This window comes from Novosphingobium chloroacetimidivorans, assembly GCF_014204535.1.
Lineage (GTDB): Bacteria > Pseudomonadota > Alphaproteobacteria > Sphingomonadales > Sphingomonadaceae > Novosphingobium > Novosphingobium chloroacetimidivorans.
This window is the reverse complement of record NZ_JACHLR010000001.1, coordinates 282,708-458,869: the sequence shown is the minus strand read 5'-3', so window position 1 is coordinate 458,869 and position 176,162 is coordinate 282,708. Positions and strand designations below refer to the sequence as shown.

Annotated in this window: 198 protein-coding genes, 1 tRNA gene and 1 pseudogene (1 of these 200 only partly in view); 102 read left to right on the top strand and 98 right to left on the bottom strand. The window is 64.6% G+C overall.

Annotated elements, in window-relative coordinates; genetic code table 11:
* The 7 genes from HNO88_RS21990 to HNO88_RS02295 all read left to right on the top strand — a co-directional run.
* On the top strand, window positions 1-192 hold a 192-nt coding region (locus HNO88_RS21990), incomplete at its 5' end, for a hypothetical protein (protein ID WP_221419772.1).
* Window positions 170-1,201: a VapE domain-containing protein gene (locus tag HNO88_RS02320; protein ID WP_184242329.1), complete on the top strand. Its 1,032-nt coding sequence runs from the start codon at window positions 170-172 to the stop codon at window positions 1,199-1,201. The genes HNO88_RS21990 and HNO88_RS02320, both read left to right, overlap by 23 nt.
* Window positions 1,202-1,497: 296 nt before the next feature.
* On the top strand, window positions 1,498-2,634 hold the full coding sequence (locus HNO88_RS02315) for a tyrosine-type recombinase/integrase (RefSeq protein ID WP_221419771.1): 1,137 nt from the start codon (window positions 1,498-1,500) through the stop codon (window positions 2,632-2,634).
* Between the two features lie 57 nt (window positions 2,635-2,691).
* Complete coding sequence (locus HNO88_RS02310) at window positions 2,692-3,021, top strand: hypothetical protein (RefSeq protein ID WP_184242325.1); 330 nt, start codon at window positions 2,692-2,694, stop codon at window positions 3,019-3,021.
* A gap of 137 nt (window positions 3,022-3,158) precedes the next feature.
* The gene (gene hsdR / locus HNO88_RS02305) at window positions 3,159-5,603 is read left to right on the top strand and encodes an EcoAI/FtnUII family type I restriction enzme subunit R (RefSeq protein ID WP_184242323.1); all 2,445 of its coding nucleotides are present in this window, start codon (window positions 3,159-3,161) and stop codon (window positions 5,601-5,603) included.
* Window positions 5,604-5,606: 3 nt separating this feature from the next.
* The gene (locus HNO88_RS02300; protein ID WP_184242321.1) at window positions 5,607-7,064 is read left to right on the top strand and encodes a type I restriction-modification system subunit M; all 1,458 of its coding nucleotides are present in this window, start codon (window positions 5,607-5,609) and stop codon (window positions 7,062-7,064) included.
* On the top strand, window positions 7,061-8,731 hold the full coding sequence (locus HNO88_RS02295) for a restriction endonuclease subunit S (RefSeq protein ID WP_184242319.1): 1,671 nt from the start codon (window positions 7,061-7,063) through the stop codon (window positions 8,729-8,731). Before HNO88_RS02300 ends, HNO88_RS02295 begins: the two co-directional genes overlap by 4 nt.
* Window positions 8,732-9,082: 351 nt before the next feature.
* Here HNO88_RS02295 and HNO88_RS02290 read toward each other — a convergent pair whose 3' ends face one another.
* On the bottom strand, window positions 9,083-9,487 hold the full coding sequence (locus HNO88_RS02290) for a hypothetical protein (protein ID WP_184242317.1): 405 nt from the start codon (window positions 9,485-9,487) through the stop codon (window positions 9,083-9,085).
* Entirely contained in the window at window positions 9,477-10,223 is a 747-nt protein-coding gene (locus HNO88_RS02285) for a dTMP kinase (protein ID WP_184242315.1), read from the bottom strand. Before HNO88_RS02285 ends, HNO88_RS02290 begins: the two co-directional genes overlap by 11 nt.
* Between HNO88_RS02285 and HNO88_RS02280 the strand changes: the two genes are divergently transcribed.
* Window positions 10,217-10,966, top strand: coding sequence for a hypothetical protein (locus HNO88_RS02280; protein ID WP_184242313.1), 750 nt, complete (start codon window positions 10,217-10,219; stop codon window positions 10,964-10,966). The genes HNO88_RS02285 and HNO88_RS02280 overlap by 7 nt on opposite strands.
* Here the strand turns inward: HNO88_RS02280 and HNO88_RS02275 are convergent.
* Window positions 10,963-12,453 carry a hypothetical protein gene (locus HNO88_RS02275; protein ID WP_184242311.1) on the bottom strand — a complete coding sequence of 497 codons (1,491 nt, stop codon included), beginning with the start codon at window positions 12,451-12,453 and terminating at the stop codon, window positions 10,963-10,965. The genes HNO88_RS02280 and HNO88_RS02275 overlap by 4 nt on opposite strands.
* Entirely contained in the window at window positions 12,450-13,169 is a 720-nt protein-coding gene (locus HNO88_RS02270; protein ID WP_221419770.1) for a hypothetical protein, read from the bottom strand. The genes HNO88_RS02275 and HNO88_RS02270 overlap by 4 nt, the downstream gene beginning before the upstream one ends.
* A gap of 455 nt (window positions 13,170-13,624) precedes the next feature.
* Here HNO88_RS02270 and HNO88_RS02265 point away from each other — a divergent pair.
* From HNO88_RS02265 to tgt, 5 genes and pseudogenes are all read left to right on the top strand, one after another.
* Window positions 13,625-13,744: pseudogene (locus HNO88_RS02265) on the top strand (S-adenosylmethionine:tRNA ribosyltransferase-isomerase); the annotation flags it as partial.
* A gap of 55 nt (window positions 13,745-13,799) precedes the next feature.
* Window positions 13,800-14,753 carry an ABC transporter ATP-binding protein gene (locus tag HNO88_RS02260; RefSeq protein ID WP_184242307.1) on the top strand — a complete coding sequence of 318 codons (954 nt, stop codon included), beginning with the start codon at window positions 13,800-13,802 and terminating at the stop codon, window positions 14,751-14,753.
* Complete coding sequence (locus HNO88_RS02255; protein WP_184242305.1) at window positions 14,750-15,523, top strand: ABC transporter permease; 774 nt, start codon at window positions 14,750-14,752, stop codon at window positions 15,521-15,523. Before HNO88_RS02260 ends, HNO88_RS02255 begins: the two co-directional genes overlap by 4 nt.
* A gap of 19 nt (window positions 15,524-15,542) precedes the next feature.
* Window positions 15,543-16,460: a DUF481 domain-containing protein gene (locus HNO88_RS02250; protein ID WP_184242303.1), complete on the top strand. Its 918-nt coding sequence runs from the start codon at window positions 15,543-15,545 to the stop codon at window positions 16,458-16,460.
* Window positions 16,461-16,466: 6 nt separating this feature from the next.
* The gene (gene tgt / locus HNO88_RS02245) at window positions 16,467-17,594 is read left to right on the top strand and encodes a tRNA guanosine(34) transglycosylase Tgt (protein ID WP_184242301.1); all 1,128 of its coding nucleotides are present in this window, start codon (window positions 16,467-16,469) and stop codon (window positions 17,592-17,594) included.
* Between the two features lie 87 nt (window positions 17,595-17,681).
* Here tgt and HNO88_RS02240 read toward each other — a convergent pair whose 3' ends face one another.
* On the bottom strand, window positions 17,682-17,858 hold the full coding sequence (locus HNO88_RS02240) for a hypothetical protein (RefSeq protein ID WP_184242299.1): 177 nt from the start codon (window positions 17,856-17,858) through the stop codon (window positions 17,682-17,684).
* A gap of 172 nt (window positions 17,859-18,030) precedes the next feature.
* Window positions 18,031-18,645 carry a 30S ribosomal protein S4 gene (rpsD, locus tag HNO88_RS02235; protein WP_184242296.1) on the bottom strand — a complete coding sequence of 205 codons (615 nt, stop codon included), beginning with the start codon at window positions 18,643-18,645 and terminating at the stop codon, window positions 18,031-18,033.
* Window positions 18,646-18,895: 250 nt separating this feature from the next.
* On the opposite strand from rpsD, the gene HNO88_RS02230 reads away from it, so the two are divergent.
* Both HNO88_RS02230 and HNO88_RS02225 read left to right on the top strand, forming a co-directional pair.
* Window positions 18,896-19,234 (top strand): chorismate mutase, encoded by a 339-nt coding sequence (locus tag HNO88_RS02230; protein ID WP_246381100.1) that lies wholly within the window; start codon window positions 18,896-18,898, stop codon window positions 19,232-19,234.
* A gap of 21 nt (window positions 19,235-19,255) precedes the next feature.
* Window positions 19,256-20,179 (top strand): alpha/beta hydrolase, encoded by a 924-nt coding sequence (locus HNO88_RS02225; RefSeq protein ID WP_184242294.1) that lies wholly within the window; start codon window positions 19,256-19,258, stop codon window positions 20,177-20,179.
* 43 nt (window positions 20,180-20,222) lie between these two features.
* Here HNO88_RS02225 and HNO88_RS02220 read toward each other — a convergent pair whose 3' ends face one another.
* From HNO88_RS02220 to rpiB, 5 genes are read right to left on the bottom strand one after another with little or no spacing between them, the layout of a single operon-like run.
* Entirely contained in the window at window positions 20,223-20,945 is a 723-nt protein-coding gene (locus tag HNO88_RS02220; protein ID WP_184242292.1) for an RNA methyltransferase, read from the bottom strand.
* The gene (nrdR, locus tag HNO88_RS02215; RefSeq protein ID WP_184242290.1) at window positions 20,942-21,403 is read right to left on the bottom strand and encodes a transcriptional regulator NrdR; all 462 of its coding nucleotides are present in this window, start codon (window positions 21,401-21,403) and stop codon (window positions 20,942-20,944) included. The genes HNO88_RS02220 and nrdR overlap by 4 nt, the downstream gene beginning before the upstream one ends.
* Window positions 21,404-21,417: 14 nt before the next feature.
* A complete protein-coding gene (locus tag HNO88_RS02210) occupies window positions 21,418-21,639 on the bottom strand; it encodes a hypothetical protein (RefSeq protein ID WP_184242288.1) in 222 nt (73 codons plus the stop codon).
* A 2-nt stretch (window positions 21,640-21,641) separates the two neighbouring features.
* Window positions 21,642-22,949: a serine hydroxymethyltransferase gene (glyA, locus tag HNO88_RS02205; RefSeq protein ID WP_184242286.1), complete on the bottom strand. Its 1,308-nt coding sequence runs from the start codon at window positions 22,947-22,949 to the stop codon at window positions 21,642-21,644.
* The gene (gene rpiB, locus HNO88_RS02200; protein ID WP_184242284.1) at window positions 22,946-23,413 is read right to left on the bottom strand and encodes a ribose 5-phosphate isomerase B; all 468 of its coding nucleotides are present in this window, start codon (window positions 23,411-23,413) and stop codon (window positions 22,946-22,948) included. Before rpiB ends, glyA begins: the two co-directional genes overlap by 4 nt.
* Here rpiB and HNO88_RS02195 point away from each other — a divergent pair.
* Window positions 23,400-23,786 (top strand): hypothetical protein, encoded by a 387-nt coding sequence (locus tag HNO88_RS02195; protein ID WP_184242431.1) that lies wholly within the window; start codon window positions 23,400-23,402, stop codon window positions 23,784-23,786. The genes rpiB and HNO88_RS02195 overlap by 14 nt on opposite strands.
* The gene (locus HNO88_RS02190) at window positions 23,729-24,988 is read left to right on the top strand and encodes a chloride channel protein (RefSeq protein WP_184242282.1); all 1,260 of its coding nucleotides are present in this window, start codon (window positions 23,729-23,731) and stop codon (window positions 24,986-24,988) included. The genes HNO88_RS02195 and HNO88_RS02190 overlap by 58 nt, the downstream gene beginning before the upstream one ends.
* A gap of 46 nt (window positions 24,989-25,034) precedes the next feature.
* Here HNO88_RS02190 and rpoD read toward each other — a convergent pair whose 3' ends face one another.
* The 4 genes from rpoD to HNO88_RS02170 form a co-directional block, all read right to left on the bottom strand.
* On the bottom strand, window positions 25,035-27,074 hold the full coding sequence (rpoD, locus tag HNO88_RS02185; protein WP_184242280.1) for an RNA polymerase sigma factor RpoD: 2,040 nt from the start codon (window positions 27,072-27,074) through the stop codon (window positions 25,035-25,037).
* 33 nt (window positions 27,075-27,107) lie between these two features.
* Window positions 27,108-28,961, bottom strand: a complete 1,854-nt coding sequence (dnaG, locus tag HNO88_RS02180) for a DNA primase (RefSeq protein WP_184242278.1) — start codon at window positions 28,959-28,961, stop codon at window positions 27,108-27,110.
* Entirely contained in the window at window positions 28,955-29,314 is a 360-nt protein-coding gene (locus tag HNO88_RS02175) for a GIY-YIG nuclease family protein (RefSeq protein WP_184242276.1), read from the bottom strand. Before HNO88_RS02175 ends, dnaG begins: the two co-directional genes overlap by 7 nt.
* 126 nt (window positions 29,315-29,440) lie before the next feature.
* Complete coding sequence (locus tag HNO88_RS02170) at window positions 29,441-29,893, bottom strand: GatB/YqeY domain-containing protein (protein WP_184242274.1); 453 nt, start codon at window positions 29,891-29,893, stop codon at window positions 29,441-29,443.
* Between the two features lie 154 nt (window positions 29,894-30,047).
* On the opposite strand from HNO88_RS02170, the gene carA reads away from it, so the two are divergent.
* Together carA and HNO88_RS02160 are read left to right on the top strand one after the other, a co-directional pair.
* The gene (carA, locus tag HNO88_RS02165; RefSeq protein WP_184242272.1) at window positions 30,048-31,229 is read left to right on the top strand and encodes a glutamine-hydrolyzing carbamoyl-phosphate synthase small subunit; all 1,182 of its coding nucleotides are present in this window, start codon (window positions 30,048-30,050) and stop codon (window positions 31,227-31,229) included.
* Entirely contained in the window at window positions 31,226-31,609 is a 384-nt protein-coding gene (locus HNO88_RS02160) for a hypothetical protein (protein ID WP_184242270.1), read from the top strand. Before carA ends, HNO88_RS02160 begins: the two co-directional genes overlap by 4 nt.
* Window positions 31,610-31,750: 141 nt before the next feature.
* On the opposite strand, the gene HNO88_RS02155 is transcribed toward HNO88_RS02160, so the two are convergent.
* Window positions 31,751-32,098: an endonuclease domain-containing protein gene (locus HNO88_RS02155; protein ID WP_246381098.1), complete on the bottom strand. Its 348-nt coding sequence runs from the start codon at window positions 32,096-32,098 to the stop codon at window positions 31,751-31,753.
* 47 nt (window positions 32,099-32,145) lie between these two features.
* Here HNO88_RS02155 and carB point away from each other — a divergent pair, with 47 nt between their 5' ends.
* Window positions 32,146-35,469, top strand: coding sequence for a carbamoyl-phosphate synthase large subunit (gene carB / locus HNO88_RS02150; protein WP_184242268.1), 3,324 nt, complete (start codon window positions 32,146-32,148; stop codon window positions 35,467-35,469).
* Between the two features lie 125 nt (window positions 35,470-35,594).
* Entirely contained in the window at window positions 35,595-36,071 is a 477-nt protein-coding gene (gene greA / locus HNO88_RS02145; protein ID WP_184242266.1) for a transcription elongation factor GreA, read from the top strand.
* A gap of 195 nt (window positions 36,072-36,266) precedes the next feature.
* On the opposite strand, the gene HNO88_RS02140 is transcribed toward greA, so the two are convergent.
* The 7 genes from HNO88_RS02140 to HNO88_RS02110 all read right to left on the bottom strand — a co-directional run bounded on the left by HNO88_RS02140 (window position 36,267) and on the right by HNO88_RS02110 (window position 39,600).
* A complete protein-coding gene (locus HNO88_RS02140; protein ID WP_184242264.1) occupies window positions 36,267-36,884 on the bottom strand; it encodes a hypothetical protein in 618 nt (205 codons plus the stop codon).
* A gap of 54 nt (window positions 36,885-36,938) precedes the next feature.
* A complete protein-coding gene (locus tag HNO88_RS02135; protein WP_184242262.1) occupies window positions 36,939-37,427 on the bottom strand; it encodes a GNAT family N-acetyltransferase in 489 nt (162 codons plus the stop codon).
* Complete coding sequence (locus HNO88_RS02130; protein WP_184242260.1) at window positions 37,424-37,657, bottom strand: DUF4170 domain-containing protein; 234 nt, start codon at window positions 37,655-37,657, stop codon at window positions 37,424-37,426. Before HNO88_RS02130 ends, HNO88_RS02135 begins: the two co-directional genes overlap by 4 nt.
* A gap of 68 nt (window positions 37,658-37,725) precedes the next feature.
* Window positions 37,726-38,358: a hypothetical protein gene (locus HNO88_RS02125; protein ID WP_184242258.1), complete on the bottom strand. Its 633-nt coding sequence runs from the start codon at window positions 38,356-38,358 to the stop codon at window positions 37,726-37,728.
* A gap of 16 nt (window positions 38,359-38,374) precedes the next feature.
* Window positions 38,375-38,668, bottom strand: coding sequence for a hypothetical protein (locus HNO88_RS02120; protein WP_184242256.1), 294 nt, complete (start codon window positions 38,666-38,668; stop codon window positions 38,375-38,377).
* On the bottom strand, window positions 38,665-39,060 hold the full coding sequence (locus HNO88_RS02115; RefSeq protein ID WP_184242254.1) for a phage holin family protein: 396 nt from the start codon (window positions 39,058-39,060) through the stop codon (window positions 38,665-38,667). Before HNO88_RS02115 ends, HNO88_RS02120 begins: the two co-directional genes overlap by 4 nt.
* A 27-nt stretch (window positions 39,061-39,087) precedes the next feature.
* Window positions 39,088-39,600, bottom strand: coding sequence for a hypothetical protein (locus HNO88_RS02110; RefSeq protein ID WP_184242252.1), 513 nt, complete (start codon window positions 39,598-39,600; stop codon window positions 39,088-39,090).
* Window positions 39,601-39,773: 173 nt separating this feature from the next.
* Here HNO88_RS02110 and eno point away from each other — a divergent pair, with 173 nt between their 5' ends.
* Window positions 39,774-41,060, top strand: coding sequence for a phosphopyruvate hydratase (gene eno, locus HNO88_RS02105; RefSeq protein ID WP_184242250.1), 1,287 nt, complete (start codon window positions 39,774-39,776; stop codon window positions 41,058-41,060).
* Window positions 41,061-41,126: 66 nt separating this feature from the next.
* On the opposite strand, the gene HNO88_RS02100 is transcribed toward eno, so the two are convergent.
* Together HNO88_RS02100 and HNO88_RS02095 are read right to left on the bottom strand one after the other, a co-directional pair.
* Window positions 41,127-41,999, bottom strand: coding sequence for an HpcH/HpaI aldolase/citrate lyase family protein (locus HNO88_RS02100; RefSeq protein ID WP_184242248.1), 873 nt, complete (start codon window positions 41,997-41,999; stop codon window positions 41,127-41,129).
* A gap of 129 nt (window positions 42,000-42,128) precedes the next feature.
* Window positions 42,129-42,998: an SDR family NAD(P)-dependent oxidoreductase gene (locus HNO88_RS02095; protein ID WP_184242246.1), complete on the bottom strand. Its 870-nt coding sequence runs from the start codon at window positions 42,996-42,998 to the stop codon at window positions 42,129-42,131.
* Window positions 42,999-43,331: 333 nt separating this feature from the next.
* Between HNO88_RS02095 and HNO88_RS02090 the strand changes: the two genes are divergently transcribed.
* The 5 genes from HNO88_RS02090 (at window position 43,332) to HNO88_RS02070 (ending at window position 47,808) form a co-directional block, all read left to right on the top strand.
* Window positions 43,332-43,562: a biotin/lipoyl-containing protein gene (locus HNO88_RS02090; protein ID WP_184242244.1), complete on the top strand. Its 231-nt coding sequence runs from the start codon at window positions 43,332-43,334 to the stop codon at window positions 43,560-43,562.
* Between the two features lie 44 nt (window positions 43,563-43,606).
* Complete coding sequence (locus HNO88_RS02085; protein ID WP_184242242.1) at window positions 43,607-44,149, top strand: peroxiredoxin; 543 nt, start codon at window positions 43,607-43,609, stop codon at window positions 44,147-44,149.
* Window positions 44,150-44,355: 206 nt separating this feature from the next.
* Window positions 44,356-45,483: a peptide chain release factor 2 gene (gene prfB / locus HNO88_RS02080; RefSeq protein ID WP_184242240.1), complete on the top strand. Its 1,128-nt coding sequence runs from the start codon at window positions 44,356-44,358 to the stop codon at window positions 45,481-45,483.
* A gap of 135 nt (window positions 45,484-45,618) precedes the next feature.
* A complete protein-coding gene (locus tag HNO88_RS02075; protein ID WP_184242238.1) occupies window positions 45,619-46,368 on the top strand; it encodes a class I SAM-dependent methyltransferase in 750 nt (249 codons plus the stop codon).
* A gap of 33 nt (window positions 46,369-46,401) precedes the next feature.
* Entirely contained in the window at window positions 46,402-47,808 is a 1,407-nt protein-coding gene (locus tag HNO88_RS02070; RefSeq protein ID WP_184242236.1) for an NAD(P)H-dependent flavin oxidoreductase, read from the top strand.
* A gap of 71 nt (window positions 47,809-47,879) precedes the next feature.
* Here HNO88_RS02070 and HNO88_RS02065 read toward each other — a convergent pair whose 3' ends face one another.
* Window positions 47,880-49,181 carry an ammonium transporter gene (locus HNO88_RS02065; RefSeq protein WP_246381097.1) on the bottom strand — a complete coding sequence of 434 codons (1,302 nt, stop codon included), beginning with the start codon at window positions 49,179-49,181 and terminating at the stop codon, window positions 47,880-47,882.
* Window positions 49,182-49,284: 103 nt separating this feature from the next.
* A complete protein-coding gene (locus tag HNO88_RS02060) occupies window positions 49,285-50,304 on the bottom strand; it encodes a 2-hydroxyacid dehydrogenase (RefSeq protein ID WP_184242234.1) in 1,020 nt (339 codons plus the stop codon).
* 83 nt (window positions 50,305-50,387) lie between these two features.
* On the opposite strand from HNO88_RS02060, the gene HNO88_RS02055 reads away from it, so the two are divergent.
* Window positions 50,388-50,861: an SH3 domain-containing protein gene (locus HNO88_RS02055; RefSeq protein ID WP_184242232.1), complete on the top strand. Its 474-nt coding sequence runs from the start codon at window positions 50,388-50,390 to the stop codon at window positions 50,859-50,861.
* Between the two features lie 148 nt (window positions 50,862-51,009).
* Here the strand turns inward: HNO88_RS02055 and HNO88_RS02050 are convergent, their stop codons facing one another.
* Window positions 51,010-52,206, bottom strand: a complete 1,197-nt coding sequence (locus HNO88_RS02050; RefSeq protein ID WP_184242230.1) for an acetyl-CoA C-acyltransferase — start codon at window positions 52,204-52,206, stop codon at window positions 51,010-51,012.
* 264 nt (window positions 52,207-52,470) lie between these two features.
* On the opposite strand from HNO88_RS02050, the gene ndhC reads away from it, so the two are divergent.
* The 22 genes from ndhC (at window position 52,471) to HNO88_RS01940 (ending at window position 71,742) form a co-directional block, all read left to right on the top strand.
* Window positions 52,471-52,845: an NADH-quinone oxidoreductase subunit A gene (gene ndhC, locus HNO88_RS02045; RefSeq protein ID WP_159867464.1), complete on the top strand. Its 375-nt coding sequence runs from the start codon at window positions 52,471-52,473 to the stop codon at window positions 52,843-52,845.
* Window positions 52,842-53,402 (top strand): NuoB/complex I 20 kDa subunit family protein, encoded by a 561-nt coding sequence (locus tag HNO88_RS02040; protein ID WP_246381095.1) that lies wholly within the window; start codon window positions 52,842-52,844, stop codon window positions 53,400-53,402. The genes ndhC and HNO88_RS02040 overlap by 4 nt, the downstream gene beginning before the upstream one ends.
* 3 nt (window positions 53,403-53,405) lie before the next feature.
* Window positions 53,406-54,305 (top strand): NADH-quinone oxidoreductase subunit C, encoded by a 900-nt coding sequence (locus tag HNO88_RS02035; protein WP_184242228.1) that lies wholly within the window; start codon window positions 53,406-53,408, stop codon window positions 54,303-54,305.
* 11 nt (window positions 54,306-54,316) lie between these two features.
* Window positions 54,317-55,522: an NADH-quinone oxidoreductase subunit D gene (locus HNO88_RS02030; protein ID WP_184242421.1), complete on the top strand. Its 1,206-nt coding sequence runs from the start codon at window positions 54,317-54,319 to the stop codon at window positions 55,520-55,522.
* 102 nt (window positions 55,523-55,624) lie between these two features.
* A complete protein-coding gene (locus tag HNO88_RS02025) occupies window positions 55,625-55,804 on the top strand; it encodes a hypothetical protein (RefSeq protein ID WP_246381093.1) in 180 nt (59 codons plus the stop codon).
* The gene (locus HNO88_RS02020; RefSeq protein WP_184242224.1) at window positions 55,797-55,970 is read left to right on the top strand and encodes a hypothetical protein; all 174 of its coding nucleotides are present in this window, start codon (window positions 55,797-55,799) and stop codon (window positions 55,968-55,970) included. The genes HNO88_RS02025 and HNO88_RS02020 overlap by 8 nt, the downstream gene beginning before the upstream one ends.
* 22 nt (window positions 55,971-55,992) lie before the next feature.
* Window positions 55,993-56,298 (top strand): nuclear transport factor 2 family protein, encoded by a 306-nt coding sequence (locus HNO88_RS02015; protein WP_184242419.1) that lies wholly within the window; start codon window positions 55,993-55,995, stop codon window positions 56,296-56,298.
* On the top strand, window positions 56,298-56,969 hold the full coding sequence (locus HNO88_RS02010; protein WP_184242222.1) for a complex I 24 kDa subunit family protein: 672 nt from the start codon (window positions 56,298-56,300) through the stop codon (window positions 56,967-56,969). The genes HNO88_RS02015 and HNO88_RS02010 overlap by 1 nt, the downstream gene beginning before the upstream one ends.
* A complete protein-coding gene (gene nuoF / locus HNO88_RS02005) occupies window positions 56,966-58,276 on the top strand; it encodes an NADH-quinone oxidoreductase subunit NuoF (protein WP_184242220.1) in 1,311 nt (436 codons plus the stop codon). Before HNO88_RS02010 ends, nuoF begins: the two co-directional genes overlap by 4 nt.
* A complete protein-coding gene (locus HNO88_RS02000) occupies window positions 58,273-58,524 on the top strand; it encodes a hypothetical protein (RefSeq protein WP_184242218.1) in 252 nt (83 codons plus the stop codon). Before nuoF ends, HNO88_RS02000 begins: the two co-directional genes overlap by 4 nt.
* 1 nt (window position 58,525) lies before the next feature.
* A complete protein-coding gene (gene nuoG / locus HNO88_RS01995) occupies window positions 58,526-60,544 on the top strand; it encodes an NADH-quinone oxidoreductase subunit NuoG (RefSeq protein WP_184242216.1) in 2,019 nt (672 codons plus the stop codon).
* Window positions 60,541-61,587 carry an NADH-quinone oxidoreductase subunit NuoH gene (gene nuoH, locus HNO88_RS01990; protein ID WP_184242214.1) on the top strand — a complete coding sequence of 349 codons (1,047 nt, stop codon included), beginning with the start codon at window positions 60,541-60,543 and terminating at the stop codon, window positions 61,585-61,587. Before nuoG ends, nuoH begins: the two co-directional genes overlap by 4 nt.
* Entirely contained in the window at window positions 61,584-62,069 is a 486-nt protein-coding gene (gene nuoI, locus HNO88_RS01985; protein ID WP_159867439.1) for an NADH-quinone oxidoreductase subunit NuoI, read from the top strand. Before nuoH ends, nuoI begins: the two co-directional genes overlap by 4 nt.
* An 87-nt stretch (window positions 62,070-62,156) precedes the next feature.
* Complete coding sequence (locus HNO88_RS01980) at window positions 62,157-62,774, top strand: NADH-quinone oxidoreductase subunit J (RefSeq protein WP_184242212.1); 618 nt, start codon at window positions 62,157-62,159, stop codon at window positions 62,772-62,774.
* Window positions 62,771-63,076: an NADH-quinone oxidoreductase subunit NuoK gene (gene nuoK, locus HNO88_RS01975; RefSeq protein WP_159867433.1), complete on the top strand. Its 306-nt coding sequence runs from the start codon at window positions 62,771-62,773 to the stop codon at window positions 63,074-63,076. The genes HNO88_RS01980 and nuoK overlap by 4 nt, the downstream gene beginning before the upstream one ends.
* Window positions 63,077-63,080: 4 nt before the next feature.
* Complete coding sequence (nuoL, locus tag HNO88_RS01970) at window positions 63,081-65,192, top strand: NADH-quinone oxidoreductase subunit L (protein WP_184242210.1); 2,112 nt, start codon at window positions 63,081-63,083, stop codon at window positions 65,190-65,192.
* Between the two features lie 64 nt (window positions 65,193-65,256).
* Entirely contained in the window at window positions 65,257-66,789 is a 1,533-nt protein-coding gene (locus tag HNO88_RS01965) for an NADH-quinone oxidoreductase subunit M (RefSeq protein ID WP_184242208.1), read from the top strand.
* Window positions 66,789-68,252 carry an NADH-quinone oxidoreductase subunit NuoN gene (nuoN, locus tag HNO88_RS01960; RefSeq protein ID WP_184242206.1) on the top strand — a complete coding sequence of 488 codons (1,464 nt, stop codon included), beginning with the start codon at window positions 66,789-66,791 and terminating at the stop codon, window positions 68,250-68,252. Before HNO88_RS01965 ends, nuoN begins: the two co-directional genes overlap by 1 nt.
* Before the next feature lie 15 nt (window positions 68,253-68,267).
* Window positions 68,268-68,984 carry a biotin--[acetyl-CoA-carboxylase] ligase gene (locus HNO88_RS01955; RefSeq protein WP_184242203.1) on the top strand — a complete coding sequence of 239 codons (717 nt, stop codon included), beginning with the start codon at window positions 68,268-68,270 and terminating at the stop codon, window positions 68,982-68,984.
* Between the two features lie 16 nt (window positions 68,985-69,000).
* On the top strand, window positions 69,001-69,777 hold the full coding sequence (locus HNO88_RS01950) for a type III pantothenate kinase (RefSeq protein WP_184242201.1): 777 nt from the start codon (window positions 69,001-69,003) through the stop codon (window positions 69,775-69,777).
* Window positions 69,778-69,860: 83 nt separating this feature from the next.
* Window positions 69,861-71,438, top strand: coding sequence for a ribonuclease J (locus tag HNO88_RS01945; protein WP_184242417.1), 1,578 nt, complete (start codon window positions 69,861-69,863; stop codon window positions 71,436-71,438).
* A 13-nt stretch (window positions 71,439-71,451) separates the two neighbouring features.
* The gene (locus tag HNO88_RS01940; protein ID WP_184242199.1) at window positions 71,452-71,742 is read left to right on the top strand and encodes a DUF1467 family protein; all 291 of its coding nucleotides are present in this window, start codon (window positions 71,452-71,454) and stop codon (window positions 71,740-71,742) included.
* Between the two features lie 263 nt (window positions 71,743-72,005).
* On the opposite strand, the gene HNO88_RS01935 is transcribed toward HNO88_RS01940, so the two are convergent.
* Window positions 72,006-74,678 carry a coiled-coil domain-containing protein gene (locus HNO88_RS01935; RefSeq protein WP_184242197.1) on the bottom strand — a complete coding sequence of 891 codons (2,673 nt, stop codon included), beginning with the start codon at window positions 74,676-74,678 and terminating at the stop codon, window positions 72,006-72,008.
* A gap of 71 nt (window positions 74,679-74,749) precedes the next feature.
* Here HNO88_RS01935 and HNO88_RS01930 point away from each other — a divergent pair, with 71 nt between their 5' ends.
* The 4 genes from HNO88_RS01930 (at window position 74,750) to HNO88_RS01915 (ending at window position 78,704) form a co-directional block, all read left to right on the top strand.
* Window positions 74,750-75,052 (top strand): Hpt domain-containing protein, encoded by a 303-nt coding sequence (locus tag HNO88_RS01930; protein ID WP_184242195.1) that lies wholly within the window; start codon window positions 74,750-74,752, stop codon window positions 75,050-75,052.
* Between the two features lie 84 nt (window positions 75,053-75,136).
* Window positions 75,137-76,387, top strand: a complete 1,251-nt coding sequence (locus HNO88_RS01925) for a hypothetical protein (protein WP_312856973.1) — start codon at window positions 75,137-75,139, stop codon at window positions 76,385-76,387.
* A gap of 35 nt (window positions 76,388-76,422) precedes the next feature.
* Window positions 76,423-77,322 (top strand): hypothetical protein, encoded by a 900-nt coding sequence (locus HNO88_RS01920; protein ID WP_184242193.1) that lies wholly within the window; start codon window positions 76,423-76,425, stop codon window positions 77,320-77,322.
* A 2-nt stretch (window positions 77,323-77,324) separates the two neighbouring features.
* Window positions 77,325-78,704 (top strand): sensor histidine kinase, encoded by a 1,380-nt coding sequence (locus tag HNO88_RS01915; RefSeq protein ID WP_184242191.1) that lies wholly within the window; start codon window positions 77,325-77,327, stop codon window positions 78,702-78,704.
* 7 nt (window positions 78,705-78,711) lie between these two features.
* Here the strand turns inward: HNO88_RS01915 and HNO88_RS01910 are convergent, their stop codons facing one another.
* Complete coding sequence (locus tag HNO88_RS01910) at window positions 78,712-78,915, bottom strand: hypothetical protein (protein ID WP_184242189.1); 204 nt, start codon at window positions 78,913-78,915, stop codon at window positions 78,712-78,714.
* Between the two features lie 74 nt (window positions 78,916-78,989).
* Here HNO88_RS01910 and HNO88_RS01905 point away from each other — a divergent pair, with 74 nt between their 5' ends.
* On the top strand, window positions 78,990-80,501 hold the full coding sequence (locus HNO88_RS01905) for a hypothetical protein (RefSeq protein ID WP_312856972.1): 1,512 nt from the start codon (window positions 78,990-78,992) through the stop codon (window positions 80,499-80,501).
* A 5-nt stretch (window positions 80,502-80,506) separates the two neighbouring features.
* On the opposite strand, the gene hemA is transcribed toward HNO88_RS01905, so the two are convergent.
* The 3 genes from hemA to murI form a co-directional block, all read right to left on the bottom strand.
* Complete coding sequence (hemA, locus tag HNO88_RS01900; protein WP_184242187.1) at window positions 80,507-81,721, bottom strand: 5-aminolevulinate synthase; 1,215 nt, start codon at window positions 81,719-81,721, stop codon at window positions 80,507-80,509.
* Window positions 81,722-81,831: 110 nt separating this feature from the next.
* Window positions 81,832-82,680 (bottom strand): MBL fold metallo-hydrolase, encoded by an 849-nt coding sequence (locus tag HNO88_RS01895; RefSeq protein ID WP_184242185.1) that lies wholly within the window; start codon window positions 82,678-82,680, stop codon window positions 81,832-81,834.
* Window positions 82,677-83,483: a glutamate racemase gene (gene murI / locus HNO88_RS01890; RefSeq protein WP_246381091.1), complete on the bottom strand. Its 807-nt coding sequence runs from the start codon at window positions 83,481-83,483 to the stop codon at window positions 82,677-82,679. Before murI ends, HNO88_RS01895 begins: the two co-directional genes overlap by 4 nt.
* Before the next feature lie 105 nt (window positions 83,484-83,588).
* On the opposite strand from murI, the gene plsY reads away from it, so the two are divergent.
* From plsY to HNO88_RS01870, 4 genes are all read left to right on the top strand, one after another.
* Complete coding sequence (plsY, locus tag HNO88_RS01885) at window positions 83,589-84,185, top strand: glycerol-3-phosphate 1-O-acyltransferase PlsY (protein ID WP_184242181.1); 597 nt, start codon at window positions 83,589-83,591, stop codon at window positions 84,183-84,185.
* The gene (gene dprA, locus HNO88_RS01880) at window positions 84,182-85,288 is read left to right on the top strand and encodes a DNA-processing protein DprA (protein ID WP_184242179.1); all 1,107 of its coding nucleotides are present in this window, start codon (window positions 84,182-84,184) and stop codon (window positions 85,286-85,288) included. The genes plsY and dprA overlap by 4 nt, the downstream gene beginning before the upstream one ends.
* 75 nt (window positions 85,289-85,363) lie before the next feature.
* Window positions 85,364-87,955, top strand: a complete 2,592-nt coding sequence (topA, locus tag HNO88_RS01875; RefSeq protein WP_184242177.1) for a type I DNA topoisomerase — start codon at window positions 85,364-85,366, stop codon at window positions 87,953-87,955.
* Complete coding sequence (locus tag HNO88_RS01870; protein WP_184242175.1) at window positions 87,952-88,131, top strand: hypothetical protein; 180 nt, start codon at window positions 87,952-87,954, stop codon at window positions 88,129-88,131. Before topA ends, HNO88_RS01870 begins: the two co-directional genes overlap by 4 nt.
* 181 nt (window positions 88,132-88,312) lie before the next feature.
* Here HNO88_RS01870 and HNO88_RS01865 read toward each other — a convergent pair whose 3' ends face one another.
* Both HNO88_RS01865 and HNO88_RS01860 read right to left on the bottom strand, forming a co-directional pair.
* On the bottom strand, window positions 88,313-88,597 hold the full coding sequence (locus HNO88_RS01865) for a hypothetical protein (RefSeq protein WP_184242173.1): 285 nt from the start codon (window positions 88,595-88,597) through the stop codon (window positions 88,313-88,315).
* Between the two features lie 64 nt (window positions 88,598-88,661).
* Window positions 88,662-89,741 (bottom strand): PA0069 family radical SAM protein, encoded by a 1,080-nt coding sequence (locus tag HNO88_RS01860; protein ID WP_184242171.1) that lies wholly within the window; start codon window positions 89,739-89,741, stop codon window positions 88,662-88,664.
* A gap of 74 nt (window positions 89,742-89,815) precedes the next feature.
* On the opposite strand from HNO88_RS01860, the gene HNO88_RS01855 reads away from it, so the two are divergent.
* Entirely contained in the window at window positions 89,816-90,643 is an 828-nt protein-coding gene (locus HNO88_RS01855) for an arylamine N-acetyltransferase family protein (protein WP_184242169.1), read from the top strand.
* On the opposite strand, the gene moaB is transcribed toward HNO88_RS01855, so the two are convergent.
* Genes moaB through HNO88_RS01840 form a run of 3 tightly spaced genes read right to left on the bottom strand, consistent with a single transcriptional unit; the run spans window position 90,640 to window position 93,721 of the window.
* Entirely contained in the window at window positions 90,640-91,167 is a 528-nt protein-coding gene (gene moaB / locus HNO88_RS01850) for a molybdenum cofactor biosynthesis protein B (protein WP_184242167.1), read from the bottom strand. The two genes, HNO88_RS01855 and moaB, sit on opposite strands and share 4 nt — an antisense overlap.
* Window positions 91,157-92,935 carry a lytic transglycosylase domain-containing protein gene (locus tag HNO88_RS01845; protein ID WP_184242165.1) on the bottom strand — a complete coding sequence of 593 codons (1,779 nt, stop codon included), beginning with the start codon at window positions 92,933-92,935 and terminating at the stop codon, window positions 91,157-91,159. The genes moaB and HNO88_RS01845 overlap by 11 nt, the downstream gene beginning before the upstream one ends.
* A 54-nt stretch (window positions 92,936-92,989) precedes the next feature.
* A complete protein-coding gene (locus HNO88_RS01840) occupies window positions 92,990-93,721 on the bottom strand; it encodes a uracil-DNA glycosylase family protein (RefSeq protein WP_184242163.1) in 732 nt (243 codons plus the stop codon).
* A 92-nt stretch (window positions 93,722-93,813) separates the two neighbouring features.
* On the opposite strand from HNO88_RS01840, the gene HNO88_RS01835 reads away from it, so the two are divergent.
* The 7 genes from HNO88_RS01835 (at window position 93,814) to HNO88_RS01805 (ending at window position 102,577) form a co-directional block, all read left to right on the top strand.
* Window positions 93,814-95,466, top strand: coding sequence for an electron transfer flavoprotein-ubiquinone oxidoreductase (locus tag HNO88_RS01835; RefSeq protein WP_184242161.1), 1,653 nt, complete (start codon window positions 93,814-93,816; stop codon window positions 95,464-95,466).
* 22 nt (window positions 95,467-95,488) lie between these two features.
* Complete coding sequence (locus tag HNO88_RS01830; RefSeq protein WP_184242411.1) at window positions 95,489-96,295, top strand: 4-(cytidine 5'-diphospho)-2-C-methyl-D-erythritol kinase; 807 nt, start codon at window positions 95,489-95,491, stop codon at window positions 96,293-96,295.
* 2 nt (window positions 96,296-96,297) lie between these two features.
* Window positions 96,298-97,038 carry an N-formylglutamate amidohydrolase gene (locus HNO88_RS01825; RefSeq protein ID WP_184242159.1) on the top strand — a complete coding sequence of 247 codons (741 nt, stop codon included), beginning with the start codon at window positions 96,298-96,300 and terminating at the stop codon, window positions 97,036-97,038.
* 755 nt (window positions 97,039-97,793) lie between these two features.
* Window positions 97,794-99,650 (top strand): dihydroxy-acid dehydratase, encoded by a 1,857-nt coding sequence (ilvD, locus tag HNO88_RS01820; RefSeq protein WP_184242158.1) that lies wholly within the window; start codon window positions 97,794-97,796, stop codon window positions 99,648-99,650.
* Complete coding sequence (locus HNO88_RS01815) at window positions 99,650-100,021, top strand: hypothetical protein (protein WP_184242156.1); 372 nt, start codon at window positions 99,650-99,652, stop codon at window positions 100,019-100,021. Before ilvD ends, HNO88_RS01815 begins: the two co-directional genes overlap by 1 nt.
* Window positions 100,008-101,378 carry an NAD(P)H-hydrate dehydratase gene (locus HNO88_RS01810; RefSeq protein ID WP_184242154.1) on the top strand — a complete coding sequence of 457 codons (1,371 nt, stop codon included), beginning with the start codon at window positions 100,008-100,010 and terminating at the stop codon, window positions 101,376-101,378. The genes HNO88_RS01815 and HNO88_RS01810 overlap by 14 nt, the downstream gene beginning before the upstream one ends.
* Complete coding sequence (locus HNO88_RS01805; protein WP_184242152.1) at window positions 101,375-102,577, top strand: class I SAM-dependent RNA methyltransferase; 1,203 nt, start codon at window positions 101,375-101,377, stop codon at window positions 102,575-102,577. The genes HNO88_RS01810 and HNO88_RS01805 overlap by 4 nt, the downstream gene beginning before the upstream one ends.
* A gap of 11 nt (window positions 102,578-102,588) precedes the next feature.
* On the opposite strand, the gene HNO88_RS01800 is transcribed toward HNO88_RS01805, so the two are convergent.
* Together HNO88_RS01800 and HNO88_RS01795 are read right to left on the bottom strand one after the other, a co-directional pair.
* Window positions 102,589-102,849 (bottom strand): hypothetical protein, encoded by a 261-nt coding sequence (locus HNO88_RS01800; RefSeq protein ID WP_184242150.1) that lies wholly within the window; start codon window positions 102,847-102,849, stop codon window positions 102,589-102,591.
* A complete protein-coding gene (locus tag HNO88_RS01795; RefSeq protein WP_246381090.1) occupies window positions 102,849-103,826 on the bottom strand; it encodes a threonine ammonia-lyase in 978 nt (325 codons plus the stop codon). Before HNO88_RS01795 ends, HNO88_RS01800 begins: the two co-directional genes overlap by 1 nt.
* 130 nt (window positions 103,827-103,956) lie before the next feature.
* On the opposite strand from HNO88_RS01795, the gene HNO88_RS01790 reads away from it, so the two are divergent.
* The 4 genes from HNO88_RS01790 to HNO88_RS01775 all read left to right on the top strand — a co-directional run bounded on the left by HNO88_RS01790 (window position 103,957) and on the right by HNO88_RS01775 (window position 108,398).
* Window positions 103,957-105,168 carry a saccharopine dehydrogenase family protein gene (locus HNO88_RS01790; RefSeq protein ID WP_184242149.1) on the top strand — a complete coding sequence of 404 codons (1,212 nt, stop codon included), beginning with the start codon at window positions 103,957-103,959 and terminating at the stop codon, window positions 105,166-105,168.
* Window positions 105,168-105,536 (top strand): hypothetical protein, encoded by a 369-nt coding sequence (locus tag HNO88_RS01785; protein WP_184242147.1) that lies wholly within the window; start codon window positions 105,168-105,170, stop codon window positions 105,534-105,536. Before HNO88_RS01790 ends, HNO88_RS01785 begins: the two co-directional genes overlap by 1 nt.
* A 51-nt stretch (window positions 105,537-105,587) precedes the next feature.
* Window positions 105,588-106,790 carry a carboxynorspermidine decarboxylase gene (locus HNO88_RS01780; RefSeq protein ID WP_184242145.1) on the top strand — a complete coding sequence of 401 codons (1,203 nt, stop codon included), beginning with the start codon at window positions 105,588-105,590 and terminating at the stop codon, window positions 106,788-106,790.
* 402 nt (window positions 106,791-107,192) lie between these two features.
* Complete coding sequence (locus tag HNO88_RS01775) at window positions 107,193-108,398, top strand: type III PLP-dependent enzyme domain-containing protein (protein ID WP_184242143.1); 1,206 nt, start codon at window positions 107,193-107,195, stop codon at window positions 108,396-108,398.
* A 58-nt stretch (window positions 108,399-108,456) separates the two neighbouring features.
* Here HNO88_RS01775 and HNO88_RS01770 read toward each other — a convergent pair whose 3' ends face one another.
* Entirely contained in the window at window positions 108,457-109,818 is a 1,362-nt protein-coding gene (locus tag HNO88_RS01770; RefSeq protein ID WP_184242141.1) for an EAL domain-containing protein, read from the bottom strand.
* Window positions 109,819-110,055: 237 nt separating this feature from the next.
* Between HNO88_RS01770 and HNO88_RS01765 the strand changes: the two genes are divergently transcribed.
* Window positions 110,056-110,739 (top strand): hypothetical protein, encoded by a 684-nt coding sequence (locus tag HNO88_RS01765; protein WP_246381089.1) that lies wholly within the window; start codon window positions 110,056-110,058, stop codon window positions 110,737-110,739.
* A gap of 53 nt (window positions 110,740-110,792) precedes the next feature.
* Here HNO88_RS01765 and gltA read toward each other — a convergent pair whose 3' ends face one another.
* Both gltA and gltX read right to left on the bottom strand, forming a co-directional pair.
* Entirely contained in the window at window positions 110,793-112,076 is a 1,284-nt protein-coding gene (gene gltA / locus HNO88_RS01760) for a citrate synthase (RefSeq protein ID WP_184242139.1), read from the bottom strand.
* Window positions 112,077-112,090: 14 nt separating this feature from the next.
* Entirely contained in the window at window positions 112,091-113,554 is a 1,464-nt protein-coding gene (gltX, locus tag HNO88_RS01755) for a glutamate--tRNA ligase (RefSeq protein WP_184242137.1), read from the bottom strand.
* Window positions 113,555-113,676: 122 nt separating this feature from the next.
* Between gltX and HNO88_RS01750 the strand changes: the two genes are divergently transcribed.
* Window positions 113,677-115,839 (top strand): ComEC/Rec2 family competence protein, encoded by a 2,163-nt coding sequence (locus HNO88_RS01750; protein WP_246381088.1) that lies wholly within the window; start codon window positions 113,677-113,679, stop codon window positions 115,837-115,839.
* Between the two features lie 12 nt (window positions 115,840-115,851).
* Here HNO88_RS01750 and lexA read toward each other — a convergent pair whose 3' ends face one another.
* The 9 genes from lexA to HNO88_RS01705 all read right to left on the bottom strand — a co-directional run bounded on the left by lexA (window position 115,852) and on the right by HNO88_RS01705 (window position 125,294).
* Entirely contained in the window at window positions 115,852-116,538 is a 687-nt protein-coding gene (gene lexA / locus HNO88_RS01745; protein ID WP_184242133.1) for a transcriptional repressor LexA, read from the bottom strand.
* 69 nt (window positions 116,539-116,607) lie between these two features.
* Complete coding sequence (locus HNO88_RS01740) at window positions 116,608-117,828, bottom strand: molybdopterin molybdotransferase MoeA (protein WP_184242131.1); 1,221 nt, start codon at window positions 117,826-117,828, stop codon at window positions 116,608-116,610.
* Window positions 117,825-118,304, bottom strand: a complete 480-nt coding sequence (gene moaC, locus HNO88_RS01735) for a cyclic pyranopterin monophosphate synthase MoaC (RefSeq protein ID WP_184242405.1) — start codon at window positions 118,302-118,304, stop codon at window positions 117,825-117,827. The genes HNO88_RS01740 and moaC overlap by 4 nt, the downstream gene beginning before the upstream one ends.
* Window positions 118,305-118,448: 144 nt before the next feature.
* On the bottom strand, window positions 118,449-119,237 hold the full coding sequence (gene trpC / locus HNO88_RS01730) for an indole-3-glycerol phosphate synthase TrpC (RefSeq protein ID WP_184242129.1): 789 nt from the start codon (window positions 119,235-119,237) through the stop codon (window positions 118,449-118,451).
* Between the two features lie 32 nt (window positions 119,238-119,269).
* Window positions 119,270-120,250, bottom strand: a complete 981-nt coding sequence (trpD, locus tag HNO88_RS01725; RefSeq protein WP_281383969.1) for an anthranilate phosphoribosyltransferase — start codon at window positions 120,248-120,250, stop codon at window positions 119,270-119,272.
* On the bottom strand, window positions 120,247-120,843 hold the full coding sequence (locus tag HNO88_RS01720; RefSeq protein ID WP_184242128.1) for an anthranilate synthase component II: 597 nt from the start codon (window positions 120,841-120,843) through the stop codon (window positions 120,247-120,249). The genes trpD and HNO88_RS01720 overlap by 4 nt, the downstream gene beginning before the upstream one ends.
* Complete coding sequence (locus HNO88_RS01715; protein ID WP_246381087.1) at window positions 120,840-121,637, bottom strand: phosphodiester glycosidase family protein; 798 nt, start codon at window positions 121,635-121,637, stop codon at window positions 120,840-120,842. Before HNO88_RS01715 ends, HNO88_RS01720 begins: the two co-directional genes overlap by 4 nt.
* Window positions 121,638-121,815: 178 nt before the next feature.
* Window positions 121,816-123,348, bottom strand: a complete 1,533-nt coding sequence (gene trpE, locus HNO88_RS01710) for an anthranilate synthase component I (RefSeq protein ID WP_184242401.1) — start codon at window positions 123,346-123,348, stop codon at window positions 121,816-121,818.
* An 11-nt stretch (window positions 123,349-123,359) separates the two neighbouring features.
* Window positions 123,360-125,294, bottom strand: a complete 1,935-nt coding sequence (locus tag HNO88_RS01705; RefSeq protein ID WP_246381086.1) for a peptidylprolyl isomerase — start codon at window positions 125,292-125,294, stop codon at window positions 123,360-123,362.
* Window positions 125,295-125,523: 229 nt separating this feature from the next.
* On the opposite strand from HNO88_RS01705, the gene tpiA reads away from it, so the two are divergent.
* From tpiA to pyrG, 3 genes are all read left to right on the top strand, one after another.
* Window positions 125,524-126,282 (top strand): triose-phosphate isomerase, encoded by a 759-nt coding sequence (gene tpiA, locus HNO88_RS01700; RefSeq protein WP_184242123.1) that lies wholly within the window; start codon window positions 125,524-125,526, stop codon window positions 126,280-126,282.
* 232 nt (window positions 126,283-126,514) lie between these two features.
* Window positions 126,515-126,910: a preprotein translocase subunit SecG gene (gene secG, locus HNO88_RS01695; protein WP_184242397.1), complete on the top strand. Its 396-nt coding sequence runs from the start codon at window positions 126,515-126,517 to the stop codon at window positions 126,908-126,910.
* 119 nt (window positions 126,911-127,029) lie between these two features.
* On the top strand, window positions 127,030-128,661 hold the full coding sequence (gene pyrG, locus HNO88_RS01690; protein ID WP_184242122.1) for a CTP synthase: 1,632 nt from the start codon (window positions 127,030-127,032) through the stop codon (window positions 128,659-128,661).
* Between the two features lie 54 nt (window positions 128,662-128,715).
* On the opposite strand, the gene HNO88_RS01685 is transcribed toward pyrG, so the two are convergent.
* A complete protein-coding gene (locus HNO88_RS01685; protein ID WP_184242120.1) occupies window positions 128,716-130,254 on the bottom strand; it encodes a hypothetical protein in 1,539 nt (512 codons plus the stop codon).
* A gap of 138 nt (window positions 130,255-130,392) precedes the next feature.
* Window positions 130,393-130,866: an Hsp20 family protein gene (locus HNO88_RS01680; protein WP_184242118.1), complete on the bottom strand. Its 474-nt coding sequence runs from the start codon at window positions 130,864-130,866 to the stop codon at window positions 130,393-130,395.
* A 166-nt stretch (window positions 130,867-131,032) separates the two neighbouring features.
* Between HNO88_RS01680 and grxC the strand changes: the two genes are divergently transcribed.
* The 7 genes from grxC (at window position 131,033) to HNO88_RS22625 (ending at window position 134,207) form a co-directional block, all read left to right on the top strand.
* Window positions 131,033-131,293: a glutaredoxin 3 gene (gene grxC / locus HNO88_RS01675; RefSeq protein ID WP_184242116.1), complete on the top strand. Its 261-nt coding sequence runs from the start codon at window positions 131,033-131,035 to the stop codon at window positions 131,291-131,293.
* Between the two features lie 8 nt (window positions 131,294-131,301).
* Window positions 131,302-132,117 (top strand): carbon-nitrogen hydrolase family protein, encoded by an 816-nt coding sequence (locus HNO88_RS01670; RefSeq protein ID WP_184242114.1) that lies wholly within the window; start codon window positions 131,302-131,304, stop codon window positions 132,115-132,117.
* A gap of 9 nt (window positions 132,118-132,126) precedes the next feature.
* Window positions 132,127-132,633: a DUF1178 family protein gene (locus HNO88_RS01665; RefSeq protein WP_184242112.1), complete on the top strand. Its 507-nt coding sequence runs from the start codon at window positions 132,127-132,129 to the stop codon at window positions 132,631-132,633.
* 198 nt (window positions 132,634-132,831) lie between these two features.
* The gene (locus HNO88_RS01660; RefSeq protein WP_184242110.1) at window positions 132,832-133,257 is read left to right on the top strand and encodes a hypothetical protein; all 426 of its coding nucleotides are present in this window, start codon (window positions 132,832-132,834) and stop codon (window positions 133,255-133,257) included.
* A complete protein-coding gene (locus HNO88_RS22170; protein WP_246381085.1) occupies window positions 133,254-133,802 on the top strand; it encodes an XF1762 family protein in 549 nt (182 codons plus the stop codon). Before HNO88_RS01660 ends, HNO88_RS22170 begins: the two co-directional genes overlap by 4 nt.
* Complete coding sequence (locus tag HNO88_RS01650) at window positions 133,799-134,026, top strand: hypothetical protein (RefSeq protein ID WP_184242108.1); 228 nt, start codon at window positions 133,799-133,801, stop codon at window positions 134,024-134,026. Before HNO88_RS22170 ends, HNO88_RS01650 begins: the two co-directional genes overlap by 4 nt.
* Before the next feature lie 46 nt (window positions 134,027-134,072).
* Window positions 134,073-134,207: a hypothetical protein gene (locus tag HNO88_RS22625; RefSeq protein ID WP_281383968.1), complete on the top strand. Its 135-nt coding sequence runs from the start codon at window positions 134,073-134,075 to the stop codon at window positions 134,205-134,207.
* Window positions 134,208-134,646: 439 nt separating this feature from the next.
* On the opposite strand, the gene HNO88_RS01645 is transcribed toward HNO88_RS22625, so the two are convergent.
* The 13 genes from HNO88_RS01645 to HNO88_RS01585 all read right to left on the bottom strand — a co-directional run bounded on the left by HNO88_RS01645 (window position 134,647) and on the right by HNO88_RS01585 (window position 142,489).
* Entirely contained in the window at window positions 134,647-134,799 is a 153-nt protein-coding gene (locus tag HNO88_RS01645) for a hypothetical protein (protein WP_184242106.1), read from the bottom strand.
* The gene (locus HNO88_RS01640) at window positions 134,796-135,164 is read right to left on the bottom strand and encodes a hypothetical protein (RefSeq protein ID WP_184242104.1); all 369 of its coding nucleotides are present in this window, start codon (window positions 135,162-135,164) and stop codon (window positions 134,796-134,798) included. The genes HNO88_RS01645 and HNO88_RS01640 overlap by 4 nt, the downstream gene beginning before the upstream one ends.
* Window positions 135,161-135,808, bottom strand: coding sequence for a glycoside hydrolase family 108 protein (locus HNO88_RS01635; protein WP_184242101.1), 648 nt, complete (start codon window positions 135,806-135,808; stop codon window positions 135,161-135,163). Before HNO88_RS01635 ends, HNO88_RS01640 begins: the two co-directional genes overlap by 4 nt.
* Window positions 135,805-136,236, bottom strand: coding sequence for a hypothetical protein (locus HNO88_RS01630; protein WP_184242099.1), 432 nt, complete (start codon window positions 136,234-136,236; stop codon window positions 135,805-135,807). Before HNO88_RS01630 ends, HNO88_RS01635 begins: the two co-directional genes overlap by 4 nt.
* The gene (locus HNO88_RS01625) at window positions 136,226-136,501 is read right to left on the bottom strand and encodes a hypothetical protein (protein ID WP_184242097.1); all 276 of its coding nucleotides are present in this window, start codon (window positions 136,499-136,501) and stop codon (window positions 136,226-136,228) included. Before HNO88_RS01625 ends, HNO88_RS01630 begins: the two co-directional genes overlap by 11 nt.
* Before the next feature lie 70 nt (window positions 136,502-136,571).
* A complete protein-coding gene (locus HNO88_RS01620) occupies window positions 136,572-136,724 on the bottom strand; it encodes a hypothetical protein (protein WP_184242095.1) in 153 nt (50 codons plus the stop codon).
* Complete coding sequence (locus tag HNO88_RS01615) at window positions 136,721-137,032, bottom strand: hypothetical protein (RefSeq protein ID WP_184242093.1); 312 nt, start codon at window positions 137,030-137,032, stop codon at window positions 136,721-136,723. Before HNO88_RS01615 ends, HNO88_RS01620 begins: the two co-directional genes overlap by 4 nt.
* A gap of 233 nt (window positions 137,033-137,265) precedes the next feature.
* The gene (locus tag HNO88_RS01610; RefSeq protein ID WP_184242091.1) at window positions 137,266-137,481 is read right to left on the bottom strand and encodes a hypothetical protein; all 216 of its coding nucleotides are present in this window, start codon (window positions 137,479-137,481) and stop codon (window positions 137,266-137,268) included.
* 22 nt (window positions 137,482-137,503) lie between these two features.
* The gene (locus HNO88_RS01605) at window positions 137,504-139,810 is read right to left on the bottom strand and encodes a hypothetical protein (protein ID WP_184242089.1); all 2,307 of its coding nucleotides are present in this window, start codon (window positions 139,808-139,810) and stop codon (window positions 137,504-137,506) included.
* Window positions 139,807-140,262 carry a hypothetical protein gene (locus HNO88_RS01600; RefSeq protein WP_184242087.1) on the bottom strand — a complete coding sequence of 152 codons (456 nt, stop codon included), beginning with the start codon at window positions 140,260-140,262 and terminating at the stop codon, window positions 139,807-139,809. Before HNO88_RS01600 ends, HNO88_RS01605 begins: the two co-directional genes overlap by 4 nt.
* 71 nt (window positions 140,263-140,333) lie before the next feature.
* Entirely contained in the window at window positions 140,334-140,729 is a 396-nt protein-coding gene (locus HNO88_RS01595) for a hypothetical protein (RefSeq protein ID WP_184242085.1), read from the bottom strand.
* Between the two features lie 50 nt (window positions 140,730-140,779).
* Window positions 140,780-141,196, bottom strand: coding sequence for a hypothetical protein (locus HNO88_RS01590; protein ID WP_184242083.1), 417 nt, complete (start codon window positions 141,194-141,196; stop codon window positions 140,780-140,782).
* A 24-nt stretch (window positions 141,197-141,220) separates the two neighbouring features.
* A complete protein-coding gene (locus HNO88_RS01585; protein WP_184242081.1) occupies window positions 141,221-142,489 on the bottom strand; it encodes a P22 phage major capsid protein family protein in 1,269 nt (422 codons plus the stop codon).
* A 382-nt stretch (window positions 142,490-142,871) separates the two neighbouring features.
* Between HNO88_RS01585 and HNO88_RS01580 the strand changes: the two genes are divergently transcribed.
* Window positions 142,872-143,603 carry a class I SAM-dependent methyltransferase gene (locus HNO88_RS01580; RefSeq protein ID WP_184242079.1) on the top strand — a complete coding sequence of 244 codons (732 nt, stop codon included), beginning with the start codon at window positions 142,872-142,874 and terminating at the stop codon, window positions 143,601-143,603.
* A 2-nt stretch (window positions 143,604-143,605) separates the two neighbouring features.
* Here HNO88_RS01580 and HNO88_RS01575 read toward each other — a convergent pair whose 3' ends face one another.
* The 28 genes from HNO88_RS01575 to HNO88_RS01440 all read right to left on the bottom strand — a co-directional run bounded on the left by HNO88_RS01575 (window position 143,606) and on the right by HNO88_RS01440 (window position 166,624).
* Window positions 143,606-145,138, bottom strand: a complete 1,533-nt coding sequence (locus HNO88_RS01575; protein WP_184242077.1) for a glycosyl hydrolase family 28-related protein — start codon at window positions 145,136-145,138, stop codon at window positions 143,606-143,608.
* The gene (locus HNO88_RS01570; RefSeq protein ID WP_184242075.1) at window positions 145,135-148,224 is read right to left on the bottom strand and encodes a phage tail tip lysozyme; all 3,090 of its coding nucleotides are present in this window, start codon (window positions 148,222-148,224) and stop codon (window positions 145,135-145,137) included. Before HNO88_RS01570 ends, HNO88_RS01575 begins: the two co-directional genes overlap by 4 nt.
* On the bottom strand, window positions 148,221-149,612 hold the full coding sequence (locus HNO88_RS01565; RefSeq protein ID WP_184242073.1) for a hypothetical protein: 1,392 nt from the start codon (window positions 149,610-149,612) through the stop codon (window positions 148,221-148,223). The genes HNO88_RS01570 and HNO88_RS01565 overlap by 4 nt, the downstream gene beginning before the upstream one ends.
* Window positions 149,612-150,220, bottom strand: a complete 609-nt coding sequence (locus HNO88_RS01560) for a hypothetical protein (RefSeq protein WP_184242071.1) — start codon at window positions 150,218-150,220, stop codon at window positions 149,612-149,614. The genes HNO88_RS01565 and HNO88_RS01560 overlap by 1 nt, the downstream gene beginning before the upstream one ends.
* A gap of 44 nt (window positions 150,221-150,264) precedes the next feature.
* Window positions 150,265-150,660, bottom strand: a complete 396-nt coding sequence (locus HNO88_RS01555; RefSeq protein WP_184242068.1) for a GNAT family N-acetyltransferase — start codon at window positions 150,658-150,660, stop codon at window positions 150,265-150,267.
* A gap of 131 nt (window positions 150,661-150,791) precedes the next feature.
* Complete coding sequence (locus HNO88_RS01550) at window positions 150,792-151,454, bottom strand: hypothetical protein (RefSeq protein ID WP_221419766.1); 663 nt, start codon at window positions 151,452-151,454, stop codon at window positions 150,792-150,794.
* Window positions 151,454-152,845, bottom strand: a complete 1,392-nt coding sequence (locus HNO88_RS01545; RefSeq protein ID WP_184242064.1) for a packaged DNA stabilization protein — start codon at window positions 152,843-152,845, stop codon at window positions 151,454-151,456. Before HNO88_RS01545 ends, HNO88_RS01550 begins: the two co-directional genes overlap by 1 nt.
* Window position 152,846: 1 nt before the next feature.
* The gene (locus HNO88_RS01540; protein WP_184242062.1) at window positions 152,847-153,257 is read right to left on the bottom strand and encodes a packaged DNA stabilization gp4 family protein; all 411 of its coding nucleotides are present in this window, start codon (window positions 153,255-153,257) and stop codon (window positions 152,847-152,849) included.
* Complete coding sequence (locus tag HNO88_RS01535; protein ID WP_184242060.1) at window positions 153,254-153,565, bottom strand: hypothetical protein; 312 nt, start codon at window positions 153,563-153,565, stop codon at window positions 153,254-153,256. The genes HNO88_RS01540 and HNO88_RS01535 overlap by 4 nt, the downstream gene beginning before the upstream one ends.
* A gap of 12 nt (window positions 153,566-153,577) precedes the next feature.
* Window positions 153,578-154,411 carry a hypothetical protein gene (locus HNO88_RS01530; RefSeq protein ID WP_184242058.1) on the bottom strand — a complete coding sequence of 278 codons (834 nt, stop codon included), beginning with the start codon at window positions 154,409-154,411 and terminating at the stop codon, window positions 153,578-153,580.
* A gap of 55 nt (window positions 154,412-154,466) precedes the next feature.
* A complete protein-coding gene (locus HNO88_RS01525; protein WP_184242056.1) occupies window positions 154,467-156,497 on the bottom strand; it encodes a portal protein in 2,031 nt (676 codons plus the stop codon).
* A 58-nt stretch (window positions 156,498-156,555) separates the two neighbouring features.
* Window positions 156,556-156,768 carry a hypothetical protein gene (locus HNO88_RS01520; protein WP_184242054.1) on the bottom strand — a complete coding sequence of 71 codons (213 nt, stop codon included), beginning with the start codon at window positions 156,766-156,768 and terminating at the stop codon, window positions 156,556-156,558.
* A 2-nt stretch (window positions 156,769-156,770) separates the two neighbouring features.
* Window positions 156,771-158,117: a phage terminase large subunit gene (locus HNO88_RS01515; RefSeq protein ID WP_221419765.1), complete on the bottom strand. Its 1,347-nt coding sequence runs from the start codon at window positions 158,115-158,117 to the stop codon at window positions 156,771-156,773.
* Window positions 158,101-158,463, bottom strand: coding sequence for a helix-turn-helix domain-containing protein (locus HNO88_RS01510; protein WP_184242052.1), 363 nt, complete (start codon window positions 158,461-158,463; stop codon window positions 158,101-158,103). The genes HNO88_RS01515 and HNO88_RS01510 overlap by 17 nt, the downstream gene beginning before the upstream one ends.
* Window positions 158,464-158,609: 146 nt before the next feature.
* Window positions 158,610-159,092, bottom strand: a complete 483-nt coding sequence (locus tag HNO88_RS01505; protein ID WP_184242050.1) for a hypothetical protein — start codon at window positions 159,090-159,092, stop codon at window positions 158,610-158,612.
* Window positions 159,085-159,393, bottom strand: a complete 309-nt coding sequence (locus HNO88_RS01500) for a hypothetical protein (RefSeq protein WP_184242047.1) — start codon at window positions 159,391-159,393, stop codon at window positions 159,085-159,087. Before HNO88_RS01500 ends, HNO88_RS01505 begins: the two co-directional genes overlap by 8 nt.
* A gap of 49 nt (window positions 159,394-159,442) precedes the next feature.
* Window positions 159,443-159,946 (bottom strand): hypothetical protein, encoded by a 504-nt coding sequence (locus HNO88_RS01495; protein WP_184242046.1) that lies wholly within the window; start codon window positions 159,944-159,946, stop codon window positions 159,443-159,445.
* Window positions 159,947-160,023: 77 nt separating this feature from the next.
* Window positions 160,024-160,548 carry a hypothetical protein gene (locus HNO88_RS01490; RefSeq protein ID WP_184242043.1) on the bottom strand — a complete coding sequence of 175 codons (525 nt, stop codon included), beginning with the start codon at window positions 160,546-160,548 and terminating at the stop codon, window positions 160,024-160,026.
* Complete coding sequence (locus HNO88_RS22810) at window positions 160,545-162,737, bottom strand: AAA family ATPase (protein WP_184242041.1); 2,193 nt, start codon at window positions 162,735-162,737, stop codon at window positions 160,545-160,547. The genes HNO88_RS01490 and HNO88_RS22810 overlap by 4 nt, the downstream gene beginning before the upstream one ends.
* 67 nt (window positions 162,738-162,804) lie before the next feature.
* Window positions 162,805-163,443 carry a hypothetical protein gene (locus HNO88_RS01480; RefSeq protein WP_184242039.1) on the bottom strand — a complete coding sequence of 213 codons (639 nt, stop codon included), beginning with the start codon at window positions 163,441-163,443 and terminating at the stop codon, window positions 162,805-162,807.
* Window positions 163,444-163,465: 22 nt separating this feature from the next.
* Window positions 163,466-164,266, bottom strand: a complete 801-nt coding sequence (locus HNO88_RS01475) for a PD-(D/E)XK nuclease family protein (RefSeq protein ID WP_184242037.1) — start codon at window positions 164,264-164,266, stop codon at window positions 163,466-163,468.
* Window positions 164,263-164,673: a RusA family crossover junction endodeoxyribonuclease gene (locus tag HNO88_RS01470; protein WP_184242035.1), complete on the bottom strand. Its 411-nt coding sequence runs from the start codon at window positions 164,671-164,673 to the stop codon at window positions 164,263-164,265. Before HNO88_RS01470 ends, HNO88_RS01475 begins: the two co-directional genes overlap by 4 nt.
* On the bottom strand, window positions 164,670-164,945 hold the full coding sequence (locus tag HNO88_RS01465) for a hypothetical protein (protein WP_184242033.1): 276 nt from the start codon (window positions 164,943-164,945) through the stop codon (window positions 164,670-164,672). The genes HNO88_RS01470 and HNO88_RS01465 overlap by 4 nt, the downstream gene beginning before the upstream one ends.
* Window positions 164,942-165,118 (bottom strand): hypothetical protein, encoded by a 177-nt coding sequence (locus HNO88_RS01460; protein ID WP_184242031.1) that lies wholly within the window; start codon window positions 165,116-165,118, stop codon window positions 164,942-164,944. Before HNO88_RS01460 ends, HNO88_RS01465 begins: the two co-directional genes overlap by 4 nt.
* Window positions 165,119-165,120: 2 nt before the next feature.
* The gene (locus HNO88_RS01455; protein ID WP_184242029.1) at window positions 165,121-165,537 is read right to left on the bottom strand and encodes a hypothetical protein; all 417 of its coding nucleotides are present in this window, start codon (window positions 165,535-165,537) and stop codon (window positions 165,121-165,123) included.
* Window positions 165,530-165,739 (bottom strand): hypothetical protein, encoded by a 210-nt coding sequence (locus HNO88_RS01450; RefSeq protein WP_184242027.1) that lies wholly within the window; start codon window positions 165,737-165,739, stop codon window positions 165,530-165,532. Before HNO88_RS01450 ends, HNO88_RS01455 begins: the two co-directional genes overlap by 8 nt.
* Before the next feature lie 359 nt (window positions 165,740-166,098).
* Window positions 166,099-166,383 (bottom strand): hypothetical protein, encoded by a 285-nt coding sequence (locus HNO88_RS01445; protein WP_184242025.1) that lies wholly within the window; start codon window positions 166,381-166,383, stop codon window positions 166,099-166,101.
* A gap of 34 nt (window positions 166,384-166,417) precedes the next feature.
* Window positions 166,418-166,624 (bottom strand): carph-isopro domain-containing protein, encoded by a 207-nt coding sequence (locus HNO88_RS01440; RefSeq protein WP_184242023.1) that lies wholly within the window; start codon window positions 166,622-166,624, stop codon window positions 166,418-166,420.
* On the opposite strand from HNO88_RS01440, the gene HNO88_RS22805 reads away from it, so the two are divergent.
* From HNO88_RS22805 to HNO88_RS01360, 18 genes are all read left to right on the top strand, one after another.
* Window positions 166,617-167,315, top strand: a complete 699-nt coding sequence (locus tag HNO88_RS22805) for a LexA family protein (RefSeq protein WP_184242021.1) — start codon at window positions 166,617-166,619, stop codon at window positions 167,313-167,315. The two genes, HNO88_RS01440 and HNO88_RS22805, sit on opposite strands and share 8 nt — an antisense overlap.
* A 387-nt stretch (window positions 167,316-167,702) precedes the next feature.
* Window positions 167,703-168,047: a hypothetical protein gene (locus HNO88_RS01430; protein WP_184242019.1), complete on the top strand. Its 345-nt coding sequence runs from the start codon at window positions 167,703-167,705 to the stop codon at window positions 168,045-168,047.
* Entirely contained in the window at window positions 168,044-168,220 is a 177-nt protein-coding gene (locus HNO88_RS01425) for a hypothetical protein (protein ID WP_184242017.1), read from the top strand. The genes HNO88_RS01430 and HNO88_RS01425 overlap by 4 nt, the downstream gene beginning before the upstream one ends.
* Entirely contained in the window at window positions 168,217-168,597 is a 381-nt protein-coding gene (locus HNO88_RS01420; RefSeq protein ID WP_184242015.1) for a hypothetical protein, read from the top strand. Before HNO88_RS01425 ends, HNO88_RS01420 begins: the two co-directional genes overlap by 4 nt.
* Window positions 168,590-168,907, top strand: coding sequence for a hypothetical protein (locus HNO88_RS01415; RefSeq protein WP_184242013.1), 318 nt, complete (start codon window positions 168,590-168,592; stop codon window positions 168,905-168,907). Before HNO88_RS01420 ends, HNO88_RS01415 begins: the two co-directional genes overlap by 8 nt.
* Before the next feature lie 116 nt (window positions 168,908-169,023).
* Window positions 169,024-169,386 carry an HNH endonuclease gene (locus tag HNO88_RS01410; protein WP_312856971.1) on the top strand — a complete coding sequence of 121 codons (363 nt, stop codon included), beginning with the start codon at window positions 169,024-169,026 and terminating at the stop codon, window positions 169,384-169,386.
* A gap of 186 nt (window positions 169,387-169,572) precedes the next feature.
* Window positions 169,573-169,848 (top strand): hypothetical protein, encoded by a 276-nt coding sequence (locus HNO88_RS01405; protein WP_184242009.1) that lies wholly within the window; start codon window positions 169,573-169,575, stop codon window positions 169,846-169,848.
* Complete coding sequence (locus HNO88_RS01400) at window positions 169,845-170,633, top strand: hypothetical protein (RefSeq protein ID WP_184242007.1); 789 nt, start codon at window positions 169,845-169,847, stop codon at window positions 170,631-170,633. Before HNO88_RS01405 ends, HNO88_RS01400 begins: the two co-directional genes overlap by 4 nt.
* Window positions 170,630-170,770, top strand: coding sequence for a hypothetical protein (locus HNO88_RS01395; protein ID WP_184242005.1), 141 nt, complete (start codon window positions 170,630-170,632; stop codon window positions 170,768-170,770). Before HNO88_RS01400 ends, HNO88_RS01395 begins: the two co-directional genes overlap by 4 nt.
* Window positions 170,767-170,964, top strand: a complete 198-nt coding sequence (locus tag HNO88_RS01390) for a hypothetical protein (protein ID WP_184242003.1) — start codon at window positions 170,767-170,769, stop codon at window positions 170,962-170,964. Before HNO88_RS01395 ends, HNO88_RS01390 begins: the two co-directional genes overlap by 4 nt.
* Entirely contained in the window at window positions 170,961-171,368 is a 408-nt protein-coding gene (locus HNO88_RS01385; protein WP_184242001.1) for a DUF7352 domain-containing protein, read from the top strand. Before HNO88_RS01390 ends, HNO88_RS01385 begins: the two co-directional genes overlap by 4 nt.
* Window positions 171,365-172,066: a hypothetical protein gene (locus HNO88_RS01380; RefSeq protein ID WP_184241998.1), complete on the top strand. Its 702-nt coding sequence runs from the start codon at window positions 171,365-171,367 to the stop codon at window positions 172,064-172,066. The genes HNO88_RS01385 and HNO88_RS01380 overlap by 4 nt, the downstream gene beginning before the upstream one ends.
* Window positions 172,059-172,199, top strand: a complete 141-nt coding sequence (locus HNO88_RS21985) for a hypothetical protein (RefSeq protein WP_221419764.1) — start codon at window positions 172,059-172,061, stop codon at window positions 172,197-172,199. The genes HNO88_RS01380 and HNO88_RS21985 overlap by 8 nt, the downstream gene beginning before the upstream one ends.
* Window positions 172,199-172,759 (top strand): metal-dependent phosphohydrolase, encoded by a 561-nt coding sequence (locus HNO88_RS01375; protein WP_184241996.1) that lies wholly within the window; start codon window positions 172,199-172,201, stop codon window positions 172,757-172,759. The genes HNO88_RS21985 and HNO88_RS01375 overlap by 1 nt, the downstream gene beginning before the upstream one ends.
* A 98-nt stretch (window positions 172,760-172,857) precedes the next feature.
* On the top strand, window positions 172,858-172,983 hold the full coding sequence (locus tag HNO88_RS22620; protein WP_281383966.1) for a hypothetical protein: 126 nt from the start codon (window positions 172,858-172,860) through the stop codon (window positions 172,981-172,983).
* The gene (locus HNO88_RS01370; RefSeq protein ID WP_184241994.1) at window positions 172,980-173,450 is read left to right on the top strand and encodes a hypothetical protein; all 471 of its coding nucleotides are present in this window, start codon (window positions 172,980-172,982) and stop codon (window positions 173,448-173,450) included. Before HNO88_RS22620 ends, HNO88_RS01370 begins: the two co-directional genes overlap by 4 nt.
* Complete coding sequence (locus HNO88_RS01365) at window positions 173,447-173,620, top strand: hypothetical protein (RefSeq protein ID WP_184241992.1); 174 nt, start codon at window positions 173,447-173,449, stop codon at window positions 173,618-173,620. Before HNO88_RS01370 ends, HNO88_RS01365 begins: the two co-directional genes overlap by 4 nt.
* Window positions 173,621-173,625: 5 nt before the next feature.
* On the top strand, window positions 173,626-174,684 hold the full coding sequence (locus HNO88_RS01360; RefSeq protein ID WP_184241991.1) for a tyrosine-type recombinase/integrase: 1,059 nt from the start codon (window positions 173,626-173,628) through the stop codon (window positions 174,682-174,684).
* A gap of 11 nt (window positions 174,685-174,695) precedes the next feature.
* Here the strand turns inward: HNO88_RS01360 and HNO88_RS01355 are convergent.
* From HNO88_RS01355 to HNO88_RS01345, 3 genes are all read right to left on the bottom strand, one after another.
* Window positions 174,696-174,772: transfer RNA gene (locus HNO88_RS01355), tRNA-Arg, on the bottom strand.
* A 186-nt stretch (window positions 174,773-174,958) separates the two neighbouring features.
* Window positions 174,959-175,759: a LytR/AlgR family response regulator transcription factor gene (locus HNO88_RS01350; RefSeq protein WP_184241989.1), complete on the bottom strand. Its 801-nt coding sequence runs from the start codon at window positions 175,757-175,759 to the stop codon at window positions 174,959-174,961.
* Window positions 175,756-176,162: the 3' portion of a LytS family sensor histidine kinase gene (locus HNO88_RS01345; RefSeq protein ID WP_184241987.1), read on the bottom strand. 151 nt of this gene lie beyond the right edge of the window; 407 of the gene's 558 nt are visible here — the last part of the coding sequence; its start codon lies beyond the right edge, outside the window; the stop codon is at window positions 175,756-175,758. Before HNO88_RS01345 ends, HNO88_RS01350 begins: the two co-directional genes overlap by 4 nt.

Here is a 176,162-nt window from a genome sequence, read left to right as displayed (position 1 = left end):
TCCGCTGTCGCCATCCCGGCCTCCTGCTCCTTCAAAATCGCGATGATCTGCTCTTCGCTGAACCTGCTGCGCTTCATTCCGTCCGACTCCTTCGCATCGGACTCTACTCAAAATCGGTCACATTTCAGGGGAGCACGTCACCATCGTCAGCCTCGCCGCACAGCATGGCATGCCGACAGGGCACATCGGTGAATACGTTCATGCCATCGCCGACAGCAATGCCTACAATCCCGTCGCGGAATGGATCAGGAGCCAACCTTGGGATGGTCTCGATCGCTTTCCCAACATAGCGGCGACGATCGTCGAGCAAGATGATTACCCAAAGCATCTCAAGGCAATCCTGCTGCGCAAGTGGCTTCGGAGCGCTGCCGCTGCGGCCATCAAACCCAAATACAAGGGCAGGGGCGTTCTGACCTTCCAGGGCGCGCAGGGCATCGGCAAGACAAGTTGGGTCAAGGCGCTCGTCTCTGACCCCAAGCTGCGGGACACGGTCGTCAAGCTGGACCACCATCTAGACGGCAACAACAAGGACTCACAGCTCGGGGCTATCGCAAACTGGATCGTCGAGATCGGCGAACTGGATAGCTCGTTCAAACGGGATATTGCCCGGCTGAAGGGCTTCATCACCGCCGACAGCGACCGCGTGCGGCGACCATATGCGAGGTCAGAGTCAGTGTATGATCGGCGCACCCTGTTCGTGGCGACCGTGAACGATCCCAACTTTCTCGTCGATCCCACCGGCAACTCGCGCTGGTGGACCATCGCCGCAGAAAAGTTGGATTACTCGCACACGATCGACATGCAGCAGGTCTACGCTCAGATGGCGGCGGAGGTGCTGTCCGGCGAGCCTTGGTGGCTGAATGATCACGAGGAGGCGGCGCTCGCTGATTGGAACAGCCGGCATGTCGCTACCAGCGTCGTAGCGGACCTGGTGGAGCCGCACCTTGAACTCGATCCCGCGCGGCAGAAGAATATCGCCGTGATCACACCAACGGAACTGCTGAAGGTGGCCGGGATCAGCCATCCGTCGAACTCTCAGGCGAGGGAATGCGGTGCAATGCTCCGCGATCTCTTCGGCTCGCCCAAACGGATCAGAGGACGGGATAAATGGAGGGTGCCGCTCGTCGAGCCTACTGCTGCGGACCTTAAGGAAGGCCGCAAGGGCGAGACCTTGAAAACAGCGATACCTGAAATCTTCTGAACAAATGAAGGTGGGGGAGGGGGTAGCAAAAATCTGAGATTTGGATGTGAGGGTAGTAGAAGCCCAGCGCCGATCTGAGCGAAACTGCCGCCTCTCCCCCCACCACCCTACCTGCGTAACCGAATAGTCGGCTGGCTTCAGGACTGCCCCGCTGCAGCCCAGAGAGCCGCGAAGGGCACCGCCGCGTGCCCGACCATCACCCCACCATCGCCGTCACCCGAGCGCGCCTCGTGCCGCCCTGACGGCTGCCATCGTGAAAGGCCACCATGCCAGTAACCAAGATCACTAACACCGCCGTGCACTCGGCGATCTGCCCGCCGGGCAAGAAGAAGATCACACTGTTCGACGAAGCTTTCAAAGGCTTCATCTGCGAAATCGGCTTCACGGGACGCCGCACGTACGCCCTCCGGCACATCAATGACCGGGGCACGCAATGCCAATACAAGATCGGCGATGCCTCGGTGCTGACCGCCGACCAAGCACGCAAGATCGCCCAACAGGTCAAGGCGCAGTACCTTACGGGCGAGAACCCCCAGCAGAAGCGCAAGGTCAAGCGTCAGGTGCCCACCTTGGCGGAGATCACGCCTCGCTACATGGAGCACGTTAAGAGCTACAAACGGGCGGCAGACATCGACGAGCGTTATCTTCGCCTTCACCTGCTGCCGCGCTTCGGCAAGCTCCACCTCGACGAGTTCAAGCAGGCCGAGATCGTCGAGTGGCTCAACGGCAAGGTGAAGGACGGGTACGCACAGGCGACCGTCAACCGGTGGCAGGTCATCCTGTCGCACATCTTCCGACTGGCGGGCGAATGGGGCATCCCCGGCGCCGAGCGCAATCCGCTCAAGGGTGCCAAGCTCAAGGACCCGAACAACATGGTCGAGCGGTTTCTCTCGACCGAGGAGATCGCCAGACTGAAGGTGGCGGTTGAGCAGAGCGAGAACCCGATGCTCGCTCCGATCGTAGCTCTCTTGCTGCTGACCGGCTGTCGCAAGCGGGAAATCCTCGATTTGCAGTGGGATCAGGTCGACCTTGAACGACGAACCCTGCGGATCGATCGCACAAAGGCAGGTAAGGTCAGAAGAGTACCTTTGTCCGACGATGCGGTGGCGGTGCTGACCTCGCTGCCACAGGTCTGCCCGTACGTGTTGCCGAACCTCAAGACGATGAAGCCGCACGGTTCCATCTTTAACGCCTGGAACACCGCCAGGAAGCGGGCAGGGCTGAAGGACGTGCGCGTACATGACCTGCGCCATACGCTCGCTAGCCAACTTGCGGGTGCCGGTCACTCGCTTTGGGTGATCGCGAACGTGCTCGGACATAGCCAGACCCGCACAACCGAGCGCTATGCTCACCTATCTGGTGAAACGCTACGCTCCGCTGTGAACTCCGCAGCAAAGGTGAGCGGAACTACTTGGGCATCGCCCGCAGAGTGAACCACAGGCCGGTCCGTCTTGATACGCGGTTCGGCCACCTCGTTACGGAGACTACGAATGACGATCATCCACGACTCCCCAGTCCGCACCAAGGAAGAGCGCGCCGAACTGTTCCGCGCCCTTCGCGAACTCAAGCGCGCTTGCGGGAAGAACAAGCACGACCAGATCACCACGCTGATCGACGCCCTGCTTGATGAAGGGATCGACACGAGGCCGCGCATCATCGGCGCGCTGCAGAGGCTGGATTTCAGTGCCAATCAAGTGGCCGCCGTGCTCGATGATGAGGTCAACCGCAGGCGATGGCGCCGACATGGCCACGGACAGTACGCGAGGACGTCGAACGATCTGCCGGTGGTTAGCGGCACCGCCATAGCGCAGCCCTTATGATCAATGCCCGCCCTTTCAGGTGACCGATGCGTCGCTTGGAAGGGCGGGCACTTTCCTTATTATTTTTTCGATAGATCGCATAGAACCTCGCGACCGTAAGGTCGGACCCCGTCTGGCATCCGCAACAAGTGAAAAATATGCTCAACAAACGATCTTTAAGTGAGCGCGACATTTGCACGAAGTTCATCACGCCGGCTGTCAAAAAGGCTGGCTGGGATGAAATGACGCAGATCAGGGAAGAGGTCAGCTTCACAAAAGGCCGCATCATTGTGCGCGGCAGGATGGTCAGTCGTGGTCAAGGCAAGCGCGCCGACTATGTGCTTTACTACAAGCCTAACATCCCACTGGCGCTCATCGAGGCCAAGGACAATGCCCAGCCCATGGGTGCGGGTATGCAGCAGGCGCTTGAATATGCGGAAACCCTCGACATCCCCTTCGTGTTCGCGTCGAACGGCGATGGCTTCGTCTTTCATGATCGCACCGGCACAAGCGATGCGCGAGAAATCACCCTGGCTCTTGATGCCTTCCCAACACCGGACGAGCTATGGCAGCGATATGCCGCGTGGAAGGGGCTAACGCCCGAGGGCGAGACGATTGTCCTCGAAGACTACTACGATGACGGGGGCGGCAAGCAGCCGCGCTATTATCAGGTGAATGCCGTGAACTCGGCTATGGAAGCCATCGCCACCGGCCAGAACCGGGTTCTGCTGGTCATGGCGACTGGCACCGGCAAGACCTACACCGCATTCCAGATCATCTGGCGTTTGTGGAAGGGCGGACACAAGAAGCGCATCCTGTTCCTTGCCGACCGCAACGTGCTCGTCGATCAGACCATGGTCAACGACTTTAGGCCCTTCGGCCCGGCCATGGCGAAGCTGTCCGCCAACTCGAAAACCATCGAACGCGATGACGGCACCAGCATCGATCTGGCCATCGCAATGGACAAGAAGCGGCGCGTCGATACCGCCTACGAAATTTACCTCGGGCTGTATCAGGCTATCACTGGCCCAGAGGAGCGGCAAAAGCTGTTCAAGGAGTTCTCGCCCGGCTTCTTCGACCTCATCGTGATCGATGAATGCCACCGGGGCAGCGCAGCCGAAGATAGCGCATGGCGTGAAATCCTTGAGCATTTCTCGGGGGCGACGCAGATCGGCCTGACCGCGACACCCAAAGAAACTCAATACGCGTCGAACATCCACTACTTCGGCGAGCCGGTTTACAGCTACACCCTAAGACAGGGCATTCGCGACGGCTTCCTTGCGCCTTACAAGGTCGTCAAGGTCCACGTAGACCGGGATATTCAGGGCTACCGGCCGGAGAGAGGCCAGCTTGATCGTGAAGGCAATGAAGTCGAGGACCGCATCTACAACACGCGGGATTTTGATCGCACGCTGGTGCTGGACGACCGGACCAAGCTCGTCGCCCGTACAGTCACACAGTTCCTAAAAGAGAGCGGTGACTGCTATCAGAAAACCATCGTGTTCTGCGTCGATCAGGAACACGCGGCCCGTATGCGGCAGGCGTTGATCAACGAGAACGCCGACCTTGTGGCCGAAAGCTCCCGCTACGTCATGCGGATCACCGGTAACGATCCCGAGGGTCAGGCGCAGCTTGGCAATTTTATCGATCCCGAGAGCCGTTACCCGGTGCTGGTCACGACATCGCGTTTGCTCTCCACGGGCGTCGATGCGCAGACGTGCCGCTTGATCGTCCTCGACCGCGACGTTGGATCGATGACCGAGTTCAAGCAGATTGTCGGGCGCGGCACCCGTGTGCACGAGGACACCCGCAAGTTCTTCTTCACGTTGATGGATTTCCGGGGAGCGACGAACCACTTCGCCGATCCTGATTTCGATGGCGAACCTGTGCAAATATACGAGCCGGGCGAGGGTGATCCCGTCGCGCCGCCCGATGAAGACACCATTGTAGGCGACTCCGGGGACGATCAGGGCGAGGAAACGATCGTCGACAACGGCAACGGCCCTGACATCACAATCACCGATGGCGGCGACCGGCGCGGCAAGGTCTATGTCGATGGCGTGGCCGTGCAGGTCGTGGCCGAGCGGGTGGAATACCTCGACGAAAGCGGCAAGCTCGTCACCGAAAGCCTCCGGGATTACACGAAGAAGGCGCTCCGCAAACACTTTGCCAGCCTGGACGAATTCCTTGCGCGCTGGAACCACGCCGAACGCAAGCAGGCGCTGGTCGATGAACTGTCCGCCGAAGGCCTCAATCTCGATGTCGTCGCCGACGAACTTGGCAAAGACCTAGATCCGTTCGACCTGATATGCCACGTCGCCTTTGACCGTAAGCCGTTGACCCGCCGCGAGCGCGCGCAAAACGTGCAGAAGCGCGATGTTTTCGCCAAATACGGTGAGCAGGCTCGTGCCGTGCTGCGCGCCTTGCTGGACAAGTATGCCGACGAGGGGATGCTCAATCTTGACGACACCAACGTGCTGCGTATCCCGCCGCTGAACACGCTAGGCACCCCCGTTCAGCTTATCAAGGCGTTCGGCGGCAAGGCTGGCTTCGAAGATGCTGTTCACGCCCTGCAAAACGAACTTTATCAGGAAGTTGCTTAATCAATGTCAGTTCGCGCTCTCGTCAAATCCGTTCAGGACATCATGCGCAAGGACAGCGGCGTAGATGGTGACGCTCAGCGCATCAGTCAGCTTTGCTGGCTCTTCTTCCTGAAGATCATCGACGATCAGGATCAGGAATTGGAATTGATGCGCGACCGCTATCAGTCGCCGGTTCCCGCGCAGTTCCAGTGGCGCAATTGGGCCGCCGATCCTGAAGGGCTGACCGGTGAGGCGCTGCTTGCCTTCGTGAACGAAGAACTGTTTCCGGCGATGAAGGGTCTTAAGCCCACCGGCTTGCCCGGGGATCGCCGCCGCGTCGTGCGCGAGGTGTTCGAGGACGCCTACAACTACATGAAGTCGGGCCAGTTGCTGCGGCAGGTGGTCAACAAGATCAACGACATCGACTTCAACAACCTCTCAGAGCGCCAGCATTTCGGCGACGTTTACGAGCAGCTTCTCAACGACCTACAATCCGCAGGCAACGCGGGAGAATACTACACCCCCCGCGCCGTCACCACCTTCATGGTGGACCGCATCGACCCTAAGCCGGGAGAGATCATCTTCGATCCCTCCTGCGGCACGGGCGGCTTTCTCACCTGCGCAATGAAGCATATGCGCGAACGCTACGTGAAGCGTCCCGAGGACGAGGCGCTGATGCAGGCATCATTCCGTGCGGTGGAAAAGAAGCCGCTGCCGCACATGCTTTGCGTTACCAACATGCTGCTCCATGGCGTGGAAGACCCCAGCTTCGTGCGCCACGACAACACGCTGGCCCGGCCCTACATCTCGTGGGAGCAGAAGGACCGCGTCGATGTGATCCTCACCAACCCGCCCTTTGGTGGCAAGGAAGAGGACGGCATCGAAAGCAATTTTCCTCAGCATTTCCGCACGCGCGAGACGGCGGACCTGTTCCTGGCTCTGTTCATCCGCCTGCTGCGCAAGGGCGGCGTGGCGGCGATCGTGTTGCCAGATGGCAGCCTGTTCGGCGAAGGCGTAAAAACCAGGCTGAGGGAGGCGCTGCTCGAAGAGTGCAACCTCCACACCATCGTTCGCCTGCCCAACTCCGTGTTCAAGCCGTATGCCTCGATCGGCACTAACCTGCTGTTTTTCGAGAAGGGCGAGCCGACTAAGGACATCTGGTTCTACGAGCATCAGGTGCCCGAGGGGCAAAAGGCCTACTCGATGACCAGGCCCATCCGCTTTGAGCATTTCACGGGCTGCATCGACTGGTGGGGCGGCGCGGAGCGCAAGGGGCGCAAGGAAGGGCCGCAGGCTTGGAAGGTCAGCCTCGATGAGGTGAAGGCGCGCGGCTACAACCTCGACTTCAAGAACCCGCACAGAGACGATGCCGACCACGGCCACCCAGCCGAACTCTTAGAGGCGCTGGACATGGCCGAGGCGAAAACGGCGGACCTGCGCGACCAACTCAAAGCCCTTCTAAGCGAGGCGTTGGCCGCATGAATGCAAATCTGGTGCGTGCTGCCGTTGCCCGCTTTGGTGACGATCCAGATGGAATTGGCCGCTTTCGTAAGGTCGTCATCGGCTTGGCAATTGCCGGCAAGCTGACCGGCGGAGCGCGAGCCCTGTCGCCTGCGGCGATCAACGATCTAATTGAGCAGGAAAAGATCAGGCTGGCCAGCGACGGCCAAATTCCACACCCTAAGCGTTATGCCGCCGTGACTGATGAACAGCTCCCCGAGGTGTTCTCCGACCCATCGCTGTTCGTTCCTCTTGGAACTATCGCACGCATTGAGAAGGGCGTAACCGGCATACAGAGTGCGATAAGCGGTAGTTTCCCGTTGGTTGTCACAGCAGCCGAGCGCAGTTCGTGCGATCATTTCGATTTTGAGGGCGCTGCCACTATTGTGCCGCTGGTTTCGTCAACGGGCCACGGCAATGCAAGCATCAATCGCCTTCACTATCAGGAGGGTAAGTTTGCGCTGGGCACGATCCTAGCGGCAATTTTCCCTTATGCACCCGATCTGATCTCGGCCCGCTTTATCTTCGAATATCTATCGACCTTCAAAGACGAACTGCTTGTTCCGCGAATGACAGGCACTGCAAACGTCACGCTCAGCGTAGGTCGCATCGCCGAAGTGCCTATCCCGCTCATCTGCCCGGGCGTTCAACGGAAGGCAGACGAGCTGATGGCCCTGTGCGATCAGCTTGAGGCGGCGCGGGCAGAGCGAGAGGCTGTGCGCGACACGTTCACGCTGTCCACCTTGGCCAAACTTGACACCCCCGATTCTGAAGCGTTCGGCGCCGATGCCCGCTTCGCGCTGGCCAACCTAGCCCCACTCACCACCCGCCCCGACCAGATCAAGCAACTGCGCCAAACCATCCTACGACTGGGATTGGCAGGGAGGCTGACCGAGCAGAACCCTGCCGACGATCCAGCCTCAGATCTGCTCGCAACAATTGATGCACGTCGATCCGCCCTTTTGAAATCGGGCTATCCAAATGCGTCGGAGGCTCGCACTCAATCACGGAAAGTCGCCGAGCAGTCTCTGCCGAGCAAACTTTCTGACCTCCCGCATGGGTGGGAGTATGCAACGTTGCAGCAATGCGCGCTTATGGTCATCGACTGCAAAAACAAGACCGCCCCCTACACGCAGAGCGGTGTGCGGCTTGTTCGCACCACGAATGTCCGCGACGGCAAACTCAACGCCATTGACCAGCGGTATGTGAGCCCGGAGACCTATGAAGTCTGGAGCGCGAGGGGCAAGCCAGAACCCGGCGACATTCTTATCACTCGCGAAGCGCCCATGGGCGAAGTCTGCTTGGTTCCCACCGACACCACGATTTGCCTTGGTCAGAGGATGATGCTCGCGCGGCTGGTGCCCGATACGATCAGCCCCGGCTTCATGCTTTATTCGCTCATGGACCCCGATCTTATGGATCGGGTTCAGGACAAGCCGATTGGCATGACGGTTCAGCACCTTCGCGTCGGAGGCGTGGAAACCCTTGTGGTTCCGCTGCCACCACTGGCGGAGCAGCACCGCATCGTGGCTAAGGTCGACGATTTAATGGCCTTGTGTGATCAACTCGAAGCCAGCATCACCACGGGCGAACAAGCCCGCTCTCGCTTACTGGAAGCGGTCCTGCATCAATCTCTGGAGCCTGCTTAACCAGGCCCGTCCGCCGCCGTGGCAACAAGCTTGAGCGCTGGCAAATAGCCCTGATGAAGGCCATGGTGATGGATGAGCGTTGCTCGAACGATCAGGATACTCTCGAATATCTCACCGGCCGACGCGCTCGATCAATCACCGCGCCATCGCGGAGATTCGCAGCAACGCAGAAGCACTGCCATCAAAGCCGCTGCCGCCGACGAGCTCGAAGCATTCGTGGCGTCGTGGCCCGATCTGATGTGGCGGGGCTACCTCAATCAAGGAACGCTGCGGGCTAGTGCAACATCGCGTGCATGGCGTAATCTGCTCCTTGAGCAGGAGGCGAGGCGTCGGCTTCGTCGGGGTTCCAGATCAGGCCGCTTCGAGCATAGAACTTAGACCCGCGGGCCCGAGAACCGCGGCCTCTTGCACGAAATCCACCGCAAACCCAGTCCTCTCCGACCACCGACGGACGCGATCGTGCCGTTCCTCAGCTGGAAGGAACAGAAGGCCATCGGAATGGTAGGAAGCTAAGACAAGTAGGATTAATAGCCCTTTTACGTTTGTGTCGCTCATTGGTGCGACGACCTGTTTGTCGATCCCACCTAATTGCTTTAGGACGCGTTTCGCTGAGATGCGTGCATTTAGCTCGGCGACAATTCCTTGCAACGCGTCGCTCTGCTGCTTGGTCAAAGACTTACTGACACGCTCGGCTTCCTGATCGAGATCGATTGCCCGCCAAAGATGGTCAATGAGCATCGCCGTTTCAGTCGACATGACTGTTCTCCGTTGCCGCTGACTGCTCCGCAACATCCATACCGCTAGCTACTAGCATAGCCCAGATAAGATCTGAAACCTTGTCGATATCGAGCCTCACCTCATCGGGGTCGATCTCGAGCAGACGGACCGAGCGTGCATTGGCTAGACCATGATAATAAGCGTTGACGGCGAGCTGTAGGCCCGTTTCCCGTTCGTGTATGTCGGCGTGACCTTCGGCATAGGCGCGGCTTGGATCTATCGAGCGCAAAAGGTGTCGACCCGTTTCGAAATAGGAGTCGCGAGCGACCATGGCAATTTCGAGGTCAGGGTGCGGGAGTCCGAAAGTTTCATACTCCAGCCAGCGAAGCAGTCGGTCCAGTTCCGTCTTGCGCGTCGGATCGTCGAGCTTTGCGCTCTGAAACGCAATGTTCGAAGATACATAGCGGTCACAGAGCACGAACCGTCCCGCCGCGAGGTCCGAAAGAATGGCGTCCCGCATCGTAAGCCGGTCAATCGAGAATGCGAGGCTCAGGAACTCGGGTGTGACCGGGCCGAAGCTCCCGCGAAGGAAAGATCCTATCAGTTCGCCAATAGGAGAACCTCCTTTGCTAGGGAAATCGTAGCTCGCAACGTCGTGGCCGACAGCTCGGAGCCGCGCCGCGAGCGTAGACAGCTGCGTGGTCTTGCCAGTCCCGTCTGCGCCTTCGATAACGATTAGACGGCCACGTGATATATGAAAGGGCGACGATGACATCAACGCTTACTCCGGAACGTTATCTCAAAGCGGACGTCCTGCAATCGATTGCCCGGTCCCGCAAATTTCTGGCTATTTTATTTGCTGTCTTGTTTGCGCTTGGCATTTGGCTGGCCAACAGCGACGACGCTGTATGGGTGTCTGTCGGAACCTCACTCCTCGCCAGTGCGCTTCTCTCGCTTGCCACGCTCCTAATCGATCAGGTGAGGAATGGCGAGCAAGTCCGTGCAGCCGATCTGGCAAAGGCCGGGATGATGGAGGTTTTCGAGCGACGCGACCTTCCTGAATACGATGCTCTTGTCCGGGACGCAGAGATAATTGATGTCGCAGGTTACACTCTGCGCTCGTTCAGCGAAAGCAATCAGGATATCTTCCTCAGGCGAGCGAGCGAAGGGCGCGCGGTGAAGGTCAGAATACTCCTGGTCGATCCGTCCTGTGAAGCCGCCCGGGTGATGGAAGCGTCTGAGAAGACATCTCTTGGGTACTATCGCACCAACGTCGATGCTCTCCTCGCGCGGCTAGGCTCGATCGAAGGTATCGAGATTCGGTACCTCTCCCGACACCTGTCGATGATGATCTATCGCATCGACGGAGTCCTCTACACGGGACCATTTCCGCAGCATGGACGGAGCAGGGTCGCGCTAACCATGAAGCTTGGAAAAGGCGGATGGCTGTTTGAGCGGCAGGCGGAGGAGTTTGACTCTCTCTGGGCCGAGGCTTCGATCCAACTTTCTGCCGCCTAACCCGCCGTCGTGCCAAGCACCGACGCTACGGCGGCAGCTGCGTTGCGGGCGCCAGAGCCATGGAGGACGGCGATCGGCTCTCCGGCGGTGCATCGGTCTCCTGCATCGACAAGCAACTCGAGACCGCCTCGTGCAATCGACGTTGGTCCTCGAGGCGTAGCGCGATTGAGTTTGGTGTTCACCACGTCGGCCAAGGCGACGGCATCAAACGCGAGTGGCCCGTTGCAGGTCGCGCGCAATTCGATCCGGTCTGTCCCGCCGAGCAACGCCTCGGATGGATCGTGCGCAACCTGGCGTAGGAAAGCCTCATCGACACCGTGGTCGCGCCAGAGTTTCAGCAAATGGTCGAATGCCTCCCCGGATGCAATTGCCGCTTCGGCGAGGCGTTCCGCGCGATCTGGTGAGCGTCCCTCCACTGCCGCCAATCTTGCGACGAAGTTGATCGCGCGGTGGAGTTCGGCCAGCGCTAGCGGGTGTACGGCTTCGCCACGCACGAGCCTGACGACTTCCAATATCTCGCAACTGGCACCTAACGAACGACCAAGCAGGCCATCGGCACGACGTAAGCTAGGTTCGAGCAGTACACCGTGGCCGCTCCCGATCATCTTGCATGTGGCACCAAACGCTGCTGCGGACGCTCGGTCATTCAGAAATGCAGTGCGACCGTAAAGGACGTCCAGGATCACTAGATCCGCTGGCGCTGCGATCTGCTTGCACATGATGCTGGCGGCCATTAAGCCAGGGTCAGCCACTGTACCGGTTTGCCCGCGAAGGCGGTACATCATGGCGTCCCGCGGGCAGAGGTCAGGTCCGGCAGATAGGTAATATACTGGGGCACAATTGAGATCCCAGGTCATCAGCCGCTCGCGGTCGACGGTCGCGAAACCTGGTAGGACCGACAGCTTGTCGGCAGTCCCGCCGGTATGAGCTAATTTGCGCGCAACGAGGAAGGGGGAGCACCAGTCCATCTCTTGCGACAAAGCCCGCAGTAACGCGGGCAGCAGAATGGCCTGCTTCTCCGAGATGCCGCCGGTCGGATAGCGCCTGACCGACACGCGACGAGTCACTTTCGGCGCCGAGTGCACCCCGCCGAGAAGAAAATCCGTAATCCGAGCACAACGCCTGTCATTGACACCGCGCAGGAACATGTCGGCGAGCCAGTACCCGGCACATGCCAGATCGAGCGGCGTTGCGGTGGCATCCAGCCAAGGCGCGGCGACGGACTCGAGAATAGCGGGGGCGATGTCCTCACCGTCCAGAAGTCCCGCTGCGGGTGCGGTGTGGAAGACTGTATGAACGTGGGGCTTGATCGATCGCGCTGCTTCCAAGGCCGCTCCCTGCAGCTTGATGCCGTCGCTCTCTGCCAGCCGCAGGACTGCACCAACCTGCGCGGGATCGATCTGCGCAGCAATTAGATGATCACCCGCTCGCTTCTCCCGTCCGTCAATCATCGCTCGGGCGAGAGTCAGTGCAGTGCTCGCCGTCATTGATCAATAGCGCCGATTGCCTCTGCGACGCGCTTGGCGGTAGTGTCCGGAGACGAGTCTGACTGCTCAATCAGGAGCAGTCTTGTGCCATGTTCCTTTGCGGCCGCCTCGCATGCGTTCAGCATCATGTCCTGCATTGCGAAATGGCGATTTAGCTCGGCGCTGCGATCAAACTCTCGCCCACGCCGGTCCATAAACGTGGTCCAGACGGCCTCGTCGAGTTGAAGCATGACGAGGATGTCAGCTTTAGGCAGTCGGTGCCAATCGAGGTCAACCATCGCACGCGCTACTGCGAAGTACGGGTCCTCCCGTGGTAACAGCCAAGTGAAGGGCGGCTCACCGAGGTAGCGCGCGACAAGCACGTCGTAATAGCTGTCGAGGACTGCTATGGAGCCGCTCAGGCTTTGAGCATGTGCTTGATATAGAAGTGGGACGCGCGCGCTCCTGAACCAAGACAATGCGGTGAATGCCCCGACGGTTTCGCGCTGACGCACTAGCGCTGGCCAGCTGTCTTCTTCCGGTTCAACAAACGAGTCGCCGCCGAGAAGTTGGGCGAGTTTCTTCGCCGCTGAGGACTTGCCTGCACTCGGCAGTCCGGCAAAAGCGATTAACAAGGCAACTCTCCAACCACCATGTCCATGACGAGCATTAGCAAACGTCGCCCACCAATCAGCAGGTCTAGCAAGGTTTCTCAGCGAAACCGTGTCCGCAGCCATGTGCTTATGTCCGGCCTCGCAGGCTCGCCGAGCAGTATGCCCACTCTACCTCGCGCACTGCGTAAAGGTTCTGCGCCGGAAGATCCATCTTCATCCATCCGGGAAGCTTAAGAAAGGTAACGGCGAGGACGGGCGCGTGGGCAAGGTAAGCCGAAACCGAGTCAGGTGGCTTCGACGCACCACGTTTGCACATATTCGAAAAGACGCCGGATGGTCATAGGGCGCTGGTCGCAATGGCGCCACCGTCCAGGGATAGCGGCCATCAAGCCCGGATACAGTGGCCCGCTGTAGGTCGTTAGGCGGTCAACGATCCTACCAAAATGCTTCTAGATAGGAGAGTGCCGAAAGGCGAACTCCGGCGCTCGTGGGTTCTTCATGGACCGATCCAGCGGCGCCTGATTCGTGGCATTTTATCTGCTTGTTTTATATCCACAAGACGGCACTATCACCCGGATCTGTTCATGCTGGTCTCGGCGCTGATGGGGCTGGACCGGATGCAGGCGGTCTATGCGCATGCGATTGCCAGCGAGTACCGGTTCTACTCGTATGGGGATTCATCGCTGCTGCTGCCCTGACATATTGCTGGTGAGAGCTTGGAACATGGCGCCGCTCGGGCCATCTATGTCCGCGATGGAACCCATTCTCGAAATCCGCAATCTCACGAAGACCTACAAGGGCGGCTTCACGGCGCTCCGTAATGTGGATCTGGACATCCGCAAGGGCGAGATCTTCGCGCTGCTTGGGCCGAACGGGGCGGGCAAGACGACGCTGATCGGCGCGGTCTGCGGTCTCGTGCGGCCCACCGGCGGCACCATCCGGGCCTTTGGCGAGGACATGCACGCGAACTGGCGCACTTTGCGCGCGCGGATCGGGCTGGTGCCGCAAGAACTGGCCACCGACATGTTCGAGCCGGTGCTGCGCTCGGTCACTCACTCGCGCGGGCTGTTCGGTTTGCCACCCGACCCTGCGCGGATCGAAGGCATCCTCAAGTCGTTGAGCCTATGGGACAAGCGCGAGGTGCAGATCCGCGCGCTGTCGGGCGGGATGAAGCGCCGGGTGCTGATCGCCAAGGCCATGGCGCACGAGCCCGAACTGCTGTTCCTGGATGAGCCCACCGCCGGTGTCGACGTCGAGCTGCGTCGCGACATGTGGAAGCAGATTGCGGAGATGCGCGAGCGCGGCACGACGGTGATCCTGACCACACACTACATCGAAGAGGCCGAGGAAATGGCCGATCGCGTGGGCATCATCCGCGCTGGCGAGATCCTGATGGTGGACGACAAGGACGCGATGATGAAGCGCATGGGGCGCACAGAAGCGCACATAACCCTCGCGCAACCGATCGGCACAATTCCGGAAGCGCTCTCGACCTTGCCGCTCACACTTTCGGACGACGGCACGACGCTGACCTATCGCGGCGGAGACGGCGCGGGCCAGGGCAAGGCCGATGTCGCTCAGATCACCAAGCTGCTGACCCGCGATGGCATCGACTACGTGGCGATCGACCAGCATGAGTCCAGCCTGGAGGATATCTTCGTCACCCTTGTCGAGGGTGGCCTTGAAAGCGGGAGCCCAGCGGCATGAGCCTGTTCAACGCCCGCAGCGCCTGGACCATCTACAAGCAGGAACTGCTGCGCGCCTTTCGCACGGCGATGCAGTCGATCCTGGCGCCCGTGCTGACCACCTCGCTCTACTTCGTCGTGTTCGGCGCCGCGATCGGCGGGCAGATGCAAGGCGGCATGAACGGGGTGAACTACGGCGCATTTATCGTGCCCGGCCTGCTGCTGCTGACGATCCTGGGGGAGAGCACCAGCAACGCGAGTTTCGGCATCTACATGCCGCGCTTCACCGGCGCGATCTACGAGTTGCTCTCGGCGCCTGTGGGCGTGGGCGAGACGCTGGTCGGTTTCGTCGGGGCGGCCGCCACCAAGTCGCTGATCCTGGCAGCGATCATCCTGCTCACCGCGACGCTGTTCGTCGACTATACGATCGTTCACCCGGTCTATGCACTCGGCTTTATCCTGCTGGTGTCTGCCAGTTTCTCGCTGTTCGGCTTCATCCTGGGCATCTGGGCGGACAGCTTCGAGAAGCTTTCGGTAGTACCCATGCTGATCCTGACGCCGCTGACGTTCCTGGGCGGTACCTTCTATTCCGTGAACATGCTGCCCGAGCCCTGGCGCACGGTGGCGATGGCCAACCCGGTCGTATACCTCGTCAATGGGCTGCGCTGGACTTTCTATGGGACGTCCGACGTGTCGATCTGGGTTTCCCTGGGGCTGACGCTGGCGTTCCTCGCAGCCTGCGTGGCGCTGATCGCGTTCATTTTCCGCACCGGGTGGCGTCTGCGCAACTAAGCGGATAGACGGTGAGGACATGTTCGCCCGTACCGTTGTCTTCGCTTGCTGCCTCGCTGCCGCCGCCACGCCGGCGCGCGCCGAACTTCCCGGACCTGTGCGCGCGATGCTGGAAGCCGCGATGCGCACGGACGACGCAAAGGCCGTCGATGCCGTCGTCAAGGCGGCCAAGGAGACGCAGCCGCAGGACAGCGCCGAAATAGACGCGATGAAGCAGAAGTTCGACGACGCGCACACGCTCGTCGCGGCCGAGAAGGCGGAGAACGAGCGCGAGCGCGTGCTCGCCGCGCGGCCGCTGCAGCTGTGGAAAGGTGAGGGCGAGATCGGCGCCTTCAACACCACCGGCAACACGGAAAGCGCAGGCGTCTCCGTCGGCCTCAAGCTCGAGCGGGTGGGCGTCTACTGGCAGCACAAGCTGCAATTCACCGCCGACTACCAGAAGACCAGCGGTGTCGTCTCGCGCGAGCAGTACCTCGCCTCGTACAACCCCCGCTACACGCTCAGCGACCGGTTTTATGCCTATGGGCTGGTGCAGTACGAGAACGATCGTTTTCAAGGCTATACGAGCCGCTACTCGCTCTCGCCCGGGTTCGGGTACCGCGTCTACAACACCGACGACCTGAAGCTTTCCTTCGAAGGCGGCCCGGCGCTCCGCTTCACCAACTACGTCGACGAGCCGCAGCGCACCACCACGTCGGCGCTGGGATCGCTCGATTTTGCCTGGCGGGCGACGCGTGCGATCCGCCTGACCCAGCAAGCGAGCGCCTACGTGGAGGACCGGAACAGCACCTTCACCTCGACCACTGCGATCGAGGCGGGCATGCTGAAGGGTCTCAAGGCGCGGTTGTCCTATCGTTACGAGCACGACAGCGATCCGCCGGATGGCTCGCGCCGCACCGACACGCTCTCGCGCTTCACTCTCGTCTACGGTTTCTGATCTGGCATGACTCGCTTCGCGTTCGACATTCACGCCACCGACGGGCGCGCCCGCACCGGACGGATCACCATGAAGCGCGGCGAGATCCGCACGCCCGCGTTCATGCCGGTCGGCACGGCGGCGACGGTCAAGGCGATGAAGCCCCAGGACGTGTGTGCGACGGGCGCCGACATCATCCTGGGCAACACCTATCATCTGATGCTTCGTCCGGGCGCGGAGCGTGTGGCGCGGCTGGGCGGGCTGCACCAGTTCATGAACTGGGATCGCCCGATCCTGACCGACAGCGGCGGCTACCAAGTCATGAGCCTGTCTGACCTGCGCAAGATCACCGAAGACGGCGTGACCTTCGCCAGCCACCTCGACGGCTCTCGCCATCTGCTGACGCCAGAACGCTCGATGGAGATCCAGCGGCTGCTTGGTTCCGACATCGTCATGGCCTTCGACGAGTGCCCCAAGGTCGACCAGGGTCGCGATGCGATCGCCCGCTCGATGGAGATGTCGATGCGGTGGGCGAAGCGGAGCCGCGAAGGCTTCAACGCCGGCGGCGAGCATGCGGACCGGGCGGCCCTTTTCGGCATCCAGCAAGGTGCGTTGGATGAGGGGCTGCGTCGCGAATCCGCGGAGGCGCTCACGGCCATTGGCTTCGATGGCTACGCGATCGGTGGCCTGGCTGTGGGCGAGGGGCAGGCGGCGATGTTCGCCACGCTGGACTTCGCGCCCGGCCAGCTTCCCGTCGACCGGCCGCGCTACCTGATGGGCGTCGGTAAGCCCGATGACCTCATCGGTGCCGTGGAGCGTGGGGTGGATATGTTCGACTGCGTCCTGCCCACGCGGTCAGGCCGAAATGGGCAGGCTTTCACCTGGAACGGTCCGCTCAACATGCGCAATGCCAAGCATGCAGAGGACACCGGACCGGTGGACGAGCGGTGCCACTGCCCTACCTGCGGCACGTATACTCGCGCCTATCTGCATCACCTCATCAAGTCGGGAGAGATGCTCGGGGCCATGCTGCTGACCGAGCACAACCTCAGCTTTTATCAGCAACTGATGCAGGCGATGCGCGATGCCATCGCCGAGCAGCGTTTCGCTGCCTTCGCGGCCGGTTTTCGGAGCGAATACCTCCGGACTTCCTGAGTCTCCCGCATAGAGCCCAGATAGTCGGAGGCGCAGCGGGCGATGTCTGGATACTGGGCCGCGGCACCAGCCGAGTGTCCATCCACGTCAGTCGCGCAGCATCGCTCCCGCCACTTCCAGCTTGGTTCCGGGATAGGCGACAAACTCACCACTGCGATTGTCGAGAAAGCCAGCGCCGATCACATGAGCGAAGCGCTTGGCGAGGCTGAGATCGGAATACCATTTGCCGGCGCGGTGAGGGGTGATGAAGCGATACTTGGACATGGTATTATCAGAACAGTTTCGGGCGGCTGGAGTTCCCGCCATCCACCTGATCAGGCAGGCTTTATCGTGCCCATGAGGGCAAGCCGGTCTGCCTGTTCGCATCGTCTGCACACACGAAAAAGGCGGCCCCGAAAGGCCGCCTCCACCGTGTTCCAATCCGATGAAACCAGGATCAGCGCGAGTAGAACTCGACGACCAGATTGGGCTCCATCTTCACCGGGTAAGGCACTTCGTCGAGCGTCGGAACGCGGACGAAGGTGATCTTGTCGGTGCCGTCCTGCGAGATGTAGTCCGGAACTTCGCGCTCGGCGAGGCCCTGCGCTTCGATGATCAGCGCCATTTCCTTGGCCTTGTCGCCCAGGCTGATGACGTCACCGACGAACACGCGGCGGCTGGCGACGTTGCACTTCACGCCGTTGACGCGGATGTGGCCGTGGCTGACGATCTGGCGCGCGGCGAAGATGGTCGGGGCGAACTTGGCGCGGTACACGATCATGTCCAGGCGCTGCTCGAGCAAGCCGATCAGGTTCTGGCCGGTGTCGCCCTTCATGCGCGAGGCAGTGGCATACGTCGCCTTGAACTGCTTCTCGGTCACGTCGCCGTAGTAGCCCTTGAGCTTCTGCTTGGCGCGCAGCTGGATGCCGTAGTCCGACACCTTGCTCTTGCGGCGCTGGCCGTGCTGGCCGGGGCCGTAGCTGCGGCGGTTGACCGAGCTCTTGGGACGGCCCCAGATGTTCTCGCCCATGCGGCGATCGAGTTTGTGCTTGGCGCTATGGCGCTTCGACATAAGTCGTCCTTCGTATTCCTGCTGACAGCGCCACCATGGCACCGTCCAAATGTTCCGGGTCGCACCGCTCGCCGCCAGAAGTCCTGGAAGGGAGCGCGGCCACCGCTTCACCGGAGTGCGGGGCCGAACGGACGTTTCCCGCGCGAAGGCACGGGGTCCAAGTGAAGGCGCGCGTTTAGCCTTACGCGCTCGAAAGTCAAGCACCGCGCACCCTCGACGGCGATGGTCGTGGCAGCTAGGGCTTGCGGCCATGTCCCTGTCTCAATCCGACACCGCTTCCGGCGCCACGCCCATGCCCGACACCTGCCAGTCCATGACCGACGTGCGCGCCGGCGTCGATGCGCTGGACGCGCGCCTGGTCGACCTGCTCGCGACCCGCTTCGCCTACATGCGCGCCGCAGCACGGATCAAGCCCGAGCGCGGCCATGTGCGCGACGAAAGGCGCAAGGCCGAGGTGATCGCCAACGCGAAGGCCCGGGCAGAAGCGCTCGGCCTCCCTGCCGATGCGATCGCTGCCATCTGGGACAGCCTGGTCGAAACCTCGATCGCCTACGAACTGGACCATTGGGATCGACGCCGGCAAGACTGATCTGCCGAACGGGAGATGCTGATGACCAAGCCCATCACGCCTGACATGATCGATCCTGAGCTGCGTGCTCCGCTGGCGAAGATGCCGAATGCGCCGCTGCACGCCGGCTGGTTCCGCGCCCTTGCCCCGTTCCTGATGAGGCTGCAGCGCCGACCGCCTACGCCCGGCGTGTCGATCGAAGTGCGCAAGGCGCCCGCCTGCCGCATCTATCGCCCGCAAAATGTGCGCAGCGATGGCGCACTGCTGTGGATCCATGGCGGTGGCTACGTCGTGGGCATGGCGAGCATGGACGATGTCTTGTGCGGGCAGGTGGCTGCGGAACTTGGCTTGACCGTCGTTTCGGCCGAATATCGCCTGGCGCCCAAGCACCCCTATCCAGCGGCGCTCAACGATTGCCACGCGGTCTGGTGTTGGCTCCTGGCTGAGGCGAAAACCCTGGGGATCGATCCTCAGGGTATCGCCATAGGCGGGATCAGCGCCGGGGGCGGTCTGGCGGCTGCACTGGTCCAGCGGGTGTGCGACGAGGAGGGCCCGGAGCCGGCGGCGCAATGGCTGATGGCGCCGATGCTGGACGACCGCACTGCAGCGCACCGAGATCTCGATGAACTGGCGCATCCGCTGTGGAACAACGCCATCAATCGTTTTGGCTGGCGAAGCTATCTCGGGCGTGAGCCTGGCGCGGTGGAGGTATCCTCGCATGCAGCCCCCGCCCGCCATGAGGACCTGTCGGGCTTGCCGCCGGCCTGGATCGGCGTGGGTGCGATCGAGTTGTTCCATGACGAGGACGTGGATTATGCGCGGCGGCTCGAAGCGGCCGGCGTGCCCGTCGCGCTGGAAGTCGTACCGAATGCGCCGCACGGGTTCGAAGCCTGGGGGCGTGGCACGCAGATCACCGAGCGATACCTGGCGAAGGCGATACGCTGGCTGGGCGAACAGGTCGGCTGAGTACTTGGGTTTTTTGAGACCAGCCCGGCCCGAAGTTGCGGATCTACCGCTCTCGCCGCTCGCGCCCCAAGGTGCTCAAGATCCCGCGAAAGGTACGCACTTCCAGGTGGTTCCACGCCGGCTTGGTGAGCAGGTTGCGCAAGGTCAGGCGATTGGCTTCGGCGCGCGGCTCGGGCCAGAAGTAGTTCTTGGCATCGAGCAGCCGCTCGAAGTGTCCGATCAGGCCTTCCAACTCCTCTTGCGGCGCGGGCGGCAGCAGTTCCTCTACCGTCGGCTGTGAGAGGCCGGTCTGCTTGGACCATTCGTAGGCGCACAGGATTACTGCCTGCGCGAGGTTGAGCGAGCCGAACTCCGGATTGATCGGAACCGTCAGGATGGCGCGCGCAAGGGCAACGTCCTCCGTCTCCAGCCCCGACCGCTCGGGGCCGAACACGTAGGCGGAGCGGCCTGCCTCGGCATGGATCTCGCTTGCTGCCTGCTCCGGCGTAACGACCGGCTTGGTCACGCCCCGCTTGCGCACGGTGGTCGCATAGACGTTGACGCAATCGGCAACCGCCAGCGCCAGTGTCTCGTACACCTGCGCGCCGTCCAGCACGGCATCGGCCCCCGCGGCGGCAGGACCGGCGCTAGGATTGGGCCAGCCATCGCGCGGCGATACCAGGCGCATCTCGGTCAGCCCGAAGTTGAGCATGGCGCGTGCCGCCTTGCCGATGTTTTCACCCAGTTGCGGCCGCACCAGGACGATGACGGGCTTGTGCTCGCTCATTCCGGAACGATCCCACGCACCGTGCTGGCGAACTCCTCGAAGTCGCGAGCCTCGCTAAAGTCTCGGTAGACCGAGGCGAAGCGGATGTAGGCGACCGAGTCCAGTTGGCGCAGGCCATCCATCACCATTTCGCCGATGGCCAGGGAGGATACCTCGCTCTCGCCCATGGTCTCTACCTGGCGCTGGACGCCGGAAACAAGACGGTCAATCTTATCACGCTCGACGCTGCGCTTGCGGCAGGCAAGCGAGACGGACTGCTCGATCTTCGAACGGTCGAACGGCTGGCGCGAGCCATCGGTCTTGATTACCGTGATCTCGCGCAGCTGTACCCGCTCAAAAGTTGTGAACCGCGCGCCGCAGCTGCCGCATTGGCGGCGGCGGCGGATCGAGGTGTTGTCTTCGGTCGGTCGGCTGTCCTTGACCTGCGAATCCTCGTGGGCGCAAAAGGGACAGCGCATTCAGAACGTCTTGGTCAATCGGGGCGCACCCGCTTGTAGAACTGATAGCCGGCGCCAGCGGCGAGGCCAACAGGGATCGTCACGAACGGCAGCACCACCGCGGCGACCGCGCCGATCGCGCCCCAGGCGAGAACCGGCTTCGTCGAGGGATGGCTCAGGCCATCCTGCAGCATGCCGGCCAGTTCCTGGCGGGCGTCGGTCAGGAAGTCACCCTTGGGTGCGTTGGGATCGATCATGGTCAAAGGTCCTCATAGATGGGGAAGCGTTCACACAGCGCTTCTACGCGTGCGCGGACCGCTTGTTCCACCTGACCATCGCCTTCGTCGCCGTTGCGCGCCATACCGTCGACCACCTGGACGATGAGTTGACCGATCTCGCGGAACTCTTCCTCGCGAAAACCACGGGTCGTGCCGGCCGGCGTGCCGAGGCGAATGCCGGACGTGACGAAGGGCGAGCGCTTGTCGAACGGCACGCCGTTCTTGTTGCAGGTCAGCCAGGCGCGATCGAGACCCTTCTCTGCAGCCTTGCCGGTCACGTCCTTGGCGGTGAGGTCCACCAGCATGAGGTGGTTGTCGGTCCCACCCGAGACCACCGACAAGCCGGCATCCTCGATGCTCGTTGCCAGCGCACGGGCGTTGGCGACGATCTGGTGCGCGTAGGCCTTGAACTCAGGCTTCAGCGCGTCGGCGAAGGCCACGGCCTTGGCGGCGATCACGTGGACCAGCGGCCCGCCCTGGAGGCCGGGGAAAACCGCGGTGTTGAACTTCTTGGCCAGATCTTCGTCGTTGGTCAGTATCACGCCCGAGCGGGGGCCGCGCAGCGACTTGTGCGTGGTGGTGGTGACCACGTGGGCATGCGGGAACGGCGAGGGGTGCGCACCGCCGGCGACGAGGCCGGAGAAGTGGCTCATGTCGACCAGCAGCCAGGCGCCCACTTCGTCGGCGATCTCGCGGAAGCGCTGGAAGTCCCACACGCGCGAGTAGGCGGTACCGCCCGCGATGATCAGCTTGGGCTTGGACTCGCGCGCAATGCGGGCGACGTCGTCCATGTCGATCAGATGGTCGTCCGCCCGCACGCCGTACGGCACCGGGTTGAACCACTTGCCGCTCATGTTCACCGGCGATCCGTGCGTGAGGTGCCCGCCCGAGTTGAGGTCGAGGCCCATGAAGGTATCGCCCGGCGTCAGCAGCGCCAGGAACACCGCCTGGTTCATCTGGCTGCCCGAATTGGGCTGCACGTTGGCGAACTGACATCCGAACAGCTGCTTGGCCCGCTCGATCGCCAGCGTCTCGACCACGTCGGCGTACTCGCAGCCGCCATAGTAGCGCTTGCCCGGGTAGCCCTCGGCATACTTGTTGGTGAAGACCGAGCCGGTCGCTTCGAGGACTGCCTTGCTGGTGATGTTCTCGCTGGCGATCAGCTCGATCTTGGTCTGCTGGCGCTTCAGCTCGCCGCGAATGGCGGCGAAGACTTCGGGGTCGGCCTGCTCCAGGCTGGCGCTGAAGAACCCGGCCGAACGGATCGGGGCGTCAAGGACAGTGCTCATGCGGCGGACTCCTCAGGTGTCTTTGCAGTCATATGGGGATGAGAGAGCTTTTCGACACGTCCGGAATGGCGGCCACCACCGAACTCGGTCGAGAGGAATGCATCGAGGCAGGCCTTGGCCATGTCGACCCCGGTCAGCCGCGCACCCATGGCGATCGCGTTCGCGTCGTTGTGCTCACGGGCCAGCGCGGCCGAGAAGGGTTCGGAGACCAGCGCGCAGCGCAGCGCCGGGTGGCGGTTCACCGCGATCGAGATGCCGATGCCCGACCCACACAGCGCCACGCCGCGCTCGACGGTGCCATCCGCAACGACGTTGGCGAGCTTGTAGCCGTAGTCCGGGTAGTCGACGCGATCGGCTGTCGCCGGCCCTAGATCGGCGACCTCATGACCGAGTTCGATCAGGTACTCGCGCAACTCGGCCTTGAGGTCCACGGCGGCATGGTCTGAAGCAATGGCGATGCGCATTGGCGCGATTCATCCTTACGGGTTCGATCCGCGCGCCATAGTCGTGGCTGGCCGAAATGGCCAGTACCTCGCAAGGCTACTGCGCGGCACGTTGCCGTCAGTGGGTTGGATCGAGGTCGATGCGGCGCTAGACGGCACTTTCGACACCATCGGTCACGCTCTGGCCGGCCAGCGTGACGCCTGGCGGATCATGGCATCTGGCCCAGCTCATCTGCAGAACAACGGGAGTGGCCAGCGAACATGCCGCAAGCAGAGGCTCACGATGAAACAGCGCGCAAAGTTCGCCGGCGTCGCCGGATGGATCATGTGCGGATCATGGCACGGCGCCACGGTCCGACGTCGCTACTGTGGCGGCGGCGGCAAGCGACACTGATGGGTGCGATTGCGCTGGGCCTTGTCGCGCTGGTCTTCGCCAACGCCGGGGATTGGGCGAGCCGCATGTTCCTGCGCATGGTCGCTGCGTACTGGTGGTCGCCCCTCATCGTTACCCCGTTCGGCTTCGTGGTGCTGACCCTGCTGACGCGCCGCTTCGCGCCCGATGCGCGCGGATCGGGCATTCCGCAAGTCATGGTTGCCAGACGCGCGCCGGGGGCGGCGATCCGCTCGCTGGTCTCGTTGCGCACGGCCACCGCCAAGTTCGGGCTCACGGTCGGCGCCTTGCTGATCGGCGCCTCGACCGGGCGTGAAGGTCCGACAGTGCAGATATCTGCCGCGATCATGGCCCGTGCCTACAAGCTGTTCAGGGTGCCGCTCGGCCCGGCCGTCATGGTTGCCGGCGGCGCGGCGGGCGTGGCTGCCGCCTTCAACACGCCGCTGGCAGGCGTGACCATCGCCATTGAGGAGCTTGCCGCCGCCTACGAGCAGCGGATGACGCTGCTGGTGATGGTGGCGGTGCTGGTATCAGGGATGGTGAGCTTGGGCATAGCAGGAGACTACACCTACTTCGGCGTGGTTGCCGTCGGGCTTCCGTTCCGCCAGGCTTTGGCGATCGCCCCGGTTGCCGGACTGCTCGGCGGGCTTGCAGGTGGCCTGTTTTCCAAGGCTTTGCTTGGAGGAACCCTATCGCAGGCCCGCCCACTCGTCTGGCTGCGATCCCGACCCGTCCTGTTGGCGCTACTGTGCGGCTCCACCGTCGCCGTGATCGGTTGCGCTACCGGAATGACCTGGGGAACCAGCTATGAACCAGCCCGCATGATCATCGAGGGCCATCACAGTCCGCTCTGGTTCGGCCCCGCCAAGGCGGTCGCGACCCTGGCGACTTCCTTGTCTGGGGCTCCCGGTGGCGTGTTCGCGCCGTCGCTGGCAGTGGGCGCAGGATTGGGCGACCTGCTCAAGCCGCTGTTTCCCTTGGCGCCAGGCGGTGCGGTCGTCCTGCTGGGTATGGCGGGGTACTTCACCGGGGTGGTGCGAGCGCCGCTGACCTCGGTGGTGATCCTTTCGGAGATCACCGGAAGCCATGCCTTGCTGCTGCCGCTACTGGCGACGGCGCTGATTTCCGATGCTGCAGCCGGTGTTGTCTGCCGCGAACGGCTCTACCATGGGCTGTCCAAGGGCTTCAGCGCGCATCCAGCGTAACAGGCCGCGCTTGCGGGCCGAGGCCCTCAAGCGCGGCTGAAAAACATCACTGATCCAGGAACGAGCGCATCTTGCGGCTGCGGCTCGGGTGCTTGAGCTTCCTCAGCGCCTTGGCTTCGATCTGGCGGATGCGTTCGCGCGTCACCGAGAACTGCTGGCCGACTTCCTCCAGCGTGTGATCGGTGTTCATGCCGATGCCGAAGCGCATGCGCAGCACGCGCTCCTCGCGCGGGGTGAGCGAGGCGAGGACGCGGGTGACGGTCTCCTTGAGGTTCGCCTGAATCGCGGCATCCACCGGGATGATCGCGTTCTTGTCCTCGATGAAGTCGCCCAGGTGGCTGTCTTCCTCGTCGCCGATCGGCGTTTCGAGGGAGATCGGCTCCTTGGCGATCTTCATCACCTTGCGCACCTTCTCGAGCGGCATCGAAAGGCGCTCGGCCATTTCCTCGGGCGTGGGCTCGCGGCCCTGCTCGTGGAGGAACTGGCGGCTGGTGCGCACCAGCTTGTTGATCGTCTCGATCATGTGGACCGGGATGCGGATGGTCCGCGCCTGGTCGGCGATCGAGCGGGTGATCGCCTGACGGATCCACCACGTCGCATAGGTGCTGAACTTGTAGCCGCGGCGGTACTCGAACTTGTCGACCGCCTTCATCAGGCCGATGTTGCCTTCCTGGATGAGGTCCAGGAACTGCAGGCCGCGGTTCGTGTACTTCTTGGCGATGGAGATCACGAGCCGCAGGTTCGCCTCGACCATCTCCTTCTTGGCGATACGCGCCTCGCGCTCGCCCTTCTGGACCATGTTGACGATGCGCCGGAACTCGGGAAGCGCCATGCCGGTGGCGGCGGCAATGTCCGACACTTCGGAGCGGATGCGCTCGACCGGATCGGCTTCGCTCTGCGCGAAGGCCAGCCACTTCTTGTCCTTCTTGCCCATCTCGGCAAGCCAGGTGTCGTCGAGCTCGCGACCGACGTAGGACTCGAGGAAGTCGGCGCGCTTCACCTTGTGGCGCTCGGCAAGGCGCAGCATCTGGCCGCCCAGCGCAGTCAGGCGGCGATTGAAGGCATAGAGGTTGTCGACCAGGTACTCGATCTTGGTCGCGTGGAACTTGACCGATTCGACTTGCGCGGTGAGGTCCTCGCGCAGCTGGTGGTACTGCTGTTCCTTCGCCGCCGGGAAGTCGATGCCGAGCGCGAGCGCATCGAGCCGCTCGGACTGGAGCTTCTCGAAGGCGCGGAACATTTCGGTGATCTGCGCGAAACGCTCCAACGCCTCGGGCTTGAGCGCGGCTTCCATCTGCGCGAGGCTGAGGGTGTTGTCCTCCTCCTCTTCCTCGGCCGGGCGCTTGGCGCGGCGTTCGATGCCGTCCTCGTCCTCGTCCTCGGAGGTTTCGGGCTCTTCCTCGACTTCCTCTTCTTCCTTGAACGAAGGACCGGCCGTCGCCTCGCTGATCTCGCCATCGCCTTGCTCGGCGTCGTCGGTCAGCGTTTCGGGCGCTGGCTCCTTGGAGAGCATGGCGTCGAGATCGAGGATCTCGCGCAGCTGCATCTCGCCGTTGTTCAGTGCCTCGGACCACTGAATGATCGCGTGGAAGGTGATCGGGCTCTCGCACAGGCCCAGGATCATCATGTCCCGGCCGGCTTCGATGCGCTTGGCAATCGCGATCTCGCCTTCGCGGCTGAGCAGCTCGACCGCGCCCATCTCGCGCAAGTACATCCGCACCGGGTCATCGGTGCGCTCGATCGTTTCCTTCTTCTTGGCGGGATCGACGTTCTGGCGCGGCGCCGAGCCGTCTTCCTCGCCGTCGGCGTCCGCGTCGTCCGCCTCGCGATCGTCGTCCGCCGCCGCATCCTCGTCGCTCTCGACGATGTTGACGCCCATTTCCGAGATCGCGGCCATGATGTCCTCGATCTGGTCGGTGGACATCTGGTCCTGCGGCAGCGCCTCGTTCAATTCGTCATAGGTGATCACACCGCGACGCTTGGCGCGCGCGATCAGCTTCTTGATCGAGCCCTCGTTGAGGTCGATCAGCGGTGCGTCGCTGCCGTCGGAATTGTTATCGCCGCCGTTGGTGTCGTTCTTGCTCATTCTACCGCCGTGTGATCCTGCTGCCCGGCTATTTTAAGTGCCAGCTGCATGTCTCGTCGCCATTTGCCTGAGGCGATTGTCAAATTCCAGCTTTCTCTTGAGCAACCTTTGCTGCTCGAGAAAAGCGTCTTCGGACAACTCGCTTTCGAAACGGCCCGTCGCTCTGGCAAGGGCTGCTTCGAGCGCTGGCCGTTCGACCAGGAGTTCTATCGCCTGCGCCAGTTCCGTCGCCGCCTGGCCTTCACCCACATCGGGCTGCAGAAACCCGAAACGCAGGTCGGACCAGGCTGACGGACCCGGCAGCGCCAGACCGTGTTTCGCCAATATGGCGGCAAGAGCCTGGCTTTCAAGCGGGTGCGCCGAGTCGCAGCAGTCGACCAGGATGCCGAAGCGCCGATCGAGGCCGTGGATGGACATCAGTGTCTCGGCATGACGGTGGATTTGCCCGGGCCAGCGCACCAAGCCGGCGAGGATCGCGGCGGCGAGCGTATCGCGGTTGCCGTCGGTCGCCCGGTTCAGTCGGGCGATGGAGAGCGGGTCGGACGGCTCGGGGCCGGGCTGGAAGCCGCCCCGCTTGCCGGCTGCCGCCTGCCGCCGAGGCGTGTACGGGCGCTCCTCGCGTCGCGGAAACGCAAAGGCCGAGTAACGGTCCATCAACTCGCGCTTGTAGAGCCCTGCCACGTCCTGGTGCGCGATCGTCTCGATATGCGCCATCAGTCGAGCCTTGAGGCCGGCCTTGGCCTCGGGCGTGCTCAGCGGCAGGGCGTCGCGTTCGAACTCCCACAATACGTCGACGAGCGAGCGAGCCTGGCCGAGCAGGTCGTCCATCGCCGCCTTTCCCTTGCTTTTGAGCAGGTCATCGGGGTCGAGCCCCTCGGGCAGGCGAACGATACGCAGGCTGTGCGCAGGGCGCAGCAGCGGCAAGGCTCGAGTGATCGCCCGCATCGCCGCACGTTGGCCGGCGGCATCCCCGTCGAAGCACAAGGTGGGCATCTCTACGTGGCGCCACAGCAGTTCGATCTGCGGCTCGGTCAGCGCGGTTCCCATCGGGGCGACGCATTCGCCGATGCCGGCGGCAGCGAGCGCGATCACGTCCATGTAGCCTTCGACCACGATCATTCGCCCGCTCTGGCGCGCAGCGGGGGCGGCGCGATGCAGGTTGTAGAGCGTCCGGCCCTTGTCGAAGAGCGGGGTATCGGGCGAGTTCAGGTACTTGGGAGCATCCGTCTTGCCCTTGGCGAGAATGCGTCCGCCGAACGCGATCACCCGCCCGCGCGTGTCCTCGATCGGCAGCATCAGCCGGCCCCGAAAGCGGTCGTACGGGTCCTTGTCGTCCACGGCGATCCGCAAGCCCGCCTCGATCAGCATCGGCTCGGGAAAGCGGGAGAGGGCGGCTTTCAACGCCTGGCGGCCTTCGGGCGCGAAGCCGAAGCCGAAGCGCTGGACGGTGTGCGCATCGAACCCGCGCGTAGCCAGATACGCCCGCGCTGCCTCGCCCTCGGGCGCGGCAAGGCTGGCGACGAACCACTCCTGCGCCGCGGCCATCACGTCATGCAGCGAGTCGCGCTTCTCGGCAGCGCGAGCGGTGCGTGGATCGGGCGCCGGGACGTCCATCCCCGCCTCGGCGGCGAGCTCCTTGACCGCATCCATGAAGGCAAGGCCCTGATGGTCGGTCAGCCAGCGAATGGCATCGCCATGCGCGGAGCAGCCGAAGCAGTGGTAGAAGCCCTTCGCGTCATTGACGTGGAAGCTGGGCGTCTTCTCGTTGTGAAAGGGGCAACAGGCCTTGAACTCGTTGCCGACCTTCTGCAGCCGGACCGTGCGTCCGATCAGCGCCGACAGTGTTGTGCGGGCGCGGAGTTGATCGAGCCATTGCGGGGTTAGCACGAGATTTGCCCCCTTTGATCCGTCTTGCGTTGCTCCGAATCGCCGTTCGTGTCGAGCGTGGTCGAGACACGTTCACGCGGCGGTCGGGCATAGAAGGACAGACGATTCCGATCGCCTGCAGCGAGAGCCTCCTTCTTTGCCTTAGACCATTTCTTGATCTGCAACTCAGCCGACAGCGGCTCGTAGCGAGTGGCGAAGTCTTGCGACCAGAACAGCGTCACGGGCCGCCGACGTGTGGTGAAGTCGCAGAAACCGCCGTGCTGGTGCTCGCCCATCCGGCGCTCCAGATCATCCGTATGGCCCGTGTAAAATCGCCCGTCAGCGCATTTCAGGATATAAGCCCAGAATGCCATGGTGTGAGCTTGCGCCTTGCGTGTCTCGACTTCGCTCGACACGAACGGAGAAGGGGTGAACAAAACCGAGTTTAGCCCCCGATCTCCGTTCGTGTCGAGCGAAGTCGAGACACGCTGGCGTCCCCTTCAGGCCAGCGCCTCTTTCACCCACCCACTTGCCTTGCCCATGTCGAGCACCGAGCCATGCCGGGCCTTCAGCTCCGCCATGACCTTGCCCATGTCCTTCAGCCCGGCCGCGCCGGTTTCTGCCTTGATCGCCTCGATGGCGGCTTTCGTGTCGGCCTCGGAGAGCTGCTGCGGCAGGAACTCCTCGATTACGGCCAGCTCGGCCTTTTCCTCCTCGGCCTTCTCCGGCCGGCCGCCTTGCTCGAACAGCTGGATCGATTCGCGGCGCTGCTTGACCATCTTCTGCAGCACCTCGATCACCATGGCATCGTCGTCCGGCTGCGTGGAAGCGGTGCGCAGTTCGATGTCGCGGTCCTTCACCTTGGCGAGGATGAGGCGCACGGCGGCCAGGCGCGGCTTGTCGCCGGACTTCATCGCTGCAACCTGGGCGGCCTTGAGGGTATCGCGGATCATGGGTGTCACTGCATTCCTGAATGTCGAAGGTGTGGGGGCCAGATAGAGCCAAGAGTGCGCAAAATCCATCGCCTGCCTTGACGTGGGCGCCAAGCGGGACTAGCCGCCGCCCCTTAGCACCCATTGTCAGAACCGCCTACCGGAGCGACCCTTCATGGCCGACGCCGCCCCTTCGCACGCGCCTCAACCTGACGGCGCCACCGGCGTTCTCGTGCTTGCCGATGGACACGTGGTCTGGGGCCGCGGTTTCGGTGCAAGCGGCGAGTCGGTCGGAGAGCTTTGCTTCAACACCTCGATGACCGGCTACCAGGAGGTGATGACCGATCCTTCCTATGCCGCGCAGATCGTCACCTTCACCTTTCCGCACATCGGCAACGTCGGCATCAACGACGAGGACCACGAGTCGAAGGTCGATGGCGCGGTCGGCATGGTCGTGCGCGAGGATGTGACGCAAGCGTCCAACTTCCGCTCGCGCGGCGAACTCGGCGAGTGGCTGAAGGCCAAGGGCAAGATCGGCCTCGCCGGTGTCGACACCCGCGCGCTGACCCGGCGCATCCGCCTCTCTGGCGCGCCCAATGCCGTGATCGCGCACCATCCCGATGGCCGTTTCGACATTGCCGCTCTCGTGGAGCGCGCGCGGGACTGGCCGGGCCTGGAGGGCATGGACCTCGCCAAGATCGTGAGCCGCGAGATCGAGGAGCAGTGGGAAGGTTCCACCTGGACGCTGGGCGCCGGTTACGGCCGCTCCCCCCGCGACGTGCGTCCGCATGCGGTGGCGATCGATTACGGTTCCAAGGACAACATCTTCCGCAACCTGGTGAAGGCCGGCGCGCGGGTGACGGTGGTTCCGGCCGAAGCTTCGCTCGAGACGATCCTTGCGCTGAAGCCGGACGGCGTGTTCCTCTCCAACGGTCCCGGCGACCCGGCCGCGACCGGCACCTACGCCGTGCCCGTCATTCGCGAGCTGCTGCGGCGCGACATCCCCGTGTTCGGCATTTGCCTGGGCCACCAGCTACTGGCACTGGCAGCGGGCGCGAAGACGCTCAAGATGTTCCAGGGCCATCGCGGCGCCAACCACCCGGTCAAGCGCCTGACCGACAGCGTGGTCGAGATCACCTCGATGAACCACGGCTTCGCGGTCGACAACGACAGCCTGCCCGAGGATGTGGTCGCGACGCATGTCTCGCTGTTCGACGGCTCGAATTGCGGCATTGCGCTGCGTGGCAAGCGCGCCTTCAGCGTGCAATACCACCCCGAGGCGAGCCCCGGGCCGCAGGACAGCTTCTACCTGTTCAAGAACTTCGTCGAGATGATGCAAGAGGGAGTGCCGGCATGAGCGAGTCCGACCTGGTCGACCACATGATCGCCTACTACGTCGCCGGCCCCGCAAACGACCTGAACATCGCCACGCGTTGGTACCCCTATGGCGAACTGGTGCTGATCATCGAGGACAAGTTCGCGGTCGCCGTGCGCAAGTTCGGCACCAAGGTGCGTGGCAAGTCGAAGCTGGCCGGCACCAAGTTCCTCGACGCCATGATTGCCAAGGGCGTCTGGGAAACGAAGCAGAACGACTTCGGCGGCTCCATGCACCAGTTCCAGACCGACAAGTTCCGTGCCGTGGTGGCGGACATGCAGGCGAACGATCCGATTGTCGGCAAGGCCAAGGCGGAAGGCCCGGAGTACTGGGACAAGGCCTTCGCCGAGCTGGTCGGCTGATTGATGGTTGCTGGCGTTAACTTTCTTCCCCCCTCCCCGGCGGGGAGGGGCCGGGGGTGTGGGAGCGATGCCGCTGGGCAGCGCGTCCACGCTAGCGTGGGTACACCCACCTCCCAACCTCCTCCCTTGAGGGAGGAGGAGCTAGACACGGTTTCTGCCGAGATCGAGTTCCTGCATCAGCACGGTCAGAACGCCATCGGTGTTCTGCAGCACTTCGTTGTTCCAGAAGCGAATGACGCGGTAGCCGTGCAATTCAATGATTTCGGTACGCAGATCGTCGGCCGGACTGTCCGCATGCTGTCCGCAGTCGAGTTCGACGGCCAGCTTCAAGGATCGGCACGCGAAATCCAACACATGCCGCTCAATCGCGAACTGACGCGTGAACTGAACGCCAAGCTGGCTTGCTCGCAACCGCGACCACAACCGCTTTTCCGCTTCCGTCGGCTCGCGCCTCAGCTTTTTCGCAACCGGCGTCATGCGCTTCTTCAACGTCCGGTAACCCCCACACCGACTCCTTTCACCAAGGTAGCAGCATAGTGCCCAAACGCACCGACATCTCGACCATCCTCGTCATCGGCGCCGGCCCGATCATCATCGGCCAGGCGTGCGAGTTCGACTATTCGGGCACGCAGGCGATCAAGGCGCTGCGCGAGGAGGGCTATCGCGTCGTCCTGGTGAACTCGAACCCGGCGACGATCATGACCGATCCGGACATGGCCGATGCGACGTATGTCGAGCCGATCACGCCCGAGATCGTCACCCGCATCATCGAAAAGGAGCGCCCCGACGCGCTGCTGCCGACGATGGGCGGGCAGACCGCGCTCAACTGCGCGCTGGCGCTGTTCAACGACGGCACGCTCGATCGCCTGGGCGTGCAGATGATCGGCGCCAATGCCGATGCGATCGACAAGGCCGAGGATCGCCAGCGCTTCCGCGAGGCGATGGACAAGATCGGCTTGGAAAGCGCCCGCTCGGTCGTCGCGCACACGCTGGAGGAGGCGATCGCCGGGTTGGAGACGACCGGCCTGCCGGCGATCATTCGCCCGAGCTTCACGCTGGGCGGCACGGGCGGCGGCATCGCCTACAACAAGGCCGAGTTCGAGGCGATCGTGAAGAGCGGCCTCGATGCCTCACCCACCACCGAGGTGCTGATCGAGGAATCGCTGCTCGGCTGGAAGGAGTACGAGATGGAAGTCGTGCGCGATCGGCACGACAACTGCATCATCATCTGCTCGATCGAGAACGTCGATCCGATGGGTGTCCACACGGGCGATTCCATCACTGTCGCGCCGGCGCTGACGCTGACCGACAAGGAATACCAGATCATGCGCAACGCCAGCATCGCGGTGCTGCGCGAAATCGGCGTGGAAACAGGTGGTTCGAACGTACAGTTCGCAGTCAATCCCAAAGACGGTCGCCTGATCGTCATCGAAATGAACCCGCGCGTCTCTCGGTCCTCGGCGCTGGCTTCCAAGGCGACCGGCTTCCCGATCGCGCGCGTCGCGGCCAAGCTGGCGGTCGGCTACACGCTCGACGAGATCATGAACGAGATCACCGGGGCGACCCCGGCGAGCTTCGAACCGACGATCGACTACGTCGTCACCAAGATCCCGCGCTTCGCTTTCGAAAAGTTCAAGGGCGCCGATCCGCTTCTCACAACGGCCATGAAGTCCGTCGGCGAAGTCATGGCAATCGGCCGTAACATCAAGGAATCGATGCAGAAGGCGCTGCGCGGTCTGGAAACCGGGTTGGACGGCTTCAACCGCGTGCCCGCGCTGGAGGGCGCCGGCAAGGACGTGATCACCGCCGCGCTCGCCAAGGCGACGCCGGATCGGTTGCTCGTGGCTGCACAGGCCTTTCGCGAAGGGCTCAGCCTCGAAGAGATCCACGCTATCACCCACTACGATCCGTGGTTCCTGCGCCACATTGAGGAGATCGTGGCCGAGGAAGCCAGGATCATGGCCGATGGCTTGCCGATTGACGCAGCGGGCCTGCGGCGGGTGAAAGCCATGGGCTTTTCCGACAAGCGTCTCGCGAACCTGGCCGTCCGGTCGGTCGGTGTCGCGGGCGGTCTGGCCGAGACCCAGGCGCGCCGCTCGGGCCTGCTGCACGACGCCTTGCGCGCCATGGCAGGCGCCACCAGCGAGGACGAAGTGCGCAAGCTGCGCCACAAGCTGGGCGTCCTGCCGGTGTTCAAGCGCATCGACAGCTGCGCGGCCGAGTTCGAGGCCATCACGCCCTACATGTACTCGACCTACGAGGCACCGTTCTTCGGTGAGCCGGAGGATGAGGCGATGCCGTCCGATCGGCGCAAGATCGTGATCCTGGGCGGCGGGCCGAACCGCATCGGCCAGGGCATCGAGTTCGACTACTGCTGCGTCCACGCCTGCTTCGCGTTGGCCGAGGCCGGGTTCGAGACCATCATGGTCAACTGCAACCCCGAAACCGTCTCAACCGACTATGACACCTCGGATCGACTCTACTTCGAGCCGCTGACCGCCGAGGACGTGCTGGAAATCCTCCGTGTGGAGCAGCAGTCGGGCGAGCTTGTCGGCGTGATCGTGCAGTTCGGTGGGCAGACCCCGCTGAAGCTCGCGCAGGCGCTGGAGGATGCCGGTATTCCGATCCTGGGCACTTCGCCAGACGCAATCGATCTGGCCGAAGACCGGGAGCGCTTCGCCGCCATGGTCAGCAAGCTTGGCCTCAAGCAGCCGGCCAACGGCATCGCCCGTAGCCGTGACGAAGCGGTCGCGGTGGCCAACCGCATCGGCTACCCGGTGCTTATGCGCCCCAGCTACGTGCTCGGCGGCCGCGCGATGGAGATCGTCGACAGCGAGCAGCAGCTCGACAACTACATCACCACCGCGGTCCAGGTTTCCGGCGACAGCCCGGTGCTGATCGACCAGTACCTGCGCGACGCGATCGAGTGCGATGTCGATGCGCTTTGCGACGGTGACGTGGTCGTCGTGGCGGGCGTGATGCAGCACATCGAGGAGGCCGGCATCCACTCGGGCGACAGCGCCTGCACCCTGCCGCCTTACAGCCTCTCACCCGAGATCGTCACGGAGATGGAGCGGCAGACCGAATTGCTCGCCATGCGGCTGGGCGTGCGCGGTCTGATGAACATCCAGTTCGCGGTGAAGGATGGCGAGGTCTACCTCATCGAGGTCAACCCGCGCGCCAGCCGCACCGTGCCGTTCGTCGCCAAGGCGATCGGCCAGCCGGTGGCCAAGATCGCGGCGCGCGTGATGGCGGGCGAGAAGCTCAGCACCTTCCCGCCGTTCAAGCGCGACCTGCCGTACATGGCGGTCAAGGAAGCGGTGTTTCCGTTCAACCGCTTCCCCGGTGTCGATCCGGTGCTCAGCCCCGAGATGAAGTCCACGGGCGAAGTGATGGGGATCGATGCCGATTTTGCCACCGCCTTCCTCAAGGCGCAGCTGGGCGCCGGCATGAAGCTGCCGGAGAGCGGGACGGTGTTCGTCTCGGTCAAGACCAGCGACAAGCCGGTGATCCTGCCTGCGGTGCAAGAGCTGGTGGCGATGGGCTTCCGGATCGTGGCGACCTCCGGCACCCAGCGCTATCTGGCCGATGCGGGCGTTCCGGTGGAGGCGATCAACAAGGTCGCGGAAGGGCGCCCGCATATCGTCGACAAGATCGTCGATGGCGAGATCGCACTGATCTTCAACACCACCGAAGGCTGGCAGAGCCTCCAGGACTCGCAGGAGATCCGAAAGTCGGCGCTCGTGGGCAAGGTGCCGTACTTCACGACGGCCGCGGCGAGCCGTGCTGCCGCGCAAGCGATTGCGGCCATGCGCGGCAGCCAGCTTGAAGTACGATCGCTACAAGATTATTATAGCTGAAACCAATCTCGCCTCCCCACATTATTAGCGATCAGCCTGCTCCTCATGCGAGCGGGGCAGGGGACTAGTCGCGGCGGGGGTGAAACGCCAACGCCGGCGGCAACGAAAAGGATGAAAGCGAAGCAATGGCCAGTGTCGAGAAGTTGCCGATGCTCGCGGAAGGCTACGAGAGGCTGACCGCCGATCTCAAGGCTCTGCGCGAGGAACGCCCGCGCATTGTCGATGCGATCGAAGAAGCACGCGCACATGGCGACTTGTCGGAGAACGCCGAGTACCACGCTGCGAAGGAGCGCCAGGGCCAGGTCGAAGCGACGATCGCCGACCTGGAGGACAAGATCAGCCGTGCGCAGATCATCGATCCGGCTTCGCTGTCAGGCGACAAGATCATCTTCGGCGCCACCGTCACGCTGCTCGACGATGATGACAAGCCGGTGAAGTACCAGATCGTCGGCCCGTATGAGGCCGATGCGAAGGTCGGGCGGATCAGCTACAACTCGCCGCTGGGCAAGGCGCTGATCGGCCGCAAGGTCGAGGAGGAAATTGAAGTGACTGTCCCCGCCGGCGACAAGTTCTTCGTGGTCGAGAAGATCGAATTCATCTGACGAGGTCGGCGTCGCAGCGGACGGCAATGGGTTGGCTGCGGCGAAGGTTCACGGACCGTCTCATCGTCATCGTGTATGGCAGAGCAATCCAGGGTAGCGTTCGCGCTCCTGGATTGTTGTTGCTTTGGTCGACCATGCACGCTGCAGCCGTCGGACGGATGTCGAGCTGACAAGGGCCTGCTCTCAGCGGCAGGTTCAGGCGCAACCCTCGACCAAGCCGAGTTCTGGCATGGTCCCCACGTGGATCAGCGCCACCTTGCCATCCTGGCCGATCTCGAACCGCAGAGCGGAGTCACTGCGCGCGGCATTTGGCGCGGTGAGGTACTTGGCAGGTGGTGCCTCGTACTTGTGCGGTTCCTCGCGAAAGCCCGCGAACCATTTGCGAACGTCTGTCTCACTCGCACCTACGCCGATGCCTTCCACCAGCTTGACGGTGGACCGCTTGCCGACCGTGATGCGCCGTACGATCCCGTTCGCCGTGATGGCGTAGACGCCAGGATGATCGGGTGAGCTCACCACGCGACAAGCGTCGCCAGTCTGCGCACCGCGTTCGGCCCATGTGCTCCCCTCGGGCACGGCCTTGCCGATCCGGAGATCGTCGAGGCCTTCAAGCCTCAAGACATCCGCGCTGTCGCGAGCTGGCCCCGGCGCTGCGCTTGCCTCGGGGACCGATGGCTCCGCTGCCGGGGCTGACGGGGACACCGCACTCTCCGTCGCCTCGGCAGCATCGGGCGGAGCGTCCTGAGAAGAACAGGCGGCAAGTGCCAACGCCAGCACGAGGCTGGTAGCTTCCAGGGAGCCAGGTTTGATCATGAGCAGTACAACGGTTCGAAGCGGCGAAGGCTCCGGATCCCTGTGCCGGACGGTTCAAGCGGCCAGTTCGGGCTCGGGCATCAGGTCCTTGCTCATGGCATAGTTATGGATCGGCACGCCATCGAGCAGGAAGTCCTGGCGCTCTTCGACGCGATAACCGGCGGCCAGGAACACCGGACGCGCGAGCTCGCTGGCATCCGTCGTGATCGTGGCCAATCCCTTGGCCCGCCCGAAGGCGCTCGCTTCCTCGACCAGACGCAAAGCATGTCCCTGGCGTACGTGATCGGGGTGGCAATAGAGCATATCCAGGTGTCCGTCAGCCTCGAGCAGAGTAAACGCCGCCGCTTCGCCCTCTTCGGTGAAGGCGATGGTAATGCGGTCACCGAAATCGTGCCACTCGAGCCACTCCTCGGCATCGCGCGTCTTGGAAGCCCAGGCTGCGATTTGTGCGGGGTTATACGCGAGCGGTCCCACCCTCGTGATCGAGGCGAGGTGGATGTCCCGGAGCGCATGTTCGTCGCCCGGCCGAAATGTCCTGATCACTTCGTGGTGGTGTCGGACGGAAGCTCGGGCTCAAGCAGGCGGTGCAGATGCACGATCACGTACTTCATCTCGGCATCGTCTACCGTGCGCTGTGCACTGGCGCGCCACGCGTCTTCGGCGGAATCGTAGTCGGGGAACACGCCGACGATATCGAGCGACTTGAGGTCCGTGTACTCAAGTCCACGGGGGTCCTTGACGCGACCGCCCATCACGAGGTGGAGTTTCTGCATGGAAGGAGCCGAAATCCTTTAGAGTTGAAGTTCGACCCCTACCCGCTCGCCATGGTGCGGCGCAACCCTCAGCCGCGCAAGCGTGCCCGGACACCGTGCGCCTTGTCGAGGATACGATCAGCGAGGCTGGAGGATCGCTTCGGCACGCCGAACAGCTTGCTCGATTGTACCAGCGCCTTGTCGCCAAGCTGGCTGAGGCGGTCCGATCCGCGGCCACCCAGATCCTCGGCTCGTACCGCCGCCAGGTGGCCAAGGCGTTCGGCACGCTCGGCCGCGGCGTGACCCAAGCTCGTCGCGGTACCAAGCGCGGCGACACCGAGCTTTTCGGCGCGCGCAACGGCATGCTCGCCCAGCTTTTCGGCGCGCGAGGCGAGCAGGGCCGCCTTCTTGCGCGCTACCACGCCACCGTCCTCGGCCTTGTCGACCGCATCCTGCCCGAACGAAAGCGCCGCGGCGGCGCCAGCTTCGGCGTAGCGGTACGCGCGCTTGGCGAAGCGGCGACTGAAGCTACGCGGGATGAGCGCGCTGATCGCAAGTCCTACGGCAACACCCCCGACCACGGTCAGCACCGGATGCTCCTTCACGAAGCCGATCGCCTTCTCGGATGCGGTGGTCGCTTCCAGGCGCGTGGGCAGCGCAACTACGTTGGTGCTGATGGTCTCGGTGTTGGTGGCAGGCACGGATTTGTTCTCGGACGCCATGGAGAGACCTCGTGTGTTAACGGCGTGGCCCGAGCAGGGCGTCGAGCCAGGCGATGATGGGATTTCGCAGGATCCAAAGCATGAGCGCGGCGATGGTTCCGCCAATGATGCCAGGGTGCTCCTGCGCCACGGCGGCACCTTCGTCGTAGACCATCTTGGCATGCTCTACGAACTCGTCGGCCACTCGACCGGCAACGCCCCGCGCCTCGAGATCGAGCTTCACTTGCGCCAGGCGCTTATCGAGAGTCAGCTTGGTCGTGTCACGCAGCGCCTTGTCGGCGAGAACTTTGGCTTCGAGCCCTGCGGTCATGACGATCTCTCCCCACCCCAGACGGTCGTCAGCAGGCTTACCTGCCGCTTGGCGCGCATCAGGAGGAAGATCGCCAGTCCCAGGAGCACGAGAGTGACCAGTGCAGTCGAACCCCAGGGCGTAATCCAGGGTGCGAGCGCGATGACAAGCCCAACGACGAGCGCCATCACGGCAAAGAACACCAGCACCAGCGCAGCCACGGCGTAGACGGCGATGTTCTTGCTGGCGCTCGCCGCAAAAGCCGCACGCGATTTCTGAAATTGCAGCTCGGCTTCGGCATAGGCGCGGGCGTCCTGCGCCAACTGGTGGAGGTCCTCGTTGAGCGAGCGCTCACGCGCTTCGCTCAACAAAGGGTCGATGGCCGTTTCAGGCGCCTGCGTGGTGTCCAGCATGTGCGGTCCGGTACGTCAGACCGTGCCTTACTTAAACGCGCGACCGATAAGGTAACCGGCGGCGGCGGCGATGCCGAGCGCGAGCGCTGGGCTCTGGCGTACGAACTCGACCGCATCCTCGCCGAGTTCGTCGAGCGACTTCTCGTCCAGGCGGGTGGCGACGTCCTGTACCGACCGGGCGGCACCGCGAGCATAGTCGCCGTACTTGGCGCCGACCTTCTCATCGAGCACGCCCGCGTTGTCGGTGATCAGCTGGCTGAGGCTGGCGAGCGCGCCGCTGGCCTGGGCCTTGCCCTGGTCGGCAAAGCTGAATGCCTTCTCCTTGTACTCGTCAGTGCGCACCTTGGCGTCGCCGGCGAGATCGTCCTTCTTCTCGTAAAGCTTCTCGCGATACTCGCCGGCACGGTTCTGGGCTTCGGTGCCCAGGGCCTTGGCGCCGGCCAGTGCCTCTTCCACGGCCTTGGAAAAGTGGTTCTTCGCAGCTTCGGTGCCGTTGCCGCCCGCGGCGCCCGAACCGGGGATCGTTGTAGTCTCGACCATGGTGTGTCCTCCTGAGATTCGGTCCCGCACGTAGGTAGTGCCGCATGTTCTTACGTGCATTGCGTAACACAACGAACGGTTGATTGCTGCAACGCAACTTGTCAGCGAAAGTTCCCCTGCTAAGGACGCCGCATTCCCGCGCAAATCCGCGCCAGCGAAGGAGTGTGAGCCCCATGACCGCCATCATCGACATCCATGGCCGTGAGATCCTCGACAGCCGCGGGAACCCCACCGTCGAAGTCGACGTGCTGCTGGAAGATGGCAGCTTCGGTCGGGCGGCGGTGCCTTCCGGTGCTTCGACCGGCGCGCACGAAGCGGTGGAACTGCGCGATGGCGACAAGGGGCGTTATCTCGGCAAGGGCGTGCTCAAGGCCGTGGATGCCGTGAACAACGAGATCGGCGAGGCGCTCGTGGGCATGGACGCCGAGGACCAGCGCGACCTAGACCTCGCCATGATCGAACTCGATGGCACCGAGAACAAGGGCCGCCTGGGCGCCAATGCGATCCTGGGCACCTCGCTGGCGGTCGCCAAGGCTGCCGCGAATGCGCGCGGCCTGCCGCTCTATGCCTATGTCGGCGGCGTCTCGGCGCATGTGCTGCCGGTGCCGATGATGAACATCATCAATGGCGGCGAGCATGCCGACAACCCGATCGATTTCCAGGAATTCATGATCATGCCGGTCGGTGCGGACTCGATCGCCGAGGCCGTGCGCTGGGGTGCCGAGATCTTCCACACCCTGAAGAAGGGCCTGCACGAGAAGGGCCTCGCCACGGCCGTGGGCGACGAGGGCGGTTTCGCGCCCAACATCGCCTCGACCCGAGCCGCGCTCGATTTCGTCAGCCAGTCGATCGAGAAGGCCGGCTTCAAGCTGGGCAGCGAGATCCAGTTGGCGCTGGACTGCGCGTCGACCGAGTTCTTCAAGAACGGCAAGTACGAGATCAGCGGCGAGGGCCTGTCGCTTTCCCCGGTCGAGTTCGCCGACTACCTGGCCGACCTGACCGCCGCATACCCGATCATCTCGATCGAGGACGGCATGAGCGAGGACGACTTCGAGGGTTGGAAGGCGCTGACCGACAAGATCGGCCACAAGGTCCAACTGGTTGGCGACGACCTGTTCGTCACCAATCCCAAGCGGCTGACCATGGGTATCGAGCAGGGCCTGGCCAACTCGCTGCTGGTGAAGGTCAATCAGATCGGCTCGCTGACCGAGACGCTGGAGGCGGTTTCGATCGCGCAGCGCGCCGGCTATACCGCGGTCATGTCGCACCGCTCGGGCGAAACCGAAGACGCGACCATCGCCGATCTGGCAGTCGCGACCAACTGCGGCCAGATCAAGACCGGCTCGCTCGCGCGCTCGGACCGGTTGGCCAAGTACAACCAGCTGATCCGCATCGAGGAAGAGCTCGGCAAGGCGGCGCACTACGCCGGTGCAAAGGCGTTCGGGAAGCTGAGCGTTTAAGCCAGACGTCTAAGTCATACGTCGTCCCGGGCTTGAGCCGGGACGACGATGGCCGGCTGGGCGTTTCTACCCTGTCGCGCCGATGCCCGCCGCCACCGCCACCAGTCGTTGCGCTTGCTCCAGATGCAGCAGCTCCGTCATCTTGCCCTCGACCTTGATCACACCCTTGCCGGCGTTCTCCGGCAGCTCAAAAGCCGCGATCACCGCGTGAGCCCAGGCCAGCTCCGCCTCGCTGGGCGAGAACACCGTGTTGCACGGCTCGATCTGCGCGGGGTGGATCAGGGTCTTGCCTTCGAACCCGAACATCAAGCCCTGGCGGGCCTCGGCCTCGAACACGTCGAGGTCGCGGAACTCGTTGCATACCCCGTCGAGGATGGCGATGCCCTGGCTGCGCGCCGCGGCGACGGCCATCGACAGGAAGGGCAGGAAGGGCGTGCGGCACGGTGTCAGCTGAGCGCGCATCTCCTTGGCGAGATCGTTGGTGCCCATGATCCACAGCGAGAGCCGCGTGGAGCCGGCCATCGCGGCGATCGCGGGCAGGTTGGCGACCGACGCGCACGTCTCGATCATCGCCCAAAGCTGCATCGCCGGCGGCGCGCTGCCGAGCGCGTCCTGGTAGGCGACGATGTCGTCCGGGCCGTCGACCTTGGGCACCAGCACGGCGTCGGCATGCGACCCGGCGATGGCGGCAAGGTCGGCGGCACCCCAAGGCGTATCCAAGCCATTGGCGCGGATGGCGACCTCGCGATCGCCGAAGCCGCCTTCGTGGACTGCGGCTATCGCGGCATCGCGCGCCTCGTCCTTCATGTCGGGCGCGACGGCGTCCTCAAGGTCGAGGATCACCATGTCGCACGGAAGGGTCCGTGCCTTGGCGATGGCCTTGGCGTTGGATGCAGGCAAATAGAGGGCGGAGCGGCGTGGGCGCAGGTTCTTGTCCATGGCTCGTGTGCTAGCCGCTTCTGCCGCTGACTCAAGAGTTGAGGATGCCTGTCACCGCGCCTGCAGCCCTATACAACCCGGCCGACCGAACAAGGGCGGACTGGTCAGGACCTGCAAGCCAGGATCTGGCTAATACCCCAAGCCGGTGAGCAGCGCCTCGCTTTCCTGCCACAGCCGCGCCGCCGCCGCGTCGTCGCTTGCTTGCGGCGCGACCGGCGCCTCGGCTTGGTTGTGGAAGTAGCGCCCGCCATCGCGACCGCCCTCCTGCGATGTTGCAAGCCAGAAGATCGTGCGGGCGGCGGCTTCCGGACCTTCAGCGTCGTGGGTGGCGAAGTGGTCCTGCATGGCCTTGCCGCCGTGGCTGGCGAAATTGGTGTCGACCATCCCGGGATGCATGGACTGCGCGATGATGCCCTTGTCGGCCGCCCGTCGATTCAGTTCGCGCGTATAGAGGATGTTGGCGAGCTTGGCCTGGCAGTATGCGGCGCCGGCGGAGCCGTCGCGGAACTGGAGGTCGTCCCAGTTCATGGCGGGCGTGTGCTGGTGGGCGCTGGACGCCACCGCGATGATCCGCACGGCGCCGGCCTCTCGGTCTGCCGCCGCGCGTTCCAGGAGCGGCAGCAGTTCGCGGGTCAGCAGAAACGGCGCGAGGTGGTTGGCGGCGAATGTCGCCTCCAGCCCGTCGTTGGTGATGTAGATCGCATCGCGGGTGCCGCCGGCATTGTTGACGAGCACGTCGATCCGGTCGGTAAGGCCGGCGATCTCGCCGGCGATGCGCTTCACGTCCGCCATGTCGCAGAAGTCGCCACGCAGAAAGTCGACCCTGCCGTCCGGACCGGCCGCTTCGCGGATCGCCGCCTCGCCTTGTGCGCTGTGGGCGGGGTCGCGGCCAGTGCCGATGACGTGCCAGCCGGCACGGGCGAACTCGAGCGCGCTGGCAAGGCCGATCCCCGAGCTGGCCCCGGTGATGACGACGGTACGCTTCGCGGGCTGGTTCATGCTATTCTCTCCCATGTTCTGGATGCCTGGCTTTCGATCCGATTCGACGGGGCTCGGCCTCGGCCTACGTCACCCTCGCCACAAGTGATCGAAGGCGTGCGCGGCAACGGCGCAGTAGGTCGTGGATCTTCACAGCCATGTAGCCACCCAAGCCGATGCCGCTCGCGCCGCCAACCCATTCTTGAGCACAGAAGTGCATCATGGCGATATGACCTGCCATTTCATCGCCCAGCCGTATTCTGCAGATGCGCTGGGTCCCGCACTCAATCGGACACTTGCCAGCATCGCGCCATGCGTTAGTCAGCGCACAAACCGCATAGAGGATCGTACACCATGGCCGTAGAAATCCTGCTCCCCAAGATTGGCTTCTCGATGCAGGAGGGCCAGATTGCCGAGTGGCTCGCCAAGGACGGCGACCAGGTGACCGAGGGACAGCCGCTGTTCTCGCTTGAGGCTGACAAGTCGACCAACGAAGTCGAGGCGCCCGCCACCGGCACGCTGAAGATCACGGCATCTACCGGTGAGACTTACGAAGTCGGCACGGTCCTGGGTTACATCGAGTAAGCGAACGACTGGACTTGGCTTCCTGCCGGGTCCAGACTGCCACCATGTACAAACCGCTCTTCGCACTCGCCACCTTGGCCGCAATCGCCATGCCGGGCGCCGCCATCGCCACTCTGCCCGTGGGCGCCGCCGCTCCCGCGTTCAGCACGCAGGGTGCGCTGGGCGGCAAGGACGTGCCGCTCGACTTGCGAAGGGCGCTGCGCAAGGGCGCGGTGGTGCTCTACTTCTATCCCAAGGCGTTCACGCAAGGGTGTACGTTGGAGGCGCACGCCTTTGCCGAGGCCACGCCAGAGTTCGCGAAGTACGGCGCCACGGTGATCGGCCTTTCGGCGGACGACCTGCCGACCTTGCGAAAGTTTTCGACCGAGGCCTGCCGTGACAAGTTCACCGTCGGTGTCGCCAGCCCGGCGATCATCAAGTCCTACGATGTCGCGCTCAAGCGGGCTGGTGTCTCGGCGACCATGACGGACCGCACCAGCTACGTCATCGCGCCGAGCGGCAAGATCGTCTTCGTGCACTCCGACATGAACTACCGCGATCACGTGGCGCAGACCCTGGCTGCGGTGAAGGCACTGAAGAAGCGCTGAGAGATCACGTCGTCCCTGGCTTCACCCGGGACCGGTTTCGCCAGTGACGAACCTCGCGTCGAAGCACCCCGACGAGAGCAGAGGCTGTGGCGGAACAGGTCGCGGGTCGAGCTCGCGACGACGCCTGCCGTCACCCCCGCACACTTTACAATCGCGTCCGCTTCGCTAAGCGGGGCGACCCCTGTTCGTTCCGGAGTTTTGTCATCATGCGTGCCGAAGGGCAGGCCCACATCGAGCGCATCCAGAAGGCTATGGCGCTCGTCCGCAAGTTCCTCGATTGGGATCGCGCGACGCGTCGCCTGGACGAGTTGAACGCGCGCGTCGAGGATCCGACGCTGTGGGACAAGCCCAAGGAAGCCGAAGCGGTGATGAAGGAGCGTCGCCGGCTCGAAGCCTCGATCGGCGCCGTCAGTCAGATCGAAAGCGAGATGAACGACGCGATCGAGTTCATCGAACTGGGCGAGATGGAGGACGACCAGGCCACCGTCGACGAGGGCCATGCAACGTTGAAGGCGCTTGCCGAGCGCGCCGACCGCGACAAGGTCCAGGCACTGCTCGCGGGCGAGGCGGACGCCAACGACACCTACCTCGAAGTCCACGCCGGCGCCGGCGGGACCGAGAGCCAGGACTGGGCCGAGATGCTCCAGCGCATGTACACCCGCTGGGCGGAGCGCCACGGCTACAAGGTCGAGCTGGTCGACTACCACGCTGGCGAGGCGGCGGGCATCAAGAGCGCCACCCTGCTGATCAAGGGCGAGAACGCCTATGGCTATGCCAAGACCGAGAGCGGCGTGCACCGCCTGGTCCGTATCAGCCCCTATGACAGCTCGGCGCGGCGCCACACCAGCTTTTCCAGCGTCTGGGTCTACCCGGTGATCGACGACACCTTCGAGATCGACATCAACCCGTCCGACCTGAAGATCGACACGTACCGCGCATCCGGCGCCGGCGGCCAGCACGTTAACACGACCGACTCGGCGGTGCGCATCACGCACCAGCCCTCGGGCATTGTCGTTGCCAGCCAGATCGACCGGTCGCAGCACAAGAACCGCGAGATCGCCATGGGCATGCTCAAGGCGCGCATGTTCGAGGCCGAGATGCAGAAGCGCGAGGAAGCCGCGAGCGCCGAGCACGCGAGCAAGAGCGATATCGGCTGGGGACATCAGATCCGTTCCTACGTGTTGCAACCCTACCAGCAGGTCAAGGATCTGCGCACCGGCCTGGTCTCCACCGCGCCCGGTGACGTGCTCGATGGCGAGTTGGACGCCTTCATGGCCGCTGCGCTGTCGCAGCGGGTCACGGGCGAGAAGGTCGAAGTCGAAGACGTGGACTAAGGGCGCAAGCCAAACCGCTGGTGGCTGGCCTTTTCCCTGGCCCGACATCCGCGAACCCAGCGGAGGCTCAAGCGGTGTACGACGTTGTCAATGCACCTTTTGCCAAGCCGCAGGCGAGCCGCTAAAGGGCGGCCCATGGTCGCCGGTTTCCGCTTCATATCTTGTGCCGTCCTGGCACTCGCCGCACTGACTTCGGGTTGCGAGAACAAGGTCGAGGATGGGCGCGCCGCCAGCTCGCGCGCATTCCCGCGCGCCGATCGACCGGTGTCGAACCTGGGCGCGAACGGATTCTCCTCGGAAACGGAACGCGACAGCGTCAACGAAGCCCGTACCGTGATGGACCTGGCGGGGATCGCCAAGGGCATGTCGGTGGCCGATCTGGGAGCGGGTGAGGGGTACTACACGGTGCGCCTTGCCCAGCGTGTCGGGTCCGAGGGCCGGGTGCTCGCGCAGGATATCGACAGCGAGGCGCTGCGGAACCTGGGCTTGCGGATCGAGCGCGAGCGGCTGGACAATGTCTCGATCAAGCAGGGCGCCGAGGACGATCCCCGGCTGCCGGCGAACAGCTTCGATCGCGTCATGCTGGTCCACATGTACCATGAAGTGGGCGAGCCATATGCGTTCCTGTGGCACCTGCGCCCGGCGCTCCGTCCGGGCGGAAGTGTCGTGGTGGTCGACGTCGATCGTCCGACCGAAAGCCACGGTATCCCGCCTGCCTTGCTTTTCTGCGAATTCGAAGCAGTGGGCTTTCGCTTGGCGGAATTTGTGCGTAAGCCCAAAATGCAAGGTTATTACGCGCGCTTCGAGGCAAAGGGCGCAGCGCCCGCGCCCGAGGCGATACGACCGTGCCGTTTGGCTGGCAGCGCTCCGGCCGCTGCCCGTTGAGCAGGTGCGCTCCAGAAGGAAGACGATAGAGTCATGGGTTTCAAGGGTCTAAAGCCGATCATGTACGGCGGCCGCGAAGTCTGGCCGCTGGTCGAAGGCGGCAAGGGCGTATCGGCGACCAACCACCTGAGCTCGGGGGCCTGGGCCGCCGCAGGCGGGATCGGCACGGTCAGCGCGGTCAATGCCGACAGCTATGATGCGGAGGGCAAGATCGTCCCTCAGATCTATGATGCGCTGACCCGCAAGGAGCGGCACGAGCAGCTGATCCGCTATGCCATCGACGGCGCGGTGGAGCAGGTGCGTCGCGCCTACGACATCGCCGGTGGCAAGGGCGCGATCAACATCAACGTGTTGTGGGAAATGGGTGGCGCCCAACAAGTGCTCGAAGGCGTGCTGGAGAAGACGCGCGGCATGGTGGCCGGCGTGACCTGCGGCGCTGGCATGCCCTACAAGCTGTCCGAGATCGCCCAGCGCTTCAACGTCAACTACCTGCCGATCGTCAGCTCTGCGCGCGCCTTTCGCGCGCTGTGGAAGCGGGCTTACTCCAAGGTGTCGGACCTGATGGCCGCGGTGGTCTACGAGGACCCGTGGCTCGCCGGCGGCCACAACGGCCTGTCCAATGCGGAGGATCCGACCAAGCCTGAGGATCCGTACCCCCGCGTCAAGGCGCTGCGCGACACGATGCGTGGCGAAGGCATCTCGGACGACGTACCCATCATCATGGCCGGCGGCGTCTGGTACTTGCGCGACTGGGAGAACTGGATCGACAACCCCGAGCTGGGCTCGATCGCGTTCCAGTACGGCACCCGCCCGCTGCTGACGCACGAAAGCCCGATCCCGCAGCAGTGGAAGGACGCCCTGCGCGAGCTCGAGCCGGGCGATGTGCTGTTGCACCGCTTTTCGCCGACGGGCTTCTACTCCTCGGCCGTCCGCAACCCGTTCCTGCGCAACCTGGAGGCGCGGTCGGAGCGGCAGATCCCTTATTCGAAGGTGGAGGCGGGCGAGCACACCGTGCGGCTCGACGTGGGTGTCAAGGGCAAGAACTTCTGGGTTGCGCCCAAGGACCTGGAGCGCGCGCGCGCCTGGGTGCTGGAAGGCTACACCGATGGCCTGCGCACGCCGGACGACACCATCGTCTTTGTCGATCCGATCGAGCGCGACGTGATCCGCAAGGACCAGGCCGACTGCATGGGCTGTCTGTCGCATTGCGGATTCTCTTCGTGGAAGGACCACGACGACTACACCACCGGTCGACTCGCCGATCCGCGCAGCTTCTGCATCCAGAAGACTCTGCAGGACATCGCCCATGATGGTCCGATCGACGAGAACCTGATGTTCGCCGGACACGCGGCCTACAAGTTCAAGCAGGATCCGTTCTACTCCAACGGCTTCACGCCCACGGTGAAGGAACTGGTCGATCGCATCCTGACCGGCGACTGAGCCTCAGGCGGCATTGCATCCCCCCGTTCGTGTCTCGCCTGTGCTAGACGCGAACGGGAAGCCGGATAAGCTCAACGCTCGCCGTGCATCGCCGTGTCCAGCCCGGCCTCCTCGGACGCCTCGCTGACGCGCATGGGAAAGGCGAGCGAGGCCATCAAGGCGATGACGGTGCTGCCGATCGCCGACCATGCGGCTACCACGACCACTCCGATCGTCTGCCCCGCGATCTGGGCGATCGGGTTCATCGTGTCATCGTACCCAGTGCCTCCCAGTGCCGGTGCCATGAAGACGCCCACGAGCAGCGAGCCCGCAGCGCCTGGGACGGCGAACAAAGCGAAGACATCGAGCCGGTCGTCGATCCTCAGGCGTCGGACCAGCCAGGCAGCGCCGGCCGACAGCGCCGACCCGGCGGCGCCTATCAGGGCGGCAGCTGCGGGCGAAACATAGAGAGCGGCCGAGGCGATCGCCGCCAAGCCCGAGACGAGGCCGAGCGCAAACGATTCTGCCCGCGGTGGTTCTCCCCGCAAGCGATCGATCAACAGCCGGGCCAGGCCTCCCGCGCAAGCCGCAGCATGCGCGGAGATCAGCGCCGATGCAGCATCGTCGTTGGCCGCAAAGGCCGACCCGCCGCACAGGCCGAACCAGCCGATCCATAGTAAGAGGGCGCCTGCCAGGGTGATCGGCGACAGGCCTATCGGCCGCTCGCCGTCGAAGTCGCTTCCCCGTCCCATCAGCACGGCAGTCACCAGCGCGCTGGTTCCGGCCGAAACCTCCAGCGCGGTGCCGCCTGCGAAATCGATGGTGCCGCTCGCCGAAGCCAGCCAGCCGCCGCCCCAAAGCCAGTGCATCACCGGCGCCAGCACCACGACGCTCCAGATCGTGACGAACAGGACGACCCACCCGAACCGGGCACGACCGGACCAGGCGCCGATCATGATCACGGCAGCGAGCATCGCACAGCCGATCTGGAACAGCGCAAAGGCGCTCTCGGGCACCGACAAACCATCGCGTACGTTGCCGAGCTCCATCAGCGCCAAGGCATTGCCGCCGCCGAGCCATCCGGATGCCACTCCGCCGAACGCGAGAGTGTAGCCCACCAGGATCCACGCCAGCGACACTGCGGCCGCGACGGCCGCGGGTTGCACCAGCGTCGCGACGAATGCGTTCGTGCGCGTTCGTCCGGCCTGGAACAGCGCCATGCCCGGAAGCGCAGCAATGAGGAGCAGAGCCGTCGCGGCGAGCAGCCAGGCGGTGTCGCCGCTATCGCTCGCCTCGACCGACCCATCCTGCGCAACCGCAATCGCGGGCAGGGTGGCTGCGGCGAGAGCGGCGACGAACAGCGCCCCATGCATCGAAGCGCGGCGAAACGGCATGGTTCGGCAATCCCCCGTACGAGGCCCGTGATCGGCATCGTTACCGCGGGGTAGCGCAGTTAGGTCGAGATTCGGTTACCGCACAAGGCTCTGGCGAAGAGACTTACGTCGGCGGGAGCACGCGGTCCGGCAGCCGATGCCCGTCGGCCCACGAGCGGATGTTGGCGATGACGCGCTCGCCGGCCGCCTCGCGTCCCTCTCTGGTCGCACTGCCCAGGTGCGGCAACACCAGCACGTTGGGAAATGCCAGCAGTCGCGGATCGAGGTGCGGCTCGCCAGCGAAGACGTCGAGGCCGGCCCCGCCGAGGCGACCTCCACGCAAGCTTTCGATCAGCGCTTCCTCGTCGACCAGCTGGCCGCGCGCGGTGTTGATCAGCAGTGCCCCGTCCTTCATCAGCGCCAGCCGGCGATGATCGAGCAGCGCCTCACCGCCGGGCAGGGCAGGGCAGTGCAGCGTGAGGATGTCGGATTGTGCCACCAGCGCGTCGAGCTCGGGCTGATAGTGGGCGGCAAGCTCGGCTTCCAGCTCCACTGGGAGGCGATTGCGATTGTGGTACGCGATCTCGAGCCCGAACGCCCGTGCCCGTCTGGCGACGCCTTGGCCGATCCGACCCATGCCGACGATCCCCAGCCGCTTGCCGACCAGATTGTGGCCCAGCAGGCTGGTCGGGCTCCAACCCTCCCAGCCGCCTTCGCCCAGCACGCGCGCGCTTTCGGCAAAGCCGCGCGCGACGAAGATGATCAGCGCCAGAGTCAGGTCGGCCGTATCGTCGGTGAAGACGCCGGGCGTGTTGCTGACGAGAATCCTGCGTGCGTGCGCGGCGGCGACATCGATGTTGTCGGTTCCGGCACCGAACTGCGCGATCAGCTTCAGGCGCTCGCCCGCGCTGGCGATCAAGGCGGCATCGAGCCTGTCGGTGACCGTGGGCACCAGCACGTCGCAGGCGTCCATCGCTGCTGCCAACTCTTCGCGGGAGAGCGGCTTGTCGTCGGGATTGAACTGGACGTCGAACAAGTCCTGCATCCGCGCTTCGATAGCGGGTAGCAGGCGGCGCGTGACGATCACCCGCGGCTTGCGGGCGACAGGGGGCGGCGTGTTCGGCTGGGTGGTGTCGGCGTTCATCTCGGCGCCAGCGGGTGGACGAGGGCCGTCCGACGGTCAAGAAGCCTTGAAGCGATGTTCACGAGAGGGCTATGCAGCGGCCCATGACTGCGCTGCGTTCCCGGCTCGCCCTTGCTCTTGCCCTTTGTATGGCGGCCATGCCCGCACATGCCGAGGACGAGGGCGTACCCTATTGGGCCTCGATCGATGCCGATGTCGCTAACATGCGAGTGGGTCCGGGAGACAGTTACCGGATATCGTGGGTCTACCGGCGACCGCACCTTCCGGTGAAGGTGCTCCGACGCGAGGGGGCGTGGCGGCTCATCGAGGATCCTGCCGGCGACAAGGGATGGATGCGCGACCTGCTGCTGTCGCGCCAGCGCGCGGCCATCGTGGTCGGCAAGGGGGCTGCCGAGATGCGGGCCGAGCCCAAGAGCGGGTCGCACCTGCAATGGCGAGTCGAACCGGGCGTGGTGGGCCTGCTGGGCGAGTGCGAGGCGGGCTGGTGTCAGTTCGACGCCGACGGGCACAAGGCGTTTGCCCCCGCCGAGCGGCTGTGGGGTACGGGCGAGCCGTAGGGCGGCATGCTTCTTGCCGGGCTTGCCCGGAGCCGGTCGCCGCATGTCGCGACCGCTTTGAGGCGCCTAATAGCTAGTGGGTGAGATGGCGAACACGGTCCCGGGGTAAGCCCGGGACGATGCTGTCTTCAAACCATCTTTTCCGTCTTCAAGCGAGCTCGACGGCCACGGCCGTGGCCTCGCCGCCGCCGATGCACAGGCAGGCGATGCCGCGCTTCAGGCCTTTTTCCTTCAGCGCGCCGAGCAGAGTCACGATGATGCGGGTGCCCGAGGCACCGATCGGATGACCCAGTGCGGTCGCGCCGCCATGCACGTTGATCTTGTCGTGCGGGATGCCGAGGTCATGCATCGCGAACATGGCGACGCATGCAAAGGCCTCGTTGATCTCGAACAGGTCGACGTCCTCGATGTTCCAGTCGACCTTCTTGAGCAGCTTGGTGATCGCACCGGCGGGCGCGGTGGTGAACTTGGCGGGCTCTTGCGCATGGGCGGCGACGCCGACCACGGTTGCGATCGGGCTCAGGCCCTTTTCCTGCGCCTGGCTCGCGCGGGTCAGCACCACAGCGGCGGCGCCGTCCGAGATCGAGCTGGAGCTGGCGGCGGTGATGGTGCCTTCCTTGGCGAAGGCCGCCTTGAGCTGCGGGATCTTGTCGGGCTGGCCCTTGCCCGGCGCCTCGTCGGTGTCGACGATCACTTCGCCCTTGCGGGTCTTGACCGTGACGGGGACCACTTCGCCCGCGAAGGCGCCGCTGGAGATCGCGGCCTGGGCGCGGCGCAGCGACTCGATGGCGTAGGCGTCCTGGTCCTGGCGGGTCAGCTGGTACTCGTCGGCGGTGCACTGGGCGAAGCTGCCCATCGATCGGCCTTCCTCGTAGGCGTCTTCCAGGCCGTCGAGGAACATGTGGTCGTACATGGTGTCGTGGCCCGCACGGGCGCCCCCGCGGTGCTTCTTGGACAAGTACGGCGCGTTGGTCATGCTCTCCATGCCCCCGGCGATGACCATGTCGATCGAGCCCGACGCCAGGGCCTCGGCGCCCATGATGACCGTCTGCATGCCCGAGCCGCAGACCTTGTTGACCGTGGTGGCCTGCACCGACTTGGGCAGGCCCGCCTTGATCGCAGCCTGACGGGCAGGAGCCTGGCCCAGACCGGCGGGCAGCACGCAGCCCATGTAGATGCGCTCGATGTCGTCGCCCGAGACGCCCGCGCGCTCAACCGCCGCCTTAACTGCGGTAGCGCCCAGGTCGGTCGCGCTCACGTCGGCGAGGGCACCCTGTAGCCCGCCCATCGGCGTGCGTGCGTAGGACAGGATGACGATGGGATCGGCGGCGGAAATCTGTGCCATGGTTGTAGCCCTCTCGGTAATTGCGTTGGACAGCGCTTGGGATCGCGCATAATGCTGCAATGCGGCATTGGCAATGCGCCGATACCGTCGGTATGGATGCGCGCAACGTCATTCATGTAAGCCTTCGCCGGCCTGGATAGACATAGATTGGTTTCGACCGCCCGCGGCCGTCATTATGATGGCCAGGGGGGGCGCCCGGGGTTGCACCGCGCACCGGGCGGGACTAGGGCGCGGTGCAACCGGTTATCGCAACGAGTCAGAGCTTTGGTCGACCTCTCGCAATACCTGCCGATCCTGATTTTCCTGGTGATCGCGCTGGCGCTCTCCACGGCATTCGTGTTCCTGCCCATGGGCGTGGCGCGGCTGACGGGAACGCACAATCCGAACGCTGACAAGCTCAGCGAATACGAATGCGGCTTCCCCGCGTTCGAGGACCCGCGCAGCCAGTTCGACGTGCGCTTCTACCTGATCGCGATCCTGTTCATCGTGTTCGACCTGGAAGCCGCGTTCCTGTTCCCATGGGCGGTTTCGCTCGACGTGACAGGGTGGCCCGGCTGGATCACCATGATGGTGTTCCTGGGTGAACTGGCGATCGGCCTCGCCTACGCGTGGAAGAAGGGAGCTCTGGACTGGGAATGACCGATCTCGTCACCCAATTTCGCAAGGACGGTCACGTTCCCGAGAGCGCGGCTACGCTGCCCGATCAGTCGTTCTTCGACGGGCTGAACCAAGAAGTGTCCGACAAGGGTTTCCTGGTGACCAGCACCGAGGAGCTGTTCCAGTGGGCGCGCACCGGCTCGCTGTGGTGGATGACCTTCGGCCTCGCCTGCTGTGCGGTCGAGATGATCCACGTCAACATGCCGCGCTACGACATGGAGCGCTTCGGCGTTGCCCCGCGCGCCTCCCCGCGCCAGTCGGACGTGATGATCGTGGCCGGCACGCTGTGCAACAAGATGGCTCCGGCGCTGCGCCGCGTGTACGACCAGATGTCGGATCCCAAGTACGTGATCTCGATGGGATCGTGCGCCAACGGCGGCGGTTACTATCATTATAGCTACAGCGTCGTGCGCGGTTGCGATCGCATCGTGCCGGTCGATATCTACGTGCCGGGTTGCCCGCCGACTGCCGAAGCGCTGCTCTATGGCGTGATGCAGTTGCAGCGCAAGATCCGCCGCGTCGGCACTCTGGAGCGCTGAGCCATGGCGACCGTTCTGCACTCCGCCCCCAGGATCGCGTCCAGCGAGGGTGTGCTCGACACACTCTCGGCCGCGCTCGGCTCCATGCTGGTCGATGCGAAGGAAGAGTTCGAGGAACTCGTGCTTACTGTCCGGCGCGACAGTATCGAGGATGCGCTGCGCCTGCTGCGCGACGAGCACCAGTACCAGCAGCTGATGGAGATCGCTGGCGCCGACTATCCGTCGCGTGTCGAGCGGTTCGAAGTCGTTTACATGCTGCTGTCGCTGACGAAGAACCATCGCGTGATGGTGAAGGTGACGGCAGCCGAGAACACGCCTGTGCCCACCGTCACCACGCTGTGGCCGGTCGCCGGTTGGCTCGAGCGCGAGGTGTTCGACATGTACGGCGTCGTCTTCGCCGGCAACCAGGACCTTCGCCGCATCCTGACGGACTACGGTTTCGAAGGGCATCCGTTCCGCAAGGACTTTCCGCTCACCGGCTACCACGAACTGCGCTATTCCGAGGAGGACAAGCGCGTCGTCTACGAGCCGGTCAAGCTGGCGCAGGACTTGCGCTCGTTCGACTTCCTGAGCCCGTGGGAAGGCGCGGACTACGTGCTTCCTGGTGACGAGAAGGCCTCCGCCAAACCGGCGGCGCCCTCCGTCGCAGAGCCCAAGACCACCGAGAAGCCCGGGCAGAGCGGGGCCGCCGAACCGAGCGACAGCAAGGCCGAACAGAAGGTCGCGCCGAGCGCCACCACGTCCGGCACGATTGCCGGCCAGGGTCAGAGCGTGCCGACGGTGAAGACCAGCGGCACGCCCGAGCCGGGTGCTCCCGAGCCGACCGCTTCCAAGCCCGACCGCCCGGCCGAGGGCCCTGCGTCGGACAAGCAGGGCGGCGGTCCCGCTCCCGAAGGTAGCTGATCATGAGCGGAATGACTCTGGAACGCTCGCCCACCAACACGGGCGAGTCGGTCGACAACTACACCATCAACTTCGGGCCACAGCACCCCGCGGCGCATGGCGTGCTGCGCATGGTTATGGAACTGGACGGCGAGGTGATCGAGCGGGTCGATCCGCACGTCGGCCTGCTTCATCGCGGCACCGAGAAGCTGATCGAGCACAAGACCTACCTCCAGGCGCTGCCCTACTTCGATCGCCTGGATTACTGCTCGCCGCTGTGCATGGAGCACAGCTACGTGCTCGCGATCGAGAAGCTGTTGAATCTCGAAGTGCCGCTGCGTGCGCAGTACCTGCGCGTGCTGTTCGCCGAGCTGACGCGCATCTGCAACCATATGCTCAACCTCGGGTCGCACGTCATGGACGTGGGCGCGATGACGCCGAACCTGTGGCTTTTCGAAATCCGTGAGGACTGCCTCAACTTCTTCGAGCGGGCATCGGGCGCGCGCATGCACGCGGCCTGGTTCCGCCCCGGTGGCGTCCACCAGGACGTTCCGCTCAAGCTGCTGACCGACATCGGCGACTGGCTCGACTCGCGCCTGCCGACACTCTTCGAAGACGCGATGAGCCTGGTGGTCGACAACCGCATCTTCAAGCAGCGCAACGTCGATATCGCCAAGGTCAGCCGTGACGATTCGATCGCCTGGGGCTTCTCAGGCCCGATGATCCGCGGTGCGGGCATTCCGTGGGACTTGCGCAAGAGCCAGCCCTACGACGTCTACGACCGCATGGACTTCGACATTCCGGTGGGCACGAATTCGGACTGCTACGACCGCTTCATGGTCCGGGTCGAGGAAGTGCGCCAGTCCGCTCGCATCATGAAGCAGTGCCTGCGCGAGATGCCGGAAGGTCCGATCGCTTCGACCGATCGCAAGATCGTGCCGCCCAAGCGCGCCGAGATGAAGAGCTCGATGGAATCGCTGATCCATCACTTCAAGCTCTACACCGAGGGCTTCCACGTGCCGGCGGGCGAAGTCTACGTCGCGACGGAAAGCCCCAAGGGCGAGTTCGGCGTCTACCTGGTCTCGGACGGCTCGAACAAGCCGTACCGCTGCAAGATCCGGCCGACGGCGTTCTCGCACCTCCAGGCGATGGACATGATGTGCAAGGGGCACATGCTGCCCGATGCCACGGCCATTCTGGGCGCGATCGATGTCGTTTTCGGGGAATGCGACCGATAGGATTTTGAATGCCGGTGCAAGTGGGGTGGGACCCCTTGCCTCGGGTGTGTGCGTAGCGGGGAATCGCGGGAGTACGTGAAGATGAAGGCAGAGATGTTTGGCATGACGCGGGTTTGGGGCATGGTTACCGGGCTGGTTCTGGCGATCGCCTATTTCGCGGCGTTGTACTTCGGTTTCAGGGCATCGGAGATGCTGCCGATGCTGGTGACGGCGATCGGCGGGTTCGAGATGTTCCTGTTCAGCCAGGATGTCTGGCTCAAGCGGAAGCGCAATCATGGCTGAGCGTCCGGCGCCCTGGGTCTTCCTTGCGGTCGCTCTTGCGATCGCGCTTGTCGCCTTTGCGATCGGCCAGGCGGTTCCGGGCGCAGGCATGGTATTCGTAATCGCGGCGACGACCGGTTGGGTGGTCGCCGCGCAAAGGCTGTGGAGTAAGAACGCGCGTGGCTGACCGTCTTGCGATCGCCCAAGAGATGATCGCGCACTACAATGCGCAGGACGCCGACGCTTATGTCGAGCTGATGACCGAGGATGCCTGCGAGGCGAGCTATCGCGGGGCGGTTCTGCGGGACGGTCGCGAAGGCGTTCGTTCCGGTCTGAAGGCCATGTTCGCCGAATTTCCGCAGAACCGGGCCGAGATCCTCAAGGGCTATGAGCTGGGCGAGTACGTCGTCCTGCACGAGACCGTCTCGCGCTCGGCCGAAGCGGTGCCGTTCGAGGTTATGTCGATCTACAGTTTCGAGGGCGACAAGTGCTCTCGCGTGGAGTTTGTTCGCTAATGGCCGAGCGTAGCATCGAACCCGACACGCCCGAGCTGCGGGCCCGTTGGGGCCAGTTCGCCTGGACGCAAGGCTGGGCGGACAAGGCCAAGGCGGCGATCGCGCGCTATCCCGAAGGGCGTCAGCGCTCGGCGGTGATGGCGTTGCTCGACTATGCGCAGCGCCAGGTCGGCGAAGAGACAAACACGCAAGGATGGTTGCCGATCCCGGTCATCGAGTTTGTCGCGCGTGAGCTTAGCATGCCGGTGATCCGGGTGCTCGAAGTCGCGACCTTCTACACGATGTTCAATCTCGTTCCGGTCGGTCGCTACCATGTGCAGGTCTGCGGCACGACGCCGTGCATGCTGCGCGGCTCGGATGACATCATCGCCACCTGCGAGAAGCGGGGCATGCATCACGGTCACACCACCAAGGACGGTCTCTGGACCTTCACCGAGGTCGAGTGCATGGGCAACTGCGCCTCTGCGCCGATGGTGCAGATCAACGACGACAACTACGAAGACCTGACGCCCGAGCGGATGGATGCGATCCTCGACGCCTTGGCGCGCGGCGAGCAGCCGAAGACCGGCACGCAGGAGCCGGGCCGACACACCGTCGAGCCCGCCGGCGCGCTCTCCACGCTCACGGCCATGGTCGACGAGAACCACGATTACCGGGGTGAGTGGGCATGAGCCTCGCCGACAAGGACCGCATCTTCACCAACGTCTACGGCTATCAGCCGTGGAACCTGGCCGCCGCCCAGGCGCGGGGCGATTGGGACAACACCAAGGACCTGATTGCGCGCGGACGTGACGCGATCATCCAGGAGATGAAGGACTCCGGCCTGCGCGGCCGTGGCGGTGCGGGCTTCCCGACCGGCATGAAGTGGTCGTTCATGCCCAAGGAGCCGCCCAAGGACGCCGCCGGCAACCCCAAGCCCAGCTTTCTGGTCATCAATGCCGACGAGTCCGAGCCAGGCTCGTGCAAGGATCGTGAGATCATCCGCCACGATCCGCACAAGCTGATCGAAGGCGCGCTCGTCGCCGGCTTTGCCATGAACGCGCGCGCGGCCTACATCTACATTCGCGGCGAATACATCCGCGAGGCCGAGACGTTGTTCGCGGCAGTGCAGGAGGCCTACGACGCCGGCCTGCTCGGCAAGAACGCTGCGGGTTCGGGCTACGATTACGATGTCTTCGTCCACCGCGGCGCGGGCGCCTACATCTGCGGCGAAGAAACCGCGATGATCGAGAGCCTGGAGGGTAAAAAGGGCCAGCCGCGCCTCAAGCCGCCGTTTCCGGCCGGCGCGGGCCTCTACGGTTGCCCGACCACGGTCAACAACGTCGAGTCGATCGCCGTCGCGCCGACCATCCTGCGCCGCGGTGCATCGTGGTTCTCCAGCTTCGGCGCCGAGAACAATCGCGGCACCAAGCTCTTCCAGATCAGCGGCCACGTGAACCGGCCCTGCGTCGTCGAAGAAGCGATGAGCATTCCATTCAGCGAACTGATCGAGAAGCACTGCGGCGGCATTCGCGGCGGCAAGGACAATCTGCTGGCGGTGATCCCCGGTGGCTCGTCGGTGCCGTTGGTGCCGGCCGCGCAGATCTGGGACGCGCCGATGGACTTCGACGGCCTCAAGGCGGTCGGCTCGGGCCTCGGCACCGCGGCCGTCATCGTCATGGACAAGTCCACCGACATCGTGCGCGCCATCAGCCGCATCTCGTACTTCTACAAGCACGAGTCCTGCGGCCAGTGCACACCCTGCCGCGAAGGCACCGGCTGGATGTGGCGGGTGATGGAGCGCCTGCGCACCGGCGAGGCGCATGTCGAGGAGATCGACATGCTCCAGCAGGTCACCAAGCAGGTCGAAGGCCACACCATCTGCGCGCTCGGCGACGCGGCGGCGTGGCCGATCCAGGGGTTGATCAAGCACTTCCGTCCGGAGATCGAGCGCCGCATCGAAGAGCGACTTGGTGGTCTGCGGGAGGCTGCGGAGTGAGCGAGCAGCCTGACGATATCGTTCTGGAGATTCTGAAAAGTCTGCAGCACGAGCTTTCGCTGGTTCGGCGCGACCAGGCTTCGCAGGCGCTGCGCTTGCTGGCCATGGAAGACCACCAGCGTGGATTGCTGACGTCGCTTCATGGCGTCATGACATCGATACTCGGTGTAGAGACGGACATCTCTGCCATGAAAGATCGCATCGACCGGATCGAACGCCGTATCGGTCTGATGGACACGGAACACTGACATGCCCAAGCTGAAAGTCGACGGTGTCGAGATCGAGGTGCCCAACGGCGCCACCGTGCTTCAGGCCTGCGAGCTCGCCGGCAAGGAAATCCCGCGCTTCTGCTATCACGAGCGGCTGAGCATCGCGGGCAACTGCCGCATGTGTCTGGTCGAGGTGAAGCCCGGACCGCCCAAGCCGCAGGCCTCGTGCGCGCTGCCCGCCGCCGACAACCAGGAGATTCGCACCGACTCCGAGATGGTCAAGAAGGCGCGGGAAGGGGTGATGGAGTTCCTTCTGATCAACCACCCGCTCGATTGCCCGATCTGCGACCAGGGCGGCGAGTGCGACCTGCAGGACCAGTCCGTCGCCTATGGCCGTGGCGGCTCGCGCTACCACGAGAACAAGCGCGCGGTGACCGACAAGAACATGGGCCCGCTGATCAAGACGCAGATGACGCGGTGCATCCACTGCACCCGCTGCGTTCGCTTCTCCGAGGAAGTTGCGGGCGTCGACGAGATCGGCGCGCTCTATCGCGGCGAGAGCATGCAGATCACCACGTATCTGGAGCATGCCGCCAAGCATGAGCTCTCGGCCAACGTGATCGATTTGTGCCCCGTAGGCGCGCTGACCAGCCGGCCCTATGCCTTCGAGGCGCGGCCCTGGGAGCTGAAGAAGACGCTCGGCATCGATGTGTCGGACGCGACCGGCGCCAACATCCGCATCGACGCGCGCGGCCGCGAGGTCATGCGCGTGCTCCCGCGCATCAACGACGACGTCAACGAGGAGTGGCTGAGCGACAAGGGCCGCTATCAGGTCGACGGCCTGACCAAGCGGCGGCTCGACCGACCGTATCTGCGTAGGGACGGCAAGCTTCAGCCCGCCAGCTGGAACGAGGCGTTCGCCGCCATCGCTTCGCTGAACCCGGGTAACAGCATCGCCGCGATCGCCGGCGACATGGTCGACTGCGAGACGATGTTCGCGGCCAAGCAACTGCTCGGTGCGCTCGGCTCGACCCAGCTCGAAGGTCGTCAGACCGGCATGGATTACGCCACCGACAGCCTGGCGGCGGTAAACTTCAACTCGACCTTCAACGGTATCGAGACCGCCGATGCCATCCTGATCGTCGGATCGATGGTCCGCTGGGAAGCGCCGCTGGTGCATGTCCGCATTCGCAAGGCTGTCAAGCGGGGCGCCAAGGTGTTCCTGATCGGGCCGGAGTGGGAGACTACCTGCGGCGGCGAGTTCCTCGGCAACGATCGCGCGTTGCTGGGCAACCTGCCGGGCCACGTGTCGGATGCGTTCGCCAATGCCAAGCGCCCGGCGGTTATCCTTGGCGGGGCAGGGCTGGGCAGCGGCGGACTGGACGCCGCGCTGGCGTTCGCCGGCAGCCTCAACCTCGTGCGCGACCTTGAGGACGGCACGAAGTGGAACGGCTTCAACGTCCTGCACATGGCGGCAAGTCGTATGGGCGGGCTGATGCTTGGCTTCGCACAGAAGGGCGGCATCGCCGATCTCGTCGCGGCAAAGCCCAAGGTCGTCCTCTCGCTCGGCGCCGACGAGGTGGACTACGCCAAGTTCGCCGGGTCGATGATCGTCTACATCGGCCACCACGGAGACAAGGGCGCCCATGCGGCGGACGTCATCCTGCCCGGTGCGGCCTATACCGAGAAGGCGGGCACTTACGTCAACACCGAGGGACGCGTGCAGTTCGCCGACAAGGCGGTGTTCGCGCCCGGCGACGCACGTGAGGACTGGACGATCCTGCGCGCGCTTGCCGATGCCTTCGGCGTCTCTGTCGGCTTCGACAGCTTCGACGATCTGCGGACCGCGATGATTTCGGCTGTTCCGGCGCTTGGCATCGAGGGCCTGGCGGACTACGGAAGCGTCCTGCCGTCCGGCGGCGGCTCCGCCAGCGGCGCCATCGCCTATCCGATCCAGGATTTCTACATGACCAACCCGATCGCGCGCGCCAGCGCGGTGATGCAGCGCTGCTCGGCCGAACTGCTCCACGGTGAGGACCTGGCGGAGGCGGCCGAGTGACCGCGTTCTTCCAGAACCTGGGCATGTCCTACGAGTGGGCGTGGGCGATCGCGACCATCTGCGGCATCCTGCTGATCGCGCTGCCGCTGATGCTCGGCGTGGCGATGATCATCTATGCCGACCGCAAGATCTGGGCGGCCATGGCGCTGCGCCGTGGCCCCAACGTGGTCGGCCCGTTCGGCCTGCTGCAAAGCTTCGCGGACGGCCTCAAGGTCTTCCTGCAGGAAACCATCGTCCCTTCGGCTGCGAACAAGGGCATCTTCCTGATCGCGCCGATCGTGACCTTCACGGTCGCGCTGCTTGCGTGGGCGGTGATCCCGTTCAACTCGGGCGCGGTGCTGGCCGACATCAATGTCGGCCTGCTCTACGTGCTCGCGATCAGCTCGCTGGGTGTCTACGGCACGGTCATGGCGGGCTGGGCTTCGAACTCGAAGTACCCATTCTTCTCGGCCATGCGCGCGTCGGCGCAGATGATCAGCTACGAAGTCTCGATCGGCTTCATCCTGATCTGCGTGGTGCTGTGGGCCAACAGCTTCAACCTGAACGAGATCGTGCTCGCGCAGAAGGGCGCTGGTCTCGGCTTCGTGAACGGCTTCTGGTTCAACATCCTGCTGTTTCCGATGTGGGTGATGTTTCTGATCTCCGGCATGGCCGAAACCGGCCGCGCCCCGTTCGATCTGACCGAGGCGGAATCCGAGCTCGTCGCCGGCTTCCAGACCGAATACTCGTCGATGTCCTTCGCGCTCTACTGGCTGGGCGAATACGCCAACGTGCTGCTCATGTGCGCGCTGAACGCAACGCTGTTCTTCGGCGGCTGGCTGCCTCCGTTTGAGATCCCGTTCCTCTACTGGGTCCCCGGCTTCGTCTGGCTGCTGCTCAAGATCCTGTTCTTCTTCTTCATCTTCTCCTGGGTGAAGGCGACCGTGCCCCGGTATCGCTATGACCAGCTGATGCGGCTGGGCTGGAAGGTCTTCCTGCCCGTTTCGCTCGGGTTTGTGGTGCTCGTCTCGGGCTGGCTCATGTTTACGAGGTATGGCGCATGAGTGTCGCCCAACTGGTCAAGAGCTTCACGCTCTGGGAATTTTTGAAGGCGCATGCCCTGACGCTGAAGTACTTCTTCAAGCCCAAGGCGACGATCAACTATCCGTTCGAGAAGAACCCGCTGTCGCCCCGCTTTCGTGGCGAGCATGCGCTGCGCCGTTATCCGAACGGCGAGGAGCGCTGCATCGCGTGCAAGCTGTGCGAGGCGGTCTGCCCGGCGCAGGCGATCACGATCGAGGCCGAGCCGCGCAACGACGGTTCGCGCCGCACCACGCGCTACGACATCGACATGACCAAGTGCATCTTCTGCGGCTTCTGCCAGGAAGCGTGCCCGGTCGACGCCATCGTCGAAGGTCCGAACCTCGAGTACTCGACCGAGACGCGCGAGGAACTGCTTTACGACAAGGCGAAGCTGCTGGCGAACGGGGACAAGTGGGAGCGGGCGCTGGCCGCGAACCTTGAAGCCGATGCGCCCTACCGCTAGGGCCGCCGCGATGTCAGGGGCACTCATGATTCCCAACCTCGTCATCCCCGCGCAGGCGGGGGCGACGGCAGATATGGTCGAGCCGTCGTGATCCACGTTTTCGCCTTCTACCTTTTCGCCGTGCTGACGATCGCCTCGGGCGCCGTCACCATCCTGGCGCGCAACCCGGTGCACTCGGTGCTCTGGCTGATCCTGGCGTTCTTCAACGCCGCCGGCCTGATGGTGCTGGTCGGCGCCGAGTTCATCGCGATGCTGCTGGTCATCGTCTATGTCGGCGCTGTCGCGGTGCTGTTCCTGTTTGTCGTCATGATGCTCGACATCGACTTTGCCGAACTGCGGGCCGGTTTCGTCAAGAACTTCCCGCTCGGCATGCTGATCGCGGTCGTGTTGCTGGCCGAGATCGTGCTGGGCGTTGGCGCCTATAAGGCCGGCGCGATGCACCTTGGTACGCCTGACGGCACGGCGATCACCGCGCCGGGAGCGAGCAACATCGCCGCGATCGGCCAGCTGATGTACGGGCGCTACCTGTTCTTGTTCGAGGCATCGGGCCTGGTCCTGCTGGTCGCCATGATCGGCGCGATTGTGCTGACTCATCGCCAGCGCAGCGACAGCCGCGGACAGAACGTGGCGAAGCAGAACGCGCGCCGTCCGGACGAGGCAACCATCAACATGAAGCCTGAGGTGGGTAAGGGGATGACGCTGTGATCGGCATCGAACACTACGTCGTCGTCAGCTCGATCCTGTTCGTGCTGGGCGTCCTGGGGATCTTCCTCAACCGCAAGAACATCATCGTCATCCTGATGGCGATCGAGCTGATCCTGCTGTCGGTGAACCTTAACCTGGTCGCGTTCAGTGCCTTCCTGCACGACCTTACCGGCCAGATCTTCGCGATGTTCGTGCTGACCGTGGCGGCGGGCGAGGCGGCGGTCGGTCTAGCGATCCTGGTCATCTACTTCCGCAGCCGCGGCACCATCGCGGTCGACGACGCCAATCGGATGAAGGGCTAAGACGTTGCACTCCATCCTTATCATCGTCTTCCTGCCGCTCCTGGCAGCGATCGTCGCCGGGCTCGGCAACAAGCAGCTGGGCAACTTCGCGGCCAAGGTCATCACGACCGGCGCGCTGTTCGTCGCCTGCGCTCTGTCCTGGCCGATCTTCCTCTCGTTTCTCAGCGGCAATGCCGAGGCGAGCGTCGTCCCCGTGCTCAAGTGGGTGCAATCGGGCACGATGACCTTCGACTGGGCGCTGCGCGTCGACACGCTGACGGCGGTCATGCTGGTGGTCATCACCAGCGTCTCGGCGCTCGTGCACCTCTATTCGTGGGGTTACATGGAGGAGGAGCCGGATCAGCCGCGGTTCTTCGCGTACCTCTCGCTGTTCACCTTCGCCATGCTGATGCTGGTGACGGCCGACAACCTCGTGCAGATGTTCTTCGGCTGGGAAGGGGTGGGCCTTGCCTCGTACCTGCTGATCGGCTTCTGGTTCCGCAAGCCGTCCGCCTCTGCCGCCGCGATCAAGGCCTTCGTGGTCAACCGCGTGGGCGACTTGGGCTTCATGCTCGGCATTTTCGGCACCTACCTGGTGTTCAACACCGTCTCGATCCCTGAAATCCTGCAAGCCGCGCCCGCGATGGCTGGCTCGACCATCGGCTTTCTGGGTCACCGTTTCGATACGCTTACGGTGCTGTGCCTGCTGCTGTTCATCGGCGCGATGGGCAAGTCGGCGCAGCTGGGCCTCCACACCTGGCTGCCCGACGCGATGGAAGGCCCGACCCCGGTCTCGGCGCTGATTCACGCGGCCACCATGGTCACCGCGGGCGTATTCATGGTCTGCCGTCTGTCACCGATGTTTGAGGCCGCCCCGACCGCGCTCGGCTTCGTGACCGTGATCGGCGCTTCGACCTGCTTCTTCGCCGCAACGATCGGCTGCACCCAGTGGGACATCAAGCGGGTCATCGCCTATTCGACGTGTTCGCAGCTGGGCTACATGTTCTTCGCCGCGGGCGTCGGCGCGTTCGGCGCCTCGATGTTCCACCTGTTCACGCATGCGTTCTTCAAGGCCCTGTTGTTCCTGGGTGCCGGCTCGGTGATCCACGCGATGCACCACGAGCAGGACATGCGGTACTATGGCGGCCTGCGGAAGGAGATCCCGATCACCTTCTGGGCGATGACGGCGGGTACGCTGGCGATCACCGGCGTCGGTATCGCGGACGTGTTCGGCTTCGCCGGGTTCTACTCGAAGGATGCCATCCTTGAGGCGGCTTACGGCTCCGGCTCGCAGTCCGGCAGCTATGCCTTCTGGCTCGGCATTTTCGCCGCGCTGATGACGAGCTTCTATTCCTGGCGACTGGTCTTCCTGACTTTCTTCGGAAAGCCGCGCTGGGCTGCGTCCGAGCACATCCAGCATGCGCTTCATGACGCAAACGGCCACGGCCACGACGCGCACGAGACACATGGCCACGGCAGCGAGGCCGAGAACGCACCTGCGCAGGAGGACTCCGGTCACGAGGACCACGGGCACGCCGCTGGTCATCATGGGCCCAGCGCGCATGAGAACGAGGGCACCGGCGGCTATCATCCGCATGAGAGCCCTCTGGTCATGCTGATCCCGCTGATTGTGCTGTCGATCGGCGCGGTGTTCGCAGGCTTCGTGTTCCACCACGCCTTCATCTCCGAAGGTTCGGGCGAGTTCTGGAAGGGCAGCCTGGTGTTCGCCGAGCACACGATCCACGCGATGCATGGCGTGCCGACCTGGGTGAAGTGGGCGCCGTTCACCGTCATGGCCATCGGCCTGCTGACCGCCTGGTACGGCTACCTCAAGAACACGCGCTTCCCGGCCGCTTTTGCCGAGCAGATCGGACCGATCTACACCTTCGTCTATCGCAAGTGGATGTTCGACGAGCTGTATCACTACGTCTTCGTTGTGCCCGCGCTGTGGCTGGGCCGCGTGTTCTGGAAGGTGGGCGATGTCGGCGTGATCGACCGCTTCGGTCCGAATGGTGCCGCCTGGGTCGTCGCCAAGGGCTCGCGCTACGCACAGAAGGTGCAGTCGGGCTATCTCTACAGCTACGCGCTGGTCATGCTGATCGGCCTCGTCGCCGCGATCACGTGGGTCATCAAGTGAGGGGTGATCCAGTGAGCCGCGCGACCATGGGGAATATGATGTTTGTGATCTTGGGGGGAGTGTGATGGGGGGCTTTCCGATCCTCTCCCTGATGCTGCTGGTGCCGTTGGTCGGCGCCATCGCCTGCCTCAAGCTCGAGGCGCAGGCCGCGCGTACGGTCGCGCTGGTCGCCACGCTGATCGACTTCGCGCTGGGCGTGGTGCTCTGGGCCAATTTCGACATCGGCGGCGCGCAATGGCAGTTCCAGGAGCGCCACGCGGTGTTCTCCAGCTTCTCCTATGCGCTGGGTATCGACGGCATCGCGCTGACACTGATCATGCTGTCGGTGTTTCTGATGCCGGTCTGTATCGGCGCCAGCTGGACGTCGGTGACCAAGCGCGTCGGCGAGTACATGGCGGCGTTCCTGCTAATGGAAACGCTCATGATCGGCGTGTTCGCGGCGCAGGACCTTTATCTGTTCTACATCTTCTTCGAGGCCGGCCTCATTCCGATGTACCTGATCATCGGGGTATGGGGCGGCGACAACCGAATTTACGCCAGCTACAAGTTCTTCCTCTACACGCTGCTCGGTTCGGTCGTGATGCTGATCGCGATGCTGTGGATGGCCAACCAGGCCGGCACCACCGACATCCCGACGCTGATGGCCTATGACTTCGATCCGCATGTCCAGACCTGGCTGTGGCTCGCCTTCTTCGCCAGCTTCGCGGTGAAGATGCCGATGTACCCCGTCCACACCTGGCTGCCCGACGCGCACGTTCAGGCGCCGACCGCCGGCTCGATCATCCTGGCGGGCGTGCTCCTCAAGATGGGCGGCTACGGCTTCATCCGCTTCTCGCTGCCGATGTTCCCGGAGGCGAGCGCGCAGTTCGCGCCGCTGATCTTCGCACTGTCGATGCTGGCGGTGGTGATCACCTCGCTGATCGCATTGGTGCAGCACGACATGAAGAAGCTGATCGCCTATTCGTCGGTCGCGCACATGGCGATCGTGACGCTCGGCCTCTTCGCCTTCAACGTGCAGGGCTTGGAAGGCTCGATGCTGGTCATGCTCAGCCACGGCCTCGTGTCGGGCGCGCTGTTCCTGTGCGTCGGCGTCATCTACGAGCGGCTGCACACCCGTGAAATCAGCCGCTACGGTGGCCTTGCCATCAACATGCCGCGTTATGCGCTGTTCTTCCTGCTCTTCACGATGGGCTCGATCGGCCTGCCGGGCACATCCGGGTTCGTGGGCGAGTTCCTCAGCCTTGGCGGTGTGTATCAGGTCTCGACCTGGGTTGCGCTGGTGGGCACCACCGGCATCATTCTTGGCGCCGCCTACATGCTCTATCTCTATCGCCGCGTCGTCTTCGGTGAGCAGAAGAACGCCGACGCCGCTGCCATGCCGGACCTGACCTTGCGCGAATACCTGATGATGATCCCGCTCGGCCTCGCGGTGCTGTGGATGGGCGTCTATCCCGAGAGCTTCATCGCGCCGATGCGTGCGGATATTGCCGCGCTCGACGCACGTCTCGCGCGTGCCAGGCCGGCATATGACGGCAAGTTGATGATCGGAAAGGGCGCGCCTGTCCACGAAGCCGCGGCTGAGGGAGGCCACCACTGATGGATCTCGCCCATTCGCTGCGGCTGATCGCGCCCGAAGAGACGCTTAGCATCGCCAGCCTTGTGCTGCTGCTTGTCGCCGCCTGGAGCGGTGACAAGGCCTCTCGCCTCATCTCGATCCTGGCCGTCGCCGTTCTCGTCGGCTGCATGGCGCTCGTTGCGCCGGCATTGTGCTATGGCTTGTCCGGCCCGGACGTTGCCGCATTTGGCGGCCAGTACCGCGCGGACGCCTTCGCCGCGTTCGCCAAGCTGCTGATCTATGGCTCGTCCGCTGCCGCGCTGATCATCGCGCCCGCTTTCTTCGACCGCCTCGGCCAGATGCGAGCCGAGTACCCGGTCCTGATCCTCCTGGCTGCGCTCGGCATGGGCATGATGGCCTCGGCGGGCGACCTGCTGACGCTCTACATCGGTCTGGAGCTGAACTCGCTCGCCTCGTACGTGCTGGCGGCTCTGCTCCGCAACGATGGGCGCTCGGCGGAGTCGGGCCTCAAGTACTTCGTGCTCGGCGCGCTGGCTTCGGGCATCCTGCTGTTCGGCGTCAGCCTGGTCTACGGGTTCACCGGCACGACCTCGTTCGCGGGGATCAATGCCGCGCTTTCCGGCAACCTTGCCGCCGGAGCGCTGTTCGGCATCGTGTTCGTGCTTGCGGGTCTCGCCTTCAAGATCGCCGCGGTGCCGTTCCACATGTGGACCCCCGACGTCTACGAGGGCGCTCCCACTCCGGTCACGACCTTCTTTGCCACAGCTTCCAAAGCCTCTGCGCTGGCGCTGCTGATGCGCGTCTCGCTCGAGGCGTTCGGTTCGCAGGCAGATGCGTGGCGCCAGATCGTGATCTTCGCGGCCATCGCCTCGATCGTCGTGGGTGCGCTGGGCGCCATCGGTCAGTCGAACATCAAGCGCCTGATGGCCTACTCGTCCATCAACAACGTCGGCTTTGTGCTCATCGGTTTGGCCGTGGCAACGCCACAAGGCGCGGCGGCGATGTTGACCTACCTGGTGATCTACATCGCCATGTCACTCGGTGGCTTCGTCGCGATCCTGATGCTCAAGGATGAGGATGGTCGCCCGCTGGAAGCCATTGCCGACTTGTCCGGCCTCTCACGCACCCGTCCCGGACTGGCGCTCGCATTGGCGATGATCATGTTCAGCCTGGCCGGCATCCCCCCGCTGTTCGGTTTCTGGGGCAAGTTCGTAGTGTTCCAGGCGGCGGTGCAGGCCGGCTTCGTGGCATTGGCCGCCATAGGCATTGCCGCTTCGGTGATCGGCGCATTCTACTACATCAAGATCGTCAAGATCATGTACTTCGACGAGCCGGTCGACACGGTGCGTGGACGCAGCGACTGGGCGCACACCGCCCTGCTCGTGATCACCGCCGTGTTTATGTCGCCGCTGGGCTACCTGCTGACCAAGTGGCTCGACGGCCTGGCGCAGACCGCTGCCTCCGTGCTGTTCCTGGCCGCTTAGAGAACGCCGGCCGATTTGATCGAGGTCATCGCCGAAACCGGCTCGACCAATGCCGACCTTGCTGCGCGGGTTGCCGCCGGCGAAGCCATGGCAGAGGGGCATTGGCTGGTGGCGGACCGGCAGGTTGCCGGGCGTGGCCGGCAAGGCCGCGCCTGGAGCGATGGCGCCGGCAACTTCATGGGCTCGACTGCGGTGCACTTGCAGGCGGGGGATCCGCCGCCGCAAACGCTGTCGCTGGTGGCAGGCGTGGCAACTTACGCGGCCGTCGAAGCGCTGGCGCCCGGACTTCCCGGCCTGGCGCTCAAGTGGCCGAACGATCTGCTGGTCCGTTCCGCCAAGCTCGCCGGCATTTTGCTCGAGCGGCGCGGTGATGCGGTGATCGTCGGGGTCGGCGTGAACCTCGTTCAGGCGCCGCGGCTGCCGGAACGCCCGACCGCCTGTCTAACGGACCTGGGCCATACGGTCGCTCGCGACGGCTTTGCCGACATGCTGCAGACCTGCTGGGCCCATGCCCTGCGTCTGTGGCGCAGCGGTGGATGGGAGCAGTTGCGTGCCGATTGGATCGCGCGCGCGCATCCGTTCGGCACGCCGCTCAAGGTGCATGGGCCTGAAGGCGAGGTGCTGCATGGCACTTTCGGAGGGCTTGATCCCGATGGGGCCTTGCAACTCCAGCTGGCGAGCGGCACGAGGCGAACTATCCACGCCGGCGAAGTCGATCTCGACCGCCGCTGACCGGGACAACCATTCCATGCTGCTCGCGATCGATGCCGGCAACACCAACGTGGTCTTCGCGCTGTTCGATGGCCACACGCTGAAGGGCCGTTGGCGCATCGCGACGGACCCGCGCCGCACTGGCGACCAGTATGCCGTGTGGCTGCTGCAACTGCTGCAGATCCGCGGCGTGGAGCGCAAGGCGGTGGACAAGATCATCATCTCCACCGTGGTGCCGCGCGCGCTGCACAACCTGGAGGTGCTGGCGCAAAATTATTTCCAGATAGAGCCGTTGATCGCCGGGCAGGGGGCAGCGTCCTATGCGATCGACATCGATGTGGACGAGCCGCGCTCACTCGGCTCGGATCGCGCGGTGAACGCCGTCGCCGCCCATGCCAAGTACCCGGGCGACCTGATCGTCATCGATTTCGGCACCGCCACCACTTTCGACGTCGTCGACTTCAATGGCGCCTACAAGGGCGGCATCATCGCGCCCGGCCTCAATCTTTCGCTCGATGCATTGGTGGGGAACACCGCCAAGCTCCCACGCATTGCGATCGAAGTTCCGGCGAACGACAGCGTCATAGGCCGCAACACCGAAGACCAGATGCTGATCGGGGTGTTCTGGGGCTATGTGGCAATGATGGAGGGCCTGATCGCCCGCATGCGCGCGCAGATCGGCCGTCCGGCCAAAGTGATTGCCACCGGCGGCTTGGCCGTCCTGTTCAACGAAGCGACCGAGATCTTCGACGCGGTCGATGCCGACCTGACCCTTGCGGGTCTAGCTATTCTGGCGGAGCGTTCCGACACGTGACTGATAATACCAATAAGCCTAAGAACAATACACCGGGCGAAGAACTGCTGTTTCTGGCGCTGGGTGGCTCCGGCGAGATCGGGATGAACGTCAATCTCTACGGCTGTCGCGGCAAGTGGATCATGGTTGACCTGGGCATGACGTTCAGCGGCGGCGAGTACCCGGGCGTCGACCTGGTCTTTGCCGACCTCGACTTTATCGAACAGCGCCGCGAGGATTTGCTCGGCATCGTCCTGACTCATGCGCACGAGGACCACATCGGTGCGGTGCCGTACTTCGCCAAGAAGCTGGGTGTGCCGCTCCACGCGACACCGTTCACCGCGCGCCTGGTGGCGGCCAAGCTGGAGGAGGAGGGCATCCTCGACCAGATCGAGCTGAACGTCGTCAACGACCTGGATGAGTTCGAGCTCGGCCCGTTCGGCATCAGCTACGTACCGCTGGCGCACTCCATCGCCGAGGGCAACGCGCTGCTGATCGACACGCCGTTCGGCCGCGTGTTCCACACCGGCGACTGGAAGATCGACGAGGAGCCGCAGATCGGCACGCCTGCCACCGCCGCTGAGCTCAGCGAGATCGGTGACGAAGGCGTGCTGGCGCTCGTGTGCGATTCCACCAACGTGTTCAATCCGGAGTCCTCGGGCTCGGAAGGTGAGGTCTATCGCGGGCTGCAGCTCGAAGTCGCCAAGCACAAGGGCAAGCGCGTCCTCGTCACCACTTTCGCGTCTAACGTGGCCCGGTTGCAGACGCTGGGCGCCGTGGCCAAGGCGACCAAGCGCAAGCTGTGCGTGGCCGGGCGTTCGCTCGACCGCATGATCGAGGCGGGGCAGGCCAGCGGCTACCTCAAGGACTTCCCCAAGCCGGTCGACTTCGACACCGCCATGTCGCTGCCACGCGGCGAAGTGCTGATCGTCGCCACCGGCGGCCAGGGTGAGCCGCGCGCGGCCCTGTCGCGCATTTCCGAGGGCAACCACCAGCTCAGCCTGGAAGCGGGCGACGTGGTGCTGTTCTCCAGCCGCCAGATCCCGGGCAACGAGATCGCCATCGGCCGCATCCAGAACCGTCTGGCCGAGCAGGAGGTGCTGCTTGTCACCGACCGTCAGAGCCTGATTCACGTCTCCGGCCACCCAGGCCGCCCCGACCTGGAGGCGCTCTACAGCTGGATCCGGCCCGAGATCATCGTGCCGGTCCACGGCGAGATCCGCCACATGCGCGAGCAGGCGCGGTTCGGCCTGTCCTGCGGCATCCCCAAGGCGGTGTTCCAGCAGAACGGCGACCTCGTCCGCCTGGCGCCAGGCAAGCCGGGCAAGATCGACGAAGTGCGCGCCGGCCGCCTGGTGCTCGACGGCGACATGATCGTACCGGCCGATGGCGACGCGATTGTCATGCGGCGGCGCCTTTCGAACGTGGGCATGGTCTCGGTCGCGATCGATGCCACGGGAGCGGTACAGGTCGACGCCTTGGGTCTGCCGCTCGACGCGGACCGTCAGGCGTTTCTCGACGAGACGCGTCGCGATGTCGAGGATGCGCTTGCCGCCGCGCGCAAGGCCCGTGCCGAGCCGGACAAGCGCCGCGAAGCGGCCCGGCTCGCCGCGCGCCGTGCCGCAGGGCGCTGGACCGGCAAGAAGCCGCAAGTGCTGGTCATGATGGCCACCGAGCGCTGAGGAGCCTGCCCTCGTGAAGTGGACCTCCGTTCTTGCGATCTATGCGCTGCTCTGGGTGCTCGCAGCGTTCCTCGTCATGCCGTTCGGATTGCGCACTCCAAACGAGGTCGCGGATCATCGAGTAGAGACGGGCCACGCAGACAGTGCGCCGGTGAACTTCCGTCCGGGCCGGATCGCTCTGCGGGCGACGATCCTGTCCTTGGTGATGATGTTCGGGTTCTACTTGAACTACGTTTATGGGTGGATCGAAGTCGAGGACCTCAACTTCTACGGTCCCCCGCCGGTGAAGAGCATGGGGTATTGAGGTCTGGCCGCGAGGCGTGCTTGCGGCTGACGTTTAACGGAGCGTCTGGATCCGAGGCAACGCGTTCCAGGCGATTATCTCCTCTCCCCGAGCGGGGAGAGGTAGCGCAGCTTACCGCGAAGCGGTTAGCGTAGTTGGGAGAGGGGCTTCGGCGCTGAGCGCACACCGGCCTCTCTCCAACTTCGGCTAGGCGCGTACCGGGCCAAGCCTTCGTGCCCTCGCTCCTTTCACGGAGGGGAAAAGCTTACCGCCGAAGCTCGATCCTAATTCCGCAGCCTCTCGATGCCTTGAGCCAGCGCCACGTAGAGCTTGCCCATATCCGACGAGAGCAGCGTGACGCCGAGCGCGTGGCCTTCGCGGGTGGGAAGCACCTGACGCAGCAGCGATTCGAAGTCGTGGATGTAGCGGCTGACGTGCTCGCGAAAGGCATCGTCACGCTCGAACAGCTGTTGGATCGCGCGGGACTCGCCGGAGTCGAGCAGGGATACGGCACGACGAGTGAAGATCCCCCGGTCGCCTTTGAGATAAGCGGCCCAGGCCGTATCGGCCACGTCGGCGGACAAGGCAGAGGCGATGTCGATGGCGTTCGACTTGAGCGAGTCCGCGATCAAGGCCGCGCGGCGGCTGAAATCGTTGTCGACCTGATCCTGTGCCTGTTCGCGCGCGAGGGCGACGCGGGTTTCGAGGCTGGCCACGGCTTCCTCGACCGAGGCGAGCTGTTCGCGCATCTGCACCGCGGCTTCGCGCCCGGCACCCGAAGCATGCGCGACGGCCTGCTCCAGCGCGCCGGCCGCTTCCGCGGCGCGGGGGCGCATGACCCGGTCGATCGCCTTGGCGCTCTCGTCGCCGAGGCGCTCGGCCAGGTCGCGCACGCGGGTGGCGCCTTCGTCTTCCAGCGAGGCGAGCACTGCGCGTACGCTGGCGGCGAGGTGCTCGATGGCACCGGCGAGTTCCTCGCGCGTGCGGGTGCCGATCCGCTCGCCCGCGCTCTCGACGTCGCCCAGGCTGGCGCGCAGCGCGCCGATCTCGGCGTAGTGCGTCTCGTTGCGCTCCGAGATGGCGGACTGCCCGGCAACGAGGTCGGCCTGCACCGCCGCAAGCGCATCGCGCAGGCCATCGATCGCGGCATGCAGTTCGGTGCTACGGCGAGAGCCCGTCTCGATGTCGTCGATCAGGTGCAAGACCTTGTCGCCCAGGCGCGAGAGGCGATCGTCGGCCACCGCCAGCGCTTCCGGCAACACACCGGAGCTATGCTTGGCGCTTGCCTGGATGAGCTCCAGCAGGCGCACGCTCGCGTCGGTCAGGCGCTCGACTTCGCCCTCGGTGGCGGCGAGAGTCGTGCGCGAGGCGGTGAGACGGTCGCCAAGGGACGTGAGGCTTCGCGAGAGCGCGGCCTCGACCTCGGCGCCGCTCTGCGCCACCGCGGCCATGCGTTCGCCGTGATCGCTGAGCGAGCCGACCAGCGCTTCACTGCGCCAGGCGAGCGCGTCGGAGTGGCGCTCGTGCTCGGCCAGGCGCTCGGCCACCGCACCGTCCAGTGCTGCGAGCTGCGACTGGATGCGGGTGAGGGCGGCCTGCTCGCCGGCCGAGATCTGCGATTGCAGCTCTCCGGCCCGCGCCCGCAAGCGATCGACCCGCTCCTCCAGGGCGGAAAGCACCGCCTGATCGTCGGCGGAGAGGCGCACGCGCAGTTCCTCGCTGGCGCGCGCCAACTTGTCGATACGCTCGCGCAAGGAATCCATGCCCACGCGCTCGGTTTCGCCGATCCGCGCATCGAGCTCAGCGCGGCGTTCTTCCAGGGCCGACAGGCGGGCCGTCCACGCGTCGGCAGCGCGGGCCTCGCTCTCCTGCAGAGCGCGTCCGACCACGCCGCTCTCGTCGCGTAACGCGGTCAGGCGCGCACGCAATGAGGTCAGGCTTTCGGCCTCGTGCACGTCGAGCGCGCCGCGGACGCCTTCGACTTCCTGTTCCAAGGCGGATGCGCGCGTGCGGATGGCGGCAAGCATTTCCACCTCGTCGGCTTCCATGCGCGTGCGGAACTCGCTGCCGCGCTCGGCCAAAGCCTCGAAGCGTGCCGCGGCGAGGCGATCGAGGTCCTCGCAGACGCCGGTGAAGTTGGCCGCCGCGGCGTCCATCGCCTCGCGCACGGCGCGCACCTGGTCGGTGCAGGCGGCACCGAACTCGTTCAGCCTGCCGAGGCCGCTGATCAGGTCTTCCAACTGGACGTGCGCGGTGCGGCCTGCGTTGCCGATGTGGTTGGTGACGTCCTTTGCGGAGCTGGCGATCACCGGCAGCTGACCGCGCAGACGGTCCATGTTTTCGAGCGCCGACTTGCTGACCGACTGAATGGTGTCGAGCCGGCCGCCGTTCTCGCGGATCAGGTCTTGCAGGCGGTCGGCATTCTGGGTCAGCCGCTCGACCGCGAGCCGGCCCAGCGACTCGAGGTCGCGCGATTGAGCGGCGACGAATTCGCGCGCCAGGCTGAGCTCGCCGTTGACGGTGCTCAGGCGCAGCTCAAGCTGCGCACTCTCGCGCGACAGCAGAGCCGCAGCGTCGCCGAAGCGAAGCGCCTCGCGCCGGCTGCTGCGCATCACCAGGAGCCAGATTACCGCGACCAGCAGCACCGGCACAGCCCATTGCACGACAAGCGCGGGCACTTGCGCGGCTGGCGTCGCAGGCAAGGTGCCCCATTGCGACCAAGCGAAGAACGCTGACCACGCTAGCACCACAAAGAGCGCTGCGGCCGGAGCGGCATAGCTTTTCCAGGCCGGCGCCGAAGCAGGCTCCTCGCTGTCCCAATCCGATACATCCTCGGATGATTCTGGCGAGTCGCCGACGGACTCGGAGCTGCTCTCCAGCACCGGCATCCCAGCTTCGCCGCCGGTTTGCTCGGCCCCGTTCGCGCCGAACGCGATGATGCGTGTTTCCCCTGCCATGGTCGTAAATTATCACGACAGACGGCGTGCGTTAAACCCCGGTTTAACCGATTGGCGCCTAGCGCTTGTGGATGGCTTACGAAGCAGGCGCCCTCGAGGCCACTCTCCAGGCTGCCGCGGGCGGCGATGCGGCGCTTTTCGCGGAGCTGCGTGCGGCTTATGCCGAGAGTGTCGCGCGGCAGGTCGATCTGCTCGAACGCTCGCGCTGTGACGGCAACTGGACGCTTTCGGCGATGCGGCTGAAGGGGCTGGCGGCGAGCTTCCATGCCAAGCAATTGCTGGACCTGGCTGAGCAAGCGCTCATAGCGGCGCCAGGCGAGCCGACGATCGTACGACGGCTCAAGGCCTATGTGGGCGAGGTCACGGCGGACTGAGGCACGATCGAGCGATCGGCGCCGGGCTCGATTTCCACAGCCCCGCTTGGCACCTCGTCTGCTAGCGCCTAGGATTGCCGCTTCGTGACGCCGCCGGGCGTCGGCGCGCGAAAGGGGAGCACGCTGCGCATCGCCTTGCTTTCCATGCTCGAACCCGCGGGATCCGGCCAGCCGTTCCCGCGCGCGTTCCTGCGCATTGCCGGGGCGAGCCTGGCCCAGCACCAGCTGGGGCTGGCGCTCGCGCTCGATTGCCAGCGATTGATATGCCTGGCTCGCGGTACTTCGCCTGAGCTCATCGCATTGCAGCACGCGGCGGAGGGCGCAGGCTTGCGCTTCCATATCGTTGCCGGGCCGCAGCAGCTCTCTGCCCTGGTGACCGCGACCGACGAACTGATCGTAGTGACGGAAGGCCTGTTCGCAGATCCGGCCCAGGTCGGATCGCTTCTCGAAGGCACCCGCCCTGTTGTGTTGGCGCTGCCGGACGACGGAGCCGTGTCGGACAGGTTCGAGCGGCTCGACATCAACAACGTGGCCGCCGGCATCATGCGCATCCCCGGCTCGCTGGTGGAGCGGCTGCACGACTTGCCGCACGATGTCGACGCTACCTCCGCGCTGACCCGGATCGCGCTGCAGTCCGGCGCGCAGATGCGCCCGGTTCCGGCAGAGGCGCGGACTGGCCCTGCCTGGCGCATGATCCGCAGCGAGAGCGAAGCGCTGGCGACCGAGACCGAGTGGCTGCGGCTGCGCCTGGGTCGAAGCAGTGCCGTGACCCTTTCGGACCGTCTGGCCCGAGTCGGCGTGCTCTCGTTCGGCTCTTCGCTGCTGCACGGCGGCAATGCCAGCGGCGCATCGAGCGTCGGGGCCCTTGCCGCGCTGGTCGTCGCGATCGCGCTGGGGTGCCTGCACTTGATCGTGCCCGCCTTCGTGCTGGTGGCGCTTGGCTGGGTGCTGGTGCGTGCGACCGAGTTGCTGCGCGGCGCCGAGCGGCAGGCCTATAGCGTCATGGCTCCGGCGATCCCGCGCGCCGACGTGCTCGGCTGGGTGACCGACCTGACGCTCATCGCGGTGTGCCTGCTGGGTGTGACCGAGACGAGTGGAATGGCGCCGATCCCGATCGGAAATGCGCTGTTCGCGCCGCTGATGCTGGTATTGATGCTGCACCTGGCTCCACGCCTGCTCAACGACGGCCTCGCCGCCTGGACTTGCGATCGGGCGGCGCTGGCCTTGGTGCTGGGCGTGGCCGCGGCGCTGGGCTACTTGGACGTGACGGTGCGCATCCTTGCGGTGGCGCTGACGCTGGCAGCCATCGTGCTGCCGCCAAGACGGATCAACTAACCCGGCCTTAACCAGCCGGCCTTATGCAAAAGGGCATGTTCGAGACAGCCGTGCGCATCGAGAATGGGGAGTCCGTCGAGGAGAACCTGCGCGCGAAGCTGGCGCGAGGCGATGCGCTGGCCGGCACGGTGCAGCCGATCCTGCGTCATCTGCTCGGCAGCGACCATGCGGCGATCTTCGGGGACGAAATCCTCGCGCGCGTGCGCGGCATGGCGGCGCACCTGGCCGAGCAACTGCTCGGCGGCAGCTCGGCGGGGCGCGGTGAGGCGCTGGCGCGGACGCTGCTCGACGATCCGGCGGTGCTCGCGCATCTCCATGCACTGGCAGTGGAATGGCAGTTGACCGAGCGCTTGGAAGAGAGCGCCGCGATCGATCCGGTGGTGCCGCCTCTGCTGCAGGCTCTGCTCGCCTCGCCCGACGCCGGGACGAAGGAGGCGGGGATGAAGGTCCTCGCCGCACAGGCGCGCTGGTGCCAGGCGCAGCGCCGGATGCAACTTCCGATCGCGGAACTGCCTGGCGAACTGCTGCAGATCGCGCTGCTCGCCGCGCGCACCGTCACGCCCGATGGCGCTCCAGGCGAAGCGCGGATCCGGGCAGGGTATGACGAGGGCGCGAGCCGGCTGGGCCTTGCGGCAAGGCTGGTGACGAGCCTGGGCAGCGCTGCCGTCGCCTTGCTCGATCTCGACCACGCCGGACTCGGCCTGTTCCTCACGGCATTGGCCTATGGCTCGAAGCAGCCGCGCGATGCCTTGTCGCTCTGCCTGCACGAGGGCCAGGCCACGCGCCTCGCCTTGTCGCTGCGAGCGGCAGGTCTCGGCGCTGCCGCCACGGAGCAGCAGCTGTTTCGCCTCCACCCGAACATGGCCGCGCCCGACGGTCTTGCCCGTGTGAGCTGCGAACAGGCGGCCGCGCTTCTCGGCGGGGACGAGCATTGAGCGTGGCTGTGCAGGAACCGATCCTGGCGCGGGCCGCCAGCGACGGCGCGGACCGATTGGTCCATGCCGAGGAGCCGCTGGCCGGGCTTCAGCGCAACTGCGGTGGCGATCTGCCCGGCCTGATCGCTGTGCCCGAACTGCTCGAACTGGTCCGCAAGGCGCGTCTCTATCGCTTGCGCCTCGCTCGCTCGATCAGCGCGCAGGATGGCGGGGAAGCCATCACGGCCTGGGTCGAAGTCGATCCGCGCGGTGAGGACGAAGACGGCTGCGACATCGTGTTGCGTAGCTGGCAGTCCGCGCCGATCGCGCCCGACGACACCCGCCTCGCGATCGACCGGCGCGCCGCGCTTGATCGGGAGGTGAGTGAGCTTTCGGCCCGCCTCGACGCCGAACAGCGCATCCTCTTCGTCACCAGCGACAGCCCCGATCTGCAGGAACTGGCAAGGGCCATGAGCGCCGGCCTAGGGCGTCCGTTCACCGACTTCCTCGCGCCCGAAAGCCACGGCGCGCGTGCGCTGCACTGGCGCCTGCTCGATGGTGCGCCGGTGCGGGTCTCAGGCTCAAAGCGGGACTGGCGCATCGTGCTGCTGCCTCAAGCCAAGCCGGGTCACGATCCGGTCGGTTTCGAATTGCTGCTGGTTTCGGATGAGCCGCCGCCAGCCGAGGAGCCTGAAGGCGAGATCTCGCTGGTGCCCGGCAGCCAGGGTCTCGTCGGTCATGATCTCGCGCCCGTTCTGCGCCAGCCGATCGCGCGCATCGTCGCCAATGCCGAGACGATCCGCAGCCGGCTCGCCGGACCGCTGCCCGATGCCTACGCCAACTATGCCGCTGAGATCGCCAACGCCGGCCGGCTGCTGCTGGGGCTGGTGGAGGATCTCGGAGATCTCGAGGTCGTGGAGTCGGCCGGCTTTGCCACCGCGCCCGACCACATCGATCTGGGCGAAGTGGCGCGCCAGGCCGCCGGCATCCTGGGCGTGCGGGCGCGCGAGAAGGGCATCTCCGTCGCCGCACCCGTCGCGGCCTTGCGCGCCGTGGCCGAGTTCCGCCGCGTGCTCCAGGTCCTCATCAATCTGATCGGCAATGCGATCCGCTATTCGCCCGAAGGTTCGCGCGTCGAGGTGCGGTTGGAGCGTCATGGCGGACAGGCGTGCGTGATCGTCTCGGACGAAGGCCCGGGGCTCGCCGAAGCCGACCAGGCGATCGTGTTCGAAAAGTTCGAGCGGCTGGGCCGCAGTGGCGATGGTGGATCGGGGCTCGGCCTCTACATCTCACGCCGGCTGGCGCGCGCCATGGGCGGCGACCTGCGGGTGGAGAGCGAGCCGGGGCAGGGCGCACGCTTCATTCTGGAAGTGCCCGCCGATGGAGCCGCGGACCCGCAGTGACCCGCCTTTACCGCGCTCGCGGGTTGGCGAGCCAGAGCACGATGCCGCCAGCCGTTGCCAGCAACAAGCCGTTGCGTGCCCAGGTACGGTCGGCCAGCATGAAGCTGTCCGCCGGCCAGGCGATCACTCCCGTTCCTTGTCCCAGCCAGAGCAGGCCAAGGGCAATCGCCAGCACCGCGATGATGCAGGCGCCGATCCGCACGAAGCGCATGTCCAGTCCTCTCGTTGGTGGCCCGGCACGGAGCATAGACCCCCGGCGAGCTCTTGGCGAGGAAAGGCTCGCGCGTGCCGCGACTTAGCTCAGATCGAGCGCTTCCGCTCGGCTGGCTTGCCGCATTTGCGGCGCTGCTGGCGTTGGTACCGGTGCTCTTCGTGCCGATCGCCGGTTTCGCCGACGCGCCTGCACATCTCGCACGTCACTATATTCTGGCGACGTCCTCGTCGGCCGGTCCGTTGTCGCGGTACTTCGCCGTGCAATGGCAATGGATCGCCAACCTGGGCGAGGACATCCCCGTCACGCTGCTGAGCGGCTGGCTGGGTGCGGAATTGGCGACCCGCCTCGTCACCGCGCTGATCGCTCCGCTGACGATCGCCGGTGTCTTTGCCCTGTCACGGGCGGCGCATGGGCGCATCTCGGCCAGTGCGTTCCTGGCCCTGCCGCTCGTGCTCAACCAGGCGTGGATGTATGGCTTCCTGAATTACTGCCTGGGCATTGCCCTCGCGCTGTTGACGGCGGCGTGGCTCTACGCGCGCAAGCCTGACACACCGCGGACGCGCATCGGCCTGGCCCTTGCCGCCCTGGTGGTCTGGACCGCGCACATGGCGAGTTGGGCGACGCTGCTGCTGCTCGCCGCCGGGAACGAACTCGTTGCGCTGCGCTCGGTGCGCGACGTCTGGCCCGCCGTGCGACGCAACCTTCCGCTGCTGATCCCGGTCGTTCCGCTGCTGCTGTGGCGCGCGCATTCGAAGGGCTCGGACTTCTCGTGGGTCTACGAGGATGTCCTGCGCACCAAGGTAGCCGTCTTCGCAGGCGCGCTGCGTGGCACCTGGATGAAGCTCGACTTTGCCGTGCTTGCCCTGGTGGCGCTGGCCGCCTTCATGGCGCTGCGCTGGGCCGGCCGGCGGCAGGTCGAGCCGCGCCTCGCGATCTCCGGCTTGCTCCTGGCTGCAGGAGCGCTGGCGGCGCCCGAGTATCTGCTCAACTCCTGGGGCACCGATCTACGCACCGCGCCGATTGCAATCCTGATGTTCGTCCTGGCGATTGCTCCGGCGCGCGATCCCGGCCGCGAGCGGTTGCTCTGCCTGGCCGGGCTTGCGCTCTTCGCAGCGAGGCTTGGCAGCGTGACGTGGATCTGGGCCGAGCGCAGTCCGGAGCTTGCGCAGCGGCTGACCATGCTCGATGCGGTGCCGCGGGGCGGGCGCCTGGGCTACATCTACGTTCGGCCCGATTGTGACGGCTGGGCGCTCACGCCGGACGAGAAGCTTGCCAGCTATGCGGTCGTTCGCCGCCAGGCGTTCGCCAACACGCTGTTCATGGTCGACAACGCCCGACTGGTCACCATCCGCGATCCGCACTTGCAGGAACGCTGGAGCAGCGATTCGCAGCGGGTGCAGCGCTCGTGTCCGGAGGGTCGCATCGACATGACGGCTCTGAAGGAGACGTTGCTTGCGATGCGCACCGACGATTTCGACGCGATCTGGGTATCGGGCGTGCCTACGCGCGAAGTGCCCGTCGTGGCGGGCTATGCAGTCGCGCAGCGCCGCTCGGCCGAAACCATGCTCGTGCGCAAGCGCTAGACGACTTACGCCGCCTGGCGCATCTCCAGGCGATCCCAGATCTCCACCAGCGCCTGCGTCAATTCGCGCATCATCGCTTCGGTGTGCGCGGGGCCCGGCGTGAAGCGCAGACGCTCGGTGCCGCGCGGAACCGTGGGGAAGTTGATCGGCTGCACATAGGCGCCGTACTCGGCGAGCAGGATATCGCTGATCTTCTTGGCCTTGACCGGGTCGCCGACCATCAGCGGCACGATGTGCGTGACCGAATCCATCACCGGGAGTCCGGCATCGCGGAACATCGCCTTGAGCGAAGCGGCGGCCCGCTGCTGACCCTCGCGCTCCTCGCTCGACGCCTTGAGGTGCTTGACCGAGGCGAGCACCCCCGCGACCAGCACCGGCGAGAGCGAGGTGGTGAAGATGAAGCCGGGCGCATAGGAGCGCACGCAGTCGATGATGCGCTGGTCGGCGGCGATGTAGCCGCCCATGACGCCGAACGCCTTGCCCAGCGTACCTTCGATGATGTGGATGCGGTCTGCCGCCTCGTCACGCTCGGAGATGCCGCCGCCGCGCTTGCCGTACATGCCGACGGCGTGGACTTCGTCGATGTAGGTGATGGCGTTGTACTTGTCGGCCAGGTCGCAGATCGCGTGGATCGGGGCGACGTCGCCGTCCATCGAGTAGACGCTTTCGAACGCGATCAGCTTGGGAACGCTCGGGTCGGTTTCGGCAAGCAGCGCTTCGAGGTGCTCGACATCGTTGTGGCGCCAGACCTTCTTCTCGCAACCGGAGTTGCGGATGCCCGCGATCATGCTGGCGTGGTTCAGAGCGTCGGAGAAGATCACGCAACCCGGCAGCAGCTTGGCGAGCGTGGACAGCGTCGCATCGTTGGAGACGTAGCCGCTGGTGAACAGCAGCGCGGCTTCCTTGCCGTGAAGGTCCGCCAGCTCGCGCTCAAGCTCGATATGGTAGTGCGTGTTGCCGCCGATGTTGCGCGTGCCGCCAGACCCTGCGCCGACGTCATGCAGCGCCTCTTCCATCGCGGCGACGACCTTCGGATGCTGGCCCATCGCGAGATAGTCGTTCGAGCACCACACGGTGATCGGCTTGGGGCCGTTGTGCCCTGCGAAGCAGCGCGCGTTCGGGAAGGCACCCTTGTTGCGCAGGATGTCGATGAAGACCCGATAGCGTCCTTCGGAGTGGAGCCGCTCGATCGCCTGGTCGAAAATTTGGTCGTAGTTCACGAAATCGATCCGCTCCGCGGGTTGCCGCACTATCGCACTGGAAGCCAGCGACACTCAGGCCGGGGGCAACGGCGGCGCCTTACCGCATTGTCACCTGCATTGCCAGTCGCTTATCGGCTGCGACGATGGCGCTGAACGGGTCGCTCGATAAAGCCTTGGACGAGCATGCGCGGGAGGTGTTGATCGTGGCCGGTCACGATGTGCAGCCTTGGGGCCGCGCTGCGCAGCGCGCCGATCGTACGCAGCCAGGCGCCGATCTCCTCGCGATCGTGATCGACGAACAAACCGGTGACGATGCGCGCGGGCGGCCGTTCGTCTTCCCACGAAATGTTGATCGGGGCGACATCGCCGGTGAACAGGACTTCGCGACCGTCAACAAGGCGCACGTAGACCATGCGCTGGCCGGGAACGATGCTGCTCGTCGGAATGACGACCACGCCGGGTACGACCGCGTATGGAGCGTTGGCAAGCTTGTAGCGCCCCGGCCGGCCGGTTCCCAAGGCAGGTGGTGCTTCGTGCATGCCGGTGTGATGCATATCGGTGGCGAGCGTCAGGTGGACGGGCGCTGCGGCCAGCGCGCGCGATACGGCGGCGTGCGCCACCGGATCGAAGTCCGCGATGCCGCGCTGCTCGGCCAGATCGGCGCTCAAACCGCGGTCGATGGTGACGAGCGTTCCGTCAGGGCCGACCAGTTCGTAGGCGCGGATGACGAACGGCAGCGGGCGCAAGCCCGACCCGGCTGCAAGCAGGTCGCTCGTCACCCGGCGATGGCCGACGACCTCGTAGCGGACCTGGGTGGGCGCTTGTCCCGGCACTGAGGCGGCCAGGTTGCGCAACTGCGCGATCGTGACCGGCTTGATCTCGATACCACGCGTCGATGCGTTCAGCAGGAGCCAGGTGAACGGCACCGCGATGAGCACCAGGAGGGTGAGAAGGACGACATTAAGCTTGCGCGTCAAACGGCCCCGACCCCCTCAATCCCGTAGCCCGCGAGTGCTCGTGCATACGCGGCCCAGGATGCGCCCTGCCTTGTGGTTAGCGCGTAGTCGGGATGTTTGCGAACGAATTCCTGACCTTCGAGCACGCGCGCGATCTGGCGGGCGATTCCCGCAGCACCGTGGACGAAATTGACGCCGGTGCCGAAGGCGACGGCCAGTTCGTCTTCCAGCAGGGGGAAGTGGGTGCAGGCGAGCACCACCGTGTCGATGTCGGGACCGCCGGGCATGCTCCGCAAGGCGCCCGCGGCGAATGCGATCGCCTGGGGATCGGGCGTCTCTCCCCGCAGCTTGGCCTCGGCTGCTTCGACAAGGTCCGGGGCGCCGTGGCGGAGTAGGCGCTTGCCGGCGGCGAACTCATGCTCGAGCCGGTCGACATAGCTCTGGCGGATGGTCGCCTGGGTGCCCAGCAAGCCGATCACGCCGCTACGGGTCAGGGCCGCTGCCGGCTTGATGGCGGGTACGGTGCCGACGATCGGCACTTCGAGGACCTCGCGCACCATGCCCAGCGCGATGGTGGAAGCGGTGTTGCAGGCGATGCAGACGAGGCGCGGCTTGAGCCGCTCGGTCAGTCGACCCAGCAGACCAGCGACGCGCGCGGCGATCTGCGCCTCCGTCTTCGTACCATAAGGCAGGCCGGCGGTGTCCGCGACGTAGACGACCGGAGCCTGCGGCAGGAGACGGCGCAACTCGGCAAGCACCGTCAGTCCGCCAACGCCCGAGTCGAACAGCAGGACCGGAGCCGCCGGGTCTTGTGTACGGTCCAAAATGGAGGTCCTTTCGCGCGGGATTCGCTGCATCTGTTAGCGAGCACGTGGCCACCGGGGCAACAGGCCGTCGCCAATCGCCGGGGGAGCGGTTAAGACGCGGCGATGAACGAGATTCTTGCTGCCGTGATCGCTGGCCTGCTGGGCTATCTGCTCGGGTCCGTGCCGTTCGGGCTGTTGTTGACGCGGCTGACCGGGGCGGGCGACTTGCGGTCGATAGGGTCGGGCAACATCGGCGCCACCAATGTCCTGCGCACCGGGCGCAAGGGCCTGGCGGCGGCGACGCTGCTGCTCGACCTCGCGAAAGGGCTTGCCGCGGTGCTGATCGCCCGCGCCATCTGGCCGGGGAGCGAGGCATACGCGGCGGTCGGCGCGGTGGTGGGCCATTGCTTCCCGATCTGGCTGCGCTTCCGTGGCGGCAAGGGCGTAGCGACGCTTGCGGGTGTATGCTTCGGTCTCGCCTGGCCGATCGGGCTGACGTATGCCGTGCTGTGGCTGGGCGTGCTGGCGCTGGCGCGGATTTCGTCACTGGGCGGGATGACGGCCGCAGTCGGGGCACCCGTCGCGGCGCTGATGTTCGGCTATCCGGACTACGTACCGGCGCTGGTGGTGCTGGCGGTCCTCGTGGTCTGGATGCATCGCGCCAACATCGTGCGTCTGCGCAATGGGACCGAGCCGCGGGTGGGCGCATCCAAGCCGTGAGCCGGGGCGCCGCGTTGACGCAGGAAGAGGCGCTCGCGCGTATCCGGCTGCTGCGGTCGCCCAACATCGGTCCGATCAGCTATTGGCAGCTGCTCGCCCGCTTCGGCACGGCTGAAAAGGCGCTCGAAGCGCTTCCGGACATGGTCGGCCGATCGGGTAAACCCTACGCGCCCGTCCCGGAGGCGCGTGTCGCCGGCGAAGTTGCCGCCGTTCGCAAGGCGGGTGCGCGTTACCTGTTCCACGATTCGCCTGACTATCCCGCGTTGCTTGCCGAGGCCGAGGGTGCTCCGCCGATCCTGACGATGCGCGGTGACCCGGCTCACCTGCACGCTCCCTGCATCGCTGTCGTCGGCGCGCGCAACGCCTCGGGCGCCGCAGTGAAGCTGGCGCGCGACTTCTCGCATGCATTGGCCGAAGCCGGCTTCACCATTGTCTCGGGCCTGGCGCGCGGGATCGACGGCGCGGCGCACTCCGGCGCACTGGCAGGAGGCGAGGGCCGGACCGTCGGGGTGATCGCCAGCGGGATCGACATCACCTACCCTCCCGAACATGCCGACTTGCAGGAGCGGGTCGCCAACGAAGGCGTGCTGCTGGCCGAGCAACCGCCACGGACCGAGCCGCTCGCCCGTCACTTCCCCACCCGCAACCGCATCATCGCAGCGCTGGCTGCCGGCACCCTTGTCGTCGAAGCGGCACCCAAGTCCGGCTCGCTCATCACCGCGCGTCTCGCCGGTGAGTTCGGGCGCGAGGTCATGGCGATCCCGGGTTCTCCGCTCGATTCGCGCTCGCACGGTTGCAACCAGCTCATTCGCGACGGCGCTGTCCTGGTACAGCGGCCGGAGGACGTGGTGGAGCTGGTCTCCGGCTTCGATGGCGCGGCTCGCTCGCACTTGCGCGACTGCGCTGCGTCCTCGTCCTGGGTCGAGGCCGCGGCCGAGCCCGCGAATGTCGCCGGGCTGCTCACGCTCGCCCCTATCGGCGTCGACGAGCTCGTCCGCCAGACGGGCGAGAGCACGGCAGCGGTCCAGCTCGCCCTGCTGGAACTGGAGCTGGCCGGTCGCCTGGTCCGCCATGCCGGCGCGCGTGTCTCGCTGGCCACTTGACGGCGCGCTCGGATCGCTCCCAACTTGTATGTGTATGTATGCGCGCACGCGTAGGCGCGCTTAATTGGAACTGCAATGCAACTCGTCATCGTAGAATCGCCGGCCAAGGCCAAGACCATCGAGAAGTACCTGGGCAAGGACTATCGCGTCCTCGCCTCTTATGGGCACGTCCGCGACCTGCCGCCCAAGGACGGCTCGGTGCGACCGGACGAGAGCTTCGCCATGGATTGGGAGCTCTATGGCGACAAGGCCAAGCAGGTGAAGGCCATCACCGACCTCGCCAAGCAGGCCGACCGCCTGATCCTGGCCACCGACCCCGATCGCGAGGGCGAGGCGATATCATGGCATGTCAAGGAGTTGCTCGCCAAGCGTAAGGCGCTGCCGAAGGATGTGCAGCGGGTCACCTTCAACGCCATCACCAAGGACACGGTGACCAAGGCGATGACGCAGCCGCGTGAGCTCGACCAGGATCTGATCGACGCCTACCTGGCCCGCCGCGCGCTCGACTACCTGTTCGGCTTCACCCTGTCGCCGGTGCTGTGGCGCAAGCTGCCTGGCGCGAAGTCGGCTGGCCGCGTGCAATCCGTGGCGCTGCGCCTGATCGTCGATCGCGAGCGTGAGATCGAGGCGTTCCGGCCACAGGAATACTGGTCCGTTGCGGCGCTGATGGCGCATGACGGCACCGATTTCACGGCCAAGCTGGTCACCTTCGACGGCCAGAAGCTCGACCGCCTGAGTCTGGGCGACGAAGGCACCGCCATGCGCGCCAAGGCCGCCGTGGAGAGCGGCGCGTTCAAGGTCGAGGGTGTCGAGACCAAGCCCCACCGCCGCAACCCGCAGCCGCCTTTCACCACCTCGACCTTGCAGCAAGAGGCCGCGCGCAAGCTGGGCTTCTCGGCCAGCCACACCATGCGCGTGGCGCAGACGCTCTACGAGGCGGGCGCGATCACCTACATGCGGACCGACGGCGTGCAGATGGATCCCTCGGCCATCTCCGAGGCGCGCGCGGCGATCACCGACAAGTTCTCCGGGCACTACCTGCCCGAAAAGCCGCGCCATTACGAAACCAAGGCCAAGAACGCACAGGAAGCGCACGAGGCGATCCGTCCGACCGAGTTCACGCGCGACCGCTTCGGTGCCGGCGACGAGGCGCGGCTCTACGATCTCGTGTTCAAGCGCGCGATGGCGAGCCAGATGGCCTCGGCGCAGCTGGAACGCACCACCGTCACCTTGCGCGATGGCACCGGACGCAACGAGCTTCGCGCGACCGGTCAGGTCGTGAAGTTCGCCGGCTTCCTCGCCGTCTACGAGGAAGGACGCGACCAGAAGAGCGAGGAGGACGAGGACAGCGGCCTGCTCCCGGCGATGAAGTCGGGCGACATGCCGGCCAAGAAGGACGTCACCGCCGAGCAGCACTTCACCCAGCCGCCGCCCCGTTATTCGGAGGCGAGCCTGGTGAAGCGGCTGGAGGAGCTGGGCATCGGGCGGCCTTCGACCTACGCCGCGACGCTGCAGGTGCTGAAGGACCGCAACTATGTGCGGACGGAAAAAAACCGTTTCTTCGCAGAAGAAAGCGGGCGGCTTCTCACGTCGTTTCTCGAGCGGTTCTTCGAGCGCTATGTCGCCTATCAGTTCACCGCCGGCATGGAGGACGAGCTCGACGACGTCTCGGGCGGCCGGGCCGAGTGGAAGGATGTGCTCGCCGCGTTCTGGCGTGACTTCAAGCCCAAGTCCGACGAAGTGATGGAGCGTAAGCCGTCGGAGGTCATGGAAGGCCTCGACGAGTTCCTGGGCGACTATCTGTTCCCGCCCAAGGACGACGGATCCGATCCGCGCCTGTGCCCCAAGTGCCAGCAGGGCCGACTGGCGCTGCGCGGCGGCAAGTTCGGTGCCTTTGTCGCCTGCTCGAACTATCCGGAATGTAAATACACCCGCAAGTTCGCGCAGCCGGGCAGCAACGGTGAGGAAGCCGAGGACGAAAGCCTGGGCCGGGATCCGGAGAGCGGGCTCGACATCGTCCGCCGTGCCGGGCGGTTCGGGCCGTATATCCAGCTGGGCGAGGGCAAGGAGGCAAAGCGCGCGTCGATCCCCAAGGACATCGACGAGTTGACGCTCGACTGGGGCATCAAGCTTCTCAGCCTGCCGCGTACGGTCGGCACGCATCCTGAAACCGGCGAGGAGATCAAGGCCAGCATCGGGCGCTATGGTCCTTATCTGGTCCATGCGGGCAAGTACGCGCGGCTGCGTTCAACCGCTGAGGTGTTCGAAACCGGGATGAACGCCGCGGTGTCCCTGCTGGCGGAAGCTGCTGCCAACAAGGGTGGGCGTGGTGCCCGGACCGCGGCCGAGCCGATCAAGGTGCTCGGCCCCCATCCGACATCGGGCGGCGAGATGAAGGTGTTGGCGGGGCGCTACGGTCCCTACGTTACCGACGGCACCACCAATGCCACGCTGCCGCGCGACGCCAAGCCGGAGGAGCTGACGGCCGAGGCTGCCGTTGTCCTCATCGACGAGAAGGCCGCCAAGGGTCCGCCCAAGGGCAAGAAGAAGGCAGCGCCCAAGAAGGCGGCCGCTAAGAAAACTCCAGCTAAAAAGCCGGCTGTCGAAAAGGTACCCGGCAAGAAGGCACCTGCCAAGAAGGCAAAGGCTGCGGAGGCGGCCGAATGAGCGACAAGACCGCCAAGCACAAGCAGCCCTGGAAGCCGGAGGAGCTGCAGAAGCTTCGCACCCTGGCGGACAAGGGCAAGGGGTTGAAGGAGATCGCCAAGGCGCTCAACCGCACCGAGGAATCGACCAAGGATGCGGCCAAGCAGCACGGCATGACTATCGGAAAGCTGCGCTGATGGAGCAGGCGCGCATTGTGCGTGCCTTGCGACAGGACGAGCAGATGCTCGCCTGAGGACCGCGCAGCCGGCGAGCGCCATCAGCGCTCTTGCTGGGCTGTCGTTGCTTCCTGGTCGGGCTGCCCAATGCACGTCCGACAATCGTCGAAGGGGTAAACGGGGGCACGAGGCCCCCGTCACCTTACTTCTGGGTTACGCTGTCCGCAGCTTCCTCGGCTGCAGCGCCGACCTTGCTTGCGGCATCGCCAACGCTGCTGGCGGCTTCGGCGACGGCATTGTCCTTTGCCGCTTCGCTGGAGCTCGACTGGCTGAAGAAGTAGATGCCGGCGATCACGGCGATGAGCAGGACGATCGCCAGCAATGCGGTGCTGCCGCCGCCCCGACGCGGCTCGCCATCGTGGATGACCGTCGTGTGCGTCGTCGGTCCGGCGCCGCCTTCGACCGTGGTAATGCGTTCCTCGACCATTCAGTCCTCCTCTTGATGCATATCGAGCGCAGAAACGCGCCGACATCCGATCGGTTGCGAAAGGTCACAGCAGCGAGAGCTGGCCATCGGCGGAAGGCTTGCGGAAGAGCGAGCAGTCCAGCTGGAGGGTAGGGCGCGAGAGGCCATGGCGACGCATGGCGATGGCAAAGCGGCTGCGGAACAAGTCGGCCCAGACGCCCTCGGGCTTCATGCGCTTGCCAAAGCGCGGATCGTTGTCCCGTCCGCCGCGGATCGAACGGATCGTCGCCATGACTTTGCCGGCACGATCTGGAAAGTGCGTCTCCAGCCATTCGCGAAACAGCGGCGCGACCTCATGCGGAAGCCTGACGATGATCCAGGTCGCGGCTTGCACCCCTGCGGCCGCCGCTTCTTTCAGGATGCCCTCGATATGATGGTCCGTGATCGAAGGGATGACCGGAGCGACGGACACGTGGCAGGGCACTCCGGCGTCGGCCAGGCGTGCCAGCGCCGCGATGCGCTTGGCAGGAGAGGCCGCGCGCGGCTCCAGCAGACCTGAGAGACGCGCATCGAGGCTCGTCACCGAGATGCCGACCTCGACCAGGCGGAGCCGCGCAAGCTCTGCAATCACGTCGAGATCATGAAGCACGCGGTCGGACTTGGTGGTGATCGTCACGGGGTGACGTGTTTCCAGGCAGACCTCCAGCACCGCCCGGGTGATCCGGTACCGTGCCTCGATCGGCTGGTAGGGATCGGTATTGGTGCCCATGGCAATCGGCGCGGCCCGGTAGCTCGGCTTGGCGAGCGTCTGGCGCAACAGGCGTGCCGCATCCGGCTTGGCGAACAGCTTCGTCTCGAAGTCGAGCCCTGGCGACAGGTCGTGAAACGCATGGGTCGGACGCGCGAAACAGTAGATGCACCCGTGTTCGCAGCCGCGATAGGCGTTGATCGATCGATCGAACGGCACGTCCGGCGAGGTGTTGAAGTTCAGGATTGCCTTCGGAAATTCGTGCGTGACGGTTGTCCGCAGCTTGTCCACAGGCCCATCGACAAGTTCATGCACATCGCGCCAGTCGTCGTCGGCAAGTCTGGACGCCAGGTTGAACCGACTGGACGTGTCGGAAGACTGGGCTCCTCGGCCTGTAATCGGCGCTGGCGGCGGCATGGCTCAACTAGAACATACCATGAACATATAATCAAGGCTGTTCTGACGGGTCGGCGCGCGATACATCACAGCTCATGGACCTGTGCCGCTATCTCACCCGCATCGGCCTCGACCACACGCCTCCGGCGACGGCCCAGGGTGTAGCGCAGTTGCAAGGTGCGCACCGGCTGGCGATCGGATTCGAAAACCTCGATGTCATGCTTGGTCGCCGCATTGCGATCGACAGCGGCAGCGTGTTCGACAAGCTGGTCGGGCGATGCCGAGGCGGGTACTGCTTCGAGCATAACCGCCTCTTCGCCGACGTGCTGGCCGTGCTGGGCGTCGCCAATCGGCCCTTGCTCGCGCGGGTGCGGTTGATGGTTCCGCCTGACGTCGTGCCGCCCCGCACGCACGTCTGCCTGCTCGCTACGATCGAAGGCGAGCCGTGGCTTGCCGATGCCGGCTTCGGTGGGAGCAACCTGCCGCCCCTGCCACTCGCGGACAGTGCGGAGCAGGCGTTGCCCGACGGATCGCGGCACCGGCTGGTCCATCTGGGGCCATGCGGTTCGCTAACCGGCGAGTGGCGGCTGGAGCGATGCGCGGCTGCTTGCCCGGGCTTGGACGCGCCATGGCAGGCACAGTACACGTTCGACTTGTCCGAGGTGGCGCCCGACGATCTCGAGCAAGCCAATCACTGGACCTCGACGCGCGCCGGCACCCGCTTCACCAGTCTGCATGTCGCCAGCATCCCGCTGCCGGACGGCTTCGCTTCGATGACCGACCGCGAACTGACGCTGCATCGGGGCGGTACTGTCGAGCGGCGGACCATCGAAGATGCAGCGGACTATGCGGCAACCTTGCGCCGGGTGTTCCGGATCGAGCTTAGCGACGGCGACGCAATGCGGCTGCCGCTGTTCGCCTAGACTTCACGCAGGCGCGGCATCAGTTCGACGAAGTTGCAGGGGCGATTGCGGCTGTCGAGTTGCTCGGCCAGGATGCCGTCCCAGCCATCCTTCACCGCGCCGTTCGATCCCGGCAGGGCGAAGATGTAGGTGCCGCGCGAAAGGACGGCGCATGCGCGGGACTGCACGGTCGACGTGCCGATGGTCTTGTAGCTGAGCCAGCGGAACAGCTCGCCGAAGCCAGGGATGTCCTTTTCCTTGACCTGGTCGAGCGCTTCGGGCGTCACGTCCCGGCCGGTAAGGCCGGTGCCGCCGGTAATGATCACCGCGTCGACGTTCCGGTCGTCGATCCATGCCTCGAGCTGGGTCACCAGGGTGGGCACGTCATCGCGCACGATGGTGCGCGCCGAAAGCGTGTGGCCGGCGCCGGTGATCCGCGCGGCAAGGATGTCGCCCGAGGTGTCGTTTTCCGGACCGCGGGTGTCGGAGACGGTCAGGAGCGCGATCTGGATCGGCTTGAACGTGCGTTCCGGATCAACGGCCACGCAGCACGCTTCCATTGCTGGCCATGCGCACGCCCCTGGCGCTGCCGAGCCCGGGGAAGGTAGGCCACATGCCTTGTGCCAGCGCCTCGCGGCTTTCGGATGCACCGCCGGCCTGCCGCTCGTACATCCAGTAGTTGCGCATGACGATGTTCACGTAGCCACGCGTCTCCCAATAGGGCAGTGACTCCATCCACAGCAGCGGGTCGCCCTGGTCGCGCACTTCGCTGTTCCACCGGCCGGTGGGTACGAGGCCGGCGTTGTAGGCGGCCATGACCTTGGGCAGCAGGCCCTGCGTCGCGGCGGAATTCTTCAGCATCTGCAAGTGGCGCTGTCCGAAGGCGAGGTTCACCTCGGGCTTGTTCAGGTCGCTTGGCGATCCGCTGTAGCCCAGCGCGCCGCTATGATCCTGCGCCGCGGCAGGCACGATCTGCATCAGCCCGCGCGCGCCGGCCGGGCTGACCGCGCTGGCCTGGAACACCGATTCCTGCAGCACATGCGCGTAGACCAGCGCCGGGTCGACCTGCCATCCGCCCACTGGATCCCACTTGGGCGTGGGAAAGCGCGTCGCAGGCGCCGGCTTGCCGCCATAAGGCGCATTGTAGGCCATCCACAGCTGCGTCTTGGGCAGGCCGAGATCGCGGGCGAGGCGGGTCAGCGGCTCGAACTCGGACGGCGAGCCGATGCGGGCCTGGTGACGCAGGACCTCATCGGCCAGGCTGTCCTTGCCGATCTCGGTCAGGGCCACCGCCACGCGGATGTTGCCTTCGTTGCGCAGGTTCTGCCAGTCGTTCTGGGTGAAGTCCGGCGCGGAATGCTGTTGAGGCAGGCGCAGGCCGAGCTGTTCTGCGGCGAGCATGCCATAGAGCGTCTCGTCCCGCGCCGCGGCCTTGCGCAGGATCGCGGCGGCTTGCTCCGGCTTGCGACAGCGTACCAGCGAGCGGCTTTGCCAATAGTACGCGGCGGACGTCAGCTCCGGGTTCTCCGAGCGTGCGGCGGTGTTCCTGAACGCGTCGGCCGCACCGTCGCAGTCACCCAGGCGCCACGCGGCGAGCCCGGCCGTCCACCACGCTTCGCCGACCCAAGGACCTTGGCCCTGGGCGCCCAATTGCGCCACCTGATAGGCCTGCGCGTCTTGGTTCTCGATGTAGAAGCTCCAGGCCACCCGCTGGCGCCACTCGGCCCGTGCCGAGGGGCTGAGCGCGGCGTCGATGCCGTCAAGCAGCAGGCGCGCACCCAGCGGGTCGTCGGCCTTGATGCGCTCCAGGATCCCCGCAGAGATGGTGCCCGGCATGGTGCCGTCGTTGATGCCGCTTGGCCTGACGCGCTTGGGCAGCGAGGGCAGGGCGGCGAAGCGCTGTGCGGTCGGCATCGGCGGAAGGCTGACCGCGCCCCGCTTCATCGCCAGACGGCTGATCTGGTCGGCATCGGGGAGTTTGGTGCCTTGCGACAGCCAGGCCTGGAGGTCGGCCAGCTCGATCTTGGGTGAGCCGGAAGCCAGGAAGTATTCGGCGCGCGCCTGCTGATGCAACGGCCCGTCGCTCTTCTCCGCGAACAGGTTCTGGACCGTGGTCCAATCCTTGCTCTCGATCGCGTTGAACAACTTACGATAATAGTCGCGCTCGTCGATGGTGAGCAGCGAAGGGACGGCCGTGCGGTCCGCCCGCGTGCGAAAGTAGTCGACCGCGGCGCTGTTCGCGAAAGCCGGGCTTGCGGCGAGCGAAGCGGCGCTCAAGAGGGCGAGCAGCCCGGTCCTGGCAGCAATCTTCAAGGTTCCACCCCGATCCCTAATCAATCCAGTGCCCGAGCAGCCAGGCGTCGATCGTCACGCCGTCCAGTCGAGCCATGCCTGCCACAGCGCTGACTTCCATCGCGCCTGAGAGGACGCGGCTGGAACTCTACGCACCGCCAGCAGAGGCACCGTCGCTCCCTCATGGTTAAAAGTGAGTGAAACGGCAGCGGCTTGAGGTGAGTCGTGGCCCAGCAGCGGCAGGATGACGAAGCCGAGCACAAGCAGCCGCTTGGGCCTGACAAGCGAAACGTGCTGGATCAGCGCGTGTGATACGATCTGGTTGGCCTGCGGGGACCAGTCGGTGCCGGGTGCATGGCAGGGCAGGGTGCTGGCGCGATAGACCTGACCTTCTGCCAGGCCGCATGCACCGATGAACGCGTCGACCAGCCGACCCTCGGGTCCGGACAGCAAGAGTTCCCGGTCCTCGCTCTCGGGCGCGCAGGCGATCACCATCAGCTCGGGTGAAGCCGCGCCCCGTGGCGGTACCCGGCCGGTGCAGCGTCCACCGTCGAGCTCGGGCGCGGTCATCCACCAGGCCTGGAACGTCTCGAGCGTGTCAGGCAGCGGCGGGGGCGCAGCGGGTGCCTGCGGCTGCGGTTCCCTGCGGCGTGATTCGATCTGGGGCGGGTGGCGCGCATCCGCGTCGGCAGGCGGTAGCCATGACCGTGGCTCGTCTTCGAACGCCATGTCCACGCCCGCATCGCGCCACCAATCGAGCGTTGCGGCGATCGCGCCTGCGTAATCCGGATTTGTTCCGATCCCCATGCCTCGGGTCTTGACCTGCCGCACTCCACCAATCAAGGCGTTTGAGCAGTTAATCGCGCGATTGAACAAGCGCTCTGGGAACCGGAAAGTCCATGACGACACGTGAATCGATGCCCTTCGACGTGGTGATCGTGGGCGGCGGCCCTGCCGGCCTGTCGACCGCGATCCACTTGAAGCAGGTCAATCCGGAGCTCAGCGTCTGCGTTCTGGAAAAAGGCTCGGAGATCGGCGCGCACATCCTCTCGGGCGCGGTGATCGATCCGCGTGCGCTGGACGAGCTGCTGCCGACCTGGCGCGAGGACGGCTGCTTCCTGGCCGACACGCCCGTGACGGATAACTGGCACTGGTACCTGACAAAGACCGGCAAGCTGCCGATCCCGCACGCGTTCATGCCGCCGTTCATGTCCAACAAGGGTTGCTACACCGGGTCGCTCGGCAACCTGTGCCGCTGGCTGGCCGAGCAGGCCGAGGCGCTCGAGGTCGAGATCTTCCCGGGCTTCTCCGCTTCGGAAGTGCTGTTCGACGAGCATGGCGCGGTCACGGGCGTGGTCGCCGGCGTGATGGGCATCGCGCGCGACGGCAGCGAGAAGTCGGACTTCGAGCCGGGCATGGAGCTGTTGGGCAAGTACACCGTGTTCTGCGAAGGCGCGCGCGGTCACCTGACCAAGCGGCTGAAGGCGCAGTTCAACCTCGAAGCCGATTGCGAGCCACAGATCTACGGCCTGGGCATCAAGGAACTGTGGGACATCGATCCTGCCAAGCACGTGCCGGGCCGCGTGCTCCATACGCAGGGCTGGCCCCTGTCCGAGAGCAATACCTGGGGCGGCGCGTTCCTCTATCACCAGGCGAACAACCAGGTCGCGCTGGGGCTGGTGACCGCGCTCGATTACGAGAACCCCTACGTCTATCCGTTTGAGGAGTTCCAGCGCTGGAAGACGCATCCGGCGATCCGTGAACTGCTCGAAGGCGGCAAGCGCGTGGCCTATGGTGCGCGTGCTATCAATGAGGGCGGCTGGCAGTCGGTGCCCAAGTTGGCGTTCCCGGGCGGCGTGCTCGCAGGCTGTTCGGCGGGCTTCGTCAACGTGCCGCGCATCAAGGGCACGCACACCGCGATGAAGAGCGGCATGCTGGCGGCGGAGGCGATCGCCGCCGCGGTCGCGGCCGGGCGTGAGCAGGACAGCCTCGACGAATACGACGCGGCGCTGCGCGACAGCTGGATCGCCAAGGAGCTGAAACAGGTCCAGAATGCCGAGCCGCTCACCGCCAAGTTCCATGGCGATTTGTTCGGCTCGGCCTTGGCCGACATCGACATGTGGCTGCGCTACCTCAAGCTGCCGGCGTTCCCGGTGATGAAGCACCACACCGATGCCTCGGCGACCAAGCGCGCCGACTTGTTCCGCCCGATCGCCTATCCCAAGCCCGATGGCGTGCTGACCTTCGATCGCCTGACGAGCGTGTCGTACTCGTTCACCAATCACGAAGAGGATCAGCCGGTCCACCTCGTGCTGAAGGACCCGGATTACCCTCTCGAAACCGAGCTGCCGGTGTATGGCGGGCCCTCGACGCGCTACTGTCCGGCAGGCGTCTACGAGTACGTGCCCAACGAGGCGACCGGAGGTGTGAAGTTCCAGATCAACTCGCAGAACTGCGTGCACTGCAAGACCTGCGACATCAAGGATCCTGGCCAGAACATCGTCTGGACCGCTCCCGAGGGCGGCGGCGGGCCCAACTACCCGAACATGTGATCCGGCTCGTCGAATCCCTGTGCTGACGGAAACTGCCTACGCCAAGATCAACCTCGCGCTGCATGTCCGCAGGCGGCGCGAGGATGGGTACCATGAACTGGAAACCCTGTTCGCTTTCGTGGATCAGGGCGATCGGCTGAGCGTGCGCTCCGCCTCGCAGGACACCCTGAGCACCACTGGCGAGTTCGCGTCCGGCATCGAGGATCCATTCGGCAACATCGTCGCGAAGGCGCTTGCCGCGCTGCCCCATGGGCAAGGCTGGGCCGTGGATCTGGAGAAACAGCTTCCGGTGGCCGCGGGCCTTGGCGGCGGCTCGGCGGACGCGGGTGCCGTGTTCCGTCTTGTCGAGCAGGCCCATGGCCTCCCGGAAGACTGGATGGCCCGCGCCTCCAGGCTCGGCGCGGACGTGCCCGCTTGCGTCCGCTCGCAAGCGTGTATCGGCACCGGCACCGGCACCGATCTGACGGACGTCGACAACGATCTGGCAGGCACGCCCGTCCTGCTCGTCAACCCGCGGTTGCCCCTGCCGACCGGGCCGGTGTTCAAGGCTTGGGACGGCATCGACCGTGGAGCCATGCCGGTCGGGCCATTGCGCACCGTTGCGCTGGATGGTCGCAACGACCTGGAGGCGCCGGCGATCTCGCTCTGCCCGCAGATCGCGGATATCCTCCACGTGCTGCGAGAAGGGGATCCCATCCTTGCCCGAATGTCGGGCTCGGGTGCGACCTGCTTCGCCTTGTACGAGAGTGCTTCGGATCGCAACGAGGCTGCCGCAAAGCTGGCGCGCGATCATGGCGGCTGGTGGCTCATGGCAGGCGCACTGCGTTGACCTTGACCGAGCACTCTGGGCTCTCCGAGGTTTACCGGCTGTTGGGCGAACCTCAGGCGGGCGGCGTGCTGGTGGTCGCCGACCATGCGTCCAGCCGCGTGCCTGACGATATCGCGTTGGGGATCGCTCCTGACTTGCTGCGCGAGCACATCGCCGTCGACATCGGCGTTGCCGGCGTGGCCGAGCGCATGGTGCGGCCGGGTACGGCTGCATTCCTCGCGAACGTCAGTCGGCTCGTCTGCGACTTCAACCGCGACCCGGATGCACCAGGCATCTTTCCAGAGACGAGTGACGGGTACCCCATTCCCGGGAATGTATTGTCCGCCGCTGCCCGAGCCGCGCGGCTGGAACGGTTCTTCGATCCTTATCACACCGCGTTGGCCGCAATGCTGGAAGCGAACCCGCCCGCGTTGATCCTGTCCTTGCACAGCTTCACGCCCCGTCTTGCCAGCGATCCCGCGCAGACAAGGCCGTGGCAGGTCGGCGTGCTCTACAACGAGGACGACCGGGCGGCGCGCATCGCCATTCCGCTGCTCGAAGCCGAAGGACTGGTCGTGGGCGACCAGCACCCCTATTCGGGCAAGGTCCTCAACGCGACGATGAACCGCCACGCCGAGGCGTTAGGGCGGCCCTATCTCGGCATCGAAATCCGCCAGGACCAGATCGGCACGGACGAAGGTGAAGCCCTCTGGGCCGAGCGGCTGTCCGCCATCGCCGCAACCGTCACCCTGCAACTCGTCTGATCTCAGAGACGAGTTACAGGGCGGTACCCTCAGCCCGGGCTAATGTGGCAGCGCTCGTCATACTTGCAGTGGCCGTTGCCATTGCCATTTCCGTGACCGTTATCATGCCCGTTACCGTTGCCGTTACCTGGCTTCGGACCTTTGTCATGGCCATATCCATAGGCATTGCCTCGGCCGTTGTTCGATCCGCGTCCGTCATAATGGAAGGATGCAGCGTTTTCGGAAGGCGTGGGGTTCCCGCCCGCTTGGGCCGACACCGGCAATGCTAGCGCCAGAGCAACAATGCCCAGGCCGTAAGTCTTTCTTGAGCAACCCATTTTAGCAACTCCTTTGCAGGACCTCATGCGCACAAGAACAACCATGTGCCAAGCACAGGTGTTCACGTGTTGCCTTTAGGTCCTAGCTCCCGCCTGCCGTGTCATTGCAACGGCCGCACAATTGGATAATGCTTGTTTGGATAATGCTTGTTAAGCAATGTTCTCGAGTGGCGCTTCTACTCGCTGCAATAATGCCATCGGTATAGTATCTATACCATTGGTTCGTGTCTCGCTTCACCTCGATGCCGCCACGGCCGAGCCAGCTTTTCAATTGCACTGCACTGACCTGAGGGCTCAACGCGTGAGGTCCTGCGCAATTCCGTCCTATCGCCCCCGCCCTGCTTGCGCTGCACCCGGCATTTTCCGCTTCGACTGGGCTCCTGGCTGGAGTAGAGGGCCGGGTTCGTCCCATAAGCGCTGACGCCCGGAGCCCGTGCCATGCCTGCCTATCGTTCCCGCACCACGACCCACGGCCGCAACATGGCGGGCGCTCGGGGTCTCTGGCGCGCCACCGGCATGAAGGACTCCGATTTCGGCAAGCCCATCATCGCGGTGGTGAACTCCTTCACGCAGTTCGTGCCGGGCCACGTCCACCTCAAGGACCTGGGCCAATTGGTCGCGCGCCAGATCGAGGCGGCGGGCGGGGTCGCCAAGGAATTCAACACCATCGCGGTCGACGACGGCATCGCCATGGGGCACGACGGCATGCTTTATTCGCTGCCCAGCCGCGACCTGATCGCCGACAGCGTCGAGTACATGGTGAACGCGCACTGTGCCGACGCCATGGTCTGCATCTCCAACTGCGACAAGATCACACCCGGCATGCTGATGGCGGCCTTGCGGCTGAACATCCCCGCGGTGTTCGTCTCGGGCGGCCCGATGGAAGCGGGCAAGGTCATCCTGAAGGGCAAGGAGCATGCGCTCGACCTGGTGGACGCCATGGTGGCAGCCGCCGACGAGTCCTATTCGGACGAGGACGTCGCCACCATCGAGCGCTCGGCCTGCCCGACGTGCGGTTCGTGCTCGGGCATGTTCACCGCCAACTCGATGAACTGCCTGACCGAGGCGCTGGGCCTCTCGCTGCCGGGCAACGGCTCGATGCTGGCGACCCATGCGGATCGCGAGCGGCTGTTCCTGGAAGCCGGACGCGTGGTCGTCGATTTGTGCCATCGGTACTACGAGGGCGAGGATGCAAGCGTCCTGCCGCGCAACGTCGCCAGCTTCGGCGCCTTCGAGAACGCCATGAGCCTCGACATCGCCATGGGCGGGTCGACCAACACCGTGCTTCACCTGCTCGCTGCCGCGCACGAGGCAGGAATAGACTTCACCATGGCCGATATCGACCGGCTGAGCCGCAAGGTGCCGTGCCTGTCCAAGGTCGCACCCGCCAAGAGCGACGTCCACATGGAAGACGTTCACCGCGCCGGCGGAATCATGGCGATCCTGGGCGAGCTCGATCGCGCCGGGCTGATCAACCGCGACTTGCCGACCGTGCATTCCAAGTCCATCGGCGATGCCATCGCCCGCTGGGATATCGCATTGCAGCCATCGAGCGACGTGCGCGAGTTCTACGCTGCCGCACCGGGCGGCGTGCCGACCCAGACCGCCTTCAGCCAGGCGCGCCGCTGGGAGAGCCTGGACGTCGACCGTGAGGGTGGGGTCATCCGCTCGGCAGAGCACGCATTCAGCCAGGATGGTGGGCTGGCCGTGCTTTCGGGCAACATCGCGCTCGATGGCTGTATCGTGAAGACAGCCGGCGTCGACGAGAAGATCCTGAAGTTCACCGGCCCGGCGCGCGTCTACGAAAGCCAGGATGCGGCGGTCGCGGGCATTCTCGGCGGTCAGGTGGTGGCCGGCGACGTGGTGGTGATCCGCTACGAAGGGCCGCGCGGCGGACCTGGAATGCAGGAGATGCTCTATCCGACCAGCTACCTGAAATCGAAGGGGCTAGGCGCCGCGTGCGCGCTGATCACCGACGGACGGTTCTCGGGCGGCACATCGGGACTATCGATCGGTCACGCTTCGCCCGAGGCGGCGGAAGGCGGTGCGATCGGGCTGGTCGAGAACGGCGACGTGATCGAGATCGACATTCCCAATCGCACCATCAACCTCGTGGTGTCGGACGAGGTGCTGCGCCAACGCCGCGATGCCATGGAAGCCAAGGGCGTGCATGCCTGGACTCCGCTGCACCCGCGACCGCGCAAGGTCTCGGTCGCGCTGCAGGCCTATGCGGCGATGACGACCAGTGCCGCGCGCGGCGCGGTTCGAGACGTGTCGCAGCTGAAGCGCGGCTGATGCGTGCGGTCGCTGTCCTCGCACTCGCGCTGCTGACCGGCTGCTCGGCGGACCCGGCGGCAGAGACGCCGAAGGTCGCCGAGGGTGGCGAGCGCATCGCCTGCGCGCTTGCTGGTGCAAGCGAGTTCAGCGAGAGCTGCGCCGTCGATCGTGCCGATGTGGATGGCACTCTGACGCTGATCCTGCGTCATCCCGATGGCGCATTCCGCCGCTTCGCCGTGGTGCGCGACGGCCGCGGCCTTATCGTCGCGGATGGTTCCGAGCAGGCGCGTACCGCGATCCAGGGCGACAAGCTGGCCGTCAGCGTGGCCGACGATCGCTACCTCTTCCCCGCCCGGATCAAGTCCAAGCCGGCCGATGCCAAGCCCTGACCAGATCCTCACGGTAGCGCAGATGCGCGCCGCGGAGGACCAACTGATCGCCGCGGGCAGCAGCGTCGAGGCGCTGATGGACCTCGCCGGGCGAGGCGCCGCGGACTGGGTCTGGCGCATGGCCGGGCGGCACCACGTGACGGTGCTGTGCGGACCGGGCAACAACGGCGGCGATGGCTATGTCATCGCGCAAAGCCTGCTTGAGCGCGGGGGCGAGGCGGTGGTTGTCGCGGCCGGCGAACCGCGGACGCAGGCCGCCCGCAAGGCTCGCGAACTCTTCGCAGGTTCGATCCTCGATAGCGACTCAGATGTTCATGGCGATGTTTTCGTGGACTGCCTGTTCGGCAGCGGCCTCTCGCGTCCACTTGCACCCGAGCATGTCGCGCTGCTCGGTCGACTCGCCGCGTCGCACCGGCGCACGATCGCTGTCGACGTGCCTAGTGGCATCGACGCGGACAGCGGTTCCTTTCTGAACGAAGGACTGGCTGCGTGCGACCTGACATTGGCGCTCGGCGCATGGAAACATGCGCACTTTCTCATGCCCTCGACGGTTCGCATGGGCGCGTTGCACCTCGTGGAGATCGGCGTGACTTGCCAGCCGGGTGCAGCGCGAGTCCTCGCCCAACCGGCATTGCAAGCGCCTGACGCAGATGCGCACAAATACCGGCGCGGGCTCGTCGTCGTTGTCGGCGGCGCGATGCCGGGCGCGGCGGGCCTTGCAGCAGAGGCTTGCGCACGGGGCGGCTGCGGCTACGTGCGGCTCACTGCGCCCACGGCGGTGCGAGCCAGTCACGCGATCGTGCAATCGCGCGAACCGGACTTTGCCAAAGCCAGGGCCGTGTTGATCGGGCCCGGGCTCGGGCGCGACGAAGTGGCCTGGTCAAGTCTGGGCGCAGCACTCGGCAGCGGCGTTCCGGTGGTCGCCGATGCCGATGCGCTCTGGCTGATCGGCGAGAAGGGGCGAGCGGGGCAGCCCGCGCCTGCCATCGTCACCCCCCATGAAGGTGAGTTCGCACGCATGTTTCCGCAGAGCGAGGGCAACAAGGTCGAGCGCGCCCGCCACGCCGCCGCCACGAGCGGAAGCGTGGTTGTCTACAAGGGCCCGGACACCATCGTCGCAAGTCCGGACGGGTCCACCAGGATCGCGCCGCGCGCATCGACCTGGCTGTCCACTGCCGGCACCGGCGATGTCCTCGCCGGTCTGTGCGCCTCGCGTCTGGCCGTTACCCGCGATCCCTTCGAAGCGGCCTGTCAGGCGGTATGGCTTCATGCCGAAGCGGCGCGGCGTGCCGGACCCGCGTTCGTGGCCGATGACCTCGTGACCCATCTTCCGCAAGCGATGGCTGCCTGCCTGTGAGCGACGGCGAGGAGATCATCCGCATCGCCGCCAAGGGCGATGGCATCACCGCCTCGGGCCGCCACGTGGCGTTCACCGCGCCGGGGGACCGTGTGCAGGTCGACGGAACGGTGGAGGCGGGCCCCCATCATGCGGTCCCGCCATGCCGGCACTTCGGCAACTGTGGCGGATGCCAGCTCCAGCAACTCGATGAGCCGTCGCTTGCCGATTTCGTCGCCAGCCGCGTTGCGAACGCGGCTACCGGCCAGGGCCTGGAGCCGGACCTGATCGGCCCGCCGCATCTCTCGCCACCGCGCACGCGCCGCCGGGCCTCGCTGCATGCCCAGCGGGTCGGCGGTCGCATTGCGCTCGGCTTTCGCGAGGCAGGATCGCACCGCATCGTCGACATGCATGAGTGCCATGTGCTCGCGCCCGAACTCTTCGCCCAGGTGGCACCGCTGCGCCGGATGCTGGCCGCACAGCCGGGCAAGCTGGCGGTCGAAGTCGATCTGGCCTTGAGCGAGCAGGGCGTCGATCTTGTCCTCAAGGGGCTGAAGGTCGAAGGCCTGGCGCCCACCGAGGCGCTGCTGGACTTCGCGGCCCGCCAGTCGCTGGCACGCGTCACGCTCGACCAAGGCTATGGCCCTGAAGGCGTTTGGGAGCCCGAGCCAATCACCATTCGCTTGGGCGGCGTTCCGGTGCCACTGCCGCCGGGCGCCTTCCTGCAAGCAACTCGCGACGGCGAGGAAGCGCTGGTTGCCGCCGCTCGCGAATGGCTGGCGGGCTCGGTGACGGTCGCCGACTTGTTTTCCGGCCTCGGCACTTTCGCCTTCGCACTCGCGGGTCCAGGCACCAAGGTGCTGGCTGCGGAGGCCGCGCGTGAGACGCACCTGGCTTGCAAGCTCGCTGCAGGCCGCGCGCAAGTGCCGGTCCATGCGCTGCATCGTGACTTGTTCCGCAATCCGCTCCAGCCCGACGAGCTGAATCGCTTCGCCGCGGTGCTGCTGGATCCGCCCCGTGCGGGCGCTCGCGAGCAGGTCGGCCGCATCGCCGAGAGCACCGTTGCGCGCGTCGTCTACATCTCGTGCAATCCGTCGAGCTGGGCGCGCGATGCCGGACTTCTCATCGCCGGCGGCTATCGCCTCGCAGAGCTACGGCCGGTAGGCCAGTTTCGCTGGTCGACCCATGTGGAGCTGGCGAGCCTTTTCGTGCGGGATTGAGGCGTCGCGACCTACTCGCGCGTCGCCTTGTCCATCAAGTCCATGAAGTCGCGGGCGGCGTCCCGGTCCTCGGCGTTCTTGAACGCCACGTCGAGATCGGGCGCGGCGCCGAGCAGGTACATCAACGTCCACAGCGCGAAGCGCCGGCCGCGATCCTGCTCCATGCCGAGGTCGACCCCCATGCGCTCGATGCCCGCGTCGAGCGCCGCCGGTGCGATCGCATTCATGTCGTCGGTGCCGAAGTAGCGGCGCAGCTGATCGTCGAAGTCCATCAGTCGCTCCCCAGCAGAACTTGCGCGAAGGCCGCAGGATCGGTGTTGCCGCCGGAGAGCACCACCGCGGTGCGCTCGGTCACCGCGACCTTTCCAGTCAGTACAGCAGCGAGCGCGGCGGCTCCTCCCGGCTCGACCACCAGCCGCAGCCGAGAGAACGCCAGCCGCTGCGCCGCACGCACTTCGGCCGGCGTGACCGTGGCCACGAGGTTGACGCGGTTCTTCAGCACGCCCAGATTGATCGCGCTGGTCGACATAGGTTGGAGCGAATCGCACGGAGTCGCGGGAGGATCGGCTCCGATCGGCGTGACCTCGCCCGCGGCAAGGCTACGTCTCATGGTGTCCCATCCTTCGGGCTCCACGGGCACGACGCTCGCGTCGGGGCAGGCGAGGGCCAGACCGGCGCTGAGCCCGCCACCGCCGCAAGGGCAGACGAGCAGGTCAGGGCCACCGCCGTCGAGCTTCTCCATCTGCGCCGCGATCTCTATGCCGGTGGATCCCTGGCCTTCGATCACCCACGGATCGGCGAAGGCGTGGACCAGCGTGGCGCCGCTCTCGGCCACCAGGCGCGCCGCGACAGCCTCGCGATCTTCTCCGCCCGGCCGGTCGTACAGCACGACCTGAGCTCCCAATGCGCGGGTTGCATCCAATTTCACGCGCGGCGCATCGACGGGCATGACGATGGTGGCTGCGATGCCGAGCCGACGTGCCGCCCAGGCAACGCCTTGCGCGTGGTTGCCGCTGGACACGCCGACCACGCCGCAAGTGCGCTCGGCTTGGTCGAGGTCGGTCAGGCGATGCCAGGCGCCGCGAATCTTGAAGGCGCCGACCGGTTGCAGGTTCTCCGCCTTGCACCAGATGGTGCGATCGCCGATCTGCAGCGGCAGGAGCGGGGTCGGCGGCAGCAACGCAGCGATCTTCTCCGCCGCGCGCAGCACGCCGGCTCGATCGGGTTGGCGCGAGGAATTCGTCATCATGGGAGCGGCGATAAGGCCGGCGCCGTCATAGGTCCATCGCGCAAGCTACGCCCAGTGCTGTTGTCTTGTCACATGGCAGGTCTATATGCGCACCTTTCGCGGGGTTTGGACCGCTGGAGGAGACTGGCTAGTGAGCAAGGTTCTGGTGATCGGCGCAGGTGGCGTCGGCTCGGTCGCGGTCCACAAGATGGCGATGAACCCGGATATCTTCAGCGACATCCACCTGGCGAGCCGCACGGTGTCTAAGTGCGTAGCCATCGCCCGGTCGGTCAAGGAGCGCACGGGTGTCACCATCGCGACTTACGCGATCGATGCCGACGATGTCGCCGCGACCACCAAGCTGATCGAGAGCATCGGCCCCAAGCTCGTCGTCAACCTGGCGCTGCCCTACCAGGACCTTGCGATCATGGACGCGTGCCTGGCCGCGGGCGCCAATTACCTCGACACCGCGAACTACGAGCCGCGCGACCAGGCCAAGTTCGAATACCATTGGCAATGGGCCTATCAGGACAAGTTCAAAGCCGCGGGCCTGATGGCGCTGCTCGGCTCCGGCTTCGATCCCGGCGTAACAAGTGTCTTTGCTATGTGGTTGAAAAAGCACAAGCTCAAGACCATCCGTCTGCTCGACATCCTCGACTGCAACGGCGGCGATCACGGCCAGGCCTTCGCGACCAATTTCAACCCGGAAATCAACATCCGCGAGGTGACCGCACCCGCGCGGCACTGGGAGAACGGCCAGTTCGTCGAAACGCCGGCGATGGGCGTGAAGCAGCAGTTCGACTTCGAGGGCGTCGGCCCCAAAAACATGTACATGATGTATCACGAGGAGCTGGAGAGCCTCGCCAAGTTCCTGCCGGAACTGGAGCGCGCACGCTTCTGGATGACCTTCGGCGATGCCTATATCCAGCACCTCACCGTGCTGCAGAACGTCGGCATGACGCGGATCGATCCGGTCACCTACAACGGTGTCGAGATCATCCCGCTGCAGTTCCTCAAGGCCGTGCTGCCCGAACCCGCCTCGCTTGGCCCGACCACCAAGGGCAAGACGAACATTGGCGATATCGCCACCGGAGAAGCGCTGGACGGTTCGGGCGAGAAGACGTTCTACATCAAGAATATCTGCGATCACGAGGAGGCTTACGCCGAGACGGGCAACCAGGCGGTCAGCTACACCACCGGCGTGCCGGCCATGATCGGCGCGGCCATGCTGCTGACCGGAAAGTGGTCGGGAGAGGGCGTGTTCAACATGGAGCAGCTTGACCCCGATCCCTTCATGGACATGCTGAACACGCAAGGATTGCCGTGGACGGTCGAGGAACTCGACGGCCCGCTGTCGTTCTGATGCACAGGTTGATCATGGCCGCGCTCGGCGGCCTCATCCTGACGGGTTGCACGCCGACGCAAGCTCCGGCTCCCGACGCAGGCGGGCAGTTCTTTCCCCGTGAGCTGAGTGCGACCGATCGCGCGGCTTGCACCTCTGCCGGCGGTCGCGTGGAGCGACGCGGGCGGCTGCAGGCGGAAGCTTGCGTCCGCCCCTTCGCCGATGCGGGCAAGGCGTGCACAGACACCTCGCAGTGCCAGGGCAAGTGCGTGAGCACCGGCAACGCGACGGACGCGACGGCCGGACAATGCCAGGCGGACGATCGCCTGTTCGGCTGCTATTCCGAGATCAAGTCCGGAAAGGCCGTGAACACGATCTGCGTCGATTGACGCTCTCGTGAACCGCTATTGAGCCCGCAGCCTTCGGTCAGGGATACTGAGATGGAAACCAGAGCCGGCGATCCTGGCGCCTTTGCGCAGTTCGACCTCTCCCGGGTCGACAGCCCGGCCTTCGTCGTGGACGCTGCCAGGTTGCGCGCCAACTTGCGCGTGTTGCAGGACGTAGGTGAGCGCTCGGGTGCCAAGGTGCTCGCCGCGCTAAAGGCCTTCTCGATGTGGTCGACCGCACCGATCGTGGGCGAGTACCTGGATGGCGTCTGCACCTCGGGCTTGTGGGAAGCGCGGCTCGCGTCCGAGTTCTACGACGGTGAGATCACGACTTACTGCGCGGCCTACAAGCCCGAGGACCTGCCCGAGATCCTGCGTTTGTCCGATCACGTGATCTTCAACTCGCCGGGCCAGATCGAACGGCTGTGGCCCATCATCGAGCATGCGCGTGCGGCGGGTGAGGACTTCGACATCGGCTTGCGAATCAATCCCCTGCATGCCGAAGGTGAGGTGCCGCGCTATGATCCGTGCGCACCGCATTCGCGCCTGGGATTTCCCATCGACCAGTTGACCGAAGAGCACATGGATCTGGTCGATGGCATCCACATGCATACGCTGTGCGAGCAGGATTTCGAGCCGCTGGCGCGTACCTGGGACAAGGTCTTCGACTTTCTCGAGCCTTATTTCGGCCAGTTCAAGTGGATCAACTTGGGGGGTGGCCACCACATCACTCGGGCTGACTACCAGCGCGAGGAACTGATCGAGTTTCTCGCCGACATTGCCGAGGACACCGGCGCGCAGGTCTACATCGAGCCGGGCGAGGCGATCGCGCTCGATGCCGGTATCCTGGTCGGCACGGTGCTCGACACCGGCTGGAACGGCATGCCCGTCGCGATCACCGACATCTCGGCAACGTGCCATATGCCCGACGTGATCGAGGCACCGTACCGTCCTGCCATGCTGGGCGAGGGCGCCTCGCCAGACGATGAACTCGGCGGCGCCGACGGTGGCGAGCGCGTGCGCCTCGGTGGCCCGTCGTGCCTGGCAGGCGACGTCATCGGCGACTATGCCTTGCCGGTCACCGCCGAGCCGGGGGCACGGTTCGCCTTTCTAGACCAGGCCCATTACTCGATGGTGAAGACCACGACCTTCAATGGCGTGCCGCTGCCTTCGATCTGGCTATGGGATTCGGAAAGCGACGCGCTCGAGTGCAAGCGACGCTTCGACTACGAGGATTTCCGCGACCGCTTGAGCTGACGGCGTCGCCGGCTTGGCGTTGCCATGTCAGGAGCTTGCGATCTGGTAAAACAGGTCCTGGCCCACGCTTCGGATTACGGGCTCTATCCGGCTCAAGCCCAACTCGATCCGGCTTTGATCGAGGTCCCACCAAGCAACCAGAACGGCCATGCATCCGTTTGTCCACTCGCCGCATTTGAGAAAACGTGCGCGCGGAGAGAAGCATGGCAGACGATCGTTTTCCCGTCATTTATCTGCCACCTCGGCGGCCTCAGACCGCGCATTGTGAAGCTTTTATGACGCGCCAAGTTTTTCACTTGCGATTCAGGTCTACCCCCCTATATCCGCCCTCCGCTGCCCCATGGGGACTTCCAAACCGCAAGGCAGCTTTTCGCTAACACATCCGTTTGGGGGTCCCTTGAGTTGCACCATCATCTTGACGCATCGGCTGTAGCGCGCGCCCTTTCGCCCGACGAACCCGTTATCCTCAACCGTCCGCATGCCGCGGAGCGGGCTGCCCGTTTCTTCGCTACGAAGTTCCCGGGCAAGTCGCTTTATGCGGTGAAGGCGAACCCGTCGCCCGACCTGCTGCCGATCCTGTGGGCCGGCGGGATCACGCACTACGATGTCGCGTCGATTGCCGAGGTTCGCCTGGTACGCGGTGTCCTGCCGAACGCGACGCTGTGCTTCATGCATCCGGTGAAGACGGCCAGCGCGATCCGCGAAGCCTACTTCGTCCACGGCGTGCGCACCTTCAGCCTCGACACGCGCGAAGAGCTCGAAAAGATCGTAGCCGCCACGGCCGATGAGGCCGGCAACCCGGCTGCGGACTTGCGCCTCTGCGTGCGTCTGCGCGTCTCGTCCGAATACTCGGAGCTGAGCCTCGCCTCGAAGTTCGGCATCGACCTCGCCGATGCCGGTCCGCTGCTGCAGGAGACCCGGCAAGTGGCAGACTGGCTGGGCGTGTGCTTCCACGTCGGCAGCCAGGCGATGACCCCGTTTGCCTATGTCCAGGCGCTCGAGCGCGTGCGTGCAGCGATCGCCGACGCGGGCGTCGTCATCGACATGATCGATGTGGGCGGAGGCTTCCCCTCGGTCTACCCGGGCATGGAGCCGCCGCCGCTGGAGGATTACTTCGCGATCATCCATCGCCATTTCGAGGCGCTGCCGATCGCCTACAACGCCGAGCTGTGGTGCGAGCCCGGCCGTGCGCTGTGCGCCGAGTACAACTCGCTGATCGTGAAGGTCGAGAAGCGTCGCGGCAAGGAGCTCTACATCAACGATGGCGCCTATGGTGCCCTCTACGATGCCGCCCACGTCGCTTGGCGGTTCCCGGTCAGGATCCTCAACGATGCGCGTTCCGAGGTGCTGGAGGACTTCGCGTTCTACGGCCCCACCTGCGATGATGCCGACTACATGGAGGGCCCCTTCCAGCTGCCGGCAGACATCAAGGCGGGCGATTTCATCGAGATCGGCATGCTTGGCGCCTACGGTGCGGCGATGCGCACGGCGTTCAACGGCTTTGGTCAAGGCGAGAGCGTGATCGTGACCGACGAGCCGATGGCCAGTCTCTACACGGGCGAGCGCAAGGACCCACGGGTGTCGGACAACGTCGTGTCGCTGCGTTGATGTGGTGAACCTTCCGAGGCGGGCGTCTCGGAAGGTTCCACCATGCGGACGCAGCCGTTCAGTGGGCCGATTCTTCGATCCAGGTCAACTCGTCCACCCGTGCGTGAACGTGTGTGTCGAAGGACTGCGGCGACATCGGTTCGCCGAATAGCTGCCCCTGGAAGGTATCGCAGCCGCATCCGCGCATGAAGTCGAACTGCGCCTCGCAATCGATGCCTCGGGCCAAGACTTGCAGATCCAGCGCCTGAGCTAACTGCACGATATTGCGCGCCAGAGTGGCCGATCTCGTGCGCTCGCACGCGTCGCGGCTGAGCTCGGCATCCAGATCGATGTGCTGCAGGGGCAGGCGCTCCAGATCTGCCAGGGAGCTATCCCGCGCACTGAATTTCAAGCTTGCGGACACGCCCAGCGCACGCAGCTGTTCCAGCGGCGGCTGGATGGGAGCCAGGCCGGCGCTCACATCGCGCCCGTCCAGATCGACTCTCAGGTACCGCCCATGCACGCCATGCTTGCGCAGGGTGTCGGACAGCTCGGCCACGACACCAGGTGCGCACAAGTTCTCGACGCTGAGACCGACCGTGAGGACCAGATCGTACGTGTGCGAACGCAGCTGCCAGCGCGAGAGCGTGAGCACGGCTTCGGACAGCATCCAGGCTTCGATCTTTCCGACAAGACCGGCTTCTCTTGCCACGAGCGAGACAACGTCCGCGTCGAGCGGTCCCTCCGACCGGTTCCAGACGAGCACCGCCTCGGCTCCGATTATCCTGCGTGAACGATCGACCTGAGGGCTAAGCCGCAACTCCAGCTCGCCTCTTGCGACAGCGTGGGCGAGGTCGCGCGCCACCCTCCTGTTCGTTGCCGCGTGGCGCTGCACGAAGAACAGGCACGCGGCCAAAAGCAACACGGTCGCAAGCGGGTTGATGTACGCGATCACCATCTGGATCGGCTCGGAAGGGGGCCGTGCGAAGCCGAATTGCAGCGGCAAGCTCGAGAACGCGACGAAGCCGCAGATCGCGGCCAGGATCATTGCAACGGCCGTAAAGCGGGGCTCGCGCCGATAATCCATGTAGCCCACCAACGCGACGACGAGAAAGTAACCATGGGTCGTGCGCGGCACGGCTTGGCTCGGCAGGTCGACCGAGAGGCAGAACACCGTGGTGATCGCCGAGCATAGCGCTTGCGCAAGCACGAGGCCGGTCGAGAGGCAGATGCGCGTGGCGACAATCCAACAGCCACTCAGTACCAGAGCCGCGAAGGCAAGCAGCACAGCCAGGCCAGGTTGGGAAAGGAGCAGGAATACGGCCACCCACGCCGTGCAGAACGCAGCGGCGAGGGGCAGCATGCGCACGCATGCCGTACGCAATTGTCGTTGCATCTGTTCCTGGACCGGAACAGCGTGCGGAAGTGCGCCGATCAGCATGCCTCATCGCCAAGCAAAGCCTGGCGCTCCGTTGATGCGCCCAAGATGTTCACTTACGCAATGTATGTGCCTCAATCTTGATAAGGGATACTTAAGATCCTCCTAAGAGAGCCGATCACGGCGGCATGCGGCCGCTCGATGGTGCAAGATCGTCATGCGACGACGCGCGTTTCGGTATTGCTTCGGTTCTGCAGTGGCTTAGCATACCGCAGCTGCAGATGCGGGGAGAAGGCCAAGATGAAGCATGTCGCCGCGATCATGGGCCTTTGTTCCGCAGTTGTCTGCACCCCGGTCCACGCGGAGAATGCGCGAGATATCCTGGTGAATGCCGCCTTCGGCGCGCGCGACAAGGGTGCCGCCCTTGCCCGGATCGGCCAGGCGCTCGCCTCGGCCGATGCGGCGCTCAAGCGTGATCCGCGCGACGAGAACGCCCGCCTGCAGCGCGCGCTGGCGATCAGCTACCGCGGCAAGCTTACGCGCAGCCGTGCGGACGTCATCGCTGCGCGGCGCGAGTTCGAGGCCCTGGTCGTCGCCGATCCGCGCAATCCTGAAACCCACCTGGCGCTCGCGGGATGGCACCTTGCTGCCGTGATCGAACTTGGCCCCTTCATGGCGCGTACGGTGCTTGGCGCGCGGTTGGCTGCCGGCAATGCGGCGCTCAACCGCGCCATAGCGCTTGGCGGCACTCATGCTGCCGTGCCGGCGCTGGCCAGTCTGCAGCGAATTCAGATCGATCCGAGTGACGTCGCCGGTGCGCGCCGCCTTGCCGAAACCGCGGTTGTTGCCTCTGCGAACAATCCGTTCGACCGCCTGATGCAGCGGCAGGCGGCGACTTTGCTGGTCCAGCTGCGCAAGGGCGACGGCATGGCGGCAGCAAGCCTTGCCAAGCTGCTCATGCCGTTCGGGCGCATCAGCGCATAGAAAAAGGGGCTCCGGTTCGCACCGAAGCCCCTTCATGTTCGTCGCAGCGAGGCTCAGCGCTTGTCGAGCGGCACGTAGTCGCGCTGCGTTGGACCGGTGTAGAGCTGCCGAGGACGACCGATCTTCTGGCCGGGATCGCTGATCATCTCGTTCCACTGCGCGACCCAGCCCACGGTGCGGGCGAGTGCGAAGAGCACGGTGAACATCGTCGTCGGGAAACCGATCGCCGAGAGGATGATGCCTGAGTAGAAGTCCACGTTCGGGAATAGCTTCTTCTCGATGAAGTACGGATCGTTCAGCGCCAGCTCCTCAAGCCGCAGCGCGGTCTCGAACAGCGGGTCGTCGACCTTGAGCGCCTCGAACACCTCGCGCACGGTCGACTGCATCACGGTCGCGCGCGGGTCGTAGTTCTTGTAGACGCGGTGGCCGAAGCCCATCAGGCGGAACGGGTCGTTCTTGTCCTTCGCCCGCTCGATATAGTGCGGGATCTTGTCGGGCGTGCCGATCTCCTTGAGCATGTTGAGCGCCGCTTCATTGGCGCCACCATGGGCCGGGCCCCAGAGGCACGCAATGCCTGCGGCGATGCAAGCGAACGGGTTCGCACCCGACGATCCGGCAAGGCGCACGGTCGAGGTCGAGGCGTTCTGCTCGTGATCGGCGTGAAGGATGAAGATGCGGTCCATCGCCTTCTCGACCGCGGGGATCACCTCGTACTCTTCCGCCGGCACGCCGAAGGTCATGCGCAGGAAGTTGCCGGTGTAGCTGAGGTTGTTGTCGGGGTAGAGGAACGGCTGACCCACCGAGTACTTGTACGCCATTGCCGCGATCGTCGGCATCTTGGCGATCAGGCGATGCGAGCTGATCTTGCGGTGCTCGGGATCGGCGATGTCGGTACTGTCATGGTAGAACGCCGAGAGCGCGCCGACGACGCCGCACATGATCGCCATCGGGTGCGCATCACGGCGGAAGCCACGATAGAAGGTCGCGAGCTGCTCGTGCAGCATGGTGTGGCGCGTGATGGTGCTTGAGAATTCGTCCAGCTCGCCGCCGCTGGGTAGCTCGCCGTTCAGCAGGAGGTAGCACACTTCCATGAAGCTGGATTGCTCGGCCAACTGGCCGATCGGATAGCCGCGGTGGAGCAGGACGCCCTCGTCGCCATCAATGTAGGTCAGCGCGGATTCGCAGGCGGCCGTCGAGGTGAAGCCCGGATCGAAGGTGAACTGGCCCGTCTGCGCGTAGAGCTTGCGGATGTCGATCACGTCGGGACCGACGCTGCCCTGCAGGATCGGGTACTCGAAATCCTTGCCGGCAGTGGTGAGTTTTGCCTGGTTAGCCAAGTGTCTATACTCCCTTAGACTTGCGACCCTGCCGAAGCGGTAGCCTGCGCGGCGATCCGCGCAAGGCTCTCGTCCCGACCGAGCAGAACCAAAACGTCGAAAATTCCTGGCGAGGTCGTCTGGCCCGTCAGCGCTGCCCGCAGGGGCTGCGCCAGCTTGCCGAGGCCGAGCCCCTGCTCCTCGGCCAAAGCCTTGAGAACCGCTTCCAGCGGCTCGGCCGACCAGTCCGCCTCGGCAGCGAGGCGGTCATGGATGGTGGCAAGACGCTCACGTGCTTCATCGGTGAGCAAGGAGGCCGCCTTCTCGCTGAAGACCAGCGGGCGCTTGGCAAACAAAAACGCGGCGCCGTCAACGAGTTCGTTGAGGTCCTTGGCGCGAACCTTCAGGACTGGCATCGCGCGCGCCAGCAGTGCCCGATCGGCGCTAGCGCCCAAGCGCTCGCCGACCAGAGCGGCGAGGCGGTCATCGTCAGCCACGCGCATGTAGTGCCCGTTGAGGTTCTGGAGCTTGGCCAGATCGAACCGCGACGGTGACTTGCCGACGTCGGTCATGTCGAACCATTCGACCGCCTGTTCGCGCGCGATGATCTCGTCGTCGCCATGGCCCCAGCCCAGCCGAAGCAGGTAATTGAACAGCGCCTCGGGCAGGATGCCGAGATCGTCGCGGTAGCTGTCGACACCAATGGCACCGTGACGCTTGGACAGCTTCGCGCCGTCCGAACCATGGATCAGCGGTACGTGACCGTAAATCGGGCGCTCCCAACCCTCGATCGCGCCCATTGCATGGATGATGGCAAGTTGCCGGAACGCATTGTTGAGATGGTCGTCCCCGCGAATCACATGCGTGACGCCCATGTCGTGATCGTCGACCACCACCGCCAGCATGTACGTGGGCGTTCCGTCGGAACGCAGCAGGACGAAGTCGTCGATCTCTTCGTTGCGCACCGTTACCTGGCCTTGGACCAGATCGTCGATCACCGTCTCACCGTCGCGCGGCGCCTTGATGCGCACGACGTAAGGAGCATCGGGATAGTTCGCGGGATCGGCATCGCGCCAGGGGCTGAGCAATCGGAATGGGCGCCGCTCCTCCTGCGCCTTGGCCCGATGGGCGGCGAGCTCGTCCTGCGTCATGTAGCAGCGATAGGCATGACCGGCCGTGATGAGCTTGTGGGCCACCTCCGCATGGCGGTCCGAGCGGGCGAACTGAAACGTCGCAGGCTCGTCGCCATCAAGGCCAAGCCAGCTCAGTCCGTCGAAGATGGCGTCGATGGCCGGCTCAGTCGACCGTGCGCGATCGGTGTCCTCGATGCGCAGCAGGTACTTGCCACCATGGCGTCGCGCATAAAGCCAGTTGAACAATGCCGTGCGCGCGCCGCCGATGTGGAGGTAGCCGGTAGGCGAGGGGGCGAAGCGCGTGACGACTGGCCTGGAGCCGGCGTTGCCGCCTGGCGTGGCCTGCGTTACGCTGCCGCTTGCCATCACTCCATCCTTCCTGTCCTATGCGCGTCATGGCCACAGGAGCCGCGCGCCCAGATATCCCGCCCGAAGCCGCTCCGGAGAGCGCTGCACTGCAACATCGGCCATGGAACAGCGCGCGGCGCTTGTCGAGGCCCTTGCACTCCGCCGAGCAATTTCTTGGCGGTGCGGGCTTCGATCGTGCGCCTTGGCTCGCGGTCGCATTCGGCACTGGCATCGTGTTCTGGTTCGCGCTTTCCAGTCCGGCCGAGTGGCTGACGCTAATCGCGCTTTCTCTCGGGATCGCAGTGGCCTGCGCGGCATGCCTACAACCCGATGGCAGGTACCCATACATCAGGTTGAGTGGCATCGTCGTGCCGCTGGTCCTTGCCGCCGGATGTGGATCGGTGTGGATGCGGTCACATCTGGTGGGCGCCGAGCCGATTGCCCGCCCTATGGTTGCGACGCTTACGGGACGCATCCTGGCCGTGGAGCCGCAACCGGCGCAAGAGCGCACGCGCATCGTTCTCGCGACCCGAGAGCCGGGAAGCGGGCGCGCTATTCGCGTGCGATTGAACCTGCCGGATGGCATCGGATCTACGGGGACCTGGCGCGCCGGTGCACTGGTCAAGATGCGCGCGAGGCTTGTTCCGCCGGCTGCCCCGATGCTTCCTGGTGGCTACAACTTTGCCCGTACGGCGTGGTTCAGCGGCTTGGCTGCGACCGGATCGGCTCTGTCGGTACCGGAGGAGCTCGAACCGGGACGAGGCGGAGTCTGGCTGAACGGCTTGCAGCGAGCTTTGAACGATCATGTCCGCTCGCAGCTTGACCCGGCAGACTCGGGCATCGCGGCAGCCCTGGTGACCGGCGACATGGGCGGGATTTCTGACGCCGACACCGAAGCCATGCGCGACTCCGGCCTGGCGCATCTGCTTTCCATAAGTGGGTTGCACGTCAGCTCCGTCGTCGGCGCGGTATACGTCATGGCGCTGCGGCTCTTGGCGCTATGGCCGTGGCTCGCGCTGCGCGTGCGCCTGCCTGTGGTCGCCGCCGGATTCGGAGCTCTCGCCGGCTTAAGCTACACCCTCGTCAGCGGCTCGCAGGTGCCGACGGTGCGATCCTGTATCGGTGCCTTGCTTGTGCTTGCCGCGCTCGCGCTGGGCCGGGAGGCACTGTCGCTCCGCATGTTGGCGGTGGCTGCGTTCCTGGTTCTGCTGCTCTGGCCCGAAGCGGTCATGGGGCCAAGCTTCCAGATGAGCTTTGCAGCCGTCCTGGCGATCGTCGCCGTGTCCGGCGCAGCGCCAACCCGTGCTTTTCTCGCCCCACGGGAAGAGGGTTTGCTCGTGCGGTTGCTTCGCCATCTCGCCATGGTGCTGGTCACCGGCGTGGTCATCGAACTGGCGCTGATGCCGATCGGCTTGTACCATTTCCATCGCGCGGGAATTTACGGCGCCTTGGCGAACATGATCGCTATCCCGTTGACGACGCTCGTGATCATGCCTGCAGTCCTTGGCGCGCTCGTGCTCGATCTGGTCGGTTTGGGAGCGCCGGTGTGGTGGGTCGCGGGCCAGGCCGTGAGCCTGCTGACCGCGATCGCGCATTGGGTGGCGAGCAGGCCGGGTTCGGTCACGGTAATGCCGGCTTTCGGCGGCGAGGCGCTCGCTCTGTTCATCGCCGGCGCGGTCTGGATCGGGCTGTGGAGCGGACGGGTGCGCTGGTTCGGATTGCTGCCCGCAGGTGCCGGCGTGGCCCTGCTGCTGACCGCCCGGCCGGCGGATGTGCTCGTATCCGGAGATGGGCGGCACGTCGGCATAACCTCGAACGATGGCGCGGTGCTCTACGTGCTGCGGGAGACGAAGAGCGAGTTCGTGCGTGACAATCTTATTGAGATTGCCAGCATGAGCGGTGAACCCGTGCTCATCTCGTCGTGGCCGGGCGCGCGCTGCAACACCGATACTTGTGTTCTGGTGGTCACGCGCGGTGGGCGCGATTGGCGTCTGCTGCTGACGCGCAGCAGAGGCGCTCTGCCGGAACGCTCGCTGGCCGCGGCTTGCGAGCGGGTCGATCTGGTAATTGCCGACCGCTGGCTTCCGCGCAGCTGCCGGCCCAGGTGGCTAAAGGCCGATCGCGACCTGCTCAGGCAGACCGGAGGTCTGGCGATCGATCTATACGACCCGCACATCCGGACCGTTGCAGAAGGCGAGGGTCGGCATGGGTGGTGGCGTGTTGCCGAGGTTCCGCCAAGAAAGCCGAGCCGCCACCCGCCGGAACACCCACCTTCGTCGCCGGCTCTGCAGCCATCGCGCTAAACGGAGCGCCGCTTAGTTGTAGCGGCGCAGAAGCCCAGCGAGCTTGCCCTGCACCTCGACCTCGCCCGTGTGGTAGATCTGCGGCTCGTAGGCGGCATTCGCCGGATCGAGGCAGACCATTCCATTTTCGCGGCGCAAGTACTTGAGGGTTGCCTCCTCACCGTGGACGAGCGCCACCACGATCTCGCCATCGCGAGCAGTGGCGGTGCGCTTCACCAGGGCGAAGTCACCGTCGAGGATGCCGGCCTCGATCATGGAGTCGCCCGAGACTTCGAGCGCATAATGCTCTCCGGCACCCAGCAGTGCGGCAGGAACCGGCAAAGTGGTTTGCCCTTCCAGCGCTTCGATCGGCACGCCAGCGGCGATCCGGCCGTGCAAGGGGATCTCGATCACGTCGTTCGCCGGAGGCACGACGGCAGCCCGCGGACGTACCGTCTCGTTGCTGTTCGCCGCGGCACGGGGGACAGGCGCGCGTGCGCCAAGGTTCTCGGGCTGTTTCAGCACCTCGAGGGCTCTCGCGCGGTTCGGCAGGCGGCGGATGAAGCCGCGTTCCTCCAGCGCGGAGATCAGGCGATGGACGCCCGACTTCGACTTGAGATCCAACGCCTCCTTCATCTCCTCGAAACTGGGGGAGATGCCCGTCTCCTCAAGGCGGACCTGGATGAACCGGAGCAATTCGTGCTGCTTGCGTGTCAACATGTCCGCCGCCTCCTCAGGCGTTCTTCTCGTGAACAATTGGCGAACAATTAAGCAACAGAAATCATGCCGTCAAGCGGTTCCGCCATTCTCCAGCCAATATCCGCGGATGACCTCGCCCGCTGCTGCTGCTGGCGCATGGGCCGCGCGATCGAGAAGCACGTTGCTGGCCGCCAGCGAGGCAAGGGCGCTGCTGTCCTGCTGCGGCTGCGCGGTCACGCCGTCGTCCTGCCACAGCGCCCTGACAAAGGCGCGCCGCCCCCCGTTCGCAGGGAGTGGAGCGTCGAGACGCATGGGCATCGACGCTGGCAACGGATTGCCGGAACCGAGCAGCGCGCGGAGCAGCGGGAGCATGAACAGGTAGGCGGTGACATGGCTTGAGACGGGATTGCCGGGCAGGCCCAGGATGATCTGCCGACGACCCGCAGTCTCCCGCGTTGCCACCAGGATCGGCTTGCCAGGCTTGATCGCCACGCGCCAGAAGCCGATGCGCGCGCCCCAGGTTTCCAGCGCGGGCCGCACGAGATCGTGGTCGCCCACCGAAGCGCCGCCGCTGGTAACGATCACGTCCGCCTGCTCGGCCTGCGCGAAGGCTGCCGCGAGATCGTCCATCGTGTCGGGCACCGGGCCGATCCGCTGCACATCGCAAGAGACCGAGCGCGCCATCGCTGCAAGCATGGCGCCGTTGCTCGCCGGGATCTGGTGCGCGCCGCAGGCTTCGGGATCGGCTGCGAGCTCGTCACCGCTGTCCATGACCATGACCCGAGGACGGCGGCGCACGGGGATGTAGGCGTGGCCGGCGCTGATCGCCAGGGCCAGCTGGGCGGGCCCGATCCGCACGCCGGCAGCCAGGACCTCGGCGCCTTCGGAGAAGTCCATCCCGCGCGGCCGGATGTGCTTGTGCGCCGGGAAGGGCGGCTCGCCGGTCAGGGTCAGCCGATCGCCCGCGCGCCCGACATCCTCCTGCAGGATCACGGCTGCGGCGTCTTCGGGAACCACCGCGCCGGTCGAGATGCGGATGGCTTGTCCACGCGCGAAGCGTCCGGCGAACGGATGACCGGCGGCGCTTTCGCCGACGATCTGCCACGGGCCTGCGAGATCGCCTTCGCCCACGGCATAGCCATCCATCGCCGAAAGCGCCGCGAACGGCTGCGTCCGGCGGGCTCTCAGGGGTTCGGCGAGGTAGCGCCCGAGCGCGCTGTCGATGTCGACGCGTTCGAGCGGGAGTGGCGCGGCGAGTGCCAGGAGCCGCGCTTGCGCGTCCTCTAGCGAGATAGGCGGTTCACGGGTCATGCGGTGGCGGCGCGCCAGTGGCCGGACTTGCCGCCGCGTTTCTCGATGAGGCGCACGTCTTCGATCACCATGGCTTTGTCGAGCGCCTTGGCCATGTCGTAGATGGTGACGAGCGCGATCGTCACGGCGGTGATGGCCTCCATCTCCACTCCGGTGCGACCGGTGAGCGAGACGGTTGCAACCGCGCGCACCGCATTCTCCTCGAAGGCAAAGTCCAGGTTCACCGCGTCGATCGCAAGGGGGTGGCACATGGGGATGAGATCGCCCGTGCGCTTGGCCGCCATGATGCCGGCGATGCGCGCGGTGCCCAGGACATCGCCCTTGGGAGCATCGCCGGCGCGTATGGCGGCAAGCGCTTCGGCGCTCATGCGGATGCGCCCCGAGGCGATGGCGAGCCGCTGGGTTTCAGCCTTGGCGCCGACGTCGACCATGCGCGCGGTGCCCTCGGCATCGATATGCGTCAGCGACGTGCTCATGGGCGAGTTGCCGCAATTGCCGGTGTCCAGCAACATTGCTTTTCGACGATGGTGGCAGGGTCGACAGGACGAGCGTTGAAGGGGCGGCGAGTCATGTTGGTGTCATGCCAGAGGTCATGCCTGTAGGACAGGAACGTCTGGCGTTCAGCCGAACAGGAGGGTGCGTGTGGCCGCCTCGACATCGGGCTGACGCATCAGGCTCTCGCCGACGAGGAAGGTGCGCGCACCGCAGGAGGACAGGCGCTGCAGATCTGCATGGCTGTTGATGCCGCTTTCGCTCACCAGAAGCGTGCCTTCGGGGGCGAGCGGAGCTAGCCGCTCGGTCGTGGCGATATCGGTGGCGAAGCGCTTCAGGTCGCGGTTGTTCACCCCGATCAGGCGTGATTTCAACAGGCTGGCACGGCTCATCTCATCTTCGTTATGAACTTCGACGAGGACGTCCATGCCGCGCTCGATCGCCGCGGCCTCGATCTCCGCCATCTGCACGTCATCGAGCGCGGCGACGATGATCAGGATCGCATCCGCACCGATCGCTCGCGCCTCGGCAACTTGCCAGGGATCGATCATGAAATCCTTCCGCAGGACCGGCAGGTCACACGCGGCGCGGGCATCCATGAGGAAGTCCTCATGACCTTGGAAGTACGGCTCGTCGGTGAGAACCGAGAGGCAGGCTGCTCCGCCATGTTGATAGGCCAGCGCGTGCTCGGCCGGCCGGAAATCAGCCCGGATCAAACCCTTGGAGGGTGAAGCTTTCTTGATCTCTGCGATTAGCGCGAAGCCGCTTGCCGCCTTGGATTCAAGTGCCTTTCGGAAACCGCGCGGCGGTGTCTGCTCGGCGGCACGTGCATCGAGGTCGCCGATGGTGGCATAGCCCTGGCGTGTCGTTACTTCCTCGCGCTTGGTCGCGCAGATCTCGGTGAGCTTGTCGGGCATCTTGCTTTCCGGCTGAAACGCTTTGGGGCGGATTATCGGGCGGTGGTCTGGATCCAGCAGTCGAGCAACGCCTTGGCGAGACCCTTGTCGATGACCTCGGCCGCTTCCTCGGCGCCGTCGCGCCAATCGCTCGCTTCGCCCGCAAGGATCAGCGCGGCCGCAGCGTTGAGCAGCACGGCGTCGCGATAGGCACCCAACTCGCCGTCGAGCAGACGGCGCAAGGCGGCTGCGTTGTAGGCGGCATCACCGCCTCGCAGTTCCTCGAGCGGGTGGCTGGAGAGGCCGGCATCCTCGGGTGTGACGCGGCTTGCCACGTCGGCGCAGTTCAGGGTCGAGACGATGCTGGGGCCGTCGATCGAGAGTTCGTCGAGGCCCTCCTCTCCGCCGACGACGATGGCGGCGCCCGTGCCGACCATCGCCATCGCATCGCAATAGATTGGTACGTAGACCGGGTTGGCGACGCCCACCAACTGGCGGGTCACGCCTGCCGGGTTTGCCAGGGGACCCGTGAGATTGAAGATTGTGCGCTTGCCGATCGCCTTGCGGATCGGGGCGATGCGCGCGAGCGCGGGGTGGTGCTTTTGCGCGAACAGGAACGCCAGGCCCATGTCCGCCAGCGTCTCTTCCGCCCGCTCGCTGGCGCGATCGAGATCGAGACCCAGCGCTTCGAGCGTGTCGGCGCCGCCTGCTTTCGAGGAGGCGGCGCGATTGCCATGCTTGGCGACCGGCACGCCGCACGCCGCGACGACGATCGCCACGGCGGTGGAGACGTTGAGACTGTGCTGTCCGTCGCCGCCGGTGCCGCACACGTCGATGGCATTCGCCGGTGCTTGGACCGGGATCATGCGCGCACGCATGGCGAGCACGGCGCCGGCGATGTCCTCCGCCGTCTCCTTGCGGTCCGACAGGCCGAGCAGCACTTCCGTGATCTCGGCATCGTGCATGTCGCCATCGAGCATGCGCCCGAACAGCGCTTCGGTCTCGGCGACCGTGGGCGTGACGAGCACGCTCAAGCGCTGAGCCGTTCGGGCAGGCGCGCGTCGATTCCGCAGGTCTTCAGGAAGTTGGCGAGCATGGCGTGGCCGTGCTCGGTGGCGATACTTTCGGGGTGGAACTGGACGCCATGGATCGGCAACTCGGCATGGCGAAAGCCCATGACGTGGCCGTCGTCAGAGCGGGCGTTGACCAGCAGGCTCGCCGGAATGTCCTCGACGATCAGCGAGTGATAGCGCGTGGCGGTGAACGGCGTCGGGATGCCGGCGAACACGCCACTGTCGTCATGGGTGACGGGCGAGGTCTTGCCGTGCATCAGCCCGCCACGCACGACGCTGCCGCCGAAGTGCTGGCCGATCGCCTGATGGCCAAGGCACACGCCGAGCAGCGGCAGCTTCGCGTCCGCCGCCGCGCCGACGAGGTCCAGGCTGATGCCGGCTTCGTTCGGGGTGCAGGGCCCGGGCGAGATCAGGAAGCCCTGCGCCCCGCTGGTGATCGCCTGACCCGCCGACAGCGCATCGTTGCGCACGACCTCTACCTCGGCGCCCAATTCCATCAGGTAGTGGACCAGGTTCCAGGTGAAGCTGTCGTAGTTGTCGATGACCAGGATCATGGCTCCGCCTTCGTCCTTTTCTCGGCCCCGATCAACTTTTTCTCAACGAGGATCAGGGGGCCGAGCGGCGGCCCGCCGTCGACGCGGCCCATGCGCGGGTCCCAGAGGCTGGAGACGCTGCCGTCGAGGAACAGGGCATTGGGCGTATGCAGTTCGTCGCGAAAGTAGCGCGCGAGCTTGCCGAACGAGATCGGCGCCTCGCTGATGACGAAGTGGGCGCGGCCTTGCCGGTCGACGCCCACGGCGTTGCGCAGCTTCTGCGAAGGCCCGTCCCGGTCGATGCGCGGATGCAGCTTGCCGGCGATGACCAGCATCGGCCCGGACTGGGTGCCGAAGTCAGGGCGACGAGCGACGTGGCTGGCGAAGTCGGCAGCGGTTCGCACCTCCCAGCGCGTCCCCGTGCCGAAGAACACGCCGTTGGGCTGGAGGTGGAAGTTGCCCCAGCCCTCGTTGCGATTGAGCGCATGGATGCGCCTGCCGTTCTCCACGTAGTAGCCGATCGGCATGCCCGCCTCGTCGAACATGCCGCCGTTCATCGCGAAGGCGACCTGGCTCGCCTTGGGCCCGAGAGCGACGGCGAGTTCGGACAGGCTGCGGTAGGGCTTGCCGCCCGGACCGAGCACGGTGCGGACGGTATGGAGCGCCGGGTCGGCGATGCAGTGCGTCAGCGGCGTGCCCTCGAACGTCGCGCCGGAGCAGGGCGGGGGTGGAGGGGCCTTGGCGGCGGCTTTGGGCTGTGGGTCGCTGCAGGCGGTGAGGACCAGGGGGAGACTGCACCCCACGACTTTCGTCATCCCCGCGAAGGCGGGGATCCATCTCCCGAGCATTCGTTTGGAGCAGCGGCGTGGACGCGAAGGGACATGGCCGCTTGCGCCACCTTGACCCGCAACCCCACGCTTCCGGATCGCATCGGAGATGGATTCCCGCCTGCGCGGGAATGACGAAGAAGAGGGCGTAGGGCCGACCAGCGAACTACTGCCCGAACCCGGGCTCCCCCGCGACGCGGAGCGCTTCGCGGGCGGCGGCGAACAGGGCGCCGGACTTGGCCTCGCACTCGCGCTGTTCCGAGGCGGGATCGCTGTCGGCGACGATGCCCGCGCCGGCCTGGACGTGGAGCACGCCATCCTTGAGCACGCCGGTACGCAGGACGATGCACGAGTCGACCGAGCCGTCGGGCGCGAAGTAGCCGACACCGCCGGCGTAGGCGCCGCGAGTCTCGGGCTCGAGTTCGGCGATCACCTCGCAGGCGCGCACCTTCGGCGCTCCCGAGACGGTGCCGGCGGGGAAGCCGGCGAAGACCGCGTCGATGGCGTCGTGCTTCGCGGTGTCGAGCCGTCCCGTCACGTTCGAGACGATGTGCATGACGTGGCTGTAGTGCTCGACCATGTAGCTGTCGGTGACCTCGACGCTGCCTGCCGAAGCCACGCGCCCCACATCGTTGCGGCCCAGGTCGAGGAGCATCAGGTGCTCGGCGCGCTCCTTGGGATCGGCGAGGAGGCTGGCCTCGTTGGCGCGATCCTCGGCCGGCGTCGCGCCGCGTGGGCGGGTGCCGGCGATCGGGCGAATGGTGACTTCGCCATCGCGCACGCGCACCAGGATCTCGGGACTGGACCCGATCAGCGCAAAGCCGGGCAAGTCGAGGAAATACAGGAAGGGCGAGGGGTTCACCCGGCGCAGCGCGCGATAGAGCGCGATCGGTGGCAGCGGGAAGGGGCAGGTGAAGCGCTGGGCAAGCACGACCTGGAAGATGTCGCCCGCCGCGATGTATTCCTTGGCGCGCAGGACCATGGCCTTGTAGTCTTCGGGCGCGATGACGGCGCTGCGCTCCGGCTCGGCTTCATTCGCGATCGAAGGGAGAGCGGGCACCGGCTGGCCGAGGCGGCGCAGGGCTTCGTCGATGCGCTCCTCGGCGGCGACGATCGCGTGGTCGGCGCCGCTCGCCGGGTTCTGCGGCCAGATCGGCGCGACGCAGAACAGCTCGTCGCCCAGCCGATCGAACACGAGGATCAGCGAGGGGCGCACGAACAGCATGTCCGGCAGTTCGAGCGCGCTTTGCGGGGCCCGCGGCAGCGTCTCGACGAGGCCGATCGTCTCGTATCCGAAGTAGCCTACCAGGCACGCCAGCGTCTTGGGCAGCTCGGCGGGCACGTCGATCCGGCAGGCTTCCACCAGCGCCCGCAGTTCGACCAGGCTGTCGCGCGCGAGCGGCGAGAAGGCCTCCTGGTCGGTCTGCCACGAACGGTTGATCGCGCAGCCTTCGCGGTCGGCGCGGAACACCAGATCCGGATCGAGGCCAACCAGGCTGTAGCGTCCGCGCGTCTCCCCACCTTCCACGGATTCGAGCAGGAAGTCGCCACGCTCTGGCTCGAACAGCTTGAGCGCGGCGCCGACCGGCGTCTCGGTGTCGGCGACCAGGCGCTTCCACACCAGCGACGGCTTGCCTGCGTTCAACGCGGCCAGGGCCGCCTCGCGCTGAAGCGTCTTGCCGCCGATCGCCGCGGCCATCTGGCCGGCGCTCACTCGGGGCTCTTGCCGGAGAGTTCGTCGCGCAGGGCCGAAAGCGCTGCCGGGTTGCGCTTGACGCCGACGCTCTTGGTGATCGCCTTGCGCAGTGTCTCGGCATATTCGCCGCCCGCGACTTTCCCGAGCTCGCGTTGAGCACCGGCAAGCGAGGCATCGTTGCGGTCGAGCTTGCCGGGCTCGACCGAGTCCAGCACGACCACGAACCAGCCGCGCTTCTGGGGCGCTTCCTGCACCTTCACCGTGCCGCGCGCCATCGCGAACAGCAAGCGCACTGGCGGCGGCACCTGACGTCCCGAGCGCTGGATCTGCGCGAGTTCCGGGCGGGTCATGCCGACGCGCTCGATCGCCGGCAGGCGCTTGCCGAGCTTGGCGACGGCTGCGTCCAGCTTCTCGCCCTTCCGCACCGCGGCCTGAATCGCCTGCGCCTGCGCCTTGGCAGTCGCCGCACCCCGGTCGAGCGCGTAGGCGACCTTCACGTCGTTGACGATCTCGTTGAACGGCGCCGGCGCGGACGGAGCGACGGCCGTGACGTCGTAGATCACGAAAGCGGCGCCGGGCTGCGTCTCGGCGACCTGGGGCTCGTTCTCCTGCATCGTGAACGCCGTCTTGAGCACCGGCTTGAGCGAAGGCTCGACAGCTTCGCCGGGACGCTCGTAGACGGCGCCATCGGCGGTCAGCGACGGCGTCGACTGGACCTGCAGGCCCAGGTTCTTGGCGACTTCCGGCAAGTTGGAGCCGTTCTCGAACTGCTCCTCGATCTTGGCGACGAAGTCGCTGATCGCGGCGCGGCGCTTGTCGGCGGTGAGGGCCGTCGCGATCTCGCCCTTGACCTGGTCGAGCGAGCGCCCGGCCTGCTGATCGATGGCCTCGATCCGCACGACGTACCAGCCAAGCGGGCTGCGCGCCGTGACCAGCTGACCCTTGGGCGCGGCGAACACGGCATTGGCGACGGCGGCGCTGGACTGGGCGGTCAGGTCCTGCTTGCTCAGCGGCCCGACCTTGGCAGCGGCCAGGCCCTTCTCGGCGGCGGAGGCATCCAGCGTCTTGCCCCCGGCGACTTCGGCGACGATCGCCTTGGCCGCGGCTTCGGTGGGTACGACGAGCTGGGTCAAGGAGCGACGCTCGATGGCGGCGTATACGGCCCGGTTGGCCTCGTAGCGCTTCGCGATCTCGGCATCGGCGGGCGCGGGCACGTTCTTGACCACGTCGGACCCGAAGGTCGCGAAGCGAATCACCCGGCGCTCGGGGCGGATGAAGGTGCTGGTGTGCGCCTTGTAGTAGGCCTGAAGCTCCGCGTTACCCGGGGCCTTCTCGGGCGCGAAAGCCAGCGCCGGCAACACGGCGATAGAGCCGGTCCGGCGCTCGCCCAACAGCTGCCCATAACGCCAGGCGAGCTCGCGCGGCATCACCGCGCCGTATTCGGCGGGCGAGAGGACCTGGCGTGCAACGAGGCGGTTCGCCACGGACTCGCGCGGGATCGCATTGGGCTGGAGCGCTCCGGCGCGCTGTAGCTCGCTATCGATCAGGCGGTCGCCGGCGATCACGCCGTGCTCCTTGCCGAAGGCATACAGCGCATTGAGGTCGATCAGGTCACCCAGCAGGATCTCGAGGCCGCCGCGCGCGATCAGGCCGCTCATTGACAGGGTCGGGTCCTGCTGGCGCACGCGCTGCAACGCCTCGTTCGCCTCGCGATTGAGGTCGGCAGAGGTGATGTCCTCGCCGCCGACTTCGGCGATCGTGCCGCTGCCCGCGCCGCCCAGATTACGGCTGCCGCCGATGTCGCCGGCGACGAACGACAGCGCGATGACGCCGAGAATGACGATCGCGACGATGGCGCCGACCTTCGACTTGATGAGGGTGCGGAAGAAATGGAGCATGCGCGAGAAGCCGTTCAGCAAGTGATACGTATCGGGTGAGCGCCGCCGCAAGGCCCGCGCCCAAGCGGCGACGCTTTAGGTGCCAAACCCGTGTCCTGCAATGGCGCGCGGCAAACTTGTGCACGTGTAGCCCCGTCTGTCCCAGCGCGCCGGGCCGGGCTGGAGCGGCCCGTAGTGGCAAAGCGGCCCAGTCGCTTTGACAAGCCGGGCGGCCCTGTCCTAGCTGCCCGATAACAGGGGGAGCCGCTGTGACGAGTCGGCTCGTAAACAAGGGTTCAAGATGGCAAGTCTGCCTTACATCGTCGGCAATTGGAAAATGAACGGCACGCGCGCGATCCTCAGCGAGGCGCGGGCGATCGATCGCGGCGCGGCGCGCCTGCCCAAGGTGCAGGTCGCGATCGCACCGCCGGCCACGCTGCTGCACCGCACGCGCGAGGCGGTGGAGCTGATCGGCGTTGGCGGGCAGGACTGCCACGTCAAGGAAAGCGGCGCCTTCACCGGCGACATCTCCGCGGCCATGCTGAAGGATGCGGGGGCGGACTTCACCATCGTCGGTCATTCGGAGCGCCGCACGCTTCACGGCGAGAGCGACGAGGTGGTGCGCGCCAAGGCCGAGGCGGCGCTTGCCGCCGGGCTCGCGGTGATCCTCTGCGTCGGCGAGACCGAGGCAGAGCGCGACGCGGGCAATGCCGAAGCCGTCGTTGGTTCGCAGCTCGAAGGCTCGTGCCCGCAGGCCGATGGCGCCTCGGACAAGCTGACCGTGGCCTACGAGCCGGTCTGGGCGATCGGGACCGGGCGCGTGCCGTCGGTCGACGATGTCGCCGCCATGCACAAGGCGATCCGTGCCAAGCTGGTCGCGATCTATGGCGATGCCGGCGCCGCCGTGCGCATCCTTTACGGAGGCTCGGTCAAGGCGGACAACGCCGGCGAACTGCTGTCGATCCCGGACGTGGGCGGCGCGCTGGTGGGCGGGGCGAGCCTTACGGCCGAGAGCTTCCTGGCGATCGTCGGCGCGGCCGCGGCGCTGGACGAGGCTTAAGGGCACCGTCGTCCCGAGCTTGACCCGGGACCGTTTTCGCCAGTGACGAACCTTTCGCGAGAGGCATCCTGACGCATGCTCGCGACGTGCCGGAACCGGTCCCGGATCGAGTCCGGGATGAAGCGGGCGGGGCAGCGTCGCATGGCTTGCGCCACGGCCGCCAAAAGCCTATCTGCGCCGGCGTAATGGCGAGCGGCCGAGACGGCTCGCGACTTGTTTGGAAGACTGCATGCTGTTTACGTTCCTGACCGTTGTCCAGGCGCTGGTCGCCGCTGCCTTGGTGGGGGTCATCCTCATGCAGCAGTCGGAAGGCGGCGGCCTGGGCACTGGTGGCGGCAATCCTTCGGGCCTGATGTCGGCGCGTGGCGCGGCGAACTTCCTGACCCGCGCGACCGCCGTGCTCGCGACCTTGTTCGTCGTGCTCAGCATCATCCTGGCAGCGCTGGCGGTGGACGTGACGACCGGGCGCCAGCTCGACACCTCGTTGCAGCGCAATGCGCCGGTGCAGGCTCCCGTCGATCCGCTGGCCGGCACGACCAACCCGGGCGCGGCGCCCGCCGCGGCGCCTGCGCAGCCGGCCACCCCGGCTCCCGCGAACGACCCGCTGGCAGGATCGGCGGCGAAATAAGCCGGCGAAACCGATCGTGGGGCTCGGCGCGCCGGGCCCTCGTTTGAGCTTCATTTGTTGTGGACACAGGTTCCGGGCGCTTGCCCAGGTGCCTCCTTGCGTTTTAAGGCCCATCTCCCATGGCGCGGCACATTTTCATCACCGGCGGCGTGGTTTCCTCGCTGGGCAAGGGCCTCATGGCGGCGAGCCTGGCGGCGCTGTTGCAGGCCCGCGGATTCAAGGTCCGCATCCGCAAGTTCGACCCCTACCTGAACGTCGATCCGGGCACCATGAGCCCGTACCAGCACGGCGAAGTCTACGTCACCGATGACGGCGCCGAAACCGACCTGGATCTTGGCCACTACGAGCGGTTCACCGGTGTTTCGGCCCACCAGGGCGACAACATCACTTCGGGCCGCATCTACCGCGACATCATCGCCAAGGAGCGGCGCGGCGACTACCTGGGCGCAACGGTCCAGGTGATCCCGCACGTCACCGACGCGATCAAGCAGTTCGCGCAGGCCGACACCGAGGACCTCGACTTCGTGCTGTGCGAGATCGGCGGCACCGTCGGCGATATCGAGAGCTTGCCCTTCATCGAAGCCCTGCGCCAGCTGCGCAACGAGCTCGGCCGCGAGCAGACCTGCTTCGTGCATGTGACGCTGGTGCCATACATCGCGGCCGCCGGTGAGTTGAAGACCAAGCCGACCCAGCACTCCGTGCGCGAGCTGACTGGCCTTGGCATCCAGCCCGATATCCTGCTGTGCCGCTGCGAGCGCCCGCTGCCCGAGAACGAGCGCGCCAAGATCGCGCTGTTCTGCAACGTGCGGCGCGAGGCGGTGATCCCCGCGCTCGACGCGCCCAACATCTATTCGGTGCCGTTGCAGTACCATGCCGAGGGGCTCGACGCCGAAGTGCTGCACCACTTCGGTCTCACCGCGCCCGCGCCTCCGCTGGCCCGCTGGACCGAGATCGTCGACCGCTACCAGAACCCCGAGGGCGAAGTGACGATCGGCGTGGTCGGCAAGTATGTCGGCCTGCCGGACGCCTACAAGTCGCTGAACGAAGCACTGGTCCACGGCGGCATCGCCAACAAGGTGAAGGTCCACATCAACTGGATCGACGCCGAGATCTTCGAGCGCGATGACAAGTCCGAGATCGCCGCGCTGCTCGAGCCGATGCACGGCATCCTGGTGCCCGGCGGCTTCGGCGAGCGCGGAACCGAAGGCAAGATCGCCAGCGTCCGCTTTGCGCGCGAGCGGCAGGTGCCGTTCTTCGGCATTTGCCTGGGCATGCAGATGGCCTGCATCGAAGGCGCGCGCGCGGCGGGTATCGCCGATGCCTCGTCCACCGAGTTCGGCGAAACCGACGAGCCGGTGGTCGGTATCATCACCGAATGGATGAGCAAGGACGGCCTGCAGCAGCGCGCCGCCGGTGGCGACCTTGGCGGCACGATGCGCGTCGGCGCCTATCCCGCGCAGCTGACCGGCAACAGCCGTGTCGCCTCGATCTATGGCGCTACGCAGATCTCCGAGCGCCATCGCCACCGCTACGAAGTCAACGGCACCTATCGCGAGGCGCTGGAGGGCAACGGCCTGATCTTCTCCGGCATGTCGCCCGACGGCCTGCTGCCCGAGATCGTCGAGCGGCCGGACCACCCCTGGTTCATCGGCGTGCAGTTCCATCCCGAGCTTAAGAGCAAGCCCTTCGATCCGCACCCGCTGTTCGCCGGGTTCATCAAAGCGGCGGTGCAGCAGGCGCGACTGGTCTGATCGCGTCGGGCGGACAGCCTTGGTCGTAGTGCGGCCCGGGCAAGCCGGGGGATGTCAGCTGTCGCCCTTGCCCGGCGGATCTTCGGACGGCGCTTCCATGCCTTCGCCCTTCCACTTGGGCTCCTTCGCGACACGTTCGATGACCTTGCGCGCCGCTTCGGCCATGGGGCCGCCGTGCGGATTGTAGGCGACGGGCTTCAGGATGATCGCGGCATCCTGGCCCCGTCCTTCGTGCAGCAGCACCATGCCCAGGTTCATCCGCAGCCCCAGGTCGAACGGAGCCAGTTCCACTGCCCGGATCAGCCCGTTGACGGCGAGGGTCGAGGGCTTCTCACCCTGCTCGGCATAGCTGCGGTGATAGTAGATCAGCGGCAGCGGATGATCGTTCTCGATCTTGTTGAGCGCGACAAAAGGTCGACGCGCCGCTGAGTAGGCAGCGGCCGCGTCCTTCGCATCGGCCGCCTGGCGGAACAAGGACAGGCCCTTCTGCACGTAGGCGTTCGTCTGCCGCGGATCGAGCTTGATCGCGGCATCGGCCGCGATGATCGCTTCCTTGTCGTTCCCGGCATCGTGCTCGCACTCGGCAAGTGCCGTCTGCACCGCGGCATCCGCCGGATAGCGGCCGGCGATCTCTCTCGCTTGCGCCAGCAGCTGCTTCGCCTCTTCCGGAGCGACACCCTTTTGCGAACGGATGTGCACAGGCATGATCGCCGCTTCGCCGGGCGAGAGCGCACGAACATGCACGGCGCCGGTCTTGAGCTGCGCGGGGGCAAGCTTCAGCGCCGACATCCGGCCGCGGCTTTGGTAGCGGTCGAGTTCCTTTTCCAGAACGTCGAGGTCGCCGAACGCGCCGGTAGCGGCGTCGCGCGGGCTCTTGCCGGCTGCCAGCAGCTCCGCATAGTGCGTGAACTGGCCTTTGCGGCTCGGCTCGAAGGTCAGGTAATGATAGAGCAGCCAGGACTTCCCGTAGAAGGCATCCTCGACCATCGCGGTCCGCCTGCCGGTGCCGGCGGGATCGAGGACCTCCGACACCTTGACGCCGTTGAAGTAGAAGAGCCCGGCGGCACGGTGGTTGGCCGGTCGTCCGAGCCACATGGACCCGTCGCGATCGAACTGCGCGGAGGCGAAGAACTCGGCACGGCCTTCGTTCATCCAGCGAGGCAGGGCGCCGCCTTCGGACGAGATCATGAAGTGGTGCGCGTATTCGTGAAGGAGCACCAGCATCGACCAGGTGAGCCGTCCGTTCACCGCCTGAACGGCGGGCACGATCGCCATGGATGCGCCTGCGCGGGGCACGTAGAAGCCGGCGACGCTGCTCTTGGCATTGCCGTAAAGCGTGCGCACCTCTCGCTCGTTACGCACGACGTAGACGGTGACGCGGTTGGAGGGGCTGGGGACGGGCAGCGTCGTGTTCGTAACCAACGCGAGCCCCGCGTGGTATTGCTCCAGCTGCCGCGCGAAGGTCGTGATGTCGCGCTCGGTATCGTCGGCGTAGATGACGAAGTGGTCGCTGGACGCCTCATGCCAGGCAGCCTGCGCCGGCGCGCACGAGAGTACGAGCGAGGCCAAAGCCCCTAGAACCGTGAAACGCATCTGCCCCCCGAGCCCCTTCAGGTCGCCGTCAAGGTAGCCGGTAATGCCGCACGATCAAGGCGCAACAAAGCGCCGCGAATCAAAAGGGCGGCCCGGATGGCCTGGACCGCCCCGATCAATTCGCCGATGCTGCTGCGCTTAGGCGGCGGCAGCCTCGGCGCTGTCCTTCTGCCCATCGACGACGGTCAGCGTGTTGCCGCCGATCGCGATCTTCTTGGGCTTCATCGCCTCGGGCACTTCACGCACGAGGTCGATGACGAGCAGGCCATCGGCAAGGTCGGCGTTCGCTACGCGGACATAATCCGCCAGCTCGAAGCGACGCTCGAACCCGCGCTGGGCGATCCCCACGTGCAGGAACTCGCCTTCCGCGCTCTCGTCGGGCTTCTGGCCCTTCACCACCAGCAGGTTGGCCTGTGCGGTGATATCGATGTCGGCGGGCTTGAACCCGGCGACTGCGAGAGTGATGCGATAGGCGTCGCTGCCGCGGCGCTCGATGTTGAAGGGGGGGTACTTATCCCCGCCTTGCACCCGGGCCTGGTTCTCGATCATGTCGAACAGGCGGTCGAAGCCGACCATGGTGCGGCGGTAAGGCGAAAAGTCGATACGGTTCATGACAAAAATCCTCCAATGAGCAATCTTCGTTGTTCATGTGAGGCCCGGGAACCCGGCGCCTCACTGGCGAGCTATCCCCTTGCGGGCGAACACTCGAACGCCAAGATATGGCAGGCGTCACGCGTTTCAAGTGGGTCTGCACAAGCAAAAAAGGACAGTGAGTCAGATGGCTGAGAAGGTCGAGATCTACACCAAGTGGGGCTGCCCGTATTGCGTCGCCGCCAAGTCGCTACTGGACAAGAAGGGCGTGTCCTACGAGGAGTATGACGTGACCATGGGCGGCCCGAAGAAAGCGGAAATGCTGGAGCGCGTGCCGGGCGCGCGCACCGTTCCGCAAATCCTGGTCGGCGACAAGGCGCTCGGCGGCTTCGATGACATCAGCGCGCTCGATGGTCGCGGCGAGCTCGACAGCTTGTTGGGGATTTAACCGATACAATGCCGCGCGCCGCGCTGTTCCAGATGACGACCGGCATCGATCCGGTGGCGAATGCGGCAGCGATCGTCGACGCGATCGCGCAGGCGAAGGCAGGCGGCGCGGCCATGCTGTTCACGCCCGAGATGTCCGGTCTGCTCGATCGCGACCGCAAGCGCGCTGCCGGATCGATCGTGCGCGAGGAGGACGATCGCGTCCTCCTCGCCGTGCGTGAGGGCGCGGCGCGCGAGGGCGTGTGGGTTGCGCTGGGCTCGCTGGCCGTGGCGCGTGAGGATGGGCGATGGGCCAATCGCGCCTTCGTCATCGATGACACCGGCGCGATCGCCGCACGTTACGACAAGATGCACATGTTCGATGTCGACCTTGCGACGGGCGAGTTCTGGCGCGAATCGAACGCCTATGCCGCCGGCGAAAGTGTCGCGACGGTGGAGACGCCGCTGGGCCGGCTGGGCCTGGCGATCTGTTACGACATCCGTTTCCCAGCGCTGTTCGAGGCGCTGGGCCAGGCTCTATGCGACCTGATTGCGATCCCGGCCGCCTTTACCGTGCCAACCGGCGCTGCGCACTGGCACTTGCTCCAGCGCGCAAGGGCCGTGGAGGCGAGCGCCTATGTGCTGGCCGCCGCGCAAGTGGGCCGGCACGAGGACGGGCGCGCCACCTACGGCCACAGCCTGGCGATCGATCCCTGGGGCGAAGTGCTGCTAGACATGGGCGGTGAGGCGCCCGGCATCGGTTTCGCCGAGATCGAGCCTGCGCGGATCGCCGAGGTGCGGTCACAGCTGCCTAGCCTTGCCAACCGCCGCGCGATCGCCAATTAGCCGCGCGCGATGATTGTCTACGATCTGGAATGCCGCGTGGGGGCGCACAAGTTCGAGGGCTGGTTCGGCTCGTCCGACGACTTCTCACGCCAACAGGAGCGCGGGCTGGTCACCTGTCCGCACTGTGGCTCGGCCGACGTCGGCAAGGCGCTGATGGCGCCGAGGGTCGCGCGCAAGGGCAACCAGCTTCCCGAGCCGATACGCGGGATCAAGCCGCGGCGGATGTCGCCCGAGAATGAGGTTCCCGCGCCGGCGCCGGTTGTGTCCGCGCCGCTGCCACCCGAAGCCATGGCACTGATGCACAAGCTGGCGAACATGCAGGCCGAGGCGCTCAAGTCCTCTCGTTTCGTTGGCAATAGCTTCGCCGAGGATGCCCGGGCCATGCACTATGGCGAGCGCGAGGCCGAGACGATCCATGGCCAGGCGACGATCGCGGAAGCCAAGGAGCTGCTGGATGAGGGCATCGCGGTGGCGCCGCTGCCGTTTCCGGTCGTGCCGCCCGAGCAGGCGAACTGAACTAACGATCGCCGATCGACGTGGTGCGCCCGACAGGGGTGCAATATGCCAGTGCAGTCAATGCGTTGGTTTGTCTAGCGGACCTGTTTAGCTCAACGGGAATCCGTCAGTCCCAGCGTTTTTTGGCTAGCAAAAACGGACCGAAGAGAGGGTGCAACCTCGCTCCGGTCCTGGCCACGAACGCGAAAGGACCGCGCCATGGATGACCTGAAATACCGTGCCCGAGAGGATCGGCACAAGCTCCTAATCGACCAGACCGTCGCATCCTTCCCTGGAGTGCAGAAGGCGGGCTTCTGGCCTGCCATGCGGACGCTGTACGAAGAACTCGACCTTGAGTTTCAGAAGTACCCGTTCAACCCCGACGCCTTCAAGGTGGATCGGGAGAGCAAGACTGTCGAGATACACGAAGCTGTGGTCACGCATGCGCCGACAGAGAGGTGCCTGTGCTGCATGGGATGGATCTGGTTCGATCTCGACAACGCTCTGTGGGGGACCAAGCTGTTCCTGCACCGCTACGATCAGGTCACGCCCGCCGAAGTCGATCTGAGCTACTGGTACACGCGCACTCTGCTGGATGACGTGGACGATCCAGGCGCCGATAGCCTTGAGGAGGCTGCGGCATGACGCCCGAAACCGCAGAGTTCTGCGGCTCACAGCATGCGCAGGACGCGCTGTTCACGCACTGTTCCACACATGGCGATGGCACCAGATCCGGCACACCTCGGAAGCTCACGATAGAGCCCCTGCCCTTCGACGAAGCAGCCGCGTTCGTCCGCGAGCATCATCGCCATCACACGCCGCCGCAAGGGCACAAGTTCAGCATTGCAGCTTACGCAGGCGAAGAGATGGTCGGCGTTGTGATCGTGGGCCGTCCTGTCGCCCGCCGACGTGACGATGGCGCGACTTTAGAAGTCACCCGCCTGTGCACCACCGGACACCCGAACGCGTGCTCGTTTCTCTACGGCGCAGCTGCACGGGCAACCTTCGCCCTCGGGTACCGTCGCATCGGCACATACATCCTCAAGCGCGAGCCTGGCACGTCGCTGGTGGCCGCTGGATGGAAGATGATCGCTGAGACGCCGGGTAAGTCGTGGTCGGTTCCCTCTCGCGCCCGTGCCGACAAGCACCCCATCGAGCCCAAGCTTCTATTCGAAAGGACCGCCGCATGAGCGAGATTGACATCAGCACCGAGGAATACCGCACATACACCTATGCGCCTTTCGGCACCTATACGATCCGAAACCCAGTGAAGCTGTTTGTCATGCCAAGCGACGGCACTGAGGATGGGAGCCACCGGGTGATTGACGCGGATGGCGTGACCCACCGGCCTGCAAAAGGTTGGGTAGGCCTCTCATGGAAGGCGAAACCTGACGCACCGGCGTTCGTCGCATGACCGCCCGCCTCTCCACCCTCGCCAGCGAACAGAATGAACCATCAACATGAGCGAGTTCCCCTGGCAGCATAATCAAGGTCACCTTGTGGCTCGGGTGCTGGAAGAAACCGCCGATGAGGTCACGCTCGAGCACCCCGGTGACGTATGGCCTGCCATGATCGACGCCGCCTTGTCCGAGTGAGACTGCCCCGCGCCTACCTGCGGTTTCTTGGTGTGCTGCTGGTGGCGGTGATGCTGATCGAGCTTGCGCGCGGAATCGTGATGTGAGATTCTGCGCATGCTGCGGTGACCCGAGAAGAACGGACGAGGCGACTGAGACTCCGGGCCGGTGAAACTCCGGATAAACCGCAGATGACAGCCGGAAAGACGGTGCTGATCTAGCGCTGGATCAGTTGGCCATGGGGCGTAAGGTATGCCAGCGGTGTAAGACCGCACCCGCGATGGCCGCCAGTTTAGGTTCCCGCTCTGCTTCGGCATCGGGCTTGAGGCGGCACCTGCCTAGCTGGATCGCGACCGGCAAAGTGGTGCGGAGGCAGGCCGCGATGCGCAACAGCGAGGACTTGATCTGAGCACGCCTCTCCAGGCCTTGGAAGCGGGAGCCGGTATAGATTACCCCGCCACTAAATCACATCATCCAGCTTCGTCGCAGCGCCACCGGTCTTCCGGTCGATCACCTTCTTCGCCACATGATCCACGACCTCGGCAGCAGCGGCAGCAGCCTTGCGCTTGCCGAGGATGGGCTTCAGGACGCCGCGCAACAGTTTGCGGATCATGGCTGCTTCTCCAAGGTGACGGTCTCGCCATCGCGCAAGGCGCCATCACCCGTAGTGCCCGCCTGCGCTGCCGCACGCACCGCCCGGAAGGCCTCGCCCGTATTGACCGCCACCTGTTCCTCGCGAGCGTCGGACCGGAACATGGCACCGACGATCAGGCCGACAGGCGGACCAAGCGTGAGCATTGCATCGCGGATCAGGTCAAGGTTGCCATCAGGCACTGCGCCGCTCGCGAAGCGCCAGACCATGACGTAGTAGCCAGCTAAGAAGGCGAACCCGATGAACTGGCGGATGTCGCGCGAGGGCTTGGGCGGACGGTTTGCGGCGCGCTCCCCCGCACGGTCCAGGAACTCCCAAAAATTCATTGCACCATCTCCAGCGCTTCCGCCTCGGTCTCATCGACCCTGCGCAGCCAACCCCGCCCGAAAGTCGAGAAGGTGCCCAGTGAGCGATAATAACCCCGCCGCGCTGCCTGATAGGCCTGCACTGCGGTCCGCTCGCCTTGAGCGGCCACGAAGGCCTGCGCAGCGCTGACGGTCGCAGGGCCGGTCTTGCCGTCCTGCGCGCTGCCCACAAGCGCCTGAAGATAGCGGTTGGCCCGAGCTGGTCCGGCGTTCACCGCGAAGTCGAACACGCACAGGGCAAGGCCCGCAGGCAGGTTATCGCCGGACACCGCATCCCAGTAGTTCTTGCGATAGAGAGGCTTGACCTTCTCTATCGTCAGCGCGCGAATGTCAGCCTTGCTGACGGCGCGTCTCACGTACCCTTCCCACGTGGCCTTGGTGACACCAAGGTTGGTTGCACCGCCAGGGTCCTTTGGGTGATCAACATAGCCGCCTTCGTGCTTTAGGATCACGGCCAAGCAGCGGTCGAAGGTATCGGCTTTGCCATCCACAGGCACGCCAAAAGCGTCAAGCAGATTATCAAGCGCGAGGACGTTGCCGGGATCGCTGAACAAGCCAGGGCGGGCGGCATCACGCACGGCATCAAAGATGGCGGCTCGGGTCATTCCTCGTCCTTCATAGTCGCCTTCGCCTTAGAGACGGCGGCAAGCTCATATTCCCAGATGCCCAGGTCGCCCGTGGTGGCGAGCTTCAGCATGTCGTTTGCCTGCTTGAGGATCGGGTTGTTCGGATCCTTGGCGCGGATGTCGCCGGCCAGCAGCTGGATCGCGTTGACCGCGTAGACGAGCTTCAGTTCAGCCCGGTGCGCCGCAGCGTCAGCGGTGGTCACCTTGCCCTCCAGCACGACAATCCGCTCTCGCAGGTCGTCGAGATCGTCCCGGCGAGCATTGGCGGCAATCTCTTTCAGACGCGGCCACACCTTGACGATCGCTGCCAGTAAGCCGCCAGCGAACAGGCCGTTGAGCACGACCAGCAGGTAAGTCGAGGTCGTCCACCCCTGAATTGCAACCGGGACCACAGGTTCAGTCGCCATGCCTCACCACCTTATACCCTACGATGGCGAGCCAGATTCCTGAGGCCACGCCGGTGACTTGAGCCAGAGGCACTAGAGACGGTGCGAGAAGCGCGGTGGCGGCGAACAGCAGCCGGTTGAACGCCGAAAAGCATGTCGGCAGGCAGAGCAGATCGATATTGCTATGTGCGCCGCCTTTCAGCGCACGAGCCGCACCGGGGCAGAAGGCCACGAACACCGCCGACCAGACCACCAGTGCGAATACCCTCAGTGCGTCCTCGATCATGCCGTTATCTCTCGCCGCAACCCGTCTCGTGAATAGGTGCGCCACATTGCCCGGTGGCGCGCGGGGATGGTCACAGACGATCGTAGTGGCCGGCCATCAGCTTGGCCTGGGTCTTGGGATAGCCGCCCGCACCGGTCGGGCTCTCTGCCTCGCAATCCTTGATGTAGGCATCGTGGCCTGCAGTGCTGAGGGTCTTGATCTTCGCTGCTACACCTGGCTTCATGTTGGTTCTCCTAGGGCACGCGGCCCGGTATTGAGTTGGTAGCCATCAGGGGTTTTCTGCGCGCCTGTCAGTGAGACAAAGCGGCGCATCCGCTCGTTATCTTCGGCTACCTCGAAGTGGACGAGCGTATCTGGGTACTTGCGCCGGAACGCAGTCAGCATAGGCGCGAGACCGGCAGGGGCTTGGACCAGGAGAAAGTCGATGGAGAGGCGCGGCCTGTCCTCCCAATGCAGGAGGCCGCGCAACTCATCGCCTTCGTAGTACGTGATAGCGAAGTCGCGTGTTTCCGTGCGGCCTCGCTTCTTCATGGTACTTCTCCGTGGTTTGCCCAACGTGGGCGGGTGTAATTTCGCTTAAGTGAGAAGGCCGGCTCTACGAATTGCGAGAACAGCGGCTCGCGCGACCCAGTCGCCCCGGAACGACGCCCACTCCTCCATGGTCTGCGGCTTCTTATCCGTCTCCGGATCGAAACCTCGAGGCCAGTCCTCCATGACTTTGATCATGGCATCCCAGAGGGCGTCAGTAGGATCTAACCCGGCAGTCACGCCGCGAGGTTCCCTGCGCGGACCTTGGCGAGTGATGTTCTGACCCGGCTTTTCAGTTTGCGAGCAAGTCCGCCGAGCCGATGCAGAACGTGCTCAATAATAATTGCAGGCAGGATCACTAAGAAGATTGACGCTACGCCAAGCGCCAGTCCACCAGCCAACAGCAGCAATACAATCTTGAATGCGCTAATGATCAAAGTAAGTGCAATCATAAGACGTACTCCATAACCTCGATCATATACCCATCGCCGCCTTAGCCGTGCGGATCTCGGCGGCTTCAAGAACGTGGATGGCGTTGCTCGGGTGCGTGCTATCAGAGGTGGCGTAGTTGTTCGCCCCTGTGACTTTCCACTTGTTCGGATCGGTGCCGCGCCATGATTGGAAGTTGAGGAACGCGGTAATCCGTCCAGCACTGATCTCTGCTGGCAGCAGGGCATAGTATTGCTCGACATTGCCGCCCGCCTGCCAGCCTGGGTTGATTGTCTGCTCCGGTTCCGTAGTCCAGTTGTTAGGCGATGTGCCCCGGGTCTGAGCGCCAAGAGCCAGGATCTTCTCCACGCCCATCTCCTTGAGCTTGGCCCACCACGGCTGCATCTCCGAAAGCATGGCTGCCCCAGTCCTTCCCGTACCAGGGATGCCGAAGCTGTTTGTGAGATGCGCGCCCATCGCGTACCTGCCGAGCGCCATGTAGGGGTGCGTCAGCGTATTGGAGCCGGTGAATTGCTCCACGCTACTGCCGCCAACGGCAAGTGACATATAGGCCTTGTAGCCGGTATTCCCGCTGGCATCACGCAGGGACATGGCGTTGCGGCCGATACCCCAAGGCCCAGCAGTGGAAGTGCTGCCGTTGATGCCCTGGTCGATGCTATCGCCGCCGATGATCCACGTCTCGGGATCGCCGCTGACGAACTTGCCGAAGATGTTCGGACGATAGCCAGAGGCGCGGGCAAACTTGCCGTTCTCGTAGGTCCCTGCGGTCGTGGCCGGAGAGGTCGTCGCCGCGTTCAGCGCATAGGTGAATGTCCGAGCTGTCCCGTCTACCGCCGTAACCCGCTTCGTGAGGTTGTAGGCATTGGGCGAAGCGCCCGAGATTGTGACAAGCTGGCCGACTACCGGAAGCGGATCAGTACCGTTCACCTGGACCGTAGCCACAGTACCCGATGAGGTTAGACTGACAGGGGTGTACTTCGTGAATGTGAACACGCCCGCGCTGTCGAAGTTTGTCGGGAGGCCTAGTGGACTGGTTGGGTTGAACCAGAACGCCTCATTGTTGGTGGTGTCGTTCGCCACCTGAACGGTCTGCGACGTAGGCACTCGCGTACCGTTCGCGGTCCCATCAGGCGACTTGACCCAGCCCTTCAGGAGGATGAGAGTTTCGAGCGTGAACTTTGTCGCGCCAAACTGCGAAGGCAGCAGCTTGTCGATATAGAGGAAGTTGGCCCCGGAAGGCACCACGATGGTGTTGCTGCCGTTCTGCGTGCATCGCACGGCAACGCCGTTATAGATCGCGTACAGGATCGGGATGGTCAGCTCAGGTACGTTCGTCTGAGCGCCGTTGTTCGAGTACCAGCCATGAAGGTTGATGTTGGTCTCACTGACATCGCCGGACCCGATAGGATACCCCCAGCGGAACGCGTGAGCCTCACCAGTCACGCTATCGCCGCTGTCAGCCGCTTGCCCGATCATGTTGGCCGTGATGGTGCGCATCGCAGAGCCTGAGGCCGCCGCCGTCACAAACCCCGGCCCCGTCAGAATCGCACTATCGTTCAGCGCCGCGTCCCTATGCAGCCAGTGCGTGTAATACTGAGTGGCGGCGGTTAGGCCGGTGATGTTGACGGTCTGCGCGCCAGTGGCCGAGACCGACTGAATGCCGCTGAGCACCGAGCCAGACCCGTTCTTGAGGTTTGCGACCGTTGGCGGCGTGTTGGACGTGGACAAGTACCAGTAGAGGCTACCGTTGCCCTCGTTCGTGGTAACGCCGACCGTAGCCGTGGTCTGGCCCGTCTGCGTGCCGGTGGCGTTGGAGAGCGTTGGGGCGGTGGTGTCTCCAGGCGTAGGCGTTGGGCTTGGGGTGGGGGTTACGCCGGGAACGCCAGGCTGAGGCACAGTCAGCCGATCCACAGCCTTGAGATTCAGCGTGACCGGCTGCGAAGTCAGCAGGCCATCGCCAGACGTGGCGACCAAGGTAATCGGATAGATGGTGCCATTTACGCCTGCATTGGCGCCAATGACCAGCGACCGCCCACTAGCCGACAATGCAAGCTGAGCGGGCACGACGCCCTGCGTGGCGTAAGTCGTGAAGCCGCGACCTTGTCCTGCGAACGGGTTGCTCAACGCAGTGACGAAGGAGCCGGCGGGCGCGCTGGTGCTGAACGTGGCCGCCAGCGCTCGGAACGCCTGCGCACCAGACGGCACGTAGTTGGCTGCCGATTCAATGTAGTCGTCGGCGATCCCGACCGCCCGCAGCGCGCTTTCATCCGCGCCGAAGTAGAGCGTACCGGCGTTCTGCCCGTTGTGCGGCTTGAGTAGGCGAACGGTCATACGTCACTCCTGGCGACTGCGATGATAGAGAAGCGCGTGCCGACTACGGACGCAGCGAAGAGGTTGAAGACGCTGCCGAGCAGGAGCGTCACTAAGTTTTGGGGAACGGTTTGAGCCTTCCACACACGGAGGGTGCAGCCGGTGAAGTCAGTAGCCAAAGCATTCGGCAGCAGCGTGGTAGGCCCTTTGGTCCACGCGATGACCTTGGACTGCGTAGGTTGAGCCGATGCCGCTGTATCGCCAGCGGCAGGCGTGGTGGTGCTGGCCGTGGGCGGCAGCTCCTCGTAAACAATACCGGGCTCGTTGAGGAACGGGCGCGTAAATTCGACCGCAACCGTATTGCCGCTCGCGATCGTGGTGACGGTGGTGCTGGTTAGACGCGGGTGCTGATGGTCTTCCAGAGCGTAGCGCGAGGTTGCTGTTCCGACTGCGGCGCCAGTCTTCTCAGCCATCGGCGCCATATTCGCTGGCTGCGGGATGCTTAGGCTTGCGGCCGTTACCGGAGGGTACGAGACATCCATCGTCAGAACGTCTCCGCAAAGCCGATCGTCTGCGCGGCGCCGGCGGACAGCGCAAAGACGGGGCCTGTGAAGGGAAGGGAGACTGACGCACCAGCCACTGCAGCCAGTGGAAAGCCATTTGCCGCCGTCACACCCGCGTTGCCCACATACAGGACCTGCGTGCCCGTGATGTTCGTGATGGTTACCGACCGGCGCCCAGCGCGCGCAGGCACTACTTGCAGTGCCGCGCCGCTGTTCGCGGATGACGGGTTCTGGCCCGTTACCAAGGCGTCCGAACCAATCGCGCGCTCGATCATCGGATTGGTAGACGTACCTTGCGTAGAGGCCGACGTGCCTGAGCCGGACACGGCTTTAACGAATAGCGGATCGCTGGCGGAATCGCCGATGCTGGAGCGCACCCTAACCTCCTGAATAAGAGTGGGGCGACCCGAGAGCCGCCCCTTGCCGATCAGAGCTCGGTCAGATTGGTGATGTCGTTCGTGTAGCTCGGGCCGCCGCCGGGGAACTCCTCGGGCTTGAGCTTGAGCTGCTTGGCCATCAGCCGGACGAACTCAGTCCGGTTGCGGCCATTGCGCTCCAGGGCGAGCAGGCCGTAGACCTTCTCTTCCGGAACGGCGCGCTCCGACTTGGGATCGATCGCCTCCTTGAACTGCTCCAGCCCCAGATCCAGCAGGTCGGCGTAGAGGTTCGTTTCCTCCCAGCCATGGAACTGGCGCTTGGGCTCGGCGTCGCTTTCGGTACCGGTCGAAAGCGCGATCTCGTCCTTGACGATCTCCTTCGCGACTTCCTTGGCGGCCTCAACCTTCACCTTGGGCTTCTGCTCCGAAACCAGTTCGGCCGCGGGCTTGTCGTTCTTCGTGGTCATGTCACTTCACTCCGGTTGGGCTGATCAAGCCTGGCTGAACATGATGCCGCCGGCGAACTGCGGATTCAGCAGCGAGGTGCCGAAATCGATGTCCCAGCGAGCCTTGACGTTCAGGGTGTTGATGTCGCCCTGGCGAGTGTAGGTGATCGCGATGCCGTACTTGGGAGTGACGGCGCGCATGACCTGCCAGCCATCGTCCGGATCGACCGTGAAGCTGCCAGGGATCAGCAGCAGGCTGTCGCGCACGAAGAACGGGTTGATCTCGTTCGTGGTGGTGTTCAGCCAGGTCAGGGCCGCGCCGTTCGCCGGGGTGGCGGTGACGTTCTGGTACTCCTTGCCGGCAATGGTGTTGCCGCCGTTGGAGATGATCGCCGGGCTGATCTGGATCACGCCAGCAGACGGCTTGCCGACGACGCGGAACGTCTGCAGCTGGCCGGTGTCCTGCTTGTTGATCATGTGCACCGAATTGACGCCTGCAATCGTGAAGGCATCGCCGACCTTGATGTTGGCATAGGTGCCAGCGGTCACGGTCAGGTTCTGACGGCGGTTGTCGAGGTTGACCTGTTCGCCATCGGCCTCGGTGTAGACTGCGCTCGGCTCGAAGTACTGGTTCGCGCCGTTCACGGTGGTGGCGCCGCCGGTCGCCGCGGTGAGACGGATCGGGGCGTCGTCCGAGTACATGTCGAAGTTGGCGATACCGGGTGCGACCAGGCCGGTGCGGTAGGCGTCTGCCGAGCGCGAGGTTGCTTCCGAGCGGCCGGCCAGGTTCGAGACCATGCCAATGCCCGAGCGCACGCCGACCATGGCGACGCGGTTGGCCGAGGGGATGCCCTGCTCGGTCATCACGGCCATGGCGAGCGCGAGGTCGTCGAAGCCGGTGGCCGCAACGGTGCGCTTTACGAACTGCGAGCCTTCCAGAGCGACGCGCTGGCGGAGGGCGCTGTTCACGTCCGAGGCGAGCTTGAGCTTGGCGGCGTCGGCGTAGTTGCGCATCGCCGACAGGTTGCGCAGGTTCTTCGCCGAAAGGGTCTTCGGGCTCGACTTGTGGAAGCCAACCGAGACCGGGACCGACATCTCGGTCAGGCCGTCAAAATTGCTGGTCTGGTCGAAGCCGTCGTAGCTGGAACCGATCATCGGGCCTTCGACCCAGAAACGATCGCGGGTGTGGACCATCTGCTCGGGGCTCAGTGGCTCATACTTGCGAGCCAGCGCGCCGTAGGAAAGCAGATCGTCGAACTCAGGGACCATCTCGTCAAAGACGGTCAGTTCTTCTTTGGTGAAGCTCGAAGCCACAGGGGCACCTCATGAGAAAATGGGTTGGACCGATTTTCTCCGAGGCGCACTCGGGGTCAGACGCTCGCTCTCACCTGTTGCGGCCGGTGGAGCCGATATTGCGAGCGGTATTCAGATACCTTGTCGGGGCTGATGCGTCAAGCGTTGGCGGACATACGCTGCGAAGACCAGATCGTCAGCGAGATGCCCTTGCCATTGCCTCTCACTCATCTGCGGCCGACAAGCCAACAAAGCCTCAAAGCGGCTCATGCTACTTACTCTTGCTGTTCCGGCCAACTTAGGAGATTGTTCAGGCATGCTCGCCCTACAGCCCGCCGCAACACTGATAAGTGCGCCTGCGCACCGCCTTAGCTTTATCGGCCAAATGATCTTCGATTATAGAATGGCCAGCATCGACGGCACCATATCTCCAGGCGAAACGATGCTGGGGGATAATTACTTGGATGTTGGCGCAAGCGCCGTCGAGGCGATCATCACCGCAATTATGGCGAGCCGTTTGGAGCGGATCGGGCGCGTGCTCGACATTCCGTGCGGACATGGGCGCGTCCTGCGCCACTTGGTCAAGCTGTTTCCTGCTGCTAAATTCGACGTGTGCGATCTGGACGCTGAAGGGGTAGCGTTCTGCGCTGATCAGTTCGGCGCTGGTATCATCACTGCCCACTTGGATCTGACCGAGACTTCCTTTCCTGCGCAATACGACCTGATCTGGATCGGCAGCTTGTTCACCCATCTGCCCGAGGCGACCACACAGCGCTACCTTGAGCATCTGGCCAAGCAACTGACCCCCACCGGCATCATCGTTGCCACCTTCCATGGCCGCTGGGCTGAGCGCATGCAGACCTTGATGCCGTACACCGATGCAGAGCGATGGAGTGCCGTCGAGCGCGGATTCAACCGCTGGGGCTATGGCTACGTCGATTACGCGCCGGGGCGGGGTCACGACTTCGTGGCAGGCAGCTACGGTATCTCGGCAGTCAGGCCGGACCACCTCATGCAGATGGTCCAGAAAATCCCCGGCGTTCGCGTCTTCCACTTCGCCGAGAAGGGCTGGAGCAACAACCACGACGTGCTCGCCTTCGGCAAGCCGTGCTGGACAGATGCCCCGGGCGCATAAGGTCACATCACCTTCCAGACGCCGCCGCAGTTCTTCACGAACACGTGGTTGCTACCGCCAGCCACCACCAGATCGTTCGGTGTCGAACTTGTCGCATTGATGACGTAGGCAATCGTTCCTTCGGCTGTGGGCAGATCCGCAACCAAGCGAGGCGCGATGTTCATGGTGCCGGTTCCCATCACGCGATAGTCCCGCTGATTGGCGGCGCCCATGAAGGAGTTCAGGCCGAACTCGACTGTGAACTTCGTTGTGTCGATCAGCCACGGCTTGCTTGATCCCACTGAGAAGGCGTTGCCGACGATGATCCCGCCCTGGATCACATCGGTAGCGTGCGGCTGAACCACGATGTCGTACTGCTCGCCAGGGTTGCGGAAGCTGTTGCCAACGATCACCGGGAAATAGGTCAGCCCACCAGGCGACACGCTCAGGTCGATCAGGATGCCTGGGCCGAAGCTTGCGTCGAACGAGCTGCCAGTGAGATTGATAAGGCCCTGGAACAGGGTTTCCTTGGACAGGATCAGCGAAGCATCACCGCCGCGCTGCCACATGTCGCCGAACGAGTGGAAGTTGCCGTGCCCGCGGTAGATGGCCCCACGCCCGCCGGTGTAGGAGCTTAGAACGCTTCCGCTATCCGTGCAGTCGATGTCAAAGTTGTACGCTGTGCCATTATCGGGACTTCGGGTTTGCACACGCTGAAACGAATTGAGCCACGTAGGCTCATCGCCAATCTTGCGGGTGCGGAAGCAGCCACCACCCATCCAGCGGTTTTCCATACCAAGGTCCGCCAGGTCGAAGTTCAACAACCCATGGAAGTCCATGATCCAGTCGATTTCGGCATTCGGCTCTGTATCGAAGATAAGCCCAGTCATGGAGCCGTGGAACAGTCCTTGGCCGGTATTGGCCTGCTTCAGACCGGCGGCCCCATTGCCGCCAAAGATAATGCGCGACGCCGGATAGTTTCCGACCGAACCAGGGCCCGTAGCCCCACCCCGCGACTGCCCCATGAGGTGAAAGCCGGGCGGGAAGTTCAACCCTGGCTGCACGAGATAGTCGCCAATCGGCACCATCAGCCGCCCTTCGGCCTCCGCAAACGCCTGTTGGAAAGCGGACGTGTTATCGGTCGCGTTGTCGCCCTTGGCACCCCAGTCCAACACGCTCGGCCAGTCCCGCAGGCGGTCGTTGACGGTGCGCGTACCGAACCCGATCAGCGCTGCGCCGGTCGGGCCTGCAAGATCCGTGAGCGGGTCCGCGTTGTCGTTGGCCGCCACATAGTCGATCTGCACGTCGTTCTTGTCGCGCACGCGGAGGCTGTAGATGCGTGCGGCGGTGTAGACGGTGGCGCGAGCCCCATTGTTGATGACGTAGCCGCCGCTGATCGCAAGCGGTTGTGCCGCCGGGATGGTCAGTCCGGCGTCGAAGTAGCACGGCAGCGGGTGCGTCTCGGGATCCTGGTTCGCCACGCCGATGAACAGCTTGCCATTGTCCAGGGCGTCGCCGCCAAGGTCGCCGAAATAGCTCTGCTGATAGACGATCATTCTTCCACCCCGTTGGTGCTCACCAGCAGCGGCGCAATGATGCGCGGGCTGCTGTAGGTCTCGATGAATCCCTGGATTGTCCTGGCGCCGGCCTCATGCGCCTTGCTGGCAGCACGCGACGCCGTGGACGGCTTCGGCCCGGCCTCCACTGCTGCGGCATCCGGCGTGTACTGAGTGGCGCCCTTGAGCGTTTCGGCCGCTGCCTTGGTTTCCTTCACGGCCTTGATCGCGGGCGAGATCGTGCGACCGATCGTGCCGCCAACCGCGGCTCCGGCGGGGCCGCCCACAACTGCCCCCGCAGCGCCGAACGCCGCGGTCACCCGGTTGTCCACGTCGCTCATCAGCCGCATGATGAGGTTACCGCTGTTGGAGTGGTTCACCGTGCCACTGATCGGGATCGTCACGTCCTCGATCACTCGGCGCAGCTTCATGAGCTGGTTGAACTCGTCGCCATCGAGCAAGACCTTGAGCTTATCGACGCCGAAGCCTTCGATGCTGGTGCGCAGCTTGGCACCTGAGATCGCGTCGGTGATCTCGCCGCCGATGTTCGCATTGCGCTGGGTAGCCTTCTCGAAAACGGTTGCGAGCCCGTGAGCCTGGATCGCTCGCCACGCCGCTCGGCTCTTCTCGGTTGGCTTACTCAGCAGCACCGCCTTGACGCGGCGCAGGTCGGAGGTCTTGGCAAGGGCTTGTCCCATGACCTGTTCGGGGCTGAGCGCACCCGTCACGTCATCCTGACCCTTCTTCCAGTCAGCGATCTTCTGAACGATATCGCCGCCCTCGAACGTCTGCTTCTGCTGGACGTGAGCCTTGCGGGCCGTGGCCATCGCCTCGGACATGTTGCCGCCGGTGCCGTCCGCCACCTTCACAGCCGCTTCCTCGACCGCATCGTCGATCGCGCGCTTGAGCGTCTGCGTCAGCTTGCGCTTGCCGTCGCTCTGGTAGAGGTCCGACACGACCTTGCGGAACTGCTCGGCGTTGTCGAGGCGCAACGGCTCGGGCTGACCGTAGAACCGCACGTTTGTGCCATCGTCGAGCTTCACCGTCGTGATGCCCGCTTCGTTCGTTCCTTCGACCTTGCCGATGAGCCCGTAGCGCGCGGCCTCCTGCGTGATCTCCGCCTTGGCAGCGTCGGGCACGTTCGCCTCGACCATGACGCGATCGTAAGCCGCTTTCACGCCAGAGGTATCGAGATCAAGCGGTTCGCCAAGCTCACGAGCCTGGCGGTATAGAGCGGACACGCCCGCTTGGCCCGCGTCGCGGAGATCCCGCACAGCTTCCTGGACGATTGCGCCGCGGCTTTCAGGCGATAGGTCGGTGTCGCCGAATGCCTCACGGAACTGTGTGGACGCCACCTTGACCTGATCGGCCTGCTTGGCGACGAACTGGCGCATCGCCTCGCCTTCAGGGCCGTTGCGATTGCGCAGCTGCGTCTCGGCGTCCTGGATGTCGAACGACTTGGTGGCTTGCCCGCGCGTCATGTCCACACCGAACTCGGCCGCGTCCGTCACGCGGGCAAGCGCGGTGGTAGGCAGCGGGCTGAAGTCCTGCTGGTCGGGTGTGCCTGGCGGATTGGGCTGAGGCGGCATGTCGGCATCGCGCGGCTGCTGAGGCGCCGGAGGCTCATCGGCCACCGGCTGATCGGTCGTCGCTTCCCGAGCCGTGGGCGCTATCGCATCGTCGTTGGCGGTGCCGCGCTGAACCTCTGGCGGCGTGTCGTAGGCCTGTCGAAGCTGCTCGGGCGACACATCATGCCGCGCGGCAAGCTCCACACCATCGGGCGTCAGGTCGCCCGCTTCGTCGATCACGGCGGCACGGGGCGTCTCGGCGACCGCGTCGGGCAATCCACGGGGACGAATACGCGAAGCAGCCGCGGCGAGGCCGACAGGAGCAGCGCCCCCGAGCAACCCCGCCGCGATCTGCCCGACAGGTCCCGCACCGGCCTGCCGAGCTGTCTCCTGCGCGCCGCCTGCGACGGCACCAGAAACTGTGTCCAGAACGGGACTTCCCGAGAGCATGCGCCCTGCGGCCCCGGCAGCACCCTTTGCGCCAGCAGCGGCGAAGCCTGCACCGGCGGTCAGAAGGCCTTGCGTGCCGCCCTGCTGAATGGCTGCATCGGTAAGCTCGCTCGCGCTTTCCGGCTTGGCAAAACCGAGGCGATCTGCGGCACCAGCGCCCAAATCCTTGAAGGGCGTCGTTGAAAGCTTGGTGCCCGCGACCGCGTTGATCGTCGTGTTGACCGGCGCGCCGACAATATCCAGCAAGCCACCAGCGCCTTCCAAGAGGCTGCGAGTGCCCATGCCGAGCAGTTCGCCAGCACCACGCGGCGCGGGCGCCTTCAGCTGCAATCCCCGCGGCAACGAGACTTCGCCCGCCGCGACGGCACGATCGATCTCGGCACGCGCCTCCGGGTCATCGTCCATGCGGTGGGAATTGTAGGCTTCGACCACCGACTTGGGCAGCACCGGCGCCGCCGGCTTTACTCGCAACGCAGTCCCACGCGGCAGCATCACATGGCCATCCAGCACCGCACGCTCGAACTGAGCAGCGTCCTGGGGTGTCATGCCGCCAGCCTTCCCAGTGTTGCGGTAGGCCTGAAAGACCGACTGCATCGACAGCCCCTGTTGGGCGCGACGGCGGGCCTGCACCTGGTCAAAGGTTGACCCGCCACCGGCAGATGCTCGATCACCTCCTTTCACACCAAGCGCCTTGTAGCCGCGCTGGAGGTCGCCTGCCGCCCCACTGCCAGGACGCATGAACTTGTGGATGTACGCCTCGAAGGTCGATCGAGCGTTCTTCTGCGCTGTGACCAGAGGGCCGCCGGGATCCCCGCCTTGCAGCTCGGTGTGCAGGAACTCTAGCTGCTGGGTCTTGCTCGGGTTCTTGCCGTATTGCTCTCGCAAAGCCCGCAGCCGCGGCCCGCGCCACTGGCCGAGGCCGAACGCACCTTGGCCGCCGCCGGCGCTGTTGAACGCCGTGTGGTTGTTGGCCGTCTCGGCATAGATGCCCGCAGCGATACCCTTCGCCTGTTCGCGCGTGTAACCCTTCTTCTCGAAGAAGCGGACGATGGCCGGGTCCAGGCTCATCGAGCGCCGTACTTCTTCAAAATGCCTTGCAAGCCAGCAGGCACTTGGCCCTGCTTGCTGCGCTTCACGGCATTGCCGTTGAACTCGGCATAGGTTGTGCCCGCCGGTACCATGACGCCGCCCACATCGATGTCGCGACGCGCGGGTGCGAGACTGCCGTTCACCGAGAGCCAGTTCGCTCGGCGATCCGCACCAGCGGCCACGGCCTGCTGCATCTTGGCCATGCCGCGCAGGAACGATTGCAGGTACTCAGGGCTGGCGTTGGAGGGCGGGAAGCCCTGCTTGGCCAGCTGGATGTCCTTGTCGGACGCTGGACCCGGCGGCAGGTTCTTGACCGCCTGAGCATTGACCAGCGTCGCGTACTCACCGCGCAGACCAGACACAGGGTCCTGGCTACCGAACGCACCCTTCGCGCCTTCGCGGAAGCTGGCAACCCACCCCGACGACATGTTCGTCGCCTTCATGCGATCAGCCAGATCATTCATGCGGTCAGCCAGCGCAGACGCGGATACGGACTCACCTACTGCTGCGTTGACCGCCTGGCGCCCGCCTGCATCCAGCTGCGTGCCACTGCGGTCCAGCTCCTCCATCTTGATCTGGATGTTTGATGCGAGTGTGTCGCGGTCGAGTTCGAGCTTGTCGCGGTTGAGAGCGAGCGTCGCGACTTCGTTCGCCGTCTGCGCCGCCCAACGCTCTCGTGAGGCCGCCTGCGTCTCAAGGTCACTCTGGATGGTGGCCGGCTTGTACTGCGCCTCTGTGCCCTTGATCGACGCCTCTGCCGCTTCCTGTTGCACCTTGTAGGGCTGCACTTCCTCGGCGCGTCGCTCTTCGCCCAGCTTGCCGTAGTTGTCGGCGAACTTCTCTGCCCCCATCGCGGACGCCAGGTTGATCGCAGACCATGCCAAGGCGTGCTGCGGGTCCTGGCGAATCATCTCGATGATCTGCGGATAGGCCGACACGTCCTCGCCAGTCTGCTTGGAGGCGTCCATGTGGCGCTGCAGGATGTCGATCGCGCCTTGAGGATTGCCGGCAGTAAGATAGCCATGCACGTCTGCGCTGGTCTTTACCCCGGCATCGCGCTGCGCTCCTGAGAGCGTGTCCCATCCCTTCTTCAGCCCTTCCGCAGCCTCCGGATAGGTCATCATGAAACGGCCGACGCTGGCCGCATTGGGCTGCGCCATCAGGGTGCCGAAGTCCTGGCCCATGGCTTGGCGGCGCTGTTCGGCCAAAGCGGCCTGCTTCTGAGCCTGCTCAAGCTGGAAGGCCTGCTGATCCAGCAAGTTCGCGTTCTGTTGGCGCTGCTGCTCGCCAAGCACAGCGTTCTGCACTGCAGCCGGGACGTTCGGCACGCCACCCATCAACCCGAGGTAGTCGAAAGGCTGCGGCATCAGAACAGCTTCCCCGCCCACTGCTGAACGTTCGTATTCCCCGCCAATGAGCCGATTGCCGACGCCGCGCCCGTGATCATGCCGGCATTCGCGGCGCCAGTGGCAAGAGCAGCGCCTGCCTGCGCCTGACCTGTGCTCTGTAGCGCGCCTGAGATGTTGTTAGCTGCGTTGGCGCCGAAGTTGCCGACCTGGGCCGCCGCATTCTGGCCCTGCTGCGACACACCGCCAAGGTTGGCGAGCTGGTTCTGGATGACCGCCGACAAGGTATCGCGTCCGAAGTTCATGGACGCGCCCTGCAAATTGCCGCCTCGCAGGCCGCCGGTCGCGGACGCATTGGCGAGCAAGGCTTCCTGGCCGTTCCCGAACAAGCTGGCATACAGCGGCGACGCCTTGAGCGCATCGATGGACGATTGCTGTGGGCCGGCCCCGTTCAGGCCGAGCAGGTCGCCTTGGCCACCAAGAGCAGACTGACCCGCCTGCATCCAAGGCGCCAGGTCTGTGCGCGTCTGCTGGTATTGCTGTTGCTGTTGCGCGATCGCCGCCTGATCAGCCGCGGTCTGCGCGGCAGCGGCTTTCTTCGCAGCACTCTTCTGTGCGCTTCCGGCCATCACCGAGCCACCGATCGAAGCGGCAGCGGTAATGCCTGCCACGGCTACTGCTGGCGGCATGACGGAACCTCCATGGCATAGATGCGGTACGGCACGCCGAAGGCTTCGATCACCTCACCTGTCGGCTTCATTCCGCCACGTCGGGCGAACAGGGCCAGGTGGCGCAGTTGCGGCGAAATACGCGCCCATAGCTGCCGAACGCCATGTTCCTGCGCGTAGGCGATCACCTCTGCCTGTGCCGCAAACCCCCACTTGCCGCGCCCTTCCGGAAGCAGGAAGACATGGATCTCGCGGACGCCCGGGGCGCTCCAGATGAGCAGGAACCCGCCATGTTCTCCGATGAGCGCGACGTGCTCGGGACAGGAGATCAGCGGCGCGAAGTCGAGATCACCAGCGTCGGGAAGACCGGCAAACGGGCGCACCGATGGATGGTTGACCACCGCATTGATTGCCGTTGCATCGCGTGAGAGAGACAGGAGCGCGCTCAGGGTCCGAACCTTCGTTCAGGATGAGCCGGCGCCGCTCTTTGACTGCCCGTAGGCTAGAGCGGTATCATTGTACCGCTTCCCGGTCAAGCTATGGCGGTCACGCGCCCATACTGATCGATCGTAATCGAGGTCGGATTGGCATAAGTGCCGGGTGCGCCGATGGCCTCCAGGTCGATCGTTCGGCTCTCTTCAATCGTCCCGCCGCCGGTAAGGCCCGCGCCCGCAATAATGCTGACCGAGGAGTGATCAACGTTGCGATCATCGTCGGTGTCGAGCGAGATCTCGCCGGTGTCAGCGTCGTAGTCGATCCCCACTCCATCGCTCAGCGCCGCCCGAGCACGCGCGTTCGTGTAGAACAGGTTCGTCAGACCCTCGGTCACGTTGTCGGTGTTGAGGTCGAACACATCCACATTGGTCACGCGACCCTTCGCATCGACTGTGACCTTGATCGTGCTGGCCTCATCTCCGTAACCGCCGGCGGTGATCCCCACTTCTGCCAAGGACAGGCTGTACGTGGTGTTCGCGCCGCCATCCTCACCTACCAGATCGCCGGCCACTGGCGTGAACTTGCGCTCGGAACCGGTGGACGGCGAGTCCTCGATCGTCAAAAAGCTCGTTTCGTTCACCGCCTTGTAGATCTGCGCCGTATCGCCCTGGAGATCCTCGAACGCGCGCACGCCGCGGGGTGATCCGATGAAGGCACCGATGTCCGAGCGCGGCAGCTGGCGCGTCTTCATGGCATCCATCAAGCGAGCCCTTCGATCTGCGCTTCGAGACGTGCCACTCCCATCAGCGAGCCATCAGCGCCACGGAAGCGCAGGCCCATGTACTGCTCGAAGCGAATGCCAGGACGCCAGGTCACGCGCTTGCGGCGTTCGCCCAGCTTGCCCGATGATGTAGGACGCTCCACCGACCAGGTTTCGCCGTCCTTGGTGTAGCTGAATAGCACTCGGCTGTCGGCGTTCCCGCGCCCCGGCGTGCCGATCAGTTCCAGCTCGTGAACGAGCCCGCCGTTGCTTTCATTGTACAGCAGCGTGGTATCGAAGCGCCACATCACGTCCTGTCCGAAATGCTGGGCCGTCGCAGTGTCCAGAACGCCGATCTTGCCATCCTGCGAACCGACGATCCACTTGCCGTAGCAGTAGACGGCGCCGCGGCCCTGATACGGTGCAGCATCGGTCGTCCCCGACACATAGACGCTCCACGTCTTGACCGATGATCTGCGAGCGACTTGCGAGGCGAAGCCCCACGAGCGCGTCGGGAGGTGCACGATCAAGCGCTGCTCGTCCGCCACCGATCGCGGCTCGAGCCAGACCTTGGTGAGATCACCCGGGCTGAGCGCGGCCAAGTCGGCATCCACCTCGCCCGAGCTGATCTTGCTCGCGTCACCAGCGCCCATGAGGTAGATCCCTGGCGCAGAGCCCTCATCACCCCCGCAGAAGGCATAGGTGCCCAGGAACTTGCACTTAGCCTGGGGGCCGACGCACCCATACGGAATGGTGGCTGTCTTCACGGTCTGGAACGGGAAGCCGAGCCCGCCGACGTTCTGGATCACCTGGATGGTATAGCGGTTGAAGACGTAGCCCTCGCCATGCTGATGACCGAGGCCCGTTACAGGGTCGGGCGATTCCTCGCTGGAGCCGTACCGCAGCGGGTTGACGCTCATCGGGTCGTTCAGGTCAGTCACCACGACGTAGGCGCCGTCCGTGGTCATCGTGTAGCCGTCGATCCACTGCGCATCGATCACCGCGCCAAGGTCAGGGTCATCTACCTGACGAAGGCCATAGGCATCGTTCCAGTAGTAGAGGCGATCGCCGCTGTTCACGATCAGGTTGTCGAAGCTGTAGCTCAAGGAGCAAATGTCGCCGGCGCCAACATCACCAAGCACCCGCACAACCCACTCGGACGTGATCATGACGAGCTTCGTGCCCATCACACGGAAGCACCTGTTGTTCCATGCGATGCCGCCGCGATCAGGGCCGGGGCCAGTGCCGACCTGGGTAATTCCGGGAGGGCACGCCAGATAGCCGTCCGAAACGCCGGTGTCCTTCAACACAGGCTCACGGTTCACCGGATAGCTGTTCAAGAAGTCGCCGTGCTCGTTGGTCTTAATGCCTGAGACGATGGGGATACGCATGTCAGCGTCCGAACCACCAGCGATTACCAGAGCCCACACGCATGTTGCCGACTGCCTGATCGGGCACGAGCACAAGCGCGGCCGAGCGCACTGCCTTCATCGCTGCGGTGAGCGCCTGGCGGGTCGCAACGCTCTGCGTCTTGCCCATCGTAGGCGACAGGCGTTCAGCACCGAGCACAGCCAAACCATAGAACGCCTGATCGGGCACACCGAGTTCATCGTCCAGGTCGCCGCCGCCGATCTCGTCGGGCGCGTTATAGCCCAGTGCCATGCCACGGCCCGCCAGTTCAGCCATGAGCGCATCCAACCGGGTGAGCGCCTTCTGCTTCTCCTCCGGTTGGATGTCGTACTCCCAACCGTTTACGCCGCACTCGACGAACATCTGCTCGATGAGTTGGCGCTTGGTGGTCATGCTGCGATCTTCTTCGCCGGCGGTGCCGTGGCTGCGGTGAGAGACGCGTGCCAGCCATCTTCCAGCGCAGCCAGCTCATCATCCGGGCCGTCGACGACCAGCGTGGTCACGCCGTCATGGCCGGCGATTGGCAGCGACGAGAGCCCACCGATGCTATCCGATACAAGGCTGTGCTGGCCGATCTCCGGCTTGCCCTTGCGGTAGAGCATCTTGGGGTAGTCACTGAGCAAGCCAGGACGATCCGCCGGAATGCCTGCCATCTTGGCGTGCACGATCTCAGCGGGCGAAAGTTCACGGTCGAGTGGCATGGTCTGTGTTCCTTACGCTGCGCGGGTCTTGAGGGTCTGGCGGTACTGGATGAGCTTGGTGCGGTCGCCAGTGCGCGCCGCTTCCTTCTCCAGCTTCTCAAGCTGCTTATCGCCGCCGATGTTCATGGGTCCAGAAGCACCGCGGACACGGCTCTCAGGCGTCGGTGCCGTCTTCTTCGTCACCTTGATGTCCTTTTCCATCTTGCCGAGCATCACGGCGAACTTGGCCAGGTTCTCTTCGCCGCACAGCATGTCGAGCCGGCTTTCGGAGCGGCCGAGCGCGTAAATCATCTGGGCCGGGTTGTCGGCACCGTTGATCAGGATCGCCATCTGCGCGTCGGAGAGACGGTCACGCACAGCGGCGGCCTTCACCTCGTAATCGCCGACACCAAGCGCCTTGCGCTGCTGTTCGATCTGGCGGGCCTGTTCTGCCTCTTGCTCGCCACGCGCGCTCTTGCGCTTCTCTTCGCGCTGCTTCCAGGCTGCGTGCTCATCCTTGGCGGCGAGGTGCGCATCGATCGCGGCGTTGAACTGGTCTTCGTCGTAGTCGTAATCAGCCACTGAGCGCGGGCGGTCAGGAACCTGCGGCTCAGGGTCGGCATCGTTGGCTGGCGCTGGCGAGCGGCGCATCTGGCTCAGCTTGCGGTCGCGCTCACGGATCTGCTCACGAAGCCGCTTCACCAGCGGGGTGGGCTCGCTCTCGTCGTCCTCGTCATCGGCGAACGCGATCACGACATCTTCGGGCTGCTCATCCTGCTCAGGGGCGGGATCGTCGCCCTCGAACTGAGGTGCGTCGCCGATCACCAATTCTTCGGACAAGTCGAGGGGTTCGTCTTCTGCGCTCATACGGCCACTCCTACGCCCCCGCGCGCCGGCTTGTTACCATTTGGGGATGCGCGCTTCAAGCGGCTTGGCTCAACAAAGTGTTGACATCGGGCAATTGCGCCGGGGTGTTGGCGATCTGCTCTGATTCGGCGGCGGTCTTTTGCGCGCTTGCCAACGTCTGCACCGTCTTGGCCTGCGACAGCTGCGTATCGGCCGTGAGCTTGCCCGCCTGCGCCTGCAAAGCCTGAGCCTGAGCAGCAAGCGCCTGGGCCTGTGGATCGGGCTGCGCGTTCTGCTGGGCGGCTTGAGCGGCTTGCTGTTCCTCGGCGGTCATCTCGTCGAGGCCGAGCTGCACGGAGAGCTTGTGCGCATAGTCCTGCAGCTTGCCCATGCCCTCGCCGTCCATATTGCTGACAGCGGTTAGCAGAGCGGCTTGGCCCAGCTCGAGCGACTGCACGCTGGTAGCCGCCTGAGCGAGCGTCATCATGGTACGCACCGTCTTGTCGCGCCTGGTCGCGGTTGCCTCGGTCACATCGGCGATGACGTTGAAGCGCCCGACCGACAGGTCATAGCGGCGCGAGACAATCCCGGTCTTCTGATCGGCCACGGTCTCACCGAGCGTCGCAACGGCAGTCTCGCCATCCTCGTCCATCGTCTCGACCTTGCGGCCTTCCTCGACGTAGACCTCTTTCGCCTGCGAGTAGTAGATCTCGCCGAACGCCTGCATGGAGAGCTTGAAGTTGTCCATGTAGATGAACGACTTTGCATCGACGCGAGATGCCGCGATGTCCATCGCCTCACCCGAGACGTTGGACTTGATCTCCATGCTGCCATCGTCGCCGTTCGTGATCTCGGCGATGTCGTTGCCCATGATCTGGATAAGCGCAGCCATGGCGGGAGGCACGTCTGGCGGCTTCACGTAGGCGACAGGCCCGGTCTGGACGATGCCGCCGGTTACAGGATCGGTGATCGGGTGCGCCAGTCCGTACGGATGGCGCTCGATGTTCATGTTGGCCCAATGGCTTTGCAGGCCCTCCATCTGCTCGGGCGCAAAGATCGGCACCTCACGCGGCGCAAGGCTGGCCGTCTCGATCAGCTTGCTGACCTGGGCATTGTACGCCTTCGCCGGGTCCTTCGCGTCGCGCACGTGACCCTTGAAGCGCTCCACGTTGTCGATGACCACGCGCTTGCCGTAGAACGGCACAATGGGGATGCGCTCGCCAGCGATGAACCCGCAGTCCTCCAGAACCTCAGCCCCGCTCAGTATCCATTTGTGGACCCGCTTGCGCTTGATCTTGCGGGTGCGGCGCGTGAAACCGCGGGTCTTCAGGTCGTCGTCCTGGCCCTCCGCCATGTCCTCGGTCCAGTAGCGGAACTCCTCGCCGGTCGCATCGCGCGTGTAGATGCGCAGCTCACGCGAGACGTGCTCGACCTCGTAGTATTCCGCGACCCAGACCACATCGCCGCGGAACCAGTCGAAGCTCGGAAGCTTCATGTTCTCCGGCCACGAGACGAGCCGATCGTCGCCGTATTCCTCCTTGAAGGCGTCTGGCGTCATCGCGTTCAGCACGTAGGCATGGCGCGCGTCGGACTTGTCGTAGAGCTTGGCGGCACGGTCGAAGAACACGCACTGGTCGGCGTCCGCAATCATCTCGATGCGGATGCGCTGGCGGTCGTTCTTGTCGTCGCTCTCGTCTTCGTACTCGTTGCACAAGCGCCAAGCACCCATGCCGCCGGCCGCACCCTCGCTGAAAGCATTGTCGAACGCGAGCTGGCCCTTGCTGCGGTAGATGTCGGCATGCAGCAGGCCATTCAGCAGTTCGGCCGTATCGTCATCGCCCTCGTCACCGACCGGGCGGAAGTTCACCGTGAAGCGGTTGGCGCGATAGTCGTTGATGATCTTGTCGTGACCGCGCTGGGTCTTGTTGATCTGCAGCCGAGGCGAGTTCTCGAACTGCTCGCCCATCTCGCCTTCCCACTGCGCGCCTTCGATGAACACGAAGCGGCGATCCTGCAGGGCAAGCGCGCGTTCGGCCAGCGTCTCGCTGGTGTTCTCGTCGAACTGGCGCAGGGCCTTGTCGAGCAGGGCTTGATCGCTGGTATTCACTAGGCGCACCTCGGCTGTTATGCCCGGAGGTGCGGTCCGGAACGGTATTTAGATACCGTTACTCTGCCATCCAGACAAGAGCCGCTTCGGCCATAACGACATATGCGTCGCGCTTCCCGTCAGCTGACCTCTCAATGGTTCCGATCTCTGAAAGCCATTCGTCAGCAGCCTGGCGCATCACTTGGGCCAAGCTCTGCGCTTCGTCAGTCGGCGCACAGCAAGGCTTTTCTCTGGTCAGCGCGCTCCAAGCCGCCACTGTTTCGTCATCCATCATTACCTCCTCGCAAATGCCGACGCCATCGTGGGGACCGCTACAGGCTTCGGCGGCTCCTTCCGCGGCTTGACCACGCTGGGGAATAGCTCAGCAAGGCACCAGATAAGCGCATCGGCGCGGTTCGGGCTGTCGCCTCCGACATAGCCATACGTCGTGAACGCGGTCAGCTCGTCCTCAAGTTCGTTGAACCGGCCGACATGCCGAACCTTGCCTTGCTCGTACAACGCTGAGAACGGCTCAGCACGAACCACCTTGCCGCGCGTCGCGGTGACCTGCCGAAAGCTGGTGCGCGGCCTGGCGGTCTGGATCACGTGATTGACCATGGCGCCACCATAGTTCGTCTCGCCAACCACAGCATCAGCCTGGTGGCGATCGAACAGCGATGTAGCCACACGCCCCCACGTCATTGGCCCCGCTTTCACCGTCGCATCTTCGAGCACGTAGCAGTTACCGTCTACACCGAGGCCGGCAGCGACGATGCCGATCGCGTCATTGTCCGCGTTTTCTTCGTCGCCGGCGCCGGACGGGTCAACGCCCACCACGATGCGCACCATGTCAGGCACCCGGCCATCTGTAACGCGCCATGTCTCGATCATCTCGTCCGTGAACAGCGCGCCAGCAACAGCTTCGCCGAACTCACCATCGAGGAATCGGCGACGCATGCGGGCTGACATGGTGGAGAGCGTCTGCAGGTAGTCGTCTGCCACGTTCTCGCGGTTGTCGTTCGGGTTGATCTTGAACGACGCATAGTCGCCGGGATTGACCAACTCCTGCTTCGTCTCGGGGTCTATCTTCTGGATGAACTGCCGGAACGACCAATGAGCCTTCGAAGGGGGGTTCTCGTCGTAGAACACTCGCGGGCGCAGTGGCTTGCGTGCGCCACTGATCTCCTGCTCCACTTGCTGCGCAAGACGCGTGAGAGCTGTTTGCAGCGACACGTAGGGGATCTGCGAGCACTCGTTGAAGTAGATCGTGGCGAACTCCATGCCGAGCACCTTCTCGGCTCTCTCGGCGTCGTCCAGGCCTGCGAACCAAATCTCTGCCCCATTCGGCAGCGTCGCATACCAATCGGTCTTGTCGAGCTTGTACGGCACTCCAGGGAAAGCAAGGCGCATGACCTTGGGGAAGGTATCGAGCACGATTGACGCTTTGATCGCGTTGAACCTGAACCGGAAGATCGCATGACGGCTGTTCGCCGCCTTCAACGCACGCATGATGACGTTGCGCACATGCAGGAACGTCTTGCCCGAGCGTGAGCCGCCGAACAGCATTACGTGCTTAGCAGGCCCGGCGCATATCGCCTGCGCCTCCAGCTGCTTAGGGGTGAGCTTAAAGGTCTGTGTCATGCTCGCCGGCGGTTACGGTCACACCGCCCTTGTGCTCGATCTGCTTGCTCTCGCGCCAATCCGCAGGGAAGCGAGCCGCCATCGAGCGGCTGTACAGCGAAGCCTGGAACTTGTCCGCGGTTAGGTTCATGCGCCCCTGTTTCTCCCACCATGCCTGGCTGAGATCGCGAGCTTCTTCCAAGGCTTCTAGAAACTCCGGATGAGCAGCGGGCCAGTTCGCCTCCAACGTGGCACGCGACACACCGATCTCAGCCGCCATCTCGACCACGGAACATCCCTCGCGGCCAAGTTCGCGCACCTTCTCGCAGTACTCAGGCAGGTAGCTGCTAGGCCTCCCGACGCTCATTCTCGTTCACCGGACGCTTGGGCCGCTGCCAGCGCAGATGCCGGCCGTAGATGCGGTTCCATGTTCCACCGACCAACGCCTGGAGCCACCACTTCGCTTGCATGCTGTGCTTGTAGCATTGAACGTTCTCCTTGTCCTCTAGCCATCTACGCCTCCTTCAGCTTGGGTGGGGTGTTGAGGGAGCGGATGGCGGTGGCGATAGCCTTGTCTCCGTTTGCCCGACGACCAGACGAGACGGCATACTCCAGATCAACATCGCGGCCAGAGGTGCTGTCAGCGTTGCTCGCCGATGCCAGATAGCGTTGCTCTGCCTGCTTGTTGGCTGCGAATGAACCATCAGCCACCTTCGCGCATTCCTCTATCGCTCTCTCGCGGGCAGCGATGCGGACCTGTTCAAGGATGCGAGCCGCCGCTTCGGCCTTCTCCTGCTCGGCCAGGCGCTGGCGAAGTTCGTGGGCGTCGTCGATGTCGTCGTGCACGGTGGTGTTGCCGCGGTAGACCATCGTGTACTCGGTCATACCATCGACAAGCTTGGTCAGGCTGATGTTGTAGCCCCGGCCAGCGTCTTCAATGGCATGAACCAGAGCCATGACTTCGGCATCAGGTTCGATCTCGCTCTGCTCAGCCATGGTGTGGGCTGCTTTCGTTGGGGGTGGGCTTGCGCTGGATGGAGAACTTCAGCGTGGTGATGTCGTAGCCGCGCGCCTCAAGTTCCTCGACCAACGACGGGCGTTCTTCAGCCGCCATCTTCGTTAGAGAGTAACCACGGCGCTTCTCGGTCATGGCGGTCATCACCATGCGCGCATCGCACTTGTCGGCACCCTGGCCGCCCCAGACCGCGCACAGGTCGGGCGCGTCGTAGCGATCTGCCTTGCCGTAGACGATCTTTACCTCGCCGGGCTTCGCGGCAGGCGTCCGGTAGCGCTTCATGCTCCCTCTCCTCTCATCCCTGCTTGATGGGTGGCGTCTTTGGCGGTCATCAGAACGGCAGATCCGTGAGCGCATCGTCGAGCGCGCCGATGACCAGCTTGTCGGTCTTCATCGGAATGATCTCGGCGCCCGGGAAGCAGTCCTTGGCCTTCACCAGGATCGGAAACTTCTCGATGATGTCGGCGACTTCCTCGAGCGCCCACACCTGGCACTGACGTCCACCAGCATCCACGCGGCACAGTTCTGCCCGCTCCCGCACCAGTATCACCGGCGTGCCGTCCGATAGCTCGAACTCCCACTGGTACGCCGGCAGCGACGTGTGTCCCGCTTCCTCGGCCAGGGCCTCGAGCTTGTCGTAGGCTCGCAACATGGCGTTGGCCTGGGTGCGCGCGACGTCGATCAACTCCTGCGTCGGGAACGGCGTGGCGTCGTAACAGGCCTGTTGCCACTTGAGCTTCTGACGGCGGAACTTCTCCAGCCACTCGATCGGCACCAGGTGCGGAAGCCGGTTGTAGCCCCAACGCCGATTGCAGCCCCGGGCCCGCTCATCCACCGATGAGGCTATATCCCGCAGCAAGAGTGACAGGCTGTGCGTCGTCGCTGGCGGTAAGGCTGGTGCGTGAGTAGCCATTAGCGCTTCCTCTTTTCTGTTTGCTGATTTTCCAGAGCGCGAACCAAGGCATCGATTGCCTTCTTGTTCTCACGGTATGCGATCACGTTCTTCCCGTGCTTCTCGCAGCACGTGATGATCTCATCGTGCATGTTGAGCCGCTTGCGGCGTTCGATTTCGCCGCAGCTCATTCCGTGCTGCTCATGGTGCATCTGCAACCGCTCACGGATGCCCCGCATCGTGCTTGTGTATGCGTCGATTGATGGCTGCAGGCGGGCGCGTATCTCGCTCAAAGCGATGAGCGATTCCTGGATCGTGGCTGGTGTATGCAGGAACCCAGGAGCAGGGTTTGCGCCATCCCCTTCGGAAGGGTGGGTGGCCGCGCCATTGAGCGCCTTTGCCGGGTTAGCGCCTTGAGCGCTACCCCAAATGGCGCAATGGCGCAATCCCCCTTCCTCAGAATTATTTTGCGCCATCTGCGCCATTGGTGCGCCATTGGATTTTGGCAATGGCGCAAACAGGTCTAGCTGGCCCGCGACGCTCACGCTCCGAACCCCATCTGATTGACGGCCCGCATGTCTACGGTGACGCCGTTGCGCTTCTTCCGCTGGACTGGATCATCATATTCAAGCTCACTGATGACCCCATTCTCCACCCAAGTTTTGAGCATCTTGGTGGCGACTGGCGCTTCCACACCAAAGCATTCGATCAGCACATTCCCAGCCCAGCGTTTGCCCGTGCTGCCAGCCTTATGGAGCGAGAAGCGTTCACCCGTAGGCGCCCCGTCCTCTCCCTCCATGCCCCTGCTGATGCGCTCCAGTGCGATCTTGATGTGGTGCGTACTGATGTCATTGAAGGCGTCTGGCGGCGTCCATGGCGCGAGAGCGCCGACCTCATCAGCCTGGGTCAGGCCAGTACCGTTTGCGATCTCGACGCTGATCTTCTCGAACCAGTGGGCCTTGCCAGAGAGAAGGCTCTGATTTGCCTTCGCATCATCGTAACGAACGTACCGGTTGCGCTTCTCGGGATCGATCCCAAGCAGCTTTGCCTCATCCTGAGTCATCGGCATTAATGTGGCGGAGATACGGGTGCTGTTGACGATCGCGCCTGCGCCGCGAACGACATTGGCATCGCCTGCGCCAGCGTTGGCGTACTTCGTCGTGTGATGGACGAGATAGACGGCGCAGCCAGTCGGACGAGCAATCTCGTCGCGCCAAATCCGCATAGCCCACTTGACTTCGCTGTTGCTGTTTTCGTCGCCCTCGAACGTTTCCGCGAACGGGTCGACAATCAAAGCACCGATTTCATTCTCAATGATGTAGCGCTTCAGGGTTTCGACGATGGGCGTTGAGACGACAGCCTTGCGGGTTGGGTCACTCTTGGCGACCACAATGCTCTCCGCGTTGCGGATCAGGTGCATCATGCCGGGCAGAAGAGCCTCATCGGGCTTCATCACGTTACGCGCAGCCGACAATCTGCGGCGTTGTTCGTCGATGTCATCCTCGACATTCACGATGAGAGTACGCACACGCTTGCGCGGCGCCCATCCTCCCCATTCCGCTCCGGTGGCCAGCGTGATGCCAAGCTGCAGCGTGAACAGCGATTTGCCCGAGCCGCCCGGCGCCACCAACATGTGTGTGTAGCCCGCCAACATGACGCCCGGAATGATCCAAGGGCGAACCGGGATGGCGGACTCTTCGAAATCGAATGCGTCTATAACGTCGAGGCTAGTCTCAGCCTCGCGCTTGGCCTCGCTGACCTCTACGCTGTCTTCTGGCTCTGGCAGTGCCCACTTAGCCCGGGCACCTTCCAGTGCCGTGTTCATCTCCCGTCGCGTCTGATCGACGCTATAGCCCGGAAGGGTGATGTGATCAGCGAGGGCAAGGATCTCCGCTGAAGTCCTGCCATTGTACGCAAGGTGCGCAACGAGCCGGATCATGTGGTTGTGCCAGGCATCGCCACGGAGACAGGCATCAATTAGGTCTTGCACCTGAGTGCGGCGCATGGCCTGCAGGGTGCTCTGCCCGTCTTGCTGTAAAAGGTGGGGATCCCCCGCTTTTTCACGCATCGGATAGGCAGTGCTGATCTGCTCAGGAGAGACGGGCTCGCGCTCATCGCTGAACTGCGTGCGCAGGCTTGTGAGCTCCATGCGATAACCGCGTTCGAGCTTATGCCGAGGCGGATAGTTCACGGTGCCTGCAAGGCGCATGATGCGCGAAGGGTTGATCACCGCATCGCCATCGAACGATTGCGCGATGCCACGCTGGCGCTCGGTCCAGGCCGGCATGTTGCCGACCGGCTCTTCCAGCTTCCAGTACAGGTGCGGACGACGATGCGGTTCCGTGCCGGTCGTGACCGTCATGGTCGGCGGTAGCGCCTTCATGCGGCGACCGGCCTGATCGACGGCTTCGACGCTATCGAGATCGGCGAACTGCCAGAACGCAACAGCTACATCGGTGTCCTCCGCCGAACCCCTGGTGGTGGGCTTGCGGGGGTTGACGCCGACGTAGACGTTGCAGCCTTCGCGGCTGCGGTTCGCAGCAAACGAGACGGCATCTGCAATGCCGTTCTCGTTGCTGGCGAAGTAGGTCGATTGATTGGGCTTGTCCTGCCCATAGCGCAACTCGATGAGGCCCTGCGGATAGTGCTCCGAGCAGGGCTCGAACAGGACGCACAGATGCGCTTTGATCGCTTCTGCGTCCGGTTCTATCATCGACTGCACCACTGTGGCCACGTCAGTCCTCATTCACTTGTGCTGCGGTGGAGGGAGCCGGTGCCTAGGAACGCCGGCTCCCGTCCGATCAGAACTCTACGTCGTCTGCGGTGGCCGGCTCAGGGGCACGAGCGGCAGGCGGTGGAGCGTGTTCAGCCTTTGCAGCGGGGGCCGGTGCCGGAGCAGCAGCAGGCGTGGCAGCTGGTGCCGAACCGTTCAGATCAGCCGGACGGTCAGCCCACCCAACGATCTCCAGCTGAGGCTGGTAGTTGGTGCCATGCGAGCCGACGATCGGAGCGACACCGGCGCACTTCACGACCGGCAGCTTGCCCGGGTTGGCGCCCTTCTCGGCTTCCCAGTGATCGTGAAGCGCGTTCATCGCCTCAATCACCACGCCGGCAGTCGACGAGAACTCGCGCACGCCCAGCAGGTTCTTCTCGCTGAACACGTCGAGCTCGAAGCCGCGCTTGAAACCGTCGCCAGGCTTGGCCGCAGCCTGCGAGAGCGAAGGGTCATAGGTCTTCGCTGGAGCAACGCCCGCCGCGAACAGGAACCACCCGGTGCGGATGTTCTCCATGTCGAAGATCGCGGTCATGTTGGTGACCTCGAACTCGGGCGCGTCCTTCTCGTCCTTCTTCGTGTACCAGCGGCCCGCCTTGGCGTTGTACTTGACGTAGACCTTGAAGTTGCCTTCGCCGCCGCTGTTGGGGTTGCTCATGAAAGCCATAATCTAGTTCCTCATTCTCTGCTTAGGATGCCGCTTGGAGAGCGAGCGGCGCGCTATCGGGGGAGGCTCCCCAGATCTCGTGAGCGAGGCGGCGCGCGCTAGCGTCGCCCCAGTAAAAGCTGGACAGATCTGGCGCGAAGCAGCGGGTCAGCGCCTCGCTATCGTCGGACAGGGAAAGCAAGCGCTCGATAGCCTGGGCGGCCTGCACGAACTCAGCCTGATGGCGAGCCGCATCATCCAGGACATAGACCGCGATCTTCTTCGCCGAGACGTAGGCGAAGCGCATCTGCAAGTTTGAACCGTGGTTCAGGTAGAGCGCGCCCTGACGTGCGTGCGCGTCGCTGATCTCGCTCGGAATGCGAGCTGTTGTCTTCAGGTCGACGATGATGCCGTGCTGAGGCCAGTTGAAGTCAAGGTAGCCCCAGATCGGCACTGGCACGCCGGGGATGGTGATCTCGAGCTTATGTTGGCGACCGTCCGCCGACTTCTCGGGTACACCGTATTGGCGCAGTTCGGCAAGAGCGACGGCAACCGATGGCTCGATCGTCTCGCGCTCCTTCTCGATCCTCGCATCCGCCGACAGACGGGTGAGCGAGTGGAACTTGGCACTGGCGACCTTCTGGCACTCGGCGACCGGCATCTCAGGATCGAACAAGCCAGCTTCAACGCCAGCTTCGATTGCGGTGCCGCGGTGCGCAGCGGGCCCGACTGCCGTGCGCTTCTTTATCAAGTAGGAGCACGCCCACAGCGCGGGCTGCGCGATGAACAGGTTCACGCTGGACGCACTCAGGTGCGTGATGCCGTGGCGCTCGAACGCGTTCATGGCAGCACCTCGACAAGAATATCGAGGCCAGGCTTTTCACCGTACATCTTCATGCACTTGGAAAAGGCGACCTGGCTGTCGTCCTTCCAAACGATGCCGTTCAAGCCATCGCCCACTGCCTTGAGGATGTTGTCCCCGTCAGGCTTCGCGGTGTGCCAAGCAATGCCGTTCACCATGGTCTTCGCGACCTTCTTGGCGCGCGACTTCGGGATGTCGAAAGTAGCCGTGATCGTGAGGAACACTGGCCCTTCCAGCTTCTCGCACGCACCCATTGCCTGCTCCGCAGCGAGAGCGATCAAACCTTCGTAGGCGACCGTCTTGGCTGGCGTGTACGTGCGGCCATTGCCGAAACGAGCGCGTCCCTTGCCTTGCGGCGTTCCCGGGACGGTTATGTGAATAGACGTCATGGTCGCACCACCTGCCGACCGGCACGCTCGATTGCGTTCAGAAAGGCGGCGTTCGCGGCCTTCATGCGCTCCGAGTGCAGATCAATTTCCCAGGTGTGATTGATCGGCGCGGGTGCGGGGCGCTCGAAGCGGGCACGCAGAGCCTTGATCGTGTCGATGTTCGGAGCGCGCTGGAATTCGGCCTTGACGAGCCTGCGCACCTTGAACGGGTCTGCGATATACTGGACCAGCACACGCGCCATGGCTTCGCTGTTGTGGTGGACGTCGATCATATCGCCTGCGCTCCGAGCTGAGCCTTGACGTTGCGCCAGGCGTTGGCGACCTCGCCCTTGGTCAGGTTCAGCGCCTCACCGGCTGCGCCCAGTGAAGCGCCGTCCGCGACCAGTTCAGCGAGGGCGTCCATGCGCAGACGAACACCGCGAGTGATGATGCCGGGCTTGTTCATGATCACTCTCCCACGAAGTGCTGGAGTTCGGTGATCGTCTCGCGTGCCTTTTCCTTCGCGACCGCCTCATCGCGATGGCACCATTCACCATCGGACATGCGCTCAGCGACTTCGGCGACGAAGGACGACGTGGCGGCAGCAGCACGGAACGCCGTGGCCGTTTCGCTCGTGTCCTTGCAGGTGAGGCGAAGGCGAGTGTTGCCGATAAGGTAGTCGGCGTGATGACGCGGCAGCTCGTCCAGCAGCGCCACCAGAACGTGGCCGGGAAGCGTTGTGCCACTGGCCCACCGGCGCAGATCGCGGACCTCTTGATCGACCCTGCGAGCGATCTCTTGCAGCTCACCGGCGCGCTCGAGCTTGCGGACGACTTCGGCCAAGCGCTCGGCCAAATTATGTTGCGCTTTGTTGCTGTCAGTCATGATCTTGCTGCACCTGCGATGTAGAAAACGCTGCATGAGCGAAGGGATCGGGAAGAGTGCAGGACGAGCCGCGGGGGGTGTTGAGCCCGTCCTGCACCGAGGGTTCACCGGGGTTGGCGAACCGAATGAACTTGCCGAGCAGGATGCCGGCAGGAATGGACGCGAGGGTCCAGAGGGTGAGGAGCGTAGCAAGGACGCTCACACCCCCTTCTCCGACGAGCCATGGCCATGCTGAGCAGGGGGAACCGGCTTGCGGAGGTTGATGAAGTAGCGGCGGGCGATGAGTTGGCCGTCTGTTGCGGGTTCGGGGGTGCGCATCAGGCGACACCTCCGCTGGCAGGGTTGTTAGCCCCGCCAGCTTCGGTCACTGTGCGGTTGTCGAGACCAGCACGGAGAGAAGAATGGACTTGGAAGAACGCGTCTTGCGGCTTGAAGCGCACAACGACGCCTGCACGCTTATCCTGCAAACTATCCTTCAAGCCAGTTACTCGCCGGCTATTCGGAAGCAGATGCGTGATCACATCTGTCAAAATGTGGAGAGCAGTTACTCTGCGGGTATGGTTACGGATGCGGCACTGGATCGACGTGTTCAGCGGACCCTGCATCATGTTGAGGAGATTTTTCGCCAACCTTAAGCTGGGCCTCAGCGAAGTCGACCTGAGCGCGCAACAGGCGTTCATAGGCTTGGAGGACTGGGCTAACCGGTTCTCCAAGTACCTTGCGAATGTTGGCGCTTTCGGAAGCAACGGCGAGACGCTGGCGGAACATGTCCGCGCGCATCCTTGCCGACGAGGTCGTGACGCGGGTTTCAAGCGGCGAGAAGTCGAACAGACCAGTTCCGTGCATACTCGAGTTCCTTCATGGTGATGGGGGAGCGCGCTCATGCCGCTGCGTGCCGCTTGGGGAAGTTTCCTTCCGTGAGCGGCTTGCCACGGCGCTCAGCCAATTGAAGCAGCGTCGGAACGCGCCACTGCGGCACGTAGCCCGCACGCTTCCAGCTATGAACGGTGGTGAGCGGGATGCCCGTCTCGCTCGATACGACGGTCACGCCGCCGAGCGCTTCAAGGATGTCTGAGACTGTGTCCATTCCTGAGAAATACGATATCCGTATCTCAGGTGCAAGTGAAAATACGACGTTCGTTATCGACCGCGCACTACGAAGTTCGCACTGTCGCCCGATGATCACTCATGACGACATCCTCGTAGAGCTAAGGCGTTGGGTCACTTCGGGCAAAGTCCGCCAGAAGGAAATCGCCGAAGAGTTGGGCATTGCGCCGGCCCGCGTGAGCGAGATGCTCAAGGGGGAACGCAAGGTTCAGCAGCGCGAGATGCCGATCTTAGTACGGTACTTCGGGATGGACGAAGGGCCAGACCCTTCTGTAAGGCGCATCGCGCGGATCGGCATGGTCCCGGCTAGCTCTCTACGTGAAGCCCTGGCCGCAACCTCAGGAAGCCTTGAGGTGCCCGCCAATCTGCCGAAGGGGGTGTTTGCTCTCGAGGTCGACGGGGAGAGCATGAACAAGATTGCGCCGTTTGGGTGCGATGTCATCGTCGACCCGAACGATAAGAATCTGTTTGCAGGCGATCTTTACGTCCTCGGTAACGAGGCGGGCGAATTCACGTTCAAGCGTTTTGTCCAAGACCCGGCCCGTCTCGTGCCACTTTCTACGGACCCTAGCCATAAGGGCATCGCTCTAGGATCCGAGCCAATCAACATCGTCGGGCGCGTTGTCTCCGTGCTGATCGGCGCGGAGCATCTACGCAGGATGGATGCCTAAGCCGCTTTCGCGGTGCGGATGGGTCTAGGCTGAAGCTCTACCCCGACGTCCAAATAGAACCGCCCGTCCTCGTCGAAGTCGCCCATTTTCAGGCGCACCGCGTCTTGCTGCGCCTCGTCTATGTTGTCTCGGATCGGCGCCAGAGGACGACCAAACAGCTCCACTCTAAAACCGTATCGCATTGCTTCCGCTCGACTCGTTGTGACCTAATAATTGGAACATATGAAGAACGTCGGATCAAGCCCGAATCGGGTCGGCGCGCTTGATCGAAAAGAAATACGAAAAGCGTATTGACAGCTCGCATACGATAACCGTATTGTGTTCTCCAGCAGCCCAGTGGGCCCCAAGCCCACTCGGCCAGAGCCACCCGGCACCTGGAGAACCGCAGTGCAGATCACCGCAACACGACAGAACGCCCACCCCTACAAAGGCTGGTCGATCGAGCACGACCCGCAGCTGCCAGCCATCATGGCCTGGACTGCCACCAGCACCGACTTCGAGACGACGCTGACGGCGGCAACCTTCATCGAGATCCGCGAAGAGGTCGATCTGTTCATCGACGCGCTGGTTGATGAGAGGTCCGGCCTCGAGGCGATCAATATCGAGTTCTACGCCGGCGCCTGGGGCAAGGACCGCAAGGATCCGGAAGTCCTCGCGCGCTTCGTACAGCGTCCTTCCAACCGCAACTGCACCGAGCAGATCGCAGCGCTGATCGCGGAGTTGGCAGCATGACCCGCTTCGACAAAGGCGACCTCCGCCAAGCCCCTGCATGGCTTTCTGAGCCTCAACAGCAGGACCACCCCTGGACCTGGGCTGACATCGCGTTCTTCTGCGTTGCCAGCTTCATATCAGGCGGGATCGCGATGGCTTGGTTCCTTCAGCCGGCGATGGAGAGCTTCACGTGAGGGGCGCTTCCGACAAGAACGCGCTCGAACTGCAAGCGCTTGTTGCTCAGCTAGACCCCGCCGCGTTTGAGCCGATCATCAAGCGTGCATCCGAGGACTTCTACGAGCGGATCATGCACTCGTGCGAGGACTACTTGCGCGAGAACGTGGAGTTCAACGTAAGCTCGCATCTACAGATGTTGGAGCGCGAGAACCGCGAGATGCGGGCGCAACTCTATGCGGTCGATTTAGCACTGCGCTGCCCGAATGGCGGACAGGAAGCCCGGCTCTCAGAGATAGCCACCCTGCAAGGGCGCTATTCCTCGATCTCTGCGGAAGCCTGGCGTCTCAGGAAGTTGGTCGAGGCTCCGGCGCGGACGGAGGTACCCGATGCCTAAGTTCACCCTCACCACCGCCGACATCGCCCGTCTCCACGAAGTAGAGGCCATGTGCCTGCGGTATCGCACGGACCCGAGCGCCAGCATCGATCTGGAGCTGGAGATGATCCACCGGCAGTTTCGATACGATCGTCGCCCGATCATCGGCGTTGCCAACAGCGTCGGCGTACATGCGACCGGCGACATCGCCTTCGACAAGGCTTGGGCGGCTAACCGCGAGGCCAACATGCGCGATGCCTATCGTGAGTGGGGCCGCGTCAAGCTGGCTGAGCTGCGGATTGAGCGGCATGAGCGGAGGCAGGCGGCGTGAGCAAGTCGAAGCCATGCGCGGTTACGGCCTTCACTTCCCGGCTTTGCGAAGCTGGGGGCGAAGTGCTTGCGCCTACCAACCCTTACGAGATTGCCCGGTTTCGCACCCGCTATGGCGTGGGCGTGATCTACCGAGGCAAGCGTGGGGAGACGTGGAATGCAGAGGCGTTGTCGGCTCGCGAGCATCTGGAGGCCCAGAAAGGTTCGCTCGCTCCGGTGGCGGTTAAAGGACGGCGCAAAGATCGTGCGACGGTAGAAGCGTTGATCACCCGCGATGGGTCGAACTGCTTCTTTTGCGGCTCTGCGCTGGAAGGTGACGTGACCGTCGAGCACCTTGTCGCAGTAGCGCATGGCGGTCCCAACCACATCAGCAATCTCTTGCTCGCGCATGCTCAATGCAACCAAGCGGCCGGCCATCTGAGCGGTGCCGAGAAGGTCGCTATGGCCCTGCGCTTGCGTTCGACTGGCGGTGCCCTGTGACACCAGACCCCCGCTCCTTCCAAGCCGGGAAGCCTGAGGTCAACGCCTGGGCGATCCGCAATCACCACTTCCACGCTCGGGAACAGACCCTCGATAGCTACGCCTGCGCCCTGGAGGCGAAGAGGGCTGCTGAACACCTGCGCAACATCACCACCAGCTCCAGCGAGCCAGCGGGAGGAGAGTATCATGGTTGAGAACAACGAAGAGATCGTCTTGGCAGTCGCCCTGCCTTTGGACGGCAACGAGTGCGAGCGCCGCGTCTGCGCGATGTGGCTCAAGCTTGCCGAAGCGATCGAAGCGATCATCAGCGAGCCGAGCGAATGGATCGATACGGTCAATAACGCCAAGGATGCCATCCAGTTCGTTGCTCTGGCTGAAGCGTGCTTCCTGCAGGCCACCGGCCAAAACATCCCGGCGCCGAATGTTCGCGAAGTTCTCACCGCCCGCGAGCCGCAATCATGAGCGCCCGAGATCAAGCCACCGACGCGCAAGGCGGGGCGGGGGAGCGCCCGATCAGCGAGCACCCCTGTCACGGCCTGTTCCGCACGGCGGGCGATAAGCTGAGCCATCGCCATTGGTTTCAGAACAACCAGCTTATGCCGACTTGCGAGCGGTGCGGCACACCGATTGACCGTGAGCACAACGAAGTCGGCCCGGTATCTTGGACGTCTCCCCACCCGCCAGTCGCCCCACTTCCCCCATCCGTGGCGAACGTGGAAGCGGTGGCGAAGGCAATGTCCGCGCTCGATGTCGTGTCATCGCAATCCCATCGCTATCGGAACAACGAGATGGGCTGGATCATACCGGACGATGAGTGGCAGGACTTGAGAACCGCCATCGCCGCCCTAACCCCTTCCGCACCCGAGTTCGCCCCGCAGATGGACGGCGACAAGGCGCGGGAGGCTACGAGGCTCGCCGCAGTACTCCGTGTGGCACAGATCGGCAACGACCGGCACGGCGAGGATATGATCCGCGCGGCGAACATGCTCATCGAACTCACCACCCCATCCAACGAACCGGCGAACGCTGCGAGCGATGAGGCGGGGGAGAAGCGCCGGTACATCACGTTGTGGCGCAAGCCTGACGCAGTGCTCGACTGGGAATTTCATGTGTCCGAGAACGACCATGAGCTTCAGCAGGTGGTCGGCAATCTACGTAAGCGGCCAATCAAGCAGGGTACGACTTATGTCCTCGGCAAGGAAGTGCCGGAACTCAGCCCTGCCGCCATCCTAGGCTCCCACCCATGAGCGGTGAACGCACAGTAGCCGCCGAGATCGGCTGTCTTAGCTGCCTCGGATTGATCGTCTTGCTCGGCGCAGTGCTGGGCGTTGCATGGGGCCTGATGATCGGCCTCGCCCACTGGATCGGAGGGCTTTTTACATGACCGGACATCACGCTTCGGGCGACCTCCGCGAAGGCCGGCACTGCTACCCCTTCGATCCCTACGACACGGAAGGGATCGCGGAGGAGATTGACCGCCAAGAGACGCAGCGGGCCATCGAGGCTGAGCAAGAGAGGGGACACGACTGGTACGTGCCGCTCAATGGCGTGGTTTATGGGATGGGAGAAACACTATGAGCGCTTCCGACAAGTCGGACCGGGCTACCCATGAACAGAGCCCGCAGGCGGTCTCTGCCGCTGAGGCGGTGGCTATCCCTAGCGCGGCTTGGGATGAGAGCTTGCGTGGCCCTCGTATGTCCGACGCGACCGGCAAGGTAATCTTCAAGTACCAGATGCCGGTGCTGGAGAGCTTCACGATGGAGCTTCCCACGGGTGCCGACATCATCCGCGTGCAGGACCAGGGCGGCATGTTCTGGTTGTGGGCGGTAGTCGATACCGACGCTCCACTTGAGAGCCGTCAGTTCATGGCGTTCAAGACCGGCGCTGCCATGCCGCGCGACACCAATCTTGCCTATGTCGGCTTCTGTGCCGTGTTCGTGCAGATGGAGCTTGGCCTTTATATCTTCGAGGTGCTGCCATGAAATATGGAGAGGCACCCACCGTCGTGGACAGCATCTGCATTCCCGACTGCGAATTGATGTTTACCCTCTACATGCCGGTGCGGTTGGCCGGGCAGACGGCGGTCACGATCCCCCGTTATGTCGATGGATATGCACCCTTGGTTGAGGCCGCGCTTGATTACGAAGGCGCTAACGCTGACGGCAAGTTCGTCTACCTCACCGTCAAGCGGCTATGGGTTGAGCCGGGTTGCTTGGGTGGTCGCCTGGGCTGGCACACTGATGGCTTCGGCACTGACGATGTAAGCTACATCTGGGCTGATGCGGACCCGACTGAGTTCTGTGTCCAGCCATTCACTCTGTCCGACAATCACGAGATTTCAATGCGGCAGATGGAGGAGCAGGCGCGACCCGAGAACATCGTCCAGTACGAGCCGATTGACCTCATCCGGCTTGACGCACGCCATGTTCACAGATGCCCCGTCAACCCAAAGGCGGGCTATCGGACCTTCGCTCGCGTTTCGATCTCAAGTGATCGCTACGACATGATCGGCAACGCTCACAATTTTGATCTGGATTATAACTGGATCATGCACCCGCGTGGGGCGGTGCGAAATGACGTGTCCTCTCGTGCGCAAGGGATGGCAGCGCGGAGCGGCGAGACGGGTACCGGCTCGACCGAAGGCAACAGCCCGGTCCGTCAGGATGCGCCCGATGCTTAAGCACACCGGCCTCACCATGTCCCAAGCATGCCCTGAACTGGTAAGCGCCAAGCTTGCCCGCCCCCGGTCCTATCACATCGTTCCTATCGCAATGGCGGTGGTGATGGTGGTTGTTGTTGGAGTGTTCGGGTGATGAGTACACAGATCGAACATTCTCCGACCGTCCGGCGCATCGTCGGACCAACAATTTTGCTAGCCAGCGGGGAGTATTTTGACTTCCTAGATCCGACTAGCGCTACGTTCGCAATCAGCGACATCGCGCACGGCCTATCGCACATCTGCCGCTTTGCTGGCCACTGCAAGCAGTTCTATTCGGTTGCACAGCACAGTGTCTACGTCAGCCAGATTGTGCCGCCCGAGCATGCTTTTGCAGGCCTGATGCATGATGCTGCGGAGGCGTTCGTGGGTGATGTCGCCAAGCCGCTCAAAGACCTGCTCCCGCAATATCGGGAGATAGAGCATGCGATCGAAACGGTGCTGCTGAAACGCTATGGCTTAAGCTTACCCCTCGATCCGTCCGTCAAGGAAGCTGACATCGTGATGCTTGCGACCGAACAAGTCGCGCTCATGCAAAATCGCGACGATTGGCAGTACACTCGTGGACGCACGCCAGCGGACATCGACATCACGCCGATGCCGCCGATCGAAGCTCGCGAGTTCTTCCTCGCCCGCTATGCCGAGCTGACCGCATGAACCTCCCCCAAACCCTCTCCCGCGCCCTACGCCGCGATCTCCCCGACCTCCCTCCTGAGACAGAGCTAACCGATCTCTACACAGACGGTTGCTGCCCCATGGACGTTCGCCAGGCCATCGAGGAAGAGTACGGCGACACCACACAGCAAGCCTTCGAGCGCTGCCAGACTGTGGCCGATCTGGAGGCGTTGGTGGCCGGGTTGTGCGCGGAGGCGGTGTTGTGACCTTGCAGGAACTCCTGGCGCTCACCGGCGACAAGTACAGCCCCAATCTGCGCAAGTGGCTCGTCCAGGCTAGGTTCGGCGGCGCTCTGCCCACCGTCTATACCGACAAGGACGCCTGCAGGTGGATAGGCTGGATCGACGAAGAGACATGGTTCATCGGCACAAGGCTTGCCCAGGTGCTCGGGCGCGGACGAAGGGCTGAGATTGGATGTTGGACATTCCCTGTGTCCGACCTCTCGCCACTCGATGGCTTCTGGAAGCGGTATGCCGAGATTGGTCGATGCGCCATCGATACAGCCCACGCCTCCTACTTTATCGGTGAGGACACGCGCTGGCAGGTTGATGGCGACCGCCGCGATTGCCTTTGGTGCGGGGACCATACCCAGACCTTGAAGCGCTGGACTGAAGAAGTCGAGCGGGAGGCGTGGGTCGAGGCCACACCCCCTATGCTGGAGGGAGCGCGATGACGGCGCGCGCACGCTTCAGGCAGGCGGACGTGACCAGGGCCGCGGCCGGCATGGCTCGGGCTGGCGTCCCTGTGCAGAAGATCGAGATAGACCCCACCGGCAAAATCGTGATCTTCCCCGGCACCCCGGAAAAGAAGGCTGATTCGAACGAGTGGGCAGACCTAGAGTGAACCGAGTGCTGCCCAAGTACGCCAGCGCGTTTATTGACAATCGCGGGAAGGAGCGCGTGCGCTTGCGCCGAACCGGGTGGCAGACGATTTATGTCACCGCTAGCGTTGGCACGCCGGAGTTTACCGAGGCATACAAGCAGTGGGAGAAAAATGGCCAGATCAAGGTTGGCGAGCCGAAGGTGCGTCCCGGCAGCTTCGATGACCTGATCACGCGCTTCTATCGCAGTACCGAATGGTCGGATCTGAAAGCGTCTACGCAAGAGACCTATCGCGGCGAGCTAGAGCGGTTCCGCGCCAAGTACGGCGATCGGACGGCGGCGACCATGACGGCCAAGCATATAGACACGCTGATCGGCCAGATGAAAAAGACCCCGAGCGCGGCCAATAATCTACGCAAGCGGCTTGGGCAGCTGTTCGACTTCGCGCAGCGCCAGGGCATGCGGACAGATAACCCGGCGCGGGCGGTCAAGGCGCTGAAGACGCGCAAGGGCGGCTTCCCTACATGGCAGGAAGAGCAGATCGGCATGTTTGAGCGTCATCACGCGCTGGGAACGATGCCTCGCCTCGCCTTTGACCTCGCGCTCTATACGGCACAGCGCAAGTCGGACGTGCGTTTGATGGGGCCGCAGCACGTCAAGGATGGCTGGATCAAGGTCAAGCAGCTCAAGACTGATACGACGGTCGAGATCCCGATTCACCCGGAGCTTGCGAAGAGCATCGCCGCCACTCAAGTCGGGCACCTGGCCTACCTTGTTAGCGCGAAGGGAGCGCCCTTCACCTATGACAGCTTCGGCATGTGGTTCATGCGCCAGTGCCGCGCCGCCTCGCTGGACGGATTTTCGATGCACGGCCTGCGTAAGGCAGCATCACGCCGAATGGCCGAGATGGGTCTCTCCAATCAGCTGATAAAGTCGATCACCGGTCACAAAACTGACAGTGAAGTAAGCCGCTACACAGCCGGCGCAGATCAGCGGAAGATGGCCGAGATCGCAGGCCGCATTATGGCTAGCGACGGGAAGCCCGATTTGGCTAGCGATGCCGAAGGTGTTGTAAATGCTAGCTGAAAAAGTGCTTGTGGTGCGCCCGACAGGATTCGAACCTGTGGCCCCTAGATTAGGAATCTAGTGCTCTATCCTGCTGAGCTACGGGCGCACGCAGGAGGCGTCTTACGGCGAGGCGCGCGCGTTGGCAATCGTGAGCAGGCGCGACGTACCGTCCCCTCACTTCGTCATTCCCGCGCAGGTGGGAATCCATCTCCAGGTGGGCTCTTTTACGCGAGGTCAGGAGATGGATCCCCGCTTTCGCGGGGATGACGAGAGTCGTAGTAGATTTCGCGCCTCAAGCCGCCAGATCGCGCCGCGACAGCAACTGGCGCACGCTGGCGGTGTAAGTGCGGCCGATCGGTACTTCCACACCGGTGGTGAGCCCCAGCTTGATCGTGCCGTAGCCGCCCTGGCGGATTGCGCCGATCAGCGACTGGCGCACGATGGCCGAGCGGTGGACGCGCAGGAACTGCATGGGATCGAGCCGGGCCTCCATGCTCGCCATGGTCTCGCGCAGCAGCAGGCTGGTGGTGCGGGTATGCAGGCGCACGTAGTCGCGCTCGGCCTCGACCCACTCGATCTGCGATGCGGGAACGCGGACGAACTCGCCGCGGCGGGGCACCCAGAACTCCGTTTCGTAGCGCGGTGCGGCAGGCTGTTGTTCCGGCTCGGGGCGTAGGGCGGCGATGACGTTGGTCACCTCGGCCATGCGACTGTCGGCATCGCGGGTGGCAAGCGCATTGCGCGCCCGCGCGATGGCCGAATGCATGCGGTCGAAAGACACGGGCTTGAGCAGGTAGTCCACCGCCGAGACATCGAAGGCCTTCACGGCGTAGTGGTCGAACGCAGTCACGAACAGGACGATCGGCAAGGTTTGGGGATCGAGCTGTGTCAGGCATTCGAATCCGCTCATGCCCGGCATCTCGATGTCCAGCAGCAAGACGTCGGGCACGAGTTCGCGGATCATGCGGATGGCCTCGTCGCCATCTGTTGCCTCGCCGGCGATTTCGACGCCTTGGATGTGGCGAAGCATGGTCGAATTGCGGCGGCGGGCGAGGGGTTCGTCGTCGACGATCAGGACACGTAAGGTCTTCATGCGTACCTCAAGGGAATGCCGAGGTCGACGCGGGAACCGCGTGACCCTCCCGGTCCGGCGTTGAGGGACCAGCGCTCTGCGAACCGGGTGGCGAGGCGCTGGCGGACGTTAAGGAGGCGAAGATCGGTGGTGGGACCGGTGCTGGGGCCGGTGCCGACCGTGACCTCCCTGGACCTGGGGTGTGCATCGTCCTTGACGCACAGCAGCGGTGCATCGGGGCGATGCTGCGCCGCGCTGCGCAAGTGCGTGGTGCTGGATGAGCGGGCGTCGCCGCACTTGATCGCGGCGATGATCGCGCTCTGCCAGAAGGGGCGCGGGCGGACCGGCCGCAGCACCAAGTGGATGGCGTAGCACAGGGTCGCGGCTATCACGACAAGGCCCATGCGACGCGTAAGAACTCCCG

Excerpts from the sequence above, each read along its gene's own strand:
- HNO88_RS02320 (WP_184242329.1), top strand. The coding sequence starts at position 170 with ATGCCGACAGGGCACATCGGTGAATACGTTCATGCCATCGCCGACAGC.
- HNO88_RS02310 (WP_184242325.1), top strand. The coding sequence starts at position 2,692 with ATGACGATCATCCACGACTCCCCAGTCCGCACCAAGGAAGAGCGCGCC.
- hsdR (WP_184242323.1), top strand. The coding sequence starts at position 3,159 with ATGCTCAACAAACGATCTTTAAGTGAGCGCGACATTTGCACGAAGTTC.
- HNO88_RS02300 (WP_184242321.1), top strand. The coding sequence starts at position 5,607 with ATGTCAGTTCGCGCTCTCGTCAAATCCGTTCAGGACATCATGCGCAAG.
- HNO88_RS02295 (WP_184242319.1), top strand. The coding sequence starts at position 7,061 with ATGAATGCAAATCTGGTGCGTGCTGCCGTTGCCCGCTTTGGTGACGAT.
- HNO88_RS02290 (WP_184242317.1), bottom strand. The coding sequence starts at position 9,487 with ATGTCGACTGAAACGGCGATGCTCATTGACCATCTTTGGCGGGCAATC.
- HNO88_RS02280 (WP_184242313.1), top strand. The coding sequence starts at position 10,217 with ATGACATCAACGCTTACTCCGGAACGTTATCTCAAAGCGGACGTCCTG.
- HNO88_RS02285 (WP_184242315.1), bottom strand. The coding sequence starts at position 10,223 with ATGTCATCGTCGCCCTTTCATATATCACGTGGCCGTCTAATCGTTATC.
- HNO88_RS02275 (WP_184242311.1), bottom strand. The coding sequence starts at position 12,453 with ATGACGGCGAGCACTGCACTGACTCTCGCCCGAGCGATGATTGACGGA.
- HNO88_RS02270 (WP_221419770.1), bottom strand. The coding sequence starts at position 13,169 with ATGGCTGCGGACACGGTTTCGCTGAGAAACCTTGCTAGACCTGCTGAT.
- HNO88_RS02260 (WP_184242307.1), top strand. The coding sequence starts at position 13,800 with ATGGAACCCATTCTCGAAATCCGCAATCTCACGAAGACCTACAAGGGC.
- HNO88_RS02255 (WP_184242305.1), top strand. The coding sequence starts at position 14,750 with ATGAGCCTGTTCAACGCCCGCAGCGCCTGGACCATCTACAAGCAGGAA.
- HNO88_RS02250 (WP_184242303.1), top strand. The coding sequence starts at position 15,543 with ATGTTCGCCCGTACCGTTGTCTTCGCTTGCTGCCTCGCTGCCGCCGCC.
- tgt (WP_184242301.1), top strand. The coding sequence starts at position 16,467 with ATGACTCGCTTCGCGTTCGACATTCACGCCACCGACGGGCGCGCCCGC.
- HNO88_RS02240 (WP_184242299.1), bottom strand. The coding sequence starts at position 17,858 with ATGTCCAAGTATCGCTTCATCACCCCTCACCGCGCCGGCAAATGGTAT.
- rpsD (WP_184242296.1), bottom strand. The coding sequence starts at position 18,645 with ATGTCGAAGCGCCATAGCGCCAAGCACAAACTCGATCGCCGCATGGGC.
- HNO88_RS02230 (WP_246381100.1), top strand. The coding sequence starts at position 18,896 with ATGTCCCTGTCTCAATCCGACACCGCTTCCGGCGCCACGCCCATGCCC.
- HNO88_RS02225 (WP_184242294.1), top strand. The coding sequence starts at position 19,256 with ATGACCAAGCCCATCACGCCTGACATGATCGATCCTGAGCTGCGTGCT.
- HNO88_RS02220 (WP_184242292.1), bottom strand. The coding sequence starts at position 20,945 with ATGAGCGAGCACAAGCCCGTCATCGTCCTGGTGCGGCCGCAACTGGGT.
- nrdR (WP_184242290.1), bottom strand. The coding sequence starts at position 21,403 with ATGCGCTGTCCCTTTTGCGCCCACGAGGATTCGCAGGTCAAGGACAGC.
- HNO88_RS02210 (WP_184242288.1), bottom strand. The coding sequence starts at position 21,639 with ATGATCGATCCCAACGCACCCAAGGGTGACTTCCTGACCGACGCCCGC.
- glyA (WP_184242286.1), bottom strand. The coding sequence starts at position 22,949 with ATGAGCACTGTCCTTGACGCCCCGATCCGTTCGGCCGGGTTCTTCAGC.
- HNO88_RS02195 (WP_184242431.1), top strand. The coding sequence starts at position 23,400 with ATGGCGATGCGCATTGGCGCGATTCATCCTTACGGGTTCGATCCGCGC.
- rpiB (WP_184242284.1), bottom strand. The coding sequence starts at position 23,413 with ATGCGCATCGCCATTGCTTCAGACCATGCCGCCGTGGACCTCAAGGCC.
- HNO88_RS02190 (WP_184242282.1), top strand. The coding sequence starts at position 23,729 with ATGGCACGGCGCCACGGTCCGACGTCGCTACTGTGGCGGCGGCGGCAA.
- rpoD (WP_184242280.1), bottom strand. The coding sequence starts at position 27,074 with ATGAGCAAGAACGACACCAACGGCGGCGATAACAATTCCGACGGCAGC.
- HNO88_RS02175 (WP_184242276.1), bottom strand. The coding sequence starts at position 29,314 with ATGGCATTCTGGGCTTATATCCTGAAATGCGCTGACGGGCGATTTTAC.
- HNO88_RS02170 (WP_184242274.1), bottom strand. The coding sequence starts at position 29,893 with ATGATCCGCGATACCCTCAAGGCCGCCCAGGTTGCAGCGATGAAGTCC.
- carA (WP_184242272.1), top strand. The coding sequence starts at position 30,048 with ATGGCCGACGCCGCCCCTTCGCACGCGCCTCAACCTGACGGCGCCACC.
- HNO88_RS02160 (WP_184242270.1), top strand. The coding sequence starts at position 31,226 with ATGAGCGAGTCCGACCTGGTCGACCACATGATCGCCTACTACGTCGCC.
- greA (WP_184242266.1), top strand. The coding sequence starts at position 35,595 with ATGGCCAGTGTCGAGAAGTTGCCGATGCTCGCGGAAGGCTACGAGAGG.
- HNO88_RS02140 (WP_184242264.1), bottom strand. The coding sequence starts at position 36,884 with ATGATCAAACCTGGCTCCCTGGAAGCTACCAGCCTCGTGCTGGCGTTG.
- HNO88_RS02130 (WP_184242260.1), bottom strand. The coding sequence starts at position 37,657 with ATGCAGAAACTCCACCTCGTGATGGGCGGTCGCGTCAAGGACCCCCGT.
- HNO88_RS02125 (WP_184242258.1), bottom strand. The coding sequence starts at position 38,358 with ATGGCGTCCGAGAACAAATCCGTGCCTGCCACCAACACCGAGACCATC.
- HNO88_RS02120 (WP_184242256.1), bottom strand. The coding sequence starts at position 38,668 with ATGACCGCAGGGCTCGAAGCCAAAGTTCTCGCCGACAAGGCGCTGCGT.
- HNO88_RS02115 (WP_184242254.1), bottom strand. The coding sequence starts at position 39,060 with ATGCTGGACACCACGCAGGCGCCTGAAACGGCCATCGACCCTTTGTTG.
- HNO88_RS02110 (WP_184242252.1), bottom strand. The coding sequence starts at position 39,600 with ATGGTCGAGACTACAACGATCCCCGGTTCGGGCGCCGCGGGCGGCAAC.
- eno (WP_184242250.1), top strand. The coding sequence starts at position 39,774 with ATGACCGCCATCATCGACATCCATGGCCGTGAGATCCTCGACAGCCGC.
- HNO88_RS02100 (WP_184242248.1), bottom strand. The coding sequence starts at position 41,999 with ATGGACAAGAACCTGCGCCCACGCCGCTCCGCCCTCTATTTGCCTGCA.
- HNO88_RS02095 (WP_184242246.1), bottom strand. The coding sequence starts at position 42,998 with ATGAACCAGCCCGCGAAGCGTACCGTCGTCATCACCGGGGCCAGCTCG.
- HNO88_RS02090 (WP_184242244.1), top strand. The coding sequence starts at position 43,332 with ATGGCCGTAGAAATCCTGCTCCCCAAGATTGGCTTCTCGATGCAGGAG.
- HNO88_RS02085 (WP_184242242.1), top strand. The coding sequence starts at position 43,607 with ATGTACAAACCGCTCTTCGCACTCGCCACCTTGGCCGCAATCGCCATG.
- prfB (WP_184242240.1), top strand. The coding sequence starts at position 44,356 with ATGCGTGCCGAAGGGCAGGCCCACATCGAGCGCATCCAGAAGGCTATG.
- HNO88_RS02075 (WP_184242238.1), top strand. The coding sequence starts at position 45,619 with ATGGTCGCCGGTTTCCGCTTCATATCTTGTGCCGTCCTGGCACTCGCC.
- HNO88_RS02070 (WP_184242236.1), top strand. The coding sequence starts at position 46,402 with ATGGGTTTCAAGGGTCTAAAGCCGATCATGTACGGCGGCCGCGAAGTC.
- HNO88_RS02065 (WP_246381097.1), bottom strand. The coding sequence starts at position 49,181 with ATGCCGTTTCGCCGCGCTTCGATGCATGGGGCGCTGTTCGTCGCCGCT.
- HNO88_RS02060 (WP_184242234.1), bottom strand. The coding sequence starts at position 50,304 with ATGAACGCCGACACCACCCAGCCGAACACGCCGCCCCCTGTCGCCCGC.
- HNO88_RS02055 (WP_184242232.1), top strand. The coding sequence starts at position 50,388 with ATGACTGCGCTGCGTTCCCGGCTCGCCCTTGCTCTTGCCCTTTGTATG.
- HNO88_RS02050 (WP_184242230.1), bottom strand. The coding sequence starts at position 52,206 with ATGGCACAGATTTCCGCCGCCGATCCCATCGTCATCCTGTCCTACGCA.
- HNO88_RS02040 (WP_246381095.1), top strand. The coding sequence starts at position 52,842 with ATGACCGATCTCGTCACCCAATTTCGCAAGGACGGTCACGTTCCCGAG.
- HNO88_RS02035 (WP_184242228.1), top strand. The coding sequence starts at position 53,406 with ATGGCGACCGTTCTGCACTCCGCCCCCAGGATCGCGTCCAGCGAGGGT.
- HNO88_RS02030 (WP_184242421.1), top strand. The coding sequence starts at position 54,317 with ATGACTCTGGAACGCTCGCCCACCAACACGGGCGAGTCGGTCGACAAC.
- HNO88_RS02025 (WP_246381093.1), top strand. The coding sequence starts at position 55,625 with ATGACGCGGGTTTGGGGCATGGTTACCGGGCTGGTTCTGGCGATCGCC.
- HNO88_RS02020 (WP_184242224.1), top strand. The coding sequence starts at position 55,797 with ATGGCTGAGCGTCCGGCGCCCTGGGTCTTCCTTGCGGTCGCTCTTGCG.
- HNO88_RS02015 (WP_184242419.1), top strand. The coding sequence starts at position 55,993 with ATGATCGCGCACTACAATGCGCAGGACGCCGACGCTTATGTCGAGCTG.
- HNO88_RS02010 (WP_184242222.1), top strand. The coding sequence starts at position 56,298 with ATGGCCGAGCGTAGCATCGAACCCGACACGCCCGAGCTGCGGGCCCGT.
- nuoF (WP_184242220.1), top strand. The coding sequence starts at position 56,966 with ATGAGCCTCGCCGACAAGGACCGCATCTTCACCAACGTCTACGGCTAT.
- nuoG (WP_184242216.1), top strand. The coding sequence starts at position 58,526 with ATGCCCAAGCTGAAAGTCGACGGTGTCGAGATCGAGGTGCCCAACGGC.
- nuoI (WP_159867439.1), top strand. The coding sequence starts at position 61,584 with ATGAGTGTCGCCCAACTGGTCAAGAGCTTCACGCTCTGGGAATTTTTG.
- HNO88_RS01965 (WP_184242208.1), top strand. The coding sequence starts at position 65,257 with ATGGGGGGCTTTCCGATCCTCTCCCTGATGCTGCTGGTGCCGTTGGTC.
- nuoN (WP_184242206.1), top strand. The coding sequence starts at position 66,789 with ATGGATCTCGCCCATTCGCTGCGGCTGATCGCGCCCGAAGAGACGCTT.
- HNO88_RS01950 (WP_184242201.1), top strand. The coding sequence starts at position 69,001 with ATGCTGCTCGCGATCGATGCCGGCAACACCAACGTGGTCTTCGCGCTG.
- HNO88_RS01945 (WP_184242417.1), top strand. The coding sequence starts at position 69,861 with ATGAACGTCAATCTCTACGGCTGTCGCGGCAAGTGGATCATGGTTGAC.
- HNO88_RS01935 (WP_184242197.1), bottom strand. The coding sequence starts at position 74,678 with ATGGCAGGGGAAACACGCATCATCGCGTTCGGCGCGAACGGGGCCGAG.
- HNO88_RS01930 (WP_184242195.1), top strand. The coding sequence starts at position 74,750 with ATGGCTTACGAAGCAGGCGCCCTCGAGGCCACTCTCCAGGCTGCCGCG.
- HNO88_RS01920 (WP_184242193.1), top strand. The coding sequence starts at position 76,423 with ATGTTCGAGACAGCCGTGCGCATCGAGAATGGGGAGTCCGTCGAGGAG.
- HNO88_RS01910 (WP_184242189.1), bottom strand. The coding sequence starts at position 78,915 with ATGCGCTTCGTGCGGATCGGCGCCTGCATCATCGCGGTGCTGGCGATT.
- plsY (WP_184242181.1), top strand. The coding sequence starts at position 83,589 with ATGAACGAGATTCTTGCTGCCGTGATCGCTGGCCTGCTGGGCTATCTG.
- topA (WP_184242177.1), top strand. The coding sequence starts at position 85,364 with ATGCAACTCGTCATCGTAGAATCGCCGGCCAAGGCCAAGACCATCGAG.
- HNO88_RS01870 (WP_184242175.1), top strand. The coding sequence starts at position 87,952 with ATGAGCGACAAGACCGCCAAGCACAAGCAGCCCTGGAAGCCGGAGGAG.
- HNO88_RS01865 (WP_184242173.1), bottom strand. The coding sequence starts at position 88,597 with ATGGTCGAGGAACGCATTACCACGGTCGAAGGCGGCGCCGGACCGACG.
- HNO88_RS01860 (WP_184242171.1), bottom strand. The coding sequence starts at position 89,741 with ATGCCGCCGCCAGCGCCGATTACAGGCCGAGGAGCCCAGTCTTCCGAC.
- HNO88_RS01855 (WP_184242169.1), top strand. The coding sequence starts at position 89,816 with ATGGACCTGTGCCGCTATCTCACCCGCATCGGCCTCGACCACACGCCT.
- HNO88_RS01840 (WP_184242163.1), bottom strand. The coding sequence starts at position 93,721 with ATGGGGATCGGAACAAATCCGGATTACGCAGGCGCGATCGCCGCAACG.
- HNO88_RS01835 (WP_184242161.1), top strand. The coding sequence starts at position 93,814 with ATGACGACACGTGAATCGATGCCCTTCGACGTGGTGATCGTGGGCGGC.
- ilvD (WP_184242158.1), top strand. The coding sequence starts at position 97,794 with ATGCCTGCCTATCGTTCCCGCACCACGACCCACGGCCGCAACATGGCG.
- HNO88_RS01815 (WP_184242156.1), top strand. The coding sequence starts at position 99,650 with ATGCGTGCGGTCGCTGTCCTCGCACTCGCGCTGCTGACCGGCTGCTCG.
- HNO88_RS01810 (WP_184242154.1), top strand. The coding sequence starts at position 100,008 with ATGCCAAGCCCTGACCAGATCCTCACGGTAGCGCAGATGCGCGCCGCG.
- HNO88_RS01800 (WP_184242150.1), bottom strand. The coding sequence starts at position 102,849 with ATGGACTTCGACGATCAGCTGCGCCGCTACTTCGGCACCGACGACATG.
- HNO88_RS01795 (WP_246381090.1), bottom strand. The coding sequence starts at position 103,826 with ATGATGACGAATTCCTCGCGCCAACCCGATCGAGCCGGCGTGCTGCGC.
- HNO88_RS01785 (WP_184242147.1), top strand. The coding sequence starts at position 105,168 with ATGCACAGGTTGATCATGGCCGCGCTCGGCGGCCTCATCCTGACGGGT.
- HNO88_RS01780 (WP_184242145.1), top strand. The coding sequence starts at position 105,588 with ATGGAAACCAGAGCCGGCGATCCTGGCGCCTTTGCGCAGTTCGACCTC.
- HNO88_RS01770 (WP_184242141.1), bottom strand. The coding sequence starts at position 109,818 with ATGCTGATCGGCGCACTTCCGCACGCTGTTCCGGTCCAGGAACAGATG.
- HNO88_RS01765 (WP_246381089.1), top strand. The coding sequence starts at position 110,056 with ATGAAGCATGTCGCCGCGATCATGGGCCTTTGTTCCGCAGTTGTCTGC.
- gltX (WP_184242137.1), bottom strand. The coding sequence starts at position 113,554 with ATGGCAAGCGGCAGCGTAACGCAGGCCACGCCAGGCGGCAACGCCGGC.
- lexA (WP_184242133.1), bottom strand. The coding sequence starts at position 116,538 with ATGTTGACACGCAAGCAGCACGAATTGCTCCGGTTCATCCAGGTCCGC.
- HNO88_RS01740 (WP_184242131.1), bottom strand. The coding sequence starts at position 117,828 with ATGACCCGTGAACCGCCTATCTCGCTAGAGGACGCGCAAGCGCGGCTC.
- moaC (WP_184242405.1), bottom strand. The coding sequence starts at position 118,304 with ATGAGCACGTCGCTGACGCATATCGATGCCGAGGGCACCGCGCGCATG.
- trpC (WP_184242129.1), bottom strand. The coding sequence starts at position 119,237 with ATGCCCGACAAGCTCACCGAGATCTGCGCGACCAAGCGCGAGGAAGTA.
- HNO88_RS01720 (WP_184242128.1), bottom strand. The coding sequence starts at position 120,843 with ATGATCCTGGTCATCGACAACTACGACAGCTTCACCTGGAACCTGGTC.
- HNO88_RS01715 (WP_246381087.1), bottom strand. The coding sequence starts at position 121,637 with ATGACGAAAGTCGTGGGGTGCAGTCTCCCCCTGGTCCTCACCGCCTGC.
- trpE (WP_184242401.1), bottom strand. The coding sequence starts at position 123,348 with ATGGCCGCGGCGATCGGCGGCAAGACGCTTCAGCGCGAGGCGGCCCTG.
- tpiA (WP_184242123.1), top strand. The coding sequence starts at position 125,524 with ATGGCAAGTCTGCCTTACATCGTCGGCAATTGGAAAATGAACGGCACG.
- pyrG (WP_184242122.1), top strand. The coding sequence starts at position 127,030 with ATGGCGCGGCACATTTTCATCACCGGCGGCGTGGTTTCCTCGCTGGGC.
- HNO88_RS01685 (WP_184242120.1), bottom strand. The coding sequence starts at position 130,254 with ATGCGTTTCACGGTTCTAGGGGCTTTGGCCTCGCTCGTACTCTCGTGC.
- HNO88_RS01680 (WP_184242118.1), bottom strand. The coding sequence starts at position 130,866 with ATGAACCGTATCGACTTTTCGCCTTACCGCCGCACCATGGTCGGCTTC.
- grxC (WP_184242116.1), top strand. The coding sequence starts at position 131,033 with ATGGCTGAGAAGGTCGAGATCTACACCAAGTGGGGCTGCCCGTATTGC.
- HNO88_RS01670 (WP_184242114.1), top strand. The coding sequence starts at position 131,302 with ATGCCGCGCGCCGCGCTGTTCCAGATGACGACCGGCATCGATCCGGTG.
- HNO88_RS01665 (WP_184242112.1), top strand. The coding sequence starts at position 132,127 with ATGATTGTCTACGATCTGGAATGCCGCGTGGGGGCGCACAAGTTCGAG.
- HNO88_RS01660 (WP_184242110.1), top strand. The coding sequence starts at position 132,832 with ATGGATGACCTGAAATACCGTGCCCGAGAGGATCGGCACAAGCTCCTA.
- HNO88_RS22170 (WP_246381085.1), top strand. The coding sequence starts at position 133,254 with ATGACGCCCGAAACCGCAGAGTTCTGCGGCTCACAGCATGCGCAGGAC.
- HNO88_RS01650 (WP_184242108.1), top strand. The coding sequence starts at position 133,799 with ATGAGCGAGATTGACATCAGCACCGAGGAATACCGCACATACACCTAT.
- HNO88_RS22625 (WP_281383968.1), top strand. The coding sequence starts at position 134,073 with ATGAGCGAGTTCCCCTGGCAGCATAATCAAGGTCACCTTGTGGCTCGG.
- HNO88_RS01645 (WP_184242106.1), bottom strand. The coding sequence starts at position 134,799 with ATGATCCGCAAACTGTTGCGCGGCGTCCTGAAGCCCATCCTCGGCAAG.
- HNO88_RS01640 (WP_184242104.1), bottom strand. The coding sequence starts at position 135,164 with ATGAATTTTTGGGAGTTCCTGGACCGTGCGGGGGAGCGCGCCGCAAAC.
- HNO88_RS01635 (WP_184242101.1), bottom strand. The coding sequence starts at position 135,808 with ATGACCCGAGCCGCCATCTTTGATGCCGTGCGTGATGCCGCCCGCCCT.
- HNO88_RS01630 (WP_184242099.1), bottom strand. The coding sequence starts at position 136,236 with ATGGCGACTGAACCTGTGGTCCCGGTTGCAATTCAGGGGTGGACGACC.
- HNO88_RS01625 (WP_184242097.1), bottom strand. The coding sequence starts at position 136,501 with ATGATCGAGGACGCACTGAGGGTATTCGCACTGGTGGTCTGGTCGGCG.
- HNO88_RS01620 (WP_184242095.1), bottom strand. The coding sequence starts at position 136,724 with ATGAAGCCAGGTGTAGCAGCGAAGATCAAGACCCTCAGCACTGCAGGC.
- HNO88_RS01615 (WP_184242093.1), bottom strand. The coding sequence starts at position 137,032 with ATGAAGAAGCGAGGCCGCACGGAAACACGCGACTTCGCTATCACGTAC.
- HNO88_RS01610 (WP_184242091.1), bottom strand. The coding sequence starts at position 137,481 with ATGATTGCACTTACTTTGATCATTAGCGCATTCAAGATTGTATTGCTG.
- HNO88_RS01605 (WP_184242089.1), bottom strand. The coding sequence starts at position 139,810 with ATGACCGTTCGCCTACTCAAGCCGCACAACGGGCAGAACGCCGGTACG.
- HNO88_RS01600 (WP_184242087.1), bottom strand. The coding sequence starts at position 140,262 with ATGGCTGAGAAGACTGGCGCCGCAGTCGGAACAGCAACCTCGCGCTAC.
- HNO88_RS01590 (WP_184242083.1), bottom strand. The coding sequence starts at position 141,196 with ATGACCACGAAGAACGACAAGCCCGCGGCCGAACTGGTTTCGGAGCAG.
- HNO88_RS01580 (WP_184242079.1), top strand. The coding sequence starts at position 142,872 with ATGGCCAGCATCGACGGCACCATATCTCCAGGCGAAACGATGCTGGGG.
- HNO88_RS01575 (WP_184242077.1), bottom strand. The coding sequence starts at position 145,138 with ATGATCGTCTATCAGCAGAGCTATTTCGGCGACCTTGGCGGCGACGCC.
- HNO88_RS01570 (WP_184242075.1), bottom strand. The coding sequence starts at position 148,224 with ATGAGCCTGGACCCGGCCATCGTCCGCTTCTTCGAGAAGAAGGGTTAC.
- HNO88_RS01565 (WP_184242073.1), bottom strand. The coding sequence starts at position 149,612 with ATGCCGCAGCCTTTCGACTACCTCGGGTTGATGGGTGGCGTGCCGAAC.
- HNO88_RS01560 (WP_184242071.1), bottom strand. The coding sequence starts at position 150,220 with ATGGCCGGAAGCGCACAGAAGAGTGCTGCGAAGAAAGCCGCTGCCGCG.
- HNO88_RS01550 (WP_221419766.1), bottom strand. The coding sequence starts at position 151,454 with ATGGATGCCATGAAGACGCGCCAGCTGCCGCGCTCGGACATCGGTGCC.
- HNO88_RS01545 (WP_184242064.1), bottom strand. The coding sequence starts at position 152,845 with ATGCGTATCCCCATCGTCTCAGGCATTAAGACCAACGAGCACGGCGAC.
- HNO88_RS01540 (WP_184242062.1), bottom strand. The coding sequence starts at position 153,257 with ATGACCACCAAGCGCCAACTCATCGAGCAGATGTTCGTCGAGTGCGGC.
- HNO88_RS01535 (WP_184242060.1), bottom strand. The coding sequence starts at position 153,565 with ATGCCACTCGACCGTGAACTTTCGCCCGCTGAGATCGTGCACGCCAAG.
- HNO88_RS01530 (WP_184242058.1), bottom strand. The coding sequence starts at position 154,411 with ATGAGCGCAGAAGACGAACCCCTCGACTTGTCCGAAGAATTGGTGATC.
- HNO88_RS01520 (WP_184242054.1), bottom strand. The coding sequence starts at position 156,768 with ATGGATGACGAAACAGTGGCGGCTTGGAGCGCGCTGACCAGAGAAAAG.
- HNO88_RS01515 (WP_221419765.1), bottom strand. The coding sequence starts at position 158,117 with ATGACACAGACCTTTAAGCTCACCCCTAAGCAGCTGGAGGCGCAGGCG.
- HNO88_RS01510 (WP_184242052.1), bottom strand. The coding sequence starts at position 158,463 with ATGAGCGTCGGGAGGCCTAGCAGCTACCTGCCTGAGTACTGCGAGAAG.
- HNO88_RS01505 (WP_184242050.1), bottom strand. The coding sequence starts at position 159,092 with ATGGCTGAGCAGAGCGAGATCGAACCTGATGCCGAAGTCATGGCTCTG.
- HNO88_RS01500 (WP_184242047.1), bottom strand. The coding sequence starts at position 159,393 with ATGAAGCGCTACCGGACGCCTGCCGCGAAGCCCGGCGAGGTAAAGATC.
- HNO88_RS01480 (WP_184242039.1), bottom strand. The coding sequence starts at position 163,443 with ATGGCTTTCATGAGCAACCCCAACAGCGGCGGCGAAGGCAACTTCAAG.
- HNO88_RS01475 (WP_184242037.1), bottom strand. The coding sequence starts at position 164,266 with ATGAACGCGTTCGAGCGCCACGGCATCACGCACCTGAGTGCGTCCAGC.
- HNO88_RS01470 (WP_184242035.1), bottom strand. The coding sequence starts at position 164,673 with ATGACGTCTATTCACATAACCGTCCCGGGAACGCCGCAAGGCAAGGGA.
- HNO88_RS01465 (WP_184242033.1), bottom strand. The coding sequence starts at position 164,945 with ATGATCGACGTCCACCACAACAGCGAAGCCATGGCGCGTGTGCTGGTC.
- HNO88_RS01460 (WP_184242031.1), bottom strand. The coding sequence starts at position 165,118 with ATGAACAAGCCCGGCATCATCACTCGCGGTGTTCGTCTGCGCATGGAC.
- HNO88_RS01455 (WP_184242029.1), bottom strand. The coding sequence starts at position 165,537 with ATGACTGACAGCAACAAAGCGCAACATAATTTGGCCGAGCGCTTGGCC.
- HNO88_RS01445 (WP_184242025.1), bottom strand. The coding sequence starts at position 166,383 with ATGCACGGAACTGGTCTGTTCGACTTCTCGCCGCTTGAAACCCGCGTC.
- HNO88_RS01440 (WP_184242023.1), bottom strand. The coding sequence starts at position 166,624 with ATGGACACAGTCTCAGACATCCTTGAAGCGCTCGGCGGCGTGACCGTC.
- HNO88_RS01425 (WP_184242017.1), top strand. The coding sequence starts at position 168,044 with ATGACCCGCTTCGACAAAGGCGACCTCCGCCAAGCCCCTGCATGGCTT.
- HNO88_RS01415 (WP_184242013.1), top strand. The coding sequence starts at position 168,590 with ATGCCTAAGTTCACCCTCACCACCGCCGACATCGCCCGTCTCCACGAA.
- HNO88_RS01405 (WP_184242009.1), top strand. The coding sequence starts at position 169,573 with ATGGTTGAGAACAACGAAGAGATCGTCTTGGCAGTCGCCCTGCCTTTG.
- HNO88_RS01400 (WP_184242007.1), top strand. The coding sequence starts at position 169,845 with ATGAGCGCCCGAGATCAAGCCACCGACGCGCAAGGCGGGGCGGGGGAG.
- HNO88_RS01395 (WP_184242005.1), top strand. The coding sequence starts at position 170,630 with ATGAGCGGTGAACGCACAGTAGCCGCCGAGATCGGCTGTCTTAGCTGC.
- HNO88_RS01390 (WP_184242003.1), top strand. The coding sequence starts at position 170,767 with ATGACCGGACATCACGCTTCGGGCGACCTCCGCGAAGGCCGGCACTGC.
- HNO88_RS01385 (WP_184242001.1), top strand. The coding sequence starts at position 170,961 with ATGAGCGCTTCCGACAAGTCGGACCGGGCTACCCATGAACAGAGCCCG.
- HNO88_RS01380 (WP_184241998.1), top strand. The coding sequence starts at position 171,365 with ATGAAATATGGAGAGGCACCCACCGTCGTGGACAGCATCTGCATTCCC.
- HNO88_RS21985 (WP_221419764.1), top strand. The coding sequence starts at position 172,059 with ATGCTTAAGCACACCGGCCTCACCATGTCCCAAGCATGCCCTGAACTG.
- HNO88_RS01375 (WP_184241996.1), top strand. The coding sequence starts at position 172,199 with ATGAGTACACAGATCGAACATTCTCCGACCGTCCGGCGCATCGTCGGA.
- HNO88_RS22620 (WP_281383966.1), top strand. The coding sequence starts at position 172,858 with ATGGACGTTCGCCAGGCCATCGAGGAAGAGTACGGCGACACCACACAG.
- HNO88_RS01365 (WP_184241992.1), top strand. The coding sequence starts at position 173,447 with ATGACGGCGCGCGCACGCTTCAGGCAGGCGGACGTGACCAGGGCCGCG.
- HNO88_RS01350 (WP_184241989.1), bottom strand. The coding sequence starts at position 175,759 with ATGAAGACCTTACGTGTCCTGATCGTCGACGACGAACCCCTCGCCCGC.